This window comes from Mesorhizobium sp. M1348 (genome assembly GCF_040317925.1).
Taxonomy (GTDB): domain Bacteria; phylum Pseudomonadota; class Alphaproteobacteria; order Rhizobiales; family Rhizobiaceae; genus Mesorhizobium.
The window spans coordinates 112979-334334 of sequence record NZ_JAMYLH010000001.1; the positions used below are offsets into that span (position 1 = coordinate 112979).

A 221356-nucleotide genomic window follows, 5' to 3' on the forward strand; every position below is an offset into this window, starting at 1 on the left:
TTCACCTGGCCGCAGCCTCGGCACGGCAGCCGGGCTGCGGCCTTATTCTCGGCGACTTTGAAACGGATCTCCCCGCGCCCGCTTGAGGCGCGCACGGCTTGCTATTTTTCGATAGCGATACCATATATGGGAACATAGCGAGAACATCTAGAATTGATCGCTGACGGCAGACCGGAACACGGAAAGGAGCGACGCGATGATGACGTCGGAACCGGCCTGGATCGCTCCGGCAAAATGAGGCCGTCAATCACCTCCCTTTGCCGGATCGTGATGGCAAAGGAGGTGCCCTATGGCACGCAAATCGCTGTTAGGATGGGTGAAGACCGTAGCTTTTGCTGGCTTATTCGCGGTGGGTACGAATGCCGCGAGCGCCCAATATCAATACTGCGTTGAACATGCCGACCTCGTCGCCCACCTGACTGAGAATTTCCAGGAAAAACAGTTTGCTCTCGGACTGATCGGTCAGGAGGCGGTCATGGAAGTTTTTGTCGCCGATAGCGGAAGCTGGACGGTCATCGTGACCGACGTCGCCGGCAGAAGCTGCATTGTCGCAGCCGGCGAAAATTGGGAAAGCGTGGAGGCCCTGCCCGGCCAAAACTCATGAGGGAGCGGGCGGCGTCAGCGCGTCGCGGCCGCCTCGGCATGGCCGCGCAGCAGTGTCATCAGCCGCTTGGCGTCCTTGGCCGCGGCCTCTTCGTCGCCGGCGAGGATCGAGCGGATCAGCGCAACATGGTGCTCGGCGGATTCGGCCAAGCCGGTGTCGGCCTTGTAGCGGAACCAGAAGCGACGGCTGTGGGTTTGCAAGGGTGCCGCCAGGCGCGCGGCGAACGGGTTGTCGGCAGCCAGCGCCAGCGCTTCGTCGAGCGCCTTGTCGGCCTGGATGAAGTAAAACACATTTTCCGAAATCACCGCCTTTTGCATGGCAAGGGCAGCGTCATGAAACAGGTCGGCGGCCTCGCGGGTGACGAAGCGGGCGGCCGAGCGGGCAAGCACGACCTCGACGCCACGGCGGGCGTTGAGGACGCGTAGCCAGTCGCCAGGGTGAAGCGGCGCAATGGCGATGCCGGCACGCGGCCGGACCTCAAGCAGCCCCTCCCATGCCAGCCGCTGGATTGCTTCGCGAACGGGCGTGCGGCCGAGGCCGAGCCTGTCGATCAGCGCCCCCTCGGTGATGAAGCTCGCGGGCGCCAGTTCGAGCGTTACGATCATGTGCTCGAGCCTGCGGTAGGCCTTTGCAGTCGCCGGCTCGGAGCCTGGGTTGTCATATACCAATGCGGCGTCTCCTGATATATTGTTGATATATCATATCAGATTCAATGTTGACAGCCGGCTTCTTAAGAAATATACAGCTGATATATCAGATGGAGCGACCGACATGTGGGCCGGAGTCTTCCCCGCCGTTACGACCAAGTTCACCGAGGATGACCGCCTCGACCATGCCGAGATGGAGCGCTGCTTTGCGCTGCAGATGGAGGCCGGCTGCGACGGCATCATCGTCTGTGGCTCGCTTGGCGAAGGACCGATGCTGTCGCATGACGAAAAGATCGCGGTGCTGAAGACCGCGCAGAAGATCGCCGGCAACAAACCGGTGCTGTTGACGGTCAACGAAGCCGGCACACGCGAGGCGGCGGCGATCGCACGCCGCGCCGCAAAAGAAGGCGCCAACGGTTTGATGGTGGTGCCGAGCCCGATCTATCATACCAATGCCGAGGAGACAGTCGCGGCACTCAGCGCCGTCGCCGCGGCCGGCGACCTGCCGGTGATGATCTACTCCAACCGGCTTGCCTACCGCGTCGACGTCACTGTCGACCAGATGGAGGAGCTGGCGAAGGACCAGCGCTTCGCTGCCATCAAGGAGTCCTCCGACGACATCCGTCGCTCGACCGAGATCATCAACCGCCTCGGCGACCGCTACGATCTGTTCACCGGCGTCGACAATCTCGCCTTCGAGGCGCTGTCGGTCGGCGCCATTGGCTGGGTGGCGGGCCTGGTCACCGCGTTCCCGCGCGAGACGGTCGCCATCTACCAGCTGATGAGACAGGGCCGCCGCGAGGAGGCGCTGAAGATCTACCGCTGGTTCCGGCCGCTGCTCGATCTCGACGTATCGACCTATCTGGTGCAGAACATCAAGCTCGCCGAAGTCTTGGCGATCAACACCAACGACCGCGTGCGCATGCCGCGCCAGCCGTTGGCGGGCGAGCGGCGCAAGGCTGTCGAAAAGATCGTCAGGGACGCGCTGGCGGTGCGGCCAGAGCTGCCGACATTCTGATCCAGTCCCTTCGAGGGTATTTGCAGATGTGCAGCGCGGCGCATGGCAATGAATGATAATGCTACGCTCGATGTTGCCATCATTGGTGGCGGCATTATCGGCATCTGCGCCGCCGCCTTTCTGGCCGAGGCGGGCCGAAACGTCACGATCTTCGATCGGACGGGGATCTGCGAGGAAACCAGCTCCGGCAATGCCGCTGCCTTTGCCTTCTCCGATGTGCTGCCGCTGGCTCACAAGGGCATGATCAGGCAGTTGCCGAAATGGCTCGCCGACCCGCTCGGCCCGCTCAGCATTCCGCCCGCCTATTTGCTGAAGCTGTTGCCCTGGCTGGTCCGCTTCTGGCGCGCCGGCCGAAGCGACCGCTATGAAGCCGGCCTTGCTGCGCAGGCCGGGATGATGAAGCTCGCCGAGGCGGAATGGATGGGCTTGCTCGACCGTTCCGGCACACGGCCGATGCTGCACGAGGACGGCTCGCTCGAACTCTATGACAGCGAGGCCGAGTTCAAGGCGTCGCTGCCCGGCTGGGCGGCAAGACAGCGCTTCGGCATCGGCTTCAGCCATGTCGAGGGCAGCGCTCTCGCCGCCTTGCAGCCCGGTCTGTCGCCGCGCTTCGTCAAGGGAACGTTCGTGCCGGGGTGGAAAACCGTCGCCGATCCCAAGCTGCTTGGAAAGGCCTTGTGGGCCTATGCCGAGGGGTTGGGCGCGGGGTTCGAAAAGGCCCGGATCGAGCGTGTCGAGGCGGGACAGGACGGCGCGATCCTGACCACGGCCGACGGCACGCGGCGAGGGGCGAAGCATCTCGTCATCGCTGCCGGGGCCTGGTCGCATCTGCTGGCGAGACATCTCGGCGACGGAATCCCGCTGGAGACCGAGCGTGGCTACAACACGACGTTGTCGAAGACTGCCTTCGACGTAAAGCGACAATTGATCTTCTCCGGGCATGGCTTCGTCATCACGCCGCTCGATACGGGCCTGCGGGTCGGTGGTGCGGTCGAACTCGGCGGCCTTGAGAGGCCGCCCAATTATGCGCGCTCGAAAGCGCTGCTCGAAAAGGCGCAGAAATTCCTGCCGGGACTGGATCCGGCCAATGGCCGCGAATGGATGGGGTTCCGGCCGTCGCTGCCGGATTCGCTGCCGGTGGTCGGACGTTCGCAACAAACGCCGTCGGTGGTGTACGGTTTCGGCCATGGTCACCTCGGGCTGACCCAGGCTGCGGCGACCGGGCGCTTGATCCGCGAGCTCGTTCTCGGGCAGAATCCATCGCTCGATCTCGGCCCGTTCAGCCCGCAACGGTTTTGAGTTCGACGATATTCAGTTGGGAGCCGGCATGGCCAAGAATTCCTTCTTCTGCATAGACGGCCACACCTGCGGCAATCCGGTGCGGCTGGTCGCCGGCGGCGGACCGCTGCTCAACGGCTCGACGATGATGGAGCGGCGAGCGCATTTCCTGGCCGAATATGACTGGATCCGCACCGGCCTGATGTTTGAGCCGCGCGGCCATGACGTGATGTCCGGCTCGATCCTCTATCCGCCGACGCGTGAAGATTGCGACATCGCCATCCTGTTCATCGAGACCTCGGGCTGTCTGCCGATGTGCGGCCACGGCACCATCGGCACTGTGACCTTTGCCGTCGAAAATGGATTGATCAAGCCGAAGACGCCGGGCGTGCTCAGGCTGGATACGCCGGCGGGCCTGGTCGTCGCCGAGTACAAGCAGGTCGGCGACTATGTCGAGGAGGTGCGCATCACCAATGTGCCGTCGTTCCTCTATGCCGAGGGACTGACGGTCGAATGCCCCGGGCTCGGCGAGATCAGCGTCGATGTCGCCTATGGCGGCAATTTCTATGCCATCGTCGAACCGCAAAAGAACTATCGCGACATGGCCGATCATTCGGCCGGCGACCTGATCGCCTGGAGCCCGGTGGTGCGGCAGCGGCTCAACGAGAAATATTCCTTCGTCCACCCGGAGAATCCCGGCATCGACAAGCTGTCGCACATATTGTGGACCGGTGCGCCGACCAACCCGCAAGCCGATGCCCGCAACGCCGTGTTCTACGGCGACAAGGCAATCGACCGCTCGCCCTGCGGAACCGGCACCTCGGCGCGGATGGCGCAGCTTCACGCCAAGGGCAAGCTTGGGGTAGGCGACGACTTCGTCCATGAATCGATCATCGGTTCGCTGTTCAAGGGCAGGGTGGAGAAAGAGGTCACCGTCGCCGGCAAGCCGGCAATCATTCCGTCGATTGGCGGCTGGGCACGAATGACCGGATTGAACACGATCTTCATCGACGACCGCGACCCGTTCGCGCACGGCTTCGTCGTCAAATAAGGAAAATCGCTGACGCAGGGGAAAGAAAGAGAGCGCAAGCGGATTGACGTCAACGGCGCAACGATCCCGCTCATCAACTTATTTTGACGGCGATTTCTTCGAAATGGAGTGCATGCTGCGATTGAATCGTCAAAGACATTGCGTTAGGCCAATGGTAGGGTCCTCGATAGTCCAGGGGTCGGACGGGAACAAAACGGGCAATCGGATGGCGTGCGGCGAAAACACGCATAACCATCGAAAAATCACGTTGCAATCCGGGCTCGAAACTTTACGACTAGGGGAAATACGAAAAGGAATGCGTCTGCATGGGCGACATTCCAGGGGAGCCACGACAGCATGCAGTATTTTGTCCAGCAGCTTATCAATGGGCTGACGCTGGGATCGATCTATGGGCTGATCGCGATCGGCTATACGATGGTCTACGGCATCATCGGCATGATCAATTTCGCCCATGGCGACATTTTCATGATCGGCGCTTTCACCGCGCTCATCGTTTTCCTTATCCTCGGTGCGTTGTTCTATTCGTTGCCGATCGTCGTTGCGCTGCTGATCATGATGATCGTCGCGATGCTGCTGACCAGCCTGTATAATTGGACGATCGAGAAGGTCGCCTACCGGCCTTTGCGCGGTTCATTCCGGCTGGCGCCGCTGATCACCGCGATTGGCATGTCGATTGCGCTGTCCAATTTCGTTCAGGTGACGCAAGGGCCGCGCAACAAGCCGGTCCCGCCAATGGTGTCCAAGGTCTACAACATCGAAGGCATCAGCGTCTCGCTGAAGCAGATCATCATCGTCCTGGTCACCATAGTCCTGCTGGCGCTGTTCTGGTACCTGGTCAACAAGACCTCGCTCGGCCGGGCGCAGCGCGCTTGCGAGCAGGACCGCAAGATGGCGGCGCTGCTTGGCATCGACGTCGACCGCACCATCTCGATCACCTTCATCATGGGCGCCGCCCTTGCCGCCGTCGCCGGCACGTTGTTCCTGATGTACTACGGTGTGGTGGTGTTTTCCGACGGCTTTACGCCCGGTGTGAAGGCATTTACTGCCGCGGTGCTCGGCGGCATCGGCTCACTGCCCGGCGCCGTGCTCGGCGGGCTGATGATTGGCTTCATCGAAAGCATGTGGTCGGCTTATTTCTCGATCGATTACAAGGACGTCGCCGCCTTCTCCATCCTGGCGATCGTGCTGATCTTCCTGCCTTCCGGCATTCTCGGCCGGCCAGAAGTCGAAAAGGTCTGAGTTCATGGCGGTCACCGTATCTCCGGAAAACACCGTCGTCGCCACCCCGGTCCAGCGCGCTTTTCGCGAAGCGCTCTATGCCGGCGCCATCTCGCTTGGCCTGTTCGTGCTGTTCATCGGCCTGAAGACCGACCAGAACATCTCCAACGAACTGATCCTGTTGCAGCGCTGGGGCTTGCTCGCCGGCGTCGTGATCGCCACTATGGCCGGACGCTTCCTTTACGTCGCCTATGGCCAACCTTTCCTGGCGAACCAGAAGATCATCGACGTCGCCACCGGCCTGCTGCCGGTCAGCCTGGCTTCGCGATTCTTCCGCCTTCCCGCGTTCATCGTGGCGGTCGCCGTCGCCGTTATTCTGCTGGCGCTCAGCGGCTTCCTGACCGAGGCCTTAGGGCCGGAACTTTCCGATTTTGTGCGGTTCCTGCGGGCGCTTGCAATCATCTATGCGCTGGCCTGGCTGATTTATCGTTTCCGGGCCTTCATTCATGCTCATTTCTCGGCATTGGGCATAACCGCACTGGCGCTCTACCCGATCGTCGTGGTGTTGGTGCTGGCGCTATATGCCGGGTCCATGGCGGTCGGTTTCCAGGGTTCGCTGAAGTATGTCGACAATTTCGGCATCCAGATCCTGATCTACGTGATGCTGGCCTGGGGGTTGAATATCGTTATTGGCTTGGCCGGCCTGCTCGACCTCGGCTATGTCGCCTTCTACGCTGTCGGTGCCTATGCCTATGCGCTGCTCGGCACGCATTACGGCCTTTCCTTCTGGATCCTGCTGCCCGCCGCCGGCATGATGGCTGCATTCTGGGGCGTCATGCTGGGCTTCCCGGTGCTGCGCCTGCGCGGTGACTATCTGGCGATCGTGACGCTCGCTTTCGGCGAGATCATAAGGCTAGTGATCATCAACTGGCGCGAATTGACCAACGGCTCGGCCGGGATTTCCGGCATCCCGAAGGTCTCGTTCTTCGGCCTGATGTCGTTCAACGTCTCCGACCCGAACTACATCTCCAAGGTGCTCGGCATCGCGCAGTCCGGCGCCTACTACAAGATCTTCCTCTACTACCTAATCCTTGGACTCTGCCTGCTGACCGCCTTCGTCACGGTGAGGCTCAGGCGGCTGCCGGTCGGCCGCGCCTGGGAAGCGCTGCGCGAAGACGAGATCGCCTGCCGCTCGCTCGGCATCAACACCACCACCACCAAGCTCACGGCCTTTGCCACGGGCGCGATGTTCGGCGGCTTCGCCGGCTCGTTCTTCGCCGCGCGGCAAGGCTTCGTCAGCCCGGAATCCTTCGTCTTCCTGGAATCGGCGATCATCCTTGCCATCGTCGTGCTTGGCGGCATGGGCTCGCTGGTCGGCATTGCCGTCGCGGCCATGGTGATGATCGGCGGCACCGAAATCCTGCGCGAACTGGATTTCCTCAAGACCGGCCTGAGTTGGGGCAACATCAAGGTCATACCCGGGTTTGGCCCCGACTTCACGCCGGAACTTTATCGCATGCTGTTGTTCGGCATGGCCATGGTCATCGTCATGCTGTGGAAGCCGCGTGGCTTCGTCGGCAGCCGCGAGCCGACGGCCTTCCTCAAGGTGCGCAGGGCGGTGTCCGGGTCCTTCACCAAGGAGGGACACGGCTGATGAACGCGAGCCCCTCCGTGAACAATGCCATCCTGCAGGTCGAGCATCTGTCGATGAAGTTCGGCGGTCTCGTCGCCATCGGCGATTTGTCATTCCAGGCCAAACGTGGCGAGATCACCGCTCTGATCGGTCCCAACGGCGCCGGCAAGACCACCGTGTTCAATTGCATCACCGGTTTCTACAAGCCGTCGGAAGGCATGATCACGCTCAACCGGCGCGACGGCTCGACCTTCCTGCTCGAACGCTTGCCGAACCATGAGATCCCGGCGCGTGCCAAGGTGGCGCGCACCTTCCAGAATATCCGCCTGTTCTCGGGCATGACGCTGCTGGAGAACCTTCTGGTCGCCCAGCACAACAAGCTGATGAAGGCGTCCGGCTATACTATTCTCGGCCTGTTCGGCTATAGCGGATACAGACAGGCTTCGGCGGAATCGGTTGAACTGGCCGAGCACTGGCTGGAGAAGGCCGATCTCGTCGACCGCGCCGACGATCCTGCCGGCGATCTGCCATATGGCGCGCAGCGACGGCTCGAAATTGCTCGCGCCATGTGCACCGGCCCTGAGCTTCTGTGCCTCGACGAGCCGGCTGCCGGCCTTAATCCGAAGGAATCGGCGGCGCTCAATGCGCTGTTGATGGACATCAAGGACAACACCGGTACGTCGATCCTGTTGATCGAGCACGACATGGCGGTGGTTATGCAGATTTCAGACCATGTCGTCGTGCTCGAATACGGGCGCAAGATCTCCGACGGCAACCCGCAATCGGTACGAACCGACCCGCGCGTCATCGCCGCCTATCTCGGCGTTGAAGACGAGGACGTCGAGACGGTACTGACCGAAGTCGGCGACGAGGACGTCATCGAGCAATTGGATACCGGTCCGGATGCCGCGCATGGACCGGGCACATCGTCTTCCTATCTTGCCGGACCGGTGGCCGATACGGTCGGCCATAGCGAGGGCGAACGCGTCACAGTGTCAAAGGGCGCTTCGAAGGCCGGGCAGATCGATGCAAGGTCGAGCGCTGCTGCAAAGTCCGGATCGCCGGCCAAAGCCAAATCGGCCGCGAAATCTTCCACGGCAAAGCCGGGCAAGGCTCCGGCGAAGTCGAAAACTCCCGGCACCTCTAATCGGCGTGGGGGGCGGAAATAATGGCCGGCACAACGCTGCTCGATATCAAGGGCGTCCAGACCTACTACGGCAACATCAGGGCGCTGAACGGCGTCGACGTCACCGTCAAACAGGGCGAGATCGTGGCGCTGATCGGCGCCAACGGCGCCGGCAAGTCGACACTGATGATGACCATTTTCGGTGCTCCGCGCGCTCGTGCCGGCACTATCACTTTCGCCGGCACCGATATCACCCAGATGCCGACCCACGAGATCGCGCGCATGCGTATCGCGCAGTCGCCGGAGGGCCGGCGCATCTTTCCGCGCATGACGGTGATGGAAAACCTGCAGATGGGCGCCAGCCTCGACGGTCTCAAGCATTACGACGAGGACGTCGAAAGGGTCTTCACGCTGTTCCCGCGGCTCAAGGAACGCGTCGGCCAACGTGGCGGCACGCTTTCGGGCGGCGAGCAGCAGATGCTGTCGATCGGCCGCGCGCTGATGGCAAGGCCGAAGCTGCTCTTGCTGGATGAGCCGTCGCTAGGCCTGGCGCCGCTGATCGTCAAGCAGATCTTCGACGCCATTCGCGAGCTAAACCGCACGCAGGGACTGACCGTGTTCCTGGTCGAGCAGAACGCCTTCGGCGCACTGAAGCTCGCCACGCGCGGCTATGTCATGGTCAACGGCAATGTGACGATGAGCGGCACCGGCAAGGAACTGCTCGCCAATCCGGAAGTGCGCGCCGCCTACCTCGAGGGCGGCCATCACTGAGTTTCAGGAGTCTTCATCATGCAGGGCATTCTTTATGAGGAACCCTCGATTTGGCAGTTCTTTTTCGTCACCTGCCTGCTCGGTGGCTGGGCGGCCTGGATGACGGGCAAGGCGTGTGCCCAAACATGGCGCAGCTTCGCCCAGCTATTCGCCTATATGCTGGGGCTCGGCATCGGCGTAAGATTCATCCATCATGCGCTGTTCGGCGGAACGATGTTTTCGCTGCATTACTACGTGGTCGACACCATCGTGCTGATGATATTGGGCTTCATTGGCTACCAATACACGCGCACCAACCAGATGGTAACGCAGTATAATTGGCTTTACGAAAGAGCCTCTCTTTTGAGCTGGAAACCAAAAGGTTGACATTTATCATTAACGGCGTTTCAGGGATGAATCGGCGTGACAAGTGCCTGAAAATCGGCAAAGTACTCTTTCTGCGAGCAAGAGTGGGCATCGCATGAAAGCAACATCCACGCCCACTCGGTAAATGGGAGCGTTTCAATGAAAAAGTCACTTTTGTCCGCCGTCGCCCTGGCCGCGCTTGTCGCGTTCAGCGGCAACGCGTGGGCTGACATCCTGATCGGCGTTGCCGGTCCGATCACCGGTCCGAACGCAGCGTTCGGCGCCCAGCTTCAGAAGGGTGCCGAACAGGCAGTCGCCGATATCAATGCGGCGGGCGGCGTTCTTGGCCAGCAGCTGAAGCTTGAAGTCGGCGACGACGTCTCCGATCCCAAGCAAGGCATCTCGGTCGCCAACAAGTTCGTCGCCGACGGCGTCAAGTACGTCGATGGCCACTTCAACTCCGGCGTCTCGATTCCGGCGTCGGAAGTCTACGCCGAGAACGGCATCCTTGAGATCACGCCGGCCGCGACCAATCCGAAGCTCACCGAACGTGGCATGTGGAACACCTTCCGCACCTGCGGACGCGACGATCAGCAGGGCAAGGTCGCTGGCGACTATCTCGCCGCGAACTTCAAGGATGCCAAGATCGCTGTCATCCATGACAAGACGCCTTATGGCCAGGGCCTCGCCGACGAAACCAAGAAGGCGCTCGCAGCCAACGGCGTGACTGAGGCCATGTATGAAGGCATCAATGTCGGCGACAAGGATTTCTCGGCCCTCATCGCCAAGATGAAGGACGCGGGCGTCTCGGTCGTCTACTATGGCGGCCTGCACACCGAAGCCGGCCTGATCATACGCCAGCTCGCTGACCAGGGCCTCAAGGCAACCTTCATGTCCGGCGACGGCATCGTGTCGAACGAATTGGCCTCCATCGCCGGCGACGCCGTCGAGGGCACGCTGATGACGTTCGCTCCGGATCCGCGCAAGAATCCGAACGCCAAGGAACTCGTCGAGAAGTTCCGTGCGGCCGGCTTCGAGCCTGAGGCCTATACCCTCTACTCCTACGCCGCGATGGAAATCATCGCGGCCGCCATCACCAAGACCGGTTCAGCCGACGACGCTCAGAAGGTAGCCGAGACCATCAAGTCGGCCGGCCCCTGGAAGACCGCGATCGGCGAGATCGGCTACGACGCAAAGGGCGATATCACCCGTCCGGACTACGTCATGTACACCTGGAAGAAGGGTGACGACGGCAAGTACACCTATGTCGAGAACGCACCCGGCAAATAACCGGACGTTGCTACATGAAAATGCCCGGCGCCTCGCGCCGGGCATTTTTCATGGGGGTTTCCCGAACGCTTGGATCGGAACTGCCCAGGCGTTCTCCGGATCGACACGCAATGCGTCGACGCGATAGATCAAACTAAATCGATTTAATCCTCTTTTCGATTTTGTTTGCACTGCAGCATTTTCGCGTTAATCATGTCGTCAGTTTCCTTACCCTCCGCGTCCGGAGCCTTGTCCTTGGCAATCTCGAAGATTCTTGTCGCCAACCGCTCCGAAATAGCCATCCGCGTCTTCCGCGCGGCCAATGAGCTCGGCCTCAAAACTGTGGCGATCTGGGCAGAGGAGGACAAATACTCGCTGCATCGCTTCAAGGCCGACGAAAGCTACCAGGTCGGCCGCGGGCCGCACCTGACCAGGGATATGGGGCCGATCGAAAGCTATCTGTCGATCGAGGAGGTTATCCGCGTCGCCAGGCTTTCGGGCGCCGATGCCATCCATCCGGGTTACGGGCTGCTGTCGGAGAGCCCGGAATTCGCCGAGGCCTGTGCCAAGGCCGGCATCATCTTCATCGGACCAAAGCCCGATACGATGCGCCGGCTGGGCAACAAGGTCGCCGCCCGCAATCTCGCAATCGAAGTCGGTGTGCCGGTAATTCCCGCTACCGATCCCTTGCCGGACGACATGGCGGCGGTAAAGGAACTCGCCAAGACGATCGGCTACCCGGTGATGCTCAAGGCGTCGTGGGGCGGCGGCGGCCGCGGCATGCGCGCCATCCGCTCCGAGGCCGATCTCGCCCGCGAGGTGATGGAAGGCAAGCGTGAGGCGAAGGCGGCTTTCGGCAAGGACGAGGTCTATCTCGAGAAGCTGATCGAGCGCGCACGCCATGTCGAGGTGCAGGTGCTGGGCGACCGCCAAGGCAACGCCGTGCACCTGTTCGAGCGCGATTGTTCGATCCAGCGCCGCAACCAGAAAGTGGTCGAGCGGGCGCCGGCGCCGTATCTTGAAATGCCACAGCGCGAGGAGCTTTGCGGCTACGCGCTGAGGATCGCGCGCGAAACCAGCTATATCGGCGCCGGCACGGTCGAGTTCTTGCAGGATGCCGATACCGGAAAATTCTATTTCATCGAGGTCAATCCGCGTATCCAGGTCGAGCACACCGTCACCGAACAGGTGACCGGCATCGACATCGTCAAGGCGCAGATCCATATCCTCGACGGCTTTGCCATCGGCACGGCGGAATCGGGCGTTCCGGCGCAGAAGGACATCAGGCTCAACGGTCACGCACTGCAGTGCCGCATCACCACTGAAGATCCCGAGCATAATTTCATCCCCGACTATGGCCGCATCACCGCCTATCGCGGTGCCACCGGCTTCGGTATCCGCCTTGATGGCGGCACCGCCTATTCGGGCGCGGTCATCACCCGCTTCTACGATCCGCTGCTGGAAAAGGTGACGGCGTGGGCGCCGACGCCGGCCGAGACCATCGCCCGCATGAACCGGGCGCTGCGCGAATTCCGGATCCGCGGCGTGGCGACCAATCTCACCTTCCTCGAGGCGATCATCAATCACCCGAGCTTCGCCGACAATTCCTACACCACCAAGTTCATCGACACGACGCCGGAACTGTTCGCCAGTGTGAAGCGGCAGGACCGCGCGACCAAGCTGCTCAACTATCTTGCCGACGTCTCGGTGAACGGTCATCCCGAGACGCGCGGGCGGCCGCAGTCGAAGGCGGATGCGGCGGCACCGGTGGTGCCGTATCTCAACGGCAACGTGCCGGGCGGCAGCAAGCAGAAGCTCGACGTGCTGGGGCCGCAGAAATTCGCCGGCTGGATGCGCGAGCAGAAGCAGGTGCTGGTCACCGACACGACGATGCGCGACGGCCATCAGTCGCTGCTCGCGACGCGTATGCGCACGCATGACATCGCGGCCATTGCCGGCACCTATGCGCGTGCGTTGCCGCAGCTTTTGTCGCTCGAATGCTGGGGCGGCGCCACATTCGACGTCGCCATGCGCTTTCTCACCGAAGACCCATGGGAGCGGCTGTCGCTGGTGCGCGAGGCAGCACCCAACCTTCTGCTGCAGATGCTCCTGCGCGGTGCCAATGGCGTTGGCTATACCAACTATCCCGACAATGTCGTGCAGCATTTCGTCAAGCAGGCTGCGGCCGGCGGCATCGACCTGTTCCGCGTCTTCGACTGCCTGAACTGGGTCGAGAACATGCGCGTCGCCATGGATGCGGTCGGCGCCGAGGGCAGACTGATCGAAGCGGCTATCTGTTATACCGGCGACATACTCGATCCGGCGCGGGCCAAATACGATCTGAAATATTATGTCGGCCTGGCCGGGGAATTGCAGGCGGCAGGCGCCCATATCATCGCCGTCAAGGATATGGCCGGGCTTTTGAAACCGGCGGCGGCCCGCGTGCTGTTCAAGGCACTGCGCGAGGCGACGGACCTGCCGATCCACTTCCACACCCACGACACATCCGGCCTGTCGGCGGCAACCGTGCTGGCGGCGGTGGAGAGCGGCGTCGACGCCATCGACGCGGCGATGGATTCGCTATCGGGCAACACCTCGCAGCCGTGCCTGGGTTCGATCGTCGAGGCGCTGAAGGGCACCGAGCGCGACCCGGGCCTCGACCCGCAATGGATCAGGAACATCTCGTTCTACTGGGAGGCGGTGCGCAACCAATACGCCGCCTTCGAGAGCGACCTGAAGGGGCCGGCATCGGAGGTCTATCTGCACGAAATGCCGGGCGGGCAGTTCACCAACCTCAAGGAACAGGCGCGCTCGCTCGGGCTGGAGACACGCTGGCACGAAGTGGCGCAGACCTATCACGACGTCAATCTGATGTTCGGCGACATCGTCAAGGTGACGCCGTCATCCAAGGTCGTCGGCGACATGGCTCTGATGATGGTGAGCCAGGACCTGACCGTCGCCGATGTCGAGAATCCGGCGAGGGACATCGCCTTCCCGGATTCGGTGGTGTCGATGTTGCGCGGCGATCTCGGCCAGTCGCCGGGCGGCTGGCCAAAGCCATTGCAGAAGAAGGTGCTGAAGGGCGAAAAGCCGATCACGGTGCGGCCGGGTTCGCTGCTCAAGCCGGCGGATCTCAAGGCCAGCCGCGCGGAGGTCGAGGAAAAGCTCGAGCGCAAGCTCAGTGAGTTCGAGTTCGCGTCGTGGCTGATGTATCCGAAGGTGTTTTCCGATTTTGCCGCCGCGCAGGAGACCTACGGGCCGGTCAGCGTGCTGCCGACGCCGACCTATTTCTACGGCATGAAGCCGGAAGATGAAATTTTCGTCGACATCGAAAAAGGCAAGACGCTGGTGGTGCGCTGCCTTGCCCTGGGCGATGTCGACGAAAAGGGCATGGTCACCGTGTTCTTCGAGCTCAATGGCCAGCCGCGCCGCGTGAAGGTGCCGGACCGGGCGCATGGCGTATCCGCCGCCAAGGCGCGGCGCAAGGCGGAGCCGGGCAACGAGGCGCATGTCGGCGCGCCGATGCCTGGCGTCGTCTCGGCGCTTGCGGTCGCTGCCGGCCAGGCGGTGAAGGCTGGTGACGTGCTGCTGTCGATCGAAGCGATGAAGATGGAAACGGCGTTGCATGCCGAACGCGACGGCACCATAGCCGAAGTGCTGGTCAAGGCCGGCGACCAGATCGATGCCAAGGATCTGCTGATCGCGTTCGGGTGAAATAGGCCGGCATCAGGGAGTCTTGTCGGCGCCTGGCAGCAGCCCTTCATGCCGCATCGATAGCACCTTGACCCGCCGCGCCCGGTCGGGCATCGAACCGCTGCAATTCGCCGCTCGGGTCACCCCGAGTCGCGGCGAGAAACGACGCGGAGAGAAGACTATGGCCGACGACATCACCGAGACCAGCCAGACTGTTGCCGCCGGCCAGCTGCGCGCCTTCATCGAACGCATCGAGCGGCTCGAGGAAGAGAAGAAGACGATTGCCGACGACATCAAGGAAGTGTTCGCTGAGGCCAAGGGCACCGGCTTCGACACCAAGGCGATGCGGTCGATCATCCGGCTGCGAAAGAAGGACCAGGCCGAGCGGCAGGAAGAGGAATCCATTCTCGATCTGTACAAGGCCGCGCTTGGAATGGTGTAGAGACAACAGTCTCGGCCTGATGCTGGAGCGGGCATCGAACCATGAGCGAATTCGATTTTGGCGCCCGCCGCGCCTCTGAATTCCGCCAACGCAGCTTCTGGACGCTGTTCGCGGAACGGCATCCGGATGAAAGGGCTCTGCTGGCGAGGCGCGGACCGTGGTTCTGGCAGCGTGGGCTGCCCGACTTCGCATTGGTCCTTTCAATGTATGTCGCGCCTGCGCACAATCATGTCGGCGTTTTCTTCGGCCGCAACGAGAAGTTCGGTGCCACGCAAGCCTGGTCGCGGTTGAAGCCGTTCCAGCCGGCCATCGAAGACAGGCTGAAGCTCAGGCCAGAACAAAGTTGCGACGGCCTCGGCATCAATTCGATGTGGCGGGTGAATTGTTTCGCCGAGGACAATTGGCCGGCGATGACCGACTGGCTGGTGACGGAAGCCTCACGTTTCGAGCGTGCGATTGCCGAAGTTCTGGGTCAGGAATAAAGCAGAGTTTCCAGACGCAATCCTTGTGGAAGGATTGCTCTGGTGAGCAGAGCGAGGGAGCCGGTGGATCGATGACGATCATGTCGCGCGTTGCCGCCTTCTTCCGCTCACGCTGGCTGGGCGGCGTGCCGCTCGATCGGCTGTTCTGGCGCGACCTGGTCGTTGTCGGCACAGCGATCAACGTCGCGTCGTCGGTGGCGGCGCTCATTCTGCTTGGGCTGAAGCTGCCGCTTGCGCTCGTCCTGGCGGTGCATTTCGCGCCGGTGCCCTACAATATCTTCCTGACCTTTGCCGTTTGGCGAACTGCCGGAAAATCGAGTGGTGTCAAGGCCCCGCTGATGACGCTTGGCGCCACGTTGTGGCTGATTCTGGTGGTTGTGGCCTGACGATCAGGCGGCCGGCTCGAATTTGAGCGCCACGCCGTTGATGCAATAGCGCAGACCGGTCGGCGGCGGGCCGTCGTCGAAGACGTGGCCGAGATGGCTGCCGCAGCAGGCGCAATGGCACTCGGTACGGACCATGCCGTAGCTGCGGTCGACGGTGGTCTCGACCGAGCCCGGCACGGGATCGTTGAAGCTCGGCCAGCCGGTGCCGCTCTCGAATTTCAGCTTGGATTCAAACAAGGGCTGGTCGCAGCCGACGCAGGAGAAGGTGCCGGGGCGCTTCTCGTGCAGCAGTGCGCAGCTTCCCGGCCGCTCGGTGCCGTGGTTGCGCATCACCGCATATTGCTCAGGCGTCAGGCGGGCGCGCCATTCGGCATCGGTGCGGGTAACGGGGTAGGTGTGGCTGTCCATTTTTTCCTCTTAGCTTATGTCGCTATTTGGGTTGCCTTCCCAACTTCGCCTGAAATAGGCATTTGTTACGGCGTTTGCCCGTATTTCCAATTCCTGCTGCGAAGAATTCCTCAGACGATGGCAGCGAGATAGCGCGCAACCGATGCTGAAAATGCCGCCTTTGCATCTCCGATGACGTTCTGGTTCCACCACGCGCCGTAGATATGGTCGAACGCGAAAGGCTCCAGCGCGGCCTTGATGCCGTGCACTTTCGTCGCGTTGAGCGGGATATAGTTCGGATAGCTGTACATGAAGCTGACATGACGGCGAGTCGGCGTCACCTGCAGGATATCGCCGGCCAGGATGGCATTGCCGCCGTCGCGCTTCCAGTGCAGCACCTGGCCACCGGCAAAGTGGCCGCCGCAGCGGATGAGCGTCAGCGACGGGTTTATGGCGCGCGTCTCGCCTTCCCAGCTGATGATCGCCGGATGCGGCCGCATGATCCACTGACGATCATCGGCGTGCAGATAAATCGGCACGCCGCCAAACGCCTCGCTCCACTCGACCATTGCCGAATAATAATGGCAATGCGAAATGGCGATGGCGGCAAGGCCGCCCCGGTGGTTGATCTCGGCCACCGCCTCGTCGCTGACCATCGAGATGCAGTCCCACAGCATATTGCCATGCGGCGTTTGCGCCAGCAACGCCCGCTGGCCGATGGCGAAGCGCGGCTCGATGCCGAAGGCGAGCACGCCGGCATCATCCTTGATCACGACCCGATGCCCGGCGGCGAGCTCTTCCGGCGTGATCCAGGCCTGGCCCTCCCAGCGCACATATTGCCGCTCGTCCTCGCAGATCGGGCAATGTCGCGGCGGCGCCGCTGTCGCCGCGAACTGGACACCGCATTGCAGGCAAAGGAAACAGGTCGACCGTCCTGTTTTGCGCGGATCCATTCAGTGCTTCCTTGAAAGTTGCTTCGTCGCGGCTTCGAGGCCGGCGAGCGTCAGCGGAAACATGCGGCCGCCAAAGATATCGCGGATCATGGCGATCGAATGGGTAAAACCCCAATTCTTCTCGGCTTCGGGGTTGAGCCATACCGCGTTTGGCCATTGCTGCAGCAACCGGCCGAGCCAGACGGCGCCGGCCTCCTGGTTCCAGTGCTCGACCGAGCCGCCGGGTTGGGCGATCTCATAAGGGCTCATCGAGGCGTCGCCGACGACGATCACCTTGTAGTCGGGGCCATATTTATGGAGGAGATCGAAGGTCGGAATCACCTCGGCATGGCGGCGGCGATTGTCCCTCCACACCCCTTCGTAGAGACAGTTGTGGAAGTAGAAATACTCGAGCTGGCGGAATTCGGCGCGGGCGGCCGAAAACAGCTCCTCGACACTCCTGATATGGTCGTCCATCGAGCCGCCGACATCGAAGAACATCAGCAGCTTCACGGCATTGCGACGTTCGGGTTGTGTCTTAACATCAAGATAACCGTGCTCGGCGGTGGCGTGGATGGTGCCAGGCAGGTCGAATTCCTCTTCGGCGCCTTCGCGCACCCAGCGGCGCAAGCGCTTCAGCGCGACCTTGATGTTGCGGGTACCGAGTTCGACGGCGTCATCGAAATTCCTGAACTCGCGCCTGTCCCAGACTTTTACCGCGCGGCGGTTGCGGCTTTCGTGCTGGCCGATGCGCACACCTTCGGGATTGTAGCCATAGGCGCCAAAGGGCGAAGTGCCGCCGGTGCCGATCCATTTCGAACCGCCCTGATGCCGGCCCTTTTGCTCCTCCAACCGCTTCTTCAGCGTCTCCATCAGCTTTTCGAAGCCGCCCAGCGCCTCGACCAGCTTCTTCTCCTCATCGGTCAGGTGCTTTTCGGCGAGCCTCCGCAGCCATTCCTCCGGGATGTTTGCGACATCGACCGGGTCTTCGCCGGCCAGCGCCTCGACACCTTTGAAGATGTGCGAAAAGACCTGGTCGAAGCGGTCGATGTGGCGCTCGTCCTTCACCAGAGCGGCGCGGGCGAGATAGTAAAAGCCCTCGACATCATAGTCGACCAGCCCGGCCTCCAGCCCCTCCAGCAGCGACAGATATTCGCGGAGCGAGACCGGAACCCGCGCTGCCTTCAGTTCGAGGAAGAAGGGGATGAACATCTCACGGTCTACAGCAGATCATACTCGATGAAGCCGGTCCTGCGCGCCACGTGGTCGTAGAGCTTGCGTGCGGTGGTGTTGGTCTCGTGGGTCATCCAGTAGACGTTCTTGACGCCGATCTTGCCGGCTTTCTGCTTGACCGCTTCGATCAGGGCGGCGCCGACGCCCTTGCCGCGCACATCGGGGTCGGCGAACAGGTCCTGCAGGTAACAGTTGTTTATCTCCGACCAGCAGGAGCGATGGTAGAGATAGTGCGTCAGGCCGACGGCCTTGCCGTCGAGGGTGGCGATGAAACCCTTTGGCTCGAACTCGCCCGCCGTGAACAGCCGTTTCCAGGTGACGGCGTAAACCTCTTCCGGCAGCTTGGTTTCGTAGAAGGTGAGATAGGCGGTCCACAGACGTCGCCAGTCGGCATGGTCGGATTGCGCCAATGGGCGGACGGTGATCTCGGTCATTTCGTTTCCCTCTGAAGTCGGCAACCCGAAGCTGCCTCCGTGCCTGGCCAAGGGCAACGGTCCAGCGACGGGAAAGCGCTGTCCGGGGGCTTTCGTCGGCTTCCGACTGACCGGCCCTTCACCCTTGCCGTCTCGCCATGAAGGCTAGGCGCTCGAACAGATGCACGTCCTGTTCGTTCTTCAGCAACGCGCCATGCAATTTCGGCAGCGCATTCTTCGGGTCGGCGCGCAGGTCCTCGGGCGCGATGTCGTCGGCGACCAAGAGGCGGATCCAGTCGAGTGCCTCGGAGGTCGACGGCTTCTTCTTCAGGCCCGGCACGTCGCGGATTTCATAGAATTGCGTGAGTGCGGCGCGCACCAGGTTCTGCTTGATGCCGGGATAGTGCACGTCGACGATTTTGTGCAGCGTCTCGACGTTGGGAAAGCGGATGTAATGGAAGAAGCAGCGGCGCAGGAAGGCGTCCGGCAGCTCTTTTTCGTTGTTGGAGGTGATGATGACGATCGGCCGGACGGTGGCGCGGATGGTCTCGCCGGTCTCGTAGACGAAGAACTCCATCCGATCCAGTTCCTGCAACAGATCGTTGGGGAACTCGATATCGGCCTTGTCGATCTCGTCGATCAGAAGCACGACTTTCTTGCCGGCAGCAAAGGCATCCCACAGCTTGCCGCGCTTGATGTAATTGCGAATGTCGTTGAAGCGCTCGTCGCCGAGCTGGCTGTCGCGCAACCGCGAGACGGCGTCATATTCATAGAGGCCCTGCTGCGCCCGTGTCGTTGATTTGACGTGCCATTCGATCAGATCCAGGTCGAGCGCCGCCGCCACCTGGCAGGCAAGTTCGGTCTTGCCGGTGCCGGGCTCGCCCTTGACCAGCAACGGCCGCTCCAGCGCGATCGCCGCGTTGACCGCCACCATCAGATCCTTGTCGGCAACATAGGCTGCCGTGCCTTCGAAACGCATTTTTGCTCCCGGGTTCATCGCGCGACCCTAAGGACGCGGCCTTCGCTGTGCAAGGCGCCGCTGGCGAAACGGGGATCTTGCGGGCGCTGACCTCGTCGAGGGGTTCTGCGTCGAATTAAGCGTCGAAACATGTCGTCTCTCTGGCGCATGGTCTGGCGTCAGCCTATATTGGGTATGACGGTCTGCGCTTCCCGGCAGGAGAACATTTTCCCCGGGGCCTTAATGATCCCTAGGGAGCTGTCCCTGGGAAGACCCGTGGGTTTTCTCATACGGCGCCCACCTACTTTGTAGGTTCCCGGGATCGCTCTCTCCACCGGTTGTGTGGATCGTCACCTATCGAAAAGGCCATATCTGGCGGATCTTGTCGTCGCGCCGCTTTGTGCGGTGCTCTCACGAACGAAAAGTTCGCTCCGCTCCTCCAAAACGTCGCTCGTAAAACTCCATCCAAATCTGACCTTTTCTACCGTCGGCGCATGACCTCCCCAAAAGACCTGAAAAAAAATCTCCGCAACCAAGCCCTCGGGCGCCGCGACGCGCTCGATCCGTTCTGGCGGGTGGAGGCAGCACTCGAAATGGCCGAGACGACGCGCGACCAGATCACGGTCGAGCCGGGCCAGATCGTCTCCGGTTTCTGGCCGATGCGCTCGGAAGTCGACGTCCGGCCGCTGATGTTCGCCTTGCGCGAGAAGGGGGCAAGGCTCTGCCTGCCGGCCATCCTGGACAAGACCACCATCGTTTTTCGCGAACTGGTGCGCGGCGCCCCGATGATCGACATGGGCTTCGGCACCGTCGGGCCGCATGAGGAAGCCGAGGTGCTCGATCCGCAGGTTATGCTGGTGCCGCTTGCCGCCTTCGATGCGCGCGGCCACCGTATCGGTTACGGCGCAGGCTATTACGACCGGGCTATCGCGCGGCTGGTCGACAAGGGACAGCAGCCGCGGCTGATCGGCATTGCCTTCGACTGCCAGGAGGTGGCCCTGGTGCCGGACGAGCCGCATGACATGATCATTCCGGAAATACTCACCGAGAGCGGGTTGCGCCGGTTCGCGTCGAAATTGTAGATAAGTTCCTGGACGCATGGTCTTTTCCGAAAGTCATGCAGCTTTTTGCTTCGCTGACCTTCAGTTCAGGATCACGCTTATATGAGACTTCTCTTTCTCGGCGACATGGTCGGCAAGACAGGACGTACGGCGGTATGGGATCAACTGCCCGGCCTGATCTCGGATTTCAAACTCGACTTCGTCATCGTCAATGGCGAGAACGCCGCTGGCGGCTTCGGCATCACCGAGGAGATTTTTCGCGAGACGATCTCGGCCGGCGCCGATGTCGTCACCACCGGCAACCATGTCTGGGACCAGCGCGATGCGCTGGTTTTCGCGCCGCGCGAAGAGCGCTTCCTGCGTCCGTCCAATTTCCCCAAGGGTACGCCGGGGCGCGGGTCAGGCGTCTACATTGCCAGGAACGGCGCGCGCGTGCTGGTCGCCAATATCATGGGCCGGGTGTTCATGCATCCCGAGCTCGACGATCCGTTCCAGGCCGGCGAGCGCGAACTTGCCGCTTGTCCGCTTGGCGAGCAGGCCGATGCGATCGTCATCGATTTCCATGCCGAGGCGACCTCGGAAAAAATGTGCTTCGCCCATTTCGTCGACGGCCGTGCCAGCCTTGTTGTCGGCACTCATACGCATCAGCCGACCGGCGATCACCAGATCCTCAATGGCGGCACCGGTTATATTTCCGATGCCGGCATGTGCGGCGATTACGATTCCTCGCTGGGCATGGACAAGGAGGAGCCGCTCAACCGGTTCTTATCCAAAGTGCCGAAAGGCCGCTTCGAGGCGTCGACCGGACCGGCGACATTGTGCGGCGTCGGCGTCGACATTTCCGACCGTAGCGGCCTGACCGAACGGATCGCGCCGTTTCGCCGCGGCCCGCGGCTGGAGGAAACGGCTCCATCCTTCTGGTCATGACATTGATATAGACGCTTGCAATACCCAATTGCCGGCGAAACTGCTCTAGATCGTAGAGGGGACGACCTCCATGCAGCTAGTCGAATTCCTGGCGCCGCATTTCGCCTTTGTCTCCGATCCGACGGCATGGGTCGCGCTGCTGACACTGATCGTGCTGGAGGTCGTGCTCGGCATCGACAATCTGATCTTCATCTCGATTTTGACCAACAAATTGCCGGTAGCGCAGCGGGCCCGCGCCCGGCGGCTCGGCATCTCCGCCGCGCTGGTGATGCGGCTGATCCTATTGGCCACCATCTCGATCATCGTCCAGTTGACGACGCCGATATTCACGGCCTTCGGCCATGGCTTTTCCTGGCGCGACCTGATCCTGATTGCCGGCGGCCTGTTTCTCGTCTGGAAGGCGACCAAGGAGATCCACCACACGGTCGATCTCGATGATCACCAGGACACGATGATGGGCGAGACACTGCAGCTGTCGCTGGCCGGCGCCATTTTCCAGATATTGCTGCTCGACCTCGTCTTCTCGATCGACTCGATCATCACCGCCGTCGGCATGACCGACGAAATCGCGATCATGTACATCGCGGTGATCGTGGCGGTGAGCGTGATGATGCTGGCGGCCGGGCCGCTGGCGGATTTTATCGCCAAGAACCCCAGCATCGTCATGCTGGCGCTCGGCTTCCTGCTGATGATCGGCATGACGCTGATCGCCGACGGCATGGGTTACCATGTGCCGAAAGGCTATATCTACGCTGCCATGGGCTTTTCGGCACTGGTCGAAGGGCTCAACATGCTGGCGCGGCGGCGGAAGAAGGCAAAGGCGGCGGCCACTGAGGATGGCCCACCGCGGCTGACCTAATGCCCCGGCACGCCTTTCGGATGGCGGTCGCCGGTCAGGCCAAGCGTCAGGCCTTGCTCGAGCCACGCCTTGGCGCCGGCGAGCACCAGCGCAAAACCGCCGGTCGAGTCGATCGCCTGCTTGACCTGCTCATCGGGGCTGCCGACAAAGCCGAAATTGCGGACCTCGACAAAGGTCGTGCCGCCCGGCATTTCGGTAAAAGTCCACACCACCGTGGTCGGCGGATCGCTCCATTGCATGACGATCTTCTTGTTTTCGACGATCTCACTGACATTGACCGTCGTCGAGACGCCATACATGCGCCATTCCCAACGGATTTCCTTGCCGCTGTCTAACCTGTTGCTGCCATGGGTGAACCAGAACTTCGTCGTGATCGCCGGATCGATGAAGGCTTCGAATACGTCGGCGACCGGCCGCCTTATCAGCATGCCGGCTTCGGCGGTCGGTGTTTCACAGATTTCCATAGCGTCCTCCTTTCACGGCACCGACGCCTTTTCACCAGGCATCGGGTTCGCGCACCAGGTGAATGATGTTGGCCGGGTTGGTGATCCAGCCGCCGCGAAAGCCTTCACCCAGTGCCTCGATGGCGTCGCAGCGCACGACACCGGCCTTGGCGAGATGCTCCGCAGCGGCCGGAAAATCATCGGTGAACAGTTCCAGCCAGATCTCGGCCTGGCTCATCATCGGCGCCTCGTCGATCCACAGCCGATTGGGACCGAGTTCGAAGCCGACGGCCGGCGGCTTGGCCGTGAATGGCTTCAGGCCGACGACGTCGCGATAGAAGGCGATCGTCGCCTGGTATTGATGTGGCGGCACCTTCATGGCGATGTTGATGCCGCCGGCGATCTTCGGGGTCATTTGCTGGCTCCATTCCCGTGTTCAGGTTCGATTGGCCGGTTCGGTCCAGAACTCGCTATGCCAAATTGATTTGCCAGGAGACTCCGAACCTGTCGTTGAGCCATGCAAACCGGCGGCTGAAACCATAATTGTCCAGCGGCATCAGAAATTTGCCGTCCTTGGCCAGCGCCTCGACAATGCCGTTCAGCTCTGCCTCCGTGGAGCAATCCACATACAGCGAGACCGACGGCGTGAACGTGAAGGCATGGTGCACGGGGCTGTTGTAGACCATCACTTCCAGACCGCTTATGGACACGCGCGCCAGCTTGACCGTTCCTTCCGGCCCGTCTTCGCCGGAGCCGTAACGTGTGACGTCAAGGACGCTGCTGTCGGGGATCGTCTCGCAATAGAAGGTCATTGCCTCTTCGGCCTTGCCCTCAAACATCAGAAATGGCGTCACTTGCTTCATCGCAGGCCTCCGTCATCTTGGTGGTTTTTCAGATGTTGTTCTCATTGGCCGGCTCGCCCTTCATCTCGCTGCGGTAATAGCCGTCGCGCAGATTGATGCCGTATTCGACATAGGCCTTCATGCAGGCCAGCATCTGCGACCAGCCCTCGCAATTGAGGTAGGATTTCTTCAGGCCGACCGCGTCCTCGTGCCAGCCGGTCTCGGCGATGGTGACGAAGGTGCCGCCATCGTCGAGCGGTTCGAAATCCATCTCGATGCGGGTCTTGTAGGCTGGCTTGCCGTCGGCGTCGGTGGCATCCCAGCGCAGCACGATGCGGCTGTCTTTCTCCACCTTGTCGACCTCCACGGGAACCTTGCCCCACCAGATGACGGTGGCGCCCGCCACCAGCGGTGCGCTGGCGCCGCCGATCGTGGTGAAGTAGCCGCTAAGCTTCTTCGGATTGACGACCGCGTCGAAGACTTCTGCGATCGGTTTGCCGATACGGCCAGAAACCCTGAATCCAAGAGACATATCCACAGCTCCTTCCTTGAATGGCTCAACGATATGTTATAGAAACATAACATGTCAAGCCATTCGCGAGACGACAATGTTTTCAAGGCGCTGGCGCATCCGCGCCGGCGTGCGTTGCTGGACCGGCTGAAGGATGCGCCGCAGACCACCGGCATGTTGTGCGACGCCTTTCCAGACATGGACCGCTGCACCGTCATGCTGCATCTGAAGGTGCTGGAGGAGGCCGACTTGGTGGTGGCGCGGCGCGAGGGCCGCGAACGCTGGAACCATCTCAACGCGCTGCCGATCAAGCACATCCACGACCGCTGGATCAGCCAATATGCCACGCACGCGATCAGCATCCTCGACCGGCTGAAATCCGATCTTGAGGGATGAAAGGTTGCCGAGGCCTGCCGATTTTCGGGTCTTGAAACCCTTGCGTGCCGACGCAATGGCGCGGCTGGACGAATTGAGCCGATTTATCTATAAGCCGGCCATTCCGACAGAGAGCGCCGTACGTCCGTCCGGACGCAGCAGGACGTTCTGAAATTTTGAATTCGAGCATTTTGCAAGATGCCGGGTGGTTCACCAGGCGGCAGATGCTCTAGCCGAGAAGACGACAGGGGTGCCATGGCTGGCCATTCACAGTTCAAGAACATCATGCACCGCAAGGGCCGCCAGGATGCGGTGCGGTCGAAAATGTTTTCCAAGCTGGCGCGCGAAATCACCGTCGCCGCCAAGAGCGGCACGCCCGATCCATCGATGAACCCGCGCCTGCGCCTTGCGGTGCAGAACGCCAAGGCGGTGTCGATGCCAAAGGACAATATCCAGCGCGCCATCAACAAGGCCTCGATGGGCGATGCCGAGACCTACGAAGCCGTTCGCTACGAAGGTTACGGGCCAGGCGGCGTCGCGCTGATCGTCGAGGCGCTGACCGACAACCGCAACCGCTCGGCGTCGAATGTGCGCGCTGCCTTCACCAAGGCCGGCGGGGCGATGGGCGAAACCGGCTCGGTTTCGTTCATGTGGGACCGCGTCGGCGAGATCTACTATCCGGCATCGGCCGGCAGCGCCGAGAAGGTGATGGACGCAGCGATCGAGGCCGGCGCCGACGACGTCCAGTCGGACGAGGAAGGCCACACGATCTATTGCGCCTTCGAGAATCTTGGCGAAGTGTCGAAGGCGCTGGAAGGCGCACTCGGCGAGGCTGAATCGGTGAAGCCGATCTGGAAGCCGCAGACCAATATCGCGGTCGACGAGGAGCGGGCACAATCGCTGATGAAGCTGGTCGCGACGCTCGAAGACGACGACGACGTGCAGAGCGTCTACGCCAATTTCGAGGTCGACGAGGAGACCTTGGCGAAGCTCAGCGCGGCATGACCCAACACGCGCTGCCCACCGTCCGCATCACCTATTGCACCCAGTGCCAATGGCTGCTCAGGGCCGGCTGGATGGCGCAGGAGTTGTTGTCCACCTTCGGTACCGATCTCGGCGAAGTGACGCTGGTGCCCGGCACCGGCGGCATCTTCACCATTTCCTGCAATGACACGCTGGTCTGGGACCGCAAGCGTGACGGCGGTTTTCCCGACGCCGCAAAGCTCAAGCAACTGGTTCGCGACGTCATCGATCCGGATCGCGATCTCGGCCACGCCGACCGCAAGGGCCATAAGTCAAAAGACCCTGCCTGACCGGCCTTTTACACTTCCGTCCTGCATTCACCGCCATGCGAAGATGAAGCAGCCCAGCGCCACGATGGCGGTGATGGTGCGGACGTGGTTCCACATCACCCAGTCCCTGAGATAAGTGGCCCATACCGCGGTGCCGTTGGCGCTTGCCGGATCGATGGCCGCCAGGGCGTTGTTGAGCGGCACGTTGAACATCATCGTCACGATCGGGTTGCCGACGACATAGATTAGGGCACCGGCGAGGAGCCAGAATGCACCCGGTTGGCTCCAGCCGATAAGAGCGCCGGCGGCAAGGACAAGGCAGACCAGCCCGGTGCCGAAAAGCGCGGTCATGAATGCAGGCGTAATCACGGTGATGTTGATCGAATTCATGGCGGCGATGCCGCCTCCGGCGGGCAAGCGGGCGAGCGCCGGCATGATAAAGTTGGAGAAGGCGAAGAAAACGCCGCCGACAACGCCTGAGCCAATGGCAGCGACGAAGGTGAGGGTGGGAAGCAGCTTCATGATCATGTCAGTTCCTCCAGATGCCCGTGGCGGCGGTTTCGGTTGCGTAGGCGGAAAAGTCTTTTGGGGCGCGGCCGAGCACGCGCTGGACGCCGTCGGTCAGCGACTCGTTGCGGCCGTCAAGCACTTCGGTGAACAGCTCGTTAAGCAGCCACGCGAATTCGGCCGGCAATTCGTGCTCCGCTGTGGTGGCGGTGAATTCGGCATGCGAAATCCTGATAAAACGGATGTCGCGGCCGGCCGCCCTGCCGATCTCGGCGACCGCGTCGGCAAAGCTCAGCAGCCGCGGTCCGGTCAGCTCATAGAGCTCTCCGACATGTCCTTGCTGGGTTAGTACGGCAAAGGCGGCCTCCGCGATATCGTCGGCATCCACAAATGGTTCGCCCACACTGCCGACCGGCAACGCCACCTCGCCCTCCTGCAAAGATTCGACGAGGAAGCCTTCACTGAAGTTCTGGGAAAACCAGGCGCAGCGCAGGATCGTCCAATCGGCGCCTGAACCTTTGAGCATCTCTTCGGCGCGCTGTGCTTCCGTTTCGCCGCGCCCCGACAGCAGTACCAGCCGGCGCACACCACACTCCACGGCAAGATTAGCGAAGGCGCCGACCGTTTCCGCCGCGCCGGGAACGGCAAGATCAGGATAGTAGCTGATGTAGACGGCGCCGACACCATCAAGCGCGGGTTCCCAGGTCGTGTTATTTTCCCAGTCGAAGGGCGGCGTACCCGAGCGCGAGCCGATCTGCACCGGCAGGCCCCGCGCCGTCAGCCGCTCGGCGGGACGGCGGCCGGTCTTGCCGGTGCCGCCGAGGATCAAAGTTGGTTTCGTTACAGTAGGGTTCATGTCGATTTTCCTCAGTTTACAAATGTGAGTAATCCTCACATTTGCAAAACGTGATAAACCCTCGTATTTTGCGAGTCAAGCCAATTTGTTGATTGTTCGTCTGGAGACAGTGATGGAAGGCTCTGCCGTATCGGATTCACAGGATGGCCAGATCGCATCGCCGCGCCGGGCACCGAGCCAGCAGCGCAGCCGCGAGCGGGTCGAGCGCATGTTGGCCGCCGCGTCGGCGCTGATCGCCGAGCAAGGCAGCGATGCGATGCGCATGGGCGAGGTGGCCGAGAGGGCCGGCGTGTCGATCGGCTCGCTCTACCAGTTCTTCCCGGACAAGCGGGCGATCATCTGGGCGCTGGCCGAACGCCACACCGCCGAAAGCCAGGCCTGCATTGCGGCAGCACTTGCCGACGTCAGTGACGCCGACGGCTTGCGCCACGCATTTTCGGAGCTGGTGGATATCTACTACCGGTTATTCCTGGCCGAGCCGGTGATGCGCGACATCTGGTCGGGGACACAGGCCGACAAGGCATTGCGCGAGCTTGAGCTTGCCGACAGCCGGGCCAACGCCGAATTCCTCACTGCGGTGCTGAAGCGGTTGCGGCCGTCCGCCGATCCGGAAGCGCTGGAAACGACGGCGTTTCTCATCTGGCAGATGGGCGAGGCCGCAATGCGGCTGGCGATCTCGGTCGGGCGGCAGGAAGGCGACAGGCTGGTTGCCGCCTACAAGCGGATGGCGCTCAGGGAGTTGCTCGATCGGTAGGACCGCACCTAGGCAACAAAAAACCCGCCACGAGGGGCGGGTTTTCGATGTACGAAAGGTCGTTGGCTTAGAGGCCGAAACCTTCGAAGCGCTTCTTGAACTTCGACAGGCGGCCACCGCGGTCGAGCAGGGTCTGCTGGCCGCCGGTCCAGGCCGGATGGGTGGTCGGGTCGATATCGAGGTTCATCGTATCGCCTTCCTTACCCCAGGTCGAACGGGTCATGTATTCGGTGCCGTCGGTCATGACGACCTTGATGGTGTGATAGTCGGGATGGATGTCGGTCTTCATGGTTCTGTTCCTGGCTTGCCGGGTGCTGCCGACGGGCTGAAGCCTGCGTCGATGCGCCCCTTTTTAAAACTCGAAGCCGCAGCTATTGAGGAGCCACGGCTTCTAAAACGGTCGGCGAGCCTATACATCAGCCGGAATTGAATCACAAGCCGCGGCAAGCGCATATTGATGGCGCAAACCTCAAAGGGCCAAAGGAAACGGTCATGGCGAACATCAGCGGCGATGCAGACGAGCGCAGGCGCTCGCTGAGGCCGCTGCAGCGCCTGTTTCCCTACATCACCCATTACCGCAAAATGGTCATTGGCGCGATCGTCTCGTTGGCCGTCGCGGCGGCGACGACGCTTGCGCTGCCGCTGGCCGTGCGGCGGATGATAGATCACGGCTTTTCCGCTTCCGACTCCAGCTTCATTGCCGAATATTTCGCCATGCTGGTGGTGATGGCCGCCGTGCTGGCGGCGGCATCAGCCAGCCGCTACTATTTCGTCATCACGCTTGGCGAGCGCGTCGTTGCCGATATCCGCCGCGATGTCTTTGCCCACGTCACCACGCTGTCGCCCTCCTTCTTCGACACGGCCCAGTCGGGCGAGATCGTCTCGCGGCTCGCCGCCGACACGACACAGGTCAAATCGGCCGTCGGTGCTACCGCCTCGGTGGCGCTGCGCAACGTCATCCTCGGCCTTGGCGCCGTGGCGATGATGGTCTTCACCAGCCCAAAACTGTCCGGCCTGGTCATCGCGGCCATTCCGGTAATCGTGCTGCCGCTGGTCGCCTTCGGCCGCTCGGTGCGGCGCAAGTCACGGCTGGCGCAGGATACTCTGGCCAATGCCACCGCCTACGCCAGCGAGCAGATCGGCGCGGTGCGCACGCTGCAGGCCTTCACCAACGAGAAGCTTGTAACCGGGTATTTTTCATCCGCCGTGGAAGCAGCGTTCGAAGCGGCGCGGGCCTCGATCCTTGCCCGCTCCTTTCTCACCTTCTTCGCCATTTTCATGATTTTTTCTTCGGTGGTGGCGGTGCTGTGGTTCGGTTCGCGCGACGTGCTCGACGGCACGCTGTCGCCAGGGACGCTTGGCCAATTCCTGCTCTATTCGGTGTTCGCCGCCGGCGCGCTCGGCGCCCTGTCGGAAGTCTGGGGTGAACTTGCCCAGGCAGCCGGCGCTGCCGAACGGCTGACCGAGATCCTGGCCGAGAAACCCGCGATCCAGGCGCCCGCCGATCCGAAGCCGCTGCCGGCAAAGGCGAGAGGCGCGATCAGCTTCGACGATGTCTCCTTCTCCTATCCGGCCCGGCCCGACCGCGCCGCCGTCCACGGCCTCAGCTTTCAGGTCAAACCCGGCGAGACGGTGGCGATCGTCGGGCCATCCGGCGCCGGCAAAAGCACCGTCTTTTCGCTGCTTCTGCGCTTCTACGATCCGGAGGCCGGCAGGATCGTCATCGACGGGGTCGATCTGCGCGAGGCCGATCCGGCCGCGATCCGCGCGCGCATCGCCATCGTGCCGCAGGACGTCACCATCTTTGCCGCAAGCGCGCGCGACAATATCGGCTTTGGCCGGCCGGGGGCCGCCCAGGCCGAGATCGAGGCGGCGGCGAAGGACGCGCTTGCCGACGAGTTCATCCTAAAACTCGAAAAGGGCTATGACAGCCAGGTCGGCGAGCGCGGTGTGACGCTGTCGGGCGGCCAGCGCCAGCGCGTGGCCATCGCCCGCGCCATTTTGCGCGATGCGCCGATCCTGCTGCTCGACGAGGCGACCTCGGCACTAGATGCCGAAAGCGAGACGCTGGTGCAGACGGCGCTGGACCGGCTGATGCAGGGCCGCACCACGATCGTCATCGCCCATCGGCTGGCAACCGTGCTGAAGGCCGATCGCATCCTGGTCATGGATGGCGGCCGCATCGTCGAGGAAGGCACGCATCAGAGCCTGGTCGCCAAGGGCGGCATCTATGCGCGGCTGGCCAAGCTGCAGTTCGATACCGGGGCGAATGCTTTCAGGGGCGCGGCCGAGTAGCATCGGCTACCGAGCCAGAGCCTGTTCCATACCGATGACATCGGGGTCGGGCTCTATCTTCTCATTTGACCGTGATCTTTTCCGAAAACCGGCATCCGCTTTTCGGCATCATTGTCCGCCCGCGGCCGCTGGGATTCTTCAGCCACCGAAAGCTCGGCGTTTGCCGCGTCGATAGGCGATGAACAGGGGAACGCCGACAAGCAGCGACAACAAAAGCATGCTGGCGACGGTCTGTCGCTGCTCCTTTGCCGGATCGCTGAGCTGCACATCGGCAGGCGGCTCTTCATAGGTAAAATCGTACTGCCACCGAATTTCGTCTGCGACGTCATCGACGGTTTTCAGATAGTCGGCAATCGCCTTGGCCGGCACTTCGGTTGCCAGCGTCTGAAAGTTCCATTCAACTTGAAATTCGGTGGGCGTGTTGGACCAGGACGCCTTGAGAGACAGATAGGGCGTCACGACGTTTTTCATCGACTCGCCGGAAAACCTCGCCTTGAGGTTGCGCACGGTCACCTTGTGACGCCGGTAGAACTGGGGGCCGAGGGAGACGGGCCCGGTTCGGTCGACGATTGTCGGGGTTGGAAGAGAGTTGTTGCCGAGATCGGCCGCGCGGATCGGGAAATTCTTTGCCAGATCGTTGGCCGCCAGCGCCTCCGCCGGCAAGCGATAACTTTCCTTCACGCTCACTATGTTGCCGTCGCGGCGATCCACGATTTCCGGCTTGGCGACGGTTTGGATGCCCGGATATTGCTTGTTGTAATATTTCAGGTAGGCGTCCGACACCTCGCTCAGCGACCGGCTGGCCAAGTTGCCGCGCATCCAATCGGCATCGGCGTCCTCATATGTCGAGAAGACCGTCAGCACGAGGGGATCGCCCGGTTTCCGCGGAAAGTCGAAGTCCTCGACGATCTGGATCGATGGGCTGGTAAGCACAGGACTCGGCATCTTCTCCAACCCCCCGGTGCTGGAAAGCGGCAGCGCGAAGCCGTAGTCCGGCTGTGCGAGATTGTGCGCCTTGCCGCCCTGAAGATAGTTCGTGGCGTCCAGCCAATATGTCTTTGCTCCGATCCTTGCCTTGACGATGGCATGGTCGAAATCGCGAAGCGCCGGCAGATGCTGGTCCAGGGCCCGTCCCTCGTCGAGATCGGCCAAGGCGACCTCTGCAGCAATGCCAAGCCGCACAAGCGACGAAACCAGCAGCAGTGCCTTGTCCTTGCAGTCACCAAACCCGCTCAGGATGACCGTCGCGGGATCACGCGGAACGTAGGAACCGGCACCCATCGACAGGCTTACATAGCGGATCTGGTCCTGCACCAACCGCATTGCCTCGACCATCCGGTCTTCGGGCACCGGATGCCGCAGAGCGATGTCGTCGAGCTTTGCGGCAAAAGCCGAGGGAAAAACGGTCGCTGGCTTGTAATAGGGCGCAACGGCCTCGACCACACTTTGCCAATTCGCGGTAGACGCGACATCGATGGAGCCCCAGCCTGGATAGGTCACGGGCAGGTTATCCTCGACATTGACCGGTTTCGGGTTTGGAATTTCCCACAGATAGGTGGTGTCCGGCCCAGTCGGGGAGATCGAGGGCCTGAGTCGGGTTCCCCTGGTCTTGATCTCGAGCGGCTGGCCCGAAGGCCAAATGATGCTTGTGCGGATAAGCGCTACCGGCTCTTCCCATTCGGTGGAGAAATTCTTGAAGAAGAGATCCTTGCCGACCAGCGGTGTTATTTCATAGGTCGACCCGTAATCGACGATGTCGCCGGTACGCACATCATCGATGTTGACATGTGCTGTCAGCCAGCCGTCGAAGACGCCTTTCTCGGCATCTCTTTCCCTGCGGAAGATGTCGAATTCGACGCCTTCCAGCCGGTCCAAAACGGCGCCATCGCGGATGATGTGAAGATGGTTGAGCGTGACCTTGTGCCGGGACGGATCGAACTGCAGATCGATACTCGCGCCACGATCCAGGCCGGGACGGTCGACGATCTTATAGACGGTGCGCGAGTACTCGACATAGCCGCCGGCGCGATGCTTGATCTGGTCGTCCGAGAGCAGCCATGAAACGCCATTCTTGATTTGATCCGATCGGGTGGGATCGGCAGCCGGAATATCAAGCTGCTTTACCCAGCTTTCTGCCGGACCCTTGAGAACCATGTCGTCGGACATGGCGGGAGAACTCAGGCCGATCAATAAGATGAAAAGTACCAAGCGGGGCCAGAAGGACTTCATCCCATGAAAACTGTAACAGGCAGACATCTACGCTCGCCCAACTTGGAAGAACTCCTTTTTCAGAGGCTTTCCCACCAAAGTAAAGGCCAGTCTCGCGGATTTCTGCGGTCACTGCGGCAAAGACCAGAAATAGATGAAGCGCCTCAGTTCCCGTACCGCTTCTTCAGATGGTCGGTGAAATGCACGGCATTGAGCTTTTCGCCGGTGGCGCGTTCGAGCAGTTCAGGCGTCGACCAGCGCGAGCCTTGCGACCAGATCCTTTTGCGGCGCCAGTCGTTGATCGCGGCGAAATCTCCCTTGGCGAGGTCTTCGTCGGCTGACGGATGATCCCTGGTCAGCGCCGCCCATTGCTGCGCCGCCATCATGGCGCCGAGCGTGTAGGAGGGGAAATAGCCGAAGGCGGCACCCGGCCAGTGGACGTCCTGCATCGGACCATCAGCCGGATTGTCTGATGTCGACAGGCCGAGATAATCGCGCATCTTGGCATCCCAGGCTTCGGGCAGGTCGGCTGCCTCAAGCCGTCCCGAGACAAGCTCCTGCTCCAGCTCGTAGCGCAGGATGACATGCAGCGGATAGGTGACCTCGTCGGCATCGACGCGGATCAGGCCACGCTCGACCCGGTGCACATGCGGCAGGATGTCGTCGATCGTCCAGCTCTCGCCGAGGTGCCTTTCGACCACCGGCAGCGCCCAGCGCCAGAATTCTGGATTGCGGCCGATCTGCTTTTCGACGAACAGGCTCTGGCTTTCATGCACCGCCATGCCGCGCGCTTTGCCGAGCGGCCAGTGCGCCCACGCCTTCGGCAGGTTCTGCTCGTACAGCGCATGGCCGGTCTCGTGCAGCACGCCCATCAGCGCCGACAGGAAATCCGAGGTCTTGTAGCGGGTGGTGATGCGCACGTCGCTCGGCACGCCGCCGCAGAACGGATGGTGCGAAACCGACAGCGAGCCGTGGGTGAGGTCGAAGCCGACTGCCGCCATCATGGCGAGGCCAAGCTCGCGCTGCTTGTCCAAGGGGTAGCTGCCGGAAAGCGGCTTCAGCGGATGTTTCGCCAGCCGCTCTTCCTGCACGGCCAGTGCCTCCGGCACGAAGCCTTTCAGGAAGGCCTTCAACTCGTCAAACACAGGCGTGATGTCGGCGGTGCGATTACCCGGGTCATATTGCTCCATCAGCGCGTCGTAAGGCTCGAGCCCGAGCACCTCGGCGCGAAGTGCCGCCTCCTCGCGGACCAGCGCCACGACGCCTTCCAGCGCCGGCAGGAAGCCGGCCCAGTCGTTCTTGGCGCGCAGGTCGCGCCAGAGCTGCTCGGAGCGCATGCGCGCGGTCGTCTGACGCTCGACGAACTCGACCGGCAGGCAGGTCAGGTTGGTGTATTGCCGGCGGGATTCCCTGACCGCGGCCTGCTGCTCTTCGTTCAGCGTTTCCTGCTCGGCCGCCGCGATCCAGTCGGCAATCTCCGGCGCAGTCGCCCGGGCATGGTGCATGCCGGCAAGCGCCGACATTGCCTCCGCGCGCTTCTCGCCGCCGCCGACCGCCATATGGGTCGCCTCGTCGGCGCCGAGGATGGCGAGCGCATGTTCCAGCGCTTCGAGCTTGTGGCCGAGGTCGTCGAGTTTTTGAAAGGACATTGTGGGTTCCGCTGATTTGACGGCGGGAAAAGATACCAATGCAAAACTGTTGGCAACCCCTGAAGCCCTCCGCGACCGATGCATTGACTGCCGGCCGCAACGGCCGAAAGGCATCTTGCGGAAGCGGTGGCGTGCGCCGGTTTCTAGTTCAAAGTCTTCTTCCTGATCTGCGTCGCGGGCCCCGCCCATTCCGGGGCGGCTAGGGCGGACCGTAAAATCCTGTTCATCCAGACAGTGCCGGCAGTGCTGGCGCTGATTGCGCTGGCGTTGGGCTAGCGCATGATCCCTGAACCGAAAGCTGGAAAAGGATCATGCGCAAAATCAATTGCTACAGCGCCGGGCGCTGCGGCCGATTTCAGCCGCCCGGATAGTTTGGGCCGTAGCCGTTGGGATAGTATCCGCCATCGCCGCCGTTGCCGATGAGGAAGGCACTGCCGGTAGCAGCGCGCAGCTTTTGGCTGACATCGTCGAGCTGCGCCAGCAACCCCTGATATTGCGTGCTCGGCATCGTTCCATCGCGCGCGGCCCTCTGGGCGGCCCGATCGAGTTGAGCGACCTGCGTGCGCAAGTCACGTGCCTCGCCCGGCTCGAGCTTGTTCGCCCGGATGGCGCCCTGGATACCCGTCTCCACGCTCTGGATCTGATTGATCAAGGCCGTCTCACGCGGGCCGGCGTAAGCGCCAGCAAACGGAACGGCGAGGAGAAGTGTGGCGAGCGTAGCAGTCCTGAGATTCCTGGGAGCGAAGAAGCGCATGGTTGCGTCTCCTTTACTGGGGAAGGCGGTGGTTGGGAGGGCCCTGCCTTCCGGCCGCGGGCCGTCAGGTTCCGTCGCGTCGCGATGAGGGAGGCATCGCCGGCGGTTCCCGGCCCCTTGCCAACAGCTAGTGACGCGTCGCGGCAAATTGTAATCAAAAAAAGGTAATTTCTTCGGGCCTTGCCGGCGCCGCGCCGGTGCCCTAGATGGCCCCGCCGCTCCGGCCGGCCCCGATCCGGAGCATGGCGCAAGCCAAAGGCTTGCGGATCACCGCTCGGTCAGCTTCAACTCGATGCGGCGGTTCTTGTTGCGCGCCTCTTCGGTATCGGCGGGGTCGAGCGGCTGGAATTCGCCGAAGCCGGCCGCGACCAGCCGGTTGGCCGGCACACCGTTCTCGATCAGGAACTTGACCACCGATGTCGAGCGCGCCGTCGACAATTCCCAATTGTCGCGGTAGCGGCCGGTGCCGGAGAGCGGCTTGTTGTCGGTGTGGCCGTCGACGCGCAGCACCCAGTTGATCTCCGGCGGGATCTCCTTTTGCAATTCGATGATGGCATCGGCGAGCTTCTTCATCTCGACCTTGCCGGCATCGTTGATCACTTCGGAGCCGGTCGGGAAAAGCACTTCCGACTGGAAGACGAAGCGGTCGCCGACGATGCGGATGTTCTCGCGGTCGGCGAGAATTTCACGCAAGCGGCCGAAGAAATCGGAGCGGTAACGGTTCAGCTCCTGCACGCGTTGCGCCAGTGCGACGTTGAGGCGGCGGCCGAGATCGGCGATCTTGGTGTTGGATTCGCGGTCGCGCGTTTCGGACACGTCGAGCGCTTGTTCGAGCGCTGCGATCTGCTTGCGCAGCGCCGAAATCTGCTGGTTGAGGATCTCGACCTGGCTCAGCGCCTGCTGGCTGATCTGGCGCTGGCTGTCGAGCTCGCCGGAAAGGGCCGTTGCGCGCTGGTTGGCGGCATCGCCGGCACCGGCGCCTTGCGCCAGCAATTGCTCGAGCCGGCTCTTTTCCGCCTCCGACGCAGACAGCGATGCCTGCAAATTGGCAAGGGTGTCTTCCTTGTCCTGCGTCGTCGAGCGCTCCAGCGCCAGAAGCTGGGTCAACTCGTTGATCTGCGAGTTGAGGCGGTTGAGCACCGTGTCCTTGCCGGAGATCTCGCGGCCGAGCAGGAACTGCGCCAGCACGAAAACCGTGAGCAGGAACATGATCGACAACAGCAGCGTCGACAGCGCATCGACGAAGCCCGGCCAGTAATCGATGCGGCGGTCGGAGCGCCGGCCTCGTGCCAACGCCACGTCAATGCACTCCAGTCTTCTTCAAGGCGTCGGCGATCTTCTCCAAGGTGTTGCGCATCGCCCTCTGCTCGTCGGACTGGGCCTCGACCCAGTCGCGCATGATCTGCTGTTCCGAGCGCATGTTCTTGACCAGGCCGGAAATGCCGTCGGCGAGATTGGCCATGGCGGTGGCGACGCGCGGATTGGAGCCGCCGCCATTCTCCTGCAGGGTGCGCAGCTTTTCCGACAACAGCCGGATTTCCTCGGAGGGTTCGGTCTTGGCCGCGTCGGCAACGACGATGTCGGAGGACAGGTCGGTGACCGAGGACAGCCAGTTTTCGAGTTCGGTATAGAAGCGCGTCTGGGCGCGGCCGGCCTGCAGGTCGAGGAAGCCGAGCACCAGCGAGCCGGACAGGCCGAACAGCGAGGACGAGAAGGCGGTGCCCATGCCGGCCAACGGAGCGGAAAGCCCCTGCTTCAGGGATTCGAGCACGGCGGCGGCATCGCCGGTGCCGGGATCGAGCGACTCGATGGTTTCGCGGATCGAGCCGATCGTGTTGAGCAGGCCCCAGAAGGTGCCGAGCAGGCCGAGGAACACCAGCAGTCCGACAAGGTAGCGCGACGTGTCGCGGCTTTCGTCGAGGCGGGTGGCGATCGAATCCAGCATGGTGCGCATCGAACTGGTCGAGAAGGCAATCGTCGACGAGCGACCGATCATCGCCTTCATCGGCGCCAGCAGCACCGGTTCGGTGGTTTCGGAACCGGCGCGGAACGAGTTGACCCAGCGCACCTCGCGGAACAGCCGGCCGACCTGGACGAAGGCCAACAGGATGCCGACCGCCAGCACGCCGATGATCAGGCCGTTGAGGCCGGGATTGGTGATGAAGGCCGTCGAGATCTGGCGGGTCAGGATGGCGGCGATAAAGGCCACGATGAATAGAAAGATCACCATGGTCAGCAGAAACACCTGCGGGCTCGACAATTTGTGCGGATCGTAGATCAGAACGTCGGAGCGCCTGCCCATGCCGAAGGATCTGAGAAGAGTCATCCGTGCCCCGTTTCCGATGCCGTCGCCGCCGATCAATTTGTGTTTGCGACTCTAAACGGAATTGTGACGAAATTGAATGGCGCTTGGCAATATTGCCACTGTCCGCGACCGGAGGTCAAAGCCGGTTGATGACCAGGCAGTCGACCATGGCGGCCAGATGCAGGCCGGCGCCGGTGACGACAAAGCCATGCCACAGCGCATTGTGGAAGCGCAGGCCCTTCCAGGCGAAGAAGATCACGCCGCAGGAATAGACGATGCCGCCGGCAACGATGAGCGCGATCGATGTCGCCGGCAGCGTCCGCACGAGCGGCTCCACCAGAACGATGCCGCTCCAGCCGATAGCTAGATAGAAGACGATCGCCAGTCGGTCGAAACGGCCGGGAAGAAAGACCTTGATGGCGATGCCGACCGCCGCGGCGATCCAGACCAGGACGATCATCGAAACGGCCAGCGGCGAGCCGCCGAGCTGGGCCAGGAAAGGCGTGTAGGTCGCCGCGATCAGCAGGTAGATCGCCGCATGGTCGAAGCGCCGCAATATCCATTTCGCCGGCGACGATACCGGCCAGAGATTATAGGCCAGCGAAATCGACAGCACGGTGAGCAGCGAGACCACATAGAATGCGGCGGCGACATATTCGCCGGGGCCGGTTCGATAGGCGGCCAGTGCCAGCAGCGTCGAGCCGGCAGCGATCGCCAGCACGATGCCCACGGCGTGGACGATACCGTCGGCGATGATCTCGGCGCGCGAGTAATGCCAGCGCCCCATGAAGGGGATGTCGAACTGGGGTAATTCGCTCTGGGACGTGGGCCGGCTGTTCGTCATCGATGATCCTGCGTCGCCTTATCTGGGCGGCCGCGGGATAGTATTTCAAGCTTTGGTTGCGGTTTTGCGACTGCGGCGCTTCAGCGCGGCGCGACTACATCAGCGCACTGGGAGTGGCTTCTTCACCGTCTTCAACAGCGCGCGCTGCATGAGTTCGTTGCCGGCAACGACCGAACCGGCGGTCAGCATCTCCTGGCCGCCGGCGAAATCGGAGACGAAGCCGCCCGCCTCGCGGATCAGCAAAATGCCGGCGGCAATGTCCCAGGCCGACAGGCCGATTTCCCAAAAGCCGTCCATGCGGCCGGCAGCGACGTAGGCGAGATCGAGCGAGGCGGAGCCGAGGCTGCGCACGCCCGAGACCTCGGCCATGACATTGCGCAACTCGACAAGGAAATTGCCGTGCTGGCCACGCCCGAGATGCGGCATGCCGCAGCCGATCACCGCGTCGACCAGCTTGGTGCGGCCGGCAACGCGCAGCCGGCGGTCGTTCATGAAAGCGCCGCCGCCGCGCTCGGCGGTATAGAGTTCATCCATCGCCGGATTGTAGACGACGCCGGCGACGATCTGGCCTTGGCGCTCCAGCGCGATCGAAACGGCAAAGAGCGGAATGCCGTGCAGGAAATTGGTGGTGCCGTCGAGCGGGTCGACGATCCAGCGGTGCTGGCCGTCGTCGCCCTCGATCACGCCGCGTTCCTCCATCAGGAACGCGTAGCCGGGCCGCGCCTTGGACAGTTCGGCAAAGACGATGTCTTCGGCCTTGCGGTCGGCCTGGCTGACATAGTCGCCCGGCCCTTTCATCGAGACCTGCAGGTTCTGCACTTCGCCGAAGTCACGCGACAGCGAGCGGCCGGCCTTCATTGCGGCCTGGACCATGACATTGAGGATCGCGGAACGCGCCATTGCTGTTCTTCCTGTCGCTGCGCCTATTTGCCTTGACCCATGATCTTATCCAAAAAGTCTGCCACTCTTTGGGATCATGCCTTAGTCGGCGCGGCGTACGTAAGTGATTTCGTTGGTATCGACGATGATGCGCTCGCCCGAGCCGATGAACGGCGGCACCAGCACGCGGATGCCGTTTTCGAGTATCGCCGGCTTGTAGGACGAGGCTGCCGTCTGGCCCTTCACCACCGGGTCGGCCTCGGTGATGGTCAGCGTCACCTGGTCGGGCAGCGAAATGCCGATCGGCCTTTCATCATAGAGCTGGACCGTCACCATCATGCCGTCCTGCAGGAAGGCGGCGCGATCGCCGACGAACTCCTTTTGCAATTCGAGCTGCTCGTAGCTTTCGGTGTCCATGAACACCAGCGCGTCGCCCTGCTCGTAGAGGAAGGAAAAATCCTTCAGATCGAGTCGGATCTGCTCGACCGTCTCGGCCGAACGGAAGCGCTCGTTGAGCTTGGTGCCGTTGATCAGGTTCTTGAGTTCGACCTGGTTGTAGGCGCCGCCCTTGCCGGGCTTGACGGTGTTGGTCCTGACCGCCACCCAAAGGCCGCCATCATGCTCGATGACGTTGCCGGGACGGATTTCGTTGCCATTGATCTTGGCCATGGTGAGGTGATCCGGAAATGAGATGATCGCCGCAAAGGGCAATTTGGCGCCTCCAAGACCACAAATCGCCAGCAGAGGCAAGGAGCGCCTTCCGATGAAGCGGGAACGAAGCTGGCCCGGCAGCGCGGCGCGGCAGCTTTAGTCCGTCCTGACAGTCGCGGTGACGGCCTCGGTCACTGCGTCGGCGACCTCTGTCAAAAGATGCAGGTGCGGCGAACGCAGGACGACAATTCGCAGCGCCAGCTCGAGGCCGGGAGCGTCGACCAGGGCAATGCCCTCCGGCAGCTTTTCCCGCAGCAGCCGCGTGGGTAGCAGACCAAGGCCTTGGCCTCGACGAACCCAGTCGATCTGCAGCGCGCTGTCCTGAATCTCGGCCCCCACCATCAACCTGTGGCCGCCCTCGGCAAGGGCAGCCGCCAGCCGCCCGCGCGCGTCGCAAGGCTCAGGGCTGAGGACCCAGGGCATGGTCTTGACGTCGGCTTGCCGGCCGGTGTTTTCGGCAGCGATGATGCCGAGGGGCTCGGTTCCGACAACGCCGTCGCCAGTTTTGGAATTGCCTCCGTCCAGGATGAAGGCGAGGTCGAGCTGTCCGCGCTTGTGCTGGTCGGCCAGCTCAAGACTCCAGCCGCTCTTCAGACGTAGCGAGATCTTCGGAAACCGCGCCACGGCATCAGCAATAGCGGCGGCCACGGCTTTGTCGCAAAGTCCATGCGCGAGGCCGAGCCGCAGCAGGCCCTCCGGCTCGTCGCCCTTGGCGAATGATTTCAGCGCGTCGACGGCGGCGAGAATGTCCTTGCCGCGTGCCAGCACCTCTACGCCGGCCGGGGTCAGTCGCGACGGCTTTAGCCGGCGGTCGAGCAATTCCGTGCCGAGCATCTCCTCCAGCCGCTGAATCTGGCGGGTGACGGCCGGCTGCGTCAACGGCAGGCGTTGCGCCACCTTCTGAATCGAACCCTCCTCGGCAAAGAGGGCCAGTGTTTTCAATTCTTCAAGCACGACACCCCCGAACATGTCATAGAAGCATAATTATCCTGAACATTATGAATTTGAAATTCGGTGGATGGCAAGCGATTTTCCTCCGGCAGGACCCAGCCGGAAAGGAACGACGATGAAAGCGATCGAATTGCAGAGCCCGGGCGGCCTCGAGAACCTCAGAATGGTCGAGCGGCCGATGCCTGAACCAGGGCGCCAGGAGATGATTGTGAAGGTCAAGGCGACGGCGCTGAACTACCGCGATGCCGAGATCGTCCGCGGCAGCTATCACACGAAGTTTGCATTCCCGCTGGTGCCGCTGTCGGACGGCGTCGGCGAAGTCATTGCCATCGGCGCCGAGGTCAGCCGGTTCAAGATCGGCGACCGGGTCTGCGGCACGTTCTGGCAGCGCTGGGTCGGTGGCAGTTTCGCCATGGCCGAGCCCTCCTATCAACGTGGCGGCCCGATCGACGGGCTGCTCAGCGAATTTGCCCGGCTTGACGAACAGGCGGCGGTGCTGGCGCCGGCCAATCTGAGCGACCTCGAGGCGGCGACCCTGCCATGCGCCGGCGTGACGGCATGGCACGCGCTGTTTACTGAGGGCAGCGTCAAACCCGGCGACACCGTGCTTTGCCTCGGCACCGGCGGCGTTTCACTGTTTGCGGTGCAGTTCGCCGCCGCTGCCGGGGCGCGCGTCATCGTGACGTCGAGCAGCGACGAGAAGCTCGCGCGGGCAAAGCAACTTGGCGCGCAGGATGGCGTGAACTATCGCAGCGTCCCCGATTGGGCATCGGCCGTGCTGGGATTGACGGATGGCCGCGGCGCCGACCATATCATCGAGGTTGGCGGACCGCAGAGTTTTGCACAATCGCTGGGGGCAGCGGCTCGCGGCGCCCAGATCAACGTCATCGGCTATCTCGGCGGCAGTGACGGCGCCATCAACCCGCTCGACATCTTCCGCCGGCAGGTTAGGGCGCGAGGCATACCGGTGGGCTCACGCGAATCCTTCGAGGCGATGAACCGCGCCATTGTCGTCAACCGATTGAGACCGGTGATCGACCGGGTCGTGCCGTGGAGCCAGGCCGCCGAAGCCTTTCGGTACCTTGAGCACGGCTCGCCCTTCGGCAAGGTCGTGCTCGATCATACGCAATGAGCCCGTCTGACGAGCCCGGGGCGCAATGAATCGCGAGATCGCGATCAGGGCAGGCGGTTGGCCCGTTGCAGCGCCTGCTGCGTCTGCTCGTCGGTCAGGCCCTGCAGGAAATCGTCCATCTCTTGGTCGATGAGCCCGGCGCGGCGGGCGACAACATACCAGGCGCCGGCGAGGATCAGATCCGGATCGGTGCCGATGCCGTTCATGTAGAGCTTGGCGAGACGGTTCTGGGCGGCGACATTGCCGCCTTCTGCGGCCTGTTTCATCCAGTTGAAGCCGGATTTCAGGTCGCGGACGCCGCCGCGTCCCTCGATCATCCAGGTGGCGAGATCGATCTGTGCCGTGTCGTAGTTCTGCCGCGCGGCCTGTGCCAGCAGGCCGCGGGCGCGGACATCGTCGCGCGGCTTGCCGCCGGCGCCATTGGCGTAGACCTGTGCCATCGCATATTGTGCGTCGGCAAGCCCGGTCGCGGCAGCGCGCTCGTAATAGGATACGGCTTTGGCAATACCGGCATCGCCGGGCTCCTGTTCGACCATCAGCTGCGCAAAATTGAACTGCGCCAGGCGGTTGCCGGCCTCGGCGGCGGCCTGCATCAGCGCATAGGCTTCCTTCTCGTCCTTTTTGACGTAGCGGCCGTCGAGCAGCATCAGCGCATACTGGAATTGCGATTCCGGGACGCCCTGCTCGGCGGCAAGCGCATACCACTTCGCCGCCCCTGCCGCGTCGACCGGCACGCCGAGGCCGCGCGACAGTATCTCGGCCACCAGCGTCTGTGCCGCCGGATCGCCGTTTTGAGCGCGGGAAAGCGCAAGATTGTAGGCCGTCTTGTAGAGCCCGCGCTGAAAGGCGCCGTAGGCGGCGTCGGACGGCTTTGCGCCGAAGCGGTCGGGGTTGATGGTGTCGGCCGACGGCAACGGGGCGGTGGTGGCGGGCTGCGGCAATTGTGCGGCGATCGGCTTATCGGCAGGTTCGCTGGAATCCGGCCTGGGCTGCGGCAGCGGAACGGGTTCCGCCGCTATCGCCTGCGTCACGGCCGTTGCAAGAAAGGCGCTGAAAAGGATTGTCCGCGAGCGCACGTCAGTCCTCGAAGCGCGGCGCGGTTTCGTCGAGCAGCGCGTTGGCGGCGGCGACCGCCATCTTCGGATCGGCGCCGTCGGCGAAGACGGCGCTGGACAGCGCCACGAATTCGGCGCCGGTGGCGGCGACCGCTTCCACCGAGGCAAGATCGGATCCGGCCATGACGATGCAAGGGATCTGGATCACGTCCGCCCACCATTGCCCGAGCGACAGGTTGCGGGGGTGCGGCTCAGGCTTGTTGTCGTAACCGAAGCGGCCGAAGAAAATGTAATCAGGCCTGACCTCGCCGAGTTCCAGCGCATCGTCGCGGGTCTTGGCGCCGCCGGTGCCGACCATCATCCTGGCCTGGAAGTGTTCGATCGTTTCAGCGAGCTCGTCCTTGCCGACCTCGACATGGATGCCATCGGCCTGGACGCGGCCGGCGATGCGGGTGTCGCCAGCAATGATGACGGCAATGCCGGCCGCTTGCGCCACCGGCACGATCTGTTCGGCAAAGGCCTGGAAGGCGGCCTCGTCCATACCGTTTTCCGGCAGGATGAGCGAGGCGACGTCACCGCCGTCGAAGGCCGCGGCGATGCGCTCGGCAGGCACGTTCGGCGGCGCGATCAGCACGATACGGCAGCGGTTGGGCGGCGTTGCGTCATTCATTGAATTCGATCCCGGTTATCGCCTATGCCGGGCGAAGATGGTTGCATTGCGGCATAGAGCAAAGTGCGGGGATTGAACAGGCGGCAGGGGGATCACGATTGCCGTCAACATTCTATCGGGGCTCGGCGTATGGCTGCCGCTGGCCGAAATTCTCCTCGCCTGGCCGCTTGCGGCCCTACGCAGGCACCTTCGATTTCCACAGCGACCAGCCGAGATTCATGCCGGCAGCGGCGACCAGGATCGCGGCGCCGCCGACGATCTGCGCCGGATGCAGCCGATGGCCGAAGGCGACGACGTCGACGAGGATGGCGACGACGGGGTAGATGAAGGACAGCGATCCCTGCAGATGCGTCGGCAGCTTCTGGATGGCGCCGTACATGAGGATGTACATCAGACCGGTATGGACGATGCCGAGCGTCGCCAGCATTACCCAGCTCCGCGCATCGACGGGAAGGTGGGTGAGATTGGCGAAGGGTGCCAGCATGACGACGCCGATGCAGACCTGGATCAGGGCGATCAGGTGCGGCGGCGTGCCTTTGAGTTTCTTGGTGACGATAGCCGCAACGGCCCAGAAGAAAGCCGCGGCCAGCGCCATCGCAATGCCGGTAAAGTAATCCGTACCATGATCGCCTGCATCGGGCGCGGCCTGCACGATCAGCAGCATGCCGGCGAAGGCGATGCCGAGCCAGGTCAGCTTGGTCATCGTCAGCCGTTCGGAGAAGAAGAGCGCGCCAAACCCGACCAGCATGAAGGGCTGCGTGTTGTAGACAGCCGTGGCGATCGAGATCGAGGCACGCGAAAACGCGCTGAACAGCAGCAGCCAGTTGATAACGATGGCAGCACCGCCGAGAGCCGCGATCGCGACGATGCGAAGCGACAGCCTGCCGCGCAGCAGTCCCAGCGCCGTGCAGATGACCAGCAGCGTTACCGCACCGAAGGCGCAGCGCCAGAACACCACGTCCATGATGGGCTGGCCGGAAAGGACGACGAACCAGCCGATCGTGCCGAGGATCGCCATCGCCGCCGTCATTTCGATCGTGCCGCGTACCGTATTGTCCATGGATGCTCCCGAAACTCTGTTGAGATTTTATAATCCCATGGCGGATCGGGCCTTTCCATGACTTGTTGCCGGTGATATGCAGAACCAACCTCATTAAATTAGGTAAACATCGGCTTTTTCTTGGAATTGTAAAATGCTGGACGAGCTCGACAGAAAGCTCCTCGATATCCTGGTCAAGGATTCACGGACTTCGCTGAAGGAACTGGCGCTGCAGGTCGGGTTGTCGTCGCCAAGCGTTTCGGAGCGGCTTCGGCGGCTTGAGGATCGCGGCGTCATCCGCGCTTTCACCATCGATATCGATCCGCAAGCGCTCGGCTACGCCTTGCAGGCGATCGTTCGCATCCGGCCATTGCCGGGCAAGCTGCACATCGTCCAGAAGCTGATCGAGGAAATCCCGGAATTCGGCGAATGCGACAAGGTGACGGGCGATGACTGCTTCGTTGCCCGGCTGTTCGTCCGCTCGATCGGCGAGCTCGACGGGGTTCTCGACCGCATCGCCGACAAGGCCGAAACCAGCACCGCCATCATCAAGGCGCAGCCGATCCGGAGACGCCCGCCGCCGCTCGACATGCCAAACATGTGACGGGTTTCGGTGGCCTGGCCCACATATTTGCGGTCGCGGTCTGGCCATTTCTGGTCTATTCCAGAGTTCAGCTTTCCCTCCAGCGTCCCTTCCCCATGTCAGGTCTGCTCGTCGATCCCTGGTTCTATGCCGCGGCCATTCCGGCCGTCATCCTCGTCGGCCTGTCGAAAGGCGGCTTCGGCGGCGCCGTCGGCTTTGTCGGCGTGCCATTGATGGCGCTGACCATGCCGCCGGTTCAGGCTGCCGCAATCCTTTTGCCAATTCTGTGCCTGATGGACATTGTCTCGGTGTGGACATGGTGGGGCATCTTCGACCGCAAGATGCTGGCCGACATGATGCCGGGTGCCGTGATCGGCATTGCCCTTGGCTGGCTGACGGCGGCACTTGTAACCGAAGAGATGGTGCGGCTGATCGTCGGCGCGGTTGCCTTGATCTTCGTGCTGCGCTGGCTCTATTTGCAACTCCGCCACGGTGCCGGCCACGCGGCGGAGCCCAACCGCGTCGCCGCCGGCTGCTGGGGTACTGTTGCCGGGTTCACCAGCTTCGTCGCCCATGTCGGCGGACCGCCTTTTCAGGTCTACGCCTTGCCGATCAGGCTCGATCCGAAGGTGCTGTCGGGCACCGCGGCGATCTTTTTCGCCGTTACCAATGCGCTGAAGCTCATCCCTTATTTCGCGCTCGGCCAGTTCGACACCACCAATTTGACCGCGTCGGCGGTGCTGATGCCACTGGCGCCGCTGTCGACAATCGCCGGCGCCTGGCTGGTGCGGCGGATGCGGCCGGAGCTGTTCTATCCCTTTACCTATGCGACCGTGGCGGTCGTCGCGGTCAAGCTTCTGTGGGACGGCATAGCCGGCCTTCTGTAAGACGGCGGCCCCTGTCGGCCGCCGCCGGATCCCTTAAGCCTCAGGCGGCACTCGGCAGCAGCGGCCGCGTCCTGCCAAGCGCGAGCGCGGCGCCGGTAGCCAGCACGAACGCCATGCAGCCAAGAATGGTGATGTCGTGCAGCGTCGGCTTCAGCACCATGTCCGCGATGATCACCAGCATCACCGAATAGTCGAAGCGCGCGGCATTGAGGACGCGCTGGCCCTGGGCAAGCACTGCCGGCGTCACGCCATCCTTGGCGATCATGCCCGCCATGCGGTCGGCCGTCGGCTTGAATACGAACATGCCGATGCAGAAGGTCGTCGCATAACCGGCAAGGCCGATCAGCACCCACAGATCGGAAAAGCCGACCCAGAAGCCGCACATGATGAGACCGAAGAGCAATGTCAGCATCGACATCGGCGCGAAGAACCGGTTGCCGAGCTCGCCGGTGGCGCGCATCGCCTGCAGCATGCCTTCGACGTTTCCAGCGCGGTCGGCGCGTACCGCGAGCAGCATCAGCGTGAAGCCGCCGCCGACCCAGAGGATCGCCGAGACGATGTGCAGAAATTTAACGGCCGAGTACCAGTCCATTGTTCGCTCCTTGAGAGATTTTGATGATTGCCGGAGCGCAAGGTTTTGCTCCGCCTCGTTGCGAGGAACGGGCGTTTAGCGCGGCGCCTGTTTCGGAACGATGTCGCGCGCAGGGCCGTTTTGTTTCGGTATCTCGGTCACCATCTGGAGGAAACCATTGCGCAAGCGCGTCGCTCCCACTTTCCAGCCGGTGGTGTGAACGGCGCCGTAGCCAGTCAGCTGTGCTGTTACGGCACAGATGCTGGGCGCTTGATCGAAAAATATGCCCTGCGTTAAGGGTTCGTTAAGCTTTACAGGCGTTTACTATGTCCATCCAGTGATCTGGATTCTTACCGAGTGGTTGGAGCCACTTTGTTTGACGCCTCCCTGTTAAACTCCTGAGAGCCGCCTTATCCGCGGCTCTTTTTTTGTGCGCCGGCATGGGCGTCCTTCCGGCTAAATGCGGCCGTTAACCGTTTGTTAAACATGTGCTTGCCTTCGCTGGCAGCGAAGCGCATTTTCAAGCTTCAGTCGTTTAGGCTGCCGAATGTGGCAGCCACGAGCCGAATCGGCCGGCTGTCAGGCAAGTGCAGGGGCGTAGCGATGAACGAGCCTTCGAAGGCGAGCGCGAAAACCATCAAGCTGGCGGAGCGCCGGGTTTTCTCCCAATCCTTCAAGCCGCTCTATCAGGAAGGCATGGGCCTGGTCGAGCAGGCGGCCGAATATCTCGACGGCAAGGGCCGCGCCGAGGCCAAGAAGCTGTCGAGGCTGGCGGCGACGCTTTATGCGGCCGAATCGATGCGGCTGACCACCAGGCTGATGCAGGTCGCCTCGTGGCTGCTTTTGCAGCGGGCGGCGAATTCCGGCGAGATGACCCGCGATCAGGTGGCTTCCGAAAAATCCAAGGTGCGTCTCGACACCGCCTCCGCGCACGAGGAGGCGCCCGGCTGGGCCGAGCTGCCGACGGATTTCGTCGACCTCGTCAACCGCTCGCTGCGCCTTCAGGCGCTGGTGCGCCGCATGGACGAGGAGATCTATGGCGGCCTCGCCGAGGTGCCGCCGTCGAGCCGTCGCGTCAATCCGGTCTCAGACCAGATCACGCTGCTGAACACGGCTTTCGCCCGCGGCTGACAGGCCGCTTGATAATTCTACTCTGACGGACACCTGGCGCGGTTCTCTGCGCTTACCTGCAGCGCCGCGCGTCCTTTGGACGCGCAAAGGACGCTGCAGCACTTTGATTACGCATGATCTTAACCGGAAAATCGAACCCGATTTTCGGGATCATGCGTGGGCTCACGGACCAAATGTCCGCTCCGCTTCGGTTCCCGAAAACCACGCCATCTGTCTCGTCAGAGCGAACTCTCAAACAGCCTGCGGGACGTAGCCAGACCTCGTTTCTGGTTTGTTCACATTTCGCTGGCATCGCTGTCCGCCGAAGGTAGACTTGGCGGATGGGGGAAGCGATTCGCATCATCGGCATCGATCCGGGGCTGAGGCGCACCGGCTGGGGCATCGTCGAGAGCCTCGGCAATTCGCTGCGCTTCGTCGCCTCCGGCACGGTACGGTCCGATGACAAGGCCGCGCTGGCGGTGCGTCTTTGCCAGTTGCATGACGGGCTCGCCGAGATCCTGCATGCCGCGATGCCGCACGAGGCGGCGGTCGAGCAAACTTTCGTCAACAAGGACGCCGCTGCGACGCTGAAACTCGGCCAGGCACGCGGCATCGCCATGCTGGTGCCGGCGCGTGCCGGCCTTGTCGTTGCCGAATATGCGCCAAACGCCGTCAAAAAGGCGGTGATCGGCGTCGGCCATGGCGACAAGAAGCAGATCCACATGATGGTCAAGGTGCTGATGCCGAAGGCGACTTTCGACAGCGATGACGCCGCCGACGCGCTGGCTATCGCCATCTGTCACGCGCATCACCGGCAGAGCATCGCCTACAGGATGGCGGCGCTGGCCGGATAAGTTTGTTCTTGACTTGTTCTCCGGCTGATAATAAGTAATACCGACGAGGTATTACCATGCGCGTTACCACCAAGGGCCAAGTGACCATCCCGAAGGAAATACGGGATCATCTGGGTATCGGCCCGGGCTCGGAGGTGGAGTTCGTCCCCACCGAGGACGGGGCTCGTGTCATAGCCGTCGACGAAAACATGTCGGAGGAGGAAGCCGCGCGCAGATTCAGCCAGATGCTCGGCCGTATGGCCGGTACGCTGGATCTGGGGGGCATGACGACGGACGAATATATGGAATGGCTGAGGGGCCCACGTGAAGACCTCGACATTGATTGACACAGATGTCCTGATCGACGTTTGGGGTCCTGCCGGACGGGAGAAGAAGTGGTCGGCGTCGGCAATCACCGCATGCCGGCGCGACGGCGCGCTTGTCATCAACACAATCGTCTGGTCCGAACTCGCGCCGCTGATTGCAACGGAGCAGGCCCTTCGCCAAGCAGCCGACATGCTCAAGATCGAGCGTGAATTCCTGCCGTGGGAAGCAGCCTTCCTCGCTGGTGTCACGCACTCGCGCTATCGCCGCGCCGGCGGCATTCGCGAACGAACCTTGCCGGATTTCTTTATCGGCGCCCACGCAGTCATTGCGGGACATCGGCTACTGACGCGCGATGCCGCGCGCTATCGCAGCTACTTCCCGGACCTCGATATCATCTCTCCGGAAACCCACCCGGCATGATCGGCAAGCTCAAATGATCGGCAAGCTAAAAGGCACGCTGGACGAGATCGACGAGGATTTCTGCATCGTCGACGTGCATGGCGTCGGCTACGTCGCCTATTGCTCGGCGCGCACGCTTGCCGCATTGCCGCCGCCCGGCGAGGCGGTGGTGTTGTTCATCGAGACCTATGTGCGCGAGGATATGCTGCGGCTCTATGGGTTCCAGTCGGTGCTGGAGCGCGAGTGGTTCCGGCTGTTGATGAACAATGTGCAAGGCGTCGGCGCCAAGGTGGCGCTGGCTATCCTGTCGACGCTGGCGCCGGCCGATCTCGCCAATGCGATTGCGCTGCGCGACATCGCCATGGTCAGCCGCGCGCCCGGCGTCGGCAAGAAGGTGGCCGAGCGCATCGTCACCGAGCTGAAGAACAAGGCGCCGGCCTATGCGGGCACTGCCTCGGGCACCATCGGCCTGAAGCAGGAGCTCGGCGAAGGCGTTGCCTCGGCGCCGATCACCGATGCCGTCTCGGCGCTGGTCAATCTCGGCTATTCGCGCGACACCGCCGCCAATGCGGTGGCGGCGGCGCTGAAGACGGCAGGCGAGGAGGCGGACGCATCGAAGCTGATCCGCTTCGGGCTGAAGGAGCTGGCACGGTGAGACGTTGCCCGACAAATAAATTCCGACTAGGAACAAGAGCATGGTCGGATATGCGGGCTTGACCTCCAGGGGGCAGCTTACGATTCCAAAGAAAGTCCGGTACGAGTTGTCGCTCAAGTCAGGCGATATTATTGCCTGGACGGTCGTGGATGGTCTCCTGATAGGAACGCCGCGCAATCTCGAATTTGCCGACCTCGCTGGATTTCTAGGTGATCCACCTGACGGGCCCGTTACGCTGGAACAGATCGACGCGGTGGTAAGAGATGCAGTAGGCCGCCATGTTGTTGGCGAGCAGCAAGACGCCGAACGAGAGGGTGCCGTGTGACCTTGATCCGTGTCGATACGAACTTTTTCCTTCGAGCGGTATGCGCATGAGTCTTTCGCCACGCCTCATTGCTCCCGACAAACGCGGCGAGGACGCCGAGCAGACCTTGCGGCCGCAGACGCTCGGCGACTTCGTCGGCCAGGCGGCGGTGCGGGCCAATCTCAAAGTGTTCATCGAAGCCGCCAAGGGGCGCAGCGAAGCGCTCGACCATGTGCTGTTCGTTGGCCCGCCCGGCCTCGGCAAGACGACGCTGGCGCAAATCATGGCGCGCGAGCTCGGCGTCAATTTCCGCTCGACCTCGGGCCCGGTCATCGCCAAGGCCGGCGATCTCGCAGCGCTGCTCACCAACCTCGAAGACCGCGACGTGCTGTTCATCGACGAGATCCACCGGCTCAACCCGGCGGTCGAGGAAATCCTCTATCCGGCGATGGAGGATTTCCAGCTCGACCTGATCATCGGCGAGGGGCCGGCGGCGCGTTCGGTCAAGATCGACCTGGCCCGCTTCACCCTCGTCGCCGCCACCACCCGGCTCGGCCTGTTGACCAACCCGCTGCGCGACCGCTTCGGCATCCCGGTCAGGCTCAATTTCTACTCGGTCGAGGAATTGGAACAGATCGTGCGGCGCGGCGCCCGCATCCTTGCCATGCCGCTCGGCGACGACGGTGCTTTGGAGATCGCCCGGCGGGCGCGCGGCACGCCGCGCATCGCCGGCCGGCTGTTGCGCCGGGTGCGCGACTTTGCCAGCGTTGCCGGCGACGGCCATGTCGACCGCAAGATCGCCGACGAGGCGCTGACGCGGCTCGAGGTCGACGGGCTCGGCCTCGACGCACTCGACCGCCGCTATCTGTCGATGATCGCCCGGAATTTCGGCGGCGGGCCGGTCGGCATCGAAACCATCGCCGCCGGGCTTTCCGAACCACGCGATGCCATCGAGGACATCATCGAGCCCTTTCTGATCCAGCAAGGCTTCATCATGCGCACCCCGCGCGGCCGCGTGCTGGCGGCCAATGCCTGGCGGCATCTCGGCCTCGACGCGCCGAAGGACCTGGCGCAGCAGCAGATCAGCCTGTTCCAGGAAGAGCCGTAAGTTCCGCTGCTTATGGCTTCGGTGCTGGCAGTTCCCGGCCCCGCCCTCCAGGTCTTGATCATCGCCGGTCTATGCGCAAAACAGGTGTTGCTTAAAACAGGGCCCGTCGGGCCAAAAGGACAGCAATGGACGATCATGGTGAATCGGCCTTGTCCGCCGGGCTTTCCGGCGCGCTGACGGAATTCGGCCATCGATTGATGGCGCGGGTCTATTATGCAGACACCGATTTTTCCGGCGTCGTCTACCACGCGCGCTATCTCGAATTCTTCGAGCGCGGCCGTTCCGACTATCTGCGGCTGGCCGGCGTCCACCACACCGAGCTTGCCGACGGCAAGCATGGCGAGAGAATAGTCTGGGTGGTGCGGCGCATGGAGATCGACTTCCGCGGTTCGGCCCGCATGGACGACATCCTGACCATCGATACGCGCACCGACGAGATTTCCGGTGCGCGCATCGTCATGGCGCAGCAGTTGAAACGCGGCAGCGAGGTGCTGGTCGAGGCGCGGGTCGAAGCGGCGATCGTTGGCGAGAACGGCCGGCCGCGGCGCTTTCCCAAGGATTGGGTGGCAGCCTTCATGCCCAGAACGCGCAAATAAAGGTTCAGAGGCAACGATCCCGAGCTCCCGGTCGGGGCCAGGATCGCCGGGCGGCTCGTCGGGGCGCGGCAATGCGCCGCGCTGTACGTCCTAACCCATCCTTAACCATAACGGTCCATGAAGGGATTGGTTAAGATTGGGAGAATCCAAGCGCCTTCCTTTCACCAATATTTGCCCCGAAAAGGCCGCCAACGGTGCATTTGGGGTTATTCCGCCAGCCTAACGCGAACGGATCACAAGGGATGCCCATGGGCCAGCCGCCAGCCACGCCCGGAAAATCTTTAAGGACGTAACATGGAAAACATCGCTCTCGCCGACCCGGGCGCGCATTTATCGATTTGGGCCTTGTTCATGCAGGCCGGTTGGGTGGTCAAGCTGGTCATGATAGGGCTGCTCTGCGCCTCGATCTGGACCTGGGCGATCATCGTCGACAAGCTCGTCGCCTATGCCCGCATGCGGCTGGCGCTCAATCGCTTCGAACAGGTGTTCTGGTCGGGACAGTCGCTGGAAGAACTTTACCGCACGCTCGCCGACCGCAAGACGACCGGCATGAGCGCGATCTTCGTCGCCGCCATGCGCGAATGGAAGAAGAGCTTCGAGAAGGGCGCGAAATCGCCGCTCGGCCTGCAGACCCGCATCGACAAGGCGATGGATCTGGCGTTGACCCGCGAGATGGAAAAGCTTGAAGGGCGGCTCGGCTTCCTCGCCACCACCGGCTCGGCGGCGCCGTTCATCGGCCTGTTCGGCACCGTGATCGGCATCATGACCTCGTTCCAGGCGATCGCCGCCTCGAAGAATACCAGCCTGTCGGTGGTCGCGCCCGGCATCGCCGAAGCGCTGCTGGCGACGGCCATCGGCCTGCTCGCCGCCATCCCGGCCGTCATCGCCTATAACAAGCTGTCGTCGGACGCGAGCAAGATCGCGGTGCGCATGGAAGGGTTCGCGGATGAGTTCTCCGCCATACTCTCGCGCCAAATCGATGAAAAAGTCGCGCAGAAGGCCTGAGGAACGATCATGGGAATGTCCGTAAGCGCAGGTGGCGGAGGACGCGGCGGGCGCGGCCACAGGCGGCGCGGCCGCCATCACGCCTTGATATCGGAGATCAACGTCACGCCGATGGTCGACGTCATGCTGGTGCTGCTGATCATCTTCATGGTCGCGGCGCCGTTGCTGACGGTCGGCGTGCCGATCGACCTGCCGGATACCCAGGCCAAAGCGATGAACGCCGATACGCAGCCTATAACCGTGTCCATCAACTCGGCCGGTCAGATCTACCTCCAGGAAACCGAGATCCCGATCGAGGAGCTGGTGGCAAAGCTGCAGGCGATCTCGAAGACCGGCTATGACGAGCGCATTTTCATCAGAGGTGACAAATCTACCGACTACGGCATGGCCATGAAGGTGATGGCTCGTATCTCGGCCGCCGGCTACAAGAATATCGGCCTGGTTTCACTGCAGGAACAGGATCAATAGACGCAAGATGAGGACCGGCCTCACCACATCGGTGATCTTGCATACGGTGGCGATTGCCTTCGGGCTGTTCACGTTGTCCTCGCCGCCCGCGATGCCTGCGTCCGATGCGGAATCGGTGTCGGTCGAGATCGTGCCGATGGAAGCGACGGCACAGGTCCTGCAAGGCGACAAGAAGGCTGTGATGCACGACAAGCCGGCGCCGCTACCGACGCAGCGTCCCGACATCGTTCCAGACGCCCAGAAAATCGGCGATAACAGCGTCGACACCGACAAGCCGCCGACACCGGAGCCCAAGCCCCAGCCGGTCGATATGACGGCGGCTCCGCCACCCGCGCCGACGCCGGTCGAAAAGCCCAAGCCCGAGGACGTGCCGAAGCCGAAGGAAGAGCCGAAGCCTATTCCCGCTACGGAGGTAGCGCCGGTGCCGCAGCCGAAGGAAGAGGTCAAGCCCGAGCCTGTCAAGCAGACCGAGCCCAAGCCGACGCTGGCCAAGGAGCCGACGCCCACGCCGCCGCAGGACAAGACTGCAGCGATCGAGCCGCAGCCCGAGGTCAAGCCGGATGCCGTCGCCGAGGCGATTGCCAAGCAACCGCCAACCGAGGAGGCGCAGCTTCCGGACTCGGCCCCGGCACCTGAGGCTCGGCCGAAGCCGCAGCCGGTCCAGGCAGAAAGCGCCAAGGCACCGGAGCGCAAGGACGCCGACAAGCCGGTCAAGGAAGCCTCCTCCAAGCCGAAATCGGACGACAAGCAATTCAACGCCGACGAGATTTCGGCTCTGCTCGACAAGCGGAAGCCGGCCGGGGGCGGCGCCAAGCGCTCGACCCAGCAGGCATCGCTCGGCGGCGAGAAGGATCAGGGCCAGAAGCTTTCGAAATCGGAGCAGGGGGCATTGGAGGCCCAGCTTGGTGGTTGCTGGACACTTCCGGCAGGGCTCGAGGGTTCGGAGAATTTCGTCGTCGTGGTCCGGTTCAATCTGGACGCCTCCGGCAAGTTGGATGGCCGGCCGAGCGTTGAAAAGTCGAGCGGAAACCGCCCGTTTGACGAAAGTGCAGTGCGCGCGGTTCAGAAATGCGATGTGGCCGGCTTGCAAGTTCCCGCGGGCAAGCAAGACATCTGGTCCGACGTTCGGGTCACTTTCGACCCCAGGGAGATGCTCGGCCTTTAGGCCCGGCGCCCACAGAGTCAGCGAAGAGAAGCGAGAAGACATGAAATCCATCCTCAAGCCGCTCCTGATGATCGTAGCGATGGCGCTGGGCATGACTGCCGCCGCCACCCTGCCGGCGCGGGCGCTCGTTGAGCTCAACGTCAACAAGGGCAATGTCGAGCCGTTGCCGATCGCCATCACCGACTTCCAGGGCGGCGATGCGCTCGGCGCCGAGATTTCCGGCATCGTCAGTGCCGACCTGAAACGCTCCGGCCTGTTCGCGCCGATCGACAAAAGCGCTTTCATTGAAAAGATCTCGAACCCGGATGCCACGCCGCGCTTCGAAGACTGGAAGGTGATCAATGCGCAGGCGCTGGTCACCGGCAGTGTCGGAAAGGAGGCTGACGGCCGTGTCCGCGCCCAGTACCGGCTGTGGGACACCTTTGCCGGCCAGCAGATGTCGGGGGAACAGTTCTTCGCCAACGACGCCAATACCAGGCGCGTCGCCCATATCATCGCCGACGCCATCTATGAGCGGCTGACCGGCGAGAAGGGCTATTTCGACACGCGCGTCGTCTTCATCGACGAGTCCGGTGCCAAGAATGCGCGCAAGAAGCGGCTTGCCATCATGGACCAGGACGGCGCCAACGTCCGCTATCTCTCGAACGGCAAATCGATCGTGCTGACGCCGCGCTTCTCGCCGAACCGGCAGGAAATCACCTACATGTCCTATGAGAGCGGTCAGCCGCGGGTGTACCTTTTGCAGATCGAGACGGGGCAGCGCGAGCTGGTCGGCAATTTCCCCGGCATGACCTTTGCGCCGCGCTTTTCGCCGGACGGCCAGAAAGTAATCATGAGCCTGCTGCGCGATGACGGCAATTCCAACATCTTCGCCATGGACCTGAGAAGCCGCTCGACGACCAGGCTTACCAATTCGACCGCCATCGACACCTCACCGTCCTACTCGCCTGACGGCAGCAAGGTGGTGTTCACCTCGGATCGCGGCGGCCGCGCGCAGATCTATGTAATGGGCGCCGACGGCTCGGGCCAGACCCGCATCTCGTTCGGCGACGGCGTCTATTCGACGCCGGTGTGGTCGCCGCGCGGCGATCTCATCGCCTTCACCAAGCAGACCGGCGGCGAATTCCAGATCGGCGTCATGCGCACCGACGGTTCGGGTGAGCGCATCCTGTCCACCGGCTTTCAGCAGGAGGGGCCGACCTGGGCGCCCAACGGCCGGGTGCTGATGTTCTTCCGCGATTCCAATGGCGGACCAAAACTTGTTTCGGTCGATCTCACCGGCCGCAACGAACAGTCGATCCCGACGGCGAACTTCGCCTCGGATCCGGCCTGGTCGCCGCTGCTCGAATAGTTCCGGGCAAGGATGTTCAATTCGAGCATCCTTTGCTCCCAGTTGCACGTCGGCAACGGTGGCCGAAAAGCGCCGTTTCCGGCCTTGTTTTCACCCGATGGTCGCGTTTTGGCCGCATTTCCGCCTACGGTCCGCGCTCATTGTGTAGCCTTGGATGACCCGTCGGGGCGCCCCCTGCAACGAAGGCTGCGGACGGCAGCCGAAACCAAATTTTAACCGTGTTTCTTGAGCGTCGGTTAACCCAAACGTGGTTACTGGACGATCAATGAAATCACTCGAATTGCGAAGGAGAGGCGGCATGGGCCGTATCGCAGCACTTACCACAAACCCGGTCATGATCGCGCTCGTCGCGATGCTCGCGATCACCGGTTGCGCCTCGAAGAAGACGCCGAACAGCGCCGCCGATCTCGGCCTAAACGGCGCTGGCGCGGCAACGCCCGGGTCGGCCCAGGACTTTACCGTCAACATCGGCGACCGCATCTTCTTCGATACCGATTCGTCCTCGATCCGCGCCGATGCGCAGACGACGCTGTCGCGCCAGGCGCAGTGGCTGAACCAGTACAAGCAGTATGCCATCGTCATCGAAGGCCATGCCGACGAGCGCGGCACGCGCGAATACAATCTGGCGCTCGGCGCCCGCCGTGCTGCTGCCACCCGAGACTTCCTGGTCGCCAAGGGCGTTTCGGCGCAGCGCCTGAAGACCATTTCTTACGGCAAGGAGCGTCCGGTCGCGGTTTGCGACGACATCTCCTGCTGGTCGCAGAACCGCCGCGCCGTAACCACGCTGGGCGGCGCCGGTTCTTGATCGGCATTAATGCAACACTTGGTGCGAAAGGCGGCCAAAGGGCCGCCTTTTTCATATCTGCTCGCTCCAAACAAAATTTGGCCGAAGTCTCACGTCCTGTTAAGAGCCGAGAGCGTCTGGCTAGTCCCCAGTTGGCTGGTCTACTTCGAGTGAGAGGCGCGCAACAATGGTTTCACGGCGAGAGGCACATGCATTTCAGATCGGTCTTGAGCGGCACGCTTGCGCTGCTGCTCGTATCAAGTATCTCGGCAGTTGCTGACGGGGCAAGCGGCACCGGGCAGTCATCGGAAAGCGGTTTTTCCTTCCATCTGCCGACGATCAAACTGCCCGGCATTTTCGGCGAAAAGAAAAAGCCGGATCAGGTTCAATTCGCGCAACAGGATGGCACCGGCACTCCGGCGCTGGAGGAACAGCTCCGGCAGATGAACGGCAAGATCGAGGAACTCAATTTCCAGGTCCTGCAGATGCAGGAGCAGATCCGCAAGCAGCAGGAAGACAACGAATTCCGCTTCCAGCAGCTGGAAGGCGGTCAAGGCGCGCAGCAGCCGGCCGAGCAGAAGAAGTCCGAGGCCGGACCCAGCAGCGACAGCCCCAACAGCGACAGCAACGTGGCAGAGGCGCCGGCAACGCAGGCTCCGGCTGCTGCGGACACGCCGCCAGCCGGCGACAAGAGCGTCGAGGACGTCATCATCGAATCGCCGAGCGGCGATCCCGGCAAGCTGATCCCCGGCGCGCCGCCCAAGACGTTCGGCACGATCACCGTCGACAAAAACGGCAATGTCGTCGAAGCCGGCGGCAATGCGCAGGCGAACGCGCCGGACCAGAATACGGCCCCAGCCAACGGCGCCAGCGCAGCCGGCAACAAGGCCGGTAAATCCGATGATACGGTGGTCGCGGCACTCCCCTCGACCAACGATCCGGAGGAGCTTTACCGAAACTCCTACCAGTTCATCCTGTCGGGCGACTACAGCACCGCCGAACAGGGTTTCCGCGACCATATCGCTCGTTTTCCCCGGGACGCCAAGGCGGCGGACGCGCATTACTGGCTTGGTGAATCGCTGCTCGGCCAGCAGAAATACCGCGATGCGGCCGAGATTTTCCTCGCTGCCAGCAAGGACTATCCCAAGGCCAAGAAGGCGCCCGACATGCTGTTGAAGCTCGGCGTTTCACTGGTCGGGCTGAAACAGCGCGACGTGGCCTGTGCCACCTTCAGCGAGATCGGCAAGCGCTACCCCGATATTTCCGGCGCGCTCAAGGAGCGGGTCAAGCAGGAAAGGGCGCTCGCGGCGTGCTAGTTTTTCCGTTGCATGTCGTTGCCCCAAAACCGGGCCCACTTTTGGGCGACATGCATGACGCTCGACACCGAGCCTGACCTTTCGGATTTTTCGCGGATCGACTTTTCCAACGGCGCTGTTGCGGCCGTGTCCGGCGGCAGCGACTCGACCGCCCTTCTCCTCCTCCTCAAAGCCCATCTCGACCGTACCGCGCCGGCAACGAAATTGCTGGCGGTGACGATCGATCACCAATTGCGACCGCAAGCGGCAGCGGAAGCGCAAGCCGTGGCCAGGCTGTGCGCAGCACGCGGCATTGCCCATCGCATCCTCGCCTGGTCGGGGCACAAACCATCGACCGGCCTGCCCGCCGCCGCGCGCGAGGCGCGCTACCGGCTGCTCGCCGAGGCCGCCGAAGCGGCAGGCATCGGCCTGATCCTGACGGGGCACACCGCCGACGACCAGGCCGAGACCGTGCTGATGCGGCAAGCGCGTAACGAGTGGGCACGTGACGAGTGGGCACGTGACGAGCGGGCAAGTGATGGAGGGCCAAGTGAAGAAGGGCGAGGCGACGACGGGCCGCGCGATGAAGGGCGGGGCCTTGCCGGCATGGCGCCGGCAACCCTCTACGAGTGGCGGCACTGGATCGTGCGGCCGCTGCTCGGCATAAGGCGTGCTGAGCTGCGCGAATTCCTGCGGCGTGAACAGGTCGCCTGGATCGAAGATCCGACCAATGCCGACACCGCTTTCGAGCGGCCGCGCGTCCGCGCAGCACTTGTTGAAGGCGACGATGCGCCTCGCATGGCTGAAACGATGGCGCTGGCCAGAAAGGCGGCGGTCGAGCGTGAGCAGCTGGGACACCGCGCGGCCATGCTGATCCGCAGCTTGGCCTCCAGGCCGGCCGCCGGCCTCGTCCGCCTCGATCGGGATTTTGCGATGGAAGGCGACAGCCGGGCGGCCATTTATGCGCTGCGCATTCTGCTGGCGGCGATCGGCGGCACCGCCTTCCTTCCCGACCAGGCCCGCAGCGAAGCCCTTTTCGGCCGGCTCCGCACCGGGCCGCTTTGTGCCACATTGTCGCGGACCGTGATCGATGCCCGGCGTACCGGTACCTTTCTGCATCGCGAATTGCGCGATCTGCCGCCCACTGTTGCGCTTTCCGACAATGCCCTTTGGGACGGCCGCAGACGGATCACATTGGGCGACAGTTCAGGTGCATTGTTGATCGCACCGCTGTTGGTGGCACCGCTCGGGGCGGCTCTTGCCGCAAAGCGGGCAATTGCCGGGCGTGGCACGCCGGCAAGCCTTGTACGTGCCGCCTTGGCCGCTGAGCCGGCGCTATGGCGGGATGGCGAATGCCTTGGTTTGCCTGGCGAAGGTCCGATGCCGGCGGCTGTCGCCGCATATCCGGCAGTCGCGCCCTTCGCCCGTTTCCTGCCGTCTTTCGATCTGGCGCCGGCCGATGCCGTCGCCGCCTTGCTTGGCGCGGCGCCGGTTCCAGCCTCGCCATTCGGCGGCCACAGTGCCGGCCTACCACGGGCGAAAGCTTAACCGAGACCTGCTGTTATGCTTGGCAAGGGGAGACGCTCTCCCTATGTTAGGGCCAAGTTTCCTCTCACGACGCGTGTCCGCCCAGCGGCGCCAACGGGACAATTGATGAATCCGAATTATCGCAACCTCGCGCTCTGGGCGATCATAGCGGTCCTGCTCATCGCTCTCTTCAATCTTTTCCAGACGCCGCAGACGCGTGGAGCCTCGAGCGATGTCCCCTATTCGCAGTTCCTGCAGGAAGTCGCGGCGGGACGGATCAAGTCGGTGACCATTGCCGGCGCTCGTATCTCCGGCAACTACACTGACAGTTCCAACGGCTTCCAGACCTATTCTCCTGGGGACCCGTCGCTGGTTTCGCGGCTGCAAGACAAGAACGTCACCATCAATGCGCGTCCTGAATCCGACGGCTCCAATTCGCTGTTCGGCACCCTGATCTCCTGGCTGCCGATGATCCTCATCCTCGGCGTCTGGATATTCTTCATGCGCCAGATGCAGTCCGGTTCCGGCCGCGCCATGGGCTTCGGCAAGTCGAAGGCCAAGCTTTTGACCGAAGCGCACGGCCGCGTCACCTTCCAGGACGTCGCCGGCGTCGACGAAGCCAAGGAAGATCTGGAAGAGATCGTCGAGTTCCTGCGCGACCCGCAGAAATTCCAGCGGCTCGGCGGCAAGATCCCGCGCGGCGTGCTGCTCGTCGGTCCTCCCGGAACCGGCAAGACGCTGCTCGCCCGCTCGGTCGCCGGTGAAGCCAACGTGCCGTTCTTCACCATTTCGGGCTCGGACTTTGTCGAGATGTTCGTCGGCGTCGGCGCAAGCCGCGTTCGCGACATGTTCGACCAGGCCAAGAAGAACGCGCCTTGCATCATCTTCATCGACGAAATCGACGCGGTCGGCCGCCATCGCGGTGCCGGCCTCGGCGGCGGCAATGACGAGCGCGAGCAGACGCTGAACCAGCTGCTGGTCGAGATGGATGGCTTCGAATCCAACGAAAGCATCATCCTGATCGCCGCTACCAACCGGCCCGACGTGCTCGATCCGGCGCTGCTGAGGCCGGGCCGCTTCGACCGCCAGGTGGTGGTGCCGAACCCCGACATCGTCGGCCGCGAGAAGATCCTGAAAGTGCATGTGCGCAACGTGCCGCTGGCGCCCAATGTCGACCTCAAGGTGATCGCGCGCGGCACGCCGGGCTTTTCCGGCGCCGACCTGATGAACCTGGTCAACGAGTCCGCACTGATGGCGGCGCGGCGCAACAAGCGCCTCGTCACCATGGCCGAATTCGAGGACGCCAAGGACAAGATCATGATGGGCGCCGAGCGCCGCTCGTCGGCGATGACGCAGGCCGAGAAGGAGCTGACCGCCTATCACGAGGCCGGTCACGCCATCCTGGCGCTCAACGTGCCGTCGGCCGATCCGCTGCACAAGGCGACCATCATCCCGCGCGGCCGGGCACTCGGCATGGTCATGCAGCTGCCGGAAGGCGACCGCTATTCGATGAGCTACAAATACATGATCTCGCGCCTCGCCATCATGATGGGCGGCCGTGTCGCCGAGGAGTTCAAATTCGGCAAGGAGAACATCACCTCCGGCGCCTCCTCCGATATCGAGCAGGCGACCAAGCTGGCGCGCGCCATGGTGACGCGCTGGGGCTTCTCCGACAAGCTCGGCCATGTCGCCTATGGCGACAACCAGGAGGAGGTGTTCCTCGGCCATTCGGTGGCGCGCACGCAGAACATCTCGGAAGAGACGGCGCAGATCATCGACGCCGAAGTGCGCCGGCTGATCGACGAGGCCTATTCGACGGCAAGGTCCGTCCTGACCAAGAAAAAGAAGGAATGGATCGCGCTGGCGCAAGGCCTACTCGAATACGAGACGCTGTCCGGCGAGGAGATCAAGCAGTTGATCGCCGGCAATAAGCCCGCACGCGACCTTGGCGACGACACACCGCCGAGCCGCGGCTCGGCCGTGCCGAAGTCCGGCCGCCGCAAGAAAGGCCCCGAGCCCGAAGGCGGCATGGAACCCCAGCCGTCAAGCTAGGCTCCGGCCCAGGACAGATCGACTTCGAAGCGCCGCGGCTCTAACCGCGGCGTTTTCTTTTGGGGAATGCGACACGACAATCGCATTTGGATTGTTGCGAAGATGGACCCCCACCCTAAACCTCCCCACAAGGGGGAGGGAATGCTGCCGCGCGCCTTTCCTTCCTCTTTGGCGCCGAAAGGCAGGCAATCTGCCCGAGGTTAGCGCCAACGGAAGTCTCCCTCCCCCTTGTGGGGAGGGGTTAGGGGTGGGGGTCCATCGTAGAGTGAAAGCCTCGGCTTTCCAACCCGCGATAGCCCGCCCCTCGTGGGGAGATGCCAGGTGGTTCGCCCAGAGAGGGGCGCGAAGGAATGGGCCTTCTATCGTCCTCGTTGACAATTTCGGGAAGATCGACAAAGCGCGCTGGAGGATGAAGTTCGTATTTTTGCCGACGGTGCCACATTTTGTTCTTGCTTTGTGCCGGCAGCTGTGCTACTAATTTGGCTATGGTGTCAATTGGCGCCGCCGACCCGCCCGCCGAGGCGGGTTTTTTGTTTCCGGCTGTGAGGGGTTCCGGTGTTGCCGAGATCGATGCCGGCGAGACAGAGGGAGCGAAGGAACGCGACCTGACAGTTGGTTCGACCTCGGAAGGCCCTCGCACTTGTTCGGCAATAAAAAAAAGCCCGCGAACCTTGCGGCTCGCGGGCTCCTATCGTCGAATGATGCCGCGGTCAGCTCTTCAGCTTGGCGTTGCAGAGGCTGTAGAAGCCGCCGCCTTTCTGGATCCACCTGAGGCCGCCCAGCGTGTTGGCGTCCTTGTTGGCGTAATAGAGGTCGAGGCAGGTGTGCATGCGGCCCTTGGCCGGGGTCTCGGTTGCGTACTTCTTGGAGATCGCCGTCGGGAATTTCACGCCCTGGGGGGCGGTGATGGTCGGCGGTTGCGGATCGCCGGTGTACTTGGCATCGGGAGCCGGCAGGGTGTTGTCGTCGGCTGCGCCGGCGCCGCATTGGCTCTTGCGGAAGTCGTTCCACTTCATGCCGTTCAGCGTGTTGCCGGCCTTGGCAGCCTGATATTTGGCGCTGCAATCCGCCATGCTGAGGCCTTTGCCGGTATCGGTCGCGGCAGCTGTCGTCGCCTTGGCAGGTGCCGTGGCAGGTTGTGCCGCTGCAGTTGCACCGGCGGCGCATTCACTCTTGCGGAAATCGTTCCATTTCATGCCGTTGAGCGTGCCGGCAGCCTTGGCGGCCTGGTATTTGGTGCTGCATTCCTTGGCCGTCAGCCCAGGCGCAGCGTCGTCGGCGGCGGCTGCCGCAGCCTTGGTCGCGGCGGCGGGTTGTGCGGCTGCAGTGGCGCCGGCGGCGCATTCGGTCTTGCGGAAATCGTTCCACTTCATGCCGTTCAGCGTGCCGGCGGCTTTTGCCGCCTGGTATTTGGTGCTGCACTCCTTCGCCGTCAGGCCAGGCGCCGCATCGTCGCCGGCGGCTGCCTTGGTGGTGTCGGCGGCCTTGGCCGTGGCTTTGGCTGGGGCGGGATCGGTCGTAGCGGCGGTGGCATCGGTGCCGCATTGGGCCTTGCGGAACTGGTTCCAGTTCTGCCCGCCAAGCGTTCCCGCATCCTTGGCCGCGTTATACTTGGTGCTGCACTCGGCCATGGTCAGCGCATTGGCAGGCGCCGCCAGGAATAAGGTCGCGACGGCAAGACCCGTCAAAGTGGCAAGTCGGTGGATGAGCATGCGTTTTCTCCCTATGGCGGTTCATGATATGTCCCAGTGCAGCAATAGCGCTCAACGGCTGGTTGCGCCAGATGCTAAGTAGCGTAGAGACAATTTAGAGGTGCATTCTTTTCTTTAAGGTGATGAATTCGTTGCCGGGACTGTCTCCCAGCCAAGTTCGTCCGGGTGCATTGCACGGAGAGCGCGCATATGGCTGGTTCCCAGCGAAGACACTGCGTCGCATGACAGCCAGTCAAATCGGCGGGTGCGGCGGACCTGAGCCTACCTCTGTCTGGAGCAGCACGATGCGGATTCGGGTTCAAGGCCACACTGCCACTAACCAAAGGATCCAGATGAGGTTTTAGGTTGACGTTTCTGATGCTGCTGCCGCAACAAGGGCTCGAAACTTGAAAATCAACACACTAGCGTGACGCAAAACACACAAAACAACAATTTTCTAAGGATTGGTCGTCCATAATCATACAATGTGATGACGGGGCTTGGGCCATTTTATGGCATGAGATGCTCGGAAAGAACCATCGGGAAGCTGGCGAACATGGCAGGACATTATTTCGGTACGGACGGCATTCGTGGGCGCGCCAACAAGTTTCCAATGACGGCGGAGGTCGCCATGCGGGTCGGCATGGCCGCCGGCCTCTCGTTCCAGCGCGGCAGCCACCGCCACCGCGTCGTGCTCGGCAAGGATACCAGGCTTTCCGGCTACATGATCGAGAACGCGATGGTATCCGGCCTGTGCGCCGCCGGCATGGATGTCTTCCTGCTCGGCCCGATCCCGACGCCCGCAGTTGCCATGCTGGTGCGCTCGCTGCGCGCCGATATCGGCGTGATGATTTCTGCCTCGCACAACCCCTATTACGACAACGGCATCAAGCTGTTCGGCCCCGATGGCTACAAGCTGTCCGATGAGATCGAGGAGCGTATCGAGGGGATGCTCGACAAGGATATCGAACTGGCGCTCGCCGATTCCGATGGGCTCGGCCGCGCCAAACGCGTCGACGGCGTGCATGACCGCTATATCGAATTCGCCAAGCGCACGCTGCCGCGCTCAATGTCGCTGTCGGGGCTGCGCATCGTCGTCGATTGCGCCAATGGCGCCGCCTACAAGGTGGCGCCTGACGCGCTATGGGAACTCGGCGCCGAGGTCGTTGCCATCAATGTCGAGCCCAACGGCTTCAACATCAACAAGGAATGCGGCTCGACCCATCCGGCCGGCCTGCAAAAGAAGGTGCACGAGGTGCGCGCCGACATCGGCATTGCGCTCGACGGCGATGCCGACCGCGTCGTCATCGTCGACGAGAACGGCGCGATCGTCGATGGCGACCAGATCATGGCGCTGATCGCCGAGTCGTGGCACCAGAGCGGACGGCTGGCCGGCGGCGGCGTCGTCTCGACGGTGATGTCCAATCTCGGCCTCGAACGCTTCCTCGGCGACATGAACCTGCAGTTGCATCGCACCAAGGTCGGCGACCGCTATGTCGTCGAGCACATGCGTGCCCATGGGCTCAATGTCGGCGGCGAACAGTCGGGCCACATCGTACTGTCCGATTTCTCGACCACCGGCGACGGCCTCGTCTCGGCGCTCCAGGTGCTCGCCTGCATCAAGCGGCAGAACCGGCCGGTCAGCGAATTGTCGAAGAAATTCGAGCCGGTGCCGCAGCTTTTGAAGAATGTGCATATTTCCGGCGGCAAGCCTCTGGAAGAGGCGCCGGTCAAGGCAGCGATCGAAGATGCGCGCAATCGCCTCGGCAAGGCCGGGCGCCTGGTCATCCGGCCATCCGGCACGGAGCCGCTCATCCGCGTCATGGCGGAGGGCGATGACCCGCAGCTTGTCGAGTCCGTCGTCAACGACATCGTCGAGGTCATTTCAGAAACGCGCAGCGCCGCCTGATCTCCTTCCAACGTCAGTTCAAAAAGCCCGCCTTTCCGGCGGGCTTTTTGTTGGATCGCCTGTCAGTCCTGCTACAGCAACGGTCGCCAGATTCCTTGGACTTTAGAGATTCGTGGTTAATCGATACGGTTAAACGCCTTTTAACCTTTCCGATTCATTATCCACAACTGAGATCAATCACATTTCGGGCGCGTTCGCCGTTCGAGGGTTCTCAGGGGTGATAAGCATGTTCAACACAGCAAGAATGGCTCTCCTGGCCGCGCTGTTTGCCGGCGCCGGACCGGCATTCGCCGCCGATTTCGCCGAGCCGCCCGTGGTCGAGGAGGCACCGCCACCGGTCGTCTACGAGCCGCCGGCCGAGTATGGCGGCTGGTATATCCGCGGCGACATCGACTATCACTGGTCGAAGTTTCGCGGCGCCGACTACATCACCTACGGACCGCCTCCCGGGACAGGTACTTTTGACAGCGGCAAGCTGAAGAGTGCCTTCTCGGCCGGTGCCGGCGTCGGCTATCAAATCGACCGGCACTTCCGCACCGACTTGACCGCGGACTGGATGAGCAAATCCACTTTCCGCGGCTCGACCAGCGGCATCTGTCTCGATGGAGATCCCTGTACTTCGGTCGACACCTCGTCCTATACGGCGCTGCTGCTGCTCGCCAACGCCTATGTCGATATCGGCACATGGCACGGTATCACGCCCTATGTCGGTGCCGGCATCGGCGGTGCCTGGGTTAAGTGGGATACACTCCACAACAGTGATGAAGACGGTGAATTCTTCCACCACGGCGGCAAGGGCTGGCGTTTTGCCTATGCTGCCATGGTTGGTGCATCCTACTGTTTGACCGATCGCGTCAAGCTCGACGTCGGCTACCGCTACAGCCATATAAACGGTGGGAAGATGTTCGACTTCGGCAGCGGCGTCGGCCCCGGCTATGACGACGGCATCAATGTTCATGAGGTGCGCGGCGGCCTGCGCTATCAGTTCGGCAGATCGGACTGCGTCGAACCGGAACCCTATGTTCCGGAGCCGGAGCCGGTCTACACCAAGTAAGCGCTTCGAAATCGAGGAATTTGTCGATCGCCCGGCTGATGCCGGGCGGTTTCGTTTGGCTGCCTGAAGATGCTGCGACGCTCTGTGACACCGTCCAGCTCGAGGGGCGCAAACGGATCAAATCAATTGCTAACGCCTTGTTATCCTTAACCCGCACTTAACCACTATGGTTAACAATGCTCCCTGAAACGGCGCGCGATCGCGAATGCGCCAAGTTCGGGAGCCGAGGACCATGACATTCAAATCGCCTGTAGCACTGGCGCTTGCAGCAGTCGTCCTGATGCCGCTGACGCCGGCGCTTGGCGCCGATTACGATCCGCCGGTCTATGTCGACCAGGCGCCGGATTATGTGCCGGTCGAGGTTGGCTCGGGATGGTATCTGCGCGGCGATGTCTCCTATCTGGTGCAGAAGAGCTTCAAGGATGAGGATTTCGCCTTCACGCCCGCGAGCTTCGACGAAAAGGAAGATCCCATCTTCGCCAGCATTGGCTTCGGCTACCATTTCAACGACTATCTGCGCGCCGATCTCAATGTCGGTTATCTGCCCGGCAACAAGATCGACATCGGTTACGACGATACAGGGATTGTGGTGCTACCGGCAACGGCGACGGTGGCATCAGCATCCCTGAAGAACCATGCCTTCTCGGGCATACTCAATGGCTACGTCGATCTTGGCACGTATGTCGGAATCACGCCCTATCTCGGCGCTGGTATCGGTATCCTGCAGAGCAAGCGTCGCCTCTCGGCGAGCTACTTCACCGACAACGCCGACCCCACCGACGATTTCGTCCGGCATGACAACAAGACCCAGTACTCCTTCGCCTACACGCTGAATGCCGGCTTTGCCTACCAGGTGTCCAAGAATGTCTCAGTCGATCTGGGCTATCAGTATTTTTCCGCGCCAGACGCCGAATATGTGACTGCCGAGAGCCTGACTTCTTTTCCGATCCGCAAAGGAATCAACAATCATCAAGTCAAAGTCGGACTGCGCTACGATCTCTGGTAGGCTCGATCGAAGCCGAGGCGTTAACAATGGCGGGTCGTAGGCCCGCCGTTTGCGTTTCGCCGCCGGCAATATCCCGACAGCGACAAAAACTTTCCCCTTGACGCCGAAAGCCTGAACGCATATCGCCGTCCGTGGGCCACCCCTCCCCAACGAGGGGCCACTATCTGGAAGGATAGACCACGATGACGACGCATACGAAGCCCGGACTCCGTCCGGCAAATCCCAATTTTTCCTCAGGTCCTTGTGCAAAACGCCCCGGCTGGTCGGTCGAGGCGCTCAAAAATGCCGCGCTCGGGCGCTCGCACCGTGCCAAGATCGGCAAGACCAAGCTCGAACAAGCGATCGAGCTGACGCGGGAAATCCTCCAGGTTCCGGCGGATTACCGCATCGGCATCGTGCCGGCCTCGGATACCGGTGCGGTCGAAATGGCGCTGTGGTCGCTGCTCGGCGAACGCGGCGTCGACATGGTCGCCTGGGAGAGCTTCGGCTCCGGCTGGGTCACCGATGTGGTCAAGCAGCTGAGGCTCGCCGATGTGCGCAGGTTAGAGGCCGACTACGGCGCACTGCCCGACCTGACCAAAATCGACTTCGACCGCGACGTGGTCTTCACCTGGAACGGCACGACGTCGGGCGTGCGCGTGCCGAACGGCGATTTCATCCCGGCCACCCGCAAGGGGCTGACCATTTGCGACGCCACTTCGGCGGCTTTTGCGCAAAAGCTCGATTTTCAGAAACTCGACGTCGTCACCTTCTCCTGGCAGAAGGTGCTGGGCGGTGAGGGCGCGCACGGCATGCTGATCCTCAGCCCGCGCGCCGTCGAGCGTCTGGAAAGCTACAAGCCGGCCTGGCCACTGCCGAAGATCTTCCGCCTCACTTCGGGCGGCAAGCTGATCGAAGGCATCTTCAAGGGCGAGACCATCAACACCCCGTCGATGCTGTGCGTCGAGGACTATCTCGACGCGCTGCGTTGGGCGAAGTCGATCGGCGGCCTCGACGCGCTGGTCACCAGAGCGGATGCCAATGCCGCTGTTCTCGATCGCTTTGTCCGGAAATCTTCCTGGCTCGGCCATCTTGCCGTCGACCCGGCGACGCGTTCGAACACATCGGTCTGCCTTTCCTTCACCGATCCGGATGTCGCTGCACTCGACGCCGACGGACAGGCTGCGTTCGCCAAAGCAATTGTCTCGGCGCTCGACAAGGAAGGCGTCGCCTATGACATCGGCGCCTACCGCGATGCACCGCCCGGCCTGCGCATCTGGTGTGGGGCGACAGTCGAGACTTCCGACCTCGAAGCGCTGCTGCCTTGGCTCGACTGGGCCTTTGCCGCGCAAAAGGCGTCGCTGAAGGCAGCGGCCTGATCCCTCCCCTCGAGGGAGGGTGGCCCGAAGGGCCGGGTGGGGTCGCCTCCGCCCAGCTCACCGATCCACCATCCAGAAAGATTTGGCCACGTCCGGCCGCACCGATCCCACCCCGGCGCTTCGCGCCGACCCTCCCCTCAAGGGGGAGGGGCGCCAATCGCAAAGGAACAAGCAATGCCCCGTGTTCTCGTCTCAGACAAACTTTCCACCACCGCCGTGCAGATCTTCAGGGATCGCGGCATCGAGGTCGACTATTTGCCGGATCTCGGCAAGGACAAGGAAAAACTGCTCGAAGTGATCGGCCAGTATGATGGGCTGGCCATCCGCTCGGCGACAAAGGTCACGGAGAAGTTGATCAACGCCGCGACCAGGCTGAAGGTCGTGGGCCGCGCCGGCATCGGCGTCGACAATGTCGACATTCCGGCGGCGAGCCGCAAGGGCATCATCGTGATGAACACGCCCTTCGGCAATTCGATCACCACCGCCGAGCATGCGATCGCCATGATCTTCGCGCTGGCCCGCCAGATACCGGAGGCCAACGCCTCGACCCATGCCGGCAAATGGGAAAAGAACCGCTTCATGGGTGTCGAGATCACCGGCAAGACGCTGGGCATCATCGGCTGCGGCAATATTGGCTCGATCGTCGCTACGCGCGGCGTCGGCCTGAAGATGCATGTCATCGCCTTCGATCCGTTCCTGTCGGACAGCCGCGCCGAGGAGCTCGGCGTCGAAAAGGTCGAGCTCGACGAGCTGTTCGCCCGCGCCGACTTCATCACGCTGCACACACCGCTTACCGACAAGACGCGCAACATCATCGACGCCGCGGCGATCGCCAAAATGAAGACCGGTGTGCGCATCATCAATTGTGCGCGTGGCGGGCTGGTCGTCGAGGCCGACCTGATCGCGGCACTGAAAAGCGGCAAGGTGGCCGGCGCCGGCATCGACGTGTTCGAGGTCGAACCGGCGGAGTATAATGAACTGTTCGGCCTGGAGAATGTCGTGGCGACGCCGCATCTCGGCGCGTCGACCACCGAAGCGCAGGAGAATGTCGCCCTGCATGTCGCCGAGCAGATGTCCGACTATCTGATCAAGGGCGCCGTTTCCAACGCCATCAACATGCCGTCGATCACCGCCGAAGAGGCGCCGCGGCTGAAACCTTTCGTCAAGCTTGCCGAAGTGCTCGGCGCCTTTGTCGGACAGGTCACCGAGGATCCGATCAAGGAGGTCGAGATACTGTTCGACGGCTCGACCGCGACGATGAACACGCGCGCGCTGATCAGCGCCACCCTTGCCGGGCTGATCCGGCCGCAGGTCTCCGACGTCAACATGGTGTCGGCGCCGATCATGGTGAAGGAGCGCGGCATCATCGTCGCCGAGGTCAAGCGCGACAAATCCGGCGTGTTCGACGGCTATATCAAGCTCACGGTCAAGACCGAGCACAGGACGCGCTCGATCGCCGGCACCTGCTTCTCGGATGGCAAACCGCGCTTCATCCAGATCAAGGGCATTAATCTCGACGCCGAGGTCGGCCAGCACATGCTCTACACGACCAATGCCGATGCGCCCGGCATCATCGGCCTGCTCGGCACGGTCTGCGGCGAGAACGGCGTCAACATCGCCAATTTCCAGCTCGGCCGCAACCGGCCGGGCGGCGATGCCATTGCATTGCTCTATCTCGATGCGCCATTCCCGGAAAACGTGTTGGCGCAGGTGCGCTCGCACAAGTCGATCGACTCCGCCAAGCGGCTGCATTTCGATGTCGGCGTAGCCTGAAACTCGGTCGCCCCGTGTGCAGCAGCACGCGGGGCGCTTCCACGGTCGTTGATGGATCCGTAGTGGAACGTCGCGGCAAGCGACTTCATTCAGCGGCGGATGCCGCCATCTTCCGTCCGCTGTATTCGGCGAGGCTGATGCCGCCGAGCACCAGCGCGAGAGCAAGCGCCTGATAGAGCTGGAATGTCTCACCGACAATCAGCACCGACAGCAGCGTACCGAAGATCGGCACCAGATTGATGAACAGGCCGGCCCGGTTGGCGCCGATCAGCTCGTTGCCCCTGATATAGAAGATCTGCGACATGACCGAAGCACCGATGGCGGTATAGAACGCGACCGCCCAGCCGCGGGTATCGGGAACGATGACCTTGCCGGCGGCAATCTCCCACAGGAAGAAAGGCAGCGATGTGATGAGTGCGGCAACCGACAGCGCCAGCATCAGGCTCTGCCAGCGGATGACCGGCTTCAGCCGCAACCCCACCGAATAGAAGGAGTAGCAAAGCACGGCGACCAGCATGATCGCGTCGCCGAAATTGAGATCCAGCCTGAGAAGCTGGCGTGGATCGCCATGGCTCGCCGTCACCGCGACACCGGCGATGGTCAGCACGACGCCGATGACCTGCACGCCATTGACGCGCAGGCGAAAGAACACAAAATTGGCGATGATGATGACGATCGGGATCGCCGCCTGCTCGATCGAGACGTTGATCGCCGTCGTGTAGTTGAGCGCCGTGTAGAAGATCGTGTTGAAGAAGGCGAAGCCGCAAGCGCCGAGCCCGCCAAGCAGCAACCAGTGCCTGCGCACCACTGGCCAGTCTTGGCGCAGCGTTCCCCAGCCGATCGGCAGCAGGATCAGAACCGCCAGCAGCCAACGCAGGAAGACGAGCGTCATCGGCGAGATATGACCGACCGCCAGCTTTCCGGCCACGGAGTTGCCGCCCCACAGCAAGGTGGTGAACAGCAGGAATAGGTAGGCGGCTCGATGCATCGTGACATTCCGGCCAGGCAGAGAGAAATGCGCGGTCGTTGCGGGCCTATTGCGGCAGCTCGCGCAAGTAAATGATGTCAAAGGCGAAAATTGTTGTGCCTCGGAGCGTTTTCGGCGGCAAAGAATGGTCGCGCTCGCCGGGTCTTGACGCTATAGAGCGACGTGCGTGCAATTGGACGCTACGCGTCGGAAGGCTTTAATCCTCGCGTCGTGCTTTCCCAAAATCGATTCCGTTTTTGGGGGCCGATGCGATAGAGGCCTATCGGTTCGAACTATTTCAAGCTGCTCGTGCGGCGTCTCAAGGGAAAAGAAATATGGCCAATGTGGTGGTCGTCGGCTCGCAATGGGGCGATGAGGGCAAAGGCAAGATCGTAGACTGGCTGTCGGAGCGCGCCGATGTTGTCGTGCGCTTCCAGGGCGGCCACAATGCCGGCCACACGCTGGTCGTCGACGGCAAGGTCTACAAGCTGTCGCTGCTGCCGTCCGGCGTGGTGCGGCAAGGCAAGCTGTCCATCATCGGCAATGGCGTCGTCTTCGATCCGCACGCTTTCGTCGCGGAGGTTGCGAAATTGAAAGCGCAGGGCGTCGAGGTGACGCCGGACCGCCTGAAAATAGCCGAAAACACCGCGCTTATCCTGTCCTTGCACCGGGAGCTGGACGGATTCCGCGAGGACGCCGCTTCCAATTCTGGAACGAAGATCGGCACGACCCGTCGCGGCATCGGTCCCGCCTATGAAGACAAGGTGGGCCGGCGCGCGGTCAGGGTGATGGATTTGGCGGATTTGGAAACGCTGCCCTTGAAGGTCGACAGGCTGCTGACGCACCACAATGCGCTGCGGCGCGGGCTCGGCCATGCCGAGGTTACGCATGAGGCGATCATGAGCGAGCTGATTTCGGTCGCCGACGAGATCCTGCCCTATATGGACCGCGTCTGGAAAATCCTCGACGACAAGCGCCGCGCCGGCGAGCGCATCCTGTTCGAGGGCGCGCAAGGCACGCTGCTCGATATCGACCACGGCACCTACCCGTTCGTCACCTCCTCCAACACCGTTGCCGGCCAGGCCGCTGCCGGGTCCGGTGTCGGCCCGGGCGCCATCGGCTATGTGCTCGGCATCACCAAGGCCTATACGACGCGTGTTGGCGAAGGCCCGTTTCCGACCGAGCAGAAGAACGAGATCGGCGAGTTCCTGGGCACGCGCGGCCATGAATTCGGCGTCGTCACCGGCCGTAAGCGCCGCTGCGGCTGGTTCGACGCCGTGCTGGTCCGCCAGGCTGTCGCCGTCAACGGCATCAAGGGCATTGCGCTGACCAAGCTCGATGTGCTCGATGGGCTGGACGAAATCAAGGTCTGTACCGGCTACCGCCTCGACGGCGAGGCGATCGATTACCTGCCGGCCAGCCAAGGCGCGCAGGCGCGCGTCGAACCGGTTTACGAGACGCTGGAAGGGTGGAAAGGCACCACCGCCGGCGCGCGCAGCTGGAACGACCTGCCGGCCCAGGCGGTAAAGTACGTCCGCTACATCGAAGAGCTGATCGGCGCGCCGGTCGCACTCCTTTCCACCAGCCCTGAACGGGACGACACGATACTTGTGACCGATCCGTTTCAAGACTAGTTTCTCAGCCTTTCCGGGCATTGCGGCTGATTTGCGGGGGCCGGCCCAGAAACAAATGCAGGTCGACTGACGTATGGTAGATTTTGTTCCTATTCTGAAAAAGGCGCTCGATAAACTCGGTGAGCCGTCGGCGGAAGTGCGCGCCAGGGTCTATGACAAGGCCCGTTCGTCAATCGCGAAACAACTCGCAGAGAAGGCCACGATGACGCCTTCCGATGTCGACCGGCAGATGCGTGTGCTGGAAGACGCCATCGCCAAAGTCGAGCGGGACTTCGCCAAGCCTGCGCCGCCACCCGACCCGCTGGCGGAACTGGAGGACATCTTCTCCTCCATCGACCGCAACAAGAACCAGTCCAGCCATGTCCGGCAGCCGGCAAAGACCGAGCCGCCATGGCAGCCGGCAAGGACTGAGCCGGCAAAGACGGAGCCTGCAAAGACTGGGCCAGCATGGCAGCCTACGCCCGCTAAGGCGGCACCGAACTGGCAAAAGCCGCAGCCCGTCGCTCTTTCTCAGGAGCGCGCTGGTCCGCCGCCGCCCAATATGGATATTCCGACGGCCGATGACCAAGACGGCGTTTTTCAGGGCGATGACTTTTCCAACGACGGCGGCCCCGCGGAGGACCGGTTCCAGCGGCTCCATCCCGCCGAGCGCAGGCGCAGCTATGGCGGCGTGATCGCCGCCGCTATTGCCTTGCTGGTCATTGCCGGCGGCGGCTATGGCATCTGGCTGAACAAGGATGCGTTCGGCAGCATGCTCGGCCTCGACGAGACCAAAGCCGTCGTCACCGAACCGCTGGTAAAGCCAGCCCCGGCCAAGCCGGTGGCCGATGCGGCCGTACCGGCCGCCGCGCCTCCGACGGAGGCCGGCGAAGGCGCGAAGTTCACGCAGCGCCTGACGCCCGAGGGCCACGAAGTCGATCCTGGCCCCGCGGCCGGGCAGGCGGGCATCGGCGAAGGCGAATCCGTCGCCGCACTGACCACGCCGCCGTCGGCCGCCCAAGCGCCGACCACCCCGGCACCCGCCGCGCCGGCACCGGCCGCACCTGCCGATGCGCAAGCCACGGCCAATCCTCCAGCGGTCGATGGCTCCGCTGCACCAACTCCCGCAACGCCGCCCGCCAACGGGGCAGCAGCGCCGGCCGATGCCGCAGCAGCGCCTGCAGCGGCCGCCCCGCCGCCCGCACCGGCGGCGGCACCAATGGCAGTTCCGCCGCAGGCCACGTTGGCCGTCGGCCAGAAGGCGATCTTCTACGAGGAGCGCACCAGCACCGCTCAAGGCTCGGCCGAGCCCGGCAACATCGTCTGGTCACTGGTGCAGGAATCGCCCGGCGGCGACTTGCCACCCGAGCCGGCGATCCGCGCCGAGGCGACCATTCCAGGCAAGGATATCCAGTTGCGCATGACGATCCGTCGCAACACCGACCAGACGCTGCCGGCCAGCCATATTATCGAGATGATCTTCCTGACGCCTGACGGCTTCGAGGGCGGCGGCGTCGACAACATCCTGCGTGTCGCCATGAAGGGGTCCGAGCAGGATGCCGGCAGCCCGCTGATCGGCATCCCGGCCAAGATCGCCGACGGTTTCTTCCTGGTTGCGCTCAACGACACCAAGGCGGACGAAGACGCCAATCTGACCTTGCTCAGGGGCCAGGACTGGATCGACGTGCCGGTCGTCTACAAGACCGGGCGGCGGGCGCTGCTCACCATGGAAAAGGGCATTCCCGGCGAGAAGGTGTTCGATGAGGCGCTGAAGGCCTGGCAGACAAAGACAGCGGGCTGAAGCCGGCTCGCCAGCCCAACGCTTCTCTGGCTCAGAAGCCTTGGAACAGCATGTCGAGTGCGCTCACGATGTCTTCGTGATGCTTTGACAGGTTCATCCGGCTTTCGCCTAATTCGTCCGCCGGAACCGTTGCGATCAGATGGGTGGCCATAACCATTTTTCGCCCGCTGATCTCAAGGAGAGGGTGGAGTTTGCGCATCGGCGGCGGCGTTGTTGCCATCGGGAGAAGCGGAACGACGACCCTTGTCTTGAAGTGATCAAGCATGTCGGACTGGACGTCGAGTAGATAGCTGCCTTCGATACTGCCGGCGAAGACATCGTAGAGCGCCATCAGAATTGCCGATGTTCTTTCAGCGGAATACCGTGTTTCTCGGCATAGTCGTTCCACGCTTCCATGGTGGCGCGGTTCTCGAGCTTCCATAGCCGGGTCTTTTCCGCAGCGACAGCCTCCGCAATGCCGGCTTCCGCCGCGCGTGAGACATTCACGTCCAGCCCTTTGGCTTCTTTCATGAGTTTGGAATCTATCGACAGGTTTGCCGGTTGGCGAATTGCATTCAATGCCAATTTGCGCACGGCAGCCTCCGCAATATGCGCATAATCTATGCGCATTTCCGAGCTGCAGCAACGAGGAAGTGGACTACCCCTCCATTTCTTCCCGTAGCATCTCGAGTTCCAGCCATTCCTCCTCGAGCGCTGCCAGTGTGACGCGCTCCTTGTCGAGCGCGGCAATCGTCTTCTGGAACGAGGCCGGGTCGCGCTCGTAATAGGCCGGATCGGCGATGTTGTTCTCCAGCCGCGAGATCGAGGCCGACACCGCCTCGATCTTTTTGGGCAAGGTTTCCAGCGCGAATTTCTGCTTGAACGACAGTTTCTTTGCCGGGCCCTTGGGAGCGGCCGCGTTGGTCCTGCTTGCAGCCATCGCCTCGCTGGTCTCTACCTTCGGCCGCGCCTTGCGGTCATCCAGCCTGGTGCCGCCGCGCTGCGCCAGCATGTCGGAATAGCCGCCGGCATATTCGATCCAGCGGCCGTCGCCATCCGGCGCGATGATGCTGGTCACGGTGCGGTCGAGGAAATCGCGATCGTGGCTGACCAGGATCACCGTGCCGGCAAAGCCGGCGACCAGTTCCTGCAGCAGTTCCAGCGTCTCCATGTCGAGGTCGTTGGTCGGCTCGTCGAGCACAAGCAGGTTTGCCGGCCGCGCCAAGACGCGTGCGAGAATCAGCCGTGCCCGCTCGCCGCCCGAAAGCTCGCGCACCGGCGTCCGCGCCTGTTCCGGCTTGAACAGGAAGTCCTTCATGTAAGAGACGACGTGGCGCTGCTCGCCATTGATGACGAGGTTCTCGCCGCGACCGTCGGTAAGATACTGCGCCAATGTCTCCTGCGGGTCGACGGCTTCGCGCTTCTGGTCGAGCGTGGCGATCTCCAGATTGGTGCCGAGCCGCACCGTGCCCGCGTCCGGCTTCAATTCGCCGGTCAGCATCTTCAACAGCGTCGTCTTGCCGGCGCCGTTTGGCCCGACCAGGCCGACGCGATCGCCGCGCTGGATGCGTGTCGAAAATCCCTTGACCACCGTCAGATCGCCAAAGCTCTTCTCAATGTTCTTGGCTTCGATCACCAGCTTGCCGGATTCGGCGGCGTCGCTGGCTGTCATTGTCGCCGCACCCTCGGCGCCGCGATGGCCGCGAAAGCGCTGTCGCATGGTCTGCAACTCACCGAGCCGGCGCATGTTGCGCTTGCGCCTTGCCGTCACGCCATAGCGCAGCCAGTGCTCCTCGCGCACGATCTGGCGGCCGAGCTTGTGCTGCTCGCGCTCTTCCTCCTCCAGCACCGTGTCGCGCCATTCCTCGAAATAAGCAAAGCCCTTGTCGAGGCGGCGGGTCTGGCCGCGGTCGAGCCAGATTGTGGCGCGCGACACGCGTTCGAGAAAACGGCGGTCATGCGAGATGACGACCAGCGCCGAGGAGGTGCGGGCAAGCTCCTCCTCCAGCCATTCGATGACCGAAAGGTCGAGATGATTGGTCGGCTCATCGAGGAGGAGAATGTCGGGCTCCGGCGCCATGACGCGGGCGAGGGCCGCGCGCCGCGCCTCGCCGCCGGAGAGGTCGTTCGGCCGTTCCTCGCCGGACAGGCCGAGATGCTCCATCAGATAGGTGGCGCGGTAGGGATCGTCGGCGGGTCCGAGCCCCGCCTCGACATAGGCGCGAATGGTCGCAAAACCGTCCATGTCGGGCATTTGCGGCAAATAGCGCACAGTCGCCGAGGGCTGGCGGAAGACTTCGCCGTCCTGCGGTTCGATCAGCCCGGCAGCGATCTTGAGGAGCGTCGACTTGCCCGAGCCGTTGCGGCCAACCAGGGCGATCTTGTCGCCAGCCGAAGCCGTCAGGGCGGCACCGTCGAGCAGCGGCGTGCCGCCAAAGGTCAGCTTTATCCCGTCGAGATTGAGAAGCGGCGGCGCCATATCAGCTTTCAGGTAGGGGAAAAGGATGCGCGAGCAGCAGCGCGCGGCCGCTGGCCAGCGCGATTTCCAGCCGGCCCTTGACCTCATTGGAAATGGTCAGCGACGACCCGAAGGCAACCTCGACATGGGCGAGCGGCCATTTGGCGCCGGTGACTGTCAGGCCGGCAAGATCCGAAAAGCCGAGCACCGAAAACAGTGTGCCGTCGGCATAGTCGAAGCCAACCTTTCCGGGCAGCAAGGGAATGCCTTCCTGTGCGCCGCTGGTCAAAAGCACTTCCGTTCCGCCTTCCGCCAGCCGGACGCTCAGCGCCAGATGCAGGAAGATGTGGTCGGTGCGTTTGCCGCCGAAGGCGCCTGCGAGCACAAGGCTGGTAGCACCGCGTTCGAGCGCGGCGGCGATAGCGAGTTCACCGTCGGTCTTGTCCTTTTCGGCGGGAAACACCTGCCGTGGCACGGCGGCCAGATCCTCCGGCAAATCGGCAGGCACGGAATCGAAATCGCCGACCCAGAGTTCCGGCCTCAGGCCCAGCATGCGGGCATGGCCGATGCCGGCATCGGCGGCGATAACGCGGGAGCCTTCGACCTGGCGGTCGAGCAGCGGCGTGCGGATGAGATCGCCGCCAAGCAGGATGGTGAATGTGCTCATATCTCGTGGCCCTTACCAGCCCTGCCCCGGAAACGGAAGATGAAACGGCAGACGAAACGGAAGGCTGGGCTTTGGATGCCCGGCAAACTTCCGCTTGCGCAGCACTTCGGCCGGGCCTATGTGTCGCAACGCTCTAACGGGGTGCCGGACGCGATCTTCGCGGACCGGCTGAGAGGCAAGACTGCCAACCCGCTGAACCTGATCCGGTTTGTACCGGCGGAGGGATTAGACGTTTCGGACAGCCCGACGCCTCAATTCCTTTCAACGCGAACGAAGGAGGCGCCGATGCGCAGTTTTTTCCACTCTCTTGTCTCGATTATCCTGCTTGCAGCATCCGCGCTGGCCTTGCCAGGGCAGGCATCGGCACAGGATAAGCTGACCGTCTATACCTATGAAAGCTTTACCGCCGATTGGGGTCCGGGACCGGCGGTGAAGAAGGCCTTCGAGGCCGAATGCAACTGCGTCGTCGAATTCGTCTCGGCCGCCGACGGCGTCGCGCTGCTCAACCGTGTGAAGCTGGAAGGCGCCGCGACCAAGGCCGATATCGTGCTTGGCCTCGATACCAATTTGACTGCGGACGCCAAGGCAACCGGCCTGTTTTCGCCGCACGGCGCTGTGTCGGGCGTCAGCGTCCCGGGAGCCTGGAGCGACGATATTTTCGTGCCGTTCGACTATGGCTATTTCGCCGTCGTCTACGATACCGAAAAACTGAAGAGCCCGCCGAAGAGCCTCAGGGAATTGGTCGAGGGCGATGCCGGCGACAAGATCGTCATCCAGGATCCGCGCACCTCGACGCCGGGCCTTGGCCTGCTGTTGTGGGTCAAGTCGGTCTATGGCGACAAGGCGCCGGAAGCCTGGGCCAAGCTCAAGTCAAAGGTGCTGACGGTGACGCCGGGCTGGAGCGAGGCCTACAGCCTGTTCACCAAGGGCGAGGCGCCGATGGTGCTGTCCTACACCACCTCGCCGGCCTACCATATGGTCGCCGAAAACACCGAGCGCTACCAGGCGGCGTCCTTCGAGGAGGGCGAATATCTGCAGATCGAGGTTGCGGGGATCACCACCAAGGGTGCGAAGAACCCGCTGGCGGAAAAGTTCGTTGCCTTCATGACCGGACCGAAATTCCAGGATGTCATTCCCGAAACCAACTGGATGTTCCCGGCCGGCAAGACCGACAAGCCGCTCAATCCGGCGTTCGACAAGCTTGTCAAACCGACCAAGACGTTGCTGTTCAGCCCGGAAGAGGTCGCGGCAAATCGTAAGGCTTGGGTCGATGAGTGGCTTGCGGCGATGAGCAAGTAGGATTCCATATGGTGTTCGTTCCCGCCCACCCCCCTCTGGCCTACCGGCCATCTCCCCCGCAAGGGGGGAGATTGAGCTCTCAGCCGCTTTCGCCAATCTCCACTGCGGCAGGAATGAGCGGGGCAACGAAGCTGCCGATCTCCCCCCTTGCGGGGGAGATGGCCGGTAGGCCAGAGGGGGGTGGGCGGGAACACGACCTCAGCCAAGTTCCTCCTCTCAGCACCCATCGTTAAGCTGGGTAGCGCGAAATGCAGGCTCGCCGTCCTGACTCCCGCGTCACTGCCGGCATCGTCGCGCTCGCCGCCATCGCGCTGCTGATCGGCGGGGCATTCGCCGGGCTCGTCGTCGAAGCCACACGCGACCTGTCCGGCGCCGCCTCCGCTTTCGATTCCTATCTCTTGCGCGTCGCCCGTTTCACGCTCTGGCAGGCGGTCCTTTCGACGCTGCTCTCCGTCGCGCCGGCGCTGTTCGTCGCGCGTGCCCTGTCGCGGCATCCACAGTTTTTCGGGCGAGGCTTCATCCTGCAGCTTTTCGCCGTGCCGCTGGCGCTGCCGGCCATTGTTGCCGCACTCGGTGTCCTGGCGCTCTATGGCCGCGCCGGCTATTTTGCCGGCACGCTCGGCGCGCTAGGCGGCCAGAGCTGGCCCGGCATCTACGGCCTGTCGGGCATTCTCGTGGCCCATGTTTTTTTCAATCTGCCGCTGGCAACGCGGCTGTTCCTTGAAGCGTTGCAGACCGTGCCGGCCAACCAATGGCGGCTGGCGAGCCAGCTTGGCATGGGCGCTGCGCCGGCCTTTCGGCTGATCGAATGGCCGCCGCTGCGTGCGGCCTTGCCGGGCGTTGCCGGGCTCGTTTTCATGCTGTGCATCACCTCCTTCACCATCGTGCTTACACTCGGCGGCGGACCCAGCGCGACGACGCTGGAGGTTGCCATCTACCAGGCGCTGCGTTTCGACTTCGACCCGGCGCGGGCGGTGACGCTCACCCTGCTGCAGATTGCCCTGACCTTCGTCGTCGTGCTGGCCTTGACGCGGCTCGGCGCCAATATGGTCGGGGACGCCAATCTACCGGTGGCGCCGCGCCGGTATTTTTCAGCCGGTGCGGCCGAGACCGGGCTGAACGCGCTGGTGATCGGGCTGGCATTGCTGTTTGTCGCCGGGCCGATGGCGGCGACGCTGGCAGCCGGGCTTGGCGCCGATCTCGGCCGCCTGGCCGGCGACAGCGCGGTGCGGCAAGCGACGGCGACCAGTGGCGTGCTCTCCCTTCTATCGGCGCTGCTCTCTGTTGCGTTGTCGCTGTCGCTGGTCATGGCGCGCCGGGCGCTGGCGCTCACCCGGCGAACAGGCCGGCGGACACTGCTCGAACATCTGGCCGACACCGGTGCGGGGTTCGTCCTGGTGGTGCCGCCCATCGTCATCGGCGCCGGCTGGTTCCTGCTCCTGCGCACCGTCAGCGATGTCTTTGCGATCGCCCCCGTCATGGTCGTTGCGGTCAATGCGGTGATGGCGATGCCATTCGCCATCCGCGCCATCCGCCCTGCCTATGACGCGGCGAGCGAACGCCACGAACGGCTCTGCGCACAGCTTGGCATCTCGGGCTGGAACCGGTTGCGGCTGGTCGACTGGCCGTCGCTGCGGCGGCCGCTCGCCACCGGCTTCGCTTTCGCCATGGCGCTGTCGCTCGGCGATCTTGGCGTCATTGCGCTGTTCGGCAGCGATTCCGTGCAGACCTTGCCCTACCTGCTGCTGGCGCGCATGGGCAGTTACCGCACCGAGGATGCGGCCGGGCTGGCGCTGCTGCTCGGCCTTGTCTGCCTGGCGCTGGTGCTGACCGCGGACTTGCTGGGAAGGAGGGAGAAATCATGATGCCGATCAGCCCGGAACGGTCCATTTCGGTGGAAAAAGGCGCGGCGGTGCGGCTCGACAATGTCTCGTTCAGCTATGGTGAAACGCCGCTTACATTCGATGTCGATTTCCCGGCGTCGGAGATCACCGCCATCATGGGGCCGAGCGGTTCGGGAAAGTCGACGCTGCTCAATCTGGTGGCCGGTTTCGAGGCGCCGCGGTCGGGCCGGGTGCTGATCGGTGGCGCCGATGTCAGCACTGCGCCGCCTTCAGCGCGGCCGGTATCGATGGTGTTCCAGGAAAACAACCTGTTTGCCCATCTTTCCGTCGAGCAGAATGTCGGGCTCGGCCGCTCGCCTTCGCTCAGGCTGAGCGAGGCCGATCGCGCCGCAATCGCCGCAGCGCTGAAGCGCGTCGGCCTTGCCGGCAAGGAAAGCCGGCTGCCGCGCGAACTCTCCGGCGGCGAGCGGCAGCGCGTCGCGCTCGCCCGGGTCCTGGTGCGCGACCGACCGGTGCTGTTGCTCGACGAGCCGTTCGCTTCGCTCGGACCGGCACTGCGCGACGACATGCTCGACCTGGTGACCGACGTCCATTCGGAGCAGCGCATGACGGTGCTATTCGTCACGCACCAGCCGGACGATGCGCGCCGTATCGGCCAAAACATGGTTTTCCTGGATGGTGGCACAGTTGCCGCGACGGGCACCGCCGCTGATTTTTTCGTCGGGGCTGGACCGGAGGCATTCCGACGCTATATCGGCTCGGGTCCGTTTGCGGCCGGATCACGAGATGTTGCCCGGAAGCGGACATAATTTATGGTCAAACCGGCGGAAGGCGAAGCGGCGCTTGCTTGCCATGGTCGAGGTAGTGTGGCTAGGTCCGCCAGGAGCTGGTCCGGCCTAGACCGTGATTTGCCCTTGCTGCCTCGTATCTGTCGGACGCACGAAGGACGCCGTAGCACTTGATTTTGCGCGTGATGCTTTCCGGAAATCGCGCCCGATTTTCGCGGTCACGTCCCAGGACTTGAAAGGAAGCCGATCTGCCGACCGGCATCGACAATCGGAGGGTGAAACCGCTGGCGCGCTTTCTGGCGCTGGCCGGTCTTGCCGTGGCGCTGGCAAGCTGCCAGATGTTCACGCCTCCCGACGTGCAGGAATCGGGCTTCCAGCCCTCAGACAAGCCGATCACGGTCGACAATGTCGCCGCCAACAGCAAGCTCGCCCAACTGGCGAAGGCGCAGCACCCGCGCATCCTTGCCACCTATGGCGGTGAGTATTCCGACCCCAAGCTCGAGCGTATGGTGGCCAAGGTCGTCGGCAGACTGACCGTGGTGTCGGCCAACCCGACCCAGACCTACCGCATCACCATCCTCAACTCGCCCAACGTCAATGCCTTCGCGCTGCCGGGCGGCTATCTCTACATCACCCGCGGCCTGCTGGCATTGGCCAACGATTCGGCCGAGCTTGCCGCCGTCATTGCGCATGAGATGGGCCACGTTACGGCCAATCATGGTCTGCAGCGCCAGCAGCTGGAAGCGGAAGAGGGGTTGGCGACCAAGGTCGTTTCGGATGTGCTCGGCGACAACCCGACGGCCAAGGCGGCGCTGGTCCGCGGCAAGCTTAGGCTGGCGCAGTTCTCGCGCAATCAGGAGCTGGAGGCCGATGCCATCGGCATCAAGTCGATCGGCGAGGCCGGTTTCGATCCCTACGCCGCCGGCCGCTTCTTGCAGTCGATGTCGGCCTATACCGATTTCCGTTCCATCAGCGGCGCCACCGACGCCAGCCTCGACTTCCTGGCGACGCACCCCAACACGCCGCAGCGTATCGATCTCGCACAGCGCCACGCCCGCCAGTTCGGCGCGCCCGGTGTCGGGTCGCGCGACCGCGATTCATTCCTTGCTGGCATAGACGGGCTGCTTTACGGCGACACGCCGGAGGAAGGCTATGTGCGCGGCGAAACCTTCCTGCACCCTGGCCTCGGCGTGTCGTTCTCGGTGCCCAACGGCTTCATCATCGACAATTCGGCGGCGGCGGTGACGGCGACAGGCCCGGGCGACATCGCGATCCGCTTCGACGGCGTCTCGATCGACAAGGACCGCTCGCTGACCGACTACATCCGCAGCGGCTGGGTTGCCGGCCTCGACGACAGCAGCGTGCGCCAGGAGACGATCAATGGCAACGAAGCGGCAACCGCGCATGCCGGCGCCGATGGCTGGCAATTCGACATTGCGGTGATCCGCGCCGGCGGCCAGGTCTACCGCTTGCTGACAGCGGCGCCTTCGGCCAGCACCTCGCTGAGCACGGTGGCGCGCTCGGTCAGCGGCTCGTTCCGCATCCTGAGTGCTGCCGAGAAGGCGGCGCTGAAGCCGCTGCGTATCCGCATCGTCACGGTGCAGCCCGGCCAGACAATGGGCTCCCTGGCCGCACAGATGGTCGGCGTCGACCGCAAGCTGGATCTGTTCAGAGTGCTCAACGCGTTGTCGCCGGGTGCCGCCGTTTCGGCCGGCGACAAGGTCAAGATCGTCACCGACAAATAGCTGCCGACGCGATTCAGGCTGCGAGAAATTCCGGATTCTGCTTTACCAGCGCCGCCTTGAGCTTTTCCATGGCGCGCGCCTCGATCTGGCGGACACGTTCCTTGGAGATGCCGAGTGTTTCCCCGAGCGCTTCGAGCGTCGCGCCCTCGTCGCTCAGCCGGCGCTCCTCGATAATCCTGAGTTCTCGCGCATTGAGCGCGCCGAGCGCCGTCTTCAGCCACACCGAGCGGCGTTCGACGTCGATCGTATCGCCGACGATCTCGTCGGGTAGTGGATCATCCGAAACCAGGAACTCCATCCGCTCGGTTGCGCCCGCATCGTCGGCTAGCGGCGTGTTGAGCGAGCTGTCCGGCGCCGAAAGCCGGGAATCCATCATCGCCACATCGGCCTCGGAAACCCCGAGAGCCGCCGACACTTCGCGGTAGAGCGTGGCATTCGACGTCTGCTCGGCGCCGTTTGCCAGGCGGGCGCGCAGGCGCCGCAGGTTGAAGAACAGCGCCTTTTGCGCCGAGCTGGTGCCGCCGCGCACGATCGACCAGTTGCGCAGGATATAGTCCTGCATCGAGGCGCGAATCCACCAGGTCGCATAGGTCGAGAACCGCACCTCGCGCTCGGGCTCGAAACGGGCCGCTGCCTCCAGCAGTCCGACATGGCCTTCCTGGATCAGGTCGCCCAGCGGAAGGCCGTAGTGGCGAAACCGCGACGCCATGGAAATGACCAGCCGCATATGCGCGACGGTGATGCGGTGCAGCGCGTGCTGGTCATTGTTTTCCTTCCAGCGCAGCGCCAGGAGATGCTCTTCGTCACGTTCCAGATAAGGGGCTTTCATCGCCGCGCGAACCATGGTCCGTCCTGCACTGTCTTGCATCATGCCGCGCTCCTGCTTCAGGCGTTGCGGTGCGATCGAATCGTGAGTTGGCGCCGATGGTTGAAATGGCGGCACCGCGCCCTACAACAGCCAAGAACGTGCCATGCGGGGGAATGTTCCCCCGGACTGTCATGTCGATTGCGCTGTTCCAGGCGATTCACCACCGGCCTTGACTCAGCCGGATGGCGCCGGGAGATGCTGGTTGAGAATGGGATTTCAAGGGCGCGAGATTTTTGAAATTTAGTTTCTTATTCTGGCATCGCGCATCTGTCATTTTCCGGCACTCGCAATGACGCCGGACATCGGCCAAGGACGGGATCACAGAAAAATGAAATGGCTCAAGTCGCTCATTATCGCCGGAACGCTCCAGCTTCTGGCCATCGCCGCAAGTCATGCCGGCGCCAATCTCGACCAGATCAAGCAGTCCGGCGTCTTCAAGGTTGGCACGGAAGGAACCTATGCGCCCTTCACCTATCATGATGCTTCCGGCGCGCTGGTCGGCTTCGATGTCGAGATCGCGCGGGCAATCGCCGAGCGCCTCGGCGTCAAAGCCCAGTTCCTCGAAGGCAAATGGGACGGACTGATCGCCGGTCTCGACGCCAACCGCTACGATGCCGTCATCAACGAGGTAGGCATCACCGAGGCGCGCAAGGCCAAATATGACTTTTCCGAACCCTACATCGCCTCCAAGGCGGTGTTGATCGTGCGCGGCGACAACACCGATATCAAGAGCTTCGCCGACCTCAAGGGCAAGAAGGCGGCGCAGTCGCTGACTTCGAACTTCGGCAAGCTGGCTGAAACCAACGGCGCCGAACTCGTCGGCACCGACGGCTTCGACCAGTCGATCCAGCTGCTTCTAACCGGCCGCGCCGACGCCACCATCAACGACAGCCTGTCCTTCCTCGATTTCAAGAAGCACAAGCCAGACGCCAATGTGAAGATTGCCGCCCAGGAAGAAAACGCCGACTATTCCGGCGTCATCGTGCGCAAGGGCGATCCGGAACTGGTGGCCGCCATCAATAAGGCGCTGGCCGACATCAAGGCCGACGGCACCTACCAGAAAATCGCCGACACCTATTTCGGCCAGGACGTTTCGAAGTAAAACGGCTTTCTCGTGTGGGCCGAACGCCGGCCCGCGTCGTTCGTATCGCGGCGAGCTGTCTTTTGACGGCCCGCCGCTTTCGCGTGATATGAGCGACGGCAATCTGGCAAGGAGGAGCCTTCGTGCCGCACTGGCTGCAATTGATGCTGGAATCCCTGCCTACGCTGCTGTGGGCTGCACTGATCTTCACCGTGCCGTTGACGCTGCTGTCGTTTGCATTCGGTCTTGTTCTCGGCCTGGTCGTGGCGCTTGTCCGGCTGTTCGGTCCCAAACCGCTGGTCGCCGTGGTCCGCTTCTACGTCTGGATATTCCGCGGCACGCCGCTTCTCGTGCAACTGTTCCTTATCTTCTACGGCCTGCCATCGATCGGCATCCTGCTCGACGCCTTTCCGGCAGCACTGATCGGCTTCACCTTGAACATCGGTGCCTATTCGTCGGAAATCATCCGCGCCGTCATCGGTTCGGTGCCCAAGGGCCAGTGGGAAGCGGCCTATTCGATCGGCATGACCTTGGCCCAGGCAATGCGGCGCACCATTCTTCCACAGGCGGGGCGCGTCGCGGTGCCGCCGCTGTCCAACACCTTCATCTCGCTGGTTAAGGACACTTCGCTCGCCGCTGCCATCACCGTGCCGGAGATGTTCCAGGCAGCGCAGCGCATCGTCGCCACCACCTATGAGCCGCTGATCCTCTATGTCGAGGCGGCGGCGCTCTATCTGGTCATGAGCTCCGTGCTGTCGGCCTTGCAGGCGCGGCTGGAAACGCGGCTCAACCGTTATGGCGGCTTCCTGGAGGCGCGCGCATGATCGGCCTCACCAACATCGAAAAGCGTTTCGGCGACAATTTGGTGCTGAAGGGTGTGACCGTCACAATCGAGGAAGGCAGCGTCACGGCGCTGGTCGGGCCATCGGGCGGCGGGAAGAGCACGCTTTTGCGCTGTATCAACCTGCTCGAGCTGCCGACGTCAGGCACGGTGCGGATCGGCGACGATGCACTCGAATTCCACCCCGGCGGCAGGGTCTCGACCAGGGATATCCAGCGGCTGCGGCTTCAGACCGGCATGGTGTTCCAGAATTTTCAGTTGTTTCCGCATCGCACTGCGATCGAGAACATCATGGAGGGGCTGGTGACCGTGCTGAAATGGCCCAAGGAAAGGGCGCGCGAACGGGCGCTCGCCCTGCTCGAAAAGGTCGGCATGGCGCACAAGGCCGATGCCTGGCCGGCGACGCTGTCAGGTGGCCAGCAGCAGCGCGTGGCGATTGCCCGGGCGCTGGCGCCTTCGCCGAAAGTCCTGCTCTGCGACGAGCCGACCTCGGCGCTCGATCCGGAACTGGCGCAGGAGGTGGTCGATGTGCTCGGCAAGCTCGCCAGCGAGGGCACGACCATGGTGATGGCGACGCATGATCTGCGGCTCGCCTCGAAGATCGCGCGGGAAGTGGTGTTCCTCGATGCCGGCAACATCGTCGAACAAGGCCCGGCCGCGGTGCTGTTCAGCAACCCGGAACGCCAGCGGACCAAGCGGTTTATCGCCACGCTGAAGCACGAGGCGGAAAGGGAGGGCGGCGGCGAAGGTTAGATATGCATTCGCCAGTCAGCCAAAACAAAAAAGTCAGCCAAAACAAAAAACCCGGCGCGAGGCCGGGTTTTTCTGAATTCGAAGGCGAGAAAAATCAGGCAGCTTCTTCCTGCTCGGCTTCCTCGTTGTCGGCCTTGGCGCCGCGCTTCGGGCCCTTGTTGAGGTTCACCTCGATGAGGCGTACCGCTTCGGTCTCCGACATGCGGTTGACGGCCGCGATCTCGCGGGCCATGCGGTCAAGCGCCGCCTCGTAGAGCTGGCGTTCGGAATAGGACTGCTCCGGCTGGTTATCGGCGCGGTAAAGGTCGCGCACCACTTCCGAGATCGAGATCAGATCGCCGGAGTTGATCTTGGCATCATATTCCTGGGCGCGGCGCGACCACATGGTGCGCTTGACGCGGGCGCGGCCCTGCACGACCTTCAGCGCGCGCTCGACATAATCCTCTTCCGACAGCTTGCGCATGCCGATCGAGGTCGCCTTGGCGACCGGCACCTTGAGGCGCATCTTATCCTTCTGGAAGTCGATGACGAACAGCTCCAGCTTGTGGCCCGCGACTTCCTGCTCATCGATCGAGACGATCTGGCCGACACCATGCGCCGGATAGACGATGTACTCGCCGGTCTTGAAACCGTGGCGCGCTGCGGTGGACTTCTTCTGCGAGGTGATCGTTGCCATTACGCCCTGAACTCCTTGTTGTGGTACCGGCATCGTGCCGGCCCGAACTCGTGCGACCGGGGTGACCGGTCCTTAGCCACACAACGATGAACTCACCGGAAAGGCCAGGACCGGCAAATCGCAACATTGCGACCGCCTGCCCCAGATCGCTCTGGTCCGGATTGAGAAATTCACCTTTCAGTGATTTGGGGCGTTTGCGCCATAAATCGACGTTGTGTCACCGGCATGTTTGGCTGATGTAACACAAAAAGTCGGAAGAATCAAGGTTTTGCTGCACGCGCGAAGGCCACGCGCCGTCGCCGCCTGTCAAGGCAGTTAATGTATCACGTCTGTTACGCGGCGTCAGGCCGCCGCAGCCGGCAGGCTCGTCAATCGCCTTCGCCGGGCTCCGGGGAGAAATATTTCTCGAATTTGCCAGTTTCGCCATCGAAGTTTTTAGCGTCGGCCGGCGGCTCCTTCTTGGCGGTGATGTTGGGCCATTTCTCGGCATATTCGGTGTTGATCTGCAGCCATTTGTCGAGACCCGACTCGGTGTCCGGCTTGATCGCGTCGGCCGGGCATTCCGGTTCGCAGACGCCGCAATCGATGCACTCGTCCGGGTGGATGACGAGCATGTTCTCACCTTCGTAGAAGCAGTCGACCGGACAGACCTCGATGCAGTCCATGTATTTGCATTTTATGCAATTGTCGGTCACGACATAGGTCATTGGTCGGCTCCGGGACGTCCCATTTTGTTGGGCTTTTTTGGTGAGGTAACGCCTTTGTCCGCTGGTGGCAAGGGCGGCCCTTACTCAGCGGTGCCGCGGTTTCCGGAATGGAATTCCAGAGGGCCGGCAAAGCGGAAGTTCGAGCTTGCTCAATCGTCGCCGAGCAGGTGGTCGGTCTGGCGGCGTTCCTTCTTCGTCGGGCGACCGCTGCCGGCCTCGCGCAACGGCGGCACCGCATCGGGAAGCGCCTCGCCCTTGGGCACCGGGGGCGGCGACATATCCTCGTAGAGCAGGCGGGCTTCTTCGGCCGGACCGCGCCGTACGCCGGTGCCAAGGACCTTCCAGACGAAAATCCGCCGCTCCAGCGTGATGGTCAAAACGTCGCCCGGCCGGACCGTATCGGAGGCCTGCGCTGCTTTGTCGCGATTGATGCGGACGCGTCCGGCGACGACCAGCTTGGCTGCCAGCGTACGCGATTTTACCGCGCGCGAGAAGAACAGCCACTTGTCGATGCGCTGGCGGGCATCAGTGACCATCGGACGAGCAGCTTACTTCTTCAGCTGGTCGCGCAACGCGGCGAGCTTGGCGAAGGGCGAGTCCGGATCGAAGCGGACCGGGCGTTCCTCACGCGGCTTTGGCTGGAAGGCGGGCTTTGCGCCTTGGGCGCCGCCTTTGCCGTCCTGCCGGCCAGCCTTCCAGTCGGGCCGGTTTTCGCGCCGGTCGGGGCGTTCGCCTTGCGGCTTGCCGGCGCGCTGCTCTCCAGCCTCGCCTTGCAGTTTAGGCTTGAACTTGCTGCGGTCGAAGCGCGGCTTGCCGGCGCCGTCGCGCTGGTCGTGCCGCCCCTGACGGGCGGGCCGGTCGCCCGGCGTCGGTTGCCCGCCGGCATCCACCGGCGCATTGCTGCGGCCGTCCGGCGCAGCTTGACCATTGCGCGCGCGACTGTCCCGATGATTGTCCCGGGGGCGGTTGTCATGCTGGCGATGACGCGGGCGCTGGTCGAAACGACCCTGCCGCCACAACAGGATGGGTTTTGGCTCCTCGGCTTCTGGAGCAGCTTCGCCGGCGACGGCTTCCGCCGTTGCTGCAGGTTCGGCCGGCGATGCTTCCGTAGTTTCGAAAACCGGCGGCTCTGCCGGTGCCGCAGCCTCAGTTTCCGCCCCAAGTTCCGCCCTTGGCTCAGCCGCTGATTCCGCAGGCGCTTCAGCAGTCGCCTCGGCGGCGGGCTGGGCCTCTTGCGTGCCTTCTGCCGCAGCTTCGGGGGCTGGAGCTTCCGGCTGGTCTTCCGCGACAGGCTCTGCCGCCGCTTCGGTTGCGGCTTCGGCTGCAGCCTCCGCAACAGGAGTCGCGTCCGACCCAGGCTCCGAAGCCTCCGCCGGCGGCTCTACCGCGGCAGATGCTTCCGCCATCCTCGCCTGCTCGGCTCGCGTTGCCTCTTCCGCCGCCTGCTTTGCAGCGGCAGCTTTACGCGCGGCATTGTCCTGTGCTTCGAGCCGCGCCTTGACCTCGGCCGCCGGTTTGGCATCGGCGCGATAGCCGAGCCCCTTCAGGATTTCTTCCATGTCGTCGGCGGTGGCGCCGAGGATCGACATCATCGGCGGCGTCACCATGAAGGACTGACCGTCATAGGCGCCGTCAGGGCGAGGCCCGAGGCCTGGCTTCCAGTTGGTCGCCGGCCGGATCAGGTCGGCCAGCCGCTCGAGAATATCGACGCGTACGGCACGCCGGCCAAGATTGCGGTAGCCGGCAAGCTTGTAAAAGGTCTTGTCGAAGGTCGGATCGATGACCACCGAGGTGCGGCCGGAGGCCAGTGCGTGAACGACATCGCCGAAGCCGGGCTTGTCCTTGCCGTCGTTTCTCAGCGCCCATAGCAGCGTTATCAACCCGGCCGGAGCCGGCTTGATCAGCGCCGGCACGAAGACATGGTAGGCGCCGAAGCGCACGCCGAGGCGGCGAAGCGCCGCGCGGCCTTCCTGGTCGAGCGACTTCATCTCGTCGGCAATGTCGCGACGGTTGATGAGGCCGAAATGTTCGACAAGCTGGAAGGCGATGCCGCGGCCGATGCCGGTGATCTGCTCGGCATTCTTGAGATCGACCAGCGGCTTCAGCAGGGATTCGATCTGGAAGTTGACGAAGCGCTCGGCGCGCGCCGCAACCTTGTCGCGGGCCGGGCCGGTGAGTTGCTCGTCGGCGAGCAGAACGAGACGCGGCTTCAAAGCGTCTTCGCCGGCAACCAGCGTGCCGATCGGGGCGCCGATCCAGCGCAGCGTGCCATCCGAACCCAGCGCAATGTCGCCATTGGCAGAGGCGCCGAAGCGCTCGGCCCGCGCCTCGAACTCGGCGGCAAGCGCCTTCTGCGCCGCCGCCCGCACTGCCTTGGCATCCTCGCCGCCGGCGCTCTGGTCGGCGGTGAAGCGGAAACCCTGCAACTCGCCGACGTGATGGCCTTCGACGAGGACGGTTCCGGTTGGGCTGATTTCGGCTTCAGGCATCGTGTTTTCTCTAAGGCGCCGCATGAGGACGGAAGTCCTGCGGTCTACAAAACGTTTCGTCAACCGCTCATGCAGCGCATCCGACAATCTGTCTTCGATTTCGCGCGTCTTTTCCTGCCAGTGTGCCCGATCGGCCAGCCAGCCGGGCCGGTTGGAGACGAAGGTCCATGTGCGGATCTGGGCAATCCTGTGCGACAGCGTGTCGATGTCGCCTTCGGTGGTGTCGGCACGGCGCACCTGCTCGGCCATGTAGTTCTCGTCGACATGGCCGTGCCTGGCAAGGTCCATGTAGATGGAGGCGATCAAGTCGGCGTGCTGGGCCGGCGCGATCTTCCTGTAGTCGGGCAGCGCGCAGGCTTCCCACAGCAGCGCCACGCGTCTGGCATCGGTGGTGAGTGCCCGGACATCCTCGTCGCGCGACAGATGCTCGAGCGCTTGCGCGTCTACTGCTGGCAGTGCGCGCGTCAGGCCTTCGACCGGGGCGTTGGTCTCGATCGAGCGCTTCAGCGCATCAAGGTTGGCGAAATCGAAATGCGCGGTACGCCACTGCAGCACTTTCACCTGGTCGAAATCATGCGCCTCGATCTTCTTGACAAGTTCCTCGTCCAGCGGATCGACCTGGCCGGTGACGCCGAAGGTGCCGTCGCGCAGGTGCCGGCCGGCGCGGCCGGCAATCTGGCCGAGCTCGGCCGCCGTCAGGTTGCGGTACTGGTAGCCGTCGAATTTACGGTTCTGGGCGAAGGCGACGTGGTCGAGGTCGAGGTTGAGGCCCATGCCGATGGCGTCGGTGGCGACGAGGTAGTCGACGTCGCCCGACTGGAACAGCGCCACCTGGGCGTTGCGGGTGCGCGGGCTGAGTGCGCCGAGCACGACGGCGGCACCGCCCTGCTGGCGGCGGATCAGCTCGGCGATGGCATAGACCTCGTCGGCCGAGAAGGCGACGATCGCGGTGCGCCGCGGCAGGCGGGTCAGCTTCTTCGAGCCGGCATAGGCAAGGTGCGATAGCCGTGGCCGGGTCACCACCGACACGCCCCGCAGCAGGCGCTGCAGGATGCCGTGCATGGTGGCCGCGCCCAGCAGCAGCGTCTCCTGGCGGCCGCGCAGATGTAGGATGCGATCGGTGAAGATGTGGCCGCGTTCGAGATCGCCGGCGAGCTGGACCTCGTCGATGGCAACGAAGGCGGCGTCGGTCTCGCGCGGCATCGCTTCCACGGTGCAGACCGAGTATTTCGCGCCCGCCGGCTGGATCTTTTCCTCGCCGGTGATGAGCGCAACCTTATGGGCGCCGACCTTCTCGCAGACGCGCGTATAGACCTCGCGGGCAAGCAGCCTGAGCGGCAGGCCGATGACGCCGCTTTCATGCGCCACCATGCGTTCGATGGCGAGATGGGTCTTGCCGGTGTTGGTCGGGCCGAGCACGGCCGTCACGTCTCGACCCGACAGGATCAGCGGTTCAGTGTGTTTCGGATGGATGTTCATCGGCCTGGAAATAAGGCTCTCTGCCTCGCATTGTCGGGAGCGCGCCCATATTGGCCGCGTATGACAGGCGACACATAGGGATTTCGGGCGCGAAGCGAAAGCGGAATGTGCCGAGGGCAGGCGATTGGTTGCTTCGAAGCCAGAAAATCTGTTCCCGATTAACAATTGGAACGAGTCTGGAACGAATCAGCTACGAATCACTGACTCCCGCTGATTCAGGGTTTGTTCACGGCTACATCTGGGCTTTCTGCCGGCGAGTCTCACCACATGCTGAATCACGGAAACTGGCCCGATTCATGCAAGCGGCATCCAAGCGAGCACCGCGGTTAACCTTTGCCGGTGAATGATCGTGGCCAGCCAATCTGCTCCGCCCAACATTATGAAATTATTGATGTTTCCTAATGCGCTTTAATCATTTCGAGGGTGTTTTCAGCTCTCGCCGTTAACGTTCCGCTCAAAGCCGGAACGAATCGGCGACGAATCAGCGATAGGCAAAGTTTCTTGGTTTGTTCACCGCAACATGTTGTGTTGTGAACAGCTTTTCCACCGAGAATCGACAGGCTGTCGGACGGGTTGTGCACAGGTTGCGCAGTTGCCGTTAACCTTTGCATGCCAGTTTCGGGCAGTGTGCGGCACCGCGATCTTGCAGCGGAGAAAGCTGCTATGGAACGGGCCGTTTTGCGGGGCCCGTTCATTCAGCGCGTATCTATCTCAACGTAAAGATAAACGGTCAGGCGATGTACTGCCCGCCATTGGCTGATATGGTCGAACCGGTGATGAAACCGGCATCGTCGGAAGCGAGGAAGACGACGCAGCGCGCGATCTCCTCCGGCTCGCCGAGACGGCCGATCGGGATCTGCGGGATAACGCGCTCGTTGAGGACCTTCTCGTCCATCGCCTTGACCATCTCGGTGGCGATGTAGCCGGGGCAAATGACGTTGACGGTGATGCCGGCGCGCGCGCCTTCCTGGGCCAACGCCTTGGTGAAGCCGATATCGCCGGCCTTCGAGGCCGAATAATTGACCTGGCCGACCTGGCCTTTCTGGCCGTTGATCGAGGAGATGGTGATGATGCGACCGAACTTGCGGTCGCGCATGCCGCCCCACAACGGATGCGTCATGTTGAAGACGCCGGAAAGGTTGGTGTCGAGGACCTCCTTCCATTGCTCTCGCGTCATCTTGTGGAACATCGCGTCGCGAGTGATGCCGGCATTGTTGACCAGCACCGAGACGGGACCGAGATCGGCCTCTACCTGTTTGATGCCGGCGGCGCAGGCCTCGTAGTCGGCGACCGACCATTTATAGACCGGGATGCCGGTCGCGGCCTTGAACTTTGCCGCCGCTTCCTCATTGCCGGCGTAGTTTGCGGCGACCGAATAGCCGGCGCTTTTCAAGGCGACCGATATCGCCGCGCCGATGCCGCGCGACCCGCCTGTGACGATTGCAACCTTTGTCATATGTCCTCCCGGGAAATGCAGATGACTGAGCGTTGAAGCGGCGGGGTTTGCCCTCTATTCCCTACTCGCTTTGCGCCAGATCCTATTCGTATCGCCTATCTCATCACAATGCTTCAACGCACATAGCAACACCCATGCCGCCGCCGATGCATAGCGTGGCAAGGCCTTTCTTGGCACTTCTGCGGCGCATTTCGTAGACCAGCGTGTTGAAGATGCGGGCGCCCGAGGCGCCGACCGGATGGCCGATGGCGATGGCGCCGCCATTGACGTTGACGATGGCCGGGTCCCAGCCCATGTCCTTGTTGACGGCGCAGGCCTGCGCGGCGAAGGCCTCGTTGGCTTCGACCAAATCGAGGTCGCCGACCGACCAGCCGGCCTTGGCCAGCGCCTTGCGCGAGGAGGGGATCGGTCCCGTCCCCATGATCTGCGGGTCGACGCCGGCGGTCGCCCAGGAAACGATACGCACCAGCGGTGTGATGCCGCGCCTTGCGGCTTCCGCTTCGGTCATCAGCACTACGGCGGCGGCGCCGTCGTTGATGCCGGAGGCATTGGCAGCGGTTACCGTGCCTTCCTTGTCGAAGGCGGGCTTGAGCTTGGTCATGGCGTCGATTGTCGCGCCGTGGCGGATGTATTCATCCTGGTCGACTATCGTGTCGCCCTTCCTGCCCTTGACTGTGAAGGCAACGATCTCGTCCTTGAATTTTCCGGCTTTCTGTGCAGCCTCGGCCTTGTTCTGGGAAGCCAGTGCGAACTGGTCCTGGTCGTCGCGGGTGATCTGGAACTGGCGGGCGACGTTCTCCGCGGTGTTGCCCATATGATAGCCATAGAAGGCATCGGTCAGGCCGTCCTTGATCATGGTGTCGATCAGCTTGAAGTCGCCCATCTTGACGCCACCGCGCAGATGCTGAGCATGCGGAGCCATCGACATCGATTCCTGGCCGCCGGCAACGATGATCCTCGCGTCGCCCTGGGCGATCTGTTGCATGCCGAGCGCGATGGCGCGCAAGCCGGAGCCGCAGAGCTGGTTCAGGCCCCAGGAGGTCGCCTCCTGGGGTACGCCGGCGGCCATAGCCGCCTGCCGCGCTGGGTTCTGCCCTTGAGCCGCGGTCAGGATCTGGCCGAGAATGACCTCGTCCACCTCCTTGCCGTCGACGCCGGCACGGACCAGCGCTTCCCTGACGGCGACGGCACCCAGTTCATGGGCTGGCGTGTTGGCGAAGGCGCCGTTGAAGGAGCCGACAGGCGTGCGCGCTGCGCTGGCGACAACGATGGCGTTGGAAGCGGACATGTTCTTCTCCAGGCTTTCGGGGAACGATTTCGGGTGCCGTCGGGGACTTTTCTTGCCCTTTCCACAACCCGAGTCAAACCCGAAATGGGTAGGGCGTTGCTCCGTCGCAAGCAGGCCGCGCGTCGCGGCGACGGCAGCCCATCCGTGCTGCGCAGCATAAAATGTTCTCGCACTGCACAAACTGCTTGGATTCATGACGCTTTTGCGCATATCCTTTAAAAAGGCGCAATCGTTACCGGCGGCTTACTTAAGCTGCCCGGTGTCCGGGGAGGATGCAGATGGCCGCAAAAGACGAACCTATTGTTATCAAGAAATATGCCAATCGCCGTCTCTACAATACGGGCACCAGCACCTATGTGACGCTCGAGGATCTCGCTGAAATGGTCAAAAAAGGCGAGGACTTTACTGTCCAGGACGCCAAGACCGGTGACGACATCACGCATCCGGTGCTGACCCAGATCATCTTCGAGCTGGAGAACAAGGACGGGCAGAACATGCTGCCGATCCCGTTCCTGCGTCAGCTCATCGCCTATTATGGCGATCAGATGCAGATGATCGTGCCGAGCTTTCTCGAGCAGTCGATGCTGGCCTTCTCGAAAGAGCAGGAACGCTTTCGCGAGCAGATGAAAGATGCCCTCGGCAAGTCGCCGATGGACATGATGAAGATCGCGACGCCAATCAAGGTGCTGGAGGAGCAGACGCGGCGCAACATGGAGATGTTCCAGAACGCCATGCGGCTGTTCACGCCGTTCCCGCCTGGGGGGTCTGCGCCGGCATCAGCACCGGCCGAACCGGCCAGGAAGGAAACATCGGAAAAACCCGACGACCTTCAGGAGCTGAAGGAGCAGATCGCCGCCATGCAGCGCAAGCTCGACACGATGTCGTGACTGTCGGCCGGCGAAGCGCCGGCCCAAATTTCCCCAGCAGGCCCGTGTCAGAAAACATCTTCGCCTCGTAGGTGAAGGTGTCATCCATGCTCTATTTCGTGGCATGCCCTATTTCGTGGTCACCGTCACCAGAGCGGTAACAGGTTTGCCGTCTACTAGAATGGGCCGGTGATGATCATCGGCAAGAAGCACGCCGATCACGTGTCTGCCGGCGGCATCCGGGCAATGGCCGAAACGGGCCTTGATAAGATCACCGCCAAAGTCGCTGTTCATGCTGTTGTACGGCTTGCCGGGGATGTTGCAGGTGTCTCCGTTGGGATCGATCTTCATATGCACGTGGCCGCATTGCTTGATTTCCCCGCACTCACCCGCAGGGAGCAGCCTGAAGTTGCTCCTGACGACAACGCCTATCGCCTTCTCAGGAGCATTGCCTAGTTCGACAACTGAACCTGCCGTCGGCCAGACGACTTCCAGGGTGGGTCGATCCTCGGCCTCGGCAGATACGAGCGACAATAAGGAGAAAGCGAGGGCAGTCGTTGCGGTGATGCGAAACATGGTAACCTCCGTTGCGATGTAAACGTCGATTACATATGCAGCGCTCGAACACAAGGGAAATAATCAGTGATTACATTCCGCTCTCGTGTTATTTGGCTGAGATGACCAAGACTACTGATTCCGACGAAGCCGGAGATGCCAAGCGATATCATCACGGCAATCTCGTCGAGGCCTTGATCACGGCAACCGTGGAGATCATCGAGGAACGGGGAGCCGAGCATGTGTCCGTACGCGAGGCCGCAAAACGTGCCGGCGTTTCACCCGGCGCACCATTCCGGCATTTTCGATCGAAAACAGCGCTGCTAACCGCAGTCGCCGAACAGGCCATGGATCGGCTGACAAAGGCTGTTGCCAAGGCGCAGTCGAAAATCGACAGCGCAGATCCCATTGAGGCCTTCGAAGCAATCGGACAAGGCTATCTGGAATGGGCAATTACCAACCCCACGCATTTCCAGATCATCAGTTCCCGAACCCTGATTGATTTTGAAGGGTCGGACAGCCTTCGTGATCAGAATGAGGCTATTCGGCGGACGATGATCGACTTGCTGACGCAAGCGCAACAACAGGGTCGGCTTGCTCCCGACACCGACTTTGATCATCTTGTGCTTGCCGCGCGTGCACTCGTTTACGGGTTGGCACGCATGGCGATCGATGGTCATTTCCGGGAATGGCATCCGTCCGAGCCGCCAGCCCTGGCCGCGCAGCGGGCTCTCCGACTTTTCATGAGCCGGATGACCATTCCATCTAAAGCTTAATTCGCCAGCACCCAAAAAGGGGCCGAGATTGCGCCGCCAGCTAATGGAACTCCGGCAACGGTCCCTGGTAGCGGGCGCGTGGTCTGATCAGGCCGCTGCTTGTCACCTGCTCCACGGCATGCGCGGCCCAGCCGACGCTGCGGCCGAGCGCAAACAAGCGGAACGGCGCATCGGACGGCAAGCGGAGGCTGCGCGTCAGCGCGGCCAAGGCGAAATCGACGTTCGGGCGCATGCCCGTTGCCGCAAAGGCCGCATCGCAAAGCCGTACCAGCCCATCATCGACATCGATTGCGGCCAGCAACGGTTCCGCACGCGGATCGCCGTCGGGATAAAGCGGATGGCCAAATCCGGGCAGTGGCCTGTCGTGACCAAGCCAGCGTCCGACAGCCGCATCCGGCCCGAATCTCTGCGCATCCTCCGCCAACATCATGACCGCCTCCGCGGCGGCGCCATGGCGCGGACCGGAGAGCGTGGCGAGGCCGGCAAGCAGGCAGGCCGAAACAGGTGCGCCGGTGGACGCGGCGACCCGCGCGGCGAAGGTCGATGCGTTCAATTCGTGATCGGCCAACAGTACCAGTGAGCGGCGGATCAAGTCTGCGCCGGCCGCATCGAGCGACCATCCCCGCGCCAGCCTTTCGTGCACGGCACCAGTTCCGGGAATCGCGCCGAGCGCCTGAGCCAGAGCGGCGATGGCGCCGGCCGCATCGTGGTTGAGCGAAGCCGATCTGCGGCCGAGCGAAGGCCGGCCGTTAGCCGCCAACGCGGCCAATTCCGCGAAGGCAGCCGGCCGGCCAGTTGCGCCGTTGCCATGGCGGCTCGCCGAGACGAACGACACTGGTGCGTCGGATGCCCAAAGCAGGTTTGCCGTCTGCTCCAGCGTGGCAGTCTCGCAGAGTGCAACCGCATCCTGGCCGCGATAGACGAGGCGGCCGTGCAAAACGGTCGAGATCGTGGTGGCGATTGCCGGCTCACCCCAGGCGATTGCACTTTCGGCGATAGCCTGGGGATTTCGGCCGCGCGCCCGCCGGCTCGCCAGCGCCGCGATGTCGTCGGCGCGATACTGACTGCGGCGTGGGTCGGCCCGATCCGGCCGCATGCCTATGCGTCCGCGGCTGACATAGGCATAGAGCGTCTGAGCGCGCACCTTGAGACGCTCTAAGGCTTCGTCCCGCGTCAGCCACTCCGTCATGTCAGCCTTGGCATGTTGATTCAGTTGATCAAGATTGATGGTCCAGTCGTCAACCCTTATCTACCGCCCAGAAAGGGTCAAGGAGAAAACCAATGGCGAATGGGCTCGATGATGTGGTGGCGGCGGAAACGGTGCTCTCCGATGTCGACGGTCTTGCTGGCCGCCTGACCATCCGGGGCCATTCGTTGCCCGAACTGGCAGGCCGCTGGAAATACGCCGAGGTGGTTCATCTGCTGTTCGACGGCTTTTTCGACGATCTTCCCGGCGACAAGGAACTGGCGAAGGCGATCGGTCGGGCGCGCAGCGAAGTGTTCGAGCAGATCGAACCCTTGCTGCCGTTTCTCGCATCCCTCGATATCTACAGCGCGATGCGCGCCGGCATCGCCGTGCTGCGGGACGGCGACAAATTGCCGGACGCGCTGCGGCTGGTTGCGGCACCCGCCGTGCTGACGCCGGCCTTGCTGCGCTTCCAGCGCGGCGAAAGCCCAATTGCGCCTGATAGCAAGGCCGATCATGCCGCCGACATGCTGCGGATGCTGACCGGCATGGCGGTCTCGCCGAAGTTGGCGAAAGCGCTCGATACCTATCTCGTGACGGTTTGCGACCATGGTCTCAACGCATCGACCTTCGCCACGCGCGTGGTCGCTTCGACGCAAGCCGGGCTTACTTCGGCGGTGCTGGCCGGGCTCGGAGCGCTCAAGGGGCCGCTGCATGGTGGCGCGCCAGGTCCGGTGATCGAGATGCTGGATGCGATCGAGGCGCATGGCGACGCCGCCGGCTGGCTGCGTGACGAGATCGGGCGCGGCCGCCGCATCATGGGCTTCGGGCATCGCATCTACCGCGTGCGCGATCCGCGTGCCGACGTGCTGAAAGCGGTGGTGCGGCAGCTTGGCGCCAAGGGCGAAACCGGCCACCGGCTGGCGTTTGCCGAGCGCGTGGAGCAAGCGGCGCTCGAAGTGCTTCGCATCGCCAAGCCGTCGCGCTCGATCCAGACCAATGTCGAGTTCTTCACAGCGCTCCTGCTGGAAGCGGCGGGCTTTCCGAAAGAGGCGTTCACCAATGTCTTTGCTGCCGGGCGCGTCGCCGGCTGGATTGCCCATGCGCGCGAGCAGCAGACGAGCGGACGGCTGATCCGGCCGCAGTCGCGCTATATCGGGACGGTGCCGGACCTCGTCGCCTAAGGATTTCTCCCCGAATGCTTACGGAAACCGGCCCGCTACAGCCGGTGCCGGACACTCTCTCGTCGAGATGAGAGAGGTCCTCATGACAAAAATTTCATGTCATTGCTCCACACATCCGCTGTTCTTGGGTGACAGAGAGCCTATATGCTGCAGTGCGGCATGGTTCCACGGGAGCCCGCCTCGAAAGGAATAAGCCGCCTTGACCGCCAGAAAAACCGCCATCGTCACCGGTTCCACCTCGGGCATCGGCCTGGCCATTGCCCACGCACTCGCGGCCGAAGGCTGCAACGTCGTCGTCAATTCCTTTTCCGACATCGCCGACGATCACGCCATCGCCGATGCGATCGCGAAGCACCACAAGGTGAAGACCGTCTACATCAAGGCCGACATGTCGAAGCCGGCCGAGTGCCGGGCTTTGGTGGCGAAGGCAGCCGAGGCATTCGGCTCGGTCGAAATCCTGATCAACAACGCCGGCATCCAGCATGTCGCGCCGGTGGAAAGCTTCCCGATCGAGAAGTGGGATGCGATCATCGCCATCAACCTGTCATCGGCCTTCCACACCATCGCCGCCGCCATCCCGCTGATGAAACAGGCCGGTGGCGGCCGGATCGTCAACGTCGCCTCGGCCCACGGCCTTGTCGCCTCGCCGTTCAAGTCGGCCTATGTCTCGGCCAAGCATGGCATTATGGGCCTGACCAAAACAGTTGCCCTGGAGCTGGCGCGCGACAAGATCACCTGCAATGCCATTTGTCCCGGCTATGTGCTGACGCCGCTGGTCGAGGCGCAGATCCCCGACCAGATGAAGGCCAACAAGATGGACCGCGAGACGGTGGTCCGCGAGGTCATGCTCGAAAAGCAGCCGACCAAGGAGTTCGTCACCGTCGAGCAGGTTGCGGCGGCCGCGGTGTTCCTATGCTCGGATGCGGCGGCGCAGATCAACGGCACGCACGTCTCTGTCGACGGCGGCTGGACCGCTCAGTGAGCCTTCCAGCGGTCAAGGGCCACGCTATGCCGAAAAACGGCAAGGCGGAAGAGCCAAAGAAGATCAACATCGCGCTGCAAGGCGGCGGTTCGCACGGGGCGTTTTCCTGGGGCGTGCTCGATCGGCTGCTCGAGGACGGGCGCCTCGATATAACGGCGGTTTCGGGCACCAGCGCTGGCGCCATGAATGCCGTGGCGCTGGCCGACGGTTTCGTCCGCGGCGGGGTCGAGGGCGCGCGGCGCAAGCTCGACGATTTCTGGCGTGCGGTGGCGGCAAAGGGCCGCTTCAGCCCGGTGCAGCGCATGCCTTGGGACGTCGCCTGGGGCAATTGGTCGATCGAGAACACGCCCGGCTATTTCCTGTTCGATACGATGTCTCGGGTATTTTCGCCCTATGTCGCCAATCCGCTCGCCATCAATCCGCTGCGCGACGTGGTCGAACGTGAGATCGATTTCGACAATGTGCGCGCCTGCAAATCGATGGAACTGTTCATTTCCGCTACCAATGTCGAGACCGGCCAGTTGCGGGTCTTCTCGGACGGCGAGATCGACCTCGACACGGTGATGGCGTCGGCCTGCCTGCCGCAATTGTTCCGTGCCGTCGAGATCAAGGGCGTGCCCTATTGGGATGGCGGCTATGGCGGCAACCCGGCACTGTTCCCGTTCTTCAAGACCGCGGCCACCGAGGACGTGCTCTTGGTGCAGATCAATCCGGTGGTCCGCGAGGGGACGCCGAAGAGCGCCAATGAGATCCAGAACCGCATCGACGAGATCACCTTCAATGCCGGGCTGTTGCGCGAATTCCGCTCGATCGCCTTCGTCAAGGAACTGATCGCCGCCGGCCGATTGCCGCACGGCGAATATCGCGACATCCGCATGCACCGCATCGATGCCGACGCAGCATTCAAGGATCTGTCGGCATCGTCCAAAGTCAATGCCGAATGGGCGTTCCTTGCCTATCTGCGCGACCTGGGCCGCACCGCAGCCAGTGATTGGCTGGAAGAAAACTACGACGCCGTAGGCAAGCGGCCGACGATCGATCTGTCCGGCGAGCTCGACGACGGCTTGAAGCCGGTGCGCGGGCCGGCGCCGGGCCGGCGCGTCAAGGAGTTTCTTGCGGCGCGCAAGCAGCCCGAGGCCGCCCGCCGTCCGGCCTAGAACGATTTACCGTTTCACGGAAACGCCGAACCGCTCTATCTTTTTTGACGCAATTCCGGACGGAAAACCGTTTCACACTTTTCCTGGAATTGTTCTGGCTCCTCCGCAAAGCAGATGACATCGCAATCTGTCCAATCATCCTGACACTTGCTGCCAAACCGCTGTTTTGGCGATCAACAGCCGATGCTGCAGCCGCATCTTTGCGGACAAAGCAACAATCCATCAACATTTCTGACTATATTGCGATGCAACTTTGAGGTAGAAGCGCGCTTCGCCGATCACGGCAATTTGAATACGGCCTCGCGCGCACCCATATCGGCGACGCGCCCCAAGTAAAAGATGCGGCCTGGCCGAACCCCGCGCACTGGAAAAAATGACGATGCCGAAATTCAGGTTTCACAAGCTTGCAGCCATTGTTGTGCTCATCGGGTTCGCCGGCTGGATGGCGACAGGCGAATTCTCGTCCGTCGGCAGCGCGTCCGCCGACAACAAGCCCAAGGCAGGAGAGGTCGAGCAGCCCAAGGCCGCCGACTCAGGTAAGCCCCAAACTGGCGAACAGGGGGCTGCCAAGCCGGGGACTGCCGAGGCAGAACAGCCCAAGGCGCCCTTGCGCACGGTCGCGATCATAACCCCGCCGCGGCGCACCTATGCACGCGCTATCCGCATTTCCGGACTGACCGAAGCCGACAAGCGCGCCGTCCTGGCGACACGCGTCGCCGGAGTCATAGACAAGCTGCCGGTCAAGCAGGGTCAGCACGTCAAGACCGGCGACCTCATCCTGATGCTTGCCGCCGAGGAAAAAATCTCGGCGGTCGACAACGCCAAGCAGCTTGTCGTGCAACGTGAGGCCGAGCTGGCTGCGGCCCTGCGGTTGATGAAAACCGGCAATCTGCCGACGCTGCAGCTCGATACGGCCCGCTCCAACCTGTCGCTGGCCAAGTCGCAACTGGACGCCGCGCAAGCTGAGCTCGACCGCAATGAGGTGAAGGCGCCCTTCGACGGCGTTATCGACCGGGTGCCGGTGGAGCTTGGCAGTTCGGTGATGCAGGGCGGCGAGGTGGCTACCATTCTCAGCCTCGATCCGGTGATTGCACGCGGCGAGGTCAGCGAACGCGATCTCGGCTATTTGAAGATCGGCGACAAGGCAAATGTGCGTCTGGTCAGCGGCCAGAATGTCGAAGGCATCGTGCGCTACATCAGCCGGGATGCGTCTTCGGCAACCCGTACCTTCCGGGTCGAAGTCGCCATCCCCAACGCTGATGGTTCCGTACCAGCCGGCATGACGGCCGAAATCGCGCTCAGCGCCCAGCCGACCGACGCCGTGATGCTGCCGCGCTCGGTGGTAACGCTCGGCGACAAGGGCGACCTCGGCATCCGCGCCGTCGACAAGGACGACAAGGTCGTGTTCTTCCCGATCGACCTGGTCGACGACACGCCGACCGGCCTGGTGCTCGGCGGCATTCCGGCCGACGCCCGCATCATCGTCGCCGGCCAGGAGCTGGTGAAGGAAGGCGAAGTGGTCAAGCCGGTCGAGGCCGACCAGGCGACCATTCAAAAGCTGTTGGGCGAAGCGACGACCGGGACGCAGTAATCATGGACATCGTCAAACTTGCAATCAGCAATGCCCGGCTGACCATTTCGGTCCTGGTCTTTCTCATCGTTGCCGGTGCGTTCGCCTACCAGTCGACGCCAAAGGAAGCGGAACCGGATGTTCCTACCCCTTATGTTTACATAAATGTCGCCTATCAAGGCATTGCGCCCGAAGACGCTGAAAGGCTTCTGCTTAGGCCTCTGGAGACAAAGCTCAAGAGTCTCAAGGGGTTAAAGGAGATGAAATCATCCGCCTATCAGGGCGGCGCCTTTGTCTTTCTTGAGTTTCTGCCGTCGATAAAAGTCGACACTGCGGTGACTGATACACGCTCGAAGGTTCAGGACGCGAAGGCTGACCTGCCGCAAGCGGCAGAGGAGCCGGTTATTACCGAGGTCAACATCTCCGAATTCCCCGTCCTTGTCGTGACGCTCTCGGGCGAGGTGCCCGAGCGCGTGCTGACGGCGGCGGCCCGCGAATTGCGCGACCGCATCGAGGAAGTGCCTGGCGTGCTCGAGGGCTCGCTGCAGGGTGCGCGCGACGACCTCGTCGAAGTTGTCATCGATCCGATGAAGCTGTCTTCCTACGGGCTGCAGCTCGACCAGTTGATCAGTGCGGTCGGCGCTTCCAACAGTCTTGTCGCCGCCGGCAACATCGAAGGGTCCGAGGGCAAATACGCGGTCAAGGTGCCGTCGCTTATCGAGACGCCAGAGGATGTGGCGGCGCTTCCGGTCGTCGCCGGCCCCAATGCTGTGGTGCAGGCCAAGGATATCGCCACCATCCGCTCGACCTTCAAGGACGCCGAGACGGTTACCCGCCTCGACGGCAAGCCGGCGATCGCCATCGAGGTGAAGAAGCGCATCGGCTCCAACCTGATCGATACCCTTGCCAAGGTCAGGGAGGTGTCCGACGCCTTCATCAAGACGATGCCGGAGGGCATGCACGTCACCTACACGCAAGACAAGTCCGTCTTCGTGAACCAGTTGCTCGGCGACCTGCAGAACCACGTGATGATCGCCGTCATCCTGGTGTTCATCGTTATCCTCTATGCCCTGTCTGGCCGTGCCTCGCTGCTGATCGGATTGGCCATCCCCTCATCCTTCCTGATCGGCATCCTGTTGCTGGCGATGATGGGCTACACGATCAACATGATCGTGCTGTTCAGTCTCATCCTGGCGGTCGGCATGCTGGTCGACGACGCCATCATCGTCACCGAATTCGCCGAGCGACGCATGAGCGAGGGCATGCCGAAGCAAGAGGCGTTCGCGCTTGCCGCAAAGCGCATGGCCGGCCCGGTCATCGCGGCGACGATGACGCGCATTGCCGCCTTCTCGCCGCTTTTGTTCTGGCCGGGCATCATCGGCGATTTCATGAAGTATATGCCGATTACGCTGATCGTGACGCTCTCGGCCTCGATGCTCTATGCGCTGGTCTTCGCACCGACGCTGGGCGCCATATTCGCCGAGGCGCCAGCACATCACCCCGACGACAATCGCGACGGCTGGTATATGGCCGTGGTCAAGCAGGCGGTGCATTATCCCATCACCGTGCTTGTCCTCACTGTGGCGCTGTTGTTCGGCGTCGGCTACGCCTATTCGAAATTCGGCGCCGGCGTCGAATTCTTCCCGAATGTCGAGCCTGACTACGGCCTGCTCTATGTCCACGCCCGCGGCAATCTTTCGCTTGCCGAAATGGACGCGGCCACCAAGACGGCGGAAAATCGGCTGCTCGGCTGGCCGGGCGTGAAGTCTGTCTATACCCGTGTCGGCAAGACGCAGGGCGGCGGCCAAGACGTTCCGGAAGACGTGGTCGGCGTGATCCAGTACGAATTCGTCGACTGGCGCGAGCGCAAATCGGCGAACTCAATCCTGGACGAACTGCGCGGCGTGATGGCCGACATTCCCGGTGTCGACGTCGAGGTTCGCGTGCCGGAAGCCGGCCCGCCCACCGGCAAGCCGATCCAGATCAGGCTTTCGGCCGTCGATCCGAAGGGCCTTGACGACAAGGCCCGCGCCGTTGCCGCGCGCATTGCCAAGGTGCCCGGCGTCATCGATATTTCCGACGGTCTGGCGCCGCCCGGCGTCGACTGGGCGCTTGAAGTCGATCGCGCCAAGGCGGCGCAGTACGGCATCAGCCCGACCGCGGTCGGGACGGTCGTGCAATTGGTGACCAACGGGCTGAAGCTCAGCGAGTACCGGCCCGCCGGCGCCGATGATGCCGTCGACATCAGACTGCGCCTGCCCGAGGATCGGCGCACGCTGTCGACGCTCGACGAACTCAGGGTGCAGACCGCGCAAGGCTCGGTGCCGATCTCGAACTTCGTCGTGCGCAAGCCGGAGCCGACGGTCGGTATCCTCAACCGCATCGACGGCGCGCGAACGGTGGTCGTCCAGGCCAACGTCGCTGCCGGCGCCCAGGTGGCTGCCGTCCAGCAGGAGGTCACCAAAGCTGTCGCAGACATGAACCTCGGCAGCGGCATTCGCTGGAAGCTTGCCGGTTCGAATGAGGACAGCGCGGAGGCCGGTGCCTTCCTCAGCAAAGCCTTCGGCGCGGCGATCTTCCTGATCTTCATCGTGCTTCTGGCGCAGTTCAACAAGTTCACCAGCGTCTGGCTGGTGCTGTCCTGCGTGGTCATGGCGACGATCGGCGTGTTCCTCGGGCTGCTGCTGACGGGAGAGGCATTCGGTATCGTCATGTCGGGCATCGGTGTCATCGCGCTGGCCGGCGTGGTGGTGAACAACAACATCGTGCTGATCGACACCTATGACCGGTTGCGCGAAGAGGGCTGGGACAAATACGAAGCCGTTCTGCAGACCTGCCGCGAACGTGCCCGCCCGGTGGTGCTGACGGCAGTGTCGGCGATCCTCGGCGTGCTGCCGATCGCTTTCGGCCTCGGCCTCGAAATCTTCCATCATGAGACGACGATCAACGCGCCGTCGACGCAATGGTGGATATCGCTGTCCTCGGCGATCGTCTTCGGGCTGTCCTTCGCCACCGTGCTGACGCTGGTGGTGACGCCGTCGATGCTGATGGTATTCACTCGCGCCAAGGTCAAACCCGGTGCGCGTCGGGGCTGGTTCAGCCGCCTGTTCGGGCGTGGCAAGCCCGAGATCACCTCGGAGGGCCTGGAGGCCGATCTGGGCACCGAACCGGCGATCGCCTTCCCGAAGGCCGCCGAATAGATCGACGTCCCCAATCAAGCAAAGGCCGCCCGGGAACAATGGGCGGCCTTCTGCATTGTTCCGTCATTGCAACCTCAAAGCGAGGATTTTCTGATGACGATCAGCACCATTCTCATCATTATTCTTATTCTTATTCTGATCGGCGCGGTTCCGGCATGGCCGCATTCGCGGTCCTGGGGTTACGGACCATCCGGCATCGTCGGCGTCATTCTGATCGTTGTCCTGGTGCTGCTGTTGATGGGCCGGATCTGACCGCAATCATTGGTCGTGACAAGCGGCGGATGACCATCTGGCCATCCGCCTTTTTTTGGTTTGTTGTTAGGCAACTTTTTGCGTCGTCTTGAGCGTGGCGATGCCGATATCCTCGAGCGCTTCCGACACTGCATTTTCCAGCGGCGTGTGCGGGATCGCACCGATAATGCCTTCCAGCCTGCCTGAAGCCAGCCGGTGCGGCTCGAAGCGGAGATAGGACATCGAAACGATCTCGCGCCACATCGCCACAAACGGGCTGCCGGCACGCAGCACCCACCACGGCATCGAGGTCAGTTTCAGCGAGCGCCCGAGCGCCTTCTCGGCGGCCGCCTTGATCTCCAGGTCGTATACCGCATGGCCAGGAAAGTTCAGCGCGTCGTAGGAGCCGAGCTTGTCGAGATTGTCAGCCAGCCCGACGAAGGCCTTGGCCAGATCTGGCAGAAAGGCCCATTCATGTACCAGATCGACCGGCCCCGGCGCGGTATACACGCCCTTGGTCATCTTGGCGGCAACAACCAGATCGAACCACGATCCGCCGCCGGTGCCGCCGAAGAAATCACCGGCGCGCAGCAGGATCGTGCGCACCCGACCCGCGTCGGCCTCGCGGCGAAACAGATCTTCCATCGCAACGCGGATACGGCCCTTTTCCGTCGTCGGGCGAAACGGCGTGTCTTCGGTGATCACCGCCGGCATCGGCGAGCCGTAATTGTAGACGGTGCCCGGGAAGAGATGCAGCGCGCCATTCGCCCGGCAGGCAGCCATCACATTCTCGGCCATCGGCAGGCATTTGCTCCAGTCGGTGTAGAGTGGGTTGAGGCCGTTGAAAATGATATCAATGCCGTCGGTGGCGCAGATCAGCGCATCGCGGTCGAGCGCGTCGCCGGCGATCGCCGTGGCGCCTTTGAGCTCCGACGGCACCTTGCCGCTGCGGGTGACGGCGCGAACGTCGTAGCCGGCATCGAGGAAGGCCTTGGCCACCGTGCGGCCGAGCCGGCCATTGGCGCCGAGAATTGCGATCTTGGTCATTGTTCGTCTCCGTGTTTGCGCTACGACCGCAATGTGATCTCCTCGCAAACGAATGAAAATTGACTAAAGCTGGCGGTCTGATATTCAATTTTGAATGGATATCGACTGGAACCTGATCAAGAGTTTCGTCACCGTCGCGGAGACCGGCAGCCTGTCGGCGGCCGCACGAAAACTTGCCGCAAGCCAGCCGACGCTCGGCCGCCACATCGCCGAGCTGGAACAGGCGCTCGGCGTCACCCTGTTCCGGCGCGGCCGGCGCGGCTATGCGCTCACGGAAGCGGGCAGCACGCTCTTTGAACGGGGCCGCGCGGTGAGCGAACAAGCGAGCGCCTTTTCGCTGCTGGCGCTGGGATCGGTCGAGGCGATCGAGGGCACGGTGCGCATTGCCGCCAGCGAGGTGGTGGCGGCCTATGTGCTGCCGGAAATGACAGCGAGGCTTGGGACCGAGGAGCCAGGCATCGAGGTCGAGATCGTCGCCTCGAACCAGGTCGAGAATCTGCTGCGTCGCGACGCCGACATTGCCATCCGCATGGTTAAGCCGGCGCAGAGTGAACTGGTCGCGCGCAAGGTGACCGACATTCCGCTCCGCGCCTGCGCGGCAAAATCCTATCTCGACCGGCGTGGCCGTCCGCGCGAGGCCCGCGATCTGGCCGGCCACGATCTGGTCGGCTTCGACCGCAGCGATGAGATCATTCGCGGCTTCGTCCAATTCGGCGTCGCGCTCACCCGCAATGCCTTCCGCTTCAGGACCGACAATCAGATCGTGCTTTGGGAGGCGGTGCGGGCGGGAAACGGCATCGGCTTTGGCCAGGAGCCGCTGGCTGAGCGCGATGCGCTGGTCGAGACAGTGCTGCCGGGTCTCCCGCTGCCGACGCTGCCGGTGTGGCTGGCGATGCACCGGGACGTGCGTACCAGCGTGCGCATCCGCCGCGTGGCGGATTTCCTGTACGAAGAGTTCAAGCGCTATTCAGCCGGTGCAGGCTCGGCAGCAAATTCGGCGCGGTGAGCGAGCCCAGCCATCACCAGCACGACGATCAGTAGCCCAGAGAGAGCGACGAAGATCGGGCCGAAGCTCGAGTGTTCGGCGATGAAGCCGATCGCCGACGGCGCCACCAGAATGCCTGAGTAACCCATTGTGGTGACGACGCTCATGCCGGTGCCGGACGCCATGCCCTCCTGGTTGCCGCCGGCCGAAAAGATGATCGGCACCATGTTGGCAATGCCGAGGCCGCAAAAGGCAAAGGCGGCAATGGCCAGCCAAGGCGAGGGAGCCAGCCCGGCCACCAGCATGCCGGCAGCAGCGGCAAGGGCCGAGGCGCGCAGCGTCGTAACGGCACCGAAACGGTTGCGGACGCCATCGCCGAGAAAGCGCATGACGGCCATGACGCCGGAAAAGGCGGCATAGGCCAGGCCTGCGATGGCAAGATCGGCGCCGAGCTCCTGCCTGAGATACAGCGCCGCCCAGTCGAGTACCGCACCTTCGGAGATCATCGTCAGCAGCGCCATCAGCCCAACCAGATAGACCAGCGGGTTTGCCGGCAGCGCAAATTTGTGGTGCTCGGCGACTGGGTGCTTGTCCTCGACGATCAGGTAGCGGATCGCTACGGCGATGACGGCAAAGGCAAGAGCCGTCACCACTGTCGCATGGGCGAGGTGACCGTAGTTCTGGATGGCGAAACCGCCCAAAGCGCCGCCGGCGAAACCGCCAAGGCTCCAGAAGCCGTGCGAGGACGACATGATGGCGCGAGCCAGCCGCCGTTCGACTGCCACTGCATTGGCATTCATGGCGACGTCCATGCCGCCGATCGAACCGCCGAAGATGAACATGGCCACGGCCGCCAAGGGCACGTTGGGGGCCAGAGCCACGACCAAAAGGCCGAAGCTGCCGACAAGTCCGAACCAGCACAGCACCGTGCGCGAGCCATGCTTCGAGATGAGATGGCCGCACCAGGTCATGGCAGTGACGGCGCCGGCGCCGAACAAAAGGATCAGCAGGCCGAGCGTGAACTTGCTGATGTCCAGCCGGGTCAGGAACACCGGGATCTGCGGCGCCCAGCTGCCGGTCAGGAAGCCGTTGGCGAGGAAGATGCCGGCCACTGCCCAGCGTCCACGAATCGCGATTTGCGTGATTTTCTGCGCGTCCATCGGGTAGAATCCGGTCCGGAAATGGCTTTGCGCGGCAAATTAGATCGATTCAATTCACAGTCAAGCGCTCTTCGCCGAAAGTGCTTGGACCAGACGGCGCCATGATGCGCCGGTCGGCGCTACGTCCTCTCGCGTCGGCCAACCATCTCGGCGGTCCACTCCGAAATCCCTACTGCTCGGGATAAGGCGTGCCATCCTTGTGCACAAACCGGCCGTCGGCGTTGGTGCTCATCATGTCGATGTCGGAGCAGGTGGTTACGTCGGCGGGCCAACGCGAACCAACTTCGAGATAGATCGCTGTCGCGTCCGATTTGTTGATCATGTGATGGCCGTTGCCTGAGCCTTTCGGAAAGGCCGCGCAATCGCCGGCGCGCAGCACCGTCTCGCCGGCATCTTCGATGAGCGTCAGCTCGCCTTCAAGCACGTAGACGAATTCGTCTTCGTGCGAATGCCAGTGGCGCTGGCTCGACCAGTTGCCCGGCTGCAGGCGCATGAGATTGATGCCGAAGTCGGTGAGCCCGCCGGCGTTGCCCAGCCGCTGCCGCACGCGTTCGGCACAAGGTGCATCGAACGGCGGTGGATAGGATGAGCCCTTGCGTCCGGGCACGTCGGCAATGTCGATCTTAGGCACGGTAGTCCTCCTATTGGCGGCAAAAACCATTCGTGAAGGTCGTTCAGTGCGATGGATTGTGACCCTAGAACGGTTCATCGTTTCACGGAAACGCCGAACCGTTCTATCCTTTGTCTTTGACGCAAATTCCGGACGGAAAACCGTTCACACTTTTCCCGGAATTGCTCTAGTGATCCCTGGGGCGTCTTGCCTCGAACTCGGCCTTCTTGGCATCGGAGGCTTCGACCTGGTTCAGTGCCTGCCACTCGGCATAGGGCATGCCGTAGATGACCTCGCGCGACTCTTCCTTGCTGAGTTCGACACCTTCGGCTCGCGCCGCGTCGCGGTACCAGTTGGACAGGCAGTTGCGGCAGAAGCCGGCGAGGTTCATCAGGTCGATGTTCTGCACATCGGAACGCTCACGCAGATGCGCGACCAGCCGGCGGAAGGCAGCGGCTTCGAAATCGCGCTTTTGTTCGTCTCTGAGTTCGGTCATGTCCTATTGGCCTCCCTTGGGCCTCCATCATACCGGCCCGGTGCGCGAGCCGAATATTTTCACCGCATGTATATCGGCACGTCGATCTATCGCGTCAACGATCGGCGCCAGCCGTTCGGCCCAGGCGAGGGCACCCTTGCGGTCGGCGATCAGGTCCTGGCGGATCTCGAGCAGCGCATGGGCAAAGCCGTTGACGATGGCGTGCCTGAACATGGTATCGCCGCGCAGTGCGCCGTCATAGGGTTCGTTATCGCCGACGATGAGGCTGTTGTCCTCGGCGAGCATGTCGATCAGCGGCCGTGCCACCCGGTCGTCGATGTCCCACAATATGCCGACGTGCCACGGCCGCACGTAACCCTGCATGGTCGGTGTGAAGGAATGCACCGAAAAGATGAAGGGTGCGCGCGCGGATGCTTGCGCTACAGAGGCGATCATGGCGCCGACGGCATCATGATAGGGGCGGTAAAAACGGTCCAGCCGTCTTTCGCGCTCCTCCGGCGCCATTGGGTAATTTCCCGGGATGACGGTGCCGTCATAGAGCTGGCGAATCAGCGTTGGATCGTCTTCGCCGCGATTGGGGTCGATCAGCAGTCGCGAAAAATTGGCAAGCACCGCCGGAACGCCGAGCAGACTTGCGAGTTCGCGGGTTACAGTCTCGACGCCGATGTCGTAGGCGATGTGGCGGTCGAACTCCGCCGCCGGCAGCCCGAGGCTGCCATACTCCTCCGGTAGGTCGCGGCGGGCGTGATCGGCCAAAAGCACCATGCCGCGCTTGCGGTCGCCTTCGACGATGTCGAAAGGCGCGAAAACTGTGGATCGGGTCATTGGCGGGAAAGGTCTGTTCGCTGGCTTCCGGGGAGGGTGGTATCGTCATTCCACGAAGAGAACGCTCGCGCAATGCCGTTGTTTGGCCACGGTTTCTGCCAAAAAACTGAGCAGGGGCGACAGCAAGCGCGCCAGAGCCTTCTAAATCGATTGGAATTGGACAGATCGGCGCGTTGACATGCGTGCGGACTTTTCCGAAAAGGGGCGTTGAGAGATGCAAATGTGGTTCTTGAGGGGTTTCGGGATGGGTTTCGCCGGCAGGCTGCGCGTGCGCCATGCCTTGGCCATGCCGCTCCTGATACCGGCCATGGGCCTTTTCGCGGTGATTTCGGCCTCTCCGGCACGGGCCGATTTCCGGGTCTGCAACGCCACGCAGAACCTGGTCGGTGTCGGCATCGGCTATCGCGCCAAAGCCGGCTGGATCACCGAAGGCTGGTGGCACATCGAAGGATCGAGCTGCAAGACGCTGATCGAGGGACCGTTGTCATCAAGATTTTACTATCTTTATGCAGAAGACGCCGAGCGCGGCGGACGCTGGGATGGCCCGATCAACATGTGCGTGGCCGAAAAAGAGTTCAAGATCGCCGGCGTTACCGATTGCGTCGCCCGGGGCTTTCAGCGCGCCGGATTCCAGGAATATGACACGGGCGAGCAGGCAAGCTGGATGGTCCAGCTGACTGACGAGCCCGCAACGGATGGCGCTCCAGCCGCCCCGGGAACAAACAGTCAATGAGACGCAGCCGCAAGGTCAAGATCCTCGCCACCATCGGTCCGGCCTCCTCGTCCGAGGAGATGCTGAAGAAGCTGTTCGAAGCCGGCGCCGACGTGTTCCGCATCAATATGAGCCACACCGACCATGAATTGATGCGGACGCTTGTCGGCCGCATTCGTGCCGTCGAGGAGGCGGTCGGCCGGCCGATCGGCGTTCTCGCCGACCTGCAAGGGCCAAAGCTGCGCGTCGGCAAGTTCGCCAACGGCAAAGAAGTGCTGACCGTCGGCCAGACCTTCACGCTCGACGACAATCCCGAACCCGGCAATTCGACGAGGGTCTACCTGCCGCATCCCGAAATCCTGCGTTCGGTCGAGGCTGGTCATCGCCTGCTGATCGACGACGGCAAGCTCGAGCTCAAGGCGGTCAGCAGCAACGGCAAGGCGATCGTCTGCACCGTCGTCGCCGGCACGACCATTTCCGACAAGAAGGGCGTCAGCCTGCCCGACACCGACCTGCCGGTCGGCGCGCTGACGGAAAAGGACCGCAGGGATCTCGACGCGGTTCTGGCGACCGGCGTCGACTGGGTGGCGCTGTCCTTCGTGCAGCGGCCCGAGGACCTGGCCGAGGCGCGCAAGATCGCACGCGGCCGGGCGCTGATCATGGCCAAGATCGAAAAGCCGCAGGCCGTCGCCCGGCTGGCCGAGATCATCGAGCTCTCGGATGCGCTGATGGTTGCCCGCGGCGATCTCGGCGTCGAGATGCCGCTCGAAGCCGTGCCTGGCATCCAGAAGCAGATCACCCGCGCCGCGCGCCGCGCCGGCAAGCCGGTGGTGATCGCCACGCAGATGCTGGAATCGATGATCACCGCGCCGGTGCCGACCCGTGCGGAGGTCTCGGACGTGTCGATCGCGGTGTTCGAAGGCGCCGACGCGATCATGCTTTCGGCAGAGTCCGCCGCCGGCGCCTATCCGGTCGAGGCGGTGGCGATGATGAACCGGATCGCCACCAAGGTCGAAACCGACCCGACCTATGCCGGAATTATCAACGCGCAGCGCTCGGAACCGGAAGCGACCGGAGCCGACGCGATCTCGCTCGCCGCCCGCGAAATAGCCGAGACGCTGAAGCTGTCGGCGATCATCACCTATACCGCGTCCGGCACAACCGGCCTGCGCGCCGCGCGCGAGCGGCCGCAAGTGCCGATCGTGGCGCTGTCGCCGATCCTCAACACGGCGCGGCGGCTGTCGCTGCTGTGGGGCACGCATTGCGTCGTCTCCCCCGATGCCAGCGACCTCGACGACATGGTCGACCGCGCCTGCCGCATCGCCTTCGACGAGGGCTTCGGCAAGCCGGGCGACCGCGTCATCATCACCGCCGGCGTGCCGCTGAGGACGCCGGGCTCGACTAACATGCTGCGCATCGCCTATGTCGGATCGGAAGTCGGGCGCTAATGTCGGCGGCGGCTGCCGGATGGGCCGGCTGCATGGCGCGTCGTAAACGCGGCGCCAGCCCGGCGCATCGACGGCAGTTGGGTTAGGATCGACGCCGAACTCCGCCAGCTTGCACCAGCCTGCGGCCGGCCGTGAAGCGCTTCGAAGGCCCTATCCGACTTGAGCTGGAAGTCAGTTAAGGTAATCTCTCCTGGGAGAAAGAGGAGGGTGATCCAATGTGGATGCGCACTGATCTTCTGGACTCCTCGGCATTGAGCACCCGATAATCCAGGCGCCGATGAGCGGCATCACCACGCCGGAACTGGCGGCGGCAGTCAGCAATGCCGGGGCGCTTGGCTCGCTCGGATGCGGCATTCTGCCTGCGGCAGCTATCCGCGAGCAGCTCACGGCGACACAGCACGCTACCAATCGCCCGATCAACGTCAACTTCTTTGCGCACCCGGCGCCGGCACACGATGATGCGGCAGCCCAAAGTATGCGCGACCGCCTTCGCGGCTGCTATGAGGAGGTCGGCCTCGGACCGGTGCCCGAGCCGGGCGAGCCCTTCCCCACCTTCGATCGTGAGCGTCTCGAAATTGTGCTCGAGCTGCGCCCGAAGGTGGTCAGCTTCCACTTCGGCCTACCCGACACCGCAATTGTGCAGAAGTTGAAGGCCGCTGGCTGTACTGTCTTGTGTTCAGCTACCACCGTCTCGGAGGCGCGCCAGCTTGAGGCAGGAGGGGTGGACGCCATTATCGCCCAGGGATACGAGGCGGGTGGGCATCGCGGCACATTCACTGGCGACCCTGCTATCGGCACTGCCGGCACTATGGCTCTCGTACCGCAGATTGTTGATGCCGTGCGAGTGCCTGTAATTGCCGCCGGCGGTATCTTTGACGGTCGCGGCATTGCTGCCAGCTTTGCACTTGGTGCATCTGGTGTGCAGATCGGCACGGCTTTCCTGGCCTGTCCTGAAGCCAATGTGCAGCCAGTCTATCGCATAGCATTGCGCTCGGCCAACGACGAGAGCACGTCGGTGACTCGCTGCTTCACTGGCCGCCCAGCGCGCGTGGTGCGCAACCGGTTTGTGATGGAAATGGCTGGTGAGGAAGATGCTGCGCTGGCGTTTCCGCTACAGGTGAGTCTGGTCATGCCGCTTTCGATGGCAAAGGATGAAAGCAAGCGGGCTGACTTCTTGCCTATTTGGGCCGGGCAGGGCGTTGCGAAGCTGCGGGAAATGCCGGCCGCCGCCCTTGTGGAGAAACTCGTCACGGAAGCAAGCGGCATAGATCGAGGGGAGTAGGGGAGTAGGGGAGTAGGGGAGTAGGGGAGTAGGGGAGTAGGGGAATAGGGGAATAGGGGAGTAGGGGAGTAGGGCGCATGTGTTCCACAGTGCAATCTGCACCTCTCACATACTGCCTCACTCCCCTATTCCCCTACTCCCTTACTGGTCTCAAATGCCTTCGCCGGCAAGCTCCTCGGAAAGTGCGGCGACCTGGTCCTGGGCGCTGCGCATCATCGGATAGATCCCGAGAACGCGCTGCCAGGCCTCGAGCGCCGACTGCTTGTGGCCGGTTTCGGCCATGATCTGGGCCAGGCCCGAAAGCGCGCCGAAATGGCGTGGTTCGAGCTGCAGGGTGCGGTCGATGTCCGCCATCGACTTCCCGTAGTTCTTCATCATGAAATGAACAGTGGCGCGCCGGTTCCAGCCTTCCGCATAGGTCGGCTGCAAAGTCACCACCTGATCGAGGAAATCGAGTGCAACATCGAATTTCTGGTTTTCAATCGCCTTTTGCGACCATTGCATCATCAGGTCGATAGAGGCGCTGCCCGACTGGGACCACTCGCTGCCGATGCGTCCGGCGATGCGCTCGGCCGCCTTTTCATTACGTTCGCGCTTGAGATCGGCAAACAGCTGATCGAGCCGCGCCTGTTTCGTCTTGACGACCGGAGGGGCTGTCGGCGGAGCTGTAGTCGGATCTTCAGCCCACGCCGGCAGCGAGACAGCGCCGGAAACGAGGAAAGCCGTGAAAAATGCAAAAAGAATCCGCATCGCGGGAATCTAGCCCCCGACGCCGGATCGTCAAACTGAATTTAGCGTGAGAGGCGTATCATGCGCACGGAGGCACGTAGCCTCCGGTCGAAAACTCAACCTTGGCGCGCCTTGTAGCGCGGCGCCGTCTTGTTGATGATGTAGACGCGGCCCTTGCGACGAACCAGCTGGTTGTCGCGGTGACGCGCCTTCAACGCCTTGAGCGAATTCTTGATCTTCATGGTCTTGCCCGTCGGTCTGGGCCCGGTCCCGGGCCGAATTATTAAGGCGCGCCCACAGACGCGCCTTTGAACTGTGTGTGGCTCATAGACGAGGAGCCTTGCCCGTGTCAACCGCAAGTGCTTGCCGTGAGCGTGTTGCCTAAACGATACGGACCGTTTCGTATCATCAAAGTATCCGCCGCTGGGGCCTGCGGCATTGCGCGGGCTTGAGACGGCTGGAATGATGCGGTTGCCGCGAATTGGAGATCATCATGCGCCGAATTCTTGTGTCCGCCTGTCTTGTCGTCTTTGCGGCAGGTTCTGTTGCCCATGCGCAGGAATGCGACCGCAACGACGACAGCCAGCAGATGATGAACATCTGCGCCGACGAGGACACCAAATCCGCCGACGTTAAGCTCAACAAGGCCTACCAGGATCTCATCGGCGGAAGCGATGCAAAAGCCAGGAGGCTGTTGCAGACGGCGCAGCGCGCCTGGATCGCCTTTCGCGACGCGGAATGCAGCTATTCCGCCGCGGACAGCGAAGGCGGCTCGATCTATCCGATGCTGGTATCGGAATGCCTGACACGGCTGACCGACGACCGCACCAAGCAGCTCACCGCCGATTCGACCTGCGCGGAAGGCGATGTGAGTTGCGCCAGTCCCGACGAGGACGAGAGCGGCGACATCCAGTAAGCGTAGGTTCTAACTTTTTGTTTGAGCATGATCTCTTCCGAAAACCGGATTCCACCTTTCGCTAGCGCGGACCTTCGGTTCGGGATCATGCTCTAGCTGCGGCGGCTCACGCGCGTAAAATGGCCCATCTTGCGGCCGGGCCGCGCCTCGGCCTTGCCATAGAGGTGCAGCATCAGATCGGGCTCGGCGAGCAGCTCAGGAACGCGCCGGACATCGTCGCCGATCAGGTTTTCCATGACGCAGTCGAACTGCCGGGCGGGATTTCCCAGCGGCAGGCCGGCGACGGCGCGGATGTGCTGCTCGAATTGCGAGACGGTGCAGGCGGCCTCCGTCCAGTGGCCGGAATTGTGGACGCGCGGCGCTATCTCGTTGGCCAGCAGCGAACCGTCGGCAAGGACAAAGAATTCGACGCCGATGACGCCGACATAGTCGAGCGCCGCAAGGATCTCTGCCGCCGCCGTTTGAGCCGCAGCCGCCGTCTCGGACTTTACTTCGGCCGGCAGCGTCGAAGTGTGAAGAATACCGTTGCGATGGACATTCCAGGCCGGATCGTAGGCGGCGAGCGAGCCGTCGATGCCGCGCGCAGCGATCACCGAAATCTCGCGCTCGAAGGTGACGAAGGATTCCAGGATCAACGGCACGTTGCCCATCGCCTCGCAAGTGCCGGCAAAGCCGCCTGTTTCCATGTTGCGGAAGACACGCTGGCCCTTGCCGTCATAGCCCATGCGGCGCGTCTTCAATATGCCGCTGCCGTTGAACTTTTTCAGCGCAGCCGTCAGTTCGTCGTCATTGTCGACGGGGCCGAAATCCGCGGTCCGTATGCCGATGCCGTTAAGGAATTTCTTTTCCGCCAGCCGGTCCTGCGCCACTTCCAGTGCGCGTGCCGGCGGATAGACCGGCACCGTAGAGGCCAGTGCCGCGGCGGCCGCGACCGGAACGTTCTCGAATTCATAAGTCACGACGGCACTGGCCGCAGCCAGCTCGCCAAGCGCGGCCGCGTCGTCATAGGCGGCGACGATCTGCCGGTTGGCGACCTGTGCCGCCGGGCAATCCGGCTGCGGCTCCAGCACGACGATGCGGTAGCCGAGGCGGGCCGCAGCCATCGCCAGCATGCGGCCAAGCTGGCCGCCGCCGATGATGCCGATGGTCGATCCCGCCAGCAGACTCACGGCGCGTCCGTGGGCTCTGCGGCGACCTTGGCGGTCTGCGCGGCGCGCCAGCTATCCAGCCGGGCGGCAAGCTTTTCGTCGCTCAGTGCCAGCACCGCGGCAGCCAGAAGGGCGGCGTTGGCAGCGCCGGCCTTGCCGATGGCCAAAGTGCCGACCGGAATGCCGGCCGGCATCTGCACGATCGAAAGCAGCGAATCCTGGCCGGACAGCGTCTTCGACTCCACCGGCACGCCGAACACCGGCAGCGGCGTCATCGCCGCCGTCATGCCGGGCAGATGCGCCGCACCGCCGGCACCGGCGATGATCACCTTGTAGCCGGCCGCCTTGGCGCCCTTGGCGAAGTCATAGAGCCGGTCGGGAGTGCGGTGGGCCGAGACGATCAGCCGCTTGTGCGGAACGCCAAGCGCGTCAAGCGTTTCGGCGGCGTGGCGCATCGTCGCCCAGTCGGACTGGCTGCCCATGATGATGGCGACGTCGGCGCGTTGATCGTTCAAGCTTCTGCTCCCCGGCGGCAAAGGCGCGCATTAGCGGAATTCGTCGGGAGCCGCAAGGATGGCCAGAAAGGGAAAGCCGCTTGTGCCGTTTCGGTCGCTACGCAAATGGCTAACGGGCGGCGGTGGTCATCGGGCGGCCGCTGCTCGGAAGCGGTTGACGAAGTCGTCAAGTTCAGGCCGTTCGGTATCGGAAATCGCCCAGTAAGAAAAGGCACTGTCGCTCCAGTGGACCAGCGAGAAGCCACCAGCAGAAAGATCGACCGGTCCGGCTGTCGAGCCGGTTTCGTCGGGCGCGGCGACGAGAGTGATCAGGTGCTCGCGGTGCCGGTAGACCAGTGCCGGCACCGGCCGATCGGCGATCACCTCGACCCGGCCGCCGAGCAATGTGAAACCGTCATTGGCAAGATCGGGCGCCGGTGGCGACAGGCCGACCCGGGCATCGAGCCAAGGTTTTACGGTATGCCGGTCCGACGAGACGACGTCCACGGGACTGGCTGCCAGCAGGCTGCGGCGGTGGCCGCTGGCGACCGCGGCGGCAAAGCTGTCGGGCGCCCTGCTCAGCATCATCCATTGCGTCGCGCCGCTGGCCAGCACGGCGGTAACGATGATCGACGCCGCCAGCGCGCGCCAGTCGAACGCGCCAAATCGGTGCACCGCTCTGTGCGCCGGCAGCACTCGAGCGGCGGGCGCCGGCGCCGACAGCACTTTCTCCGTACCGGCTGTCCCGATTGCAGCGATGCGAGCCTTGAAATCCTCACGGGCGTCGGGCCTCGGCAGCCCGCCGACGGCGTTCTGCAGCGCAACGATGCGGGCATGCTCAGCGGCGAGCGCCGGATCGGCGGCGATGCGTCGCTCGACGGCCAATGCCGCTGCTGCGTCGAGCTCGCCATCGACCAATGCATGGATCATCAGCTCCATGCCCGCCGGGTCATCGGGCAGTCCATCATTGTGCGCGCTCATGGCGCCCTCCCAAGTTGGGATATCAGCAGGCCGCGCGCCCTCGCCAGGCGCGACATCACCGTGCCTAGCGGGACGCCAAGCAGCGTCGCGATCTCGCGATAGCTGAGGCCGTTGATGTCCCGCAGCACCAGGGTCTCGCGAAATTGCTGCGGCAGCGCGGCGATTGCCGCCTCGAGTGCCGCCGCATCGACCTTGGCGATCAGGCTTGCCTCAGGACTGTCGGTATCCGGCAGGCCGACGCCGTACGCAGCCGTCATGTCGTCGAGATCGTTCAGGTCGCCGACGGCGACGATACTGCGCGGCCGGTTGCGCGCCAGCCAGGAGTAACAGGCGTTGCGCACGATCGCCAGCAGCCAGGCCCGGCCATTGCCGCCGGCATAGCCGGCGATGCCCGCATGCGCCTTCAAACATGCCTCCTGCACCACATCCTCGGCGTCGGCGGCGTTGCCGGTCAGCCAGCGGGCAAGCGCAAGCGCATCCGCGAGATGGGGTAGAACCACCTCGCGAAAGCGCTCGGCCGCGGCCTCTTGGTTCAACACCGTCGCATCGCCCGGCATCCCGGGCAGAACCTTCCGAACATCCTCACGGAGCGACGGTGATCCTGCCCTGCATGTGCGGGTGAAGCCCGCAGAAATAGGCATAGTCGCCCACTTTGGTGAAGGTGAAGGCATATGTGTCACCGGTGTCAAGCGCCTTGGAGCGAAACGAGGCATCGTTGGCGACCACCAGATGCGGGATGTCGTCGTCATTCTCGAAGGTCACGGTAGTGCCCTGCTTTACCGTCAGCACCGCCGGTGTGAAGGCAAAGTTCTCGATCTTGACCATTGGCTGGTCTGCTGCGTTCAGTGGCATAGCAACCATTATCAGGATCGCCGCCAAACCGAACGCGACAGGGGATACGACGAAGAGGCGGGCTGGAAAGCGGATCATTGCATTTCCCCTCAGGCCAGCGTGCTGTCGATGATGGCGAGGTCCTGCCCGCCTTGCTTGACCGTCACGCTGCTTGTGCCGAGCAGGCTGCGCAACTGGCCGGCAGGTACCGTCATCGGCCCGGGTGAGGCTGCGGTGCCCGGCGCCGGTTGCGGGAAAGCGGTCGAGCGCGCGGTATGAAAGGTAACGTTGCCTTCGACCTTCTGCATGATCTGGTGGATATGGCCGTTGAGTATGGTGACAGAGCCGAAGCGCTTGAGCAGGGCCAAGGCCTGCGCCGCGTCGTCGGTGCCCCAGCCCCATTCGGGATAAACAGCCCATAGCGGGATGTGGGCAAAGACGACGATTGGCGTCGAGGCGGTGACCGCCTTCAGATCATCGGCCAACCATGCCAACTGGTCGGCGCCGAGATTGCCGAGCCCGCCAGCCTTCAGGTTGACGACGTTGACAAGCCCAATGAAATGGACGCCGTTCTGGTCGAACGAATACCAGCCGGCGCCCTTGGTGCCCTTGCCGTAGCGGTCGAGATAGGCCTGGCCATTGCCGTCATCGATCAGGTCGTGCTCACCTGGCACATAATGCACGTCGAAGCCTGCGCCGCCGATGATCTGGGCAGCGTTGTCGAACTGAGCGGCCTTCGACAGATGGGTGATGTCGCCGGTGTGGATCATGAAAGCGGGCTTTTGCGGCAGCGCCTGGATCTTGCCCATGGCCTCCTTCAGCGTGTCGATAGCGTGCGGGTTGGCAGCCTTGTCGAAGCCGATGTGGCTGTCGGAGATCTGGAGGAAAGTGAAGCCGGTGGCCAAGGCCTCGGCGGCTTGCGCCGCGCCGAGCAGGCTGAGCGAAACCGGCACGCCGGCCGAAATGGTCCACAGCACTCCCGTGCCGGCCCAGATCATGCATTCCAGTGCATGACGGCGGCTGATGCCGTCAGCTTCATTGTCGTGGTGGTGGGTCATACCGGTCTCCTGCAACGCCGGAAATGGCGTCTGCTTGGGAGACCTGCGAAGGAGGTGGTTTATTCCCGTTCGAGGACAAGGCAGTCATTCACAGTGCCGTGATGGTGCGGCGGGTGGTTGGCGAAGCCGGACTGGAGAAGGAGGCCAGGTGAGCCGTCGTGGCTAGTCAGGCCAGCGCAACGCGCCGGCGGACTGCTTGCGAGCGGGTTTCATCGCATCCGCGGGCCGATCGGCAGCGCTCAATATAGCCCGCAGGCGTTCGGCGACGATCTCCGCCTCGCCGGCATGGAGATTGCACGGATCAAGGAAGAAGTGACCGCGCTCGACCTCGTGGTTGCGAACGATGACGGGTGGCGAGCCCGCCGCCAGTGCCGAGGCCAGCCCGGCTGCGGTGAACCGGCTTTCGGGCGCAACAAACACCTGCAGGCGGTCGAGAGGATTTCCGGTCGGATCGGGAATGATGTTTGCTGCGATGCCGGGCAGGCCCTGCAATGCGGTTTGCCACAGATGCAGTGCGGCTTCTTCCCGCCGGCGGATGCCGGCATGGTCGCGCCGTTCCCAGGCTTCCAGGGCCGCCATGGTGCCGGCAATGCTCTCCTTGCCGACCTTCATGGCGCGCGCGACGCCACGATTCTGCAGATAGGCGGCCCGCACCAGATCCTTGCGGCCGGCCACGATGCCGCTTGTCGGCCCTGAGAGAAATTTGTGCCCGCTGTAGACGACAATGTCGGCGCCGCGCGCCAGAAAGCCGCGCAAATCGTATTCCGAGGCGGCGTCGACGATCACCGGCACGCCCCTGGCGTGGCAAATCTCGCAGAACTCCTCGAGCGAGAGCATGCCGTATTGCACGGTGTGGTGCGCAACGACGTAGAGGGCTGCCGCCGTCCGGTCCCGGATCGCGTCGGCAACATGATAATCCTGGGTGACGCTGACCGTGCCGGCAGGCACTGCCTTGGCTCCGGCAAGCCGGATCGACTGGTCGATCGGCGCGCCATAATTGACGATATGGCCAAGCTGGACGATGACCTCCGATTTGAGGCCCTCGGTGTCGTCCGGCAGCCGCTCGATCGCAAGAAGGCTGGTTCCGGTCATCGCCCCGGCAATCGCCATGGTTATGCCGCTGGCGCAGCACGCGGTGATGAAGCCGGCCTCGCCGCCGGTGAGGCGTGCAATCACAATACTTGCGGCGCGCTGCAGATCGTCCATCTCGACCCATTGCGAGGCGATTTCCGACATTGCAGCAATTGCTTCCGGTACGATGATCGAAGCGCCGAGCGCCGTCATCGTGCCGGAAACATTGATAATCGGGCGAAGGCCAAGCCGTTCGCGGATTGTCGTGTTGGAACGGTCAGCGGCATAGGTCGTCATCTCTGTAGATCCTGTTTCGAAAGATTTCAGGCGGCGATCTCGACGACCGCCTCGATTTCAACTGTGATGTTGCCCGGCAGCGAGCCGACACCGATTGCCGAACGGGCGTGTCCGCCAAGCGTATCAAAGACGGCGGCGAAAAGATCGGAACAGCCATTGACCACCTTGGGGTGCTCGCTGAATGTCGGCGTCGCATTGACAAAGCCAAGCAGCTTGACGACGCGCACGATGCGGCCGAGGTCGCCGGCCGCCGCATGCATGACGGCGAGCAGGTTCAGGCCGGTCAGACGGGCATGATCATAGGCCTCCTCCACGCTGACATCCTCGCCGACCTTGCCGGTGCAGAGCGCGCCATCGGCGCGCAACGGCCCCTGGCCGGAGAGGAAGATCAGCCGTCCGCTCTCGGCATAAGTGACGAAGTTGGCGATGGGCTTCGGCGGCTCGGGCAGTGTCAGGCCCAATTCCGCGAGCCGGATGTAAGGCGTCATAAAAGCTCCTTGCGACAGCTTTCGCCGTCCGATGTCAAAAATGCGAGGCGCGAAACCGCGCCAGGAAACTGCGAAGGCGTTCATTGTCGAACCCCGCCGCCAGAATCTCGGCGGGTGGTCCGACGGCGCTGACGCCGCCATCCGCCATGAAAACGATGCGGCTCGATGCGTCGCGCGCAAAAGCCATTTCATGCGTGACCATCAGCATCGTCATGCCGTCTTCGGCGAGGCTGCGCACGACCTCGAGCACCTCGCCAACCAGTTCGGGGTCGAGCGCCGAAGTTATCTCGTCGAGAAGCAATATCTTCGGCTCCATCGCCACGGCGCGGGCGATGCCGACGCGCTGCTGCTGGCCGCCGGAAAGCTCGGCCGGCAGACTGTCGGCTTTGTGGGCGAGGCCGACCCGGCCGAGCCAGTGCTCGGCAATGGTGCGGGCCTCGGCATTGCTCTTGCCGCGCACCTTGCGCAGGCCAAGCATGATGTTGCCGGCCGCAGTCAAATGCGGGAACAGATTGAAGCTCTGGAACACCATTCCGGTCTCGGCTCGCATCGCAGCCAGGTCGCGCTCGCTGCGTCGCTGGTGTGTTCCCGTCTCGCGATAGCCGACCTCCTTGCCATCGATACGGATCGAGCCGCTGTCGTAGCTCTCCAGGAAGTTGACGCAGCGCAGCAGCGTGGTCTTGCCGCTGCCGGAGGGGCCGATGACCGTCACCACCTCGCCGCGTGTCACCTGCAGGCTGACGGAGCGCAGGACCTCGACGGATCCAAAGGCTTTGGAAACCTCGGTGACATCGAGAAGTGCCGGATTCTGGTGCGAGGCGTTGGACATCTTGCTATTCCCGGATGAAGGAGAAACGCCGCTCCAGGCGCCGGCTGGCCAAGGAGAGGGCGTAGTTGACGGCGAAGTAGACGAGCGCGCCGAGAATGTAGAGCGGCATCGCCTCATAGGTGCGGCCGATGACCTGGTTGATCGCCTGCATGAGGTCGGTGATGCCGAGCAGCGAGACCAGCGCGCTGCCCTTCACCGCGTCGGTGACGCCATTGATCCAGGGTGGCAGGAAGCGCCTGAACGCCTGCGGAAAAATGACGTAGGCCAGCCGCTGGCGAAAGGTCAGTCCGATCGCCATCGCCGCCTCGGACTGACCCTTGGGAATCGAGCCGACGGCGCCGCGTAAATATTCGACGACCTGTGCGGTCTTGAACAGGGTGAGGGCGAGTACGGCCGCCCAAAAGGATTCCAGATGCAGCCCCACCGCGGGCAGGCCGTAATAGACGAAGAAGATCAGCACCAGGATCGGAATGCCGCGTATGGTGTCGCTGAAGATGCGCACTGCCCAGCGCAGCGGAGCCGGACCGTAGACAAGGCCGACGCCCATCAGCACGCCGGCGATGAGCGATAACACCACGACCAGCAGCGACACCCACAAGGTTACGGCAAAGCCTTCGGCGAGGAACGGCAAGGCGTAGATGATCTGGCTCAGCATGTCAGCGCGCCGCCTTGAACCGGCGCTCGACCAGCCGCAGCGCGAAAAGCAGCGCGTAGCCGGTCAACAGGTACATCGCAGTCACCACCAGATAGACCTCGACAATGCGGAACGTGTTGAAGTTGATCCACTGGGCGCCATAGGTGAGTTCAGGTACCGAGATGACCGACGCCACGGACGTATCCTTGAAGAGCGATATGAATGTGTTGGAAAGCGCCGGCAGGGTTATGCGCAGCATCGTCGGCAGGCGCACATGGAGCAGCCTTTGCCATGGCGTCAGGCCGATTGCCTTGCCGGCGTCGAGCTGCCCGCGCGGCACCGCCTCGAGCCCCGAGCGAAACACCTCGACCAGGTAGGCGCCGCTGTAGAGCGACAGCGTGGCAATGAATGAGGTTTGCGCGCTGTAGGCAATGTCGACCACCGTCGGCAAGCCGTAGAAGACCAGATAGACGAGCAGGATCAGCGGCACGTTGCGGATGAACTCGACATAGCCCGCGATGATGGTCCGCACCGCACGTCCGGCCGACACGTACCAGACCGCCAGAACGAGCCCGATGACGATGCCGATCGCGATCGAGATGACGGCCAGTTCGAGGCTTAGCAGCAGTCCGCCCCAGAGCTTGTCGAAATGCCGCCAGATCAGGTTGAAGTTGAGGGTATAACCCATGCGTCCTCGTCATGGAGGGCTGTGATGAGAGAAGGCGGAAGGACGTTGTCCTTCCGCCTGCTTGCATCAGATGACCGGGAAACCGGGATGGCGCGCCGGCGGCTCCTGTCCGAAATAATCCTTGAACGCAGCGTCGTAGAGTGCCGTTTCATGGCCGAACATGGCGATGGTGAAGGTCTGGTTGACGAAGGTCAGCCAGTCGAGGTCGCCCTGCCGCAGCGCAGCACCATAAAGCATCGAGAACCAGCTCTTGCCGGCATCGAAGTACTTATCCGGATTGCGCGAGGCGAGCCAGCGCACCGTTGACAGATCGACCGCGGCGGCGTCGACTCGCTTCGATTCCAGTGCCTGCAGCACATTGGCCTGCGTGTCTATCTGCATCACCTGCGACTCCGGCAGGACGATATGCACGTTTGCCTCGGCATCGACGTTTTGCAGGATGGAAATCCGGGTCGCCGAACCGCCGGCAAGCAGCTTGTCGAAGGTCTTGTTTTCGGCGTTCGGAAGGGTCAGCAAGGCGATGCCTTCGACGTAGTAGGGCCGGGAGAAGTGGATCAGCTGCGAGCGCTGGGCGGTCATGGTCATGAACTGGATGGTGATGTCGACCTTGTTGGTGGTCACGTTTGGAATGCGCTGAGCCGGATCCTGCATGACGAATTCCACTTTGGTCGGATCGTCGAAAAGCCCCTTGGCGAGAATGCGACCCATGGTGATGTCCATGCCGACCAGTTCGCCGGCGTCGTTCTCGAAGTGCCAGGGCGCGTTGGTGCTGCCGGTGCCGACGATCACCTTGCCGCGCTCGAGAACGGTGCGCAGCAGGCTGTCGGGCGCTGCCTGGGCCGCCGCTTTCCGAACGTCGACCGCGGTAGCGACGCTCATCACTCCGGCCGTTGCAAGCCCGGCCATTCCCAGTTTCAGAAATTCACGCCTTTTGGATGTGTCGTTCACGACGACCTCCTCTCGTGTTGTGTTCCCCTTTGGACCAGCAATACAGCATCGGTTGCAACTGGCATCATTGTCCCTTACAAGAGACTGCTGTACTCTGTACAAGACAGATTAACATCAGGAATCGATAATGCAAGATGGCAATGCCTTGGCCGCTCGATCGGACGTCGGTCTGGACGAGGACAAGAATTCGGGTTCCCGGGAGAAGGGCCTCAACCGGGTCCTGCAGATTCTGGAGTTTCTTCACGCGACCCAGCGCGCAATCGGCATTGGCGATCTTGCCAAGGGGGTGAACGCGCCGCGTTCGACGACTTACACGCTTGTGCGCTCACTGGTCGACGCTGGCCTGCTGGAGATGGCCGGAGACGGCAATCGGGTCTATTTCGGAAAGAAGCTTTATCTCTACGGAATGGACTATGTACGGGGCAACGACCTGCTCAGGCAAGGGCGCCAGGAAGTCGACCATTTGTCGCGCGAGACCGGCGAGACCTCGGAGTTGTGCATGTTGCAGAGCGGCCGCTACACCATCGTCCATTCAAGCCCGGGAACGAGGCCATTCAGGATCAGCTCGGCGACGGGTCTGCAAATACCGCTTCCCTGGACAGCGTCCGGGCGGCTGCTCCTCGCCGGCTTCGACAGGGCGGCGATCGAGGATATGGTCTCGGAAGACGATCTCGTACTGCCGGACGGCCGCAGGTTGCGGCTCGACGACTTCATAGCCGACATCGCCGTCGCCAAATCGGCCGGCTACTGCGTCACCTCCGGCCTTGTCGATGCCTACACAAAATGCCTGGCCGCGCCGGTCTTTTCAGCGCCGGGCAGGGTCGAGGCGACGATGTGCCTGGTGGTTCCCATCGATACCTCGCCCGTAAAGACCGACGATCTGATAGCGCTGTTGCGCGAGCGCGCCGCACGGCTTTCGATCGCGGCATAGGTCGCCTTCCAACAGGCCGGCGCCGGCGTTCGTTCAAGCAATAATGTCTGGAATGATCTTGTCTTCCAGCGCCATCAGCCTGTCCTTCAGGAAAAGCTTCTTTTTCTTCATGCGCTGGATCTGCAGCGGGTCGCAATTCACGGCGATCATCGCATTGATGGCCGCGTCGAAATCGGCGTGTTCCTGCTTCAGCCGGGAATATTCAAGGCGGATATCTGCCTGTTCCTGATCGGACATTTTTACCGTCTGCACGTCTGCGGCGCCCAAACTATGGGCCTGATTGGGCGGGACCGGGTCTTCTTGCACCGGCGCGCAGCCCATACCACATTTCATATTGTCGTGGAATGCTACCACGCAGCATTCGACATCGGTGCTCGATGGTGGCAGACTGTCATTATGCCGTCACAGAAAGCGAGCCTGCGGTGGACGCGCCCCTGGCGGCTGCAATCGAGGAAACCATGAAAGGGAGAACCAATCATGTCTCTTGCATCCCATCTTGATGAGCTGCAGCGGAAACACGGCGACATCGAACGGGAAATCGACGATGCGATGACCCATCCATCGGTAGACGACCTCGAAATCGTGAATCTCAAGCGGCGCAAGCTGGCGCTCAAGGACGAGATTGAAAAACTGAAGGCGAAACCGACGACGCACTGAAGCCCTTCCAGGACTAGCAGCGCCGCCCGGCGCGCGATCTTTCCGGTGGCATCGCTATGCTGCCGGAAACACTCGTGGATTTGCGGCAAGCTGCCGTCTTGTCATTACCGATTTGCCAGGTCTGCGCGCCAGTCGCCATTGACAAGCCATCTTTGCTCCTCCACCTCATGCCCGGACCTTCAAGATTAAAGGCAGCCGGCATGACCGGATATTTTTCCTCACCCTTCCCACGCCGCAGGTCGGTCGGTGTCGATGTCGGCGGCGTGATGGTCGGTGGCGGCGCGCCGGTCGTCGTTCAGTCGATGACCAACACCGACACGGCCGATGTCGACCAGACGGTCGCGCAGGTGGCGGCGCTGCATCGCGCCGGCTCCGAGATCGTGCGCATAACCGTCGATCGCGACGAAAGCGCTGCCGCCGTACCGGCCATCCGCGAGCGGCTGGAACGGCTCGGCATCGACGTGCCGCTGGTCGGCGATTTCCATTATATCGGCCACAAGCTCCTGGCCGATCATCCGGCCTGCGCCGAGGCACTGGCCAAATACCGTATCAACCCCGGCAATGTCGGATTCAAGGACAAGAAAGACCGGCAGTTCGCGGCGATCGTCGAGATGGCGATCCGATACGACAAACCGGTGCGCATCGGCGTCAACTGGGGCTCGCTCGACCAGGAACTGCTGACCCGGCTGATGGACGACAACCAGGCCCAGGGCTTTCCGCTTACCGCGCAGGAAGTGACGCGCGAGGCAATCCTGCAGTCGGCGATCCTGTCGGCCGAAATGGCCGAAGAGATTGGCCTTGCCCGCGAGAAAATCATCCTATCGGCCAAGGTCAGCGGCGTGCAGGATCTGATCGCCGTCTACACCGAGCTTGCCACCCGTTCCGACCATGCGCTGCACCTCGGCTTGACGGAGGCGGGCATGGGCTCGAAAGGCATCGTCGCCTCGTCCGCCGCCATGGGCATCCTGCTCCAGCAAGGCATCGGCGACACCATCCGCATCTCGCTGACGCCGGAGCCGAACGGCGACCGCACGCGCGAGGTGCAGGTATCGCAGGAGCTGTTGCAGACCATGGGCTTCCGGCAGTTCGTGCCGATCGTCGCCGCCTGCCCGGGCTGCGGCCGCACGACCTCGACCGTGTTCCAGGAGCTTGCCCAGAACATTCAGGCCGACCTGCGCAAGAACATGCCGGTGTGGCGCGAACAATATCCCGGCGTCGAGAACCTCAAGGTCGCGGTGATGGGTTGCATCGTCAACGGTCCGGGCGAATCCAAACATGCCGATATCGGCATTTCGCTGCCCGGCACCGGTGAGACGCCGACCGCCCCGGTGTTCGTCGACGGCAAGAAGGCGGCGACGCTGCGCGGCCCGTCTATCGCCGCGGATTTCGAGAAAATGGTTTCCGACTACATCGAACGGCGGTTTGGGCAACACGGCAAAGCCGCGGCGGAGTAGTTCGATGCGGCGTTTGCTTGGGGCGACGCTGGTTGTCATTTGCGGGCTGGGCTGGGCGACAGCCGTCCAGGCCGATCCGCCGCGGCCCGCCAAGCAGAAGCTGATCGATCGCGTTTGCGATCTTATCGAGACGCATGCCGACCAGAACGGCCTGCCCAGGGATTTCTTTGCCCGGCTGATCTGGAAGGAAAGCCGTTTCGATCCCAATGCGGTCAGCCCCGTCGGCGCGGAGGGTATCGCCCAATTCATGCCGGGTACCGCCAAGATGCGCGGGCTCGCCAATTCCTTCGACATCGAACAGGCGATCCCGGCCTCGGCAAAATACCTCGCCGAAATGAAATCCGGTTTCGGCAATCTCGGCCTCGCCGCCGCAGCCTACAATGCCGGCGAGAGCCGGGTGACGCGCTGGCTGAATTCCGGCGGCTTCCTGCCGATGGAGACCGAAAGCTACGTTTTGGACGTCATGGGCGAGCCGGCCGACAAGTTCACCGATGCCGCGTATGCCGGCGTCATCCGGCCGCTCGACAAGAAGGCGAGTTTCTCTGCCGCTTGCCGCGAGCTGCCGGTGATCATGTCCAGAACCGTGCCGATGTCGTCGATCAACATCAAGCCGTGGGGCGTGCAGGTGGCCGGCAATTTCCGCCGGGCCGCGGCGCTCAATCAGTGGAGCAACGTGAAGCGCCGGTTTCCAGCCTTGCTCAGCGGTCGCGATCCGGTGGTCAGCCGGGTGCGCACACCGATCGGCAGGCGCGGCATCTATGCGGTGCGGATCGGCGCCGACACCAAAGCCAAGGCCGACGATATTTGCCAGAAACTGCACAGTGTGGGCGGCGCATGCATCGTGGTGCGCAATCGGTAAGCCATATGTCGGTGCGTTTCGCGCCATTGCTGCCCCATCTCGCTCCCCGTGGGCACTTCGTCCTCGACACGTGAATCATATTTTCCGTGAACCGTTAGGCAGGTCTTGCATCGTCGTCGATGCGGGGTAAGGTCCCCGCGATTTTTCGTGAAAGGGATCAGCATGGCCGGCTTCAAGACACTGGACGACATCGGCAATATCAGCGGCAAGCGTGTGCTGGTGCGTGTCGACCTCAACGTTCCCATCACCGAGGGCAAGGTCACCGATGCCACCCGCATCGAGCGAATTGCGCCGACTATCACCGAGCTCTCCGGCAAGGGCGCCAAGGTGATCCTGCTTGCCCATTTCGGCCGGCCCAAGGATGGACCGGCGTTGGAATTCTCGCTCGGGCCGATCGCCAAGGCGACGGCTGACGTGCTCGGCCGTCCGGTTGGCTTTGCCGCCGACTGCATCGGCGACAAGGCGGCGAGCGCCGTCGCCGCCATGGACAGCGGTGACGTACTGCTGCTCGAGAACACCCGCTTCCATAGGGGCGAGGAGCAGAACGACCCGGCCTTCACCGAAAAGCTCGCCGCCAACGGCGACATTTTCGTCAACGACGCCTTCTCCGCTGCGCACCGCGCCCACTCGTCGACGGAAGGGCTGGCGCATGTGCTGCCGGCCTTCGCCGGCCGTACCATGCAGACCGAGCTCGACGCGTTGGAAAAGGGTCTTGGCAATCCCGTCCGTCCGGTTGTCGCCATCGTCGGCGGGGCCAAGGTCTCGACCAAGATCGACCTGTTGATGAATCTGGTGAAGAAGGTCGACGCGCTGGTCATCGGCGGCGGGATGGCCAACACGTTTCTCGCGGCACGCGGCACCGACGTCGGGAAATCCTTGTGCGAGCATGATCTCGCGACCACCGCCAAGCAGATCATGATCGAGGCGGCCGAGGCCGGCTGCGCCATCATCCTGCCCGCCGACGGCGTTGTCGCCAGGGAGTTCAAGGCCGGCGCCACCAACGAGACCGTCGCCATAGCAGACGTGCCGGCCGACGGCATGATCCTCGACGTCGGCGCAAAGACCGTGAAAACCATTGCCGAATGGATCGACCGTGCCGCGACGCTGGTCTGGAACGGGCCGCTCGGCGCCTTCGAGATCGAGCCGTTCGACCATGCAACGGTGGCGACGGCCAGGCACGCGGCAGCGCGCACCAAGGCCGGCAGACTGGTCTCGGTCGCTGGCGGCGGCGACACGGTGGCGGCGCTCAACCATGCCGGCGTCAGCGACGATTTTACTTATGTCTCGACGGCCGGCGGCGCTTTCCTCGAATGGATGGAAGGCAAGCCCTTGCCCGGCGTCGACGTCTTGAAGCGCTAACTGCGGCAGCAATAGCAGTGCGAAGGAGTGCGCCCGCGACTTTCAATCGATTCGCGCTTCTCCGGCGAAATGGTTCGACTTGAACCTGCGTTGCTCTGGTGGTCTGCTGGGCGCGGATCAATTCTTTCAGGAGAAGCACGATGAGCGAACGTCTCGAGGACATTGCCGCCGCGATGGTGGCCAATGGCAAGGGCCTGCTGGCTGCCGACGAGAGCTCCGGCACCATCAAGAAGCGCTTCGACGTCATCGGCGTCGAGTCGACCGCCGACAGCCGCCGCGACTATCGCGAGATGATGTTCCGCGCCAGCGATGCAATGACCAAGTACATTTCCGGCGTCATCCTCTACGACGAGACCATTCACCAGAGGGCCGCCGACGGCACACCGCTGGTCGACATCATCAAGGCATCAGGCGCTATCCCCGGCATCAAGGTCGACGCCGGCGCCAAACCGCTAGCGGGCTTTCCCGGCGACACCATCACCGAAGGCCTGGACGGCCTGCGCGAACGCCTCGCCGATTATTACAAGCTTGGCGCCCGCTTCGCCAAATGGCGCGCGGTGATCGACATCGATGTTGCCAAGGGCGTGCCTTCCGCCACGTCGATCGGCTCGAACGCCCATGCGCTCGCCCGTTACGCCGCGCTTTGCCAGGAAGCCGGCATCGTGCCAATCGTCGAGCCGGAGGTGCTGATGGACGGCGCCCACAACATCGACACGTGCTACGAGATCAGCAAGGCGACACTTACAAAGTTGTACACCGAGCTCTATGCGGCCCGCGTCGTGCTCGAAGGCACCATCCTGAAACCGAACATGGTCCTCGCCGGCAAGAAATCGGGCAAGGTCAGCAGCCCGGAGGAAGTCGCCGAAAAGACCATAAAACTGTTCCGCGAGACGGTGCCGGCCGCGATCGGAGGCATCGCCTTCCTGTCAGGGGGACAATCGGACGAGGAGGCGACCGCCAACCTCAATGCCATCAACGCCATCGGCCCGCATCCCTGGAAGCTGACCTTTTCCTATGGCCGCGCCTTGCAGGCCGCTCCGCAGAAGGCCTGGAGCGGTAAGGCGGCGAATGTCGCCGCCGCGCAGGCCGCCTTCGCCCATCGCGCCCACATGAACCATCTGGCAGCGCTTGGACAATGGCAGCCGACGCTTGAGCAAGCCGCCTGACCGAAAACATCTTGCGTTTCTCTCGACCCGGGCCACGTGCCCGGGTTTTTGTTTGAAAGCAGCAAGGCCTGCAATTTCTTGCAACTGAAATGCAGCTCGGTGTCGGCATTCCTCGCGGCCGAACGTCCTCCGTGAAAAGAGGAGCAGACCGATGCCAAACAACAAGACCGTATCGCAGGAAGAGTGGTTTCAGGCGCACAAGGCGCATCTGGCGCGCGAAAAGGAATTGACGCGCTTTCGCGACCGCGTCGCCGCCGAACGCCGCGAATTGCCGTGGCTGAAGATCCGCAAGGACTACGTCTTCGAGACCGAGCAAGGGCCAAAGAAACTGCCTGACCTGTTTGGCGGCAGCAGCCAGCTGATCGTCTACCATTTCATGTTCGGGCCGGGCGCCGATTATCGCTGCGAAGGCTGCTCATTCCTTGCCGATCATATCGACGGCGCCAACCAGCATCTCAGGCACCACGACGTCTCACTTGTCGTGGTAGCACGGGCGCCATTGGCCGAATTGCTGCCTTACAAGCAGCGCATGGGCTGGAAATTCGACTGGGTGTCGTCCTACGCCTCGGACTTCAACTTCGATATGCAGGTGTCATTCACGGACAAGCAGATCGCGGCCGGCGACACGACCTACAATTTCGAGCGGCGCGCGCGGAGATCGAAAGACCTTCCCGGCACCAGCGTGTTCTATCGCGACGAGAAAGGCGACATCTTCCTGACTTTCATCTCGCGCTCCCGAGGCGGCGATCCGCTGATCGGCGCCTATCACTATCTCGACCTGACGCCGAAAGGCCGCAACGAAACTGGCCCGCATCATAGCCTCGGCGACTGGGTGCGGCTGCATGACGAGTACGAAGACCAATCCGGGACGCATGACGGTTGCCATTGAGGCGACAAGGGTGTCGCTGCAAGGTCGTTCACCTTCAGTGCAACATGCGCTAAGTGCTGTTCGCTATGCCCTAAAAGGGACTTGCCATGCGGCGCATTCCGACCCTTCTCACCTGGCTCGCCTTTCCGGTCTATGTCTGGCAAGGACTTGGCGTGCGTCGCCGCACCACCCGCATGCTGCCGGCACAAGGTCCGGTCATGCACGAGATATCTGGCGTGGCGCCAGCAATCTCGGTTCTGGTGCTTGGCGATTCCTCCGCCGCCTCGGTAGGCATCGGCAATTCCGAAAACGGATTGGCCGCGCAACTGGCGGTTCTGATTGCGCAACGCACCGGCCGCACCGTGCGCTGGCGGGCGGCCGGCTTCAACTCGGCAACCTCTGGCCAGATCCGCGATCATGTGCTGCCCAATCTATCGGCCGATCCGTGGACGCATATCGTGCTGGCGATCGGCACCAACGACACCAAGAATTTTCATTCGGTACCGCGCTTCAAGCGCGAGTTTGGCGGCCTGCTCTACGCGCTGCGCGCCAAATGGCCGGAGGCGCGCGTCGTATGGTCGCCGGTGCTGGAGTTCACCCGGGCGCCGGCAATGCCGCCGCTGCTCGGCAACATCCTCGAAATCCGCGCCGCCGAAATGAACCGGATGGGCGAGCGCCTTTGCCTCGAGCGCGGCGCCATACCGGCGCCCCGCCTGCCGATCACCGATGCCGATGCCGGCTTCGCATCGGATGGATTTCATGCTTCGGAAGCCGGCTACCGAGCCTGGGCGGAACATCTGGTCAGCCTGGTGGTCGCCAACGAACCGGGCGTCGCGTAGCGGGGCCGCCGGCACTACGTCCAGTGCCCGAGCACCGCCGTAATCGAAATCGCCGCCATCGCCAGCAGCGCCAGCTTCCAGAAATCGCTGCGCCGCTTCAGCCCGGGCCAGCCGAGCGGCTTGATGAGCTGGATGACCATCATGGCGATGATGACGAGCGCGAGAAGTTTCGACATGCCGCCTTTGATCAGCATCGCGGCTGGCTGTCAAAGCGGCTCCGCGATCGCCGTCTTTCCACTGCGGCAGGCTCTTTTTCGGCACTGCCTGATCAGGTCGGTGGACAAATCGGGATGCCGGTCACGAGAGCTGCACCCTCCTGACAGACTGCTGTCAGCAGGGGTGTGCGATAGTGCCTGCATCGAAAGAGAGGAGACCAGCAATGAACGGTTTTACCATTCTGCGTAGCATGCAGCATTATGTCGGCAAGATCCGGACGATGCGCAATGAGATCCGCACCCAGCGGTTCATGAATACCCTGCCGGCGGACATCCGCAAGGATATTGGTTGGCCGGACATGTATGGCGACCGCCGCAATGGCGGCAATTGAGGCAAGCTTTCTGCGTGGCGTTTGGATGCGACCTGGCGACGAGCTGAAATGGACATGCTGAAGCCTCCTGACAGTATGGTGTCAGGAGGCTCGTGCCATAGTGCGATGGCCGCCGGAGCCGGATGGCCGAGAGGACGATCGATGAAAAGCTGGAACGACAGGCTGAACACGCCTGGCATCAACGGCAAAAAACCGTCGCCGCGCACCATCGGTGACGTCGTCGAAGGCCAGCCAATGCTGGTTCCTACAGCTCGCCAGGTCGATGCATTCATCCGCTCCATCCCCGAAGGCATGGACATGGATATCCGCGCTTTGCGCACCGCTCTCGGCATCGAGCACGGTGCCGAGGTGACATGTCCGGTCACCATCGGCTATCATCTGCGCACCGTCGCCGAGGCCGCCAACGAGGATCTTGAGCGTGGCATGGCGCTGAGCGACATTGCGCCGTTCTGGCGGATGCTCGATGCAAGCACGCCGACAACGAGGAAACTGTCCTTCGGCGCGGCATTCGTCGCCGCGCAGCGCAAGCGCGAAGGGCTGGAACGATAGACGCCGAGGGACCATACGATGCGCCGCGCCGACAGGCTCTTCCAGATCGTGCAGCATCTGCGTGGTGGCCGTCTGGTCACTGCCCAGAAGCTGGGCACGTGGCTCGAGGTTTCCGAGCGGACGATCTATCGCGACATCGCCGACCTGCAGTCGACCGGTGTGCCGATCGACGGCGAGGCCGGTGTCGGCTACATGATGAGGGAGGGTTTCGACCTTCCGCCGTTGATGTTCACGCGTGACGAGATCGTCGCGCTGGTCGCCGGCGCCCGCATGGTGCGCGCCTTTGGCGGCGCGGCCATGGCGCGAGCCGCCGACGAGGCGCTGGTCAAGATAGGCGCCGTGTTGCCCGACGCCGAAAAGGACCGCATCGCCCGTACCGAGATCCACACGCCGATGTGGGTGGTAAGCGATGCCGCCCGCGAAGCCATCGACCTGATCGAGCGCTCCATCGAGAAACGCCAGGTGCTGACCATCGACTATTCGGATGAGGCCGGCCGCAGCACAGCGCGCGATATCCGCCCGCTCGGCCTGTGGTTCTGGGGCAAGGTGTGGACCTTGGTCGCCTGGTGCGAGATGCGCGGCGATTTCCGCGCCTTCCGCATCGACCGCATCGCTTCGGTGGTGATCGCCGGCCGCACCTTCAAGCCGGAGCGCGGCAAACAGCTCGCCGATTTCTATCGCGCGGTGGAGCGCAGCGAGGATTATGGCATGGCGCCGGACCGGGCAGCGCGAAGCTGACACGGAAGATCGCAAAAAAGCCCGCTTGAAAGCGGGCTTTTTGTTTTGGATGCGAGACCTCTATTCCTCTTCGTCCGTATCCTTGTCCTTCGACTTCAGCGCCGAAAGCTTGGCGAAGACGGCGTTGGCGTCGAGTTCGCGGTCCTCGTCCTTTGGTTTTTCCGGCGCCGGCACCAGCCGTTCGGTCAAGGCGGCCGGCAGCAGCGTATCGCCGACCGGCTGCGCCTGCTCGCGGCCGCGCGAAGCACGGTTGATTTCCATGTCGAGGTCGATCTGCGACGTCAGGCCGAGCGTCACCGGATCCATCGGCTGGAGATTGGCCGAGTTCCAGTGCTTTCTGTCGCGGATCTGGTCGATCGTCGACTTCGTCGTGCCGACAAGGCGGGCAATCTGCGCATCCTTGAGCTCGGGATGATTGCGCACCAGCCAGAGGATGGCGTTGGGCCGGTCCTGGCGCTTCGACAGCGGCGTGTAGCGCGGACCCTTGCGCTTGGATTCCGGCACCCGCACCTTGGGATCGGAGAGCTTCAACCGGTGGTTCGGGTCCTTCTCGGCGCGCGCGATCTCGTCGCGAGTGAGCTGGCCGGTCATGATCGGGTCCATGCCCTTGATGCCTTGCGCCGACTCGCCGTCGGCGATCGCCTTGACCTCAAGCGGATGCAGTCCGCAGAACTGCGCGATCTGCTCGAAAGAAAGCGCTGTGTTGTCAACCAGCCAGACGGCGGTCGCCTTTGGCATCAGCAGCGTATTGGCCATTACAAAAATCCTTCTCGTTCGCCCGCGTTCCCGCGCGGGCGGTGGTTTAGAGCCACCAAAATGGGATAATCGCGGTCTATATAACCGCTCGCTCGCCGTTTCGCAATGTTTTTGGAAGGCGCGTCAAGCACGGCATGGCAGCGCGACCAGCAGACCGCGAAGGGTCGGCACATGACGCCATGCAATCGAAGCTTCAAAAAGACAAAGCCCGCCAGACCAAGGTCGGGCGGGCTCGGAACCGGCGACGGAAATCCGTCTGCTACGGCTCTGGCTTCTAAGACGTGATCCCGAACCGCGGCTCGGCGTTGCGGAAAAGCAGCGCCCGGTCTTCGGGTGGGATCGTGCTCGAGATCAAAGCCCCTGGCGGGCGATTCTCTCGATGTCGCCGCGGGTGATGCCGAGGTCGTTGAGCTGACGAGCATTCAGCCGGTTCAGTTCGCGCACGGTTTCGTTGTACATGCGCCAGTTACGGAAAGCGCGGATCGGGTTCATGGTAGTCCTCCATTTCGTTGGATCATTCGTTTCGATGACGCGTAAATAGGCATCGCTGCTCAGGAATTGAACAGACGCTTTTGCATGGCCGCAATGCAATTGTTGCATTGCAGCATTAAGCTTTCATTCAGCTTGTTGGGGCGTGCGTCTCGGACGATACGTTCCTAGCCGACGTCGAGCACGATCTTGCCGATATGTTCGCCGTCTTCCATCCGCTCATGCGCCCGCCAGGCCTCCTTGAGCGGGAAGATCATATCCATGACGGGCGCCACCTTGCGGCTGCCGAGCAACGGCCACACCTGCGCCTCGAGTGCTGCGGCGATTGCCGCCTTGAATTCGACCGTGCGCGGCCTGAGCGTCGAGCCGGTGTGGACGAGCCGCTTGACCATGAGTTTCGAGAAATCGGCGCTGGCAACCGCCCCGCCCTGCGTGGCGATCTGAACGATGCGGCCTTCCAGCGCCGCAGCCTCGTAGTTGCGCGCCACATAGTCGCCGCCGACCATGTCGAGGATCACGTTGGCGCCGCGGCCCTCGGTCGCCTCCTTGACCGCCGCGACGAAATCCTCCTCGCGATAATTGATCGCCCGGTCGGCGCCGAGCTTCAGGCAGGCTTCGCATTTCTCCTTGCTGCCGGCGGTGGTGATGACATAGGCGCCGAAAGCGGCAGCAAGCTGGATCGCCGTGGTGCCGATACCCGACGAGCCGCCATGCACGAGCAGCGTCTCGCCGCTCTTCAGGCTGCCGCGCTCGAAGACATTGTGCCAAACAGTGAAGTAGTTTTCCGGGAGCGCCGCCGCTTCGGTGTAGGTAAAGCCGGCGGGCAGCGGCAGCACGCTGCCGGCGTGCACTCTGACATATTCGGCATAGCCGCCGCCCGCCGTCAGCGCACAGACCCGGTCGCCGACGCGCCAGCGCGATATCTCGTCACCAAGGGCAGCGACTTCGCCTGCCGCTTCCAGGCCCGGCAGATCCGATGCTCCCGGCGGTGGCGGATAGGCGCCCTTGCGCTGCTGCACGTCCGGCCGGTTGACGCCGGCGGCCCGCACCCGGATCAGGATCTCGCCGGGACCGGGAACCGGTACGTCGCGGGTTTCCGGTTTCAGCACCCGCGGCCCGCCCGGTTCCGATATGGCGATCGCCATCATCTTTGCCGGAATTTTCTGTGCGTTCGCCATGAATTTTCCCGTCGTGCTTCGCCGGTTTCTCGTGCCAGCTCTTACCGGCCATTTGCATCCATACCCTTGCCCTATGTATGCTCATTGGCAAATCAGGCAAATGGGCAATCACGGAGGAGCGACGATGGCGATCTTCGACGACGAACCCAAGAAGAAAGCGCGCCCGCACGAGATCGGGCAGGATCTGTCGCTGCTTTCCGTCGATGAATTGTCCGAGCGGATCGGCATCCTGCGCGACGAGATTGCCCGGCTGGAAGCCGAGCTCAAGACCAAGGGCTCCACCAAGTCGGCGGCAGAGGCGCTGTTTCGCCGCGGATAGTACTGCGGGTAATTCCAAAAGCTCGGGCACGCCGCCGAAAAGCCCGAATGCCGCTGTCTCCAGACTTGTGCCCCAACCCCCCAGCCGGATTGAAAAATGTTCGCAAGCTACAGACCGATCCTCTCGCTGCTGCGCGGCACCGCGTTCCTGTTGGCGGCATCTGGGCTGCATGGGCTGCTGTTGCCGCTGCGCGGTCAGGTGGAGGGCTTCTCGACGGCATCGCTCGGCCTGATGGGCACGGCTTGGGCTGGCGGCTTCGTCACCGGCTGCTTCTTTGCGCCACGCATCGTGCGCCGCGCCGGTCATGTCAGGGCTTTCGGTGCCTTTGCCGCATCGGGAGCGATCGTCGCATTGCTCACCGGCCTGATCATCGACGAATATACCTGGATCCTGCTGCGCGCCTTCACCGGCTTCACCATGGCCGGCGCCTTCATGGTCATCGAAAGCTGGCTGAACGAGAAGGCCACCAACGAAAACCGCGGCACCGTCTTCGGCCTCTACATGATGGTCACCTATGCCTCGATCATGGGCGGTCAGATGATCGTTGCCGGCGGCGATGTGAAATCGGCGTCGCTGTTCATGATCACCGGCATTCTGTTCTGCCTGTCGCTGATCCCGACGGCGGTCTCGACGGCGTCGCACCCCAAGCCGCTGCAGGACGTGTCGCTCGACGTCAAAGGGCTCTACATCAATTCGCCGGTCTCGGCGATCGCCTGCGTGCTGATCGGCATCGCCAACGGCGCCTGGGGTACACTTGGTGCCGTCTATGGCGCTCGCATCGGCATCTCGACAGCCGAGATCGCGCTGATGATGAGCCTCGTGGTCATTGCCGGCGCCGCCATGCAGCTTCCGGCCGGACGGCTCTCCGACACAACGGACCGTCGTTTCGTGCTGGCGGGTGCGGCTTTCGGCGCTGCGCTGTTTGCCATCGCCATCTTCCTGTTCGAACCGCGCTCCGGCGTCTTCGTCATCGTCTGCACCGCCGCCTACGGCGCCTTTGCCTACACGCTCTATTCGATCGCGGTGGCGCATGCCAACGACCATGCCCGATCGGAGGACTTCGTCAAAGTGTCGGGCGGCCTGCTGCTGCTTTATGGCTTCGGCACGATGATCGGTCCGCTGGTGGCCGCCGGCCTGATGGGCTGGATGCGCCCCGAGGGGCTGTTCCTGGCTACTGCGCTCGCGCATCTCAGCCTGGCCGGCTATACGCTGCTGCGGATCAGCCGTCGTGCGCCGGTGCCGATCGAAGGCCGCGATGCCTTCAAGACCCAGCCGGCCGATCGCTCGGTGACGCCGGAAGCGTTGCGGCTCGACCCGCGCAGAAAAGCTGAAACCGACAGTTGAGATTCGAGGCGCTTTGTCCCACAAATAAGGCATGATGCTTTCCGACGCCTTCATGGCGATTGCCGATCCCAACCGGCGCCATCTCTTGGAAGAGCTCCGGCGCGGACCGAAGACCGTCAACGAATTGGCATCCGGCTTGCCGGTGTCCCGCCCGGCCGTTTCGCAGCACCTGAAGGTGCTGCTTGATGCCGGGCTGGTCAACGCCAAGCCGGAAGGCACCAGGCGCGTCTATACGGTCAGCAATGCCGGCTTCCTGAAGCTCAACATCTGGCTCGACCAGTTCTGGGACGCGGAGCAGCTCGGCTCACCCGGAAGCTGAGGGGCGTCATCAGCGCGTCGGCAACTGTGCAGCTTCGGGCCTAGAGCAATTCCCGGAAAAGTGTGAAACGGTTTTCCGTCCGGAATTGCGCAAAAACAAAGAGATAGAGCGTTCGGCGTTTCCGTGAAACGATGGACTACTCTAGCCATTGTTGTAGGGGAAGAGCTTGAAATAAGGCTGCGCTTCCTCGATCACACGGGCAACCGAGGGGCGTTGCAGCAACCGGTCGTGATAGCGCCTAACCGCAGGATATTCGTCTCCGAACGGCTCGACCTTGTTGGCGTAGAACAGCGCGGGGGCGGCAGCGCAGTCGGCCATGGTGAAGCTCGCACCCACCGCCCATGTCCTCGACGGCATGTCCCGTTCGATGATGGTGTAGGAGCTGCGCAGCTGGGCGCGGGCCTGCTCGACGCCGAACGGATCGGTCTTGCCCTCCGGCCGCAGCCGGTCGCCGACGATCTTCTGCATCGGTTCCTGGACGTAGAAGTCATAGAAGCGGTCGGCGAGCCGGGCCTGGCGAGCGAGATCGAGATCGGCGGGGATCAGTTCGACCGGCCCAGGATAATACGCGTTGAGATATTCGATGACGATCGTCGATTCCGGTACGGTCCGGTCCAGCGCTTCATCACGCAGTACCGGCATCTTGCCGAGCGGCCACAATTTCAGGAACGCCGCGCGCGACTGTTCATTGCCGAGATCGACAACGACTGATGTGAATGGCGTGCCGTTCTCATAGAGCGCGATCAGCGGCTTCCAGCAGAAGGAGGCCAGTGGATGAAGATGCATAGTAAGGGACATTGTTTGTCGTTCCTTAGGGGGTTCGTCTCGCGGAAATTCGGTGTCGGGGTCACGCTCGGCCCTATTTGGCCTGGCTGTGGGTGACGATGGCATCGATGATCGCGGCCCAGTCGTCGGGATGCAGCTCGTGGCCGCCGCCCTCGATCCGGAGCAGCCTTGCACCGGCGACCGCGTCGGCAAGAGCGGCGCCATGCTCGACTGGAAAGATGGGATCGTCGGTGCCGTGGATAACGAGGAGCGGGGTTTTCATGTCGCGCAGCCGACCCGTCCAGTCTTCGCCGCTCCCATCTTCGCCACTCTTGAGCATGAAATGATTGGTCGCACTTAGAAAACCGCCGGACCGGTCATAATCCTGTTCGACGAAAGCCCGCGTTCGCTGCTCGTCGAAAGAGTGCGCGGCACCGGTGAGCGCATGCGCGTCCTTGACGATGAAATCGACCACTTGGCCCCGGTCCGCCCAGTCGACCTTGGCGCCTTCGGCCGAATGTTTCCTATAGGCCTCGGTGGTTCCGGGCAGATGCGATGTGTCGATGCCCAGGGGCGAGCTGCTGATCACCGTCAGCGAAGTGACACGCGACGGATATTTCAACGCAACGAGCTGCGCGATCATGCCGCCCATCGACATGCCGACCACATGCGCCGTTCGGATTCCGTGGTCGTCAAGGACGTGGATGGCATCGTCCACCATGTCGTCGAATGTATAAGGCGGCTCGCCCGGCGCGTATTTGGTCGAACGGCCGGTATCGCGATTGTCATAGCGGATCACGAAGCGACCCTCGCCGGCCAGCTTCCGGCAAAACGCTTCCGGCCACCAGAGCATGGAAGCCATGGCGCCCATGATCAACAATACCGCCGGATGGGCCGGATCGCCGAAGGTCTGGGATACGATTTCGGGGTGTTCGGCGTTTCTCATGGCCTTCCTCCTTGGGCTTCCAATCCGATTGCAATTTGCAATCAGTTGCACGATATTAAAACCGATACGATAATGCAACCGGTTTTTGGAGATTCGCATGAACATCGATCGTCGGTCCGGATGCCCCATCAACCTGTCGCTCGAAGTGTTCGGCGACCGGTGGAGCCTGATCATCCTTCGCGACATCATCTTCGGCGGCAGACGCCACTTTCGCGAACTGCTCAACGGCTCGATGGAGGGCATCGCCTCCAACATCCTCGCCGACCGGCTGAAGCGGCTGATGGGGCTCGGCATGCTGACCAAGGCGGATGATCCCTCCCACAAGCAGAAGGCGATCTACAGTCTGACCGAAATGGCGATCACGCTGGTGCCGATCCTGGCGCATCTCGGCGCCTGGGGCCGCGTCTGGCTGCCGGTCAGCGAAGAGCTCTCTATCCGTGCCGAACTTCTGGAAAAGGGCGGCCCGCCGATGTGGGATAAGTTCATGAACGAATTGCGCCACGAGCATCTGGGTGCGTCTCCTGCCCCATTCGAGCCCACCGTCCGCGCGACTTTGCAGGCCGGATACGATGCGGTGATCGCCCGCAACGCGCGGGGCATCGGCTGCGATCCGGTGCGATGACCAACTTATTTTCCCAATTGCGGGCTGGCTCTGCTATCAAGGGACTGAAGATAATTCACGGGATTGGATAACGCTCTTGGTCGAGAACTCTAAGGACACTGCCCGTGCGCGGGCCGATTTGCGTTTCAAGAAACAGGAAGAGGCAGCCACGGTTCGCCAGAAGGCGATGGCGGAATATGTCGCCGAGAGCGACGCTCGCCAGGCCAAGACCAACAAGCTGCGGGCGCTGCGCCTCGCCAAGGAAGCGGAAGACCTGGCCAATGCGCCTCCGGCCCCGGTGAAGAAGCCTCGCGCCAAGAAAAAATAAGCCGGCGCGCCCAGACGCATACTTCATTTCGCACGCCAAACAGTTCACTGGGATCTTTCTGCCGGTTGATAACTGGCGCGTTTAGGAGACCGCCATGACCGCACTGACGCTCGACAAAGCCCTTGAAATCATCGCCGCCGCCTTTGCCAAGGGTGCCGAGCTCAAGCTCAGGCCGCTTGGCGTCTCGGTGCTCGACGCCGGCGCCCATCTGGTCGCGTTCCAGCGTCAGGACGGCGCCTCGTTCCTGCGTCCGCAAATGTCGGCCGGCAAGGCCTATGGCGCGCTCGCTATCGGCATGGGCTCGCGCCGGGTCGAAGCTTTCGCCAAGGAGCGCCCGCATCTGATCGCCGGCATCTCCGACGTGTCGGGCGGGCGCGTCCTGCCGGTCGTCGGCGGCGTGCTGATCCGCGACGAGGCCGGCACGATCATCGGCGCCGTCGGCATTTCTGGCGACACGTCCGACAATGACGAAACGGCAGCCATCGCCGGCATCGAGGCGGCTGGCTTTAGCGCCGACCGGGGCTGAGCCGGGATCATTAATTCATGTTGATGTCGCGGCTGGCCGACCGCATCGACACCGAAAAGCCGGCCAGCACGTCGATCAGCGCTATGACCATCAGTGTGAAGAAAACGGAATGGGCGGCGCCCTTCACCAGCAGGAACTCAACCAGATAGGCCACAAAGACGAAGGTCGACAAAAGGTGGTCCATGATCGAGGCATTTGTCGTGCGCGTCGATTTCACCACTTCGACGAACAAGAAGATCAGTGCAATCAGCACGATGAGATCGCCGAGGGTCATCGAGAACACCCCACCCGACATCATCCGGACCGAAAACATTTCGGTCGCCCACGGATCGTCGCCGCTGCCGAATATTCCCAGAAGCCCGAGATTGTAGAGGATGAAAGGCACGATCAGCAGCGGGATGGCACCGAACATGTGGCGGCTCCGGTTGGACTGATCTTTGTAGAGTGCGCCCGGCGTTCGCCGTCAAGAATTTTCGTGTGGCCAGCAAACACGGACAAAGACGGCGTGAAACAACAATGCCAGGCCCGGCTGATACGATCAGTTGTCGCAAACGCAAAAAGACCGGCCAATGGCCGGTCGTTTCGCAACCCATAAACCGTCGAGAGCTCTCTCAGCTTTCCTTCGGCTCCAGAACCTGGCGACCGCGATACATGCCGGTCTTCAGGTCGATATGGTGCGGACGGCGCATCTCGCCGGAGTTCTTGTCCTCGACATAGGTCGGGGCCTTCAGTGCGTCGGCAGAACGGCGCATGCCGCGCTTCGACGGAGAGGTTTTTCGTTTCGGAACGGCCATGGATATGCTCCACTACATGGTCAAAACGCCCCGGCGGCCCTCGTGAAAGGGCCACATCAGGGGCCGGAATCTGAGAAAGTCGGCTGCCTATACACGCCCGATGGCGTTTTGGCCAGCGTCGCCGTGTTTTTTTTTGACACTATCGCAGGCAACCGACATAGGCGCCGGCGCGGCCTGCGCGCCGTTCGATCAACGCGGCAAGCCGCCTCAGTCCCGGCCCGGGCTTCGCCGGATTGCGCACGATCGGGTTCGGCAAGGTGACGGCAAGCAGCGCTGCCTGCCGGCGCGACAGCTGTTTTGCCGAGACGCCGAAATGATGCTGGGCGGCGGCCTCGATGCCGTAGATGCCCGGTCCCCATTCGGCGATGTTGAGGTAGATCTCCATGATCCGCCGTTTCGACAGCACCGCATCGAAATAGACGGCCAGCGGCAGTTCGACGACCTTACGGACCGAGCCCAACGGCCGCGACCATAGATAAAGGTTCTTTACCGTCTGCATGGTGATGGTCGAGGCGCCACGCGTCATCTCGCCGGCGAGCGCATCGTCGACGACGCCGCGCAACTCGCCCAGATCGACGCCGCGATGGAAACAGAACTGCCCATCCTCCGACATGATGACCGAATATGCCAGCACCGGCGCGACATCGTCGATGGAAACCCAGCGCCGATCGTAGCCGGAAAACGTCGCCAGGTCCTTCAGCATCAATGTCGACACGGGATGCACGAATGACGGCAGGTATAGGAAGGTCAGCACCACCGGCACCAGCGCCAGCACGACGGCGACGGCGATGCCGCGCCGGACCCAGCGTTGAAGACCGATGCGGCTGCCGCGTCTCGGTCTCGCCATGTCCAACCCTTCGGTTTCGTGATCGACGATCGGTTCCGCCAAGCCACCCAGTCCGCGCTACTCCCTGCCCCCCGGCATAATGGCGCTTGGCTTCTTGCGCAACGTCTGAGTGTCGGCTACCGCTCCCGACCATGACGAAAGACGACCAAATGGCGTTCGAAGCTGCACTTATTGCCCGGGCAGTTCCGCTCGAGGCGCTGCTGAGGCGGTTGCTCGACGGACGGACGCTTTCAGGCGAGGTCGCGCGGCCCGAACGCCTGATGGCGGCCATGCGACATGGCGTGCTGAACGGCGGCAAACGACTGCGTCCCTTCCTGGTCATGGAAAGTGCTGCACTGTTTTCAGCCGACGGCGAGGCAGCGCTGCGCGTCGCGGCGGCGCTCGAATGCGTGCACTGCTATTCGCTCATCCATGACGATCTGCCGGCCATGGACGACGACGATTTGCGCCGCGGCCAGCCGACCGTACACAGGGCTTTCGATGAGGCGACTGCCATTCTTGCGGGCGACGCCTTGCTGACGCTTGCCTTCGACATCCTTGCCGACGAGGCGACAATGCTGCCGGCCGAGCGCAGGGCAGCGCTGGTGCTGGCACTGGCCCGCGCCGCCGGGGCGGGAAGCATGGTCGGCGGCCAGATGCTCGATCTCGAGGCCGAACAAGGCCGGCCGGACGAGGCCGGCATCATCCGGCTTCAGGCGATGAAAACCGGTGCGCTGATCCGCTTTGCCTGCGAAGCGGGAGCCATCCTTGCCGGCGCGCCGTCGGGCGACCGCGAAAGGCTGGCCGAATTTGGTTCGGCGATCGGGCTTGCTTTTCAACTTGCCGACGATCTGCTCGACCTGACCGCCGACGCGCATCAGATGGGCAAGGCGACCGGCAAGGATGCCGCGGCCGGCAAGGCGACGCTGGTCGCGCTGCACGGACCGGGCTGGGCGCGGGACCAGCTCCATGGCCTCGTCGACCAGGCTCATGCGCTGCTCGAGCCTTTTGGCGAACAAGCCGCGCTTCTGAAACAAGCGGCGGAGTTCGTCGCGGCCCGCAACAATTAAAGCGCCCCTATGGCGCGCCGGAGAATTGGCGACTGATAGGCCGGATGCCCTCGCAGCCGACCGATCGGGATCCTTTCCGGCGATGTCGGACCACATGGGCCCGCCACGCCAGTTGCCGAGCCATTCTTCAGCCTCGCGGCAGGGTTCCGCGGCTCGGGTGGACAGCGGTCAGCCTTCGCCAGCTGTCTTTTCCACCACGGGCTGCGGGACCGGTTCCATCTCGGCCGCCGCCTCGACAGCCTGCGCTTCAGCCGGCTTACGCCGGTTGCGGATGAACGCGGCGATGCGGTCGCGGATTTCACCGGCGCTGAGGAATACCGGAACGCGCGCCACCGGCGCGGTCGGCTCAAAGGACAGGCCAAGGCCGGTGATCCTGCCCTTGTCGTCGACGTCGCGGACGATCAGCTCGATCGGACCGAGCAGCACGCGGTCAGCGTATTCGGCGTGGCCGCCGAGCCGCGTAGTGACCAGGTCGCCAATGCTGAGCTTGCGTTCCGCTTCGGTCAGGCCCGGCGCATAGGCGGTCTCCAGTTCCTCGGCGGAGCGTGACGGATCGACGGCGAAGGCGCCGAAGAAGTCCGCATCCTCGGGATCGACCACGGCACGGCTGGCGAACAGTTTGTCGAGCAGGCGCGGATAGCGGTCTGGCACGAAGATGTAGACATGGTCGCCGGCCGCCAGCCGGCCCATGTCCTGGAAGCGCATCGAGCGTCCGTCGCGCAACACAAGCGACGGCCGCGCCCAGCGCGGAATGCGTTCGCCGCGCGCCACCGGGCTGCCGGGTGCCACGCGGTAGGCGAGAAGCTCATGATGGGCGGAGCCCGGCAGCTCCAATTCGACCTTGTCGAGCGGTCCCAGGCGGGCCGGCACGATAAGGCCGAGGCGGCGCGCCAGCGGGCCGACGGTCCATCCCTGGATGATCAGCGAGACCAGCACGATGATGAAGGCGGTGTTGAAGATGAGGCGGCCGTTCTCAAGGCCGCCGAGCAGCGGCGTGATGGCAAGCAGGATCGACACGGCGCCACGCAGGCCGACCCATGAGACGAAGGCGACTTCCGGGCGTGGCAGCCGAAATGGCACCAGGCACAGCCAGACCGCGATTGGCCGTGCCACAAATATCAGGAACAGGCCGAGCAGCACTGCCGGCACCAGGATCGCCGGAAATTGCGAAGGCGTCGCGAACAGGCCGAGGATCAGGAACATGATGATCTGCGCCAGCCACGACATGCCGTCCTGGAAGCGCTTGAGGATGGTGACGGCCCGGATATCGGAATTGCCGGCAATCAGGCCTGCGAGATAGACCGCCAGGAAGCCGGAGCCGCCGACGGCGCCGGCGGCAGCGAACACCATCAGCGACAGCGTCAGCACGAAGATCGGCAGCAGGCCGTGATCGAGATTGAGGCGATCGACAAGGCGCACGATGGCCATGCCGCCGAGAATGCCGATGACCGCGCCGAGCCCCATGTTGACAAGGAAGCCGACGGCAAGATCGGTGACCAGCACCTTGGCCTCGGGGTGGGTGTTGGCGGCGATGACCTCGACCAGCGTGATGGTCAGGAAGATGGCGATCGGGTCATTGGTGCCGGATTCCACCTCGAGCGTCGACCGCACGCGCTCGCGCAAATTGATCTCGCCGGCGCGCAGCAGGAAGAACACCGCCGCGGCGTCGGTCGAGGCGACGGCGGCACCGAGCAGGAAGGATTCCAGCCAGGTCAGGTCGAGCAGATAATAGGCGGCGGCGCCGAACAGGCCGGTGGTCAAAAGGACACCGAAGGTCGCCAGCGACAGCGCCGGCCCGGCCGCCTGCCGCAAGGCGTTGAGCGGCGTGCCGAAGCCGGAATCGAAAAGGATGACCGCCAGCGCCAATGAGCCGGCAAAATAAGCAACTCGAGCATTGTCGAAATGGATGCCGAGACCGTCGGTTCCGGTGGCGAGGCCGATGCAGAGAAACAGCAGCAGGAGAGGGGCGCCGAAACGGAAGGCGATCAGGCTCGAAAACGCGGCGGCAACGACAAGAGCTGCGCCAACGAGCGTCACCAGATAGATACCATGCTCCATTCGTTGGTCGCCCCTAGTCGATATGCTCCGGCATCACGGGAGAGTGGGGCGAAGACATGGCCGCTGCAAGGCAGCAGCGTGGCTTTTTGCCCCACGCTGCCGATCGTCGAAAGTTTTGGCATCCCCGAGCGGCGGAGCGTGCCTCGGCGGTTGGTGCTGCAACGAAAAACGCCCGGACTGAGCCGGGCGTCTTCCAGGTCGAGAAGATGGTTCTGCGATCAGGCGATGGTCTTGCCGAAGGCGACGGCGGTATCGCCCATGCGGTTGGAGAAGCCCCACTCATTGTCGTACCACGACAGCACCGAAACGAAGTTGCCGTCCATGACCTTGGTCTGGTCGAGCGCCACGATCGAGGAATGCGGATCGTGGTTGAAGTCGATCGAAACATTGGGGTGACGGGTAATGGCGAGGATGCCCTTCAGCTTGCCGTTCGAGGCAGTGATCACCGCGTCGTTGATTTCCTGGACGGTGGTCGGCCGCTTGGCGATGAACTTGAAATCGACGAGCGAGACGTTCGGGGTCGGCACGCGGATGGAGATGCCGTCGAGCTTGCCCTTGAGCTCGGGCAGTACCAGGCCGATGGCCTTGGCAGCACCGGTCGAGGTCGGAATCTGCGACAGCGCGGCGGCGCGGGCGCGGTAGAGGTCCTTGTGCATGGTGTCCAGCGTCGGCTGGTCGCCGGTGTAGGAATGGATCGTCGTCATCATGCCCTTCTCGATGCCGACCGCCTCATTCAGCACGGCCGCCAGCGGCGCCAGGCAGTTGGTGGTGCAGGAGGCGTTCGAGATGACGATGTGGTCCTTGGTCAGCTTGTCGTGGTTGATGCCATAGACGACGGTGAGATCGGCGCCCTCTGCCGGAGCGGAGACGAGAACGCGCTTGGCACCGGCGGTCAGATGGGCGACGGCCTTGTCGCGGGCGGTGAAGATACCGGTGCATTCGAGCGCGATGTCGATGCCGAGCTCCTTCCACGGCAGTTGCGTCGGATCCTTGATCGCGGTGACTTTGAATTTTTCCTTGCCGACGATGATCTGGTCGCCGTCAACCGTCACCTCGTGCGGAAAGCGGCCATGCACGCTGTCGAAGCGCAGCAGATGCGCGTTGGTCTCGACCGGGCCGAGATCGTTGACCGCGACGACGTCGATATCCTTGCGGCCGGATTCATGGATGGCGCGCAGGATGTTGCGGCCGATGCGGCCGAATCCGTTGATGGCAACTCTGACGGTCATTGTTCTCTCCCTGGGAGTTGGAGGCCGAAGATCAAGTCCGCAGCTTCATAACGGCGGACGGGCAAAGAATCCAGCCGCCGAGGCTTGGATTTAAATCGATTAGTGCCCCGCCGCCCGGCAAAACCGCTATGCCAGCCTTTGCCGGGCGGGGCTCACTTTCATTTGCCGTGCAGACGGGCTTCCGCCGCCTTCACCGTTGCTTCGGCCGTGATGCCGAAATGCGGGTAGAGCTGTTCGATGGTGCCGGAGGCACCGAAGCCGGTCATGCCGACAAAGATGCCGTCGGTTCCGATGAAGTGATCCCAGCCCTGACGGATGCCGGCTTCGATGGCAATCTTGAGCGGCGCATTGCCGATCGTCCTGCTGCGATAGTCGGCGCTCTGCTTGTCGAACAATTCGAAGCACGGCACCGAGACGACGCGGGTCGCGTGGCCGTGCTTTTCCAAGGCCTCGCGGGCGGCCAGCGCGATCTCCACCTCGGAGCCCGAAGCGAAGATCGTCACAGCCGCCTCGCCACTGGCGGCGGCAAGTTCATAGGCACCGCGGCTGGAGAGGTTTTCCGCAACGAAGTCGTTGCGTACCGTCGGCAGGTTCTGCCGGGTCAGCGCCAATGTCGAAGGCGTCTTTTCCGATTCAATGGCCAACTGCCAGCATTCCGCGGTTTCCACCGCGTCAGCCGGGCGGAAGACATTGTGGTTTGGAATGGCGCGAAGTGCTGCCAGATGTTCGACTGGCTGATGGGTCGGGCCGTCTTCGCCAAGGCCGATGGAATCATGGGTCATGACGAAGATCGAGCGGATGCCCATCAGCGAAGCAAGCCGCATCGCCGGACGGGCATAATCGGAAAAGCACATGAAGGTGCCGCCATAGGCGATAATGCCGCCATGCAATGTCAGCCCGTTGAGCGCGGCCGCCATGCCGTGCTCGCGAACGCCGTAATGGACGTAGCGCTGGCCGTAATCGTCGGCAGTGATGTTCTTGGTCTGGCTGGTCTTGGTGTTGTTGGAGCCGGTCAAATCGGCCGAGCCGCCGATGGTTTCGGGCACGGCGCCGTTGATGACCTCCAGCGCCATTTCCGATGACTTACGGGTGGCGACCTTCGGCTGGTCGGCCGCGAGCTTCTTCTTGTAATCGCCAATGACAGCGTCGAAGTTGGCCGGCAACGTGCCGCTGATGCGACGTTCAAACTCTGCGCGCAATTGGGCGTCGGCCTTGGCAAGGCGGCTTTCCCAGTCGGTGCGCGCCTTGACGCCGGTCCGCCCGGCGGTACGCCATGCGTCAAGGATATCGGCCGGAACCTCGAACGGCGGATAATCCCAGCCGAAGAATTTTCTGGCGCCAGCGATTTCCTCGGCGCCGAGCGGCGAGCCATGCGCCTTGTTGGTGCCTGCCTTGGTCGGCGCGCCGAAGCCGATCGTCGTCTTGCAGGCGATCATCGTCGGCTTGTCGGAGTGGCGGGCCGCCTCGATGGCATAGGCGATCGCTTCCGGGTCCTGGCCGTCGATATGGCTGGCGTTCCAGCCGGACGCCTGGAAGCGGGCGACCTGATCGGTGTTGTCGGCCAGCGACACTGGGCCGTCGATCGAGATGTTGTTGTTGTCCCAGAAGACGATCAGCTTGTTCAGCTTCAGATGTCCGGCAAGCGCAATGGCTTCCTGGGATACGCCTTCCATCAGGCAGCCGTCACCGGCCAGCACATAGGTGTAGTGGTCGACGAGGTCGTTGCCGAAAGCGGCATTCATGATGCGCTCGCCGAGCGCGAAGCCGACCGAGTTGGCAAGGCCTTGGCCGAGTGGGCCGGTCGTCGTCTCGATGCCGGCGGCATGGCCGTATTCCGGGTGGCCCGCCGTCCTCGACCCCAATTGGCGGAACTGCTTGATCTGGTCGATGGTGATGTCTTCGTAGCCGGTCAGATAGAGCAGCGAGTAAAGCAGCATCGAGCCGTGGCCGGCCGACAGGATAAAGCGGTCGCGGTCCGGCCAATGCGGGTTCTTCGGATCGTATTTGAGAAAGCGGGTGAACAGCACCGTGGCGATGTCGGCGCAGCCCATGGGCAGCCCGGGGTGGCCGGAATTTGCCTTCTCGACGGCGTCCATGGCGAGAAAACGGATCGCATTGGCCATCCGGTCATGTTGTTCGCGCGAGGTCATGCTTCCTCCAAAATGGGGGTTTGGGCCTTGGGAGAGCCCTTGAAAAGGGTGCGCGACACATAGCAGGCGCGGCCTTTTAGTCAACAAATCGGTGTGCTTTTGCCGGTCTTGTGATGGCCATGCAGCACTTACATTAGTGTTAGTAGGGGACAGTCGCGACAGCTTTATTGACGGGCGGTTCACACGGCGCGTAATGTTTCAGGGATAACGCGTTCTGAACGTGGATGATTCGGTGATGGGCAGGGCGCAGGACGAAAGCCATGACCGGGGAAACGACCCTCAAGGAAGTCATTGCCAGGCTGGGTAAGGCCATCGAAGGGCTGGAAAACGCCGTCGCGGCCAAGCTCGAGCACGAGCGGGACTATTCGGAAGCCGAGGCCGAAGTGCAGCGGATGAACGCCGACCGCTCGCGGCTGGCGCAGGAGCTCGACAATTCCGAGGCCCGCGCCGAACGGCTGGAAGATGCCAACAAGGAAGTGTCGCGAAGGCTGGTTACAGCTATGGAAACCATCCGCGCGGTACTGGACAGGTAGGCCAATGGCACAAGTCACGGTTTCCATCGACGGCAAGCAGTATCGGATGGCCTGCGACGAGGGCCAGGAAGAGCATCTGATCGATCTTGCCGAGCGCTTCGACCGCTATGTCTCGCATCTGAAGGATTCTTTTGGCGAGATCGGCGACCAGCGGCTGACCGTGATGGCCGGCATCATGGTCATGGACGAGCTTTCAGAACTGCAAAAGCGGGTCAAGGGCATGGAAAGCGAAGTGCTGACGCTGCGCAAGACGCGCGACGATGCACTGACCAAGGCCGACAAGAACGATTCCGTGCTGACCGGGGCGCTTGGCGCGCTGGCCCAGCGCATGGAAGACCTGGCGACGACGCTGGCAGTGAACAAGGCCTGAGCCAGCGCAGCGAAGATTCCTGCTGCATTTGCCGAGAAGCAATGAAAATATTTCGCCGCCGGCCTTGATGCCGGCGCAACAGCCGTTTGAAGGATGACGCCGGAGTGGTAGAAAGGCAAAAGCAGCGCCGGTCAACGCCGGCTGCGATCTGCACTCACAAGGTAGGGACACGCCATGAGCCTTCGTATCAACGACATCGCACCGGACTTCACCGCTGAGACCACGCAAGGACCGATCAGCTTCCATGAATGGATCGGCGACGGCTGGGCGGTATTGTTCAGCCATCCGAAGAACTTTACGCCGGTTTGCACGACCGAACTCGGCACGATGGCCGGGCTCGAAGGCGAGTTCAGGAAGCGTAACGTCAAGATCATCGGCATCTCGGTCGATCCCGTCGAAAGCCACGGAAAATGGCAGAACGATATCAAGACCGCGACCGGTCATTCGGTGAACTACCCGCTGATCGGCGATAAGGATCTCAAGGTCGCCAAGCTCTACGAGATGCTGCCGGCGGGTGCCGGCGAGAGCTCGGAAGGCCGCACGCCCGCGGACAATGCCACGGTGCGTTCGGTCTACGTCATCGGGCCCGACAAGAAGATCAAGCTGGTTCTCACCTATCCGATGACGACCGGCCGCAACTTCGACGAAATCCTGCGCGCCATCGATTCCATGCAGCTGACCGCCAAGCACCAGGTGGCGACGCCGGCGAACTGGAAGCAGGGCGAGGACGTCATCATCACCGCTGCCGTCTCGAATGAGGATGCCATCAAGCGCTTCGGCGCCTATGAGACGATCCTGCCATATCTCAGGAAAACCAAGCAGCCTTCTGCCTGAGCAGGCAGAGGCGGCACAGAGAATTTTTGGTTTTCCTGGCCGTGTGAGCATGGGGTGCTTGACGATGCCTGGTTGACGGACAACCATGCCTTTAATTTGCCGTGGCAGAGAAAATCCTTCCTGCCGTGGTGAGGGGCGAAGGAGGCTGGGATTGGACGCATTATCGGCCAGGTCGCAGGTCACCGGCTTCTATGACAAGCCGAGCGGGTCCGTCCAGTATGTGGTCGCCGACATGGCGACCCGCAAATGCGCCATCATCGATCCGGTGCTCGACTTCGACGAAAGGTCCGGTGCAACGGCAACGAAAAACGCCGACGCCCTGCTCGACTTCGTCAGGGAAAGCGGGCTGGAGGTCGAGTGGATCCTCGACACGCATCCGCATGCCGATCATTTCTCCGCCGCCCATTATCTGAGGGGGAGAACCGGAGCGCCGACGGCAATCGGCGAAAAGGTCATCGACGTCCAGAAATTGTGGAAGGTGATCTACAACTGGCCGGAATTCCCCGCCGACGGTTCGCAATGGGACAGGCTGTTCGCCGACAGCGCAACTTTTTCGGTCGGCGGCCTTCCGGCAAGAGTGCTGTTTTCGCCGGGCCACACACTGGCCTCGATAACTTACGTCATCGGCGACGCCGCCTTCATCCACGACACGCTGTTCATGCCGGACAGCGGCACCGCAAGGACAGACTTTCCCGGCGGCAGCGCCGAGCGGCTCTGGCACTCGATCCAGGATATTCTGGCACTGCCGGACGAGACACGTCTGTTCGTCGGTCACGACTACCAGCCGGGTGACCGCGAAGCGCGCTGGGAAAGCACGGTCGCGGAGCAGAAAGCCGGCAACATCCATGTTGCCGGCTGCAAGACGGAAGCCGACTTCGTCGCGCTCCGCCAAGCCCGCGACAGGACGTTGCCGATGCCGCGGCTGATCCTGCACGCGCTGCAGGTCAATATGAATGGCGGACGCCTGCCGGAACCGGAATCCAACGGGCGGCGCTATCTGAAATTTCCGCTCGATTGCCTGTGAGGAGATGGGTCGCTGGCACTACAATGCCATTCAAACTCGGCGCCGCCCTCATCGTTCCGAGATGGTCATCCAAGTTATTGATCCTGATTCGATTTTTGCGATGTGTGCCTCCGATAGGTAACTTACGAGGATAAGGTGCGGCAGCCGAATGAGGAGCGGCGCGGATGCCAGCCAGTCCTGCGTCAGGGTTTTGTTCGGCGGGCCAAATGTTCATACGTGATTTGCCAAGGATCGCTCTCGGAAGATCTCTCCTCGCCGATCCAATGGAAGCTGTTGGCAGCGATCTCAGTGAAACGCCATCGAGTTTTCAGACCGCGCGAGTCATTGCCGAGCTGGACAATGTCCTTACCCTCGGCCCGGCCGATCTGGCGCGAGTGATCCCGGTTGAGCGGGTCGTTCCATATGATGTGCCAGCCATCGATCCCAGGGTCGAAGATGCGCAAGGTCGTGCCATACATCGTCGACGGCGCAGGGCGCTTGGGCCTGATCCAAACGTCCTGAATCGCGCGGCCTTCGAGCACCCAGCCAAAATGGCATTCGCCATCCCATTTTTGGATTGTGCCGTCGTCGAGGTAGTGGACCGAGTCCATTTCCCAGCTTCCAATTAGCCATCCATACAGGGCCATGTCTTTCGCTCGGTCGGCTGGCGGACCTTCGGATACGAGAGCGGTCAGAAACGCAGAAATCGTCATCGTCATACTGCCTTTCGTTTTCAATAGACGAGCTCAACTGCCCGGCGCAGCCCCGGCGGACCGTTGTCGCACCCGCCTGCCGCAAGCGCCGGGTTGTGGAATGCCGCGGTCGGCGCCGGAACATTGTCGCCACAGCTTGCAGCGTTGCGGTTTCCAGGGCTTGGGGAAAATTGCGATAATGCCGCTATCAATGAGATCGTCTGCACACGCCATGGCAAGGCTACTGAGCAGTTATGGCGGCGCATAGGACATCCGCGAAGGCGCCGCGGAACCGGCAACCGCTGATGCATGTCGCGCAAAAGTGTGCAGCGGTTTTGCGATATCGACATGCCTAAAACAAGAAACTAAAGCGCGTCGCACAAGGCCGGTCGAACGCGGCGCGCTAGAACAAAACGGCGGCGCCAGTTACCTGACGCCGCCGTTATTTGTTTCTCTTGGAACGCCTTATGCCGCCGGCTGCGCCTCGATGGTGCGCAGCGCCTGCATCTGGCGCTTGGCTGCGGCCTTGACCGCGTCCTGCACCTTCTCGAAGGCGCGCACCTCGATCTGGCGCACGCGCTCGCGGCTGATATCGAACTCGGCCGACAGCTCTTCCAGCGTCAACGGCTCATCGGCGAGGCGGCGCGCCTCGAAGATGCGGCGTTCGCGGTCGTTGAGCACAGCAAGAGCGCCGGACAGCATGCCGCGCCGGTTTTCCAGCTCGTCCTGCTCAATCAGCATCTCTTCCTGGCTTTCGTGGTCGTCGACCAGCCAGTCCTGCCATTCGCCGGATTCGCCTTCGCTGGCCCGGATGGGCGCATTGAGCGAGGCGTCGCCCGACAGACGGCGGTTCATCGACACGACTTCCGCTTCCGAGACGTTCAGCCGGGTGGCGATCTCGGTGATCTGATCGGGCTTCAAATCGCCTTCGTCGAGCGCCTGGATCTTGCCCTTCACCTTGCGCAGGTTGAAGAACAGGCGCTTCTGGTTGGCGGTGGTGCCCATCTTGACCAGGCTCCACGAGCGCAGGATGTATTCCTGGATCGAGGCCTTGATCCACCACATCGCATAGGTGGCGAGACGGAAGCCGCGCTCCGGTTCGAATTTCTTGACGGCCTGCATCAGGCCGACATTGCCTTCCGAGATCACCTCGCCGATCGGCAGCCCATAGCCGCGATAGCCCATGGCGATCTTGGCGACGAGCCGAAGGTGGCTGGTGACGAGCTTGTGCGCAGCCGTGGTGTCCTCATGCTCGGCGTAGCGCTTGGCGAGCATGTACTCTTCCTGCGGCTGAAGCATCGGAAAGCGGCGGATTTCTTCCAGGTAGCGGCTGAGACCGCCTTCGCCGGAAACGATACTGGGTAATGACTGGGCCATGATAGCGCCCCCTCTCTATTGGAGTGATGCCCCCGAAACGCGGCGGGCATGTGGCGCGAATGCCAAAGGCACATTCGCGCCAACCGACATATATAGGAACAAAACCAGAAAGACAGGCATTTGTTCAACACGAAACAGTGTGTCACGTTGAAGTGAACAACGCCGGTCAGGTTTTCGGGTGGTTGGTTCAGAGCTTGCGGAAGCCGTCGACGAGTTCCTCCATGTCCCACGGTATCGGTGCTTCGAACCTCATCGTTAAATGGGTATCCGGATGCCGAAATGCAAGGAGGCGGGCGTGCAAAGCTTGTCGCGGAAACGCCTTTACCTTGCTCCTTAGCGGCTCGGGCAACCGATTGGCCTTGGTGCGGAAAGCCTGGCCGTATTCGGGATCGCCAATCACCGGATGGCCGATATGAGCCATGTGGACGCGTATCTGGTGGGTGCGGCCGGTTTCCAACCGGCATTCGACCAAGCTCGCCGTGGCGAATTCCTGCTGCTGCTCGCCAAAGCGCTCGACGACGGTGAAATGCGTTATGGCATGGCGGGCATCGTCGCGGCCTTGCGGTACCACGGCGCGGCGTACCCGGTCGGCGGCGCGGCCGAGCGGCGCGTCGACCGTCCCGGTCGGCCTCGCCGGTATGCCCCAGACCAACGCCAGATAGGCCCGCTCGAGATCGCCGGTCAGGCCGTGGTCGGCAAAGGCCTCCGACAACGCCTTGTGGGCGCGATCGGTCTTGGCGACGACCATGACGCCGCTGGTCTCCTTATCGAGGCGATGGACGATGCCCGGCCGTCTCACCCCGCCGATGCCCGACAGGCTGTCGCCGCAATGATGGATCAGCGCGTTGACCAGCGTGCCGGTCCAGTTGCCGGCGCCGGGATGCACGACCAGCCCGGCCGGTTTGTTGATGACGATCAGCGCGCTGTCCTCGTAGAGGACGTCCAGCGCAATTTCTTCGCCTTGCGGCTCCGCCGGTTCCGGCTCCGGCATATCGACCGACACGCTGTCACCTTGTGCCATCTTGCGCTTCGTCTCGTCGACCTGCCTGCCGCCGATCCTGACCGCGCCCTGCCTTATCAGCATCTGCACGCGGCTGCGCGACATGTCGGGGCCGAGCCTGGCCGCAAGCCATTGGTCGAGCCGCTGGCCGGCCGCATCGGCGCCCGCCTCCAGCACGATCGGTCCGGCCCCTATTAATTGTCTGGCCTCTTCGTTATGAGCGCTCATCGAAAACAGTTCCGGAATCTGCTGCCATGGCCCGGCCGCTTGCCGACGAAGACGAGGAAAAGCCGCTCGACCCCGAGGTCGAAAAGGTGCGGAGGAAGCTCGTCCGCTTCGTCGCCATAAATCTCGGCCTGCTGTTCCTCGCCCTTATGGTGGTGATCGCGGCGCTTGTCTACAAAGCGCGCAACGCGCCGCCTGTCAGCCCTCCGCTGAGCAGCGACATCCAGGTGCCGGCAGGCGAGCCAGTCAACGGCGACATCGTGCTGCCGGTCGGCGCCAGGGTGATCAGTCAATCGCTCTCCGGCAATCACCTCTCGATCGACGCCGAGCTGGCCGACGGCAGCCGCGCCATCTTCGTCTATGACATCACCGAGCGCCGCATCATCGGCCGTTTTTCGATCAGGAACAAATGACCGGTTTTGCCGAACACCGCAGCATTGCCACCGTCGCGCTTATCGTCGCAAATTATGACGAGGCGATCTCGTGGTATGTCGACCGGCTGGGCTTTGTCCTCACCGAAGATGTCGATCTTGGCGGCGGCAAACGCTGGGTCACGATCACGCCGGGCAACGGGCAGGGCGAGCGGCTGCTTCTCGCCGAGGCGTCCGGCGATGCGCAAAGGCACGCCGTCGGCAACCAGACCGGCGGGCGAGTCTTTTTGTTCCTCGAAACCGACGATTTTGCCCGTGACCATGCGCTGATGCTCGAAAAGGGCGTCGAATTCCGTGAGGCGCCCCGGCACGAGACCTATGGCACTGTGGCGGTTTTCGCTGATCTCTATGGCAATCTCTGGGACCTGATCGAGTCAAAACGCTAGGCTTGCAGCGGATATTTCACCGGCGTGACAGGCTGCCTTAAGCCTAGTTGCTTTTTGCCAGCCGTCAGCCTATATCGCCGGTTCTTGAACGCGCCCATCGTCTAGCGGTCAGGACACCGCCCTCTCACGGCGGGAACAGGGGTTCGATTCCCCTTGGGCGTACCAAGTCTCTCCAAGCTCTCGGCAAACCATCAATCCGATCCATCGCCTTGGGTCGCGGCGGGTTTGGCTCATTGCCGCTCCTGGCGCAGCGGAGGGCAGTCGATGCCACGCGGGGAGGAGCCAGAGACAGAAACTACAATCGCAAGGCGTCCATCACGCTGGTCGGCACTGCCTGGAGCCGACCTGAGCTACAGCTGCCGGCGGCGGATCGTTTTGGCGAGCTCGGCGAAGGCGCCTCTCCCTCGAAGGGTGGATGCCGGGAATACTCGGCCCTTAGCACCGGCCAGCGAAGCTGCGCGCGACGCGCATGGCTGGGCTCTAAACGCGCCATACTCCAGTTGCAGTATTGTAGCTTCTTTGCCGTTCGAATTTCTCTCAGTCATGGCTTCGCACGATACCAAGATATGCTGCGAACGACACATCCACGGCGCGCTCAATCATTCGATCTATTCCGGCAAGCCGAAAAGTGTTTGCGCGCCTGCTATTCCTCCGAGCGGATGACTGCCCATGGCGATCATCGGCTCGGTAGTTTCTGCCTCGAACACTGTCGACGCGAGCACCGTCCGTCCCAACGGCTTGCACAGCCCTTCGATGCGGCTGACAAGATTTACAGCCTTGCCGATCGCGGTGAAGTCCAACCTGCCGGCAGTGCCGATATTCCCCCAGAGTATCTCGCCGACATGCAGACCAATGCCATATCCGAGCTCAGGGCCGCCATTGCGGCGCCGAGTTTGGTTGAGATGATCTATCCCGGCGCGCGTGGCCTTCACGGCGCGTACCGCAGCGTCACATGCGGCATTTGCATCGCGCTCGCCAATCGGGAAAATCGCGAGGACGCCATCACCTATAAACTTGAGAACCTCACCACCAAATGCGTGCACCGCGCCGGCGACGCAATCGAACCAGGCATCAAGTACCAAACGATCTCGTCTGCATCATGAACCTCGGATAGATCGGTGAAACCTCGAAGGTCCGCGCACAGAAGCGCAGCCCGTATCGTCTCTCCCTTTACTCGACGAGAATGACCGTTGAGCACATGTGCTGCACTGCGCTTTCCCAAATATGCTTCGAGCAATGCGCGTTTCGCGGACCGTTCTGCGAGTGCGGTCATCGGAGCCGCAGCAAACCGGGAGATTTGCCGCAGCAGCTCTGACTGCGCCTCATCTGGAGTATGATCGAACGCCCACACCAAAGTCGGTGCGACACCGCCCGCTCGCTCGTCGAACACGATCGCCCGCGTCGTGCCAAGCCACTCCCGCAGCACGAGCCGGGGATCGGCATTCTGGCGGTCGGCGCCTATCCCCAAAGCCTCGACCACTTCACCCCCAGGCGCTCGCCAGAGCCAGATGCGGCGTGAAATGATCGGGTCGGGAGCGTCCTGCGCCAGCGCGCCGGCGATGATCGGCAAGCCGTCTTCCATCAAATGCGTTGAGAGCTGCAATAGAAGTCGCCCACCGTCGCCAATATGCGCGGCGTCGTCCAGAAGGAATGAAAGCGAGTTTGCGAGAAGCATCGGTAGAAGGTCACTCGGCACCGGCTTATGCTTACGCCTCGAACATCTTCTTGCAACTCCCCACATTCGCTTCAATCATGCACGGCATTCGGAGTGGATGTGACCTGGAGTGAGCGATGGCGGAATCGGTTTACACAGAGATTGAGGTCGCCGCGCCACAAGCGACCGTGTTCGCGCTTTTGACGGATCCGGACCAGATCGTGCGATGGATCGGGACCGAAGCGAATTTGGATGCATCGCCGGGCGGTCTGTTCCTCGTCAATGTCGGTGGTCGCCATATGGCGCGCGGTGAGTTCACCGAGGTGATCCCGGTCCACCGTCTTGCCTACAGTTTTGGTTGGGAAGACAACGAGACCGTGCCGCCCGGCTCCAGCCATGTCGAGATCGACCTGATCGCGAGGGATGCGGGGACACTGATCCGCTTCACGCACAGCGGACTGCCGAACGCAAAGGAGCGTGACAGCCACCGAAGGGGATGGGAGCACTACCTCTCAAGGCTGAAGATCACTGCCGATGGGGGACATGTCGATCCCGACGTGCCGATGAAGAATATGTGATTTTCATCTAAGGGCCGCGGATGCTCGTAATCCGAACCAGGCGCGGCATGCGTCAACGAGGCCCCTTTGACCTGCCGTCGCCAAACCGGCCGCTCGGGAAACCCAGCGACCTGCGGGCTACCGCACCATTACAGCTGCCGGCGACGGATCGTTTCGGCGAGCTCGGCGAAGGCGTCCGCGATCCCGGTGCCGCTCTTGGTGCCTGCGTGGAGTTCTTGAAACTCAGCGCTTCTGGCGCAACGCCTCGGATTGAATTAGCATCCGTTCATCAAAGCTCCGGCCGCACTCCTGCAGGATGCGGAATGCGGAGCGCAGGCGAGGCCGGGCGTGGTCACATGCCGGGCGCTGATCCAAGCGCGACTGGGCATCCGAACTTCCGTTCGGCGGCAAGACGGCGTGGCCGGGAGGAAGGCAATGCAAAAACTGCAATCGCAAGGCGTCCATCACATCACGCTGGTCGGCGCCGGGCGCCAGACTTCCATCGATTTCTGGGAAGGCGTGCTCGGCATGCCCTTCATCTTCGAGCAGCCCAATCTCGACAAAGCCAGCGAAAGCCATCTCTATTTCGATCCGGGCGACGGCCGGCTGATCACCGTCTTCACCGACGAAAGCCGCACGCCGGTCAAGCGGCGCACGCCGACCGATACGGGCTGCGTCCATCACATCGCGTTTGCGGTGTCGCGCGTCACCTTTTTGCAGGCGGTCGCCCGGCTCGACGAGCGCGCCATCAAGCACAGCGGCGTCAAGGATCGCGGCTTCATGGACTCGATCTATTTCGAGGATCCGCTCGGCCTGCTGATTGAGCTCGCCTCCTACCGTTTCGAGCCGCCGGCGGGCTTCACCCATGCCGACGTGCTGATGCAGGCGCACAAGATCCGCCTCGCGCGCGGCGACTACAACATCGCCGAAGTGCACCTTGCCGATGCGATCCAAGCGCTTGTCGAGCGCTCGCGCGCAACCTTGTCGGAGGATCGCGCACCGAAAAATCCATACTGACGACACGCCAAACAAAGGGAGGACATAATGGCAAAGACAGCAACGAAGAGTGCGAAAAAGCCCGCCGCCAAGGCAGCCAAGCCAGGAGCGAAGCCGGCGGCCAAAGCTGCCGTCAAGTCAGCGGCGAAAGTGGCAAAGCCGGCGGCAAAGGTCTCCGCCAAAAAGGCCGCGAAGGCCAAGGCGAAACCGGCGAAAAAGCCGGCGCTGATGCTCAGCATGCTGAAGCCGAGCGTCAACAATATGAGCGTTCGGGTGTTTGCACGCGCCGCCGGGCTCGACCATTCCGAGACCGACGTATGGGGCCATACGCGCTCGCCCGAATATATGGCGCGAAACCCGGCCCATTTGACGCCGATGATCGAGGACAAGGGCCTGCCGAGAGGTGTCTTGTGGGAAAGCTGCGCCATCATGCAGTACCTCGCCAACAAGCACGGGCTGGAGAAACTATATCCCAAGGCGCCGGCCAAGCGGGCAATGATCGACAGTGCCATGTTCTACCTGATCGGGACGCTCTACCCCTACGTGGCGCGCGCCACTTATCCTGCACTGAATTTCCCGCAATATGCCGGCGAGGTCGGCCACAGCGACGCTCATCCCGACAAGAAGTCGGAAGCCCAAAAGGCCGCTATAGAAGCGATAGCCGAGCCGCTGGAGGTGTTTCACAGCTTCTTCAGGAACGGCAAGCCGTTCATCGGCGGCAAGAACCCGTCGATCGCCGACATCCGCCTGGCGGCGACGCTCGAATTCCTCGCCGTCATCGACTATGCGCTGCCCCAATGGGCAAAAGACTATATGGCGGCGATCGAGAAGAAGCTCGGCAAGGCCTATGCCGAGCCGGCCGGCGATGTACGCGGCTATATCGCCTATGTGCGGTCGCAGGCCAACGCCTGAGGCACCTGCAGGCCGGCGATTGTGCGCACGTTCTGCAGGAGCCGGTAATGATCTGGGGTAATTCTTTTTTGCTCTCCCCTGTTTGCACGATGTGGGGAGCTTAAGGTTTCGTTAACCGAAACCCTTTCTACTGGTATTTACCTCCAGCCCGCGACCACGGATGTACTGGCGCGGATGGAAAGCAAAGGTCGGCTACTCGCCGGCCTTTTGCTTGTTGCAGCCTGCCGAAGTTGCGGCTGACGGCGCTTCACGACGCCTGCATGGCTGATGAAGCGCGTTGCCGCCATCTTGTCATCGCCGATGTCGGCCCTACCATCGAAGTTAGTCACGTCCTCGAGGGCGGTTCAAGGACAGAGGCCCTGTCATGAAAAGCATTGCTGGAATGGTGGTGATTGCAGGCGCCATGCTGGCGGGTGCAGCCGGTCAATCGAATGCAGCGACGCTCAACACCATGCCCGAGGTCGGGGCTGCCATCCAGGCGTGCTGGACCCCGCCGGCGAATGCCGGGAATTCCACCGTCACCCTGAGCTTCAGCTTCAGGCGCAATGGCACGCTGATCGGCCGGCCCAAGCCGACCGCCATCCGCGTGGCCGGCGACGAGAAGGCACGGCAGGCTTTTGTCGATGCGGCGATTGCGGCCGTGGACCATTGCCTGCCGTTGAGCCTTTCACCGGCGCTGGCTGAAGGCATCCCGGGCAAGGTGTTCACTCTGCAATTCAACTCGCCCAAACAAAAACAGCCTGCAACGCGAGTGCAGGCTTCGCCTTGATCTTTTCCGACAACCGGATTCCACTTTTCGGGATCTAGTGCATGTCGCGCAAAAGTGTGCAGCGGTTTTGCGACAACGACATGCATAAAACAAGAACCTAAGCGCGTCGCATGAGGCCCGATCGATCGCGATGCGCTTTAGTGGCGGCTTCGTCTGGCCTCGACATGTCGCGCCAGTTCCGGCATCTCGAAGACATAGTCGCTCCAGGCCGATTCCGGTATCTGGCCGGCGAGATAGCACTCCAGCAAAAGCCTCTGCTCGTGGTCGAGTGGCCTCGGTGCGCGTTCATGGTCCAACCCAAGTGAATGGAACAGATTCCTGGTCAGGTCCGCGACAGTGAAGTGGATCGACATTTGCGGTCTCCTCCTTTGGCCGTTCAACGCCGAACTTGGGGCTAAGGTTTCAGCAACGGCCGGCCGGTAACGCCGGATTGATCGCGCTGCGGAACCAGCCGCGCGCATCAAACTTCGCCGTGGCGGGCGTCCGCCGGCGTTGCTGCCGGTTCGTCTCAATCTTGAAATAAAAATGTAATATTGAATTTACGTCAGTGGATATAATACACTAGAACTAAAGTCTCTGGCGGCGGCGTGGTCTACTTTAATTAGATAAAACTGATTTAGCCAGTACTTATCCATAGTCGACAAAGAAATCTTGTTCTTGGCGCAACAAGGATAATGGTCGTTCCAATGACACGCTTCTGGCCTCTCACGATTTTGATGCTGGTGTTGGCAATAGCCGTTGCGCTCGGTACGTCCTCCTCCTATGCGGATAGCTGCGGCGCCATCAGGAGCCAATTGCTTTCGGCGGGGCGCGGCGCCGGGACCAGCCCCGAGCTTGCCCAACTGCGCCGGCAACTCGCCGCGATTCAAAGGCTGGAGAGACAGCGCCGATGCACGGCGAAAACGGCCGGCTTCTTCTTCAACCCTTGCGCCGACCTGGTCGCCAGCAAGGCGGAGGTGCAACGGCAGATCGCCAGACTGTCGAATTCGGGCAGGGACACGTCCGGATTGAAGGCCAGGTTTGTCGCGCTGGGTTGCGCCGCCCCCGCTGCCAAGAAACAGCCGGCGCAGCAGCGCACAGCACCCAAAACCCAGTCCGCAGGCGCAACAATTGGCGGCAATCGGATGCTGTTTTGCGTTCGCTTGTCGGACGGATATTTCTTCCCCGCGCCAAAATCGCAGTTCGCCAAGAGCGACGATCTGAAGGAAACGGTCGATCAGTGCCGCTATATCTGCGACGATGCCGGCGTCGACCTCTATACGCTGAGCGACGCCACTCGCGAGACCGAAGAGATGATCGCGCTCGAGTCGGGAAAGCCCTATGTGGAGCTACCTGCCGCGTTCCGGTACCGCGACGACGCGAACTTCAAGGCCTGTGACGTCAAGCGCTATTACCGGCGCGTCGCCGAACTCAGGGCACGAACCGTGACACCGGCCAACATGACCAACGCCATCATTCCGTTGCCGACGGCAAAGCCGGATTTTGATGTCGTCGCGGAAATTCCTGAGTCCGGGATCGAAGCCGCCGGTGCCGCTCCCTCAGGGGCCAAAACGCCGGCTGCCGAGGTGCAAGGGGCTGCCCAGCATCAGTCGATCGAAAGGGCGATCGGAGCGCGGCCAGTGAGAGTGGTCGGCCCGGCCTTTTTCCCGGCGGACTGACCTAGGCGGGCGAAACGGCGAACGGCTGGCCGAATAGCCGCTTCAAGGCCTGGAGCCGTGCGCATCGACCGATATCGGCTGGTTATTCGCAGACCATGCGGGCCCGTTTGCCGGGCTCGCTGACATTCCTGCAGGTGAGCGGCTTCGCCGGCTGCGATGACAGCATGGGCGGATTGTTGGCGACCCTCCTCCGTGGCGCTGCAACGGAAGCTGCGCTCCTGCGCACCGCCGGCCTTTTCGGCGTTTGCGGCGCCACTGGAAAGACGTCGGTCTCCAACTGCGACTGTTCGGTTTGCGCCTGCGGCGAAGGCCGGTCCCAGAACCGGCGAACATCGAGCGGCTTGGGAATGATCACAGTGCCGTCATAGCTGCGCGCGCAGCCGCTTCCCAGAGGCAGCGCCAGGCACAGGAAGACAGGCAGAATCCGTCGAAACATCAGCAACACCCCTGCAAGCTTATAACGCTGCTTCGGCCTAACCGACAACCGGCGGAATAGTGCGGAGGGAGTAGATAGGGTGAAGTAGAAGTCGTCGCACTTCCAGTCGAAGCCCTGCTCGATTCGTCAACGCTTCCAGCGTAAAGCCATGGTGCGATCGCACCATACCAAAGCCGCGCTCAGTGGCGACAATGGGATATTCGAAGTTCCGCTCCTCCAGTTACGGGCGGGAGCAGCGACCGCCGGCAAGAAACAGGGTCAGATTTACCCCAACGGACCTGTTTCGGCGATGGCTCGGCCATGACACGTTCTGGCTGCATGCAACGCGCTCCCGTCCGGTTTTTTTCTTTTAAAGCCGGTTGCTGCGATCGCCGAGCAGACGATGCCGGCGGGAATTCACGCAAGCTGCTGATTCCAGCGGCAAACCGCGGCCCATGCCGACAAAGGCCGCGGCCGCTCCTTCTTAACCCGGCTGGACGACGTTACCGGAGCGACATGAAACTGTCATGCGACTGTAATAATCGGGGGCTATTGGCCTCAGCGGGCGCCGGAGGAATGGCGCCGAGAGACCATATTCCGAACAGGAGCAGGCCACATGAGACATTTCATCCGCTCGGCGGCCGTTGCGATTGCAATGGCTGCGGCGACGACCACCCTCACCCTGTCCGCCGCGCTCGCCGCGGACATCTCCGGCGCCGGCGCCACCTTCCCCTACCCGATCTATGCGAAGTGGGCCGACACCTACAAGAAAGACACAGGCGTTGGCCTTAACTACCAGTCGATCGGTTCCGGCGGCGGCATCAAGCAGATCAAGGCCAAGACCGTCACCTTCGGCGCTTCGGATGCGCCGCTCAAAGGCGAAGAGCTTGAAGCGTCCGGACTGGCTCAGTTCCCGATGGTGATGGGCGGCATCGTTCCCGTCGTCAACCTCGAAGGCATCAAGCCGGGCGAGTTGGTTCTCGACGGCCCGACGCTGGCCGACATCTTCCTCGGCAAGATCACGAGCTGGGATGACGAGGCGATCAAGAAGCTCAATCCCGACGTCAAGCTGCCTTCGCAAGCGATAGCGGTCGTTCACCGTTCCGATGGTTCGGGCACGACGTTCAACTTCACATACTACCTCGGCGACGTCAGCGCGGACTGGAAAGAAAAGGTCGGCGTCGACAAGGCCGTGGAATGGCCCGTTGGCATCGGCGCCAAGGGCAATGAGGGCGTTGCCAACAACGTCTCCCAGACCGGCGGCGCGATCGGCTATGTCGAATACGCCTATGCCAAGCAGAACAAGCTCACCCACACCGACATGATCAACAAGGACGGCAAGAAGGTCGAGCCTGCCGCGGCGGCGTTCTCGGCGGCAGCGGCCAATGCCGACTGGAGCTCGCAGCCGGGCTATGGCGTCATCCTCGCCAACGAGCCGGGCGCCGAGTCCTGGCCGATGACGGCGGCGACGTGGATACTCCTGTACAAGAAGCCGGACGACGCCGCGACCACCGCCGAAGCCCTTAAATTCTTCGCCTGGGCATATGACAAGGGCGACGAGATGGCCGGCGAGCTGGACTACGTTCCGATGCCCGACAAGGTGGTCGAGAGCGTCAAGGCCATGTGGGCCAAGGAAGTCGTCGGCAGCGACGGCAAGCCGCTCTACTCGGCTATGTAATGTCCTTCAGGGAGGGCGTCGACGGCGCCCTCCCTGTTGCCTTCAATCGCGAGGACCCAATGACCATCGCTTCCGATGCCATGCCATCATCTGCAGCAGCCCGGGCGAGGGAAGCTACGGTCCGGCGCTTCGCGCTCACAGATGCCATATTCCGCGGACTCACCCGCGCTTCCGCAATTCTGGTGCTGGTCATCCTCGGCGGTGTCGCGATCTCGCTGTTTGCCGGCTCATGGCAGGCGCTGTCGTCCTTCGGTTTTTCTTTCCTGACGACTGAGAGCTGGAATCCGGTCACGGAAAAATTTGGCGCACTGGCGCCGATCTACGGCACCCTGGTAACGGCGGCCATCGCCATCCTGATCGCGGTTCCGATCGGCATCGGCATTGCCGTGTTTCTCACCGAGCTCTGCCCGCGCCCGCTCAGGCGCCCGATCGGCATAGCGGTCGAGCTATTGGCCGGCATTCCGTCGATCATCTATGGTATCTGGGGCCTGTTCGTGTTCGCGCCGTTCCTGCAGACGACGATACAGCCCTTCATCATCAACATCTTCCACGGCGTGCCGGGACTATCCAGCCTTTTTGCCGGCCCTCCTTACGGCATCGGCCTTCTGACCTCGGCGCTGATCCTCGCCATCATGGTGTTGCCCTTCATCACCTCGATCACCAAGGACGTCTTCGATACAGTGCCGGCGGTGCTCAAGGAATCGGCCTACGGCATCGGTTGCACGACTTGGGAAGTGACCCGGCGCGTGGTCATTCCCTATACCCGCATCGGCATCATGGGCGGCGTCATGCTTGGCCTCGGCCGGGCGCTCGGCGAGACCATGGCGGTGACCTTCGTCATCGGCAACGCGCACCGCATCAGTGCCTCTCTGTTCGCGCCGGGCACGACGATCTCGGCGACCATCGCCAATGAATTCACGGAGGCCGACGGCGACCTCTACACCTCCTCGCTGGTTTCGCTCGGCCTGATCCTGTTCGTCATCACCTTCCTGATCCTTGCCGCCGCCCGCTATATGCTGATGCGGATCGACGCCCGTACGGGAGCCTGACCGATGTCGACATCCTCATCGCTCCACAGCCGCCGCAAAGCCAGGAATTCGGTGATGATGGCGCTTTGCGTCGTCGCCGCCGGCATCGGGCTTGCCTGGCTGGCGCTCATCCTCGGCGCGCTGGTCTATAAGGGTACGGCCGGGCTTTCGCTCGCGGTCTTCACCGAGATGACGCCACCACCCGGCGAGGCCGGCGGCCTGCTCAATGCCATCGCGGGCAGCCTGCTGATGACGATCATCGCCGTTGTCGTCGGCACGCCGATCGGCGTGCTGGCGGGAACCTACATGGCCGAGTATGGACGCTTTTCGCGCATCACCACCGTCGTCCGCTTCATCAACGACATCCTGTTGTCGGCGCCGTCGATCATCATCGGCTTGTTCGTCTATGAGCTGATGGTGCGGCCAATGGGACATTTCTCGGCCATTGCCGGCGCCGTGGCGCTTGCCATCCTGGTCATTCCGGTGGTCGTGCGCACCACTGAAGACATGCTCAACCTGGTACCGAACGCGTTGCGTGAAGCCGGTGCCGCGATCGGCGCGCCGCGCTGGGTGGTGATCCGTTCGGTCGCCTATCGCGCCGCATTGTCCGGCATCGTCACCGGTATATTGCTGGCGATAGCACGCATTTCCGGCGAGACGGCGCCGCTGCTCTTCACCGCGCTCAACAACCAGTTCTGGAGCAGCAATATCAACGCGCCGATGGCCAGCCTGCCGGTGACCATCTTCCAGTTCGCTCTCAGCCCTTACGAGGAATGGCAGCAGCTGGCGTGGACCGGCGCACTCATAATCACCCTGACGGTTCTGGGCTTGAGCATCCTCGCCCGCAGCCTTACCGGACGCAGAGAGGACAGATGACACAGATGTTGTCCCCGGACATGACGATGACCGAAACGGTCGCCGAGAAGACGAAGATCGAGGTCAAGAACCTCAACTTCTACTACGGCCAGAGCAAGGCGCTGAAGGACATTAGCCTGTCGCTGCCCGAGCGCAGTGTCACGGCCTTCATTGGGCCTTCGGGCTGCGGGAAATCGACGCTGCTGCGTGTGTTCAACCGCATCTATGAGCTCTACCCGAAACAGACAGCCGAGGGCCAGGTGCTGCTCGACGGCAAGAATATTCTCGACCGGTCGCAGGATCTCAATCTGCTGCGCACCAAGATCGGCATGGTGTTCCAGAAGCCGACGCCGTTCCCGATGTCGATCTACGAGAACATCGCCTTCGGCGTCAGGCTCTACGAGAATCTCGGCAAGTCCGAGATGGACGGCCGCGTCGAACAGGCGTTGAAGCGCGCCGCGCTGTGGAGCGAGGTCAAGGACAAGCTCAACGCCAGTGGCTTGAGCCTGTCCGGCGGCCAGCAGCAGCGGCTCTGTATCGCCCGCACCGTGGCCGTGAAGCCGGAAGTCATTCTGCTCGACGAACCGGCTTCGGCGCTCGACCCGTTGTCGACGGCCAAGATCGAGGAACTGATCGACGAATTGCAAGCCGACTACACGATCGTCATCGTCACTCACAACATGCAGCAGGCGGCGCGCGTGTCGCGCCAGACCGCCTTCATGTATCTGGGTGAGCTGGTCGAGTTCGACCGGACCGAGAAGATCTTCACGTCGCCCCGCGAGAAGCGCACGCAGGACTACATCACCGGCCGCTTCGGCTGAGCCGTTCCGATCATGCATATGAGGACAGGACCATGGGCGAACACACAGTCGCTTCTTTCGACGAGGATCTCGAGCAGATCAGCAAGCTGATCCGCGACATGGCCGACCTCGCCGGTTCGATGGTCGGCGGGGCGACCAAGGCCCTGTTGAATTCCGACAACGTGCTGGCGCAACGCGTCGTTTCCGACGACGCCATCATGGATGCGCGTCAACGCGAACTGGACGATCGCGCCATCACCCTGATCGCCAAACGCCAGCCGATGGCCCACGATCTTCGCCATGTCGTCGGAGCGATCCGTATGGCCGGCGACCTCGAACGCATCGGCGACCTTGCCAAGAACATCGCCAAGCGTGTGAGTGCGGTCGGCCTCAGCGTCACGCCGCGCGACCTGTCGCATTCCATCGACGCGATGGCGCAGCTGGTGCTCATCCAGGTGCAGGGCGTCATTGAGGAATATGCCGCAGGCGATGCGGCCGCGTTGGCCAAGCTGCGTGCCGCAGACGAGCGCATCGACGTCAAATACACGTCCGTGTTCCGCGAGCTGTTGACCTACATGATGGAAGATCCGCGCAACATCACCGCTTGCACGCATCTGCTGTTCTGCGCCAAGAATCTGGAGCGGATCGGCGACCATGTCACCAACATCGCCGAAAATGCGTATTATGTGCTGACCGGCGAGCAATTGCCGGTCAATCGTCCGAAGCAGGACGAAACGACAATGTCCGCGCCGGTGACATGATGGGGGTGCCCAGCCGATGATCGCACCACGCATAATGGTGGTGGAGGACGAGGAGCCGTTGGGTGTGCTGCTCCGCTACAATCTCGAATCCGAAGGCTACCAGGTCGAGGTGGTGACACGCGGCGACGAAGCCGAGATCCGTTTGCAGGAGAATGTGCCCGATCTTCTGGTGCTCGACTGGATGATACCAGCGGTTTCCGGCATCGAGCTCTGCCGCCGGTTGCGGGTGCGCCCCGAAACCGAGCGGCTGCCGATCATCATGCTGACCGCGCGCGGCGAGGAGAGCGACCGGGTGCGCGGTCTTTCGACCGGCGCCGACGACTATCTGGTCAAACCATTTTCGACACCGGAATTCATGGCCAGGGTCAAGGCGCTGCTGCGGCGCGCCAAGCCGGAAGTGTTGTCAAGCGTGCTGAAGGTCGGCGACATCGTGCTCGATCGCGAATCGCACAGGGTCTATCGCAAGAAGAGCGAAATCAGGCTCGGGCCGACCGAATTCCGGTTGCTCGAGTTCATGATGCGGCATCCGGGCCGCGTCTTCTCGCGCAGCCAGTTGCTCGATAATGTCTGGGGCGAGACGATCTATATCGACGAACGCACCGTCGACGTGCATGTCGGCCGGCTGCGCAAAGCCGTCAACAACGGCCGCATGCCTGATGTCATCCGCACCATCCGCGGTGCCGGCTACGCGATCAGGGAAGATTGATCCGCCGGGTCAGGCCACGTTCTTTCTGACGCGGGGCCTCATTTGCGCGCCCGGCGCGAAAATCTCCTGGTCGACGAAGCTTAACGCCCGCATCGCACAGCCTTCGCGGATCAGCGGCAATTCGTTCGGCTCGGTATCGAAGGAGATCGAACCCGAATGCTGGCCGCCGGCGGTCTGGGCGATGGCCTGGCGCAAGGCCGGCTCGATCAGATCGAAGGCGGCGGCACTGGCGCCGACCATCGCGACCGGTGCCGGATCGATCAGCGCGAACAGCGAGCCGAGACCGAAACCCAGCGCCTCGCCGGCCTTGCGGTAGGCCTCGCGTTCCGGCCCATCCTTCTCGCGCGCCCGGGCCGCCAGCGCGCGCATGTCGGCGTCGCTGACGTCGGCGATGGGTTCGCTGTCTTCGCTCATCTGCCTGGCGTTGCGCCAGATGGCGTAGTTGCCGGCATAGGCCTCGATGCAGCCGCGCCGCCCGCATCGGCAGAGCGCGCCGCCCGGACGATGGATCATGTGGCCAAACTCGCCGCCGGAGGAATGCGTGCCGGTGAACAGCTCGCCCTTCAACACCAGCCCCATGCCGATGCCGTGCGAAAGCAGGATGGCGATGAAGTCGTCGCGATAGCGATCCGGATCGCGCCAGCGCAAAGCCACCGCCATCATATTGCAGTCGTTCTCCACCGTGGCCGGGATGCCGAATTGATCTTCCAGCATATCGGCAAAGGCGATGTCCGTCTGCGGCGTGATCGGCGACCACAGCATGGCGCGTGCAGGGGAGTCGGTAATGCCCTGAATCGCCAGGGCGATGCGGGCGACACTGCGGACGTCAAGGTCTGGATCCTCCAGCCGGCGCCGGACGACGGCCATGCATTCGCGGATCAGCTCGTCGCGCGGCATGGTCAGCGTGTCCAGCCGGCGCTGTTCCTCGGCTACGACGTGTCCCGCATAGTCGATGATGGCGGCCGACAGGAAATTGAGCGACAACACCACGGTCAGCACCGCCGCCGCTTCCGGGTTGAGGGCGAGGCCGACCTGCGGACGACCGCGTTTCAACGAAACGGGCTCGCTTGCCTTGCTCTCGGCGAGGATGCCTTCCCGTATCAGGTCGGAGGAGATCGCCGATATGGTCGAATGGCTGAGGCCGGTGGCTGCGGCGATCTCCGTACGCGATGGCTGGCCAACCCGGCGGACTGCCGAGATCACCATCGCCCGGTTGCGCCGGCGCAAATCGTCATGGCGGATTCCGACCGACATCGTTTTGCTTTCCTCCCGGTTGCCGCGGCCGCTCATGAACCGGAAGCCGTCGGTAATGTCCGACAAATAGTGTCGGATGCAGGCAAATAGTGTCAGATGCAGGTGGCGCTGTCATCGTTTATTCCGACGCTCGAAAAAACTCTCAGACTCATCAAAATCCATCAGAATCGATGTTGACAGCAGCCGGAGATCGGGCCAGTATTTTTTCGAGGCTCGAAAAAATTAGCTGGTCTTTGGGCCAATGGTCACGCCGTACGCGGCGCAGGGAGGATATGATGAAGAAATTCACGACCGCCATTCTGGCGGGTGTCGCCATGACGCTGGCGCTGGCGTCGGTGGCGCAGGCTAAAGACAAGGTCATCGGCGTTTCCTGGTCGAACTTCCAGGAAGAGCGCTGGAAGACCGACGAGGCCGCAATGAAGGCGGCCATCGAGGCCGCCGGCGACAAGTATATTTCCGCCGACGCACAGTCCAACCCCGGCAAGCAGCTCACCGACGTCGAGAGCCTGATCTCGCAGGGCGCCAACGCACTGATCATCCTGGCGCAGGACGCCTCGGCCATCGGGCCGGCCGTGCAAAAGGCGCTGGACGAAGGTATTCCGGTTGTCGGCTACGACCGGCTGATCGAGAACAAGGACGTCTTCTACCTGACCTTCGACAACAAGGAAGTCGGCCGCATGCAGGCCCGCGAAGTGTTCAAGGTGAAACCGGAAGGCAACTACGTCTTCATCAAGGGCTCGGGCGCCGATCCGAATGCCGATTTCCTGTTTGCCGGTTCGATGGAAGTACTGAAGGACGCAATAGACAGCGGCAAGATCAAGAATGTCGGCGAGGCCTATACCGACGGCTGGCTGCCGGCCAACGCCCAGAAGAACATGGAACAGTTCCTGACCGCGAACGACAACAAGGTCGATGCAGTGGTCGCGGCCAATGACGGTACTGCCGGCGGCGTCGTCGCCGCATTGACGGCGCAAGGGCTGGCCGGATCTGTTCCGGTTTCGGGCCAGGACGGCGACCACGCCGCGCTGAACCGCATCGCGCTCGGCACGCAGACCGTGTCGGTGTGGAAGGATGCGCGCGAGCTCGGCAAGAACGCCGCCGAGATCGCCTCGCAACTGGCCGACGGCAAGCAGATGACCGACATTGCCGGCGTGAAGGATTTCACCACGCCCGGCGGCAACACCGTAAAATCCCTGTTCCTGACCCCGGTCGCCATCACCAAAGATAACCTCAACGTCGTCATCGATGCCGGCTGGATCAAGAAAGAAGAGGTCTGCGCGGGTGTGGCGGCGGGCACTGTTGCGGTCTGCAACTGACCCGACGTTTCCGAGAAGTCCGAACGCCGCGGCCGCTCGCCGCGGCGTTTTTTCAACAAGAGTTGTTTTTCCGCTTCCGGCGGATAACTTCTAGGCTGCTTCCGGCATCCGCGGCAGACGGCAACCCGGCGGGAGAAACATAATGACCGACACGACTTCCAACACGCCGGTCGACAGCTCGACCGCAGACCGGGCGCGGGAATCCGAGCTCGGCATCGTTGCCCGATTTCTCAAGGCAACCGAACTCGACACGCGCATGCTCGGCATGGTCGGCGCGCTGCTGGTCATCTGGGTCGGCCTGCATGTCGTTTCTAGCGTACGGCTCGGCGTCAATCCGTTCGAGTTCGACAGCCGGACCTTCCTGACGCCACGCAATCTCTGGAACCTGTCGGTGCAGACTTCCGCCGTGGCCATAATGGCCGCCGGAATGGTGCTGGTTATCGTCATGCGCAATATCGACCTGTCGGTCGGCTCCGCCGAAGGCCTGATCGGCGTGGTCATGGGCTTTGCGCAGGTGCATTTCCTGGTGCGAATGGTCGGTCTGCAATTAGGCAACCCCTGGATCTGGATCGTGGCGCTGGCCATCGGCCTGGCGCTTGGCCTTCTGATCGGAGCGTTCCAGGGATACATCATCGCTTATCTCGAGGTGCCGGCCTTCATCGTGACGCTGGGCGGCCTTCTGGTCTGGCGGGGTGCCGCATGGTGGGTCGCCAGTGGGCAGACGATTGCGCCGCTTGATGCCACTTTCCAGCTGATGGGCGGCGGACCGGCGGGTTCGATCGGCGCGCGATGGAGCTGGATCGTCGGAATTGTCGCATGCCTTGCGGTTGTGTTCATGCTGCTCAACGGGCGGGTGCAGCGCAAGCGGTTCCGCTTCCCGTTACGCCCGATCTGGGCCGAGACGTTCCTCGGGGCCGTCACTTGCCTTGTCATCATGGGCGCCATATGGCTCGCCAATTCCTATCCTTGGCCGGTCGGCATCGTGAACAGATATGCGGCGGCCAACAATATAACCGTTCCCGAAGGCGGGTTGTTCATCGCCCATGGCATCGCCATACCCGTGCTGATGGCTGTAGCCGTAGGGCTGATCATGACCTTCATCGCCAAGCGTACCCGTTTCGGCCGCTATGTCTTCGCCATCGGCGGCAATCCGGAAGCAGCCAACCTTGCCGGTATCAACACGCGCTGGGTGACCATGAAGGTGTTCATGATCATGGGCGTGCTGGCGACGATCGCCGCAGCGATCTCGTCAGCCAGGCAGAACTCGTCGACCAATGCGCTGGGCACGCTGGACGAGCTCCTGGTTATCGCGGCGGCGGTGATCGGCGGCACGTCGCTCGCCGGCGGCTCCGGCACCGTGCTCGGCGCCATGCTCGGCGCGCTTTTGATGCAGTCGCTGCAATCCGGCATGGTGCTACTCGGCATCGATTCGCCGCTGCAGAGCATTGTTGTCGGCGCCGTGCTGGTGGTCGCGGTGTGGCTCGATACCGTCTATCGCAAACGGGTCTGAGCATGATCCCGCAAGGTGGAAACCGGCTTTCGGACAAGATCATGCTCAAGCAGGATCTATAGGGAGGAAGAACAAGCATGGCAGACAAGACCGCTCCCACGCCGCTGATCGACATGCGCAACATTTCGATCGCCTTCGGCGGCATTCGCGCCGTCGACGATGCCTCGGTCGATCTTTTCCCGGGCGAGGTGATGGCTTTGCTCGGCCATAACGGTGCCGGCAAATCGACGTTGATAAAAATCCTGTCCGGCGCCTACAAGCGCGATGCGGGCCAGATTTTCGTCAACGGCGAGGAGGCTTCGATCTCCAACCCCCGCGACGCCAAGAAGTACGGCATCGAGACGATCTACCAGACGCTGGCGCTGGCCGACAATGTCGATGCGGCCGCCAACCTGTTTCTCGGCCGCGAGTTGATGACCGCCTGGGGTACGCTCGACGACGTCGCCATGGAGGCTGAGGCGCGCAAGGTGATGGGTAGGCTTAATCCGCGTTTCCAACGCTTCAAGGAGCCGGTGGTAAAGCTCTCGGGGGGCCAGCGGCAGTCGGTTGCGATCGCCCGCGCCATCCTGTTCAACGCCCGCATCCTGATCATGGACGAGCCGACGGCGGCACTCGGGCCGCAGGAGACGGCACAGGTCGGCGAACTGGTCAGGCAGCTCAAGGCCGACGGCATCGGCATCTTCCTGATCAGCCACGACATCCATGACGTGTTCGAGCTTGCCGACCGTGTCTGCGTCATGAAGAACGGTCGGGTTGTCGGCACGGCACGCACGACCGACGTCACCCAGGACGAAGTGCTCGGCATGATCATCCTCGGCAAGTGCCCACCCGGCGCCATTCCGGGGCCGGGCGCCCTGAAGATCGCCGCATGAATGAGAATTAGCCGGCTAATCACAAGCCGCCAAAATATGCCAGCCGTCACCATGCTTTGGCCTCGCCATTGTGTTGGCGTCGGGACTTGCCCATAAAGATGCCGAACCGTCCACGGGACGTATCAGCAATTGAAGAAGCTTTTTCCGACCGTCGCTTTTATCGCCGTCGCGCTGATCAGCCTGACGATGGCGGGTTTTGCCTATTTTGCCACCCAGGAGGCGGCCCGCATAAAATTCGAGGCGACGGCCGACGACGCGCTTAACCGGATTGAAAGCCGCATCGACCTGGACCTGTCGCTGCTGCGCTCAACCCGGGCGCTGTTCGACGCGCGCAATGGCGGTATCTCGCAAGGCGAGTTCAAGGCTTTCTTCAAAGCGCTCGACATCGACAATAATTTCGCTGGCCTGCGCGGCATCGGCTTCCTCCGCCTGGCGAAGACGGGAAACGAGGCGGCGGTCGAGCGCGATATCCTGCACGATCACGGCGCAAGCCATCCGATCTATCCCGACACGAACTTGCCGTGGCGTACGCCCATCGTGCTGTTCGAACCGCTGGATCCGTCCAATAAATCCAGCATCGGCTACGACATGTTTGCCGGGCCGGTGCAGCGCGAGGCGATCGAAAAGGCGATGGCCGACGACCAGCAGCATGCCAGCGGGCTCGTGCAGCTCGGCAAGGATACGGGTGCCGCGCAGACCTTTGCCGGGTTCCTCGTCTTCGTCCGGCTCAATGTGGAAACCGCGCCGGACGCCGTAAACGCGTCGAGATCCTCGACTGCCGGCTTCCTTTATGCGGCCTTCCGCGCCCGTGACCTGTTCCAGGCTGCGCTCAGCCGGGCACCATTGCTGCCGGTCAACACCGAGATCTATGACGGCACGGTGGACAGCGACAACCTGCTGTTCCAGTCGGAAACGCCGCCTGTTTCGAGCCTCGGCGACAGGCTGCTGGTCACCCGCAAGATCACGGTCGCCGGCCGGCAGTGGGTCGTCCTGTTCAGGCCGACAAGTGCTTTCTCGCAACCTTCCTCGCGCGCCATCCCGGTGATGCTCGGATTGTTCGGGCTGCTGCTTGCCGGCGCCATTGCGCTGGTGGCCCGCTACCAGGAGCGGGCCTATGAGGCGGTCTCGCTGCTTCACGAAACGACCGAAAAGAGCCTGCTGGAAAAAGACCTGATGCTGCAGGAGATGAAGCATCGCATCAAGAACTCGATCACGCGGGTGCTGGCAATCGCGCGCCAGACAGCATCGCACACCGCCGACGTCCAGGAATTCTCGACGTCTTTCTCGGCCCGGCTGCAGGCGATGGCGGCTTCCCAGGACATGTTGACGCGCTCACGCTGGCAGAAAGCCGATCTCGGCGACCTGCTGCGCATCGAGCTTGGCCAGGTGTTCGGCAGCGAGCTTCCTGAAGGGCTGTTGTCGGGACCGGAGGTTCTTCTCGACGAAAAGACGACGCAGGCACTCGGCCTCGTCTTTCATGAACTGGCGACGAATGCGCTGAAGCATGGCGAGGCCGGCAATTCAGTCGGTGCGCTGAAGGTCGACTGGTCGCTCGAAGGCCGCGGCGGCGCCCGGACATTGGCTCTCAACTGGCGTGAGGCCGGTCAGAAGAAGCTCGAGACACCGGCAAAGAGCGGTTTTGGCACCAGACTGATCGATCTCAATGTCACACGCGAATTGCGTGGCACAATCAGGCGCGATTTTCGCGAAGATGGCTTGAACGTCGAAATCAAGGTTCCGCTGCCGGCCTGAAACGCCGCCTCATGACCCGCGTCGCAACAGCGCCTTAAAAGGGCAAACGCGGAGACAGGTGGCCCGTCTCCGCGTTTGCTGTTCGCCTGGAGCTCGAAACTAGTTGCAGCGAGCTGTGTAGATCCGGCCGTGACGATCTCTGTACTGGCAGTAGCCATTTTGCAGACGGCGAACGAGCAGACCGCCAATCGCACCAGCGCCGGCGCCGATCAAAGCGCCCTTGCCGCCGCCGACAGCGCCGCCAATGAGCGCGCCGCCCACAGTGCCGATACCCACGTTCTCTTCCGTGGTGGTGCAGCCGCTGACCGCAACCACGGCAACCATGGCAATAATCATCTTCCGCATGGAGTCATCCTCACTTTTGTCCTCACTTTAATAAGCTCCAGCCGCCATTTAGCATGAAAGTACGGCCTTTGCCCGCACGATTTCATTGTTGATTAAGATAGTCTTTTTCGGGGCGTGCGCCGTTCGATGCTACCACGAACCCGGAAATCTCCAAGGACGCATCGAGCGTGCCGTCGGGACGCACGTTCCAGATGATGCTGTCATAGTCGTCCTCGAGCGCAGGATCGACGGCAAGGCATCTGGCGACGACATATTGGGCTTGGCCCTGCAGGTCGATGACCGCGAATGGGCGCGCGGTCATGCACTCGGCAGTGGTTTCGAAAACGCTTACCGGCGCCGGCAATTCACGGCACGCGGTCATGGCATTCGAACAGCCGACAACCAGCAGCAAGGCGGCAATGTGCTCCATGGCGGGACCCTCTCGCCATGGAAACGGCCAAAATCCCTCAAAGTTCCTGTGACGACAGAGCGATCAAGCAGACGTGAGCAGCGGAAGCCGGCGGCGGACCTTGGCGAGCTCGATCAGATCAGCTGGGACGCGGCGGTCAGGACGATAGCGGCCATAAGCGCGACGGCGGCGAAGCGGAGGGGCGATGCACGAGGCGCGGGCGCTGCGGACGCGTCGGGATCCTGAAAACCGCTCATCGAGACGCGAGCGGCGTGTTCCAGTCTGTTCAAGTCGGCAGCCGTCAAGGCCCATTCCTTTCATATTGTGCCAAACTCAATCGATGTCCGGTGGATCGGCACGTTCGGACAGGATCGGACCTTATGGTGAACAGTCGGTTAAGGTTGGCGATGCGTAGCAAGCCTTCTCGCGCCGACCGCCGTTCGTTCAATCCGTCTCGAAATTGCCGTGAGGAACGACAAGGCGGTATTCGAGGCGGTTCCCGGTGATCTCAAGTGTCGCCGTTCCATTCAAAGAAGTGGGCACGACGCGTTCAAGCGCGACGCTGCCAAAACGCTTCTCGCTACGTTGATTGTCGTTGGCTCCGATCACTTCGGCCCATGTCAGCGACAGCGCAGGCTCGCCAGCGGAAGCTGCCGTCAGATCGGCCGTCACCTCGACGAAACCGTCGCTGCGCGACAGTGCGCCATAGCTGACCGAATTGACGGCGAGCTCATGCATGGCCAAGCCGATGTGCAAGGCGGCATTGGGGTTGAGATATGGATTTGCGCCGCGGAAGCGTAGGCTGTGCAAGGGGTCCGCGCCGTACCTGCCGACCTGACCGGAAACCAGCTCGCGCAGCGCCGCTCCCCGCCAATTGGATGACGTAACCAGGTCCTGCGAGGAGGCCAGCGACTGCAATCGGCCCCGGAAACGCGTCAGGAAATCGTCAATGCTGCCGGAATAACGGCCCGTCTGGGTGGCGATGCTCTGGATGATGGCCAAAAGGTTCTTGGAGCGATGACTGACTTCGCGCAGCAGCGCCTTCAACGTCTGCTCCCGGCGTTTCTGCTCGGTTGTTTCGACCATGGTGGTCACGACGCCCTGCACCGCGCCGGTCTCGCTGCGGTCGGCGTCTATCCACACCTGAAACCAGCGGGCGCCGTCATCGGCCGGCACGCTGAGTTCGAGATGTTGAGGATTGCCGGAGACGATGACGTCGTGCTTAGCGGCGCCGATACGCTCCGCCTGCGCCGGCGGCAAGATGCCGTTGTTGTCGGAGGCATCGGAAGTCCATGGGGCGCGCATGTTGCGCGCCCACACCGTCTTCATTTCGCGATCCTGGTATAGGACGGAAATCCCGGCATTGTGCAGTGCATGGAGAAGTGCCCGGCCAAGCTGCATTCCGCTTTCGGCGGGATGCAAAGCGATGATCTCATCACTCTGGCCGCGGTCTTTCATTTTTCCGACTCTGGAACGCATCGGTCAATTTGCTCAACCCATGTCGGGCTGAACGGCTCGCGGAAAAATGGGTTCCAAAAGGAGGAGCTTCGTATCAAGCCTTAAAAAGCGGTCCGCCGAGCGGCATCCCGTTAGAGGACACTGCCCGGCGGTGGCTGGAAACCGTTTGAGGGGTGCGGCTTCCAGTGTTCGCTTGAATGGCCGCTTGGCATTCACGCTCGTCTGATCAGGCCGGCAATAAGCGATATGATCAGGAAGGCGAGAAAGATGAAGAACAATATCTGCGCTATACCGGCCGAGGTGCCAGCGATACCGCCGAAACCAAGCGCACCGGCGATGATCGCCACGACGAGAAATACGAGCGCCCAGTAAAGCATGATCCATCTCCTTCCAATGCTGCGGTGAAAACGTGATTCGCCTCCGTTTGTTCCACCATTTTCCGAAAAAGACGATGCTGAAAATCGTTATGGCCCGAATTGCTGCGGTGTGTGCGAAAAGGTCCTCGTCAGGTTCGGCAGCAGTTGGCTGTCGTGTGTTAAGCCGGCGTCACGCCCCCATCCGGTCCAAGGGGAGTGGCTATCCCACACCCTGGCGGCCGCAACTCGGCCGCTAGCTGTTTTATGCTGCGGCTTTCGCGTGCCGGTCAAAGAACAGGGCCTGGCTGATAAGAGCCTTGACCATATCCGGATTGAACGGCTTGGTGACGAGGAAAGCCGGTTCCGGCCGCTCGCCGGTGAGCAGGCGCTCGGGAAAGGCGGTGATGAAGATCACCGGCACCGAGGTCGACGATAGGATCTCATTGACGGCCGCGATGCCCGAACTGCCGTCGGCAAGCTGAATATCGGCAAGCACCATCTTTGGCCTCGCCTTGCCGAACATCGCCACCGCCTCGGCGTGGGTGCGCGCCGTTCCGACGACGCGGTGGCCGAGGCTTTCGACCATTTCTTCGATATCCATGGCGATCAGCGGCTCATCCTCGATGATCAGCACGTCGGTTGCCACCTGACGGGAGATCTCGTTGCTCGCCTGCGCGAGAAGTTCGGAGAATTCCTGTTCGTCGACGTCGAGAATCTCCGCCGCCTCGTCTTCGCTGAAGCCTTCGACCGCGACCAGCAGAAAGGCTTGGCGGGGACGAGGCGCAATTGCATTCAGATTGGCTGCGGCGCGCTGTTCCCATGCCGACTGGGCATGCTCCTGCGGAACGCGAATGGCCACTGAGGTGAAGAGCTTGGCAAAGACCTTGTAGAGCGCGATGCGGTCGTTCGATGCGTCCGGAAAGATGTCGACATCGGCAATGATGGCCTCGAGCATTGCGGCGACCAGCGCGTCGCCGCTCTCCTGCGATCCGGATACGGCGCGCGAGAAGCGGCGCAGGAACGGCAGGTGCGGAGCGATGGTTGCTGATAGGCTCATATCGGACGTCTCCCTCATATGACGTGATTGCATGTTATAGCTAAAAACGGCTCGCAACCCCAAAGTTAGAAACGCGGGTTGTGCGAAAAAGTTCCGGTCATGCGGAACTAAGTATGCGGGCTGGCGTTTAGGGCGGGGTTGGGCAACCAGACGAGGCTGCCGCTTGCCTTGCGTTATGTGTTGAAGGGCGGCTTAAGGCTGGGACAAAGGGCGAAATGAAGAACATGACGAAAGCTACCACGGCTGGCGTTGGCAACGGGCGCCGGGCTGCTTCCCGCGACCCGCTTGGGCCGAACTCGGAAATCGGCCGCAAACTCAAACAATACTACGACGAGCTGGTCTCCGACAATGTGCCGGATCGCTTCGCCCAACTGCTCAGCCAGTTGGAAAAGGCCGAACCTGTGCAAAAGAAGGACTGAGGCATGGCGGCCGTCTCCCAGGGCTTCAAGACCGACTTGCTCGGCTCGATCCCGAGCCTGCGGGCTTTTGCCGTGTCGCTGACGCAAAACGCCGACAAGGCCGACGACCTGGTGCAGGAAACGTTGGTCAAGGCCTGGGACAAGCATGAAAGCTTCCAGCCCGGCACCAATCTGAAGGCATGGCTGTTCACGATCTTGCGCAACGAATTCTATTCGCAGATGCGCAAGCGCGGCCGCGAGGTGCAGGACAGCGATGGCGTCATGACGGCCAGGCTTGCCGTTCATCCGGCCCAGCACGGCCAGCTTGACCTCGAAGACTTTCGCGGCGCGCTCGAGTTGCTGCCCGAAGACCAGCGCGAAGCCATTATCCTCATCGGCGCATCGGGCTTTTCCTACGAGGAAGCGGCCGAGATCTGCGGTTGCGCCGTCGGAACGATCAAGAGCCGCGTCAGCCGCGCCCGCACTCGGCTGCAGGAAATCCTGAAGATCTCCGGTGAAGACGAGTATGGCCCGGACGCAATTTCGGCTCAGGTAACCGGGTCGACGGCTGCGTGAAGCGTGGCCGTGTTCGAACCGCTCCGCGCCTCAGCGGAGAGGCGTTCGCCTGCGGGCCGCCGCCACTGCTTCGACGAGATCGTCTCCCGAATAGGGCTTGGTGACCAGTCTGACGCCGGGAAAGGATTTCTTGATCTCGTCGGTATCCGAATAGCCCGAGGCGAAGACGAACGGGATGCCCGCTTCACGCAGCCGCGAAGCAAATTGGAGCGTCGAAACGCCGCTCAGCATGAGGTCGACGATGGCCACATCGAACTGCGCGGCAACGTCTTGCTGTTCGATCTCAGTCAGATCACGGGCGATGACCACATCGAGCGCGCCGTAGTCGCGGCAAAGCTGCTCGATATCCATGGCAATCAGGAACTCATCTTCCAGGATAAGAATCCGCAAACCGTCAAGTGATGCGCGCACGCAGCAATATCTCCTTGAATGCGTCTCTAACGTGAAACGGGGGAAGTCATGATCGTTATTTGGCATGCTGTCATTTAAAAAAGACGTGCCGGCGCGGATGCGTCGGCCTCGGCCCGTGCAAGGCATTTGCAACGCGCGCTGCCGGAGATAGGGTTAGAAGAGGTTCGTGCCGGAACCTTGGGGTCTGTCGAGCGTTTCGACCGAGCAAAAGCATGGAGAGTGAAGCAATGGCGACTGCCGCAGGAAAGGCCGCGAACGAAGCCCGCACGAATTCCGATATTGAGGCCGACATCGCACAACTGAAGGCCGACATCGACCAACTTACCAAGCTGTTGGCCAAAACTGGCGAACATGGCTACGGGGCAGCACGGCGAGCCGCGGCCGAAAGCGTCGAGCAGTTGCGAACCCAGGGCGAGGCAGCCTTCGACAGCCTGCGCAGCAACGCCAGGGACATCGAGGCGCAGATGATAGCGCATATGCGCGAAAAACCGGTGACTTCGCTGGCGATCGCCGCAGGCGTCGGATTCCTCTTCGCGCTTCTCGCTCGCCGCTAGTTCTGCACGCATGGGAATGCTTGCATCGCTGATCTCGGGCCTCGCCTCGGGCGAAACCATTGCGGCGGTGCAACGCGCGCGCGTCGCTGCGATTGTCTATTCGGTCGCAGCGCTCGCGGCGCTGTGCGGCCTCGGCTTCCTGGTCGGGGCGGCCTATATCTGGACGGCGGCCCGCTATGGGCCGATGGCAGCCTCCCTGAGCTTCGGGATCGGCTTTCTGGCAATCGCCGGTCTCATCCTGCTCGTCTACCGGATGTCGGCTGGCTCGCGCGCCAGACGCCGGGCGAAGCGACGCAACGCCGACATGAAGGCTATCGGCATCACTGCGGCACTCGCCGTGCTGCCGGCGCTGCTCAAGGGCAAAGGTGGCCCGGGAAAGGCTGGACTGAGCGCGATTCTCGGCCCGGCGATAGCACTCGCTGCTTACGCCATCTACCGCGAGAACGTGAAGCGCGGCTCCGATGATCCGGATACCGGCAAACGGGAATAGTTCGGAGGGGATAGTTCGGGGCAAACGATTCTGGCGCCGGTCGCAAAATGTTGGCGTCACAAATCTTCGAGCGGAATCGATATTTCGGCGACCACGCCGTCCGGCCGGAATTCATGGGTCACCTCGCTGGAAATGACCTTGGCCAGGCTGCGGCGGATCAGGATCGAGCCGAAGCCATGGCGTTCGGGCGGCGCAACCCGCGGGCCGCCGCTTTCGCGCCAGGCCAGCAACAGACGCCGTGCACCCTTCCTGCCTTGTACCCTCCAATCGAGATCGACCTTTCCGGAAGAAACCGAGAGCGACCCGTATTGCAGTGCGTTGCTTGCCAGTTCATGCAGGATCAGCCCTAGCCCGACTGCCTGGTCGGGTGAGAGCAGGACATCGGCGCCGGAGATCGCCATCCGCGATTGTCCGGCGGCTTGGAACGGCTTTAGCTCGATCTCCACCAGCTCGCGGATGCCGATGCCGCGCCACTCGCGGTCCGACAGCAGGCTGTGCGCAACGCCCAGTGCCTGCAGCCTGGCGCTGAAGGCTTGGAGGAATTCGCTTGGCTGGCGGGCATGGCGAACGGTCTGCGTCGCCAGCGCCTGTACGGTTGCCAAAGTGTTCTTGACGCGGTGGTTGAGCTCGCGCAGCAACAGCCGTTGACGTTCGTCGCCAAGTTTGCGTTCGGTAATGTCGTAGTTGACGCCGAAGATCAGCGTCGGCTTGCCCTCGCCGTCGCGTTCTATGACGCGGCCGCGCGTTGCGATCCATCGTGGCGGATCGAGGCCTTTGACACGGTATTCGCCAAAATAGTCGTCGCTGCCGGTCAGCGCGTCGCGAAAGCGTGTTTCGGTCTGGTGAACGTCGCGCAGGTCGATGGCGGTCAGGATGTCGCGCGCCCTCAGCCTGTTCGACTTGGGCAGGTTGAACAATTCGGACAGCAGGACATCGCAGTCGATCATGTCGCTGCGGATATCCCATGCCCAGCTGGCAAGCGAAGCCGCGTCAAGCGCGATAGCGCGCCGCTTTTCCTCTCGAACCAGTGCGGCCTCGGCAATCGCCGCGCTGCGGGTTGCATCCTTCAGCGTGAACAGGCTGGCGGCGAGGCCAGCCAGCGCCGACAGCTGGTCGAGCTGGACAGAAGAGGGACGTGCGTGCGACTTCCGGTCGAGCACGCACAGCGTGCCGATCAGCGCGCCGTCGACGACGATCGGCACGCCTGCGTAAAAGCGGATATGATGCTCGCCGGTGACCAGCGGATTGGCTTTGAACCGCGGATCCGCCGCCGCGTCGGCCACCACCATCGGCACGTCGCCGGCTGCGATGGTATAGGCGCAGAACGATGTCTCGGTTGCGATTTCGGTCTCGTCGAGACCGATACAGGACTTGAACCACTGCCGCTCGGCATCGACCAGCGTGATCAGTGCGACAGGCGTTTGCATCGCCGAAGCGGCAAGACCACCGATACGATCGAAATCAGGATCGGCAGCCCTGTCCAGCGCGTCGAGGCCGTGCAGCACGGCAAGGCGGTCCGCGGCGCCCACCACACGGCGAATATCGGCCGGCAGGCCCGGCGTTTTCTGGCTATTGTCGTCCACTATGCCCCCAGTGGCCGGCCCCGCTGATTGATCAGGCCAATCGGCCCGTTTGTCGCCTTGCCGAGCCGGAACTTTCGCGGCGGGGGACCGTTACCAGCCAACGCCCCGCTAGTTACGCCTGCCGGCGCCAAATATGGAGCCAGACAATGCCAAAAATCATTCCTGAAAACAAAGCCCGTCAAGGGCGGCGGGGTCGGCATGTCCTTCGTATCCTGATCGCCGCGCTGTTGCTGGCTTTTATCGCCTGGGGCGTCGCCGAAATCTACGGCTGGATGATCGAGACGCCGAAGACCGAGCAGGGCAACACGCCCAGCGGCTAGATTCTCTCCATCGCTCGTGTCAGCTCGCATTACGCAACCCCACATCACGCTACCCCACGTCAGGCAACCTTTGCCTCGGCGGCGCGCGCCGGGACGAGAACATTCAGCGCGCGCGGATGGATTTCGACGGTCGTCTCGCGATCGAGCTTTACCAGTTCGCCGTCCATGACGGCCTGAACTTTCCTGTTCGTCGAATGGATTTTCAAAACGGCGCGGTTTGCCTGATGGATTTCGACATGCTCGTTGCCGCGCCATTTCCCACGGGCGACGTCAAAGAGGAACCTGATCAATTCGCCGCGCCGCCGTGCCACGGTGACATAGATGCCCAGCACGCCGCCTGCCGGATTATCGGCATAGGGCAGGTGGCCCTCGCCGAACAGATTGTTGGTGATGCCGATACCGGTGATCCGGGTTCTGATCTCGGCCTCACCGATCGTCAGCGTTACTTTCATCGCCGGTGGATTGTTGATCGTTGCCCAAGCGGCTCGCACCGAGGCACGCATCTTCCCCAGCCGCGAGCCGAATTCCATCTTCTGGCGCAGTTGCACCATCCTGGCGTGCATGCCGATCGAGAATTGATGCACGAAAGGCCGGCCGTTGGCTGTTGCAATGTCAATCGCCATCACCTCGCCGTCCGCAAACGATTTCAGTGCCGCATCGAGGGTCTGCGGAATACCGAGGCCGCGCGCAAAAAGGTTCATTGTGCCAGCCGGCAGAATTGCCAGCGCCTTCTCCCCATTCATCAAACGGGCTGCCGCGGCCGAAATAGTGCCGTCGCCGCCGCCCGCCAGCACGACGTCGATGCCGCGCCTGGAAGCTATGCCGTCCAGCGTGGCGACGATATCCTTGCCGGCGACGATTTCGATATCGATCGAGTGGCCGGCAGTCTCAAGCGTGCCGCGCATCCGGCTGGCGAAGGCCTCAAGATCGATGGTGCGCAGGGTGCCCCCGTCCTTGTTCAGCACCGCTGCAAACCGCATGGCCGTTCCATTTTCCAGCACCTATCGGGCCGGGACGGGGCCCAGCCGGGAGTGGAACGGGGCGGCCGAGAAAATGTTCCGTTCGACCAGCGCGGCGAATCCGAGAACCATTGACATCGCACGGGGTGCACCACGGCTTTTTTCGGAACAACAGTGTGGTCACAACGTTGTGAACATGCAGAAGACGCTGCGCCCGCAGTGACGCCAGGCGGGCAGGGCGTGCACGAAATCACCGACGAGGAGACACTAAGATGATCCGCACCCTTTTAACCACGACAGCAGTCGCAACATTGATTGCGACGGGTGCATTTGCGCAATCGGCGACGACCCCGGCGCCGGCGCAACCACCCGCCGCCCAGGATACCGCTCCGGCGATACGTGCCGAGGGCAGCCTTGCCACCAACATCATCGGCGAATCCGTCTATAATGGCACCGGCGACGATGCCCAGAATATCGGCAAGGTCAGCGACGTCGTCTTCGACGAGCGCGGCGAGGTAAAATCCGTCGTCATCGGCGTCGGCGGTTTTCTTGGCATAGGAACCAAGAACGTCACTTTCGACTACAGCAAGATGCAATGGGCCGAAAGAAATGGCGACCGTTGGCTGATAGCGCAAACGACGAAGGATGAGTTGACGGCCCAGCCGGATTTCGACCGGACTCCTTACGATCCACCTCCGCCACCAGCTTCGGCCGATAATGCGGCGCCTGCCGCCCCTTCCACCAGCGCGCAAAATACAACCCCTGCGCCTGCCGCGCCGGCTGAGCCAGTGAAGCGCGCCGAAGGCAATCTCGCCACCAATATCATCGGCGAGACCGTCTACAACGGCACCGGCGACGACGCCCAAAACATCGGTGACGTGAACGACATCGTCATCAACAAGGAAGCCAAGGCGCAATCGCTGATCATCGGTGTCGGCGGCTTCCTCGGCATCGGCGAAAAAAACGTCGCCTATGATTTTGACAAGGCGCAATGGGCCGAAAGGAACGGCGATCGCTGGCTGGTCGCGCAAACGACCAAAGAAGAGCTGCAGGCGCAGCCGGACTTCGACCGCAAGCCCTATGATCCGGCCCCGGCAACCACTGCGTCGAATGATGCCGCGGCTACTGCGCCCGCCACCGTCACGCCTACCGTGACGGCCAGCAACACCGCGACGACCAACAACACTGACCAAGCCAGCAAGACGGCTCAAAACGCTCCGGCAGCAGCGCCTCCGGCTAACTCGGCGGCCGACCAGACCAAGACCGGGTCGATCGACAAGTCGACGCTAACCGAAATGCCGATGGGCGAAATCCGGGCCGAGGATCTGGTTGGAACAACCGTTTACGGCGCCAACGATGTCAACGTCGGCGAAATTGGCGATATCGTGCTGGGCAGCGACAAGAAGGTCGACGCAGTCATCATCGACGTCGGCGGCTTCCTTGGCGTCGGCGAGAAGGAGGTGGCGGTCGGCATGGACAACCTGAAATTCATGACCGACAAGAACGGCAAGCGCTATCTCTACACGAACTTCACCAAGGAGCAGCTTGAGGCGCAGGCCCCCTATGACAAGGCCACCTATGCGCAAAGTCGCGACAAACAGCGCATGATCATGCGCTAAGCTGCACACAGGCCGACAGAGAAGCCCGCGCCGGCAACGGCGCGGGCTTTGCTTATCTCGAGGGAAAGCCGGCGACATGGCCGGCAACGCCATTGTCCGTCAATTCGGCGAGCGCCAGAGACTGGTCGAGATGCTCGGCCCGCCAGGCGAGCAACTTCTCGGCAAATTCCAACCGCGCCGGCAGATAGGCTGGGTCGTCAGCGACGTTGGTCAACTCGCCGGCTTTTTTTTCAAGGTCGAAGAGCAAGGGCGGCAGGCCGCCGCCGAAATGCACATATTTGAACTTTTGCGTGCGGATGACAGCGAAATTGCACTGACGCGGACCGATGCCGAAATACCGTTCGGCATCACCATCCGCGATCGAGCGGAAATCGAACTCCCAATGCGCCGTATCGCGCCAATTGTCCGGCTCCGTTGCGTCCAGGAAAGGCGCCAGCGAGCGGCCGTCGAGATGCGGCAGCACTTCGCCGCCAGTGAGCTCGAGCCCAGTGAGCTCGAGCAAGGTCGGCGCCAAATCCACCGCCTCGGTGAAGCGGTCGACGCTGCTGCCGGCAGCCTTGGGGCGGCGCGGATCGCGAATGATCAGCGGAATATGGAAGCTGCCGTCGAAGAAACCGCCCTTGCCCAGCATGAAATGATCGCCCATCATCTCGGCGTGGTCTGAGGTCAGCACGATGACGGTGTCGTCCCACGCATCGGCCGCCTTGACCGCTTGCCAGACACGGCCAAGCTGCGCGTCGACCTCCGAGATCATGCCGTAATAGAGCGCCCGGATGCGGCGAAAATTATCGTCGCCCCAGTCGCGCACCTTGCCCTCCGAGCCGGGACGGAATTTCGACCGTTCCTGCCGGTCAAGTTCATAGGCGAGATAAGGGTGGCTTGCTGCTTCGGCCTGCCAGCTTTCGGCGCGGTCAAAAGCTGGACCGATGGCCGGATCGTACATGGCGTTGTAAGGCGCCGGCACGATGAAGGGCGGGTGGGGGCTGATGAAGGAAAGATGCGCGAACCACGGCGTATCGCGCTCCTGCTCGCCGAGCCAGCGGATGAATTCGCCGGCCAGGAAGGCCGACGGCGTCTCGTCTTTCGAATAGATTGGCGGAGCGTTGCTGAATCCCGCCGTCGTTTTCCAGGATTTCGCCCACCGGGCGGTGGATGGCGGGGGAGCCGGCGCCGGCATCGACGCCGCGCGCCTTGAGCCATGACAGCCAGGGCTTCTGGTGCTCGGGCAGAAGCTGACGCACGGTGAAGCCGGGCAGCACGCCTTCATAGCTCTTCAGCTGCGGGTCGCCAGGCGCCAGCGTGCGCGGGTCGCGCGCCATGTCCGTATGACCGAAGAGCGTCGGATCATAGCCGAAGGCGCGCGCCCAGAGCGCTATGTTGCCGTGGCGGGCATCGAGCGGTGTGCCGTTGCGGCAGACACGATTGTTCATCTGGTAGAGGCCGGTGTAGAGGCAGGCGCGCGCCGGCGAGCAAGGTGCGGCGCCGCCATAGTGCTTCTGGAACAAAACGCCCTCGGTAGCCAGCGCGTCGGCATTCGGCGTCTTTACCACCTTGTGCCCAGCAGCGGACAGGCAGTCGCCGCGCCACTGGTCGCAGGTGATCAGGAGAATGTTGGGGCGTTTTCCACTCAACCGCGGTATCCTCACGCTGGCTACATGCGTCGCTCATGGAGCGCAATTTCGGCGAGTATGCAAGCCGGTCCAGTTTGCCGAATGGTGAACAAAACCTGCTTCGTCGTTCACTTTAACAGCACAGTCCATTCTGTGTTTGCCGCCTTTGCGGCCAGGAGGCGGATGCTCATATTTGCGTGGACAGCGGCAAGGGCCGCACCGGCACAAGGAAAGGAGCAGAAACATGCTCGACCAGGTCAAGGGCCTGCATCACGTCACCTCGATGGCCAGCGATGCGCGCCAGAACAATGAATTCTTCACCGGGACGCTCGGCCTGCGGCGGGTCAAGAAAACCGTCAATTTCGACGCACCCGATGTCTACCACCTCTATTACGGCGACGAGGTCGGCACGCCCGGCTCGGTGATGACCTATTTCCCGTTCCCGAACATTGGCAAAGGCCGCCATGGCGTCGGCGAAGTCGGTACCACCGCTTACTCGGTGCCCGAGGGCACGCTTGGCTATTGGGAGAAACGGTTTGCCGAGCAAGGTGTCACCGGGCTGTCCGGCGAGGAGACGTTCGGCGAGAAGCGTCTTGTCTTCGCCGGTCCCGACGGCGACGGGTTTGCACTGGTCGAGGACAGAGCGGACAGCCGTGCGCCATGGGCCAAGGGTGGCATTCCCACCGACGAGGCGATCCGCGGTTTTCACTCGGTGTCGCTCAGGCTGAAAGATGGCGGCGCCACCGAAGAGCTGCTGAAATTCATGGGTTATGAGGAGGTCGACAAGTCCGGCAACGTCAGGCGGCTGGCGGTGAAGAACGGCAACGGCGCCGACGTCGTCGATATCGAATCGCTGCCAGGGGCCGGCTTCGCCAATCTCGGCGCCGGCTCGGTCCACCATGTCGCTTTCGCCGTCGAGAACCGCGCCAAGCAGCTCGAAGTGCGCAAGGCGCTGCTCGATACAGGTTATCAGGTGACGCCGGTGATCGACCGCGATTATTTCTGGGCGATCTATTTCCGCACACCGGGCGGCGTGCTGTTCGAAGTCGCCACCAACGAGCCGGGCTTCGACCGCGACGAGGATACCGCCCATCTCGGCGAGGCGCTGAAACTGCCGTCGCAACACCAGCATTTGCGGCCCTATCTCGAGCAGCATCTGCAGAAACTGGAAGATTGAGGACAAGGTCATGAGCAAGGATTCGTATATTCACAAGGTGCTGCCCGGTTCGCCTGATGGCGCGTTGCTCTTCGTCTTTCATGGCACCGGCGGCGACGAGGCCCAGCTTCTGTCGCTTGGGCGCGATCTTGCGCCGCAAGCGACGATCGTCGCCCCGCGCGGCGATGTCTCGGAACAAGGCGCCGCACGCTTCTTCCGCCGGACCGGCGAGGGCGTTTACGACATGGGCGACCTCACGCGAGCGACGGACAAGATGGCCGGCTTCGTCAAGGCGCATGTCGAGGCGGCAAAGCCATCTTCGGTGCTCGGCCTCGGTTACTCCAACGGCGCCAACATCCTGGCCTCGGTGCTGTTTGCCGAGCCGTCGCTGTTCGACGCAACGGTGCTGATGCATCCGCTGATCCCGTTCGAGCCGGAGGTCAAGGGCAGCCTTGGCGGCAGCCGCATCCTGGTCACCGCCGGCAGGCGGGACCCGATCTGTCCGCCTGATTTGACGGCGCGGCTTGAAGCCTATTTGCGCGCCGATGGCGCCGATGTCACAGTCGAGTGGCATGACGGCGGCCATGAGGTGCGGCCAACCGAGATCGAGGCGGCGCGGCGGTTGTTCGCCCTTGCGCCGGATGAAAGGACCGCAAGCCATGTCTGACCTATTGCCGGAGATCGAGCTGGAGGACCGCGGCTCGAAGGGCCGCTACTTCCTGCGTGGGCCGGGCGGCGCCGAGGCGGAGATGACCTTCACCAAGATCGGTGAGCACCAGATCATCATCGACCATACCGAAGTGCCGGATGCATTTCGCGGCCAGGGCGCGGGGCTTCGCCTGGTCACCCGTGCCGTCGAGGATGCACGTGCGGCGGGCAAGACGATCATCCCGCTTTGCCCGTTCGCCAATGCTCAATTCCGCCGCCATCCGGAATGGGCGGACGTGCTGAAGCGGTAAGAGGCAGCCCCCTCGATGAATGACAGGAGAAAGGGTGCGCGGCTTTACCGCGTGCCCCTTCGGCCATTGGCGGCGTACAAACACAAGGCAAACATACGGGATTTGCGCAGAGCGCCCGTCTTGCCTAAGTATTGCCAACAAACCGGCTCGCCGTCTGCGGTCCGACCACTTCAACCGAATGGCCCTCCATGACCGAATCCGATCTCGTTCCCGTCTTCGACGGCCACAACGACACGCTGCTCAGGCTCTACCAGTCGAAGGATGCGGACGTCGAAAAGCTGTTCGTCGAGGGGACGCCGGGTGGCCATATCGACCTGCCACGCGCGAAGAAAGGCGGATTTGCCGGCGGCATGTTCGCGATCTTCCCGCCGCCTGTCGAGAAATCCAAACGCGGCGCCGTGCCGCTGGCACCGAGCGACAGCGAGCCCTTGCCGCCCGAGGTTCCTCGCGCCGATGCGCTCAACTCCACCGTAGCGATGGCCTCGATCCTGTTCAGGCTGGAGCGGGCTTCGGCGCTTACCGTCTGCCGCAGCGCCGGCGATGTGAGGAAGGCGATGGCGCAAGGCTCGATTGCGGCGGTGTTCCATATCGAAGGGGTCGAGGCGATCGACCCTGAGCTCACCTTGCTCGACGTTCTCCACGCAGCCGGCTTGCGCTCGCTCGGCATCGTCTGGAGCCGTCCCAATGCCTTCGGCCACGGCGTGCCGTTCCGCTTCCCGTCGTCGCCCGATACAGGGCCGGGGCTGACCGATGCCGGCAAGGCGCTGGTGAAAGCCTGCAACCAGCTGAAGATCATGATCGATCTTTCGCATCTCAACGAAAAAGGTTTCCGCGACGTCGTCGAGATCAGCGACGCACCGCTGGTCGCGACCCATTCCAACGTGCACGCGATCTGCGGCCATTCGCGCAATCTCACCGAATGGCAGCTCGGCGCGATCCGCGACTCCGGCGGCATGGTCGGGCTGAACTTCGCCACCGGGTTCCTACGAGAGGACGGCAGGATGAACGCCGACACCAGCCTCGACATCATGATGCGCCATGTCGATTCGCTGCTGCAGGCGCTGGGCGAAGACGGCGTCGGCCTAGGCTCGGATTTCGACGGCGCCATGATCCCGGCCGTGATAGGCGACGTTGCCGGCCTGCCAAGACTGCTCGACGCGTTCGCGGCACGCGGCTTCGGGCGCGCGCTGATCGAGAAGATCGCCTATCGCAACTGGCTCGGCATGCTGGAAAAGACCATCGGCTAAGCCTGTCGATATTCAGGTGAGGCCGGCCTGCAAACGATGGCTTCCTGCGCTTCCGGTGCTCACGTACTTAAGTACGCTCCGCCCCGGTTCTCGGAAACCATCGTTTTCGACTCGGCCTGACCTGAATCTCAACAGGCCTAGGCGGGAATTACTAGGCGCCCATGCGCTTCAGCCAGTCCTGGCCGACGCCGCGGTCGCGGATGATCGGCAGCGGATCGGTGGAATCCAGCCGCGCACAGATGCGGTAGACTTCCAGCGTTTCGGCGTCCATCTCGCCGCGCTTGTAGAAGAACATGGCCGCGGCATAGCGGGTTCGGCCCGACCATTTTTCGCCGAGCGGCATGTTGACCAGCTGCCACTGCTCGGCGGCTTCGGCATCGATTTCGCGACTGTAAGTGTCGTCAGTCATCTCTTAAAATCCGCGGGCGGATTGGCGGTGCGGCGGTCGAGCCTGACGAACGGCCGCGGCACCAGTTTGGCACGCTTCAACAGCTGGTGATACCGCAGCTCGCGCCTGGCATAGATCTCGACCCAAAGGTCCGCTGCAGGCGGGGGCGCCGATCTGGTCCACGCATCGCCGGGATCGCCACCTTTTGCCAACGGTGCCTTCGACATCGTTTTCTCCAAGGATGCCTATCTCGACGAGAACATTCGAACCCGAGCAGCCCTGCAGAAGGTGCTTGACAGTGGCGAGCACCATCCCACTGATCTTCGCGGCCGAAGCCGGTCGGCTAGCCGGCGATGCTGGAGACCATCACCCGATGAAGACAACAGAGGCGCGCGAAGCCCTCCTCGAACCGGCGCGAAAAAGCGATTCCGAAAAGCGCGGCCGCAAGGCGTCGAAAGAGACAAGGCAGCTTCAACTGATCGAAGCGACAATCGATTCATTGGCCAAGCGCGGCTATTCGGAAACGACTATGGCCGACGTCGCCGACGGCGCCGGCTTGTCGCGCGGCATCGTCAATTTCCATTTCGAGAGCAAGGAGAAGCTGCTCGTTGCCACTTTGCAATACATGTATGACGAGTATTCTGCGCATTGGCGCAGCGCCTTGCAAAAGGCCGGCGATGATCCCGCCCGCCAGTTGCAGGCATTGGTCGCGGCCGATTTCGACCGCTCGATCTGCAACAAGCGCAAGCTGGCTGCCTGGTGTGCCTTCTGGGGCGAGGCCAAATCGCGGCCGAAATATCAGGCGCTGAGCAGCGCACGCGATGCCGTCTACCAGAACATCTTCATCGATCTTTGCGCGGCGCTCAAGCAGAGCGGCTTCTATGCCTATGAACCACAAGTCATGGCGCTGGCGCTCAGCGCCATGCTGGATGGTCTGTGGCTGCGTTTGATGATGGGCACCGAAGACACCACACGCGAGACGGCACTGCAGGCCGCGAACGAGTTCCTGTCCGCGGCATTCCCCAAGCACTATCCGAAATCTGCAGCCAGCGGTGCCAAGCCGGCGTGAAACAATCAAAAGAGGATGGAACAGCAATGAAGACATTGACGCGACCTCTGAGAGCGCTGGTGGCTTCGGCTGCGGCGCTGGGGCCGGACAAGGACCTCGTTTTGTTTGACCAGTCCCGTTACGAGGACCCCGGTTCCCATCCTCAGCCGGTGGCGCCTGAGCTCAAGCAGCGGTGGGTCGCGGAATTCGAGAAGATCAAGGCCGGCTGATGAAGTCCACGATCGAACGAGCCGATGTGGCCATCCTCGGCGCCGGCTTCACCGGTTTGTCGGCAGCGCTTGAGCTGAAGAAGGCTGGCGTCGATTTCGTGGTGCTCGAAGCCCGCGACCGTGTCGGCGGACGCGTCGAAGCCGTGCAGAACGGGCTCGGCGAGCGGATCGACAGCGGCGGCCAGTTCCTGTGCGAAGACATGCCGGAATTGATGGCGCTGGTGCGAGCGCGCCGCAAGACATTGGTCGAGACCCATGTCGCAGGCGAATTCGTCACGCAGCCGCGAATGAGCGAGGCGCAAGCCGGGCGCACTTACGGCACCGCGATGCGAATACGCGAGCGGATGAATGCGATCGCACCGAACGACCCGGCCATTGCCGGCTTGACGGTCGCGGCATGGCTCGATCGCCAGGCCGATCCCGACGATGCCAAGGCCGCCTTTCGGTCGATGATCGAGGGCCTGTGGTGCCTGGCAATGGAAAGGCTGCCGCTGTGGTACCTGATCGACAATGATCGACGCGTCACCAACGAGGTGTCGGAGCTGCAGTATTTCGTGCGCGAAACCATGCATTCGCTGGCGGATGATCTTGCGCGGGATCTCGGCGATCGACTGCGGCTGAATACAGCTGTCGAGGCCATTGAGGACGGGCCGGGAGGGGTTCGCGTCGTTTCGCCTGCCGGCGCGATCGAGGCACGAGCGGTACTGGTCGCCGTACCGCCGATGATGGCCTCGAGAGTGGATTTCGTGCCGCCGCTGCCGGCTGTGCTGAAGAGAGCCCTCGGCGTCTGGCAAAGCGGCGCGGTGATCAAAATGCTGGTGCGCTATCCCAAGGCTTTCTGGCGCGACAGGGGCTTGAGCGGCATGGTGATGTGGCGCGATCCGCACGGGCTCTTTGCCTGCGATGCAAGCAGGGACGAGGATCATGCAGCACTTGTCGTCTTCATCGGCGGGCCGCTGGCGCAGCGCTGGCGGGATCTGGACGACGCAGCGTTACGCGCAAAGGTGACATCAAAGCTGGAAGAGGCGCTCGGTATCGAGGCGGCCGGCATTATCGATCTCAGCTATCGCGACTGGACCGGGGATCGCTGGAGCGGCGGCGGTTACAGCGATCTGATCGTCGATGCGACGGCAACTGATGCCGAACGCATTATCCGTGCTGGCGCGTCGCCGATCCATTTCGCCTCGTCGGAGCTGTCGCCATCATTTCCGGGCTACGTCGAGGGCGCCATCGTCGCCGGCCGCATTGCTGCGCTAGAAATTATTCAGTCGGCCATCGCCATCAGAGCCTCAGGGTCATAAGCGAGGCGGATCGAGCTGCCGACCGGAATCGACGCGCATTGCGACGAGCTCAGCCTGCTGGTCAGGCCGCTGATCAACATGTGCGTAATGTCGCCGCCGCTGATCATCACGCGCGAGCAGATCGACGACATGGTGTCGATCTTGCGCGAAGGCATTTCGCGCACGATGGACGATCTGCGCCGGGAAGGGGGTCTGGGAGGAATAGGCGTTTATCGCCGGCGGCCTTGTCGACGTCTTGCCTTTGCTGGCGGCGGCCGTGGCGTCCAGATCGGGTTTCCTGGAGGCGAACTGCCGTCTTTGAACTATGCGTGGTGTGCCCGCGTTCTGGCGGCCTTCTGCGCCGCCGCCTTCCTTCCGCTGGCGCCTTTCGTCTCGGCGGCTTTCCTTGCGGCTGCGGAACGCTCCTCGGCCGTCCGGCGCGAGGCCGCACGCTTGGCCTGCTGCGCCAGCGCCTCGTGCGACGCCGTGCTCTTCGGCTCGTGCTCGAGCACCTTAGAGACGGCTTTCGAGACCCGCGGGCGGCGTTTCGGCTTGCGTTCGCCCTGGCCGGCCTCATAGGCGTATTCGGCGCTTTTGCGCGTGCTCTCCTTCACCTTGCCCTTTTTGGGTGGGGGCAGGTCTACACCTGCGCGTCTCGCCTCGGAAAGCCCGATGGCGATAGCCTGCTGTGTCGAGCGCGCGCCGTGCTCGCCGCGGCGGATTTTATCGATCTCCTCGTGCACGAACTCGCCGGCCTGCGTGCTCGGCGATTTGCCCTCGCGCTTGTCCTTTCGGGCCTTCTCTATGGTTTTCTTGTCCGGCATTGTCTTTCTCCCACATACGGGCTGCGACAGCCATTCGGGTTGCAGCTGCGCGCGGTCTTATGAGGATCATAACGCGTTGAGGACGCAAATGATCCCGGCACTGGTGAGCCACGCCCCGGCTGTCAGGACGTCGACGCCGATCTGTCCGAAATCAGATGGCGCAAGAACCATTGGGTAGCGAGATCCGCGACTTCGTCCAGGGCGCCGGGTTCTTCGAACAGATGTGTCGCGCCAGGGACGATGGCGAGCTCCTTCTCGCTGCGGAGCGCCGCCAGCGCCGAGCGGTTGAGCGCGATCACTTGCGTGTCCGCGCCTCCGACGACGAGCAAGGTCGGCGCCCGAACGCGCGGCAGGGCGAGCGCTGCAAGATCGGGCCGGCCACCACGCGAAACCACGGCCGCGGCCTGGTCGGGCCGCTCGGCCGCCGCCACCAGGGCGGCACCGGCGCCCGTGCTCGCGCCGAAATAGCCAAGACGCAACCCCGATGTGTCCGGCGAGGCATCGAGCCAATCCGTGACGCCGACCAGCCGGTCGGCGAGCAGTCCGATATTGAAGCGCAACTCGGCCGTGACCTGGTCGATCCGCTCCTCTTCGGCCATCAACAGGTCGACGAGGAAGGTGGCGAGGTTCGCCTCGTTCAGCCTTCCGGCCACGTAGCGGTTGCGCGGGCTGTGGCGGCTGCTTCCGCTGCCGTGGGCGAAGAGCACAAGGCCACGAGCATCCGAGGGCAACGAAAGATTGCCCTCAAGCGTGACAGGCCCCACGGGAACATGCACGATGTGCTCGCTATGCCGGTGCATATCCACCTCCGCTATGTCGATCTGGTACCAGGCACCGGACCCGCGCTCGCGCGCCCGGCCAATTCTTCTTCGGAAGCGGCAGGCTTGTCGGAAGCCGCAGGCTTGGGCACGCAGCTGGCGAGGAGCGCGCGGACCTCTTCATCGCTCGTTTGTGAGAAATCCACGTACCAGCGCCCGACACCCAGCAACGGCTCTGGTGTCGTCGCGCAAACGACCTCGTCGGCGTCCGCCCGCATCGCGTCGCAAGTGTCGGGGCTACCGACGGGAACGGCCGCGACAATATGGGCGGCGTGGTTTTTTCGCAGCGCCTTGATCCCGGCCCGCATGGTCGATCCGGTCGCAAGCCCGTCATCCACGAGGATAATGGTCCGTCCATTCAACTGCGGTGGGGGGCGCCCGTCCCTATAGAGGTGCTCGCGGCGCAGAAGCTCTTTTTCCTCCTTTGCGGCGACCGCGTCGATGACATGTGGCGGGATCGCGAGACCGCTGACGATTTCGTCGTTCAGGACACGTACGCCTGAGGGCGCAATCGCCCCCATGGCCAGTTCCTCGTGACCGGGGACGCCGAGCTTGCGCACGACGAAGACGTCGAGCGGTGCCTTGAGTGCCCGCGCGACCTCGTAGCCGACCGGCACGCCGCCTCGGGGCAGCGCCAATACGATCACGTCGTCGCGGCCGGCAAAGCGAACGAGCTCCCCGGCGAGTCGCCGCCCGGCCTCGCGGCGATCTGAAAAGATGATAGCCATGACCTTCAATCCGCGTGCATCTGTTTTCCCGGTAGATGTTTTGTCACCAGCCTGCGGCCACATGCCGTGGGATGGCTGCGGCACCGGTACCATTTTGGAACTCGCTCGCTGCCTGGACGTTCCAAGAATAGTTTCGATCGCGAGGTGCCGGCACCGGCACGGGTTAGCGCGGATCGGGAAGATCGAAGATAGCGATCCGTACATGCCTCGTCCGGCGATTTCGCGATGCGCGGCAACAGGCGCGTCTGGCGGCTTGTTGCCTCAGCAATCAGAGAGAGGAATGTCCCATGCAAGTTCAGGAGATCATGAGCCGTCGGACCGAACTGGTCGGCCCGAACACTACAATCAGGGATGCCGCCCGGAAAATGCGGGCCGACAATCTCGGCGCCCTTCCGGTCGGCGAGAATGACAGGCTGGTCGGCATGGTGACAGACCGCGACATCGTGATGCGCGGTGTCGCCGAGGAGCGCTCAGCCGGCAACACGACCGTTCGCGAGGTCATGTCCGAGCATGTCTATTGGTGCTTCGACGACGCCGATATCACCGATGCGGCGAAGATCATGGCCAAGCATCAGGTGCGTCGTCTTCCGGTGATCAACCACGACAAGCGCCTCGTCGGCGTCATTGCCCTGGCCGACCTCGGGCGGACCGATAAGGAAGCCGCCAAAATCGCTCTCGAAGGCGTTTCCGAGGCAACGGACGATCCCCGGCGCTAGACGCTCGCCTGAGCGGTTGCCGCCGTGCTCGCCGTTCTCCCTCCCTCGGGGGTGAACGCAGCCTGCTCAGGCAGCCTTCAGTTTGGCTACTATCGCGCTTTCACTTCTATGCGGCGTGTCTTGTCCTTTGCAGCGGGATTCTTCGGAAGCTCGACAGTCAAAACGCCGTTCCTGAAAGTGGCCTGCACCTTGTCGGCATCGATCTCCGCTTCCAGGGGGATCGTCCGCTGAAACCGGCCATAACTGCGTTCGCTGTAGGTGTGGCCGCGGTCGCTTTCCTTGTGCTCCGAACGCTTCTCGCCCGTAATGGAGAGGGTGTTGTCGCGCAGCTTGAGCTCAACATCCTTCTGCTCGAGCCCCGGCAATTCGGCGGTGACCTTATAGGCTTGGTCTGTTTCATATACGTCGACGCTCGGCCAAAGATCGCTGGCCGTAGTCGCTTCGGCCATTGGCGCAAAGAAGTCGTCGAACAGGCGATCGATCTGCCGGTGGAATGACGTGAGTGGGTCTCGCGCGGACGGGTAGAGGCTGCGCGATGGCGTCCTGGGCGCCAAATCGTGATGTGCCATGGTTCTTCTCCTGTTTTTCGTGTCTGCATCACTCGTCGCCATGTGATCGGCGACGGCAAACAAAACTCGTCCACCCATGAGGATGTTCCGAGCGTCGGCCAAGAAAGGCGGTCGAAAAAACAGCGGCAAAAAGCCGGCCCGAATCCCCTCATGACGAAACCTCCGACAATGAATGCGCACCAGGACATGCGCATCGGGGAACAACGGGCAGGCACGGCTGTTTGGTCATATCAGCCTAGTCGGATTTGAATGGAAGGAGGATTTCGATGAACGCCACCGGACTCGACGTATTCGACAAGACACTGCAGACCACGAACATCTGGCTCGACGAGATCATGGACGAGATTGGACCGGATCGGCAGGTCGCCTGGCACGTTCTCGGCGCGGTGCTGCACGCCCTGCGCGACCGTATGCAACCGGATCTTGCAGCCCACCTAGGCTCGCAGCTGCCGATTCTGGTGCGCGGCGCCTTCTATGACCAATATCAGCCTTCCAAAGCTCCCGAGAAGATGCGGTCGCTCGACGAGTTTCTGGCCAAGATCAAGGCGGAGCTGGAATTTGCCCGTCCGGTCGATTCCAAGGATGCATTCAGGGTCGTGTCCAAGGTGCTCGCCCATCACGTCGGAGAAGGACAGATGCACAAGGTCTGGGAATCCCTGCCAGGAGAGATAAGACGCGTCGCTGAAGCTCAGCAAGCGGCGTGAACGGCGCCGCGCGGGTTTCTCGGTCGCAACCTTCTTGGGGAGATAGCAATGCCACTCACCCTTATCAGCCCGGCGTTCCGGGCAGGCGGAAGAATTCCCGAAAAATATGCGCGTGACGGCCAGAACGTCTCGCCGCCGCTGAAGTGGTCCGGTGTCCCGGATGGTACCAAGAGCCTTGTTCTTGTCGTGCGGGATCCCGATGCGCCAAGCGGGATTTTCGGGCACTGGGCGGTGTTCAATATCCCGCCGGATGCCGGCGGACTCGCCGAGGCCGAAGACGGCAAGCCCGGTCCATCGGCCCTCAGGCAAGGCACCAACGATTTCGGCAATGCCTATTACGATGGTCCGCAGCCGCCTGCAGGGCATGGCGTCCACCATTACCACTTTCTGCTGGCCGCGCTCGATGTGCCGAGCCTCAGCGTTCCGGGGCAGGCGGGCGTGCATCAGGTCTGGAAGCAAGCCCAGAAACACGCATTGGAGGAGACGGAGTTGGTCGGAACCTACGAACGGCCGGCGTGACGCGGGCCGTGCCGGTCGCCGCCTTCACAATGTAATCTGGGCAAGCGGTTTTCGGGCAGGGCCGTGGATGACCGAACCGTCGGCGGCGAAGATCGAGCCGTGGCAGGGACAATCCCAGGTGTGGTCCGCATTGTTCCAGGTCACGGTGCAGCCCTTGTGGGTGCACGTCGCCGAAACCGCCTGGAGTGCGCCTTCGGTGTCTCTCCACGCCGCAATCTTTTCGTCTCCCCTGACGATCACGCCACCCATGCCGGGCGCAATGTCGTGGGTGCTCGAGACGATCGATTGGCTGCGGCCATTCTTGTGGAAGCCCTCGGGATAGGGCCGCGCCGGATCGTAGAGTTTTTGCAGTGGGCTCGGGCGGTCGCAAATCAGGTCGGCGATCATCGTGCCCACGGCCGTCCCGTTGGTGATGCCCCAGGCGTTGAAGCCCGTGGCAATGTGGAAGCCGGCGGCCTTGGCGGGATCGGGTTCGCCGGCATATGGGATCCTGTCGGCCGTATCATAATCCTCGTTGCACCAGCGCCACGCGACGTCGCCGACCGGAACGTTCTTTCTTGCCCATTTTTCCAGTTCGACAAACCGCTTCGCCACGTCGCCATCCCAGCCGGTGTTGAATTTGGGGCCAAGCACGACCAGCAGCGGACCTTCGGCATCACGGCCCGTGCGGATGGAATGCGTCGGGTCGTCGATGCCGATGAACATGCCGTCGACAGGGAGGGGATCATCGAGCCGAAAGGCCATCACGGTGTGGCAGCGCGGTTGCGTCCGGTTCGCCATGCCCATGGGGCTCTTCACCGTCATGTTGGTGGCGACGACGACGTGCCCGGCATCAACGGCGCCGCCATCTGTGACGACGCGCCAGCGGCTTGCCTCGTCGATCGAGGTGGCGCGGCTGTTTTCGAAGATCCGACCGCCGCGGGCCGTCACCGCTTCCGCCAGGCCAACCAGATACATCGCCGGATTGAACTGCGCCTGATCGGGGAACCGTAATGCCGCGGCCGTTTCGAAAGGCAGCGGTGCGCGTTCGAGAACCTCGGCCCCCAGCCCGACCTGGCGCGCGGCCTCCGCCTCGGCCGCGACCTTCGCGCGCCGGCTTTCATCGCAGGTGTACGTATAGGCGTCCTTGCTCTCGAAATCGCAGACGATGGCGCAGTTGTTAACCCAATCGCGGATTTGTCGGGCGCCGGCGGAATTCGCATCGGCATAGGTCTGCGCCAGGTCCCGGCCAACGCTGTCGATGAGATGACGATAGATCAGCGCATGCTGCGTGGTGATCTTGGCCGTCGAGCGGCCGGTCACCTGTCCGCCCGTGCGCAGGCCTTCGAGGACGACCACCGACCGGCCCGCCTCGCAAAGCCGAAGCGCCGTCGTCAGCCCGACAATTCCAGCACCCACGACAACGGCGTCCGCATGGATCGAACCTTCGAGCTGGGGATAGTTCGTGGATCTGGCCGCCGCCACCCAACAGCTTCCCGGTTTTCCCAAGAGAATGGCCATTTCAACCGCGTTCCTTGCGTCTCGATGCACTTCCATCGACAACCGCGCCGGCACGGGAACGTTCCCGAGGTTCGTCGCTTTCAATCGATCTCTCGCCACCCCGGGTCAGAAAAGCACCGGGAAGATGCGAGGTGCAGGCCATCACCCAGGTGATCGCCTCGCGGTCGTATTCGTCGCCGGAGCGCCAGTCCTCGAAGAAGGCGTTCAGCCTATCGACACGCCCCGGCCAGATGCCGGCGGCCTGCAGGCCGAGCGATACGCGTAATTGGTGAAGGCGAACTTGGTATCGCGCAGCCATGGGGCGCGGCTGAAATAGCCGGGCGGGTCGACCCACATCGTTTCCAGGGTTCGCAGCGAACGCCTCGTCTGGGCGTCGGCCCACGGCTCGTCGGGAAAGAAATGGGCGAGCCACAACATCATGCCGAGGCCGAGGTCCTGCTCGATGTCGAGGGTGCGCCAATCGCGCTCCATCAGTTCACGCATTTGCGCGATCTCGGGCGCCAGTTCCTCGTCGTCGAGCATTCGGTAAGAGACGTAGCCGTCATAGGCATCCATGCTGCCGAGGCCGTAGCCGGGGTAAGGACCGCTCAAATCCTCCTGCATCTTCCAGATCACGCCGCGGCCGGGGACCACAAACGCCGGGTGAATGTCCCGCGCCAGCGTAATGCCGCGCTTGCGGTATTCCGGCTTCAGATCGCCGAGACGCGCCAGGGCGAACAGCCACATCGCCAGATAGTGGAAATACTGGCCGTCGCGATCGGCCGCTTCGCCGATCCTCAGTCCGCGCCGGCGGCCGAGCACACGCTCGACATCGGCCACCAGCCGCTCGGCCGCGTCCAGCCAGCGCTGTTCGCCAGTTTCCGTATAAAGCGAAACGTAGAGCACGACCCCGAATGCATCGGTCCACAGATACCGCAAGCCGTTGGGCCAGATGCCTTCGGCGCGCATCCAGTCGAGTTTTCGCAGGACATAGTCGACGTCACGCAGCATCGTGCCAAAGCCCGAACTGGCCGAGCCGGCCGATGTTCGGTGTCGCGCGATTGTGAGCATGCAGAATTTCGAGCATGTCTCTCCTCCGTCCGGTTGATCTGGCCAGATACCGCGAAACGATCTGATCGGGGGCGGGTTCCTTGGCCGCTTCCAACGGCGCGACCCGGGAACCCTCCGCCTGATCATGAGTTTGCGAATTGGCCTTGGACGGTGCGGGGGACCACGTGGCCCGAACTCATGCCCGGACTGGCCGAGCGGAGCAGTACAGAAAGCGACAATCGCGCGAACAAGACAAAGTGCACTGTGTCACCGTATTTGTGTTTTGGAAGTCAGTTGCCGCGTCTATTTTTCCACGGAACCTTCCAGCGAGAGCATCGTAAACAACGGGATGCGGGAGGTTGCAGCCTTTCGATCGAGGAGGCAAAGTTGCGACACCGCCAAGTCAAAGTTAACGGAGACGCCATTTTCTTTCGCGAGGACGGCCCGGCCGACGCTCCGGTGCTTCTGTTGCCGCACGGCTATCCCTGCTCGTCCTATCAGTTTCGAAGGCTGATGCCTGGACTGGCAGATCGCTGGCACACGTTCGCGCCGGATTTTCCTGGCTTCGGTTACAGCGCCACGCCCGACATGGCTGCATTCGGCTACGATTTCGATGCCTATGCCGGGTTTCTGGCGGCTTTCGCTGACGCGCTCGGCCTATCCCGCTATGCGCTGTGGCTGCACGACTATGGCTCGCAGATCGGATTGCGCCACGCCATCGCCTATCCGGAGCGCGTTGCCGCGCTTATCATCCAGAACGGCGACATCTACGAAGACGTGCTCGGCCCGAAATACGCAGCCATCAAGATGTATTGGAACGACAAGACGTCCGAGAAGCATCGCCCGCTGGAAGATGCGGTCAGCGAGGAGGGCTTCCGGCACGAGTTCATCGGTGAAGTTGGCGAGGCCGTGGCCGAGCGCGTGCCACCGGATCTGTGGAAACTCCATTGGCCTCTGATGGACACGCCAGCCCGTCGGCGGCTTGCGGTCGGCCTGATGGAGAAGCTGGAGGGGAACCTTAACTGGTTCCCGAAATACCAAGCTTATCTGCGCAAACGGCAACCGCCGACACTGATCGTCTGGGGTCCCGAGGACGGCTATATGCCGGCCGCATCGGCCCGCGCCTACAAACGCGACTTGCCGCAAGCTGAGTTCCACCTCCTCGATGGCGCCGGCCACTGGCTACTGGAAACCCATTTCGATGAGGCGCTTGCGTTGGTGCGCGACTTCCTTGCACGCGTCCACGGCTGATGACCGATGCATCCCTCGGGTAACCTATTGAAAGCATGGTGAACCGACCGGTCTGTGGCGAACCAGTCTCCGTTTGATATTTCCTGCTAACAGGCAAAAAGCAGGGTATTTGTGCGAAATGCGCGCTTTGGGCGGGCAGAACATCAATATCTTGTAGCGATGTCAGCTACTTAGTGGGAGATTTCCTGCGCGAGGCGTCAGGGAATATCGACCAGATTTGCGTGAATATTCGCGGCCGCCGGTGAATTAACAGGGAATCCGTTGTCGTTATGTGGGATGCGATTGCCGTTAGCTGGGATCGAATGTTCGTTATCCGGGAACGCGCTGCCGTCTTGCGGAAAATGAACGCGCAATAACGGTTCGAATCGCGCTTGCGAGGGAATGCAATGCTCTCACCCGGAAAGACATTGTCATAGCGCGGGAGGCGATTGTCGACTCGCAAGAGGCTATCTCAAGGCGATGAGCAGTAACCGACGGCGGGGGTGAATAGGGGTATTTTGCTGACTTGGCCGTTCATGAGACGCAGAGTGTAGTTTACGATATCTCGGTTCTGGATCGAGGCCCGGCTTTGATCTGATGGACCTAGGCCGCTCGCCGTCGATCCGGCCAGTTGTTAGGTCCGCCGCTTCAACGAACTAGCTGAGCTGAGCTTAACGATTCGGTATTGATTTGAGCGTTTCGAACTCGATCAGGTCGAGGGTAGCTGTGGTGACCTCCTCTACTCGCACGCGATGCACACAGTAGACGCCACCGGGATTGTTCGGCTTGCACAAGTTGGGAGCAGCGCATTGGCAGGGCAGCCGAGGCGCCACGATCCGATGCGGAACTCCGAGCGGCCCCCATATGTCCGGCGGTGTCAAGCCGTAAAGGCCGACGACAGGAGTCCCTACTGATGCCGCCAGATGCATGGGACCACTCTCATTTCCTAGAAAGATAACGGCGTCGCCAAGCAATGCCGTCAGTGTTTCAAGCGAGACCTTCCCAACCACGCTCGCCACAGGTGACACAGCCAATGCGAGTATTGTCTGCTCGGCTGTTGTCTCGTCCCGGCCACCAATCAGCAAAGACCGAAGGCCGGTGGCGGCATAGACTTCATCGATTGCCGCTGCAAACCGCTCCGGTTGCCAGCATCGCCCCTCAAATCGTGCCCCTGCATGGACGACGATATAGGCGTTTTTGACCAAACTCCTTTGCGCCAGGATTTGTGCGCTTTCACTTTGAGCGGCGCATGTGGGCACAAGCCTTGGTGTGGAGTCAGCGAGGTCAATGTTGAGAGCCTTTAGAGGAGAAAGATATTCGGTACAGATAGTGGATGCCGCCGTGACCACAGGTGGCGGCGTAAACGTTTGCCGGTTGAACCTCCCAGAATCTCAGTGGCCTCTCGGGAGGATCGAAGCCAACCCGCAGCGGCGCGTCGAGCAATCGGTGCAGAATCCTGGATGTCTTGGAATCACTCAGATCAATAGTGAGATCGTACCTTCGTTGGCGGAGATCAGAGACCAAGCTCAGATACGCTCTTAGCCGCTGGAAGAGGCTCTTTCCCTTGCCGCGGCGGTCGAACCCGATTGCTTCGTCCGCGATGTTTTGGCTGACTATGAACCGCCGAAGACCGGGGGCGCAAAGCATGGTCACGGTGGCATCCGGGTAGGCGAGACGTAGATTGCGCACCAAAGCTGACGTCAAAACAACGTCACCAATATACTTTGTCTGAATGATGAGAATGGACTTGACGGACAGCTGGCCAGTCGTAGCAGGCGCTCGCGATCTGCACCCGCCATGGCCGAATAGACGGACAGCGCGGCTAGCCAATGCGGCCAAAGTGCTAGCACTCATCGGCCTCAATTCCGACGCGCGGGTCGTTCGGCAGGAGGATGAGAAAGTCCGTCCGCTGGCGTGGCAGGCCAGTTCGATCCCGCGCCTGTTTCACGAAGGCCGGATCGTAGTCGAGGTGCGTCCCAGGACCGCTCCCGCCGAAGCGGTGCCTCGAACTGCACTGCGTCTTCAGGTGTGGAAGCCGGCGAGGTCTCATGCTCTCCTAGGGCGGCAAGCCGTTTGAGAAGCCTGAGAAAGTCATCGACGAAGGTGAAGATGACGGGGATCGCGACGAGGCTAAAGACGGTGGAAGTCATCAGGCCGCCGATGACAACAATTGCCATGGGTTGACGGAAACTGGAGTCGCCGCCGCTGAGACTGAGGGCTACCGGAAGCATGCCGCCGCCCATCGCGATCGTCGTCATCACGATCGGGCGAGCGCGCTTGTGGCAGGCGTCGACCAGGGCGTCGAAGCGTGAGAGGCCAGCGCGGCGTGAGATGATCGCGTATTCGACCAGCAGGATCGAATTCTTCGTCACTACGCCCATCAGCATGAGCAGCCCGATCACCACCGGCATGGAAAAGCTCGTGCCGGTCAGCACCAACGGCATCAGGGCGCCGCCGAGAGACAGTGGAAGCGCCATAAGGATCGTGACCGGTTGAAGGAAGTCGTGGAATAGGAGGACCAGCACGGCATAGATACAGAATATTCCGATCCCCATAGCGATGGCGAAACTGCCAAAGAGCTCGGAGCTGCGCTCTAATTCTCCTTGCTCGACGAGCCGGACGCCTTCCGGGAGGTTGCGAAGGGCAGGCAATGCCTGTGCCTCGCGATAGACGTCGCCGAGGATGCGCCCGTTCAACTCGAGCGATAGCGTGACATTTCGCGAGCGGTCGATGCGGCTGATTTCCGACGGGCTGCCGCCGATGCTGATCTCGGCGACCGAGCCAACATCGACGCTGCCCCTGGCGCCGGCAACGCGAAGATTGGCAATGTCATCAAACGTCGTCCGGTTGCTGGGGTCAAATCGGACACGGATAGGAAGCTGGCGCTGTGGCAGGTTGAGCTTCGCGAGCGAAGAGGAATAGTCGCCGTTGGTTGCCACGCGAACCGCCTCGGAAATCGCTTCCGCCGTCACGCCGAGAGCGGCCGCGCTGTCGAGGTTCGTGACGATCTGGATTTCCGGCGCCTGCAGGGAGGCACTGGAGGTGACCGCGCCGACTCTCCTGAGGGTGCGCAGTTGCTCTTCGAGCGCGCCGGCTGCCTGGCCGAGCGCATCGGAATCGTCGCTCGCCAACGTGATCTCCAATGTCGTGCCGTTGCCGCCCGTCCCCACAGCGATCCTGGTGCCGGGAAGGACGGAAAGTGCCTGCCGGATATCATTCTCGATCTCGGTCTGCGTGCGGGTGCGATCGCCGATCTTCTTGAGATCGACCACGAGCGAAGCGGCCCCCGTATCGGCGGTCGTCGAGGAATCGATCAAGTCATTCGAAGAGACGCTTCCCACGGAGGAGAACACATGCGTCACGTCCGGCAGTCGGGAAACGATCTCGGCGGCTCGCCGCGTGATCGCCTCCGTCTGCCCAATGGTGCTGCCAGGTTGCAGCGTCAAGGTGACTTGCGTCTGCGCATCATCCGAAGCGGGCAGAAAGCCGGAACTGAGGAACGGGATCGTCGACATGGAAAGGCCGAGAAACAGCATGACGCCAAGGACCGTTAGTTTGCGGCGCTGCAGGCAGATTCTGACGACGGCCATGTAGGCGCGCATGATCCAGCCGTCCTTTGCCTCGACGGGATGCGCTTTCATCATGTAGGCGGCCATCATCGGCGTCAGCAGGCGCGCGACGACCAGTGAGGCGAGGACCGCCACGGCTGCCGTCACCCCGAACTGACGGAAGATCAGGCCGGGAATACCGCTCATGAAGGCAGTCGGCAGGAAGACGGCGACGAGCGTGAAGGTCGTGGCGATGACGGCAAGGCCAATCTCGTCGGCGGCCTCAAGCGCGGCCTCCTTCGGGTGTTTGCCCATTTGCAGATGGCGCGCGATGTTCTCGATTTCGACAATCGCATCATCGATCAGGATGCCGACCACGAGAGAGAGCGCGAGCAGCGTCACCGTGTTGAGGCTGAAATCCGCCAGATACATCACAAGAAAGGTCGGAATGACCGATAGTGGCAGCGCAACCGCCGAAAGGACAGTCGCCCTCCAGTCGCGCAGGAAGAGCCAGACCACGACGATCGCGAGGATGGCGCCCTCGTAGAGCATGTGCATGGAGCCGTCATAGTTTTCAATGATCGGCCCGGTCGTGCTGTAGGCCTCGACGATCTCAACATCGGGCTTGGCGGCGGCGAAGTTCTGCATGCCAGTCCGGATGGCTGCCGCGACGCCCGTATCCGAAAAGCCGTTCGAGCGTTTGACCTGCACTGCGATCACCGGCTCGCCATCGAGATAGGCGATGGACCCCCGGTCAGCGAAGCTGTCCGTAACGGTGCTGATCTCGTCGAGACGCACCAGGGCGCCACTTGGGAGCGGGATAGCGAGCGCCCTTAATGCCTCAATCGAAGAAACCGCGCCGAGCGTGCGGATCACCTGCTTGCTGCCGCCGATTTCCGCCCGGCCGCCAGAAGCGTCCGACTGCATGGATTTGAGCCGCGCGGAAACGGTTGCGGCGCTGAGGCCGAGCGAACTCATGAGTTGGGGATTGAGATCGATCTGCACCTCACGATTGATGCCGCCAATGCGGCTGACCTGGCCGACGCCGGGCACGGCAAGTAAGGCCTTTGTCATGTCGTTGTCGACGAACCAGGAGAGTTCCGTCTCATTGAGGCGGACGGAGCGCACGGCATAAGTAAGGATCGGTGAGCCTTGCACCGTCGTTTTCGTCACGCTTGGTGTCTGCATCTGGGCAGGCAGGTCGCCGCTCATACCGTCGACGGCATTGCGCACCTCGTTCAGCGCTGCCTCGCCGTCCTTCTCCAACTGAAATGAGACATTGATGCTGACCGCGCCGTCCGTAATCGTGGTAGTGACATGCTCTAGGAGGCTCAGAGAGGCGAGCTTGTCCTCGATCTTGCGCGCGACTTCGGTTTCGAGTTGGGCCGGTGCGGCACCTTCGAACGCGGCGTTGATCTGGACAGTCGGCAGCACCATGTCGGGGAAATTCTGTACCGCTAAGCGATCGAAGGCGAGCAGGCCGCTAACGGTGAGTAGGATGAATAGCAGGATTGCGGGAACCGGATTGCGGATCGACCAGGCGGAAAAGTTCATCGTGCGTCCTCCTCTACCCGGACAAGAGCCCTGTCCGAAAGGAAGGCGCCGCCCGCCGTCACCACGTCGGCCCAGGGATCAAGGCCCGAGAGGATCTCCACTTCGCTGCCATTGCGGCGGCCGGTTTCAACACGGACGCGTGACGCACGCCTGTCTGTATCCACGGTGAAGACGTAAGCGATGCCATCACGCATCACGAGCGCCGTCTCGGGCACGGTGACGGCCTGCGTGGTCGCAAGCTCAATCTGGCCGGTGACGTAGAGGCCGATGGGCGGGTGCGCGTCCGCCGGCAGCGCCACATAGGCGAGCACCCTTCCGGTATCGGTGCTGACCGTCGGCCCGACGAGCCGCACGGTCCCTTTGACGCGCCCCTCCGGGCTGATGATCGTGGCGGTCAGGCCTTCTTTGATGCGAGGCAAATAGCGTGCAGACACTTCCGCCTGCCACTCGACGCGCTGCTGGCGCACGAGACGGAATAGCTCCGTGCCGGAGGAGACGACAGCGCCGAGTTGGACCGAACGGGCGGTGATCAGCCCGTCGTCCGGTGCCATAATGGTCGTCTGAGCAAGCTTGATCCTCTGGCTTTCCAGCGAGGCTTCGGCGGATTCGACACTCGCGGTCGCAGTCTGCTCGGCGATCAGGTATTCAGTGATCTTCTCCTCAGAAAGCGCACCGCTTCCCTGCACCTTGCGTGCTCGGTCCGCACTAGCCCTGGCTTTTGCGAGGTCCGCCTTCGCACTCGCCAGCACAGCCTCTTCCTTGCGCAGTTCCGCGCGCACCGTTTCGTCGGCCAGCCGAACGAGGGGCTGATCCTTCAAGACGACCGACCCGACATCAGCAAGGACATCGGTCACACGCAGGCCGCCGATTTCCGCGGCAATGACCGCTTCGTGCCAAGGCTTCAGCCAGCCGCTGGCCGGTATCGTTTCAGGCCACTGGCGTTCCGCTGGCTTTGCCACTGCGACGGTAAGCGCTGGCGCCTCGTTCTGTTGCGCAAGTGCAATCTCTGCCGCGAAAACAAGAGTTCCGCTCAGGAAAGCGGCGAGGAGAAAAGGTGAAGATCGCATCAGAGCAGGTTTTCTTTCAATTCTTGCGGCAGGTCCCTGGGTGTGGAGGCGCTCGCATCCCAGCCGCCGCCGAGCGCCTTGTAGAGGGCGATCCAATAGCGCACGGAGTCACGACGGATTTCGATGAGCGAGACCTCCGCCGACTGCGCCGAACGCCGGGCTTCCTCGCGGTCGAGCAGGCTTGCGCCACCGGCCTTCCAGTTCGAATCCACGGCTTTGAAGTAGGCGCGATAGTTGCGCGCCGCGACACTGGCGTCGCCGATCTGCCGTCGCGTACTGTCGATCCGCACGAGTGCGGTCTCGACTTCGGCGACCGCGTCCAGCACACCTGATTTGTAGGCGGCCACCGCCACCTTATATGCGGCTGCCGCGCTGCTCACGGCTGCCCGGCGCGAGCCGCCGTCGAAGAGCGGAATTGAGATGGCCGGGCCGAAGGACCAGGGCAGAGAGGTTCCCATCAGCGATGAACTGTCGATCGTGACCGAGCCGCTGAGGCTGAGGCTCGGATAGAGATCGGCTTTTGCCGCGCCGATCTCGGCGAGCGATGCGGCGACCTCAAGTTCAAGGGCGTCGATGTCGGGGCGCTGCCGTAAGGCGTCGGCAGGCACAGCGGACAGCTTGAGGATCCTCGGTGCGGGTAACCCTTGCTTGCCCATCGCCAGAATATCGCGGACGTGAGGCTCGTCACCGCCAGTAAGGCGGGCCAGAGATTTGACGAGAACCTCGCACTCGGCACGCTGCGCGGTCCGTGTCGAGGCCGAGGTAGCAGCACTCGCGCGCCCTAGCGCAAGGTCGGCGCTCGACGTAAGGCCGGAGGTTGCGGCCATTTCCATTGCCCGGATCGTCTCGCGCTGCGAGGCGAGTTCGGTGGTGTAGACTTGCTCCAGCTGCCGGCAGGCACGGTACTGCACATAGTAGTCCGCCACCTCCGCCGCGAGTGAGACGCGCGCATCGTGCCAATCGGCGGTGCGCTCGTGGACCCGCAGCCGCGCAGCCTCGCTCCTCTGCCGAGTCTTGCCGAACAGATCGATTTCCCAAGAGGCGTCGAGGCTGCCGCTCGTGGTCGTGGCGCTATCGACTTGGTTCGCTTTATTACCGCCCGTTCCCGCGCGGGCGAGGGACCCCGATCCGACAACGGCGGGAAGAAGGCCGGCCCGCATGGACGCCAACGTGGCGCGCCCTCTCTCGATCTCTGCCGCAGCGGATTCGAGAGTAGGGCTTTCAGCCTGCGCCGACGCAACAAGGGCTGTCAGCGATGGATCGGAAAAGGTCGACCACCAGGACACGAGATCGCCTGCCCGGCCGCCGTGCGGAAAGGTCGCGTGCCAGACATTCGCGATCTTCAAGCCAGGTTCCTGAACGCCGGCGACGGTCGTGCAGCCTGAGACGATCAGGCACACCGCAATTCCGCTTGCACCGGCAATCCTGCGACAGGCCGCGTTCGTCGCTACCTTCGATCGGCAGGCAATGCGGTCCGGCGCGAAACTGCCAGCAAGAAAAGCCATCATGGTGACAGCCGCCCGTCGATGCATGTTTACCGCCTTGTTTCGGGCCAACCAGCTGGGGGAAGACCAAGATCTCCACTGGCAGCACCGCACATTTCGCGAATGTCCAATCGCGCCTGGGGCGGCATTAGTCCGGTTTTGTCATTGCCGTGGGTTTTGTATTGTTAAGAGTTGCTAAGACGCAGCGGCCGCCGGAAGTACCGGTGCGCGTCATTCATGGGGCCGTAGATGCAGCGGCTGTCGGGCCCGGAGGCGGCCTGTGGGGGTGCAGCAACAAAACTAAACACAATTGTTGCTGACAGCCATCATGTACTGCGTGTTATTCCGGAAGGGAAAGGGCAACGAAAATGGCCAAACCTATGGATAGCGTCGGATACAATGTCCTAACTCAAGCTTCAGCCCGAATCCTCGTCGTCGAGGATGACCGGGATATAGCGACCATGCTGATCGAGTTGATGAAGGATGCTGGTTATGCTGCCGAGACGGTCGGATCGGCGATGGAGATGGACCGCGTCTTAAGAAAGAGAGAGTTCAACCTTATTGTGCTGGACGGAATGCTGCCCGGAGAGGACGGTTTTAGCATTTGCAGAAGGATCAGGGCATCCGATACGATGCCCATCCTGATGCTCACCGCTCTGACGAAAGAGGTGGACAGGGTCGTTGGGCTTGAAATGGGTGCCGACGACTATGTCACAAAACCGTTCAGCTCCAGGGAGCTGTTGGCGAGAATAAAGGCGCTGTTGCGCCGTTCGTCGTATTCAAACCAAGTCAAGCCAAGCCAAGACCCGATGACGTTCGCGGGCTGGCGCATTGACCCTGTCACACGCGAATTAACTGACGTTGACGGTGTGCATGTGCCGCTTACGACGGCGGAATTCGATGTGCTGCTTGTGTTCTGCGAGAATCCTCGACAGGTGATGAACCGGCACGACATACTTGCGCGTACCCACGCTGGCGCTGCCGGACCTGTCGAGCGCAGCATTGATGTGCATGTGAGCCGTATCCGGCAAAAGATAGAGCCGAACTATAAGGAGCCCACTTTCATCAAGACAGTGCGGCTGGGAGGCTACATCTTCACTCCGGAGGTCGCGGTAGCCATATGATCGGTCGGTTCAGACGGGCGCCCATTCGGCTCCAGTTCGTCGTGCTCGCCGCGATCCCTATTCCGGCAGTGCTCCTTAGCGTTGTCGCGCTCTTGCCGGAGCCGTACATCTTCCAGGCCAAGCAAGTGGTTGCGGTCAGAAGCACGCAGATCGAATTGATCGTAGAGCAACTCAGAAACAGCGCGGACGATGCCGACGCCGAGAAGCTGCTGCGCGCGAGCGCTCCCACCGGTCTGGAGATGAGGATTTTACCGTGGCGTGATCCTAACGTCGGAAGCAGCCACCAAGGGGATATGCAATTCATCGCCGATGATCTCCGCGACGTGCTGCCCCCTGATTTTGAGGCCACGGTTGTTCCGCAGGATGCTGAACACAATGCCTTGGCGGTGCGTGTCGACGCCAAGCGCGGCCTCCTGGTCCGGTTCTCTGACGCCGATACCTATCCAGCCGTCTTCGGCACGATTGTCGAACTCATTGCCAAGATTCTGATGTTGATCCTGCCGATGCTTCTGCTGGTCCTCTATATCGGCGGCGTGATCACGTCGCCTCTCGTCCGCTTTGCCGAAGCTGCAAAGAGCCTGCGGCTCGACGGCAACGAGGAGCAGTTGTTCACTGTCGCAGGCGCCAAGGAGCTTCGCACCCTCGCAACGGCGCTTAACGACATGCGGCGCGGAATTCGCAAGATGGTTGATGACCGCACGCGGATGCTGACCGCAGTGAGCCACGACTTGAGAACACCACTGACGCGGCTAAGAATGCGGGTGGAGCGATCAAAGGAGATCCCGTCCAAACAAGCGATGCTTGACGATATCGCCACATTGACAGCGATGATCGAGGAAAGCCTCCAGTATCTGAGCAGCACGGCCCGCGACGAGCCGCTTCGAAAAGTTGATATTGCAGCCCTGATAAAGACAATCGTTGCCGGGTTCTCCGATGTTGGACACACGGTCATTTACGTCGGCCCCGAGAGATTCGGATATTCATGCAAGCAGAAAGGGCTGACGCGGGCAGTCACCAACATCGTGGAAAATGCCGTCAGATTCGGCGAGATCGTGCATGTCCAATTGTCCAATTTCCCGCCAAGCAAAGTGTCCATTGTTGTGCAGGACGATGGCCCCGGCCTTGCAGAAGGTCTCCACGAGAAGGCTCTAGAGCCTTTTTACAAGGCAGATGAGGCCAGATCCTCGAATACCAACAGCGGTTTTGGTCTGGGTCTTTCGATCGCGGATGAGATCGCAAAGAGCCATGGTGGCTCGCTGTTGCTCGAGAACATATCGCCGCATGGGCTACGGGCAACGATATCGTTGCCGCCGGAGCAGGTTGTTCCGGTCAAAAACAGCAAGACTGACGAGATGCAACGACACGCTTCAACGCGGCAGGCGCTCGCCAAGGGCAGGCAGTCGACCACGTAGCAGGACGCAGGATGCGTGACGTTTGACGGCCGCGTTCAAAGTCTTATCGCGGTGAGGGCGGCGTCTCCTGCGTCCGCAAGGGCTCGTCCTTGCCATGACACCGGTGCGACCGCGCCGCCGCATCCTGAAGCAGTTTCTTCATCTCTCTCAAAGAGACCCGGTCCGCACGCATCATCTGTCTTATGAGTGGGTCTTTCAGGATGTCTGCCCGCTTTAGATCGTCATGGGCCATAAACGGTCTCCGTCTTTATCGCATTCGAACGTAGCCGCGGCCGAGATCCTGGCGATGTCAAAAGCGGGACAAAACCAAGGCGGTCGATGAAGTTTTGTTGCCGGCCACCGTGGCGGGTTCGCTCCGGTCAAAAGTTCCATCAGCAACCGAAATGGCCACGGCGATCGATGAGCTTGCCTCATGCCGAGGCCGGCGCGCTCGGTCACTGCGCAAGTGTCGGCTGCTCCCTCGCCAGCCAAACCTGCCCAGCGCCTGTCTCGGCCCGACCCGATCGAAATTGCTTCATTGGGCATATTTCCGCGCGCTAACGGACGCGATTGCATAGGAGGCCTTCTCCCGAACAACCAAACATCGTGAGCTGGCTGCGGGAGAATAGTGTTTCACGATGAGATGTAAAATCGTAACATACGTTGCAAATGTGCCATCAGTTCCACACGGATCATAAATACAATTCGCGCCGAAATAGGTGGTATTTACGCAATATAAGCATATATACTTAGTAATTGTCATCTCATGATCGCAAAATACCATTGATCAATTCGACCCCATCGATAATCCCTTGCGGAGAGGCGGCGCGTCACGCTGCTTCGTGGACGGGGATCGAGGCTGAAATCTTGACCAGCTCCTTTTAACTTCACTGGAGGTCAGAAAATGAACATCAAGAGCCTGCTTCTCGGCTCAGCTGCGGCCCTGGTCGCAGTTTCCGGTGCTCGCGCCGCCGACGCCATCAGCCGGATGGTCGTCCGGCGACCGTCCGTGATGAATCGTCTGGACCGAAAACAACTCTTAACAACACAAAATCCAATGCAACGACGAATCTGGACTAATGCCGCCATCCGAACGTGCGAGCGCGCCTCGGATGAACACATTCTGTGTCTGACTTGGGTCGGCGCAACGGAAGCATCTCAACATCGCGGCAACTGGCGCATTCTGGGCAAATCTCATGCTAATTCTTGTCGTCATGGTCACGTTAGTGGCCACGAGCACCGTGTACGTCTACCGCTTCCGGGGTGAAGTTCGCTACGAAAGCCTGTCTGAATACATCCGCAAGGGATGGCCAATTTTTTCGCCGTTGAATTGTGCCTTGTACATGACAACGCTGCCGCACGGATCAAGGGCTGTTCTCGACCCGGCCGATTTTCCTGAACTCGAGGTGCTGCGTCAAAACTGGCACACCATTCGCCAGGAAGGCCTTGAACTGCTGCGCCAGAACTACTTCGACGCCACCAAACGGCCGGGCACGGCGGGAACCTATGACGTCGGCTTCCGCACGTTCTTCAAGTACGGCTGGAGCCGCTTCTACATTAAGTGGTACGGATATGAGCACCATTCAGCAAAACGCCTTTGCCCCAAGACGGTCCAGATCCTCCAGAGCGTGCCAAGCGTCCATGGAGCGATGTTCGCCTATCTTCCCAAGGGCGCGCAACTGACACGGCATGCCGATCCGATGGCCGTGTCACTGCGCTACCACCTCGGTCTTGTCACCCCGAACTCCGACGCCTGCTTTATCAATGTGGATGGCCGCAAGTTGAGTTGGCGCGACGGCGAGGCCATCATGTTCGATGAGACCTACCTGCACTTCGTGCGCAACGATACCGACTGCGATCGCCTCATCCTCATGTGCGATGTCAAAAGGCCCTTGAACCCGGTCGGTGCAGTGTTCAATTTCTTCTACGAAGGCCTGACACGAGCCACGGTGGTGCCCAATACCCCGGAAGACCATCGTGGCTTTGCCAACAGGGTCTTTGCGGGGCTCGCGCCGTTCCTAGCAGGCACCAGGGCGCTGAAGTCGACGAACCGCCCCTTGTACCTCGTCATCAAATGGTCGGTGAATACCTCGCTGTTGCTATTGGTGTTGGGGCTGATTGCCGGTGTAGCACAGTTGCTGAGCCAACTCGTCTAAAGCACAGTTTTTACTTGGCTCCTGATGTGCGTGATCTGAGCGAAGGCCGCGCGATTGTTACCCCGCCATAGCAACCAGACGAGTCGAGCCGCAACATATCTTAACATCACAAAACCCAAAGCAATCTCGTAGTCCGAGATAGTGCGTGCGCTGGAGGTACGACTGCGTCGGGCTTCCCTTTTGCCGTCTTTGAATACCTCCACCATCCCCAGGAGACGATTCGCATGCCAGCCACAAAGTCTCGCTCAACCCGCTCGCGGGATGCTCTTGTCGCCACGAGCCTCTCAGCAGTCGCTTTTTTGCCGTTCCAAGCAGGCGCAGCTGAACCGTTCGAGAATGAAGCGGCTGCAACAGCGCCCTCTGCGGATGCTGTCGACGAGAGACGGTACGGCCCCATACGCCAGAAGCTTGCCGACTGGAACGTGATGCTTGCCGCCGGAGCTATGTACGCGCCAAAATACGAAGGATCCGATGAGTTCGAACTCGTCCCGCTACCGATGATCTCCGCAACCATTGGTCGTCTTACCATTGATCCGGGCGGCCTGAGCATCGATGTGCTAGAATCCAACGATTTCAAGGTCTCGGTGAAGGGCGGCTATGACATAGGCGGAGGGCGAAAGGAAAAGGACTCCAAGCACCTGAAAGGCCTCGGTGACATTGACGGCGGCGGTGTCGTCGGAGCGCAGCTCTCATACGAAATGGGGCCGATGGAAATTTATACATCTGTCGACAGGACGTTCGGGGGCAGTGACGGCCTGATTGGTCAAATCGGCGCAAACGTTTCCCATCACTACAACGCATTTATTCTCTCTGCGGGCGCGTCGGCGACCTTCGCCGACAAAAATCACATGCAAAGCTACTTTGGGGTGACTGCTCTGCAGTCGGCAAGATCGGGGTTGCGGCAGTATGATGCAGGTGCAGGGCTTAAGCGCTTCGATATCGAAGCTTCGGTAACGTACATGGCATCGCAAAACTGGTTTGTGCGCGGGCAGGCAGGGGTTGGCTTCCTCACGGGCGACGCGAAGGACAGTCCGATTGTTCGGAAAACAGTGCAGCCTTCAGGGATGCTCATGGCGGGCTATAGGTTCTAGGACTTCCGTACCTAACTCGCGCGCTACCCCTTCGACACTTTCCGGCCAGCACCAGCCCTTAACTCTGCCGCCTGATCGGCGTTTTCCGCCTTAGGCTTACGGATAACAAATATTGCCTGTCGGTATGCGGAGCTCCGCAATGTTGGATCCCTCTACTCTATTTCGAACCTGGATGTCGGTTCCCTTCCGGACGGCCTTGCTCGTGCCTTCCGGGAGAGCTCTGGCAGTGGCAATGACTCGCGAAATAAGTTCTGCGCAGTCTCCGGTGGTTGAGCTTGGGCCCGGAACCGGTGTCTTCACCCGACAGCTTATCATACGCGGCGTGCCTCAGCAGCGCATTGCGCTCGTCGAAAATGCTGCGTCCCTTGCCCGCGTGCTACGTCGGCAGTTCCCCGCCGCCGCGTTGCTGGATATCGATGCAACGGAGTTGCGGCGATGCAATCCCTTTGACGGCGAAAAAATAGGCACGGTGATCAGCAGCCTCCCCCTTTCTACTATGCCGGCTTGGCGTGTTTTCGCCATTCTGTACGGCGCTTTTCACATTCTTCGGCCGGGAGGAGCCGTCTATCAGTTCACTTACGGCTGGCGGTGCCCAGTACCTGACACCGTTCTCGACCGGATCGGGCTTGAGGCGACGTTTATGGAATGGGTTTTCGCAAACGCGCCGCCTGCGCAGGTTTACCGGATCGCCAGAAGATCGGACGCGATCGGGAGTGAACGATGAGCTTGTCGTCAGCCATCCACCGCCGACCTAGCCCACATCAAACTGCGGACGTCAGCGGCTGGCCGCTCTGAAGACAACCTGATCCTGCAGCAGCTCAGGCGCACCGTCGACGCGATGGTGGCCTTCCCCGTTGGGCAGGGTTGCCAGGCCGTTTAACCATGGATCGAGGGAACCCAGATGATCCAAGTCGTGCGGTCCCCCAGGAAAGGAGGATACGACTACGTGGTCATCGGCTCTGGTTCGGCCGGTAGTGTGGTGGCCAGCCGATTGGCGGAGGATTCTGCCCGAACGGTCGTTCTCATTGAGGCGGGCGGGTCCGACCTGTCGATCGATGGAAGCATGCCTGCGGCCATAGGTCTTCCGTTGATAAGCGATCGGTATAACTGGAAATATTTCGGTATGCCTGAGATGAGGAGGGGCCAGGACGTCGGCGTCTATCAACCCTGCGGCAAGGTGTTGGGAGGCTCTTCGTCTATCGGCCGGATGAACTGGACGCGCGGCAACAGGGAAGACTACGACAGTTGGGCAAGCTATGGCGTTCAGGGTTGGAGTTACGATGAGGTTCTGCCGTTCTTGAAAATGTCTGAGGCTTTCGAGGGTGGCGACGATCGGTTCAGGGGGAGCCAAGGCCCGATTCAGGTTGAGCGTTCCAAAGCCGACAATCCTCTGTTCCAGGCCTTTCTTGCCGCGGGCGTTGAGGCAGGTCACGGCGTGAATCACGACCACAACGCGGCTCATCAAAGCGGCGTTCACCGCATCCAACACAACATCGGCAACGGGCGCCGAATGAGTGCGTCCTTCGCCTATCTCCACAATCGGCCGGTCCGGCCAAATCTGGATGTCTTGCTCGACGCGCGCGTAGTTCGCATCATTTTCCAGGGCCATTGTTGTGTTGCGGTCGAGGTAGTCAAAAACCGCACCCGCATCACGATCCCGGTCCATCAAGAAGCCATTTGCTGCGCAGGAGCATTAGTCTCGCCGCAACTGCTCATGCTGTCGGGTGTCGGACATGCGGACCATTTGCGACAGCTAGGCATACCGGTCGTCTCTCACTTGCCGGCAGTTGGTCAGGGATTGAGCGACCACATCTGTTTCTGTGTTGAATATGAAGTCAAGGATTCCCGCGAGTCGGACGCTCAAACCCTGCGCTTTGGTGGAGGACTTACGCCGGGTCTGGAATGGTTATTATCTCGGCGCGGCCCGCTGACCTCTGGTCTTTTCGAGGTAGGAGCGATGCTATCGTCCGATCAGACGGTGAGCCGGCCCGATATGCAGATAGAATGTCTTGCGGCGCGATCGAGCTTCGGCGCCGGTGAAATCAGCATTGCCCCAGGGTTTCA

General features: G+C 62.4%; 230 protein-coding genes, 1 tRNA gene, 1 other RNA gene, 4 pseudogenes and 1 riboswitch (1 of these 237 only partly in view). Of the genes and pseudogenes, 134 read left to right on the forward strand and 102 right to left on the reverse strand.

Annotated elements, in window-relative coordinates:
• Positions 1 to 289 precede the first annotated feature (289 nt).
• On the forward strand, positions 290 to 604 hold the full coding sequence (locus tag NKH13_RS00535; RefSeq protein ID WP_352909821.1) for a hypothetical protein: 315 nt from the start codon (positions 290 to 292) through the stop codon (positions 602 to 604).
• Between the two features lie 14 nt (positions 605 to 618).
• Here NKH13_RS00535 and NKH13_RS00540 read toward each other — a convergent pair whose 3' ends face one another.
• Positions 619 to 1272, reverse strand: a complete 654-nt coding sequence (locus NKH13_RS00540) for a GntR family transcriptional regulator (RefSeq protein WP_352909824.1) — start codon at positions 1270 to 1272, stop codon at positions 619 to 621.
• 103 nt (positions 1273 to 1375) lie between these two features.
• On the opposite strand from NKH13_RS00540, the gene NKH13_RS00545 reads away from it, so the two are divergent.
• The 13 genes from NKH13_RS00545 (at position 1376) to NKH13_RS00605 (ending at position 15963) form a co-directional block, all read left to right on the forward strand.
• A complete protein-coding gene (locus NKH13_RS00545; protein WP_352714509.1) occupies positions 1376 to 2269 on the forward strand; it encodes a dihydrodipicolinate synthase family protein in 894 nt (297 codons plus the stop codon).
• Positions 2270 to 2317: 48 nt separating this feature from the next.
• On the forward strand, positions 2318 to 3568 hold the full coding sequence (locus NKH13_RS00550) for an NAD(P)/FAD-dependent oxidoreductase (protein WP_352909826.1): 1251 nt from the start codon (positions 2318 to 2320) through the stop codon (positions 3566 to 3568).
• A gap of 28 nt (positions 3569 to 3596) precedes the next feature.
• Positions 3597 to 4598 (forward strand): 4-hydroxyproline epimerase, encoded by a 1002-nt coding sequence (locus tag NKH13_RS00555; protein ID WP_352714506.1) that lies wholly within the window; start codon positions 3597 to 3599, stop codon positions 4596 to 4598.
• Positions 4599 to 4934: 336 nt separating this feature from the next.
• Positions 4935 to 5837: a branched-chain amino acid ABC transporter permease gene (locus NKH13_RS00560; RefSeq protein ID WP_023678052.1), complete on the forward strand. Its 903-nt coding sequence runs from the start codon at positions 4935 to 4937 to the stop codon at positions 5835 to 5837.
• A 4-nt stretch (positions 5838 to 5841) separates the two neighbouring features.
• Positions 5842 to 7470: a high-affinity branched-chain amino acid ABC transporter permease LivM gene (livM, locus tag NKH13_RS00565; protein WP_352714504.1), complete on the forward strand. Its 1629-nt coding sequence runs from the start codon at positions 5842 to 5844 to the stop codon at positions 7468 to 7470.
• Positions 7470 to 8618, forward strand: coding sequence for an ABC transporter ATP-binding protein (locus tag NKH13_RS00570; protein ID WP_352909829.1), 1149 nt, complete (start codon positions 7470 to 7472; stop codon positions 8616 to 8618). The genes livM and NKH13_RS00570 overlap by 1 nt, the downstream gene beginning before the upstream one ends.
• Entirely contained in the window at positions 8618 to 9346 is a 729-nt protein-coding gene (locus NKH13_RS00575; protein ID WP_254816420.1) for an ABC transporter ATP-binding protein, read from the forward strand. Before NKH13_RS00570 ends, NKH13_RS00575 begins: the two co-directional genes overlap by 1 nt.
• A gap of 18 nt (positions 9347 to 9364) precedes the next feature.
• Positions 9365 to 9712, forward strand: coding sequence for a DUF6867 family protein (locus NKH13_RS00580; RefSeq protein WP_254816421.1), 348 nt, complete (start codon positions 9365 to 9367; stop codon positions 9710 to 9712).
• A 138-nt stretch (positions 9713 to 9850) separates the two neighbouring features.
• Positions 9851 to 10981 (forward strand): branched-chain amino acid ABC transporter substrate-binding protein, encoded by a 1131-nt coding sequence (locus NKH13_RS00585; protein WP_352714501.1) that lies wholly within the window; start codon positions 9851 to 9853, stop codon positions 10979 to 10981.
• A 234-nt stretch (positions 10982 to 11215) separates the two neighbouring features.
• Positions 11216 to 14674: a pyruvate carboxylase gene (gene pyc, locus NKH13_RS00590; protein WP_352909831.1), complete on the forward strand. Its 3459-nt coding sequence runs from the start codon at positions 11216 to 11218 to the stop codon at positions 14672 to 14674.
• Positions 14675 to 14834: 160 nt separating this feature from the next.
• Positions 14835 to 15095, forward strand: a complete 261-nt coding sequence (locus tag NKH13_RS00595; protein WP_023719653.1) for a DUF2312 domain-containing protein — start codon at positions 14835 to 14837, stop codon at positions 15093 to 15095.
• A gap of 41 nt (positions 15096 to 15136) precedes the next feature.
• The gene (locus NKH13_RS00600; protein ID WP_292658543.1) at positions 15137 to 15577 is read left to right on the forward strand and encodes a hypothetical protein; all 441 of its coding nucleotides are present in this window, start codon (positions 15137 to 15139) and stop codon (positions 15575 to 15577) included.
• Between the two features lie 71 nt (positions 15578 to 15648).
• Entirely contained in the window at positions 15649 to 15963 is a 315-nt protein-coding gene (locus NKH13_RS00605; RefSeq protein ID WP_352909833.1) for a hypothetical protein, read from the forward strand.
• 3 nt (positions 15964 to 15966) lie between these two features.
• Here NKH13_RS00605 and msrB read toward each other — a convergent pair whose 3' ends face one another.
• The 5 genes from msrB to NKH13_RS00630 form a co-directional block, all read right to left on the reverse strand.
• Complete coding sequence (gene msrB / locus NKH13_RS00610; protein ID WP_352909835.1) at positions 15967 to 16371, reverse strand: peptide-methionine (R)-S-oxide reductase MsrB; 405 nt, start codon at positions 16369 to 16371, stop codon at positions 15967 to 15969.
• A 110-nt stretch (positions 16372 to 16481) separates the two neighbouring features.
• On the reverse strand, positions 16482 to 17303 hold the full coding sequence (locus tag NKH13_RS00615) for an MBL fold metallo-hydrolase (RefSeq protein WP_352909837.1): 822 nt from the start codon (positions 17301 to 17303) through the stop codon (positions 16482 to 16484).
• Positions 17304 to 18494 carry a vWA domain-containing protein gene (locus NKH13_RS00620; protein ID WP_352909839.1) on the reverse strand — a complete coding sequence of 397 codons (1191 nt, stop codon included), beginning with the start codon at positions 18492 to 18494 and terminating at the stop codon, positions 17304 to 17306. It lies immediately after the preceding gene.
• Positions 18495 to 18502: 8 nt separating this feature from the next.
• Positions 18503 to 18949, reverse strand: a complete 447-nt coding sequence (locus NKH13_RS00625; RefSeq protein ID WP_352909841.1) for a GNAT family N-acetyltransferase — start codon at positions 18947 to 18949, stop codon at positions 18503 to 18505.
• Positions 18950 to 19067: 118 nt separating this feature from the next.
• Entirely contained in the window at positions 19068 to 19907 is an 840-nt protein-coding gene (locus NKH13_RS00630) for an AAA family ATPase (RefSeq protein WP_352909843.1), read from the reverse strand.
• Positions 19908 to 20083: 176 nt separating this feature from the next.
• Between NKH13_RS00630 and ssrS the strand changes: the two genes are divergently transcribed.
• The 4 genes from ssrS (at position 20084) to NKH13_RS00650 (ending at position 22733) form a co-directional block, all read left to right on the forward strand.
• Positions 20084 to 20239: non-coding RNA, 6S RNA (gene ssrS, locus NKH13_RS00635), on the forward strand.
• Positions 20240 to 20380: 141 nt separating this feature from the next.
• Entirely contained in the window at positions 20381 to 20968 is a 588-nt protein-coding gene (locus tag NKH13_RS00640; protein WP_352909845.1) for a 5-formyltetrahydrofolate cyclo-ligase, read from the forward strand.
• Between the two features lie 81 nt (positions 20969 to 21049).
• Positions 21050 to 21874 (forward strand): TIGR00282 family metallophosphoesterase, encoded by an 825-nt coding sequence (locus tag NKH13_RS00645; RefSeq protein WP_352909846.1) that lies wholly within the window; start codon positions 21050 to 21052, stop codon positions 21872 to 21874.
• A gap of 70 nt (positions 21875 to 21944) precedes the next feature.
• Positions 21945 to 22733, forward strand: a complete 789-nt coding sequence (locus NKH13_RS00650; RefSeq protein WP_352909848.1) for a TerC family protein — start codon at positions 21945 to 21947, stop codon at positions 22731 to 22733.
• Here the strand turns inward: NKH13_RS00650 and NKH13_RS00655 are convergent.
• The 4 genes from NKH13_RS00655 to NKH13_RS00670 are packed head-to-tail and all read right to left on the reverse strand — an operon-like array spanning position 22730 to position 24550.
• On the reverse strand, positions 22730 to 23197 hold the full coding sequence (locus NKH13_RS00655; RefSeq protein ID WP_352909849.1) for an SRPBCC family protein: 468 nt from the start codon (positions 23195 to 23197) through the stop codon (positions 22730 to 22732). The two genes, NKH13_RS00650 and NKH13_RS00655, sit on opposite strands and share 4 nt — an antisense overlap.
• A gap of 31 nt (positions 23198 to 23228) precedes the next feature.
• The gene (locus NKH13_RS00660) at positions 23229 to 23591 is read right to left on the reverse strand and encodes a VOC family protein (protein ID WP_352909851.1); all 363 of its coding nucleotides are present in this window, start codon (positions 23589 to 23591) and stop codon (positions 23229 to 23231) included.
• 55 nt (positions 23592 to 23646) lie between these two features.
• Complete coding sequence (locus NKH13_RS00665) at positions 23647 to 24039, reverse strand: VOC family protein (protein WP_352640129.1); 393 nt, start codon at positions 24037 to 24039, stop codon at positions 23647 to 23649.
• A 28-nt stretch (positions 24040 to 24067) separates the two neighbouring features.
• The gene (locus tag NKH13_RS00670; protein ID WP_352909854.1) at positions 24068 to 24550 is read right to left on the reverse strand and encodes an SRPBCC domain-containing protein; all 483 of its coding nucleotides are present in this window, start codon (positions 24548 to 24550) and stop codon (positions 24068 to 24070) included.
• A 51-nt stretch (positions 24551 to 24601) separates the two neighbouring features.
• Between NKH13_RS00670 and NKH13_RS00675 the strand changes: the two genes are divergently transcribed.
• From NKH13_RS00675 to NKH13_RS00685, 3 genes are all read left to right on the forward strand, one after another.
• Positions 24602 to 24925: an ArsR/SmtB family transcription factor gene (locus tag NKH13_RS00675; protein WP_352909856.1), complete on the forward strand. Its 324-nt coding sequence runs from the start codon at positions 24602 to 24604 to the stop codon at positions 24923 to 24925.
• 234 nt (positions 24926 to 25159) lie between these two features.
• Positions 25160 to 25909 (forward strand): YebC/PmpR family DNA-binding transcriptional regulator, encoded by a 750-nt coding sequence (locus NKH13_RS00680; RefSeq protein WP_023678028.1) that lies wholly within the window; start codon positions 25160 to 25162, stop codon positions 25907 to 25909.
• The gene (locus tag NKH13_RS00685; RefSeq protein ID WP_352909859.1) at positions 25906 to 26217 is read left to right on the forward strand and encodes an Rdx family protein; all 312 of its coding nucleotides are present in this window, start codon (positions 25906 to 25908) and stop codon (positions 26215 to 26217) included. Before NKH13_RS00680 ends, NKH13_RS00685 begins: the two co-directional genes overlap by 4 nt.
• 27 nt (positions 26218 to 26244) lie before the next feature.
• On the opposite strand, the gene NKH13_RS00690 is transcribed toward NKH13_RS00685, so the two are convergent.
• Together NKH13_RS00690 and NKH13_RS00695 are read right to left on the reverse strand one after the other, a co-directional pair.
• A complete protein-coding gene (locus NKH13_RS00690) occupies positions 26245 to 26724 on the reverse strand; it encodes an anthrone oxygenase family protein (protein ID WP_352909861.1) in 480 nt (159 codons plus the stop codon).
• A 1-nt stretch (position 26725) separates the two neighbouring features.
• On the reverse strand, positions 26726 to 27559 hold the full coding sequence (locus NKH13_RS00695; protein WP_352909863.1) for a Rossmann-fold NAD(P)-binding domain-containing protein: 834 nt from the start codon (positions 27557 to 27559) through the stop codon (positions 26726 to 26728).
• 112 nt (positions 27560 to 27671) lie between these two features.
• On the opposite strand from NKH13_RS00695, the gene NKH13_RS00700 reads away from it, so the two are divergent.
• Complete coding sequence (locus NKH13_RS00700) at positions 27672 to 28313, forward strand: TetR family transcriptional regulator (RefSeq protein WP_352909866.1); 642 nt, start codon at positions 27672 to 27674, stop codon at positions 28311 to 28313.
• 67 nt (positions 28314 to 28380) lie between these two features.
• Here the strand turns inward: NKH13_RS00700 and rpmE are convergent, their stop codons facing one another.
• Entirely contained in the window at positions 28381 to 28602 is a 222-nt protein-coding gene (gene rpmE / locus NKH13_RS00705) for a 50S ribosomal protein L31 (RefSeq protein WP_006327661.1), read from the reverse strand.
• Between the two features lie 203 nt (positions 28603 to 28805).
• Between rpmE and NKH13_RS00710 the strand changes: the two genes are divergently transcribed.
• On the forward strand, positions 28806 to 30608 hold the full coding sequence (locus NKH13_RS00710) for an ABC transporter transmembrane domain-containing protein (protein ID WP_352909869.1): 1803 nt from the start codon (positions 28806 to 28808) through the stop codon (positions 30606 to 30608).
• A gap of 138 nt (positions 30609 to 30746) precedes the next feature.
• On the opposite strand, the gene NKH13_RS00715 is transcribed toward NKH13_RS00710, so the two are convergent.
• On the reverse strand, positions 30747 to 32774 hold the full coding sequence (locus NKH13_RS00715) for a DUF3857 domain-containing protein (protein WP_352909870.1): 2028 nt from the start codon (positions 32772 to 32774) through the stop codon (positions 30747 to 30749).
• 206 nt (positions 32775 to 32980) lie between these two features.
• Positions 32981 to 34465, reverse strand: a complete 1485-nt coding sequence (locus tag NKH13_RS00720) for a carboxypeptidase M32 (protein WP_352909872.1) — start codon at positions 34463 to 34465, stop codon at positions 32981 to 32983.
• 162 nt (positions 34466 to 34627) lie between these two features.
• On the opposite strand from NKH13_RS00720, the gene NKH13_RS00725 reads away from it, so the two are divergent.
• A complete protein-coding gene (locus NKH13_RS00725; protein WP_352910772.1) occupies positions 34628 to 34741 on the forward strand; it encodes a hypothetical protein in 114 nt (37 codons plus the stop codon).
• A 79-nt stretch (positions 34742 to 34820) separates the two neighbouring features.
• Here the strand turns inward: NKH13_RS00725 and NKH13_RS00730 are convergent, their stop codons facing one another.
• From NKH13_RS00730 to NKH13_RS00760, 7 genes are all read right to left on the reverse strand, one after another.
• Positions 34821 to 35219, reverse strand: a complete 399-nt coding sequence (locus tag NKH13_RS00730; RefSeq protein ID WP_352909874.1) for a hypothetical protein — start codon at positions 35217 to 35219, stop codon at positions 34821 to 34823.
• Between the two features lie 267 nt (positions 35220 to 35486).
• Positions 35487 to 36518: a peptidoglycan -binding protein gene (locus tag NKH13_RS00735; RefSeq protein WP_352909876.1), complete on the reverse strand. Its 1032-nt coding sequence runs from the start codon at positions 36516 to 36518 to the stop codon at positions 35487 to 35489.
• 1 nt (position 36519) lies between these two features.
• A complete protein-coding gene (locus tag NKH13_RS00740) occupies positions 36520 to 37545 on the reverse strand; it encodes a MotA/TolQ/ExbB proton channel family protein (RefSeq protein ID WP_352909878.1) in 1026 nt (341 codons plus the stop codon).
• 115 nt (positions 37546 to 37660) lie between these two features.
• Positions 37661 to 38368 (reverse strand): PAQR family membrane homeostasis protein TrhA, encoded by a 708-nt coding sequence (gene trhA, locus NKH13_RS00745; RefSeq protein WP_352909881.1) that lies wholly within the window; start codon positions 38366 to 38368, stop codon positions 37661 to 37663.
• Positions 38369 to 38467: 99 nt separating this feature from the next.
• The gene (locus NKH13_RS00750) at positions 38468 to 39268 is read right to left on the reverse strand and encodes an inositol monophosphatase family protein (RefSeq protein WP_352909884.1); all 801 of its coding nucleotides are present in this window, start codon (positions 39266 to 39268) and stop codon (positions 38468 to 38470) included.
• 81 nt (positions 39269 to 39349) lie between these two features.
• Positions 39350 to 39916, reverse strand: coding sequence for an elongation factor P (efp, locus tag NKH13_RS00755; RefSeq protein WP_292664037.1), 567 nt, complete (start codon positions 39914 to 39916; stop codon positions 39350 to 39352).
• Between the two features lie 138 nt (positions 39917 to 40054).
• Positions 40055 to 40912 carry a LysR family transcriptional regulator gene (locus NKH13_RS00760; RefSeq protein ID WP_352909887.1) on the reverse strand — a complete coding sequence of 286 codons (858 nt, stop codon included), beginning with the start codon at positions 40910 to 40912 and terminating at the stop codon, positions 40055 to 40057.
• 112 nt (positions 40913 to 41024) lie between these two features.
• On the opposite strand from NKH13_RS00760, the gene NKH13_RS00765 reads away from it, so the two are divergent.
• Positions 41025 to 42041, forward strand: a complete 1017-nt coding sequence (locus tag NKH13_RS00765; RefSeq protein ID WP_352909888.1) for a zinc-dependent alcohol dehydrogenase family protein — start codon at positions 41025 to 41027, stop codon at positions 42039 to 42041.
• Between the two features lie 44 nt (positions 42042 to 42085).
• Here the strand turns inward: NKH13_RS00765 and NKH13_RS00770 are convergent, their stop codons facing one another.
• From NKH13_RS00770 to NKH13_RS00780, 3 genes are all read right to left on the reverse strand, one after another.
• Complete coding sequence (locus NKH13_RS00770) at positions 42086 to 43117, reverse strand: tetratricopeptide repeat protein (protein WP_352909890.1); 1032 nt, start codon at positions 43115 to 43117, stop codon at positions 42086 to 42088.
• Between the two features lies 1 nt (position 43118).
• Positions 43119 to 43766 carry a thiamine phosphate synthase gene (locus tag NKH13_RS00775; protein WP_352909893.1) on the reverse strand — a complete coding sequence of 216 codons (648 nt, stop codon included), beginning with the start codon at positions 43764 to 43766 and terminating at the stop codon, positions 43119 to 43121.
• Between the two features lie 175 nt (positions 43767 to 43941).
• Positions 43942 to 44826, reverse strand: a complete 885-nt coding sequence (locus NKH13_RS00780) for a DMT family transporter (RefSeq protein WP_352909895.1) — start codon at positions 44824 to 44826, stop codon at positions 43942 to 43944.
• Positions 44827 to 44959: 133 nt separating this feature from the next.
• Between NKH13_RS00780 and NKH13_RS00785 the strand changes: the two genes are divergently transcribed.
• The gene (locus NKH13_RS00785) at positions 44960 to 45409 is read left to right on the forward strand and encodes an Lrp/AsnC family transcriptional regulator (RefSeq protein ID WP_352909896.1); all 450 of its coding nucleotides are present in this window, start codon (positions 44960 to 44962) and stop codon (positions 45407 to 45409) included.
• Positions 45410 to 45504: 95 nt separating this feature from the next.
• Positions 45505 to 46275 (forward strand): sulfite exporter TauE/SafE family protein, encoded by a 771-nt coding sequence (locus tag NKH13_RS00790; protein WP_352909898.1) that lies wholly within the window; start codon positions 45505 to 45507, stop codon positions 46273 to 46275.
• Between the two features lie 40 nt (positions 46276 to 46315).
• On the opposite strand, the gene NKH13_RS00795 is transcribed toward NKH13_RS00790, so the two are convergent.
• Positions 46316 to 46867 (reverse strand): DUF2269 family protein, encoded by a 552-nt coding sequence (locus NKH13_RS00795; RefSeq protein WP_352465696.1) that lies wholly within the window; start codon positions 46865 to 46867, stop codon positions 46316 to 46318.
• A 582-nt stretch (positions 46868 to 47449) separates the two neighbouring features.
• On the opposite strand from NKH13_RS00795, the gene rcdA reads away from it, so the two are divergent.
• The 16 genes from rcdA (at position 47450) to ftsH (ending at position 61825) form a co-directional block, all read left to right on the forward strand.
• A complete protein-coding gene (gene rcdA, locus NKH13_RS00800; RefSeq protein WP_352909901.1) occupies positions 47450 to 47977 on the forward strand; it encodes a protease adaptor protein RcdA in 528 nt (175 codons plus the stop codon).
• A 320-nt stretch (positions 47978 to 48297) separates the two neighbouring features.
• Positions 48298 to 48810 (forward strand): crossover junction endodeoxyribonuclease RuvC, encoded by a 513-nt coding sequence (ruvC, locus tag NKH13_RS00805; protein WP_023678004.1) that lies wholly within the window; start codon positions 48298 to 48300, stop codon positions 48808 to 48810.
• Between the two features lie 56 nt (positions 48811 to 48866).
• On the forward strand, positions 48867 to 49136 hold the full coding sequence (locus tag NKH13_RS00810; RefSeq protein WP_352909903.1) for an AbrB/MazE/SpoVT family DNA-binding domain-containing protein: 270 nt from the start codon (positions 48867 to 48869) through the stop codon (positions 49134 to 49136).
• Positions 49114 to 49536, forward strand: coding sequence for a type II toxin-antitoxin system VapC family toxin (locus NKH13_RS00815; RefSeq protein WP_352909905.1), 423 nt, complete (start codon positions 49114 to 49116; stop codon positions 49534 to 49536). The genes NKH13_RS00810 and NKH13_RS00815 overlap by 23 nt, the downstream gene beginning before the upstream one ends.
• Before the next feature lie 13 nt (positions 49537 to 49549).
• Positions 49550 to 50170, forward strand: a complete 621-nt coding sequence (gene ruvA, locus NKH13_RS00820) for a Holliday junction branch migration protein RuvA (protein ID WP_352522865.1) — start codon at positions 49550 to 49552, stop codon at positions 50168 to 50170.
• Positions 50171 to 50210: 40 nt separating this feature from the next.
• On the forward strand, positions 50211 to 50495 hold the full coding sequence (locus NKH13_RS00825) for an AbrB/MazE/SpoVT family DNA-binding domain-containing protein (protein WP_352909906.1): 285 nt from the start codon (positions 50211 to 50213) through the stop codon (positions 50493 to 50495).
• Positions 50496 to 50541: 46 nt separating this feature from the next.
• Entirely contained in the window at positions 50542 to 51582 is a 1041-nt protein-coding gene (gene ruvB, locus NKH13_RS00830; RefSeq protein WP_023719611.1) for a Holliday junction branch migration DNA helicase RuvB, read from the forward strand.
• A 125-nt stretch (positions 51583 to 51707) separates the two neighbouring features.
• Positions 51708 to 52178: a tol-pal system-associated acyl-CoA thioesterase gene (gene ybgC / locus NKH13_RS00835; RefSeq protein ID WP_352909908.1), complete on the forward strand. Its 471-nt coding sequence runs from the start codon at positions 51708 to 51710 to the stop codon at positions 52176 to 52178.
• A gap of 294 nt (positions 52179 to 52472) precedes the next feature.
• Positions 52473 to 53183: a protein TolQ gene (gene tolQ, locus NKH13_RS00840; protein ID WP_352489260.1), complete on the forward strand. Its 711-nt coding sequence runs from the start codon at positions 52473 to 52475 to the stop codon at positions 53181 to 53183.
• Between the two features lie 9 nt (positions 53184 to 53192).
• Positions 53193 to 53651, forward strand: a complete 459-nt coding sequence (gene tolR, locus NKH13_RS00845) for a protein TolR (protein ID WP_352909911.1) — start codon at positions 53193 to 53195, stop codon at positions 53649 to 53651.
• Positions 53652 to 53658: 7 nt separating this feature from the next.
• On the forward strand, positions 53659 to 54816 hold the full coding sequence (gene tolA / locus NKH13_RS00850) for a cell envelope integrity protein TolA (RefSeq protein WP_352909914.1): 1158 nt from the start codon (positions 53659 to 53661) through the stop codon (positions 54814 to 54816).
• A gap of 67 nt (positions 54817 to 54883) precedes the next feature.
• Positions 54884 to 56167 (forward strand): Tol-Pal system beta propeller repeat protein TolB, encoded by a 1284-nt coding sequence (tolB, locus tag NKH13_RS00855; RefSeq protein WP_502895839.1) that lies wholly within the window; start codon positions 54884 to 54886, stop codon positions 56165 to 56167.
• Between the two features lie 298 nt (positions 56168 to 56465).
• On the forward strand, positions 56466 to 56972 hold the full coding sequence (gene pal, locus NKH13_RS00860) for a peptidoglycan-associated lipoprotein Pal (protein ID WP_023677992.1): 507 nt from the start codon (positions 56466 to 56468) through the stop codon (positions 56970 to 56972).
• Positions 56973 to 57160: 188 nt separating this feature from the next.
• On the forward strand, positions 57161 to 58267 hold the full coding sequence (gene ybgF, locus NKH13_RS00865) for a tol-pal system protein YbgF (protein ID WP_352909917.1): 1107 nt from the start codon (positions 57161 to 57163) through the stop codon (positions 58265 to 58267).
• A gap of 54 nt (positions 58268 to 58321) precedes the next feature.
• Complete coding sequence (gene tilS, locus NKH13_RS00870; RefSeq protein WP_352909919.1) at positions 58322 to 59794, forward strand: tRNA lysidine(34) synthetase TilS; 1473 nt, start codon at positions 58322 to 58324, stop codon at positions 59792 to 59794.
• Positions 59795 to 59899: 105 nt separating this feature from the next.
• Positions 59900 to 61825 (forward strand): ATP-dependent zinc metalloprotease FtsH, encoded by a 1926-nt coding sequence (gene ftsH, locus NKH13_RS00875; protein ID WP_352517047.1) that lies wholly within the window; start codon positions 59900 to 59902, stop codon positions 61823 to 61825.
• Positions 61826 to 62535: 710 nt separating this feature from the next.
• Here ftsH and NKH13_RS00880 read toward each other — a convergent pair.
• Positions 62536 to 63198 (reverse strand): hypothetical protein, encoded by a 663-nt coding sequence (locus NKH13_RS00880; protein ID WP_502914227.1) that lies wholly within the window; start codon positions 63196 to 63198, stop codon positions 62536 to 62538.
• A gap of 874 nt (positions 63199 to 64072) precedes the next feature.
• Here NKH13_RS00880 and glmM point away from each other — a divergent pair.
• The 5 genes from glmM to serA all read left to right on the forward strand — a co-directional run bounded on the left by glmM (position 64073) and on the right by serA (position 70616).
• On the forward strand, positions 64073 to 65425 hold the full coding sequence (gene glmM / locus NKH13_RS00885; protein ID WP_292664754.1) for a phosphoglucosamine mutase: 1353 nt from the start codon (positions 64073 to 64075) through the stop codon (positions 65423 to 65425).
• A gap of 226 nt (positions 65426 to 65651) precedes the next feature.
• Positions 65652 to 66479, forward strand: a complete 828-nt coding sequence (locus NKH13_RS00890) for an outer membrane protein (protein WP_352909924.1) — start codon at positions 65652 to 65654, stop codon at positions 66477 to 66479.
• A gap of 232 nt (positions 66480 to 66711) precedes the next feature.
• On the forward strand, positions 66712 to 67485 hold the full coding sequence (locus tag NKH13_RS00895) for an outer membrane protein (protein ID WP_352909925.1): 774 nt from the start codon (positions 66712 to 66714) through the stop codon (positions 67483 to 67485).
• Between the two features lie 182 nt (positions 67486 to 67667).
• Entirely contained in the window at positions 67668 to 68843 is a 1176-nt protein-coding gene (locus NKH13_RS00900; protein ID WP_352909927.1) for a phosphoserine transaminase, read from the forward strand.
• Positions 68844 to 69017: 174 nt separating this feature from the next.
• On the forward strand, positions 69018 to 70616 hold the full coding sequence (gene serA, locus NKH13_RS00905; protein WP_352714418.1) for a phosphoglycerate dehydrogenase: 1599 nt from the start codon (positions 69018 to 69020) through the stop codon (positions 70614 to 70616).
• An 85-nt stretch (positions 70617 to 70701) separates the two neighbouring features.
• Here the strand turns inward: serA and NKH13_RS00910 are convergent, their stop codons facing one another.
• Positions 70702 to 71604, reverse strand: a complete 903-nt coding sequence (locus NKH13_RS00910) for a DMT family transporter (protein ID WP_352909928.1) — start codon at positions 71602 to 71604, stop codon at positions 70702 to 70704.
• 314 nt (positions 71605 to 71918) lie between these two features.
• On the opposite strand from NKH13_RS00910, the gene NKH13_RS00915 reads away from it, so the two are divergent.
• Together NKH13_RS00915 and NKH13_RS00920 are read left to right on the forward strand one after the other, a co-directional pair.
• Positions 71919 to 73217 carry an adenylosuccinate synthase gene (locus tag NKH13_RS00915; protein ID WP_023680654.1) on the forward strand — a complete coding sequence of 433 codons (1299 nt, stop codon included), beginning with the start codon at positions 71919 to 71921 and terminating at the stop codon, positions 73215 to 73217.
• A 73-nt stretch (positions 73218 to 73290) separates the two neighbouring features.
• Complete coding sequence (locus NKH13_RS00920; RefSeq protein WP_352909931.1) at positions 73291 to 74997, forward strand: hypothetical protein; 1707 nt, start codon at positions 73291 to 73293, stop codon at positions 74995 to 74997.
• Between the two features lie 31 nt (positions 74998 to 75028).
• Here the strand turns inward: NKH13_RS00920 and NKH13_RS00925 are convergent, their stop codons facing one another.
• The 4 genes from NKH13_RS00925 to NKH13_RS00940 all read right to left on the reverse strand — a co-directional run bounded on the left by NKH13_RS00925 (position 75029) and on the right by NKH13_RS00940 (position 78101).
• Positions 75029 to 75328, reverse strand: a complete 300-nt coding sequence (locus NKH13_RS00925) for a CcdB family protein (protein WP_352714412.1) — start codon at positions 75326 to 75328, stop codon at positions 75029 to 75031.
• Positions 75328 to 75570: a type II toxin-antitoxin system CcdA family antitoxin gene (locus NKH13_RS00930; protein WP_352714411.1), complete on the reverse strand. Its 243-nt coding sequence runs from the start codon at positions 75568 to 75570 to the stop codon at positions 75328 to 75330. The genes NKH13_RS00925 and NKH13_RS00930 overlap by 1 nt, the downstream gene beginning before the upstream one ends.
• A 64-nt stretch (positions 75571 to 75634) precedes the next feature.
• A complete protein-coding gene (locus NKH13_RS00935; RefSeq protein ID WP_352909934.1) occupies positions 75635 to 77455 on the reverse strand; it encodes an ABC-F family ATP-binding cassette domain-containing protein in 1821 nt (606 codons plus the stop codon).
• Between the two features lies 1 nt (position 77456).
• Positions 77457 to 78101: a thiamine diphosphokinase gene (locus NKH13_RS00940; protein ID WP_352714407.1), complete on the reverse strand. Its 645-nt coding sequence runs from the start codon at positions 78099 to 78101 to the stop codon at positions 77457 to 77459.
• A gap of 127 nt (positions 78102 to 78228) precedes the next feature.
• A riboswitch (TPP riboswitch) is annotated at positions 78229 to 78343 on the forward strand.
• 43 nt (positions 78344 to 78386) lie between these two features.
• Here NKH13_RS00940 and thiB point away from each other — a divergent pair.
• The 4 genes from thiB (at position 78387) to NKH13_RS00960 (ending at position 83777) form a co-directional block, all read left to right on the forward strand.
• Complete coding sequence (gene thiB / locus NKH13_RS00945; RefSeq protein ID WP_352909937.1) at positions 78387 to 79400, forward strand: thiamine ABC transporter substrate binding subunit; 1014 nt, start codon at positions 78387 to 78389, stop codon at positions 79398 to 79400.
• Between the two features lie 248 nt (positions 79401 to 79648).
• Complete coding sequence (thiP, locus tag NKH13_RS00950; RefSeq protein WP_352909939.1) at positions 79649 to 81265, forward strand: thiamine/thiamine pyrophosphate ABC transporter permease; 1617 nt, start codon at positions 79649 to 79651, stop codon at positions 81263 to 81265.
• Entirely contained in the window at positions 81262 to 82053 is a 792-nt protein-coding gene (gene thiQ, locus NKH13_RS00955; RefSeq protein ID WP_352714403.1) for a thiamine ABC transporter ATP-binding protein, read from the forward strand. The genes thiP and thiQ overlap by 4 nt, the downstream gene beginning before the upstream one ends.
• Positions 82054 to 82307: 254 nt before the next feature.
• Positions 82308 to 83777 (forward strand): M48 family metalloprotease, encoded by a 1470-nt coding sequence (locus NKH13_RS00960; RefSeq protein ID WP_352909942.1) that lies wholly within the window; start codon positions 82308 to 82310, stop codon positions 83775 to 83777.
• A gap of 13 nt (positions 83778 to 83790) precedes the next feature.
• Here NKH13_RS00960 and NKH13_RS00965 read toward each other — a convergent pair whose 3' ends face one another.
• Positions 83791 to 84648, reverse strand: a complete 858-nt coding sequence (locus tag NKH13_RS00965) for an RNA polymerase factor sigma-32 (RefSeq protein ID WP_352714400.1) — start codon at positions 84646 to 84648, stop codon at positions 83791 to 83793.
• 325 nt (positions 84649 to 84973) lie between these two features.
• On the opposite strand from NKH13_RS00965, the gene NKH13_RS00970 reads away from it, so the two are divergent.
• The 3 genes from NKH13_RS00970 to NKH13_RS00980 all read left to right on the forward strand — a co-directional run bounded on the left by NKH13_RS00970 (position 84974) and on the right by NKH13_RS00980 (position 87320).
• Positions 84974 to 85747 (forward strand): amino acid ABC transporter substrate-binding protein, encoded by a 774-nt coding sequence (locus tag NKH13_RS00970; protein ID WP_352714398.1) that lies wholly within the window; start codon positions 84974 to 84976, stop codon positions 85745 to 85747.
• Positions 85748 to 85869: 122 nt separating this feature from the next.
• Positions 85870 to 86550, forward strand: coding sequence for an ABC transporter permease subunit (locus tag NKH13_RS00975; protein WP_352909945.1), 681 nt, complete (start codon positions 85870 to 85872; stop codon positions 86548 to 86550).
• Positions 86547 to 87320, forward strand: coding sequence for an amino acid ABC transporter ATP-binding protein (locus tag NKH13_RS00980; RefSeq protein WP_352714394.1), 774 nt, complete (start codon positions 86547 to 86549; stop codon positions 87318 to 87320). Before NKH13_RS00975 ends, NKH13_RS00980 begins: the two co-directional genes overlap by 4 nt.
• A 94-nt stretch (positions 87321 to 87414) precedes the next feature.
• Here NKH13_RS00980 and NKH13_RS00985 read toward each other — a convergent pair whose 3' ends face one another.
• The 6 genes from NKH13_RS00985 to NKH13_RS01010 all read right to left on the reverse strand — a co-directional run bounded on the left by NKH13_RS00985 (position 87415) and on the right by NKH13_RS01010 (position 95415).
• Positions 87415 to 87996 carry a CarD family transcriptional regulator gene (locus tag NKH13_RS00985; RefSeq protein WP_352909947.1) on the reverse strand — a complete coding sequence of 194 codons (582 nt, stop codon included), beginning with the start codon at positions 87994 to 87996 and terminating at the stop codon, positions 87415 to 87417.
• A 368-nt stretch (positions 87997 to 88364) separates the two neighbouring features.
• A complete protein-coding gene (gene fdxA / locus NKH13_RS00990; protein WP_292664799.1) occupies positions 88365 to 88703 on the reverse strand; it encodes a ferredoxin FdxA in 339 nt (112 codons plus the stop codon).
• Positions 88704 to 88852: 149 nt separating this feature from the next.
• A complete protein-coding gene (locus tag NKH13_RS00995) occupies positions 88853 to 89239 on the reverse strand; it encodes an RNA-binding S4 domain-containing protein (RefSeq protein WP_352564641.1) in 387 nt (128 codons plus the stop codon).
• Positions 89240 to 89251: 12 nt separating this feature from the next.
• The gene (locus NKH13_RS01000) at positions 89252 to 92671 is read right to left on the reverse strand and encodes a helicase-related protein (protein ID WP_352909951.1); all 3420 of its coding nucleotides are present in this window, start codon (positions 92669 to 92671) and stop codon (positions 89252 to 89254) included.
• 730 nt (positions 92672 to 93401) lie between these two features.
• Positions 93402 to 94127, reverse strand: coding sequence for an acetoacetyl-CoA reductase (gene phbB, locus NKH13_RS01005; RefSeq protein ID WP_352909953.1), 726 nt, complete (start codon positions 94125 to 94127; stop codon positions 93402 to 93404).
• A gap of 103 nt (positions 94128 to 94230) precedes the next feature.
• Entirely contained in the window at positions 94231 to 95415 is a 1185-nt protein-coding gene (locus NKH13_RS01010; protein ID WP_352909956.1) for an acetyl-CoA C-acetyltransferase, read from the reverse strand.
• Between the two features lie 278 nt (positions 95416 to 95693).
• Here NKH13_RS01010 and phaR point away from each other — a divergent pair, with 278 nt between their 5' ends.
• Positions 95694 to 96302 carry a polyhydroxyalkanoate synthesis repressor PhaR gene (phaR, locus tag NKH13_RS01015; RefSeq protein WP_352909958.1) on the forward strand — a complete coding sequence of 203 codons (609 nt, stop codon included), beginning with the start codon at positions 95694 to 95696 and terminating at the stop codon, positions 96300 to 96302.
• A gap of 108 nt (positions 96303 to 96410) precedes the next feature.
• Here phaR and NKH13_RS01020 read toward each other — a convergent pair whose 3' ends face one another.
• Positions 96411 to 96857, reverse strand: coding sequence for a hypothetical protein (locus NKH13_RS01020; protein WP_352677913.1), 447 nt, complete (start codon positions 96855 to 96857; stop codon positions 96411 to 96413).
• Positions 96858 to 96892: 35 nt separating this feature from the next.
• Between NKH13_RS01020 and NKH13_RS01025 the strand changes: the two genes are divergently transcribed.
• On the forward strand, positions 96893 to 97612 hold the full coding sequence (locus NKH13_RS01025; RefSeq protein ID WP_352909959.1) for a TetR/AcrR family transcriptional regulator: 720 nt from the start codon (positions 96893 to 96895) through the stop codon (positions 97610 to 97612).
• A gap of 40 nt (positions 97613 to 97652) precedes the next feature.
• Here NKH13_RS01025 and NKH13_RS01030 read toward each other — a convergent pair whose 3' ends face one another.
• Positions 97653 to 98801 (reverse strand): citrate/2-methylcitrate synthase, encoded by a 1149-nt coding sequence (locus tag NKH13_RS01030; RefSeq protein ID WP_352909961.1) that lies wholly within the window; start codon positions 98799 to 98801, stop codon positions 97653 to 97655.
• 92 nt (positions 98802 to 98893) lie between these two features.
• Here NKH13_RS01030 and NKH13_RS01035 point away from each other — a divergent pair, with 92 nt between their 5' ends.
• From NKH13_RS01035 to NKH13_RS01060, 6 genes are all read left to right on the forward strand, one after another.
• The gene (locus NKH13_RS01035; RefSeq protein WP_352909964.1) at positions 98894 to 99982 is read left to right on the forward strand and encodes a citrate synthase/methylcitrate synthase; all 1089 of its coding nucleotides are present in this window, start codon (positions 98894 to 98896) and stop codon (positions 99980 to 99982) included.
• Between the two features lie 199 nt (positions 99983 to 100181).
• Positions 100182 to 100964 (forward strand): 3-hydroxybutyrate dehydrogenase, encoded by a 783-nt coding sequence (locus NKH13_RS01040; RefSeq protein ID WP_352909966.1) that lies wholly within the window; start codon positions 100182 to 100184, stop codon positions 100962 to 100964.
• Between the two features lie 26 nt (positions 100965 to 100990).
• A complete protein-coding gene (locus tag NKH13_RS01045) occupies positions 100991 to 102121 on the forward strand; it encodes a patatin-like phospholipase family protein (protein WP_352910775.1) in 1131 nt (376 codons plus the stop codon).
• Between the two features lie 379 nt (positions 102122 to 102500).
• A complete protein-coding gene (locus NKH13_RS01050; RefSeq protein WP_352909969.1) occupies positions 102501 to 103712 on the forward strand; it encodes an efflux RND transporter periplasmic adaptor subunit in 1212 nt (403 codons plus the stop codon).
• 2 nt (positions 103713 to 103714) lie between these two features.
• The gene (locus NKH13_RS01055; protein WP_352909972.1) at positions 103715 to 106891 is read left to right on the forward strand and encodes an efflux RND transporter permease subunit; all 3177 of its coding nucleotides are present in this window, start codon (positions 103715 to 103717) and stop codon (positions 106889 to 106891) included.
• Between the two features lie 93 nt (positions 106892 to 106984).
• On the forward strand, positions 106985 to 107143 hold the full coding sequence (locus NKH13_RS01060) for a DUF3309 family protein (RefSeq protein ID WP_023678456.1): 159 nt from the start codon (positions 106985 to 106987) through the stop codon (positions 107141 to 107143).
• Positions 107144 to 107209: 66 nt separating this feature from the next.
• Here the strand turns inward: NKH13_RS01060 and NKH13_RS01065 are convergent, their stop codons facing one another.
• Positions 107210 to 108169, reverse strand: coding sequence for an SDR family oxidoreductase (locus NKH13_RS01065; protein ID WP_352909974.1), 960 nt, complete (start codon positions 108167 to 108169; stop codon positions 107210 to 107212).
• A 94-nt stretch (positions 108170 to 108263) separates the two neighbouring features.
• Here NKH13_RS01065 and NKH13_RS01070 point away from each other — a divergent pair, with 94 nt between their 5' ends.
• Positions 108264 to 109175 carry a LysR family transcriptional regulator gene (locus NKH13_RS01070; protein ID WP_352714372.1) on the forward strand — a complete coding sequence of 304 codons (912 nt, stop codon included), beginning with the start codon at positions 108264 to 108266 and terminating at the stop codon, positions 109173 to 109175.
• Here the strand turns inward: NKH13_RS01070 and NKH13_RS01075 are convergent.
• The 4 genes from NKH13_RS01075 to NKH13_RS01090 form a co-directional block, all read right to left on the reverse strand.
• Positions 109133 to 110314 carry an MFS transporter gene (locus NKH13_RS01075; RefSeq protein ID WP_352909976.1) on the reverse strand — a complete coding sequence of 394 codons (1182 nt, stop codon included), beginning with the start codon at positions 110312 to 110314 and terminating at the stop codon, positions 109133 to 109135. The two genes, NKH13_RS01070 and NKH13_RS01075, sit on opposite strands and share 43 nt — an antisense overlap.
• A 169-nt stretch (positions 110315 to 110483) precedes the next feature.
• Complete coding sequence (locus NKH13_RS01080; protein ID WP_352909977.1) at positions 110484 to 110945, reverse strand: cupin domain-containing protein; 462 nt, start codon at positions 110943 to 110945, stop codon at positions 110484 to 110486.
• 166 nt (positions 110946 to 111111) lie between these two features.
• A complete protein-coding gene (locus tag NKH13_RS01085; RefSeq protein WP_352909978.1) occupies positions 111112 to 111420 on the reverse strand; it encodes a DUF1244 domain-containing protein in 309 nt (102 codons plus the stop codon).
• A 27-nt stretch (positions 111421 to 111447) separates the two neighbouring features.
• The gene (locus tag NKH13_RS01090; RefSeq protein WP_352909980.1) at positions 111448 to 112245 is read right to left on the reverse strand and encodes an N-formylglutamate amidohydrolase; all 798 of its coding nucleotides are present in this window, start codon (positions 112243 to 112245) and stop codon (positions 111448 to 111450) included.
• Positions 112246 to 112531: 286 nt separating this feature from the next.
• Between NKH13_RS01090 and NKH13_RS01095 the strand changes: the two genes are divergently transcribed.
• From NKH13_RS01095 to NKH13_RS01105, 3 genes are all read left to right on the forward strand, one after another.
• A complete protein-coding gene (locus NKH13_RS01095; RefSeq protein ID WP_473505739.1) occupies positions 112532 to 112978 on the forward strand; it encodes a DUF1036 domain-containing protein in 447 nt (148 codons plus the stop codon).
• Complete coding sequence (gene pyk, locus NKH13_RS01100; protein ID WP_352613456.1) at positions 112975 to 114405, forward strand: pyruvate kinase; 1431 nt, start codon at positions 112975 to 112977, stop codon at positions 114403 to 114405. Before NKH13_RS01095 ends, pyk begins: the two co-directional genes overlap by 4 nt.
• A 250-nt stretch (positions 114406 to 114655) precedes the next feature.
• Complete coding sequence (locus tag NKH13_RS01105; RefSeq protein ID WP_502908350.1) at positions 114656 to 115687, forward strand: NAD(P)H-dependent flavin oxidoreductase; 1032 nt, start codon at positions 114656 to 114658, stop codon at positions 115685 to 115687.
• 150 nt (positions 115688 to 115837) lie between these two features.
• On the opposite strand, the gene NKH13_RS01110 is transcribed toward NKH13_RS01105, so the two are convergent.
• Together NKH13_RS01110 and ykgO are read right to left on the reverse strand one after the other, a co-directional pair.
• Positions 115838 to 116437 (reverse strand): tetratricopeptide repeat protein, encoded by a 600-nt coding sequence (locus NKH13_RS01110; protein WP_352714361.1) that lies wholly within the window; start codon positions 116435 to 116437, stop codon positions 115838 to 115840.
• 95 nt (positions 116438 to 116532) lie between these two features.
• Positions 116533 to 116658 carry a type B 50S ribosomal protein L36 gene (gene ykgO, locus NKH13_RS01115; RefSeq protein ID WP_006327841.1) on the reverse strand — a complete coding sequence of 42 codons (126 nt, stop codon included), beginning with the start codon at positions 116656 to 116658 and terminating at the stop codon, positions 116533 to 116535.
• 251 nt (positions 116659 to 116909) lie between these two features.
• Here ykgO and NKH13_RS01120 point away from each other — a divergent pair, with 251 nt between their 5' ends.
• Positions 116910 to 117332, forward strand: a complete 423-nt coding sequence (locus NKH13_RS01120; RefSeq protein ID WP_352909986.1) for a lysozyme inhibitor LprI family protein — start codon at positions 116910 to 116912, stop codon at positions 117330 to 117332.
• 92 nt (positions 117333 to 117424) lie between these two features.
• Here NKH13_RS01120 and NKH13_RS01125 read toward each other — a convergent pair whose 3' ends face one another.
• The 12 genes from NKH13_RS01125 to NKH13_RS01180 form a co-directional block, all read right to left on the reverse strand.
• On the reverse strand, positions 117425 to 118501 hold the full coding sequence (locus NKH13_RS01125) for a 5-(carboxyamino)imidazole ribonucleotide synthase (RefSeq protein ID WP_352909988.1): 1077 nt from the start codon (positions 118499 to 118501) through the stop codon (positions 117425 to 117427).
• Entirely contained in the window at positions 118498 to 118995 is a 498-nt protein-coding gene (gene purE, locus NKH13_RS01130; protein WP_352714357.1) for a 5-(carboxyamino)imidazole ribonucleotide mutase, read from the reverse strand. Before purE ends, NKH13_RS01125 begins: the two co-directional genes overlap by 4 nt.
• Positions 118996 to 119121: 126 nt before the next feature.
• Positions 119122 to 119955, reverse strand: coding sequence for an anti-sigma factor family protein (locus NKH13_RS01135; RefSeq protein ID WP_352909991.1), 834 nt, complete (start codon positions 119953 to 119955; stop codon positions 119122 to 119124).
• Positions 119952 to 120512 carry a sigma-70 family RNA polymerase sigma factor gene (locus NKH13_RS01140; RefSeq protein ID WP_352714354.1) on the reverse strand — a complete coding sequence of 187 codons (561 nt, stop codon included), beginning with the start codon at positions 120510 to 120512 and terminating at the stop codon, positions 119952 to 119954. Before NKH13_RS01140 ends, NKH13_RS01135 begins: the two co-directional genes overlap by 4 nt.
• Before the next feature lie 25 nt (positions 120513 to 120537).
• Positions 120538 to 120885 carry a cupredoxin domain-containing protein gene (locus NKH13_RS01145; protein ID WP_352714352.1) on the reverse strand — a complete coding sequence of 116 codons (348 nt, stop codon included), beginning with the start codon at positions 120883 to 120885 and terminating at the stop codon, positions 120538 to 120540.
• An 11-nt stretch (positions 120886 to 120896) separates the two neighbouring features.
• Complete coding sequence (locus NKH13_RS01150) at positions 120897 to 121844, reverse strand: metallophosphoesterase family protein (protein WP_352714350.1); 948 nt, start codon at positions 121842 to 121844, stop codon at positions 120897 to 120899.
• 162 nt (positions 121845 to 122006) lie between these two features.
• Positions 122007 to 123212, reverse strand: a complete 1206-nt coding sequence (locus NKH13_RS01155; protein ID WP_352714348.1) for an aminotransferase class V-fold PLP-dependent enzyme — start codon at positions 123210 to 123212, stop codon at positions 122007 to 122009.
• A gap of 26 nt (positions 123213 to 123238) precedes the next feature.
• On the reverse strand, positions 123239 to 123700 hold the full coding sequence (locus NKH13_RS01160; RefSeq protein ID WP_292655697.1) for a RidA family protein: 462 nt from the start codon (positions 123698 to 123700) through the stop codon (positions 123239 to 123241).
• Between the two features lie 34 nt (positions 123701 to 123734).
• Complete coding sequence (locus tag NKH13_RS01165; protein WP_352465755.1) at positions 123735 to 124529, reverse strand: amino acid ABC transporter ATP-binding protein; 795 nt, start codon at positions 124527 to 124529, stop codon at positions 123735 to 123737.
• A gap of 4 nt (positions 124530 to 124533) precedes the next feature.
• Positions 124534 to 125184 (reverse strand): amino acid ABC transporter permease, encoded by a 651-nt coding sequence (locus NKH13_RS01170; RefSeq protein WP_292655692.1) that lies wholly within the window; start codon positions 125182 to 125184, stop codon positions 124534 to 124536.
• A 1-nt stretch (position 125185) separates the two neighbouring features.
• Positions 125186 to 125851, reverse strand: a complete 666-nt coding sequence (locus NKH13_RS01175) for an amino acid ABC transporter permease (protein ID WP_352714346.1) — start codon at positions 125849 to 125851, stop codon at positions 125186 to 125188.
• Positions 125852 to 125917: 66 nt separating this feature from the next.
• A complete protein-coding gene (locus tag NKH13_RS01180) occupies positions 125918 to 126799 on the reverse strand; it encodes a transporter substrate-binding protein (protein ID WP_352465757.1) in 882 nt (293 codons plus the stop codon).
• A 127-nt stretch (positions 126800 to 126926) separates the two neighbouring features.
• Between NKH13_RS01180 and NKH13_RS01185 the strand changes: the two genes are divergently transcribed.
• Positions 126927 to 127730 carry an IclR family transcriptional regulator gene (locus tag NKH13_RS01185; RefSeq protein WP_352909997.1) on the forward strand — a complete coding sequence of 268 codons (804 nt, stop codon included), beginning with the start codon at positions 126927 to 126929 and terminating at the stop codon, positions 127728 to 127730.
• Between the two features lie 33 nt (positions 127731 to 127763).
• Here the strand turns inward: NKH13_RS01185 and NKH13_RS01190 are convergent, their stop codons facing one another.
• Positions 127764 to 127967, reverse strand: coding sequence for a YdcH family protein (locus tag NKH13_RS01190; RefSeq protein ID WP_352465789.1), 204 nt, complete (start codon positions 127965 to 127967; stop codon positions 127764 to 127766).
• Between the two features lie 240 nt (positions 127968 to 128207).
• On the opposite strand from NKH13_RS01190, the gene NKH13_RS01195 reads away from it, so the two are divergent.
• The 7 genes from NKH13_RS01195 to NKH13_RS01225 all read left to right on the forward strand — a co-directional run bounded on the left by NKH13_RS01195 (position 128208) and on the right by NKH13_RS01225 (position 134932).
• Entirely contained in the window at positions 128208 to 128387 is a 180-nt protein-coding gene (locus NKH13_RS01195) for a YdcH family protein (protein WP_023678481.1), read from the forward strand.
• A gap of 200 nt (positions 128388 to 128587) precedes the next feature.
• Positions 128588 to 129841 carry a flavodoxin-dependent (E)-4-hydroxy-3-methylbut-2-enyl-diphosphate synthase gene (gene ispG, locus NKH13_RS01200; RefSeq protein WP_352909998.1) on the forward strand — a complete coding sequence of 418 codons (1254 nt, stop codon included), beginning with the start codon at positions 128588 to 128590 and terminating at the stop codon, positions 129839 to 129841.
• A 4-nt stretch (positions 129842 to 129845) separates the two neighbouring features.
• A complete protein-coding gene (locus NKH13_RS01205) occupies positions 129846 to 130700 on the forward strand; it encodes a lytic transglycosylase domain-containing protein (protein WP_352910000.1) in 855 nt (284 codons plus the stop codon).
• Between the two features lie 162 nt (positions 130701 to 130862).
• On the forward strand, positions 130863 to 132059 hold the full coding sequence (locus NKH13_RS01210) for a phosphoglycerate kinase (protein WP_352910002.1): 1197 nt from the start codon (positions 130863 to 130865) through the stop codon (positions 132057 to 132059).
• 140 nt (positions 132060 to 132199) lie between these two features.
• The gene (locus tag NKH13_RS01215; RefSeq protein WP_352714338.1) at positions 132200 to 133225 is read left to right on the forward strand and encodes a class I fructose-bisphosphate aldolase; all 1026 of its coding nucleotides are present in this window, start codon (positions 132200 to 132202) and stop codon (positions 133223 to 133225) included.
• Between the two features lie 151 nt (positions 133226 to 133376).
• A complete protein-coding gene (locus NKH13_RS01220; RefSeq protein WP_352910004.1) occupies positions 133377 to 134114 on the forward strand; it encodes a DUF899 domain-containing protein in 738 nt (245 codons plus the stop codon).
• Between the two features lie 86 nt (positions 134115 to 134200).
• Positions 134201 to 134932, forward strand: a complete 732-nt coding sequence (locus tag NKH13_RS01225) for an SGNH/GDSL hydrolase family protein (RefSeq protein WP_352714334.1) — start codon at positions 134201 to 134203, stop codon at positions 134930 to 134932.
• A 14-nt stretch (positions 134933 to 134946) separates the two neighbouring features.
• On the opposite strand, the gene NKH13_RS01230 is transcribed toward NKH13_RS01225, so the two are convergent.
• A complete protein-coding gene (locus NKH13_RS01230) occupies positions 134947 to 135108 on the reverse strand; it encodes a hypothetical protein (RefSeq protein ID WP_008873884.1) in 162 nt (53 codons plus the stop codon).
• Between the two features lie 203 nt (positions 135109 to 135311).
• Here NKH13_RS01230 and NKH13_RS01235 point away from each other — a divergent pair, with 203 nt between their 5' ends.
• The 3 genes from NKH13_RS01235 to NKH13_RS01245 all read left to right on the forward strand — a co-directional run bounded on the left by NKH13_RS01235 (position 135312) and on the right by NKH13_RS01245 (position 136766).
• A complete protein-coding gene (locus tag NKH13_RS01235; RefSeq protein WP_352910005.1) occupies positions 135312 to 135479 on the forward strand; it encodes a hypothetical protein in 168 nt (55 codons plus the stop codon).
• A 141-nt stretch (positions 135480 to 135620) separates the two neighbouring features.
• Positions 135621 to 136028 (forward strand): hypothetical protein, encoded by a 408-nt coding sequence (locus tag NKH13_RS01240; protein ID WP_352910007.1) that lies wholly within the window; start codon positions 135621 to 135623, stop codon positions 136026 to 136028.
• An 18-nt stretch (positions 136029 to 136046) separates the two neighbouring features.
• Complete coding sequence (locus NKH13_RS01245; RefSeq protein ID WP_023678491.1) at positions 136047 to 136766, forward strand: helix-turn-helix transcriptional regulator; 720 nt, start codon at positions 136047 to 136049, stop codon at positions 136764 to 136766.
• 60 nt (positions 136767 to 136826) lie between these two features.
• Here the strand turns inward: NKH13_RS01245 and NKH13_RS01250 are convergent, their stop codons facing one another.
• The 3 genes from NKH13_RS01250 to NKH13_RS01260 all read right to left on the reverse strand — a co-directional run bounded on the left by NKH13_RS01250 (position 136827) and on the right by NKH13_RS01260 (position 139189).
• Positions 136827 to 137522, reverse strand: coding sequence for a DUF1013 domain-containing protein (locus NKH13_RS01250; protein WP_352714330.1), 696 nt, complete (start codon positions 137520 to 137522; stop codon positions 136827 to 136829).
• Between the two features lie 351 nt (positions 137523 to 137873).
• Positions 137874 to 138014 (reverse strand): DUF1127 domain-containing protein, encoded by a 141-nt coding sequence (locus NKH13_RS01255; protein WP_352910010.1) that lies wholly within the window; start codon positions 138012 to 138014, stop codon positions 137874 to 137876.
• A gap of 164 nt (positions 138015 to 138178) precedes the next feature.
• Positions 138179 to 139189, reverse strand: a complete 1011-nt coding sequence (locus tag NKH13_RS01260) for an NAD(P)H-quinone oxidoreductase (RefSeq protein WP_352910012.1) — start codon at positions 139187 to 139189, stop codon at positions 138179 to 138181.
• A 124-nt stretch (positions 139190 to 139313) separates the two neighbouring features.
• On the opposite strand from NKH13_RS01260, the gene NKH13_RS01265 reads away from it, so the two are divergent.
• The 3 genes from NKH13_RS01265 to NKH13_RS01275 all read left to right on the forward strand — a co-directional run bounded on the left by NKH13_RS01265 (position 139314) and on the right by NKH13_RS01275 (position 141171).
• Complete coding sequence (locus NKH13_RS01265) at positions 139314 to 139508, forward strand: DUF1192 domain-containing protein (RefSeq protein ID WP_023678495.1); 195 nt, start codon at positions 139314 to 139316, stop codon at positions 139506 to 139508.
• Positions 139509 to 139604: 96 nt separating this feature from the next.
• Positions 139605 to 140852, forward strand: a complete 1248-nt coding sequence (locus NKH13_RS01270; protein WP_352910014.1) for an MFS transporter — start codon at positions 139605 to 139607, stop codon at positions 140850 to 140852.
• Positions 140853 to 140883: 31 nt separating this feature from the next.
• On the forward strand, positions 140884 to 141171 hold the full coding sequence (locus NKH13_RS01275; protein WP_023678497.1) for an ArsR/SmtB family transcription factor: 288 nt from the start codon (positions 140884 to 140886) through the stop codon (positions 141169 to 141171).
• 141 nt (positions 141172 to 141312) lie between these two features.
• Here NKH13_RS01275 and NKH13_RS01280 read toward each other — a convergent pair whose 3' ends face one another.
• A complete protein-coding gene (locus NKH13_RS01280; protein ID WP_352714327.1) occupies positions 141313 to 141969 on the reverse strand; it encodes a glutathione S-transferase family protein in 657 nt (218 codons plus the stop codon).
• Positions 141970 to 142030: 61 nt separating this feature from the next.
• Positions 142031 to 142882, reverse strand: coding sequence for an alpha/beta fold hydrolase (locus tag NKH13_RS01285; RefSeq protein ID WP_352714325.1), 852 nt, complete (start codon positions 142880 to 142882; stop codon positions 142031 to 142033).
• 97 nt (positions 142883 to 142979) lie between these two features.
• Here NKH13_RS01285 and NKH13_RS01290 point away from each other — a divergent pair, with 97 nt between their 5' ends.
• From NKH13_RS01290 to NKH13_RS01300, 3 genes are all read left to right on the forward strand, one after another.
• Positions 142980 to 143504 (forward strand): winged helix-turn-helix transcriptional regulator, encoded by a 525-nt coding sequence (locus tag NKH13_RS01290; RefSeq protein WP_352910016.1) that lies wholly within the window; start codon positions 142980 to 142982, stop codon positions 143502 to 143504.
• A 76-nt stretch (positions 143505 to 143580) separates the two neighbouring features.
• Positions 143581 to 143811: a hypothetical protein gene (locus NKH13_RS01295; RefSeq protein ID WP_023678501.1), complete on the forward strand. Its 231-nt coding sequence runs from the start codon at positions 143581 to 143583 to the stop codon at positions 143809 to 143811.
• A 94-nt stretch (positions 143812 to 143905) separates the two neighbouring features.
• Positions 143906 to 144337 (forward strand): GlcG/HbpS family heme-binding protein, encoded by a 432-nt coding sequence (locus NKH13_RS01300; RefSeq protein ID WP_352910018.1) that lies wholly within the window; start codon positions 143906 to 143908, stop codon positions 144335 to 144337.
• Positions 144338 to 144347: 10 nt separating this feature from the next.
• Here the strand turns inward: NKH13_RS01300 and NKH13_RS01305 are convergent, their stop codons facing one another.
• The 3 genes from NKH13_RS01305 to NKH13_RS01315 form a co-directional block, all read right to left on the reverse strand.
• Entirely contained in the window at positions 144348 to 144749 is a 402-nt protein-coding gene (locus NKH13_RS01305) for a hypothetical protein (RefSeq protein WP_023720966.1), read from the reverse strand.
• A 199-nt stretch (positions 144750 to 144948) separates the two neighbouring features.
• Positions 144949 to 145131 carry a 50S ribosomal protein L32 gene (gene rpmF / locus NKH13_RS01310; protein WP_006203806.1) on the reverse strand — a complete coding sequence of 61 codons (183 nt, stop codon included), beginning with the start codon at positions 145129 to 145131 and terminating at the stop codon, positions 144949 to 144951.
• A 139-nt stretch (positions 145132 to 145270) separates the two neighbouring features.
• Positions 145271 to 146029, reverse strand: coding sequence for a biosynthetic peptidoglycan transglycosylase (locus tag NKH13_RS01315; RefSeq protein ID WP_352540340.1), 759 nt, complete (start codon positions 146027 to 146029; stop codon positions 145271 to 145273).
• An 80-nt stretch (positions 146030 to 146109) separates the two neighbouring features.
• Here NKH13_RS01315 and NKH13_RS01320 point away from each other — a divergent pair, with 80 nt between their 5' ends.
• Complete coding sequence (locus NKH13_RS01320; RefSeq protein ID WP_352910021.1) at positions 146110 to 147027, forward strand: polyprenyl synthetase family protein; 918 nt, start codon at positions 146110 to 146112, stop codon at positions 147025 to 147027.
• Between the two features lie 168 nt (positions 147028 to 147195).
• Here NKH13_RS01320 and NKH13_RS01325 read toward each other — a convergent pair whose 3' ends face one another.
• The 3 genes from NKH13_RS01325 to tkt all read right to left on the reverse strand — a co-directional run bounded on the left by NKH13_RS01325 (position 147196) and on the right by tkt (position 152464).
• A complete protein-coding gene (locus NKH13_RS01325) occupies positions 147196 to 149085 on the reverse strand; it encodes a potassium/proton antiporter (protein WP_352910024.1) in 1890 nt (629 codons plus the stop codon).
• A gap of 218 nt (positions 149086 to 149303) precedes the next feature.
• Positions 149304 to 150314 (reverse strand): type I glyceraldehyde-3-phosphate dehydrogenase, encoded by a 1011-nt coding sequence (gene gap, locus NKH13_RS01330; protein WP_352910026.1) that lies wholly within the window; start codon positions 150312 to 150314, stop codon positions 149304 to 149306.
• Between the two features lie 158 nt (positions 150315 to 150472).
• Positions 150473 to 152464 (reverse strand): transketolase, encoded by a 1992-nt coding sequence (tkt, locus tag NKH13_RS01335; protein WP_352910028.1) that lies wholly within the window; start codon positions 152462 to 152464, stop codon positions 150473 to 150475.
• Between the two features lie 260 nt (positions 152465 to 152724).
• Here tkt and NKH13_RS01340 point away from each other — a divergent pair, with 260 nt between their 5' ends.
• From NKH13_RS01340 to NKH13_RS01355, 4 genes are all read left to right on the forward strand, one after another.
• Positions 152725 to 152997 (forward strand): DUF4164 domain-containing protein, encoded by a 273-nt coding sequence (locus NKH13_RS01340; RefSeq protein WP_006200774.1) that lies wholly within the window; start codon positions 152725 to 152727, stop codon positions 152995 to 152997.
• A gap of 4 nt (positions 152998 to 153001) precedes the next feature.
• Positions 153002 to 153367, forward strand: coding sequence for a cell division protein ZapA (locus NKH13_RS01345; protein ID WP_254816554.1), 366 nt, complete (start codon positions 153002 to 153004; stop codon positions 153365 to 153367).
• A 174-nt stretch (positions 153368 to 153541) separates the two neighbouring features.
• The gene (locus NKH13_RS01350) at positions 153542 to 154201 is read left to right on the forward strand and encodes a peroxiredoxin (RefSeq protein WP_023720958.1); all 660 of its coding nucleotides are present in this window, start codon (positions 153542 to 153544) and stop codon (positions 154199 to 154201) included.
• Between the two features lie 151 nt (positions 154202 to 154352).
• On the forward strand, positions 154353 to 155225 hold the full coding sequence (locus tag NKH13_RS01355) for an MBL fold metallo-hydrolase (RefSeq protein WP_352714310.1): 873 nt from the start codon (positions 154353 to 154355) through the stop codon (positions 155223 to 155225).
• 182 nt (positions 155226 to 155407) lie between these two features.
• Here the strand turns inward: NKH13_RS01355 and NKH13_RS01360 are convergent, their stop codons facing one another.
• From NKH13_RS01360 to NKH13_RS01370, 3 genes are all read right to left on the reverse strand, one after another.
• Entirely contained in the window at positions 155408 to 155923 is a 516-nt protein-coding gene (locus tag NKH13_RS01360; RefSeq protein WP_352910031.1) for a hypothetical protein, read from the reverse strand.
• 438 nt (positions 155924 to 156361) lie between these two features.
• Complete coding sequence (rpoH, locus tag NKH13_RS01365; protein WP_023720954.1) at positions 156362 to 157273, reverse strand: RNA polymerase sigma factor RpoH; 912 nt, start codon at positions 157271 to 157273, stop codon at positions 156362 to 156364.
• A gap of 187 nt (positions 157274 to 157460) precedes the next feature.
• Positions 157461 to 158501 (reverse strand): RluA family pseudouridine synthase, encoded by a 1041-nt coding sequence (locus tag NKH13_RS01370; protein ID WP_352910033.1) that lies wholly within the window; start codon positions 158499 to 158501, stop codon positions 157461 to 157463.
• A 26-nt stretch (positions 158502 to 158527) separates the two neighbouring features.
• Here NKH13_RS01370 and NKH13_RS01375 point away from each other — a divergent pair, with 26 nt between their 5' ends.
• From NKH13_RS01375 to NKH13_RS01385, 3 genes are all read left to right on the forward strand, one after another.
• Entirely contained in the window at positions 158528 to 158911 is a 384-nt protein-coding gene (locus NKH13_RS01375; RefSeq protein WP_352910035.1) for a fimbrial protein, read from the forward strand.
• Positions 158908 to 159315 carry a VOC family protein gene (locus tag NKH13_RS01380; RefSeq protein ID WP_352910038.1) on the forward strand — a complete coding sequence of 136 codons (408 nt, stop codon included), beginning with the start codon at positions 158908 to 158910 and terminating at the stop codon, positions 159313 to 159315. Before NKH13_RS01375 ends, NKH13_RS01380 begins: the two co-directional genes overlap by 4 nt.
• Before the next feature lie 90 nt (positions 159316 to 159405).
• A tRNA-Glu gene (locus tag NKH13_RS01385) sits at positions 159406 to 159480 on the forward strand.
• Between the two features lie 443 nt (positions 159481 to 159923).
• Here NKH13_RS01385 and NKH13_RS01390 read toward each other — a convergent pair.
• A pseudogene (locus tag NKH13_RS01390) lies at positions 159924 to 160990 on the reverse strand (adenylate/guanylate cyclase domain-containing protein).
• A 116-nt stretch (positions 160991 to 161106) separates the two neighbouring features.
• On the opposite strand from NKH13_RS01390, the gene NKH13_RS01395 reads away from it, so the two are divergent.
• The 4 genes from NKH13_RS01395 to tolA (NKH13_RS01410) all read left to right on the forward strand — a co-directional run bounded on the left by NKH13_RS01395 (position 161107) and on the right by tolA (NKH13_RS01410) (position 164203).
• A complete protein-coding gene (locus NKH13_RS01395; RefSeq protein WP_023678521.1) occupies positions 161107 to 161547 on the forward strand; it encodes an SRPBCC family protein in 441 nt (146 codons plus the stop codon).
• Between the two features lie 414 nt (positions 161548 to 161961).
• Entirely contained in the window at positions 161962 to 162543 is a 582-nt protein-coding gene (locus NKH13_RS01400) for a VOC family protein (protein ID WP_292655582.1), read from the forward strand.
• Between the two features lie 27 nt (positions 162544 to 162570).
• Positions 162571 to 163434 carry a glutathione S-transferase family protein gene (locus NKH13_RS01405; protein ID WP_352714298.1) on the forward strand — a complete coding sequence of 288 codons (864 nt, stop codon included), beginning with the start codon at positions 162571 to 162573 and terminating at the stop codon, positions 163432 to 163434.
• A 364-nt stretch (positions 163435 to 163798) separates the two neighbouring features.
• Positions 163799 to 164203 carry a cell envelope integrity protein TolA gene (gene tolA, locus NKH13_RS01410; protein WP_352489333.1) on the forward strand — a complete coding sequence of 135 codons (405 nt, stop codon included), beginning with the start codon at positions 163799 to 163801 and terminating at the stop codon, positions 164201 to 164203.
• 137 nt (positions 164204 to 164340) lie between these two features.
• Here the strand turns inward: tolA (NKH13_RS01410) and NKH13_RS01415 are convergent, their stop codons facing one another.
• Entirely contained in the window at positions 164341 to 164556 is a 216-nt protein-coding gene (locus tag NKH13_RS01415; RefSeq protein WP_352468942.1) for a hypothetical protein, read from the reverse strand.
• A gap of 333 nt (positions 164557 to 164889) precedes the next feature.
• Here NKH13_RS01415 and NKH13_RS01420 point away from each other — a divergent pair, with 333 nt between their 5' ends.
• Complete coding sequence (locus NKH13_RS01420; protein ID WP_352910042.1) at positions 164890 to 165861, forward strand: DUF2865 domain-containing protein; 972 nt, start codon at positions 164890 to 164892, stop codon at positions 165859 to 165861.
• Positions 165862 to 165943: 82 nt separating this feature from the next.
• On the opposite strand, the gene NKH13_RS01425 is transcribed toward NKH13_RS01420, so the two are convergent.
• Positions 165944 to 166297: a hypothetical protein gene (locus NKH13_RS01425; RefSeq protein WP_352910045.1), complete on the reverse strand. Its 354-nt coding sequence runs from the start codon at positions 166295 to 166297 to the stop codon at positions 165944 to 165946.
• Between the two features lie 595 nt (positions 166298 to 166892).
• Between NKH13_RS01425 and pstS the strand changes: the two genes are divergently transcribed.
• From pstS to phoB, 6 genes are read left to right on the forward strand one after another with little or no spacing between them, the layout of a single operon-like run.
• Entirely contained in the window at positions 166893 to 167954 is a 1062-nt protein-coding gene (pstS, locus tag NKH13_RS01430; RefSeq protein ID WP_352517601.1) for a phosphate ABC transporter substrate-binding protein PstS, read from the forward strand.
• A 59-nt stretch (positions 167955 to 168013) separates the two neighbouring features.
• Complete coding sequence (pstC, locus tag NKH13_RS01435; protein WP_352451142.1) at positions 168014 to 169003, forward strand: phosphate ABC transporter permease subunit PstC; 990 nt, start codon at positions 168014 to 168016, stop codon at positions 169001 to 169003.
• A 3-nt stretch (positions 169004 to 169006) separates the two neighbouring features.
• A complete protein-coding gene (gene pstA / locus NKH13_RS01440; protein ID WP_023678532.1) occupies positions 169007 to 169858 on the forward strand; it encodes a phosphate ABC transporter permease PstA in 852 nt (283 codons plus the stop codon).
• Positions 169855 to 170658: a phosphate ABC transporter ATP-binding protein PstB gene (gene pstB / locus NKH13_RS01445; RefSeq protein WP_292655560.1), complete on the forward strand. Its 804-nt coding sequence runs from the start codon at positions 169855 to 169857 to the stop codon at positions 170656 to 170658. The genes pstA and pstB overlap by 4 nt, the downstream gene beginning before the upstream one ends.
• Before the next feature lie 32 nt (positions 170659 to 170690).
• Complete coding sequence (gene phoU, locus NKH13_RS01450) at positions 170691 to 171398, forward strand: phosphate signaling complex protein PhoU (protein ID WP_254816572.1); 708 nt, start codon at positions 170691 to 170693, stop codon at positions 171396 to 171398.
• 16 nt (positions 171399 to 171414) lie between these two features.
• Complete coding sequence (gene phoB, locus NKH13_RS01455; protein WP_031212149.1) at positions 171415 to 172104, forward strand: phosphate regulon transcriptional regulator PhoB; 690 nt, start codon at positions 171415 to 171417, stop codon at positions 172102 to 172104.
• A 9-nt stretch (positions 172105 to 172113) separates the two neighbouring features.
• Here phoB and NKH13_RS01460 read toward each other — a convergent pair whose 3' ends face one another.
• Complete coding sequence (locus NKH13_RS01460; RefSeq protein ID WP_352910050.1) at positions 172114 to 173358, reverse strand: ROK family protein; 1245 nt, start codon at positions 173356 to 173358, stop codon at positions 172114 to 172116.
• Between the two features lie 275 nt (positions 173359 to 173633).
• Here NKH13_RS01460 and xylF point away from each other — a divergent pair, with 275 nt between their 5' ends.
• From xylF to NKH13_RS01480, 4 genes are all read left to right on the forward strand, one after another.
• A complete protein-coding gene (xylF, locus tag NKH13_RS01465; RefSeq protein ID WP_292655550.1) occupies positions 173634 to 174674 on the forward strand; it encodes a D-xylose ABC transporter substrate-binding protein in 1041 nt (346 codons plus the stop codon).
• Between the two features lie 142 nt (positions 174675 to 174816).
• Positions 174817 to 176184, forward strand: coding sequence for a sugar ABC transporter permease (locus tag NKH13_RS01470; RefSeq protein ID WP_352910052.1), 1368 nt, complete (start codon positions 174817 to 174819; stop codon positions 176182 to 176184).
• A gap of 77 nt (positions 176185 to 176261) precedes the next feature.
• Positions 176262 to 177056, forward strand: a complete 795-nt coding sequence (locus NKH13_RS01475; protein WP_352910054.1) for an ATP-binding cassette domain-containing protein — start codon at positions 176262 to 176264, stop codon at positions 177054 to 177056.
• Between the two features lie 129 nt (positions 177057 to 177185).
• Positions 177186 to 178808, forward strand: a complete 1623-nt coding sequence (locus NKH13_RS01480; protein WP_352714283.1) for a CHASE domain-containing protein — start codon at positions 177186 to 177188, stop codon at positions 178806 to 178808.
• A gap of 99 nt (positions 178809 to 178907) precedes the next feature.
• Here NKH13_RS01480 and NKH13_RS01485 read toward each other — a convergent pair whose 3' ends face one another.
• The 6 genes from NKH13_RS01485 to NKH13_RS01510 form a co-directional block, all read right to left on the reverse strand.
• Positions 178908 to 179153: a YMGG-like glycine zipper-containing protein gene (locus tag NKH13_RS01485; RefSeq protein ID WP_006328050.1), complete on the reverse strand. Its 246-nt coding sequence runs from the start codon at positions 179151 to 179153 to the stop codon at positions 178908 to 178910.
• A gap of 82 nt (positions 179154 to 179235) precedes the next feature.
• Entirely contained in the window at positions 179236 to 179562 is a 327-nt protein-coding gene (locus NKH13_RS01490; protein ID WP_352714281.1) for a hypothetical protein, read from the reverse strand.
• A gap of 113 nt (positions 179563 to 179675) precedes the next feature.
• Positions 179676 to 179846 (reverse strand): hypothetical protein, encoded by a 171-nt coding sequence (locus NKH13_RS01495; protein ID WP_352468954.1) that lies wholly within the window; start codon positions 179844 to 179846, stop codon positions 179676 to 179678.
• A 139-nt stretch (positions 179847 to 179985) separates the two neighbouring features.
• Entirely contained in the window at positions 179986 to 181020 is a 1035-nt protein-coding gene (locus tag NKH13_RS01500) for a sensor histidine kinase (protein ID WP_352451150.1), read from the reverse strand.
• A gap of 191 nt (positions 181021 to 181211) precedes the next feature.
• Positions 181212 to 181376, reverse strand: a complete 165-nt coding sequence (locus NKH13_RS01505) for a DUF1328 domain-containing protein (protein ID WP_023678541.1) — start codon at positions 181374 to 181376, stop codon at positions 181212 to 181214.
• A 241-nt stretch (positions 181377 to 181617) separates the two neighbouring features.
• Positions 181618 to 182412 carry a response regulator gene (locus NKH13_RS01510; RefSeq protein ID WP_023678542.1) on the reverse strand — a complete coding sequence of 265 codons (795 nt, stop codon included), beginning with the start codon at positions 182410 to 182412 and terminating at the stop codon, positions 181618 to 181620.
• Positions 182413 to 182627: 215 nt separating this feature from the next.
• On the opposite strand from NKH13_RS01510, the gene NKH13_RS01515 reads away from it, so the two are divergent.
• Both NKH13_RS01515 and NKH13_RS01520 read left to right on the forward strand, forming a co-directional pair.
• Positions 182628 to 182831 (forward strand): NepR family anti-sigma factor, encoded by a 204-nt coding sequence (locus tag NKH13_RS01515; protein WP_023720919.1) that lies wholly within the window; start codon positions 182628 to 182630, stop codon positions 182829 to 182831.
• Between the two features lie 3 nt (positions 182832 to 182834).
• Positions 182835 to 183386, forward strand: a complete 552-nt coding sequence (locus NKH13_RS01520) for a sigma-70 family RNA polymerase sigma factor (RefSeq protein WP_023678544.1) — start codon at positions 182835 to 182837, stop codon at positions 183384 to 183386.
• Between the two features lie 30 nt (positions 183387 to 183416).
• Here the strand turns inward: NKH13_RS01520 and NKH13_RS01525 are convergent, their stop codons facing one another.
• A complete protein-coding gene (locus NKH13_RS01525; protein ID WP_352714279.1) occupies positions 183417 to 183797 on the reverse strand; it encodes a response regulator in 381 nt (126 codons plus the stop codon).
• Between the two features lie 227 nt (positions 183798 to 184024).
• Between NKH13_RS01525 and NKH13_RS01530 the strand changes: the two genes are divergently transcribed.
• Both NKH13_RS01530 and NKH13_RS01535 read left to right on the forward strand, forming a co-directional pair.
• Positions 184025 to 184351, forward strand: a complete 327-nt coding sequence (locus NKH13_RS01530; RefSeq protein ID WP_023678546.1) for an ElaB/YgaM/YqjD family protein — start codon at positions 184025 to 184027, stop codon at positions 184349 to 184351.
• A 10-nt stretch (positions 184352 to 184361) separates the two neighbouring features.
• Positions 184362 to 184841 (forward strand): hypothetical protein, encoded by a 480-nt coding sequence (locus tag NKH13_RS01535; protein ID WP_352910059.1) that lies wholly within the window; start codon positions 184362 to 184364, stop codon positions 184839 to 184841.
• Positions 184842 to 184897: 56 nt separating this feature from the next.
• On the opposite strand, the gene NKH13_RS01540 is transcribed toward NKH13_RS01535, so the two are convergent.
• The gene (locus NKH13_RS01540) at positions 184898 to 186424 is read right to left on the reverse strand and encodes a sensor histidine kinase (protein ID WP_352714277.1); all 1527 of its coding nucleotides are present in this window, start codon (positions 186422 to 186424) and stop codon (positions 184898 to 184900) included.
• Positions 186425 to 186570: 146 nt separating this feature from the next.
• Between NKH13_RS01540 and NKH13_RS01545 the strand changes: the two genes are divergently transcribed.
• On the forward strand, positions 186571 to 186744 hold the full coding sequence (locus NKH13_RS01545; RefSeq protein WP_352468959.1) for a hypothetical protein: 174 nt from the start codon (positions 186571 to 186573) through the stop codon (positions 186742 to 186744).
• A gap of 59 nt (positions 186745 to 186803) precedes the next feature.
• On the opposite strand, the gene NKH13_RS01550 is transcribed toward NKH13_RS01545, so the two are convergent.
• Positions 186804 to 187724 carry a diacylglycerol/lipid kinase family protein gene (locus NKH13_RS01550; RefSeq protein ID WP_352714276.1) on the reverse strand — a complete coding sequence of 307 codons (921 nt, stop codon included), beginning with the start codon at positions 187722 to 187724 and terminating at the stop codon, positions 186804 to 186806.
• Between the two features lie 251 nt (positions 187725 to 187975).
• Between NKH13_RS01550 and NKH13_RS01555 the strand changes: the two genes are divergently transcribed.
• Positions 187976 to 189322 carry a PRC-barrel domain-containing protein gene (locus NKH13_RS01555; protein WP_352910062.1) on the forward strand — a complete coding sequence of 449 codons (1347 nt, stop codon included), beginning with the start codon at positions 187976 to 187978 and terminating at the stop codon, positions 189320 to 189322.
• Positions 189323 to 189374: 52 nt separating this feature from the next.
• Here the strand turns inward: NKH13_RS01555 and NKH13_RS01560 are convergent.
• A pseudogene (locus tag NKH13_RS01560) lies at positions 189375 to 190953 on the reverse strand (alkaline phosphatase family protein).
• Positions 190954 to 191176: 223 nt separating this feature from the next.
• Between NKH13_RS01560 and NKH13_RS01565 the strand changes: the two are divergent.
• The 4 genes from NKH13_RS01565 (at position 191177) to NKH13_RS01580 (ending at position 194294) form a co-directional block, all read left to right on the forward strand.
• A complete protein-coding gene (locus tag NKH13_RS01565) occupies positions 191177 to 192109 on the forward strand; it encodes a VOC family protein (protein ID WP_292659191.1) in 933 nt (310 codons plus the stop codon).
• A gap of 10 nt (positions 192110 to 192119) precedes the next feature.
• The gene (locus tag NKH13_RS01570; RefSeq protein ID WP_352910066.1) at positions 192120 to 192755 is read left to right on the forward strand and encodes an alpha/beta hydrolase; all 636 of its coding nucleotides are present in this window, start codon (positions 192120 to 192122) and stop codon (positions 192753 to 192755) included.
• Positions 192748 to 193047 (forward strand): GNAT family N-acetyltransferase, encoded by a 300-nt coding sequence (locus tag NKH13_RS01575; protein ID WP_254816591.1) that lies wholly within the window; start codon positions 192748 to 192750, stop codon positions 193045 to 193047. The genes NKH13_RS01570 and NKH13_RS01575 overlap by 8 nt, the downstream gene beginning before the upstream one ends.
• 188 nt (positions 193048 to 193235) lie before the next feature.
• Positions 193236 to 194294, forward strand: coding sequence for a dipeptidase (locus tag NKH13_RS01580; protein ID WP_352469348.1), 1059 nt, complete (start codon positions 193236 to 193238; stop codon positions 194292 to 194294).
• 151 nt (positions 194295 to 194445) lie between these two features.
• On the opposite strand, the gene NKH13_RS01585 is transcribed toward NKH13_RS01580, so the two are convergent.
• Positions 194446 to 194703 carry a hypothetical protein gene (locus NKH13_RS01585; RefSeq protein ID WP_352910069.1) on the reverse strand — a complete coding sequence of 86 codons (258 nt, stop codon included), beginning with the start codon at positions 194701 to 194703 and terminating at the stop codon, positions 194446 to 194448.
• Positions 194700 to 194834 (reverse strand): annotated as a pseudogene (locus NKH13_RS01590) (aminomethyl transferase family protein); the annotation flags it as partial. The gene NKH13_RS01585 and the pseudogene NKH13_RS01590, both read right to left, overlap by 4 nt.
• 221 nt (positions 194835 to 195055) lie before the next feature.
• Here NKH13_RS01590 and betI point away from each other — a divergent pair.
• The 4 genes and pseudogenes from betI to NKH13_RS01610 form a co-directional block, all read left to right on the forward strand.
• Positions 195056 to 195751, forward strand: coding sequence for a transcriptional regulator BetI (gene betI / locus NKH13_RS01595; RefSeq protein ID WP_352714584.1), 696 nt, complete (start codon positions 195056 to 195058; stop codon positions 195749 to 195751).
• A 26-nt stretch (positions 195752 to 195777) separates the two neighbouring features.
• Positions 195778 to 195960: a hypothetical protein gene (locus tag NKH13_RS01600; protein ID WP_352910071.1), complete on the forward strand. Its 183-nt coding sequence runs from the start codon at positions 195778 to 195780 to the stop codon at positions 195958 to 195960.
• Positions 195960 to 197261, forward strand: coding sequence for a flavin monoamine oxidase family protein (locus tag NKH13_RS01605; protein ID WP_352910074.1), 1302 nt, complete (start codon positions 195960 to 195962; stop codon positions 197259 to 197261). The genes NKH13_RS01600 and NKH13_RS01605 overlap by 1 nt, the downstream gene beginning before the upstream one ends.
• 27 nt (positions 197262 to 197288) lie before the next feature.
• A pseudogene (locus tag NKH13_RS01610) lies at positions 197289 to 197450 on the forward strand (aspartate aminotransferase family protein); the annotation flags it as partial.
• A 113-nt stretch (positions 197451 to 197563) separates the two neighbouring features.
• Here the strand turns inward: NKH13_RS01610 and NKH13_RS01615 are convergent.
• The 3 genes from NKH13_RS01615 to NKH13_RS01625 form a co-directional block, all read right to left on the reverse strand.
• Entirely contained in the window at positions 197564 to 198064 is a 501-nt protein-coding gene (locus NKH13_RS01615) for a DUF6496 domain-containing protein (RefSeq protein ID WP_352910077.1), read from the reverse strand.
• 122 nt (positions 198065 to 198186) lie between these two features.
• Entirely contained in the window at positions 198187 to 198771 is a 585-nt protein-coding gene (locus NKH13_RS01620) for a dienelactone hydrolase family protein (RefSeq protein ID WP_352910079.1), read from the reverse strand.
• Positions 198772 to 198875: 104 nt separating this feature from the next.
• The gene (locus NKH13_RS01625) at positions 198876 to 199610 is read right to left on the reverse strand and encodes a phosphoribosyltransferase (protein ID WP_352910080.1); all 735 of its coding nucleotides are present in this window, start codon (positions 199608 to 199610) and stop codon (positions 198876 to 198878) included.
• A gap of 305 nt (positions 199611 to 199915) precedes the next feature.
• Between NKH13_RS01625 and NKH13_RS01630 the strand changes: the two genes are divergently transcribed.
• Positions 199916 to 200326, forward strand: coding sequence for a CBS domain-containing protein (locus NKH13_RS01630; RefSeq protein ID WP_352458287.1), 411 nt, complete (start codon positions 199916 to 199918; stop codon positions 200324 to 200326).
• An 89-nt stretch (positions 200327 to 200415) separates the two neighbouring features.
• Here NKH13_RS01630 and NKH13_RS01635 read toward each other — a convergent pair whose 3' ends face one another.
• Entirely contained in the window at positions 200416 to 200973 is a 558-nt protein-coding gene (locus tag NKH13_RS01635) for an Hsp20/alpha crystallin family protein (protein WP_352910082.1), read from the reverse strand.
• A gap of 188 nt (positions 200974 to 201161) precedes the next feature.
• Here NKH13_RS01635 and NKH13_RS01640 point away from each other — a divergent pair, with 188 nt between their 5' ends.
• Together NKH13_RS01640 and NKH13_RS01645 are read left to right on the forward strand one after the other, a co-directional pair.
• Positions 201162 to 201599 carry a DUF2267 domain-containing protein gene (locus tag NKH13_RS01640; RefSeq protein WP_352714257.1) on the forward strand — a complete coding sequence of 146 codons (438 nt, stop codon included), beginning with the start codon at positions 201162 to 201164 and terminating at the stop codon, positions 201597 to 201599.
• A 48-nt stretch (positions 201600 to 201647) separates the two neighbouring features.
• Entirely contained in the window at positions 201648 to 202118 is a 471-nt protein-coding gene (locus NKH13_RS01645; protein WP_352471470.1) for a YbhB/YbcL family Raf kinase inhibitor-like protein, read from the forward strand.
• A 24-nt stretch (positions 202119 to 202142) separates the two neighbouring features.
• Here the strand turns inward: NKH13_RS01645 and NKH13_RS01650 are convergent, their stop codons facing one another.
• Together NKH13_RS01650 and NKH13_RS01655 are read right to left on the reverse strand one after the other, a co-directional pair.
• Positions 202143 to 203618, reverse strand: coding sequence for an FAD-dependent oxidoreductase (locus NKH13_RS01650; RefSeq protein WP_352910083.1), 1476 nt, complete (start codon positions 203616 to 203618; stop codon positions 202143 to 202145).
• 204 nt (positions 203619 to 203822) lie between these two features.
• Positions 203823 to 204668, reverse strand: a complete 846-nt coding sequence (locus tag NKH13_RS01655; RefSeq protein WP_352910084.1) for a hypothetical protein — start codon at positions 204666 to 204668, stop codon at positions 203823 to 203825.
• 177 nt (positions 204669 to 204845) lie between these two features.
• Between NKH13_RS01655 and NKH13_RS01660 the strand changes: the two genes are divergently transcribed.
• A complete protein-coding gene (locus NKH13_RS01660; RefSeq protein ID WP_352910086.1) occupies positions 204846 to 205898 on the forward strand; it encodes an alpha/beta fold hydrolase in 1053 nt (350 codons plus the stop codon).
• A 650-nt stretch (positions 205899 to 206548) separates the two neighbouring features.
• On the opposite strand, the gene NKH13_RS01665 is transcribed toward NKH13_RS01660, so the two are convergent.
• From NKH13_RS01665 to NKH13_RS01680, 4 genes are all read right to left on the reverse strand, one after another.
• Positions 206549 to 207226, reverse strand: a complete 678-nt coding sequence (locus tag NKH13_RS01665; protein ID WP_352910089.1) for a glycosyltransferase family 9 protein — start codon at positions 207224 to 207226, stop codon at positions 206549 to 206551.
• Positions 207227 to 207736: 510 nt separating this feature from the next.
• Entirely contained in the window at positions 207737 to 210979 is a 3243-nt protein-coding gene (locus NKH13_RS01670; RefSeq protein WP_352910092.1) for an efflux RND transporter permease subunit, read from the reverse strand.
• Complete coding sequence (locus NKH13_RS01675) at positions 210976 to 212046, reverse strand: efflux RND transporter periplasmic adaptor subunit (RefSeq protein ID WP_352910779.1); 1071 nt, start codon at positions 212044 to 212046, stop codon at positions 210976 to 210978. The genes NKH13_RS01670 and NKH13_RS01675 overlap by 4 nt, the downstream gene beginning before the upstream one ends.
• Complete coding sequence (locus NKH13_RS01680) at positions 212046 to 213392, reverse strand: efflux transporter outer membrane subunit (RefSeq protein ID WP_502914226.1); 1347 nt, start codon at positions 213390 to 213392, stop codon at positions 212046 to 212048. The genes NKH13_RS01675 and NKH13_RS01680 overlap by 1 nt, the downstream gene beginning before the upstream one ends.
• Positions 213393 to 213898: 506 nt before the next feature.
• Between NKH13_RS01680 and NKH13_RS01685 the strand changes: the two genes are divergently transcribed.
• The 6 genes from NKH13_RS01685 to NKH13_RS01710 form a co-directional block, all read left to right on the forward strand.
• On the forward strand, positions 213899 to 214654 hold the full coding sequence (locus tag NKH13_RS01685; RefSeq protein ID WP_352910097.1) for a response regulator: 756 nt from the start codon (positions 213899 to 213901) through the stop codon (positions 214652 to 214654).
• Positions 214651 to 216066, forward strand: coding sequence for a sensor histidine kinase (locus NKH13_RS01690; protein WP_352910098.1), 1416 nt, complete (start codon positions 214651 to 214653; stop codon positions 216064 to 216066). Before NKH13_RS01685 ends, NKH13_RS01690 begins: the two co-directional genes overlap by 4 nt.
• Before the next feature lie 1175 nt (positions 216067 to 217241).
• Complete coding sequence (locus NKH13_RS01695) at positions 217242 to 218201, forward strand: aspartyl/asparaginyl beta-hydroxylase domain-containing protein (RefSeq protein WP_352910100.1); 960 nt, start codon at positions 217242 to 217244, stop codon at positions 218199 to 218201.
• Positions 218202 to 218425: 224 nt separating this feature from the next.
• On the forward strand, positions 218426 to 219292 hold the full coding sequence (locus NKH13_RS01700; RefSeq protein ID WP_352910103.1) for a MipA/OmpV family protein: 867 nt from the start codon (positions 218426 to 218428) through the stop codon (positions 219290 to 219292).
• A 232-nt stretch (positions 219293 to 219524) separates the two neighbouring features.
• On the forward strand, positions 219525 to 220016 hold the full coding sequence (locus NKH13_RS01705; protein ID WP_352910781.1) for a class I SAM-dependent methyltransferase: 492 nt from the start codon (positions 219525 to 219527) through the stop codon (positions 220014 to 220016).
• Between the two features lie 177 nt (positions 220017 to 220193).
• Positions 220194 to 221356 carry the 5' portion of a GMC family oxidoreductase gene (locus tag NKH13_RS01710; protein WP_352910105.1) on the forward strand. Its footprint extends 463 nt past the window's final position, so 1163 of the gene's 1626 nt are visible here — the first part of the coding sequence; it begins with the start codon at positions 220194 to 220196; its stop codon lies beyond the right edge, outside the window.

Bases quoted from the DNA above. Each gene is read 5' to 3' on its own strand.
- NKH13_RS00535 (WP_352909821.1), top strand. From the start codon at position 290: ATGGCACGCAAATCGCTGTTAGGATGGGTGAAGACCGTAGCTTTTGCT.
- NKH13_RS00545 (WP_352714509.1), top strand. From the start codon at position 1,376: ATGTGGGCCGGAGTCTTCCCCGCCGTTACGACCAAGTTCACCGAGGAT.
- NKH13_RS00550 (WP_352909826.1), top strand. From the start codon at position 2,318: ATGAATGATAATGCTACGCTCGATGTTGCCATCATTGGTGGCGGCATT.
- NKH13_RS00555 (WP_352714506.1), top strand. From the start codon at position 3,597: ATGGCCAAGAATTCCTTCTTCTGCATAGACGGCCACACCTGCGGCAAT.
- NKH13_RS00560 (WP_023678052.1), top strand. From the start codon at position 4,935: ATGCAGTATTTTGTCCAGCAGCTTATCAATGGGCTGACGCTGGGATCG.
- livM (WP_352714504.1), top strand. From the start codon at position 5,842: ATGGCGGTCACCGTATCTCCGGAAAACACCGTCGTCGCCACCCCGGTC.
- NKH13_RS00570 (WP_352909829.1), top strand. From the start codon at position 7,470: ATGAACGCGAGCCCCTCCGTGAACAATGCCATCCTGCAGGTCGAGCAT.
- NKH13_RS00575 (WP_254816420.1), top strand. From the start codon at position 8,618: ATGGCCGGCACAACGCTGCTCGATATCAAGGGCGTCCAGACCTACTAC.
- NKH13_RS00580 (WP_254816421.1), top strand. From the start codon at position 9,365: ATGCAGGGCATTCTTTATGAGGAACCCTCGATTTGGCAGTTCTTTTTC.
- NKH13_RS00585 (WP_352714501.1), top strand. From the start codon at position 9,851: ATGAAAAAGTCACTTTTGTCCGCCGTCGCCCTGGCCGCGCTTGTCGCG.
- NKH13_RS00595 (WP_023719653.1), top strand. From the start codon at position 14,835: ATGGCCGACGACATCACCGAGACCAGCCAGACTGTTGCCGCCGGCCAG.
- NKH13_RS00600 (WP_292658543.1), top strand. From the start codon at position 15,137: ATGAGCGAATTCGATTTTGGCGCCCGCCGCGCCTCTGAATTCCGCCAA.
- NKH13_RS00605 (WP_352909833.1), top strand. From the start codon at position 15,649: ATGACGATCATGTCGCGCGTTGCCGCCTTCTTCCGCTCACGCTGGCTG.
- msrB (WP_352909835.1), bottom strand. From the start codon at position 16,371: ATGGACAGCCACACCTACCCCGTTACCCGCACCGATGCCGAATGGCGC.
- NKH13_RS00615 (WP_352909837.1), bottom strand. From the start codon at position 17,303: ATGGATCCGCGCAAAACAGGACGGTCGACCTGTTTCCTTTGCCTGCAA.
- NKH13_RS00620 (WP_352909839.1), bottom strand. From the start codon at position 18,494: ATGTTCATCCCCTTCTTCCTCGAACTGAAGGCAGCGCGGGTTCCGGTC.
- NKH13_RS00625 (WP_352909841.1), bottom strand. From the start codon at position 18,949: ATGACCGAGATCACCGTCCGCCCATTGGCGCAATCCGACCATGCCGAC.
- NKH13_RS00630 (WP_352909843.1), bottom strand. From the start codon at position 19,907: ATGCGTTTCGAAGGCACGGCAGCCTATGTTGCCGACAAGGATCTGATG.
- NKH13_RS00640 (WP_352909845.1), top strand. From the start codon at position 20,381: ATGACCTCCCCAAAAGACCTGAAAAAAAATCTCCGCAACCAAGCCCTC.
- NKH13_RS00645 (WP_352909846.1), top strand. From the start codon at position 21,050: ATGAGACTTCTCTTTCTCGGCGACATGGTCGGCAAGACAGGACGTACG.
- NKH13_RS00650 (WP_352909848.1), top strand. From the start codon at position 21,945: ATGCAGCTAGTCGAATTCCTGGCGCCGCATTTCGCCTTTGTCTCCGAT.
- NKH13_RS00655 (WP_352909849.1), bottom strand. From the start codon at position 23,197: ATGGAAATCTGTGAAACACCGACCGCCGAAGCCGGCATGCTGATAAGG.
- NKH13_RS00660 (WP_352909851.1), bottom strand. From the start codon at position 23,591: ATGACCCCGAAGATCGCCGGCGGCATCAACATCGCCATGAAGGTGCCG.
- NKH13_RS00665 (WP_352640129.1), bottom strand. From the start codon at position 24,039: ATGAAGCAAGTGACGCCATTTCTGATGTTTGAGGGCAAGGCCGAAGAG.
- NKH13_RS00670 (WP_352909854.1), bottom strand. From the start codon at position 24,550: ATGTCTCTTGGATTCAGGGTTTCTGGCCGTATCGGCAAACCGATCGCA.
- NKH13_RS00675 (WP_352909856.1), top strand. From the start codon at position 24,602: ATGTCAAGCCATTCGCGAGACGACAATGTTTTCAAGGCGCTGGCGCAT.
- NKH13_RS00680 (WP_023678028.1), top strand. From the start codon at position 25,160: ATGGCTGGCCATTCACAGTTCAAGAACATCATGCACCGCAAGGGCCGC.
- NKH13_RS00685 (WP_352909859.1), top strand. From the start codon at position 25,906: ATGACCCAACACGCGCTGCCCACCGTCCGCATCACCTATTGCACCCAG.
- NKH13_RS00690 (WP_352909861.1), bottom strand. From the start codon at position 26,724: ATGATCATGAAGCTGCTTCCCACCCTCACCTTCGTCGCTGCCATTGGC.
- NKH13_RS00695 (WP_352909863.1), bottom strand. From the start codon at position 27,559: ATGAACCCTACTGTAACGAAACCAACTTTGATCCTCGGCGGCACCGGC.
- NKH13_RS00700 (WP_352909866.1), top strand. From the start codon at position 27,672: ATGGAAGGCTCTGCCGTATCGGATTCACAGGATGGCCAGATCGCATCG.
- rpmE (WP_006327661.1), bottom strand. From the start codon at position 28,602: ATGAAGACCGACATCCATCCCGACTATCACACCATCAAGGTCGTCATG.
- NKH13_RS00710 (WP_352909869.1), top strand. From the start codon at position 28,806: ATGGCGAACATCAGCGGCGATGCAGACGAGCGCAGGCGCTCGCTGAGG.
- NKH13_RS00715 (WP_352909870.1), bottom strand. From the start codon at position 32,774: ATGTCCGACGACATGGTTCTCAAGGGTCCGGCAGAAAGCTGGGTAAAG.
- NKH13_RS00720 (WP_352909872.1), bottom strand. From the start codon at position 34,465: ATGTCCTTTCAAAAACTCGACGACCTCGGCCACAAGCTCGAAGCGCTG.
- NKH13_RS00730 (WP_352909874.1), bottom strand. From the start codon at position 35,219: ATGCGCTTCTTCGCTCCCAGGAATCTCAGGACTGCTACGCTCGCCACA.
- NKH13_RS00740 (WP_352909878.1), bottom strand. From the start codon at position 37,545: ATGACTCTTCTCAGATCCTTCGGCATGGGCAGGCGCTCCGACGTTCTG.
- trhA (WP_352909881.1), bottom strand. From the start codon at position 38,368: ATGACGAACAGCCGGCCCACGTCCCAGAGCGAATTACCCCAGTTCGAC.
- NKH13_RS00750 (WP_352909884.1), bottom strand. From the start codon at position 39,268: ATGGCGCGTTCCGCGATCCTCAATGTCATGGTCCAGGCCGCAATGAAG.
- efp (WP_292664037.1), bottom strand. From the start codon at position 39,916: ATGGCCAAGATCAATGGCAACGAAATCCGTCCCGGCAACGTCATCGAG.
- NKH13_RS00765 (WP_352909888.1), top strand. From the start codon at position 41,025: ATGAAAGCGATCGAATTGCAGAGCCCGGGCGGCCTCGAGAACCTCAGA.
- NKH13_RS00775 (WP_352909893.1), bottom strand. From the start codon at position 43,766: ATGAATGACGCAACGCCGCCCAACCGCTGCCGTATCGTGCTGATCGCG.
- NKH13_RS00780 (WP_352909895.1), bottom strand. From the start codon at position 44,826: ATGGACAATACGGTACGCGGCACGATCGAAATGACGGCGGCGATGGCG.
- NKH13_RS00785 (WP_352909896.1), top strand. From the start codon at position 44,960: ATGCTGGACGAGCTCGACAGAAAGCTCCTCGATATCCTGGTCAAGGAT.
- NKH13_RS00790 (WP_352909898.1), top strand. From the start codon at position 45,505: ATGTCAGGTCTGCTCGTCGATCCCTGGTTCTATGCCGCGGCCATTCCG.
- NKH13_RS00795 (WP_352465696.1), bottom strand. From the start codon at position 46,867: ATGGACTGGTACTCGGCCGTTAAATTTCTGCACATCGTCTCGGCGATC.
- rcdA (WP_352909901.1), top strand. From the start codon at position 47,450: ATGAACGAGCCTTCGAAGGCGAGCGCGAAAACCATCAAGCTGGCGGAG.
- ruvC (WP_023678004.1), top strand. From the start codon at position 48,298: ATGGGGGAAGCGATTCGCATCATCGGCATCGATCCGGGGCTGAGGCGC.
- NKH13_RS00810 (WP_352909903.1), top strand. From the start codon at position 48,867: ATGCGCGTTACCACCAAGGGCCAAGTGACCATCCCGAAGGAAATACGG.
- ruvA (WP_352522865.1), top strand. From the start codon at position 49,550: ATGATCGGCAAGCTAAAAGGCACGCTGGACGAGATCGACGAGGATTTC.
- NKH13_RS00825 (WP_352909906.1), top strand. From the start codon at position 50,211: ATGGTCGGATATGCGGGCTTGACCTCCAGGGGGCAGCTTACGATTCCA.
- ruvB (WP_023719611.1), top strand. From the start codon at position 50,542: ATGAGTCTTTCGCCACGCCTCATTGCTCCCGACAAACGCGGCGAGGAC.
- ybgC (WP_352909908.1), top strand. From the start codon at position 51,708: ATGGACGATCATGGTGAATCGGCCTTGTCCGCCGGGCTTTCCGGCGCG.
- tolQ (WP_352489260.1), top strand. From the start codon at position 52,473: ATGGAAAACATCGCTCTCGCCGACCCGGGCGCGCATTTATCGATTTGG.
- tolR (WP_352909911.1), top strand. From the start codon at position 53,193: ATGGGAATGTCCGTAAGCGCAGGTGGCGGAGGACGCGGCGGGCGCGGC.
- tolA (WP_352909914.1), top strand. From the start codon at position 53,659: ATGAGGACCGGCCTCACCACATCGGTGATCTTGCATACGGTGGCGATT.
- tolB (WP_502895839.1), top strand. From the start codon at position 54,884: ATGATCGTAGCGATGGCGCTGGGCATGACTGCCGCCGCCACCCTGCCG.
- pal (WP_023677992.1), top strand. From the start codon at position 56,466: ATGGGCCGTATCGCAGCACTTACCACAAACCCGGTCATGATCGCGCTC.
- ybgF (WP_352909917.1), top strand. From the start codon at position 57,161: ATGCATTTCAGATCGGTCTTGAGCGGCACGCTTGCGCTGCTGCTCGTA.
- tilS (WP_352909919.1), top strand. From the start codon at position 58,322: ATGACGCTCGACACCGAGCCTGACCTTTCGGATTTTTCGCGGATCGAC.
- ftsH (WP_352517047.1), top strand. From the start codon at position 59,900: ATGAATCCGAATTATCGCAACCTCGCGCTCTGGGCGATCATAGCGGTC.
- NKH13_RS00880 (WP_502914227.1), bottom strand. From the start codon at position 63,198: ATGAAGTGGAACGATTTCCGCAAGACCGAATGCGCCGCCGGCGCCACT.
- glmM (WP_292664754.1), top strand. From the start codon at position 64,073: ATGGCAGGACATTATTTCGGTACGGACGGCATTCGTGGGCGCGCCAAC.
- NKH13_RS00890 (WP_352909924.1), top strand. From the start codon at position 65,652: ATGTTCAACACAGCAAGAATGGCTCTCCTGGCCGCGCTGTTTGCCGGC.
- NKH13_RS00895 (WP_352909925.1), top strand. From the start codon at position 66,712: ATGACATTCAAATCGCCTGTAGCACTGGCGCTTGCAGCAGTCGTCCTG.
- NKH13_RS00900 (WP_352909927.1), top strand. From the start codon at position 67,668: ATGACGACGCATACGAAGCCCGGACTCCGTCCGGCAAATCCCAATTTT.
- serA (WP_352714418.1), top strand. From the start codon at position 69,018: ATGCCCCGTGTTCTCGTCTCAGACAAACTTTCCACCACCGCCGTGCAG.
- NKH13_RS00910 (WP_352909928.1), bottom strand. From the start codon at position 71,604: ATGCATCGAGCCGCCTACCTATTCCTGCTGTTCACCACCTTGCTGTGG.
- NKH13_RS00915 (WP_023680654.1), top strand. From the start codon at position 71,919: ATGGCCAATGTGGTGGTCGTCGGCTCGCAATGGGGCGATGAGGGCAAA.
- NKH13_RS00920 (WP_352909931.1), top strand. From the start codon at position 73,291: ATGGTAGATTTTGTTCCTATTCTGAAAAAGGCGCTCGATAAACTCGGT.
- NKH13_RS00925 (WP_352714412.1), bottom strand. From the start codon at position 75,328: ATGGCGCTCTACGATGTCTTCGCCGGCAGTATCGAAGGCAGCTATCTA.
- NKH13_RS00935 (WP_352909934.1), bottom strand. From the start codon at position 77,455: ATGGCGCCGCCGCTTCTCAATCTCGACGGGATAAAGCTGACCTTTGGC.
- NKH13_RS00940 (WP_352714407.1), bottom strand. From the start codon at position 78,101: ATGAGCACATTCACCATCCTGCTTGGCGGCGATCTCATCCGCACGCCG.
- thiB (WP_352909937.1), top strand. From the start codon at position 78,387: ATGCGCAGTTTTTTCCACTCTCTTGTCTCGATTATCCTGCTTGCAGCA.
- thiP (WP_352909939.1), top strand. From the start codon at position 79,649: ATGCAGGCTCGCCGTCCTGACTCCCGCGTCACTGCCGGCATCGTCGCG.
- thiQ (WP_352714403.1), top strand. From the start codon at position 81,262: ATGATGCCGATCAGCCCGGAACGGTCCATTTCGGTGGAAAAAGGCGCG.
- NKH13_RS00965 (WP_352714400.1), bottom strand. From the start codon at position 84,648: ATGATGCAAGACAGTGCAGGACGGACCATGGTTCGCGCGGCGATGAAA.
- NKH13_RS00970 (WP_352714398.1), top strand. From the start codon at position 84,974: ATGAAATGGCTCAAGTCGCTCATTATCGCCGGAACGCTCCAGCTTCTG.
- NKH13_RS00980 (WP_352714394.1), top strand. From the start codon at position 86,547: ATGATCGGCCTCACCAACATCGAAAAGCGTTTCGGCGACAATTTGGTG.
- NKH13_RS00985 (WP_352909947.1), bottom strand. From the start codon at position 87,996: ATGGCAACGATCACCTCGCAGAAGAAGTCCACCGCAGCGCGCCACGGT.
- fdxA (WP_292664799.1), bottom strand. From the start codon at position 88,703: ATGACCTATGTCGTGACCGACAATTGCATAAAATGCAAATACATGGAC.
- NKH13_RS00995 (WP_352564641.1), bottom strand. From the start codon at position 89,239: ATGGTCACTGATGCCCGCCAGCGCATCGACAAGTGGCTGTTCTTCTCG.
- NKH13_RS01000 (WP_352909951.1), bottom strand. From the start codon at position 92,671: ATGAACATCCATCCGAAACACACTGAACCGCTGATCCTGTCGGGTCGA.
- phbB (WP_352909953.1), bottom strand. From the start codon at position 94,127: ATGACAAAGGTTGCAATCGTCACAGGCGGGTCGCGCGGCATCGGCGCG.
- NKH13_RS01010 (WP_352909956.1), bottom strand. From the start codon at position 95,415: ATGTCCGCTTCCAACGCCATCGTTGTCGCCAGCGCAGCGCGCACGCCT.
- phaR (WP_352909958.1), top strand. From the start codon at position 95,694: ATGGCCGCAAAAGACGAACCTATTGTTATCAAGAAATATGCCAATCGC.
- NKH13_RS01020 (WP_352677913.1), bottom strand. From the start codon at position 96,857: ATGTTTCGCATCACCGCAACGACTGCCCTCGCTTTCTCCTTATTGTCG.
- NKH13_RS01025 (WP_352909959.1), top strand. From the start codon at position 96,893: ATGCAGCGCTCGAACACAAGGGAAATAATCAGTGATTACATTCCGCTC.
- NKH13_RS01030 (WP_352909961.1), bottom strand. From the start codon at position 98,801: ATGACGGAGTGGCTGACGCGGGACGAAGCCTTAGAGCGTCTCAAGGTG.
- NKH13_RS01035 (WP_352909964.1), top strand. From the start codon at position 98,894: ATGGCGAATGGGCTCGATGATGTGGTGGCGGCGGAAACGGTGCTCTCC.
- NKH13_RS01045 (WP_352910775.1), top strand. From the start codon at position 100,991: ATGCCGAAAAACGGCAAGGCGGAAGAGCCAAAGAAGATCAACATCGCG.
- NKH13_RS01050 (WP_352909969.1), top strand. From the start codon at position 102,501: ATGCCGAAATTCAGGTTTCACAAGCTTGCAGCCATTGTTGTGCTCATC.
- NKH13_RS01055 (WP_352909972.1), top strand. From the start codon at position 103,715: ATGGACATCGTCAAACTTGCAATCAGCAATGCCCGGCTGACCATTTCG.
- NKH13_RS01060 (WP_023678456.1), top strand. From the start codon at position 106,985: ATGACGATCAGCACCATTCTCATCATTATTCTTATTCTTATTCTGATC.
- NKH13_RS01065 (WP_352909974.1), bottom strand. From the start codon at position 108,169: ATGACCAAGATCGCAATTCTCGGCGCCAATGGCCGGCTCGGCCGCACG.
- NKH13_RS01070 (WP_352714372.1), top strand. From the start codon at position 108,264: ATGGATATCGACTGGAACCTGATCAAGAGTTTCGTCACCGTCGCGGAG.
- NKH13_RS01075 (WP_352909976.1), bottom strand. From the start codon at position 110,314: ATGGACGCGCAGAAAATCACGCAAATCGCGATTCGTGGACGCTGGGCA.
- NKH13_RS01085 (WP_352909978.1), bottom strand. From the start codon at position 111,420: ATGACCGAACTCAGAGACGAACAAAAGCGCGATTTCGAAGCCGCTGCC.
- NKH13_RS01090 (WP_352909980.1), bottom strand. From the start codon at position 112,245: ATGACCCGATCCACAGTTTTCGCGCCTTTCGACATCGTCGAAGGCGAC.
- NKH13_RS01095 (WP_473505739.1), top strand. From the start codon at position 112,532: ATGCCGCTCCTGATACCGGCCATGGGCCTTTTCGCGGTGATTTCGGCC.
- pyk (WP_352613456.1), top strand. From the start codon at position 112,975: ATGAGACGCAGCCGCAAGGTCAAGATCCTCGCCACCATCGGTCCGGCC.
- NKH13_RS01110 (WP_352714361.1), bottom strand. From the start codon at position 116,437: ATGCGGATTCTTTTTGCATTTTTCACGGCTTTCCTCGTTTCCGGCGCT.
- ykgO (WP_006327841.1), bottom strand. From the start codon at position 116,658: ATGAAGATCAAGAATTCGCTCAAGGCGTTGAAGGCGCGTCACCGCGAC.
- NKH13_RS01120 (WP_352909986.1), top strand. From the start codon at position 116,910: ATGCGCCGAATTCTTGTGTCCGCCTGTCTTGTCGTCTTTGCGGCAGGT.
- NKH13_RS01135 (WP_352909991.1), bottom strand. From the start codon at position 119,955: ATGAGCGCGCACAATGATGGACTGCCCGATGACCCGGCGGGCATGGAG.
- NKH13_RS01140 (WP_352714354.1), bottom strand. From the start codon at position 120,512: ATGCCGGGCGATGCGACGGTGTTGAACCAAGAGGCCGCGGCCGAGCGC.
- NKH13_RS01145 (WP_352714352.1), bottom strand. From the start codon at position 120,885: ATGATCCGCTTTCCAGCCCGCCTCTTCGTCGTATCCCCTGTCGCGTTC.
- NKH13_RS01150 (WP_352714350.1), bottom strand. From the start codon at position 121,844: ATGACCCACCACCACGACAATGAAGCTGACGGCATCAGCCGCCGTCAT.
- NKH13_RS01155 (WP_352714348.1), bottom strand. From the start codon at position 123,212: ATGACGACCTATGCCGCTGACCGTTCCAACACGACAATCCGCGAACGG.
- NKH13_RS01160 (WP_292655697.1), bottom strand. From the start codon at position 123,700: ATGACGCCTTACATCCGGCTCGCGGAATTGGGCCTGACACTGCCCGAG.
- NKH13_RS01165 (WP_352465755.1), bottom strand. From the start codon at position 124,529: ATGTCCAACGCCTCGCACCAGAATCCGGCACTTCTCGATGTCACCGAG.
- NKH13_RS01170 (WP_292655692.1), bottom strand. From the start codon at position 125,184: ATGCTGAGCCAGATCATCTACGCCTTGCCGTTCCTCGCCGAAGGCTTT.
- NKH13_RS01175 (WP_352714346.1), bottom strand. From the start codon at position 125,851: ATGGGTTATACCCTCAACTTCAACCTGATCTGGCGGCATTTCGACAAG.
- NKH13_RS01185 (WP_352909997.1), top strand. From the start codon at position 126,927: ATGCAAGATGGCAATGCCTTGGCCGCTCGATCGGACGTCGGTCTGGAC.
- NKH13_RS01190 (WP_352465789.1), bottom strand. From the start codon at position 127,967: ATGTCCGATCAGGAACAGGCAGATATCCGCCTTGAATATTCCCGGCTG.
- NKH13_RS01195 (WP_023678481.1), top strand. From the start codon at position 128,208: ATGTCTCTTGCATCCCATCTTGATGAGCTGCAGCGGAAACACGGCGAC.
- ispG (WP_352909998.1), top strand. From the start codon at position 128,588: ATGACCGGATATTTTTCCTCACCCTTCCCACGCCGCAGGTCGGTCGGT.
- NKH13_RS01205 (WP_352910000.1), top strand. From the start codon at position 129,846: ATGCGGCGTTTGCTTGGGGCGACGCTGGTTGTCATTTGCGGGCTGGGC.
- NKH13_RS01210 (WP_352910002.1), top strand. From the start codon at position 130,863: ATGGCCGGCTTCAAGACACTGGACGACATCGGCAATATCAGCGGCAAG.
- NKH13_RS01215 (WP_352714338.1), top strand. From the start codon at position 132,200: ATGAGCGAACGTCTCGAGGACATTGCCGCCGCGATGGTGGCCAATGGC.
- NKH13_RS01220 (WP_352910004.1), top strand. From the start codon at position 133,377: ATGCCAAACAACAAGACCGTATCGCAGGAAGAGTGGTTTCAGGCGCAC.
- NKH13_RS01225 (WP_352714334.1), top strand. From the start codon at position 134,201: ATGCGGCGCATTCCGACCCTTCTCACCTGGCTCGCCTTTCCGGTCTAT.
- NKH13_RS01230 (WP_008873884.1), bottom strand. From the start codon at position 135,108: ATGTCGAAACTTCTCGCGCTCGTCATCATCGCCATGATGGTCATCCAG.
- NKH13_RS01235 (WP_352910005.1), top strand. From the start codon at position 135,312: ATGAACGGTTTTACCATTCTGCGTAGCATGCAGCATTATGTCGGCAAG.
- NKH13_RS01240 (WP_352910007.1), top strand. From the start codon at position 135,621: ATGAAAAGCTGGAACGACAGGCTGAACACGCCTGGCATCAACGGCAAA.
- NKH13_RS01245 (WP_023678491.1), top strand. From the start codon at position 136,047: ATGCGCCGCGCCGACAGGCTCTTCCAGATCGTGCAGCATCTGCGTGGT.
- NKH13_RS01250 (WP_352714330.1), bottom strand. From the start codon at position 137,522: ATGGCCAATACGCTGCTGATGCCAAAGGCGACCGCCGTCTGGCTGGTT.
- NKH13_RS01255 (WP_352910010.1), bottom strand. From the start codon at position 138,014: ATGAACCCGATCCGCGCTTTCCGTAACTGGCGCATGTACAACGAAACC.
- NKH13_RS01260 (WP_352910012.1), bottom strand. From the start codon at position 139,189: ATGGCGAACGCACAGAAAATTCCGGCAAAGATGATGGCGATCGCCATA.
- NKH13_RS01265 (WP_023678495.1), top strand. From the start codon at position 139,314: ATGGCGATCTTCGACGACGAACCCAAGAAGAAAGCGCGCCCGCACGAG.
- NKH13_RS01270 (WP_352910014.1), top strand. From the start codon at position 139,605: ATGTTCGCAAGCTACAGACCGATCCTCTCGCTGCTGCGCGGCACCGCG.
- NKH13_RS01275 (WP_023678497.1), top strand. From the start codon at position 140,884: ATGATGCTTTCCGACGCCTTCATGGCGATTGCCGATCCCAACCGGCGC.
- NKH13_RS01280 (WP_352714327.1), bottom strand. From the start codon at position 141,969: ATGTCCCTTACTATGCATCTTCATCCACTGGCCTCCTTCTGCTGGAAG.
- NKH13_RS01285 (WP_352714325.1), bottom strand. From the start codon at position 142,882: ATGAGAAACGCCGAACACCCCGAAATCGTATCCCAGACCTTCGGCGAT.
- NKH13_RS01290 (WP_352910016.1), top strand. From the start codon at position 142,980: ATGAACATCGATCGTCGGTCCGGATGCCCCATCAACCTGTCGCTCGAA.
- NKH13_RS01300 (WP_352910018.1), top strand. From the start codon at position 143,906: ATGACCGCACTGACGCTCGACAAAGCCCTTGAAATCATCGCCGCCGCC.
- NKH13_RS01305 (WP_023720966.1), bottom strand. From the start codon at position 144,749: ATGTTCGGTGCCATCCCGCTGCTGATCGTGCCTTTCATCCTCTACAAT.
- rpmF (WP_006203806.1), bottom strand. From the start codon at position 145,131: ATGGCCGTTCCGAAACGAAAAACCTCTCCGTCGAAGCGCGGCATGCGC.
- NKH13_RS01320 (WP_352910021.1), top strand. From the start codon at position 146,110: ATGACGAAAGACGACCAAATGGCGTTCGAAGCTGCACTTATTGCCCGG.
- NKH13_RS01325 (WP_352910024.1), bottom strand. From the start codon at position 149,085: ATGGAGCATGGTATCTATCTGGTGACGCTCGTTGGCGCAGCTCTTGTC.
- gap (WP_352910026.1), bottom strand. From the start codon at position 150,314: ATGACCGTCAGAGTTGCCATCAACGGATTCGGCCGCATCGGCCGCAAC.
- tkt (WP_352910028.1), bottom strand. From the start codon at position 152,464: ATGACCTCGCGCGAACAACATGACCGGATGGCCAATGCGATCCGTTTT.
- NKH13_RS01340 (WP_006200774.1), top strand. From the start codon at position 152,725: ATGACCGGGGAAACGACCCTCAAGGAAGTCATTGCCAGGCTGGGTAAG.
- NKH13_RS01345 (WP_254816554.1), top strand. From the start codon at position 153,002: ATGGCACAAGTCACGGTTTCCATCGACGGCAAGCAGTATCGGATGGCC.
- NKH13_RS01350 (WP_023720958.1), top strand. From the start codon at position 153,542: ATGAGCCTTCGTATCAACGACATCGCACCGGACTTCACCGCTGAGACC.
- NKH13_RS01360 (WP_352910031.1), bottom strand. From the start codon at position 155,923: ATGACGATGACGATTTCTGCGTTTCTGACCGCTCTCGTATCCGAAGGT.
- rpoH (WP_023720954.1), bottom strand. From the start codon at position 157,273: ATGGCCCAGTCATTACCCAGTATCGTTTCCGGCGAAGGCGGTCTCAGC.
- NKH13_RS01370 (WP_352910033.1), bottom strand. From the start codon at position 158,501: ATGAGCGCTCATAACGAAGAGGCCAGACAATTAATAGGGGCCGGACCG.
- NKH13_RS01375 (WP_352910035.1), top strand. From the start codon at position 158,528: ATGGCCCGGCCGCTTGCCGACGAAGACGAGGAAAAGCCGCTCGACCCC.
- NKH13_RS01380 (WP_352910038.1), top strand. From the start codon at position 158,908: ATGACCGGTTTTGCCGAACACCGCAGCATTGCCACCGTCGCGCTTATC.
- NKH13_RS01395 (WP_023678521.1), top strand. From the start codon at position 161,107: ATGGCGGAATCGGTTTACACAGAGATTGAGGTCGCCGCGCCACAAGCG.
- NKH13_RS01400 (WP_292655582.1), top strand. From the start codon at position 161,962: ATGCAAAAACTGCAATCGCAAGGCGTCCATCACATCACGCTGGTCGGC.
- NKH13_RS01405 (WP_352714298.1), top strand. From the start codon at position 162,571: ATGGCAAAGACAGCAACGAAGAGTGCGAAAAAGCCCGCCGCCAAGGCA.
- tolA (WP_352489333.1), top strand. From the start codon at position 163,799: ATGAAAAGCATTGCTGGAATGGTGGTGATTGCAGGCGCCATGCTGGCG.
- NKH13_RS01415 (WP_352468942.1), bottom strand. From the start codon at position 164,556: ATGTCGATCCACTTCACTGTCGCGGACCTGACCAGGAATCTGTTCCAT.
- NKH13_RS01420 (WP_352910042.1), top strand. From the start codon at position 164,890: ATGACACGCTTCTGGCCTCTCACGATTTTGATGCTGGTGTTGGCAATA.
- NKH13_RS01425 (WP_352910045.1), bottom strand. From the start codon at position 166,297: ATGTTTCGACGGATTCTGCCTGTCTTCCTGTGCCTGGCGCTGCCTCTG.
- pstS (WP_352517601.1), top strand. From the start codon at position 166,893: ATGAGACATTTCATCCGCTCGGCGGCCGTTGCGATTGCAATGGCTGCG.
- pstC (WP_352451142.1), top strand. From the start codon at position 168,014: ATGACCATCGCTTCCGATGCCATGCCATCATCTGCAGCAGCCCGGGCG.
- pstA (WP_023678532.1), top strand. From the start codon at position 169,007: ATGTCGACATCCTCATCGCTCCACAGCCGCCGCAAAGCCAGGAATTCG.
- pstB (WP_292655560.1), top strand. From the start codon at position 169,855: ATGACACAGATGTTGTCCCCGGACATGACGATGACCGAAACGGTCGCC.
- phoU (WP_254816572.1), top strand. From the start codon at position 170,691: ATGGGCGAACACACAGTCGCTTCTTTCGACGAGGATCTCGAGCAGATC.
- phoB (WP_031212149.1), top strand. From the start codon at position 171,415: ATGATCGCACCACGCATAATGGTGGTGGAGGACGAGGAGCCGTTGGGT.
- NKH13_RS01460 (WP_352910050.1), bottom strand. From the start codon at position 173,358: ATGTCGGTCGGAATCCGCCATGACGATTTGCGCCGGCGCAACCGGGCG.
- xylF (WP_292655550.1), top strand. From the start codon at position 173,634: ATGAAGAAATTCACGACCGCCATTCTGGCGGGTGTCGCCATGACGCTG.
- NKH13_RS01470 (WP_352910052.1), top strand. From the start codon at position 174,817: ATGACCGACACGACTTCCAACACGCCGGTCGACAGCTCGACCGCAGAC.
- NKH13_RS01475 (WP_352910054.1), top strand. From the start codon at position 176,262: ATGGCAGACAAGACCGCTCCCACGCCGCTGATCGACATGCGCAACATT.
- NKH13_RS01485 (WP_006328050.1), bottom strand. From the start codon at position 179,153: ATGCGGAAGATGATTATTGCCATGGTTGCCGTGGTTGCGGTCAGCGGC.
- NKH13_RS01490 (WP_352714281.1), bottom strand. From the start codon at position 179,562: ATGGAGCACATTGCCGCCTTGCTGCTGGTTGTCGGCTGTTCGAATGCC.
- NKH13_RS01500 (WP_352451150.1), bottom strand. From the start codon at position 181,020: ATGCGTTCCAGAGTCGGAAAAATGAAAGACCGCGGCCAGAGTGATGAG.
- NKH13_RS01505 (WP_023678541.1), bottom strand. From the start codon at position 181,376: ATGCTTTACTGGGCGCTCGTATTTCTCGTCGTGGCGATCATCGCCGGT.
- NKH13_RS01510 (WP_023678542.1), bottom strand. From the start codon at position 182,412: ATGAGCCTATCAGCAACCATCGCTCCGCACCTGCCGTTCCTGCGCCGC.
- NKH13_RS01515 (WP_023720919.1), top strand. From the start codon at position 182,628: ATGAAGAACATGACGAAAGCTACCACGGCTGGCGTTGGCAACGGGCGC.
- NKH13_RS01520 (WP_023678544.1), top strand. From the start codon at position 182,835: ATGGCGGCCGTCTCCCAGGGCTTCAAGACCGACTTGCTCGGCTCGATC.
- NKH13_RS01530 (WP_023678546.1), top strand. From the start codon at position 184,025: ATGGCGACTGCCGCAGGAAAGGCCGCGAACGAAGCCCGCACGAATTCC.
- NKH13_RS01535 (WP_352910059.1), top strand. From the start codon at position 184,362: ATGGGAATGCTTGCATCGCTGATCTCGGGCCTCGCCTCGGGCGAAACC.
- NKH13_RS01545 (WP_352468959.1), top strand. From the start codon at position 186,571: ATGCCAAAAATCATTCCTGAAAACAAAGCCCGTCAAGGGCGGCGGGGT.
- NKH13_RS01550 (WP_352714276.1), bottom strand. From the start codon at position 187,724: ATGCGGTTTGCAGCGGTGCTGAACAAGGACGGGGGCACCCTGCGCACC.
- NKH13_RS01555 (WP_352910062.1), top strand. From the start codon at position 187,976: ATGATCCGCACCCTTTTAACCACGACAGCAGTCGCAACATTGATTGCG.
- NKH13_RS01565 (WP_292659191.1), top strand. From the start codon at position 191,177: ATGCTCGACCAGGTCAAGGGCCTGCATCACGTCACCTCGATGGCCAGC.
- NKH13_RS01570 (WP_352910066.1), top strand. From the start codon at position 192,120: ATGAGCAAGGATTCGTATATTCACAAGGTGCTGCCCGGTTCGCCTGAT.
- NKH13_RS01575 (WP_254816591.1), top strand. From the start codon at position 192,748: ATGTCTGACCTATTGCCGGAGATCGAGCTGGAGGACCGCGGCTCGAAG.
- NKH13_RS01580 (WP_352469348.1), top strand. From the start codon at position 193,236: ATGACCGAATCCGATCTCGTTCCCGTCTTCGACGGCCACAACGACACG.
- NKH13_RS01585 (WP_352910069.1), bottom strand. From the start codon at position 194,703: ATGACTGACGACACTTACAGTCGCGAAATCGATGCCGAAGCCGCCGAG.
- betI (WP_352714584.1), top strand. From the start codon at position 195,056: ATGAAGACAACAGAGGCGCGCGAAGCCCTCCTCGAACCGGCGCGAAAA.
- NKH13_RS01600 (WP_352910071.1), top strand. From the start codon at position 195,778: ATGAAGACATTGACGCGACCTCTGAGAGCGCTGGTGGCTTCGGCTGCG.
- NKH13_RS01605 (WP_352910074.1), top strand. From the start codon at position 195,960: ATGAAGTCCACGATCGAACGAGCCGATGTGGCCATCCTCGGCGCCGGC.
- NKH13_RS01615 (WP_352910077.1), bottom strand. From the start codon at position 198,064: ATGCCGGACAAGAAAACCATAGAGAAGGCCCGAAAGGACAAGCGCGAG.
- NKH13_RS01625 (WP_352910080.1), bottom strand. From the start codon at position 199,610: ATGGCTATCATCTTTTCAGATCGCCGCGAGGCCGGGCGGCGACTCGCC.
- NKH13_RS01630 (WP_352458287.1), top strand. From the start codon at position 199,916: ATGAGCCGTCGGACCGAACTGGTCGGCCCGAACACTACAATCAGGGAT.
- NKH13_RS01635 (WP_352910082.1), bottom strand. From the start codon at position 200,973: ATGGGTGGACGAGTTTTGTTTGCCGTCGCCGATCACATGGCGACGAGT.
- NKH13_RS01640 (WP_352714257.1), top strand. From the start codon at position 201,162: ATGAACGCCACCGGACTCGACGTATTCGACAAGACACTGCAGACCACG.
- NKH13_RS01645 (WP_352471470.1), top strand. From the start codon at position 201,648: ATGCCACTCACCCTTATCAGCCCGGCGTTCCGGGCAGGCGGAAGAATT.
- NKH13_RS01650 (WP_352910083.1), bottom strand. From the start codon at position 203,618: ATGGCCATTCTCTTGGGAAAACCGGGAAGCTGTTGGGTGGCGGCGGCC.
- NKH13_RS01655 (WP_352910084.1), bottom strand. From the start codon at position 204,668: ATGCTCACAATCGCGCGACACCGAACATCGGCCGGCTCGGCCAGTTCG.
- NKH13_RS01660 (WP_352910086.1), top strand. From the start codon at position 204,846: ATGCCCGGACTGGCCGAGCGGAGCAGTACAGAAAGCGACAATCGCGCG.
- NKH13_RS01670 (WP_352910092.1), bottom strand. From the start codon at position 210,979: ATGAACTTTTCCGCCTGGTCGATCCGCAATCCGGTTCCCGCAATCCTG.
- NKH13_RS01675 (WP_352910779.1), bottom strand. From the start codon at position 212,046: ATGCGATCTTCACCTTTTCTCCTCGCCGCTTTCCTGAGCGGAACTCTT.
- NKH13_RS01685 (WP_352910097.1), top strand. From the start codon at position 213,899: ATGGCCAAACCTATGGATAGCGTCGGATACAATGTCCTAACTCAAGCT.
- NKH13_RS01690 (WP_352910098.1), top strand. From the start codon at position 214,651: ATGATCGGTCGGTTCAGACGGGCGCCCATTCGGCTCCAGTTCGTCGTG.
- NKH13_RS01695 (WP_352910100.1), top strand. From the start codon at position 217,242: ATGCTAATTCTTGTCGTCATGGTCACGTTAGTGGCCACGAGCACCGTG.
- NKH13_RS01700 (WP_352910103.1), top strand. From the start codon at position 218,426: ATGCCAGCCACAAAGTCTCGCTCAACCCGCTCGCGGGATGCTCTTGTC.
- NKH13_RS01705 (WP_352910781.1), top strand. From the start codon at position 219,525: ATGACTCGCGAAATAAGTTCTGCGCAGTCTCCGGTGGTTGAGCTTGGG.